205 protein-coding genes, 2 tRNA genes, 4 pseudogenes and 1 riboswitch (2 of these 212 cut by a window edge) are annotated in these 229,374 nt (G+C 71.6%); of the genes and pseudogenes, 124 read left to right on the top strand and 87 right to left on the bottom strand.

Going from position 1 to position 229,374, the window contains the following annotated elements; all coding sequences use genetic code 11:
- On the bottom strand, positions 1-201 hold the start of the coding sequence (locus QHG49_RS13150; protein ID WP_301489751.1) for a DUF6542 domain-containing protein. The gene continues 330 nt to the left of window position 1, outside the view; 201 of the gene's 531 nt are visible here — the first part of the coding sequence; it begins with the start codon at positions 199-201; its stop codon lies beyond the left edge, outside the window.
- Positions 202-389: 188 nt separating this feature from the next.
- Between QHG49_RS13150 and ychF the strand changes: the two genes are divergently transcribed.
- The 3 genes from ychF to QHG49_RS13135 all read left to right on the top strand — a co-directional run bounded on the left by ychF (position 390) and on the right by QHG49_RS13135 (position 2,408).
- Positions 390-1,478, top strand: coding sequence for a redox-regulated ATPase YchF (gene ychF / locus QHG49_RS13145; protein ID WP_145492387.1), 1,089 nt, complete (start codon positions 390-392; stop codon positions 1,476-1,478).
- 265 nt (positions 1,479-1,743) lie between these two features.
- Complete coding sequence (locus tag QHG49_RS13140; protein WP_145492389.1) at positions 1,744-1,995, top strand: type II toxin-antitoxin system VapB family antitoxin; 252 nt, start codon at positions 1,744-1,746, stop codon at positions 1,993-1,995.
- Entirely contained in the window at positions 1,992-2,408 is a 417-nt protein-coding gene (locus QHG49_RS13135) for a PIN domain nuclease (protein WP_145492391.1), read from the top strand. Before QHG49_RS13140 ends, QHG49_RS13135 begins: the two co-directional genes overlap by 4 nt.
- A gap of 183 nt (positions 2,409-2,591) precedes the next feature.
- Here the strand turns inward: QHG49_RS13135 and QHG49_RS13130 are convergent, their stop codons facing one another.
- The gene (locus tag QHG49_RS13130; RefSeq protein WP_301489747.1) at positions 2,592-3,824 is read right to left on the bottom strand and encodes a serpin family protein; all 1,233 of its coding nucleotides are present in this window, start codon (positions 3,822-3,824) and stop codon (positions 2,592-2,594) included.
- 260 nt (positions 3,825-4,084) lie between these two features.
- On the opposite strand from QHG49_RS13130, the gene QHG49_RS13125 reads away from it, so the two are divergent.
- The 5 genes from QHG49_RS13125 to QHG49_RS13105 all read left to right on the top strand — a co-directional run bounded on the left by QHG49_RS13125 (position 4,085) and on the right by QHG49_RS13105 (position 9,368).
- Positions 4,085-4,837 (top strand): GntR family transcriptional regulator, encoded by a 753-nt coding sequence (locus QHG49_RS13125; protein ID WP_145492394.1) that lies wholly within the window; start codon positions 4,085-4,087, stop codon positions 4,835-4,837.
- Positions 4,838-5,217: 380 nt separating this feature from the next.
- The gene (locus tag QHG49_RS13120) at positions 5,218-5,409 is read left to right on the top strand and encodes an SPOR domain-containing protein (protein WP_145492396.1); all 192 of its coding nucleotides are present in this window, start codon (positions 5,218-5,220) and stop codon (positions 5,407-5,409) included.
- Positions 5,410-5,481: 72 nt separating this feature from the next.
- Positions 5,482-5,901 (top strand): (deoxy)nucleoside triphosphate pyrophosphohydrolase, encoded by a 420-nt coding sequence (locus tag QHG49_RS13115; RefSeq protein ID WP_301489744.1) that lies wholly within the window; start codon positions 5,482-5,484, stop codon positions 5,899-5,901.
- Between the two features lie 152 nt (positions 5,902-6,053).
- The gene (locus tag QHG49_RS13110; RefSeq protein ID WP_145492399.1) at positions 6,054-6,461 is read left to right on the top strand and encodes an ATP-binding protein; all 408 of its coding nucleotides are present in this window, start codon (positions 6,054-6,056) and stop codon (positions 6,459-6,461) included.
- Positions 6,462-6,779: 318 nt separating this feature from the next.
- Positions 6,780-9,368 (top strand): SpoIIE family protein phosphatase, encoded by a 2,589-nt coding sequence (locus QHG49_RS13105; protein WP_159704635.1) that lies wholly within the window; start codon positions 6,780-6,782, stop codon positions 9,366-9,368.
- Positions 9,369-9,471: 103 nt separating this feature from the next.
- On the opposite strand, the gene QHG49_RS13100 is transcribed toward QHG49_RS13105, so the two are convergent.
- On the bottom strand, positions 9,472-11,781 hold the full coding sequence (locus tag QHG49_RS13100) for a hypothetical protein (RefSeq protein WP_301489739.1): 2,310 nt from the start codon (positions 11,779-11,781) through the stop codon (positions 9,472-9,474).
- A gap of 80 nt (positions 11,782-11,861) precedes the next feature.
- On the opposite strand from QHG49_RS13100, the gene QHG49_RS13095 reads away from it, so the two are divergent.
- The 8 genes from QHG49_RS13095 to QHG49_RS13060 all read left to right on the top strand — a co-directional run bounded on the left by QHG49_RS13095 (position 11,862) and on the right by QHG49_RS13060 (position 24,347).
- The gene (locus QHG49_RS13095) at positions 11,862-13,127 is read left to right on the top strand and encodes a hypothetical protein (protein ID WP_301489738.1); all 1,266 of its coding nucleotides are present in this window, start codon (positions 11,862-11,864) and stop codon (positions 13,125-13,127) included.
- 258 nt (positions 13,128-13,385) lie between these two features.
- Positions 13,386-15,506, top strand: coding sequence for an ABC transporter family substrate-binding protein (locus QHG49_RS13090; protein WP_159704641.1), 2,121 nt, complete (start codon positions 13,386-13,388; stop codon positions 15,504-15,506).
- Between the two features lie 141 nt (positions 15,507-15,647).
- Positions 15,648-17,555 carry a translational GTPase TypA gene (gene typA / locus QHG49_RS13085; protein WP_159704644.1) on the top strand — a complete coding sequence of 636 codons (1,908 nt, stop codon included), beginning with the start codon at positions 15,648-15,650 and terminating at the stop codon, positions 17,553-17,555.
- Positions 17,556-18,101: 546 nt separating this feature from the next.
- Positions 18,102-19,130: an ABC transporter permease gene (locus QHG49_RS13080; RefSeq protein ID WP_159704647.1), complete on the top strand. Its 1,029-nt coding sequence runs from the start codon at positions 18,102-18,104 to the stop codon at positions 19,128-19,130.
- A 154-nt stretch (positions 19,131-19,284) separates the two neighbouring features.
- The gene (locus tag QHG49_RS13075) at positions 19,285-21,093 is read left to right on the top strand and encodes an ABC transporter substrate-binding protein (RefSeq protein WP_301489734.1); all 1,809 of its coding nucleotides are present in this window, start codon (positions 19,285-19,287) and stop codon (positions 21,091-21,093) included.
- A gap of 85 nt (positions 21,094-21,178) precedes the next feature.
- Entirely contained in the window at positions 21,179-22,159 is a 981-nt protein-coding gene (locus QHG49_RS13070; RefSeq protein ID WP_301489732.1) for an ABC transporter permease, read from the top strand.
- A gap of 13 nt (positions 22,160-22,172) precedes the next feature.
- The gene (locus QHG49_RS13065; RefSeq protein WP_301489730.1) at positions 22,173-23,195 is read left to right on the top strand and encodes an ABC transporter ATP-binding protein; all 1,023 of its coding nucleotides are present in this window, start codon (positions 22,173-22,175) and stop codon (positions 23,193-23,195) included.
- Between the two features lie 12 nt (positions 23,196-23,207).
- Complete coding sequence (locus QHG49_RS13060) at positions 23,208-24,347, top strand: ABC transporter ATP-binding protein (protein WP_301489728.1); 1,140 nt, start codon at positions 23,208-23,210, stop codon at positions 24,345-24,347.
- A 35-nt stretch (positions 24,348-24,382) separates the two neighbouring features.
- On the opposite strand, the gene QHG49_RS13055 is transcribed toward QHG49_RS13060, so the two are convergent.
- Entirely contained in the window at positions 24,383-25,126 is a 744-nt protein-coding gene (locus tag QHG49_RS13055) for a class I SAM-dependent methyltransferase (protein ID WP_145487119.1), read from the bottom strand.
- Between the two features lie 49 nt (positions 25,127-25,175).
- Between QHG49_RS13055 and QHG49_RS13050 the strand changes: the two are divergent.
- A pseudogene (locus QHG49_RS13050) lies at positions 25,176-25,590 on the top strand (VOC family protein).
- Between the two features lie 144 nt (positions 25,591-25,734).
- On the opposite strand, the gene QHG49_RS13045 reads toward QHG49_RS13050, so the two are convergent.
- The 5 genes from QHG49_RS13045 to QHG49_RS13025 all read right to left on the bottom strand — a co-directional run bounded on the left by QHG49_RS13045 (position 25,735) and on the right by QHG49_RS13025 (position 31,835).
- Positions 25,735-26,778: an ABC transporter ATP-binding protein gene (locus QHG49_RS13045; protein ID WP_301489726.1), complete on the bottom strand. Its 1,044-nt coding sequence runs from the start codon at positions 26,776-26,778 to the stop codon at positions 25,735-25,737.
- 25 nt (positions 26,779-26,803) lie between these two features.
- Entirely contained in the window at positions 26,804-27,841 is a 1,038-nt protein-coding gene (locus QHG49_RS13040; protein ID WP_159704668.1) for an ABC transporter ATP-binding protein, read from the bottom strand.
- A 47-nt stretch (positions 27,842-27,888) separates the two neighbouring features.
- Positions 27,889-28,869 carry an ABC transporter permease gene (locus tag QHG49_RS13035; RefSeq protein ID WP_085566382.1) on the bottom strand — a complete coding sequence of 327 codons (981 nt, stop codon included), beginning with the start codon at positions 28,867-28,869 and terminating at the stop codon, positions 27,889-27,891.
- A 99-nt stretch (positions 28,870-28,968) separates the two neighbouring features.
- Complete coding sequence (locus tag QHG49_RS13030) at positions 28,969-30,726, bottom strand: ABC transporter substrate-binding protein (protein ID WP_159704671.1); 1,758 nt, start codon at positions 30,724-30,726, stop codon at positions 28,969-28,971.
- An 80-nt stretch (positions 30,727-30,806) separates the two neighbouring features.
- Positions 30,807-31,835, bottom strand: a complete 1,029-nt coding sequence (locus tag QHG49_RS13025) for an ABC transporter permease (RefSeq protein ID WP_186337840.1) — start codon at positions 31,833-31,835, stop codon at positions 30,807-30,809.
- A gap of 513 nt (positions 31,836-32,348) precedes the next feature.
- On the opposite strand from QHG49_RS13025, the gene QHG49_RS13020 reads away from it, so the two are divergent.
- The 5 genes from QHG49_RS13020 to QHG49_RS13000 are packed head-to-tail and all read left to right on the top strand — an operon-like array spanning position 32,349 to position 37,867.
- Positions 32,349-33,929 (top strand): ABC transporter substrate-binding protein, encoded by a 1,581-nt coding sequence (locus tag QHG49_RS13020; RefSeq protein WP_301489716.1) that lies wholly within the window; start codon positions 32,349-32,351, stop codon positions 33,927-33,929.
- Positions 33,930-33,934: 5 nt separating this feature from the next.
- Entirely contained in the window at positions 33,935-34,858 is a 924-nt protein-coding gene (locus QHG49_RS13015) for an ABC transporter permease (protein WP_145487125.1), read from the top strand.
- Positions 34,851-35,831 carry an ABC transporter permease gene (locus QHG49_RS13010; RefSeq protein WP_159704677.1) on the top strand — a complete coding sequence of 327 codons (981 nt, stop codon included), beginning with the start codon at positions 34,851-34,853 and terminating at the stop codon, positions 35,829-35,831. Before QHG49_RS13015 ends, QHG49_RS13010 begins: the two co-directional genes overlap by 8 nt.
- Positions 35,832-35,838: 7 nt before the next feature.
- A complete protein-coding gene (locus QHG49_RS13005; RefSeq protein ID WP_145487127.1) occupies positions 35,839-36,822 on the top strand; it encodes an ABC transporter ATP-binding protein in 984 nt (327 codons plus the stop codon).
- Positions 36,806-37,867 carry an ABC transporter ATP-binding protein gene (locus QHG49_RS13000; protein ID WP_145487128.1) on the top strand — a complete coding sequence of 354 codons (1,062 nt, stop codon included), beginning with the start codon at positions 36,806-36,808 and terminating at the stop codon, positions 37,865-37,867. Before QHG49_RS13005 ends, QHG49_RS13000 begins: the two co-directional genes overlap by 17 nt.
- A gap of 128 nt (positions 37,868-37,995) precedes the next feature.
- On the opposite strand, the gene QHG49_RS12995 is transcribed toward QHG49_RS13000, so the two are convergent.
- Positions 37,996-40,110: a prolyl oligopeptidase family serine peptidase gene (locus tag QHG49_RS12995; RefSeq protein WP_159704683.1), complete on the bottom strand. Its 2,115-nt coding sequence runs from the start codon at positions 40,108-40,110 to the stop codon at positions 37,996-37,998.
- Positions 40,111-40,287: 177 nt separating this feature from the next.
- Here QHG49_RS12995 and QHG49_RS12990 point away from each other — a divergent pair, with 177 nt between their 5' ends.
- The 8 genes from QHG49_RS12990 to QHG49_RS12955 all read left to right on the top strand — a co-directional run bounded on the left by QHG49_RS12990 (position 40,288) and on the right by QHG49_RS12955 (position 47,940).
- Positions 40,288-40,482: a hypothetical protein gene (locus tag QHG49_RS12990; RefSeq protein WP_037659963.1), complete on the top strand. Its 195-nt coding sequence runs from the start codon at positions 40,288-40,290 to the stop codon at positions 40,480-40,482.
- Positions 40,483-40,522: 40 nt separating this feature from the next.
- A complete protein-coding gene (gene mshB, locus QHG49_RS12985; protein WP_301489699.1) occupies positions 40,523-41,401 on the top strand; it encodes an N-acetyl-1-D-myo-inositol-2-amino-2-deoxy-alpha-D-glucopyranoside deacetylase in 879 nt (292 codons plus the stop codon).
- A 23-nt stretch (positions 41,402-41,424) separates the two neighbouring features.
- Positions 41,425-41,817, top strand: a complete 393-nt coding sequence (locus QHG49_RS12980; protein WP_145487274.1) for a DUF6113 family protein — start codon at positions 41,425-41,427, stop codon at positions 41,815-41,817.
- 198 nt (positions 41,818-42,015) lie between these two features.
- Positions 42,016-44,235, top strand: coding sequence for a hypothetical protein (locus QHG49_RS12975; RefSeq protein ID WP_301489697.1), 2,220 nt, complete (start codon positions 42,016-42,018; stop codon positions 44,233-44,235).
- Positions 44,236-44,463: 228 nt separating this feature from the next.
- Positions 44,464-45,396, top strand: coding sequence for an ABC transporter ATP-binding protein (locus QHG49_RS12970; protein ID WP_186337841.1), 933 nt, complete (start codon positions 44,464-44,466; stop codon positions 45,394-45,396).
- Positions 45,393-46,130 carry an ABC transporter permease gene (locus QHG49_RS12965; protein WP_145487133.1) on the top strand — a complete coding sequence of 246 codons (738 nt, stop codon included), beginning with the start codon at positions 45,393-45,395 and terminating at the stop codon, positions 46,128-46,130. Before QHG49_RS12970 ends, QHG49_RS12965 begins: the two co-directional genes overlap by 4 nt.
- 5 nt (positions 46,131-46,135) lie before the next feature.
- On the top strand, positions 46,136-47,329 hold the full coding sequence (locus QHG49_RS12960) for a sensor histidine kinase (protein WP_159708527.1): 1,194 nt from the start codon (positions 46,136-46,138) through the stop codon (positions 47,327-47,329).
- Positions 47,326-47,940: a response regulator transcription factor gene (locus QHG49_RS12955; protein WP_085566394.1), complete on the top strand. Its 615-nt coding sequence runs from the start codon at positions 47,326-47,328 to the stop codon at positions 47,938-47,940. The genes QHG49_RS12960 and QHG49_RS12955 overlap by 4 nt, the downstream gene beginning before the upstream one ends.
- Before the next feature lie 19 nt (positions 47,941-47,959).
- On the opposite strand, the gene QHG49_RS12950 is transcribed toward QHG49_RS12955, so the two are convergent.
- Together QHG49_RS12950 and QHG49_RS12945 are read right to left on the bottom strand one after the other, a co-directional pair.
- Entirely contained in the window at positions 47,960-48,826 is an 867-nt protein-coding gene (locus QHG49_RS12950; protein ID WP_145487134.1) for a transglutaminase-like domain-containing protein, read from the bottom strand.
- A 29-nt stretch (positions 48,827-48,855) separates the two neighbouring features.
- Positions 48,856-49,875: a GNAT family N-acetyltransferase gene (locus QHG49_RS12945; RefSeq protein WP_301489688.1), complete on the bottom strand. Its 1,020-nt coding sequence runs from the start codon at positions 49,873-49,875 to the stop codon at positions 48,856-48,858.
- Positions 49,876-50,015: 140 nt separating this feature from the next.
- Here QHG49_RS12945 and fdxA point away from each other — a divergent pair, with 140 nt between their 5' ends.
- Positions 50,016-50,336 (top strand): ferredoxin, encoded by a 321-nt coding sequence (gene fdxA / locus QHG49_RS12940; RefSeq protein WP_030746389.1) that lies wholly within the window; start codon positions 50,016-50,018, stop codon positions 50,334-50,336.
- A 122-nt stretch (positions 50,337-50,458) separates the two neighbouring features.
- Positions 50,459-51,550, top strand: coding sequence for a bifunctional succinyldiaminopimelate transaminase/glutamate-prephenate aminotransferase (locus tag QHG49_RS12935; RefSeq protein ID WP_159704695.1), 1,092 nt, complete (start codon positions 50,459-50,461; stop codon positions 51,548-51,550).
- A gap of 86 nt (positions 51,551-51,636) precedes the next feature.
- On the opposite strand, the gene QHG49_RS12930 is transcribed toward QHG49_RS12935, so the two are convergent.
- Both QHG49_RS12930 and QHG49_RS12925 read right to left on the bottom strand, forming a co-directional pair.
- Positions 51,637-52,053, bottom strand: coding sequence for an ATP-binding protein (locus tag QHG49_RS12930; protein WP_145487137.1), 417 nt, complete (start codon positions 52,051-52,053; stop codon positions 51,637-51,639).
- A 290-nt stretch (positions 52,054-52,343) separates the two neighbouring features.
- Positions 52,344-53,336, bottom strand: a complete 993-nt coding sequence (locus QHG49_RS12925; protein ID WP_301489682.1) for a heavy metal transporter — start codon at positions 53,334-53,336, stop codon at positions 52,344-52,346.
- Positions 53,337-53,433: 97 nt separating this feature from the next.
- Between QHG49_RS12925 and dapE the strand changes: the two genes are divergently transcribed.
- Positions 53,434-54,513 carry a succinyl-diaminopimelate desuccinylase gene (dapE, locus tag QHG49_RS12920; protein ID WP_301489680.1) on the top strand — a complete coding sequence of 360 codons (1,080 nt, stop codon included), beginning with the start codon at positions 53,434-53,436 and terminating at the stop codon, positions 54,511-54,513.
- 106 nt (positions 54,514-54,619) lie between these two features.
- Positions 54,620-55,378: a TIGR00730 family Rossman fold protein gene (locus tag QHG49_RS12915; protein WP_145487139.1), complete on the top strand. Its 759-nt coding sequence runs from the start codon at positions 54,620-54,622 to the stop codon at positions 55,376-55,378.
- A 15-nt stretch (positions 55,379-55,393) separates the two neighbouring features.
- On the opposite strand, the gene folP is transcribed toward QHG49_RS12915, so the two are convergent.
- Complete coding sequence (gene folP, locus QHG49_RS12910; RefSeq protein WP_145487140.1) at positions 55,394-56,254, bottom strand: dihydropteroate synthase; 861 nt, start codon at positions 56,252-56,254, stop codon at positions 55,394-55,396.
- Between the two features lie 137 nt (positions 56,255-56,391).
- Here folP and QHG49_RS12905 point away from each other — a divergent pair, with 137 nt between their 5' ends.
- The gene (locus QHG49_RS12905) at positions 56,392-56,748 is read left to right on the top strand and encodes a DivIVA domain-containing protein (protein ID WP_145487141.1); all 357 of its coding nucleotides are present in this window, start codon (positions 56,392-56,394) and stop codon (positions 56,746-56,748) included.
- The gene (locus tag QHG49_RS12900) at positions 56,745-57,326 is read left to right on the top strand and encodes a DNA-3-methyladenine glycosylase I (protein WP_145487142.1); all 582 of its coding nucleotides are present in this window, start codon (positions 56,745-56,747) and stop codon (positions 57,324-57,326) included. Before QHG49_RS12905 ends, QHG49_RS12900 begins: the two co-directional genes overlap by 4 nt.
- A gap of 18 nt (positions 57,327-57,344) precedes the next feature.
- Here the strand turns inward: QHG49_RS12900 and QHG49_RS12895 are convergent, their stop codons facing one another.
- The gene (locus tag QHG49_RS12895) at positions 57,345-58,148 is read right to left on the bottom strand and encodes an enoyl-CoA hydratase/isomerase family protein (protein WP_159704707.1); all 804 of its coding nucleotides are present in this window, start codon (positions 58,146-58,148) and stop codon (positions 57,345-57,347) included.
- A 368-nt stretch (positions 58,149-58,516) separates the two neighbouring features.
- On the opposite strand from QHG49_RS12895, the gene QHG49_RS12890 reads away from it, so the two are divergent.
- Positions 58,517-58,684, top strand: a complete 168-nt coding sequence (locus QHG49_RS12890) for a DUF3117 domain-containing protein (RefSeq protein ID WP_018544333.1) — start codon at positions 58,517-58,519, stop codon at positions 58,682-58,684.
- A gap of 117 nt (positions 58,685-58,801) precedes the next feature.
- On the opposite strand, the gene QHG49_RS12885 is transcribed toward QHG49_RS12890, so the two are convergent.
- Positions 58,802-59,503, bottom strand: coding sequence for an O-methyltransferase (locus QHG49_RS12885; protein WP_236576709.1), 702 nt, complete (start codon positions 59,501-59,503; stop codon positions 58,802-58,804).
- Between the two features lie 234 nt (positions 59,504-59,737).
- Between QHG49_RS12885 and sigE the strand changes: the two genes are divergently transcribed.
- The 5 genes from sigE (at position 59,738) to QHG49_RS12860 (ending at position 64,681) form a co-directional block, all read left to right on the top strand.
- On the top strand, positions 59,738-60,451 hold the full coding sequence (gene sigE, locus QHG49_RS12880) for an RNA polymerase sigma factor SigE (protein ID WP_145487145.1): 714 nt from the start codon (positions 59,738-59,740) through the stop codon (positions 60,449-60,451).
- The gene (locus QHG49_RS12875) at positions 60,448-61,509 is read left to right on the top strand and encodes a zf-HC2 domain-containing protein (protein ID WP_301489659.1); all 1,062 of its coding nucleotides are present in this window, start codon (positions 60,448-60,450) and stop codon (positions 61,507-61,509) included. Before sigE ends, QHG49_RS12875 begins: the two co-directional genes overlap by 4 nt.
- Positions 61,510-61,625: 116 nt before the next feature.
- Entirely contained in the window at positions 61,626-63,236 is a 1,611-nt protein-coding gene (locus tag QHG49_RS12870) for a S1C family serine protease (protein ID WP_301489658.1), read from the top strand.
- A gap of 84 nt (positions 63,237-63,320) precedes the next feature.
- Entirely contained in the window at positions 63,321-63,785 is a 465-nt protein-coding gene (locus QHG49_RS12865; RefSeq protein WP_145487148.1) for a sec-independent translocase, read from the top strand.
- 233 nt (positions 63,786-64,018) lie between these two features.
- On the top strand, positions 64,019-64,681 hold the full coding sequence (locus QHG49_RS12860; protein ID WP_201300654.1) for a hypothetical protein: 663 nt from the start codon (positions 64,019-64,021) through the stop codon (positions 64,679-64,681).
- A 55-nt stretch (positions 64,682-64,736) separates the two neighbouring features.
- On the opposite strand, the gene QHG49_RS12855 is transcribed toward QHG49_RS12860, so the two are convergent.
- Genes QHG49_RS12855 through QHG49_RS12845 form a run of 3 tightly spaced genes read right to left on the bottom strand, consistent with a single transcriptional unit; the run spans position 64,737 to position 67,804 of the window.
- Positions 64,737-65,870, bottom strand: a complete 1,134-nt coding sequence (locus QHG49_RS12855) for an Mrp/NBP35 family ATP-binding protein (protein ID WP_037660011.1) — start codon at positions 65,868-65,870, stop codon at positions 64,737-64,739.
- Positions 65,871-65,913: 43 nt separating this feature from the next.
- The gene (locus QHG49_RS12850; RefSeq protein ID WP_145487150.1) at positions 65,914-66,516 is read right to left on the bottom strand and encodes a DUF1003 domain-containing protein; all 603 of its coding nucleotides are present in this window, start codon (positions 66,514-66,516) and stop codon (positions 65,914-65,916) included.
- Positions 66,506-67,804: a magnesium transporter MgtE N-terminal domain-containing protein gene (locus QHG49_RS12845; protein WP_159704719.1), complete on the bottom strand. Its 1,299-nt coding sequence runs from the start codon at positions 67,802-67,804 to the stop codon at positions 66,506-66,508. Before QHG49_RS12845 ends, QHG49_RS12850 begins: the two co-directional genes overlap by 11 nt.
- 248 nt (positions 67,805-68,052) lie before the next feature.
- Here QHG49_RS12845 and QHG49_RS12840 point away from each other — a divergent pair, with 248 nt between their 5' ends.
- Complete coding sequence (locus QHG49_RS12840) at positions 68,053-68,796, top strand: hypothetical protein (RefSeq protein ID WP_201300655.1); 744 nt, start codon at positions 68,053-68,055, stop codon at positions 68,794-68,796.
- A 25-nt stretch (positions 68,797-68,821) separates the two neighbouring features.
- Here QHG49_RS12840 and QHG49_RS12835 read toward each other — a convergent pair whose 3' ends face one another.
- The gene (locus QHG49_RS12835) at positions 68,822-69,337 is read right to left on the bottom strand and encodes a hypothetical protein (RefSeq protein ID WP_301489653.1); all 516 of its coding nucleotides are present in this window, start codon (positions 69,335-69,337) and stop codon (positions 68,822-68,824) included.
- 22 nt (positions 69,338-69,359) lie between these two features.
- Entirely contained in the window at positions 69,360-70,487 is a 1,128-nt protein-coding gene (locus QHG49_RS12830; protein WP_301489651.1) for a magnesium and cobalt transport protein CorA, read from the bottom strand.
- Between the two features lie 503 nt (positions 70,488-70,990).
- On the opposite strand from QHG49_RS12830, the gene QHG49_RS12825 reads away from it, so the two are divergent.
- Entirely contained in the window at positions 70,991-71,575 is a 585-nt protein-coding gene (locus QHG49_RS12825; RefSeq protein ID WP_159704728.1) for a suppressor of fused domain protein, read from the top strand.
- 21 nt (positions 71,576-71,596) lie between these two features.
- On the opposite strand, the gene QHG49_RS12820 is transcribed toward QHG49_RS12825, so the two are convergent.
- Positions 71,597-72,820 carry an MFS transporter gene (locus tag QHG49_RS12820; RefSeq protein WP_301489650.1) on the bottom strand — a complete coding sequence of 408 codons (1,224 nt, stop codon included), beginning with the start codon at positions 72,818-72,820 and terminating at the stop codon, positions 71,597-71,599.
- 178 nt (positions 72,821-72,998) lie between these two features.
- On the opposite strand from QHG49_RS12820, the gene QHG49_RS12815 reads away from it, so the two are divergent.
- The 3 genes from QHG49_RS12815 (at position 72,999) to QHG49_RS12805 (ending at position 75,322) form a co-directional block, all read left to right on the top strand.
- Positions 72,999-73,640: a DUF6758 family protein gene (locus tag QHG49_RS12815; protein ID WP_159704734.1), complete on the top strand. Its 642-nt coding sequence runs from the start codon at positions 72,999-73,001 to the stop codon at positions 73,638-73,640.
- A 151-nt stretch (positions 73,641-73,791) separates the two neighbouring features.
- Positions 73,792-74,649, top strand: coding sequence for a PHP domain-containing protein (locus QHG49_RS12810; RefSeq protein ID WP_301489647.1), 858 nt, complete (start codon positions 73,792-73,794; stop codon positions 74,647-74,649).
- Between the two features lie 67 nt (positions 74,650-74,716).
- Positions 74,717-75,322: a MarC family protein gene (locus tag QHG49_RS12805; RefSeq protein WP_111584815.1), complete on the top strand. Its 606-nt coding sequence runs from the start codon at positions 74,717-74,719 to the stop codon at positions 75,320-75,322.
- A 74-nt stretch (positions 75,323-75,396) separates the two neighbouring features.
- Here the strand turns inward: QHG49_RS12805 and QHG49_RS12800 are convergent, their stop codons facing one another.
- Positions 75,397-75,549 carry a hypothetical protein gene (locus QHG49_RS12800; protein WP_086805833.1) on the bottom strand — a complete coding sequence of 51 codons (153 nt, stop codon included), beginning with the start codon at positions 75,547-75,549 and terminating at the stop codon, positions 75,397-75,399.
- A 236-nt stretch (positions 75,550-75,785) separates the two neighbouring features.
- Here QHG49_RS12800 and QHG49_RS12795 point away from each other — a divergent pair, with 236 nt between their 5' ends.
- Positions 75,786-76,682: an NYN domain-containing protein gene (locus QHG49_RS12795; RefSeq protein ID WP_301489640.1), complete on the top strand. Its 897-nt coding sequence runs from the start codon at positions 75,786-75,788 to the stop codon at positions 76,680-76,682.
- On the opposite strand, the gene QHG49_RS12790 is transcribed toward QHG49_RS12795, so the two are convergent.
- Entirely contained in the window at positions 76,679-77,560 is an 882-nt protein-coding gene (locus QHG49_RS12790) for an alpha/beta fold hydrolase (RefSeq protein ID WP_301489638.1), read from the bottom strand. The genes QHG49_RS12795 and QHG49_RS12790 overlap by 4 nt on opposite strands.
- Positions 77,561-77,666: 106 nt before the next feature.
- Positions 77,667-80,294, bottom strand: a complete 2,628-nt coding sequence (locus QHG49_RS12785; protein ID WP_301489636.1) for a DEAD/DEAH box helicase — start codon at positions 80,292-80,294, stop codon at positions 77,667-77,669.
- A gap of 505 nt (positions 80,295-80,799) precedes the next feature.
- Here QHG49_RS12785 and QHG49_RS12780 point away from each other — a divergent pair.
- Entirely contained in the window at positions 80,800-81,543 is a 744-nt protein-coding gene (locus tag QHG49_RS12780; protein ID WP_186337845.1) for a ferritin-like fold-containing protein, read from the top strand.
- Between the two features lie 147 nt (positions 81,544-81,690).
- On the opposite strand, the gene QHG49_RS12775 is transcribed toward QHG49_RS12780, so the two are convergent.
- From QHG49_RS12775 to QHG49_RS12760, 4 genes are all read right to left on the bottom strand, one after another.
- On the bottom strand, positions 81,691-81,954 hold the full coding sequence (locus QHG49_RS12775; protein WP_145487160.1) for a hypothetical protein: 264 nt from the start codon (positions 81,952-81,954) through the stop codon (positions 81,691-81,693).
- A 172-nt stretch (positions 81,955-82,126) separates the two neighbouring features.
- Positions 82,127-82,354, bottom strand: coding sequence for a DUF3107 domain-containing protein (locus tag QHG49_RS12770; RefSeq protein ID WP_145487161.1), 228 nt, complete (start codon positions 82,352-82,354; stop codon positions 82,127-82,129).
- 142 nt (positions 82,355-82,496) lie between these two features.
- On the bottom strand, positions 82,497-83,138 hold the full coding sequence (locus QHG49_RS12765) for a TetR/AcrR family transcriptional regulator (RefSeq protein WP_145487162.1): 642 nt from the start codon (positions 83,136-83,138) through the stop codon (positions 82,497-82,499).
- A gap of 132 nt (positions 83,139-83,270) precedes the next feature.
- Positions 83,271-83,495, bottom strand: coding sequence for a hypothetical protein (locus QHG49_RS12760; RefSeq protein ID WP_159704743.1), 225 nt, complete (start codon positions 83,493-83,495; stop codon positions 83,271-83,273).
- A gap of 215 nt (positions 83,496-83,710) precedes the next feature.
- Here QHG49_RS12760 and QHG49_RS12755 point away from each other — a divergent pair, with 215 nt between their 5' ends.
- The 12 genes from QHG49_RS12755 to moeZ all read left to right on the top strand — a co-directional run bounded on the left by QHG49_RS12755 (position 83,711) and on the right by moeZ (position 98,727).
- Positions 83,711-84,838 (top strand): alpha/beta fold hydrolase, encoded by a 1,128-nt coding sequence (locus QHG49_RS12755; RefSeq protein ID WP_301489629.1) that lies wholly within the window; start codon positions 83,711-83,713, stop codon positions 84,836-84,838.
- 8 nt (positions 84,839-84,846) lie between these two features.
- Entirely contained in the window at positions 84,847-86,433 is a 1,587-nt protein-coding gene (locus QHG49_RS12750) for a DUF3152 domain-containing protein (protein WP_301489627.1), read from the top strand.
- A 56-nt stretch (positions 86,434-86,489) separates the two neighbouring features.
- The gene (locus QHG49_RS34105; protein ID WP_310738795.1) at positions 86,490-86,585 is read left to right on the top strand and encodes an Ms4533A family Cys-rich leader peptide; all 96 of its coding nucleotides are present in this window, start codon (positions 86,490-86,492) and stop codon (positions 86,583-86,585) included.
- A 179-nt stretch (positions 86,586-86,764) separates the two neighbouring features.
- Positions 86,765-88,483 carry an ABC transporter substrate-binding protein gene (locus tag QHG49_RS12745; RefSeq protein ID WP_159704752.1) on the top strand — a complete coding sequence of 573 codons (1,719 nt, stop codon included), beginning with the start codon at positions 86,765-86,767 and terminating at the stop codon, positions 88,481-88,483.
- A gap of 4 nt (positions 88,484-88,487) precedes the next feature.
- Positions 88,488-89,552, top strand: coding sequence for an ABC transporter permease (locus QHG49_RS12740; protein WP_301489624.1), 1,065 nt, complete (start codon positions 88,488-88,490; stop codon positions 89,550-89,552).
- Positions 89,549-90,547 (top strand): ABC transporter permease, encoded by a 999-nt coding sequence (locus tag QHG49_RS12735; RefSeq protein WP_145487168.1) that lies wholly within the window; start codon positions 89,549-89,551, stop codon positions 90,545-90,547. The genes QHG49_RS12740 and QHG49_RS12735 overlap by 4 nt, the downstream gene beginning before the upstream one ends.
- Positions 90,544-92,145 (top strand): ABC transporter ATP-binding protein, encoded by a 1,602-nt coding sequence (locus QHG49_RS12730; RefSeq protein ID WP_145487169.1) that lies wholly within the window; start codon positions 90,544-90,546, stop codon positions 92,143-92,145. Before QHG49_RS12735 ends, QHG49_RS12730 begins: the two co-directional genes overlap by 4 nt.
- 220 nt (positions 92,146-92,365) lie before the next feature.
- Positions 92,366-94,033, top strand: coding sequence for a DUF3492 domain-containing protein (locus tag QHG49_RS12725; RefSeq protein WP_301489620.1), 1,668 nt, complete (start codon positions 92,366-92,368; stop codon positions 94,031-94,033).
- A gap of 332 nt (positions 94,034-94,365) precedes the next feature.
- Positions 94,366-95,661 carry a hypothetical protein gene (locus QHG49_RS12720; protein WP_370530456.1) on the top strand — a complete coding sequence of 432 codons (1,296 nt, stop codon included), beginning with the start codon at positions 94,366-94,368 and terminating at the stop codon, positions 95,659-95,661.
- A gap of 112 nt (positions 95,662-95,773) precedes the next feature.
- Positions 95,774-96,733, top strand: coding sequence for an NAD(P)-dependent oxidoreductase (locus QHG49_RS12715; protein ID WP_145487171.1), 960 nt, complete (start codon positions 95,774-95,776; stop codon positions 96,731-96,733).
- Positions 96,721-97,485: a spherulation-specific family 4 protein gene (locus QHG49_RS12710; RefSeq protein ID WP_145487172.1), complete on the top strand. Its 765-nt coding sequence runs from the start codon at positions 96,721-96,723 to the stop codon at positions 97,483-97,485. The genes QHG49_RS12715 and QHG49_RS12710 overlap by 13 nt, the downstream gene beginning before the upstream one ends.
- A gap of 63 nt (positions 97,486-97,548) precedes the next feature.
- Positions 97,549-98,727, top strand: a complete 1,179-nt coding sequence (moeZ, locus tag QHG49_RS12705) for an adenylyltransferase/sulfurtransferase MoeZ (protein WP_159704764.1) — start codon at positions 97,549-97,551, stop codon at positions 98,725-98,727.
- 87 nt (positions 98,728-98,814) lie between these two features.
- Here the strand turns inward: moeZ and QHG49_RS12700 are convergent, their stop codons facing one another.
- Positions 98,815-99,282, bottom strand: coding sequence for a MarR family winged helix-turn-helix transcriptional regulator (locus QHG49_RS12700; RefSeq protein ID WP_159704767.1), 468 nt, complete (start codon positions 99,280-99,282; stop codon positions 98,815-98,817).
- Between the two features lie 171 nt (positions 99,283-99,453).
- Here QHG49_RS12700 and QHG49_RS12695 point away from each other — a divergent pair, with 171 nt between their 5' ends.
- Complete coding sequence (locus QHG49_RS12695) at positions 99,454-100,455, top strand: alpha/beta hydrolase (RefSeq protein WP_301489612.1); 1,002 nt, start codon at positions 99,454-99,456, stop codon at positions 100,453-100,455.
- 67 nt (positions 100,456-100,522) lie between these two features.
- Here QHG49_RS12695 and QHG49_RS12690 read toward each other — a convergent pair whose 3' ends face one another.
- Together QHG49_RS12690 and QHG49_RS12685 are read right to left on the bottom strand one after the other, a co-directional pair.
- Positions 100,523-102,112: an alpha/beta hydrolase gene (locus tag QHG49_RS12690; protein ID WP_301489610.1), complete on the bottom strand. Its 1,590-nt coding sequence runs from the start codon at positions 102,110-102,112 to the stop codon at positions 100,523-100,525.
- A gap of 140 nt (positions 102,113-102,252) precedes the next feature.
- Positions 102,253-105,216 carry a lysylphosphatidylglycerol synthase domain-containing protein gene (locus tag QHG49_RS12685; protein WP_301489608.1) on the bottom strand — a complete coding sequence of 988 codons (2,964 nt, stop codon included), beginning with the start codon at positions 105,214-105,216 and terminating at the stop codon, positions 102,253-102,255.
- Between the two features lie 186 nt (positions 105,217-105,402).
- Between QHG49_RS12685 and QHG49_RS12680 the strand changes: the two genes are divergently transcribed.
- The 5 genes from QHG49_RS12680 (at position 105,403) to nudC (ending at position 115,676) form a co-directional block, all read left to right on the top strand.
- Positions 105,403-105,786 (top strand): MGMT family protein, encoded by a 384-nt coding sequence (locus tag QHG49_RS12680; protein ID WP_167532280.1) that lies wholly within the window; start codon positions 105,403-105,405, stop codon positions 105,784-105,786.
- 206 nt (positions 105,787-105,992) lie between these two features.
- Positions 105,993-109,457, top strand: coding sequence for an ATP-dependent DNA helicase (locus QHG49_RS12675; RefSeq protein ID WP_301489606.1), 3,465 nt, complete (start codon positions 105,993-105,995; stop codon positions 109,455-109,457).
- 158 nt (positions 109,458-109,615) lie between these two features.
- The gene (locus tag QHG49_RS12670; protein WP_301489604.1) at positions 109,616-113,125 is read left to right on the top strand and encodes a UvrD-helicase domain-containing protein; all 3,510 of its coding nucleotides are present in this window, start codon (positions 109,616-109,618) and stop codon (positions 113,123-113,125) included.
- A gap of 47 nt (positions 113,126-113,172) precedes the next feature.
- Positions 113,173-114,576: a dipeptidase gene (locus QHG49_RS12665; RefSeq protein WP_159704785.1), complete on the top strand. Its 1,404-nt coding sequence runs from the start codon at positions 113,173-113,175 to the stop codon at positions 114,574-114,576.
- Positions 114,577-114,731: 155 nt separating this feature from the next.
- The gene (gene nudC, locus QHG49_RS12660) at positions 114,732-115,676 is read left to right on the top strand and encodes an NAD(+) diphosphatase (protein ID WP_145487182.1); all 945 of its coding nucleotides are present in this window, start codon (positions 114,732-114,734) and stop codon (positions 115,674-115,676) included.
- Positions 115,677-115,730: 54 nt separating this feature from the next.
- On the opposite strand, the gene QHG49_RS12655 is transcribed toward nudC, so the two are convergent.
- The gene (locus tag QHG49_RS12655) at positions 115,731-115,973 is read right to left on the bottom strand and encodes a mycoredoxin (protein WP_037660088.1); all 243 of its coding nucleotides are present in this window, start codon (positions 115,971-115,973) and stop codon (positions 115,731-115,733) included.
- 174 nt (positions 115,974-116,147) lie between these two features.
- On the opposite strand from QHG49_RS12655, the gene QHG49_RS12650 reads away from it, so the two are divergent.
- The 5 genes from QHG49_RS12650 to QHG49_RS12630 all read left to right on the top strand — a co-directional run bounded on the left by QHG49_RS12650 (position 116,148) and on the right by QHG49_RS12630 (position 120,064).
- Positions 116,148-118,355 carry an ATP-dependent DNA helicase UvrD2 gene (locus tag QHG49_RS12650; protein ID WP_301489598.1) on the top strand — a complete coding sequence of 736 codons (2,208 nt, stop codon included), beginning with the start codon at positions 116,148-116,150 and terminating at the stop codon, positions 118,353-118,355.
- Positions 118,356-118,518: 163 nt separating this feature from the next.
- Entirely contained in the window at positions 118,519-118,842 is a 324-nt protein-coding gene (locus QHG49_RS12645) for a hypothetical protein (protein WP_159704788.1), read from the top strand.
- Between the two features lie 171 nt (positions 118,843-119,013).
- On the top strand, positions 119,014-119,382 hold the full coding sequence (locus tag QHG49_RS12640) for a WhiB family transcriptional regulator (RefSeq protein ID WP_046421414.1): 369 nt from the start codon (positions 119,014-119,016) through the stop codon (positions 119,380-119,382).
- On the top strand, positions 119,379-119,702 hold the full coding sequence (locus QHG49_RS12635) for a hypothetical protein (RefSeq protein WP_085566447.1): 324 nt from the start codon (positions 119,379-119,381) through the stop codon (positions 119,700-119,702). Before QHG49_RS12640 ends, QHG49_RS12635 begins: the two co-directional genes overlap by 4 nt.
- A 149-nt stretch (positions 119,703-119,851) precedes the next feature.
- Positions 119,852-120,064 (top strand): hypothetical protein, encoded by a 213-nt coding sequence (locus QHG49_RS12630; RefSeq protein ID WP_301489591.1) that lies wholly within the window; start codon positions 119,852-119,854, stop codon positions 120,062-120,064.
- Positions 120,065-120,481: 417 nt separating this feature from the next.
- Here the strand turns inward: QHG49_RS12630 and QHG49_RS12625 are convergent, their stop codons facing one another.
- Together QHG49_RS12625 and QHG49_RS12620 are read right to left on the bottom strand one after the other, a co-directional pair.
- Positions 120,482-121,894: an AarF/ABC1/UbiB kinase family protein gene (locus QHG49_RS12625; protein ID WP_301489589.1), complete on the bottom strand. Its 1,413-nt coding sequence runs from the start codon at positions 121,892-121,894 to the stop codon at positions 120,482-120,484.
- Positions 121,887-123,116 (bottom strand): TOMM precursor leader peptide-binding protein, encoded by a 1,230-nt coding sequence (locus QHG49_RS12620; RefSeq protein WP_301489587.1) that lies wholly within the window; start codon positions 123,114-123,116, stop codon positions 121,887-121,889. The genes QHG49_RS12625 and QHG49_RS12620 overlap by 8 nt, the downstream gene beginning before the upstream one ends.
- Before the next feature lie 208 nt (positions 123,117-123,324).
- On the opposite strand from QHG49_RS12620, the gene QHG49_RS12615 reads away from it, so the two are divergent.
- From QHG49_RS12615 to QHG49_RS12600, 4 genes are all read left to right on the top strand, one after another.
- Positions 123,325-123,897: a M48 family metallopeptidase gene (locus QHG49_RS12615; RefSeq protein ID WP_145487188.1), complete on the top strand. Its 573-nt coding sequence runs from the start codon at positions 123,325-123,327 to the stop codon at positions 123,895-123,897.
- A 145-nt stretch (positions 123,898-124,042) separates the two neighbouring features.
- Positions 124,043-125,842 carry a TerD family protein gene (locus QHG49_RS12610; RefSeq protein WP_301489584.1) on the top strand — a complete coding sequence of 600 codons (1,800 nt, stop codon included), beginning with the start codon at positions 124,043-124,045 and terminating at the stop codon, positions 125,840-125,842.
- A gap of 11 nt (positions 125,843-125,853) precedes the next feature.
- Positions 125,854-126,534, top strand: coding sequence for an AIM24 family protein (locus QHG49_RS12605; protein WP_111584782.1), 681 nt, complete (start codon positions 125,854-125,856; stop codon positions 126,532-126,534).
- A gap of 17 nt (positions 126,535-126,551) precedes the next feature.
- The gene (locus tag QHG49_RS12600) at positions 126,552-127,307 is read left to right on the top strand and encodes an AIM24 family protein (protein ID WP_145487190.1); all 756 of its coding nucleotides are present in this window, start codon (positions 126,552-126,554) and stop codon (positions 127,305-127,307) included.
- A 120-nt stretch (positions 127,308-127,427) separates the two neighbouring features.
- On the opposite strand, the gene QHG49_RS12595 is transcribed toward QHG49_RS12600, so the two are convergent.
- Both QHG49_RS12595 and QHG49_RS12590 read right to left on the bottom strand, forming a co-directional pair.
- Entirely contained in the window at positions 127,428-127,949 is a 522-nt protein-coding gene (locus QHG49_RS12595) for an NUDIX hydrolase (protein WP_145487191.1), read from the bottom strand.
- Entirely contained in the window at positions 127,946-129,388 is a 1,443-nt protein-coding gene (locus QHG49_RS12590; RefSeq protein ID WP_301489580.1) for a zinc-dependent metalloprotease, read from the bottom strand. The genes QHG49_RS12595 and QHG49_RS12590 overlap by 4 nt, the downstream gene beginning before the upstream one ends.
- 191 nt (positions 129,389-129,579) lie before the next feature.
- Between QHG49_RS12590 and QHG49_RS12585 the strand changes: the two genes are divergently transcribed.
- The 4 genes from QHG49_RS12585 (at position 129,580) to QHG49_RS12570 (ending at position 132,965) form a co-directional block, all read left to right on the top strand.
- A complete protein-coding gene (locus QHG49_RS12585) occupies positions 129,580-130,704 on the top strand; it encodes an SDR family oxidoreductase (protein ID WP_301489577.1) in 1,125 nt (374 codons plus the stop codon).
- Between the two features lie 199 nt (positions 130,705-130,903).
- The gene (locus tag QHG49_RS12580) at positions 130,904-131,365 is read left to right on the top strand and encodes a molybdenum cofactor biosynthesis protein MoaE (RefSeq protein WP_145487194.1); all 462 of its coding nucleotides are present in this window, start codon (positions 130,904-130,906) and stop codon (positions 131,363-131,365) included.
- 279 nt (positions 131,366-131,644) lie between these two features.
- The gene (locus QHG49_RS12575; RefSeq protein WP_167532281.1) at positions 131,645-131,818 is read left to right on the top strand and encodes a hypothetical protein; all 174 of its coding nucleotides are present in this window, start codon (positions 131,645-131,647) and stop codon (positions 131,816-131,818) included.
- A gap of 49 nt (positions 131,819-131,867) precedes the next feature.
- The gene (locus QHG49_RS12570; RefSeq protein WP_301489573.1) at positions 131,868-132,965 is read left to right on the top strand and encodes a PDZ domain-containing protein; all 1,098 of its coding nucleotides are present in this window, start codon (positions 131,868-131,870) and stop codon (positions 132,963-132,965) included.
- A gap of 122 nt (positions 132,966-133,087) precedes the next feature.
- Here QHG49_RS12570 and QHG49_RS12565 read toward each other — a convergent pair whose 3' ends face one another.
- Positions 133,088-133,630 carry a PPA1309 family protein gene (locus QHG49_RS12565; RefSeq protein ID WP_145487195.1) on the bottom strand — a complete coding sequence of 181 codons (543 nt, stop codon included), beginning with the start codon at positions 133,628-133,630 and terminating at the stop codon, positions 133,088-133,090.
- A 164-nt stretch (positions 133,631-133,794) separates the two neighbouring features.
- On the opposite strand from QHG49_RS12565, the gene QHG49_RS12560 reads away from it, so the two are divergent.
- The 4 genes from QHG49_RS12560 (at position 133,795) to QHG49_RS12545 (ending at position 139,054) form a co-directional block, all read left to right on the top strand.
- On the top strand, positions 133,795-136,698 hold the full coding sequence (locus QHG49_RS12560; protein WP_301492763.1) for a UPF0182 family protein: 2,904 nt from the start codon (positions 133,795-133,797) through the stop codon (positions 136,696-136,698).
- A gap of 41 nt (positions 136,699-136,739) precedes the next feature.
- Positions 136,740-136,813: transfer RNA gene (locus QHG49_RS12555), tRNA-Met, on the top strand.
- A 238-nt stretch (positions 136,814-137,051) separates the two neighbouring features.
- Positions 137,052-138,863: a tetratricopeptide repeat protein gene (locus QHG49_RS12550; RefSeq protein ID WP_145487196.1), complete on the top strand. Its 1,812-nt coding sequence runs from the start codon at positions 137,052-137,054 to the stop codon at positions 138,861-138,863.
- Between the two features lie 117 nt (positions 138,864-138,980).
- A tRNA-Met gene (locus QHG49_RS12545) sits at positions 138,981-139,054 on the top strand.
- A gap of 136 nt (positions 139,055-139,190) precedes the next feature.
- Here the strand turns inward: QHG49_RS12545 and QHG49_RS12540 are convergent.
- On the bottom strand, positions 139,191-139,607 hold the full coding sequence (locus QHG49_RS12540) for a Fur family transcriptional regulator (RefSeq protein WP_145487197.1): 417 nt from the start codon (positions 139,605-139,607) through the stop codon (positions 139,191-139,193).
- Between the two features lie 145 nt (positions 139,608-139,752).
- Between QHG49_RS12540 and QHG49_RS12535 the strand changes: the two genes are divergently transcribed.
- Positions 139,753-141,207 (top strand): catalase, encoded by a 1,455-nt coding sequence (locus QHG49_RS12535; protein ID WP_145487198.1) that lies wholly within the window; start codon positions 139,753-139,755, stop codon positions 141,205-141,207.
- 99 nt (positions 141,208-141,306) lie between these two features.
- On the opposite strand, the gene QHG49_RS12530 is transcribed toward QHG49_RS12535, so the two are convergent.
- Positions 141,307-141,714 (bottom strand): cyclic nucleotide-binding/CBS domain-containing protein, encoded by a 408-nt coding sequence (locus QHG49_RS12530; protein ID WP_159704809.1) that lies wholly within the window; start codon positions 141,712-141,714, stop codon positions 141,307-141,309.
- A 149-nt stretch (positions 141,715-141,863) separates the two neighbouring features.
- A complete protein-coding gene (gene hisN / locus QHG49_RS12525; protein WP_145487200.1) occupies positions 141,864-142,664 on the bottom strand; it encodes a histidinol-phosphatase in 801 nt (266 codons plus the stop codon).
- Positions 142,665-142,873: 209 nt separating this feature from the next.
- Between hisN and QHG49_RS12520 the strand changes: the two genes are divergently transcribed.
- Positions 142,874-143,467: a TetR/AcrR family transcriptional regulator gene (locus QHG49_RS12520; protein WP_145487201.1), complete on the top strand. Its 594-nt coding sequence runs from the start codon at positions 142,874-142,876 to the stop codon at positions 143,465-143,467.
- A gap of 142 nt (positions 143,468-143,609) precedes the next feature.
- Here the strand turns inward: QHG49_RS12520 and QHG49_RS12515 are convergent, their stop codons facing one another.
- The 4 genes from QHG49_RS12515 to QHG49_RS12500 all read right to left on the bottom strand — a co-directional run bounded on the left by QHG49_RS12515 (position 143,610) and on the right by QHG49_RS12500 (position 147,172).
- Entirely contained in the window at positions 143,610-143,933 is a 324-nt protein-coding gene (locus tag QHG49_RS12515) for a multidrug efflux SMR transporter (protein ID WP_159704812.1), read from the bottom strand.
- A gap of 84 nt (positions 143,934-144,017) precedes the next feature.
- Positions 144,018-145,028, bottom strand: coding sequence for a ribosome small subunit-dependent GTPase A (gene rsgA, locus QHG49_RS12510; protein WP_301489567.1), 1,011 nt, complete (start codon positions 145,026-145,028; stop codon positions 144,018-144,020).
- Positions 145,029-145,037: 9 nt separating this feature from the next.
- Positions 145,038-146,378, bottom strand: a complete 1,341-nt coding sequence (gene aroA / locus QHG49_RS12505) for a 3-phosphoshikimate 1-carboxyvinyltransferase (protein WP_145487204.1) — start codon at positions 146,376-146,378, stop codon at positions 145,038-145,040.
- A 71-nt stretch (positions 146,379-146,449) separates the two neighbouring features.
- Positions 146,450-147,172, bottom strand: a complete 723-nt coding sequence (locus tag QHG49_RS12500; protein ID WP_145487205.1) for a M50 family metallopeptidase — start codon at positions 147,170-147,172, stop codon at positions 146,450-146,452.
- Positions 147,173-147,222: 50 nt separating this feature from the next.
- Here QHG49_RS12500 and QHG49_RS12495 point away from each other — a divergent pair, with 50 nt between their 5' ends.
- The 8 genes from QHG49_RS12495 to QHG49_RS12460 all read left to right on the top strand — a co-directional run bounded on the left by QHG49_RS12495 (position 147,223) and on the right by QHG49_RS12460 (position 154,666).
- A complete protein-coding gene (locus tag QHG49_RS12495) occupies positions 147,223-148,038 on the top strand; it encodes an SOS response-associated peptidase (RefSeq protein WP_159704818.1) in 816 nt (271 codons plus the stop codon).
- Between the two features lies 1 nt (position 148,039).
- Complete coding sequence (locus QHG49_RS12490; RefSeq protein WP_301489562.1) at positions 148,040-148,666, top strand: alpha/beta family hydrolase; 627 nt, start codon at positions 148,040-148,042, stop codon at positions 148,664-148,666.
- 256 nt (positions 148,667-148,922) lie between these two features.
- Positions 148,923-149,618: an RNA polymerase sigma factor SigR gene (sigR, locus tag QHG49_RS12485; RefSeq protein ID WP_167532282.1), complete on the top strand. Its 696-nt coding sequence runs from the start codon at positions 148,923-148,925 to the stop codon at positions 149,616-149,618.
- Positions 149,615-149,917, top strand: a complete 303-nt coding sequence (gene rsrA, locus QHG49_RS12480; RefSeq protein ID WP_037660188.1) for a mycothiol system anti-sigma-R factor — start codon at positions 149,615-149,617, stop codon at positions 149,915-149,917. Before sigR ends, rsrA begins: the two co-directional genes overlap by 4 nt.
- Before the next feature lie 219 nt (positions 149,918-150,136).
- A complete protein-coding gene (locus QHG49_RS12475; protein WP_128791613.1) occupies positions 150,137-151,117 on the top strand; it encodes a hypothetical protein in 981 nt (326 codons plus the stop codon).
- Positions 151,118-151,269: 152 nt separating this feature from the next.
- Complete coding sequence (gene def, locus QHG49_RS12470; protein WP_145487209.1) at positions 151,270-151,920, top strand: peptide deformylase; 651 nt, start codon at positions 151,270-151,272, stop codon at positions 151,918-151,920.
- A 335-nt stretch (positions 151,921-152,255) separates the two neighbouring features.
- Positions 152,256-153,296, top strand: coding sequence for an epi-isozizaene synthase (gene cyc1, locus QHG49_RS12465; protein WP_370530570.1), 1,041 nt, complete (start codon positions 152,256-152,258; stop codon positions 153,294-153,296).
- Complete coding sequence (locus tag QHG49_RS12460) at positions 153,293-154,666, top strand: cytochrome P450 (RefSeq protein WP_145487211.1); 1,374 nt, start codon at positions 153,293-153,295, stop codon at positions 154,664-154,666. The genes cyc1 and QHG49_RS12460 overlap by 4 nt, the downstream gene beginning before the upstream one ends.
- A 45-nt stretch (positions 154,667-154,711) precedes the next feature.
- Here QHG49_RS12460 and QHG49_RS12455 read toward each other — a convergent pair whose 3' ends face one another.
- From QHG49_RS12455 to nagB, 7 genes are all read right to left on the bottom strand, one after another.
- Positions 154,712-155,674 (bottom strand): helix-turn-helix domain-containing protein, encoded by a 963-nt coding sequence (locus QHG49_RS12455; RefSeq protein ID WP_301489552.1) that lies wholly within the window; start codon positions 155,672-155,674, stop codon positions 154,712-154,714.
- 247 nt (positions 155,675-155,921) lie between these two features.
- Positions 155,922-156,935, bottom strand: a complete 1,014-nt coding sequence (locus tag QHG49_RS12450) for a ribonucleotide-diphosphate reductase subunit beta (protein WP_145487214.1) — start codon at positions 156,933-156,935, stop codon at positions 155,922-155,924.
- A complete protein-coding gene (locus QHG49_RS12445; RefSeq protein ID WP_159704836.1) occupies positions 156,935-159,292 on the bottom strand; it encodes a ribonucleoside-diphosphate reductase subunit alpha in 2,358 nt (785 codons plus the stop codon). The genes QHG49_RS12450 and QHG49_RS12445 overlap by 1 nt, the downstream gene beginning before the upstream one ends.
- A gap of 122 nt (positions 159,293-159,414) precedes the next feature.
- Positions 159,415-159,550: riboswitch (cobalamin riboswitch) on the bottom strand.
- A gap of 148 nt (positions 159,551-159,698) precedes the next feature.
- Positions 159,699-161,327: a monocarboxylate uptake permease MctP gene (mctP, locus tag QHG49_RS12440; protein WP_145487216.1), complete on the bottom strand. Its 1,629-nt coding sequence runs from the start codon at positions 161,325-161,327 to the stop codon at positions 159,699-159,701.
- Positions 161,324-161,587, bottom strand: a complete 264-nt coding sequence (locus tag QHG49_RS12435; protein WP_186337848.1) for a DUF3311 domain-containing protein — start codon at positions 161,585-161,587, stop codon at positions 161,324-161,326. Before QHG49_RS12435 ends, mctP begins: the two co-directional genes overlap by 4 nt.
- A 134-nt stretch (positions 161,588-161,721) precedes the next feature.
- The gene (locus QHG49_RS12430; protein ID WP_301489548.1) at positions 161,722-162,486 is read right to left on the bottom strand and encodes a GntR family transcriptional regulator; all 765 of its coding nucleotides are present in this window, start codon (positions 162,484-162,486) and stop codon (positions 161,722-161,724) included.
- A 182-nt stretch (positions 162,487-162,668) separates the two neighbouring features.
- Positions 162,669-163,454 (bottom strand): glucosamine-6-phosphate deaminase, encoded by a 786-nt coding sequence (nagB, locus tag QHG49_RS12425; RefSeq protein ID WP_301489546.1) that lies wholly within the window; start codon positions 163,452-163,454, stop codon positions 162,669-162,671.
- Between the two features lie 509 nt (positions 163,455-163,963).
- On the opposite strand from nagB, the gene QHG49_RS12420 reads away from it, so the two are divergent.
- Complete coding sequence (locus QHG49_RS12420) at positions 163,964-165,430, top strand: sensor histidine kinase (RefSeq protein ID WP_145487285.1); 1,467 nt, start codon at positions 163,964-163,966, stop codon at positions 165,428-165,430.
- Positions 165,431-165,710: 280 nt separating this feature from the next.
- Here QHG49_RS12420 and QHG49_RS12415 read toward each other — a convergent pair whose 3' ends face one another.
- Positions 165,711-165,968, bottom strand: coding sequence for a WhiB family transcriptional regulator (locus QHG49_RS12415; protein ID WP_003992873.1), 258 nt, complete (start codon positions 165,966-165,968; stop codon positions 165,711-165,713).
- 320 nt (positions 165,969-166,288) lie between these two features.
- On the bottom strand, positions 166,289-167,257 hold the full coding sequence (locus tag QHG49_RS12410; protein ID WP_145487218.1) for a diacylglycerol kinase family protein: 969 nt from the start codon (positions 167,255-167,257) through the stop codon (positions 166,289-166,291).
- 148 nt (positions 167,258-167,405) lie between these two features.
- On the opposite strand from QHG49_RS12410, the gene QHG49_RS12405 reads away from it, so the two are divergent.
- A complete protein-coding gene (locus QHG49_RS12405; RefSeq protein WP_159704839.1) occupies positions 167,406-167,855 on the top strand; it encodes a hypothetical protein in 450 nt (149 codons plus the stop codon).
- A gap of 10 nt (positions 167,856-167,865) precedes the next feature.
- Here QHG49_RS12405 and QHG49_RS12400 read toward each other — a convergent pair whose 3' ends face one another.
- The 3 genes from QHG49_RS12400 to QHG49_RS12390 form a co-directional block, all read right to left on the bottom strand.
- Complete coding sequence (locus QHG49_RS12400) at positions 167,866-168,969, bottom strand: RNA polymerase sigma factor SigF (RefSeq protein ID WP_301489493.1); 1,104 nt, start codon at positions 168,967-168,969, stop codon at positions 167,866-167,868.
- A 20-nt stretch (positions 168,970-168,989) separates the two neighbouring features.
- The gene (locus tag QHG49_RS12395) at positions 168,990-169,406 is read right to left on the bottom strand and encodes an anti-sigma regulatory factor (RefSeq protein WP_009190566.1); all 417 of its coding nucleotides are present in this window, start codon (positions 169,404-169,406) and stop codon (positions 168,990-168,992) included.
- A gap of 355 nt (positions 169,407-169,761) precedes the next feature.
- Positions 169,762-170,022, bottom strand: coding sequence for a UBP-type zinc finger domain-containing protein (locus QHG49_RS12390; protein ID WP_145487221.1), 261 nt, complete (start codon positions 170,020-170,022; stop codon positions 169,762-169,764).
- 61 nt (positions 170,023-170,083) lie between these two features.
- On the opposite strand from QHG49_RS12390, the gene QHG49_RS12385 reads away from it, so the two are divergent.
- The gene (locus QHG49_RS12385; RefSeq protein WP_301489490.1) at positions 170,084-171,679 is read left to right on the top strand and encodes a Na+/H+ antiporter; all 1,596 of its coding nucleotides are present in this window, start codon (positions 170,084-170,086) and stop codon (positions 171,677-171,679) included.
- Between the two features lie 11 nt (positions 171,680-171,690).
- Here the strand turns inward: QHG49_RS12385 and QHG49_RS12380 are convergent, their stop codons facing one another.
- Positions 171,691-172,590 carry a 1-aminocyclopropane-1-carboxylate deaminase/D-cysteine desulfhydrase gene (locus tag QHG49_RS12380; RefSeq protein WP_301489488.1) on the bottom strand — a complete coding sequence of 300 codons (900 nt, stop codon included), beginning with the start codon at positions 172,588-172,590 and terminating at the stop codon, positions 171,691-171,693.
- Between the two features lie 192 nt (positions 172,591-172,782).
- Here QHG49_RS12380 and QHG49_RS12375 point away from each other — a divergent pair, with 192 nt between their 5' ends.
- The 3 genes from QHG49_RS12375 to QHG49_RS12365 all read left to right on the top strand — a co-directional run bounded on the left by QHG49_RS12375 (position 172,783) and on the right by QHG49_RS12365 (position 175,930).
- Positions 172,783-174,189, top strand: a complete 1,407-nt coding sequence (locus tag QHG49_RS12375) for a family 2B encapsulin nanocompartment shell protein (RefSeq protein WP_159704852.1) — start codon at positions 172,783-172,785, stop codon at positions 174,187-174,189.
- A gap of 112 nt (positions 174,190-174,301) precedes the next feature.
- Positions 174,302-175,438 carry a family 2 encapsulin nanocompartment cargo protein polyprenyl transferase gene (locus tag QHG49_RS12370; protein ID WP_159704855.1) on the top strand — a complete coding sequence of 379 codons (1,137 nt, stop codon included), beginning with the start codon at positions 174,302-174,304 and terminating at the stop codon, positions 175,436-175,438.
- Positions 175,439-175,597: 159 nt separating this feature from the next.
- Positions 175,598-175,930: a DUF952 domain-containing protein gene (locus QHG49_RS12365; protein ID WP_159704858.1), complete on the top strand. Its 333-nt coding sequence runs from the start codon at positions 175,598-175,600 to the stop codon at positions 175,928-175,930.
- Positions 175,931-175,972: 42 nt separating this feature from the next.
- Here the strand turns inward: QHG49_RS12365 and QHG49_RS12360 are convergent, their stop codons facing one another.
- Positions 175,973-176,389, bottom strand: a complete 417-nt coding sequence (locus QHG49_RS12360) for a VOC family protein (RefSeq protein WP_145487227.1) — start codon at positions 176,387-176,389, stop codon at positions 175,973-175,975.
- Positions 176,390-176,452: 63 nt separating this feature from the next.
- Entirely contained in the window at positions 176,453-176,851 is a 399-nt protein-coding gene (locus QHG49_RS12355; protein ID WP_159704861.1) for a helix-turn-helix transcriptional regulator, read from the bottom strand.
- A 143-nt stretch (positions 176,852-176,994) separates the two neighbouring features.
- Between QHG49_RS12355 and QHG49_RS12350 the strand changes: the two genes are divergently transcribed.
- Together QHG49_RS12350 and QHG49_RS12345 are read left to right on the top strand one after the other, a co-directional pair.
- Positions 176,995-178,149 (top strand): inorganic phosphate transporter, encoded by a 1,155-nt coding sequence (locus tag QHG49_RS12350; protein ID WP_301489482.1) that lies wholly within the window; start codon positions 176,995-176,997, stop codon positions 178,147-178,149.
- A gap of 16 nt (positions 178,150-178,165) precedes the next feature.
- On the top strand, positions 178,166-178,393 hold the full coding sequence (locus tag QHG49_RS12345) for a hypothetical protein (protein WP_145487230.1): 228 nt from the start codon (positions 178,166-178,168) through the stop codon (positions 178,391-178,393).
- Between the two features lie 136 nt (positions 178,394-178,529).
- Here QHG49_RS12345 and QHG49_RS12340 read toward each other — a convergent pair whose 3' ends face one another.
- The 3 genes from QHG49_RS12340 to QHG49_RS12330 form a co-directional block, all read right to left on the bottom strand.
- The gene (locus QHG49_RS12340) at positions 178,530-179,129 is read right to left on the bottom strand and encodes a cysteine hydrolase family protein (protein WP_301489480.1); all 600 of its coding nucleotides are present in this window, start codon (positions 179,127-179,129) and stop codon (positions 178,530-178,532) included.
- A gap of 22 nt (positions 179,130-179,151) precedes the next feature.
- Entirely contained in the window at positions 179,152-179,649 is a 498-nt protein-coding gene (locus QHG49_RS12335) for a MarR family winged helix-turn-helix transcriptional regulator (RefSeq protein ID WP_301489478.1), read from the bottom strand.
- A 102-nt stretch (positions 179,650-179,751) separates the two neighbouring features.
- A complete protein-coding gene (locus QHG49_RS12330; RefSeq protein WP_301489477.1) occupies positions 179,752-181,014 on the bottom strand; it encodes a cytochrome P450 in 1,263 nt (420 codons plus the stop codon).
- A 143-nt stretch (positions 181,015-181,157) separates the two neighbouring features.
- On the opposite strand from QHG49_RS12330, the gene QHG49_RS12325 reads away from it, so the two are divergent.
- Positions 181,158-181,631, top strand: coding sequence for a MarR family winged helix-turn-helix transcriptional regulator (locus QHG49_RS12325; RefSeq protein WP_301489476.1), 474 nt, complete (start codon positions 181,158-181,160; stop codon positions 181,629-181,631).
- A gap of 56 nt (positions 181,632-181,687) precedes the next feature.
- Here the strand turns inward: QHG49_RS12325 and QHG49_RS12320 are convergent, their stop codons facing one another.
- Positions 181,688-182,263, bottom strand: coding sequence for a MarR family winged helix-turn-helix transcriptional regulator (locus tag QHG49_RS12320; protein ID WP_301489475.1), 576 nt, complete (start codon positions 182,261-182,263; stop codon positions 181,688-181,690).
- 333 nt (positions 182,264-182,596) lie between these two features.
- Here QHG49_RS12320 and QHG49_RS12315 point away from each other — a divergent pair, with 333 nt between their 5' ends.
- Positions 182,597-184,624 (top strand): FUSC family protein, encoded by a 2,028-nt coding sequence (locus QHG49_RS12315; RefSeq protein ID WP_301489472.1) that lies wholly within the window; start codon positions 182,597-182,599, stop codon positions 184,622-184,624.
- A 70-nt stretch (positions 184,625-184,694) separates the two neighbouring features.
- On the opposite strand, the gene QHG49_RS12310 is transcribed toward QHG49_RS12315, so the two are convergent.
- The 7 genes from QHG49_RS12310 to QHG49_RS12280 all read right to left on the bottom strand — a co-directional run bounded on the left by QHG49_RS12310 (position 184,695) and on the right by QHG49_RS12280 (position 192,278).
- Entirely contained in the window at positions 184,695-185,054 is a 360-nt protein-coding gene (locus QHG49_RS12310; RefSeq protein WP_301489470.1) for an ASCH domain-containing protein, read from the bottom strand.
- Positions 185,055-185,721: 667 nt separating this feature from the next.
- The gene (locus QHG49_RS12305) at positions 185,722-186,372 is read right to left on the bottom strand and encodes a hypothetical protein (protein ID WP_301489469.1); all 651 of its coding nucleotides are present in this window, start codon (positions 186,370-186,372) and stop codon (positions 185,722-185,724) included.
- Positions 186,373-186,578: 206 nt separating this feature from the next.
- Complete coding sequence (locus tag QHG49_RS12300) at positions 186,579-188,729, bottom strand: hypothetical protein (protein ID WP_301489466.1); 2,151 nt, start codon at positions 188,727-188,729, stop codon at positions 186,579-186,581.
- Between the two features lie 718 nt (positions 188,730-189,447).
- Positions 189,448-189,969, bottom strand: coding sequence for a hypothetical protein (locus QHG49_RS12295; protein WP_301489464.1), 522 nt, complete (start codon positions 189,967-189,969; stop codon positions 189,448-189,450).
- A gap of 237 nt (positions 189,970-190,206) precedes the next feature.
- Positions 190,207-190,650, bottom strand: coding sequence for an NUDIX domain-containing protein (locus tag QHG49_RS12290; protein WP_301489462.1), 444 nt, complete (start codon positions 190,648-190,650; stop codon positions 190,207-190,209).
- A gap of 93 nt (positions 190,651-190,743) precedes the next feature.
- Positions 190,744-191,307 (bottom strand): peptide deformylase, encoded by a 564-nt coding sequence (locus QHG49_RS12285; protein WP_301489460.1) that lies wholly within the window; start codon positions 191,305-191,307, stop codon positions 190,744-190,746.
- Positions 191,304-192,278: a helix-turn-helix transcriptional regulator gene (locus QHG49_RS12280; RefSeq protein ID WP_301489457.1), complete on the bottom strand. Its 975-nt coding sequence runs from the start codon at positions 192,276-192,278 to the stop codon at positions 191,304-191,306. The genes QHG49_RS12285 and QHG49_RS12280 overlap by 4 nt, the downstream gene beginning before the upstream one ends.
- 148 nt (positions 192,279-192,426) lie before the next feature.
- Between QHG49_RS12280 and QHG49_RS12275 the strand changes: the two genes are divergently transcribed.
- Genes QHG49_RS12275 through QHG49_RS12255 form a run of 5 tightly spaced genes read left to right on the top strand, consistent with a single transcriptional unit; the run spans position 192,427 to position 196,953 of the window.
- Positions 192,427-193,584, top strand: a complete 1,158-nt coding sequence (locus tag QHG49_RS12275) for a glycosyltransferase (protein ID WP_301489455.1) — start codon at positions 192,427-192,429, stop codon at positions 193,582-193,584.
- Positions 193,581-194,285, top strand: coding sequence for a hypothetical protein (locus tag QHG49_RS12270; protein ID WP_164363708.1), 705 nt, complete (start codon positions 193,581-193,583; stop codon positions 194,283-194,285). The genes QHG49_RS12275 and QHG49_RS12270 overlap by 4 nt, the downstream gene beginning before the upstream one ends.
- The gene (locus QHG49_RS12265; protein ID WP_301489453.1) at positions 194,282-195,511 is read left to right on the top strand and encodes a glycosyltransferase; all 1,230 of its coding nucleotides are present in this window, start codon (positions 194,282-194,284) and stop codon (positions 195,509-195,511) included. Before QHG49_RS12270 ends, QHG49_RS12265 begins: the two co-directional genes overlap by 4 nt.
- Positions 195,512-196,378 (top strand): glycosyltransferase family 2 protein, encoded by an 867-nt coding sequence (locus QHG49_RS12260; RefSeq protein ID WP_164363712.1) that lies wholly within the window; start codon positions 195,512-195,514, stop codon positions 196,376-196,378. It abuts the gene before it with no gap.
- Positions 196,379-196,425: 47 nt separating this feature from the next.
- Positions 196,426-196,953, top strand: coding sequence for an ATP-binding protein (locus tag QHG49_RS12255; protein ID WP_301489450.1), 528 nt, complete (start codon positions 196,426-196,428; stop codon positions 196,951-196,953).
- A 24-nt stretch (positions 196,954-196,977) separates the two neighbouring features.
- Here the strand turns inward: QHG49_RS12255 and QHG49_RS12250 are convergent.
- Positions 196,978-197,577, bottom strand: a pseudogene (locus tag QHG49_RS12250) (mobilization protein); the annotation flags it as partial.
- On the opposite strand from QHG49_RS12250, the pseudogene QHG49_RS12245 reads away from it, so the two are divergent.
- Positions 197,570-198,091: pseudogene (locus QHG49_RS12245) on the top strand (tyrosine-type recombinase/integrase); the annotation flags it as partial. The pseudogenes QHG49_RS12250 and QHG49_RS12245 overlap by 8 nt on opposite strands.
- 7 nt (positions 198,092-198,098) lie before the next feature.
- Here the strand turns inward: QHG49_RS12245 and sodN are convergent.
- A complete protein-coding gene (gene sodN / locus QHG49_RS12240) occupies positions 198,099-198,494 on the bottom strand; it encodes a superoxide dismutase, Ni (protein ID WP_145487237.1) in 396 nt (131 codons plus the stop codon).
- Positions 198,495-198,639: 145 nt separating this feature from the next.
- Between sodN and sodX the strand changes: the two genes are divergently transcribed.
- The gene (gene sodX, locus QHG49_RS12235) at positions 198,640-199,074 is read left to right on the top strand and encodes a nickel-type superoxide dismutase maturation protease (RefSeq protein ID WP_145487287.1); all 435 of its coding nucleotides are present in this window, start codon (positions 198,640-198,642) and stop codon (positions 199,072-199,074) included.
- Here the strand turns inward: sodX and QHG49_RS12230 are convergent.
- The gene (locus tag QHG49_RS12230; RefSeq protein WP_145487238.1) at positions 198,978-199,607 is read right to left on the bottom strand and encodes an ABATE domain-containing protein; all 630 of its coding nucleotides are present in this window, start codon (positions 199,605-199,607) and stop codon (positions 198,978-198,980) included. The genes sodX and QHG49_RS12230 overlap by 97 nt on opposite strands.
- Before the next feature lie 100 nt (positions 199,608-199,707).
- On the opposite strand from QHG49_RS12230, the gene QHG49_RS12225 reads away from it, so the two are divergent.
- Positions 199,708-200,466 (top strand): class I SAM-dependent methyltransferase, encoded by a 759-nt coding sequence (locus tag QHG49_RS12225; protein ID WP_159704882.1) that lies wholly within the window; start codon positions 199,708-199,710, stop codon positions 200,464-200,466.
- Between the two features lie 73 nt (positions 200,467-200,539).
- Here the strand turns inward: QHG49_RS12225 and QHG49_RS12220 are convergent, their stop codons facing one another.
- From QHG49_RS12220 to QHG49_RS12210, 3 genes are read right to left on the bottom strand one after another with little or no spacing between them, the layout of a single operon-like run.
- Entirely contained in the window at positions 200,540-201,292 is a 753-nt protein-coding gene (locus tag QHG49_RS12220) for an amino acid ABC transporter ATP-binding protein (RefSeq protein WP_145487288.1), read from the bottom strand.
- A gap of 47 nt (positions 201,293-201,339) precedes the next feature.
- Entirely contained in the window at positions 201,340-202,272 is a 933-nt protein-coding gene (locus QHG49_RS12215; protein WP_159704885.1) for an amino acid ABC transporter permease, read from the bottom strand.
- 37 nt (positions 202,273-202,309) lie between these two features.
- Positions 202,310-203,266: an ABC transporter substrate-binding protein gene (locus tag QHG49_RS12210; protein ID WP_301489443.1), complete on the bottom strand. Its 957-nt coding sequence runs from the start codon at positions 203,264-203,266 to the stop codon at positions 202,310-202,312.
- 619 nt (positions 203,267-203,885) lie between these two features.
- On the opposite strand from QHG49_RS12210, the gene QHG49_RS12205 reads away from it, so the two are divergent.
- A complete protein-coding gene (locus QHG49_RS12205; RefSeq protein ID WP_145487243.1) occupies positions 203,886-205,109 on the top strand; it encodes an NADP-dependent malic enzyme in 1,224 nt (407 codons plus the stop codon).
- 200 nt (positions 205,110-205,309) lie between these two features.
- Positions 205,310-206,275 (top strand): zinc-binding dehydrogenase, encoded by a 966-nt coding sequence (locus QHG49_RS12200; RefSeq protein ID WP_159704891.1) that lies wholly within the window; start codon positions 205,310-205,312, stop codon positions 206,273-206,275.
- A gap of 92 nt (positions 206,276-206,367) precedes the next feature.
- Here the strand turns inward: QHG49_RS12200 and QHG49_RS12195 are convergent, their stop codons facing one another.
- Both QHG49_RS12195 and QHG49_RS12190 read right to left on the bottom strand, forming a co-directional pair.
- The gene (locus QHG49_RS12195) at positions 206,368-207,360 is read right to left on the bottom strand and encodes a PadR family transcriptional regulator (RefSeq protein ID WP_301489439.1); all 993 of its coding nucleotides are present in this window, start codon (positions 207,358-207,360) and stop codon (positions 206,368-206,370) included.
- 1 nt (position 207,361) lies between these two features.
- Positions 207,362-208,246, bottom strand: a complete 885-nt coding sequence (locus QHG49_RS12190) for a DUF4097 family beta strand repeat-containing protein (protein WP_145487246.1) — start codon at positions 208,244-208,246, stop codon at positions 207,362-207,364.
- Between the two features lie 190 nt (positions 208,247-208,436).
- On the opposite strand from QHG49_RS12190, the gene QHG49_RS12185 reads away from it, so the two are divergent.
- Positions 208,437-208,619, top strand: coding sequence for a DUF6104 family protein (locus QHG49_RS12185; RefSeq protein ID WP_019075209.1), 183 nt, complete (start codon positions 208,437-208,439; stop codon positions 208,617-208,619).
- A gap of 69 nt (positions 208,620-208,688) precedes the next feature.
- Here the strand turns inward: QHG49_RS12185 and QHG49_RS12180 are convergent, their stop codons facing one another.
- The 4 genes from QHG49_RS12180 to QHG49_RS12165 all read right to left on the bottom strand — a co-directional run bounded on the left by QHG49_RS12180 (position 208,689) and on the right by QHG49_RS12165 (position 215,450).
- Entirely contained in the window at positions 208,689-212,492 is a 3,804-nt protein-coding gene (locus QHG49_RS12180; RefSeq protein WP_145487247.1) for a multifunctional oxoglutarate decarboxylase/oxoglutarate dehydrogenase thiamine pyrophosphate-binding subunit/dihydrolipoyllysine-residue succinyltransferase subunit, read from the bottom strand.
- A 301-nt stretch (positions 212,493-212,793) separates the two neighbouring features.
- Positions 212,794-213,912 (bottom strand): ATP-binding protein, encoded by a 1,119-nt coding sequence (locus QHG49_RS12175; RefSeq protein ID WP_236576455.1) that lies wholly within the window; start codon positions 213,910-213,912, stop codon positions 212,794-212,796.
- Between the two features lie 2 nt (positions 213,913-213,914).
- Complete coding sequence (locus tag QHG49_RS12170) at positions 213,915-214,661, bottom strand: response regulator transcription factor (protein ID WP_159704900.1); 747 nt, start codon at positions 214,659-214,661, stop codon at positions 213,915-213,917.
- A 111-nt stretch (positions 214,662-214,772) separates the two neighbouring features.
- A complete protein-coding gene (locus QHG49_RS12165; RefSeq protein ID WP_145487250.1) occupies positions 214,773-215,450 on the bottom strand; it encodes a spermidine synthase in 678 nt (225 codons plus the stop codon).
- A gap of 183 nt (positions 215,451-215,633) precedes the next feature.
- On the opposite strand from QHG49_RS12165, the gene QHG49_RS12160 reads away from it, so the two are divergent.
- Together QHG49_RS12160 and lon are read left to right on the top strand one after the other, a co-directional pair.
- On the top strand, positions 215,634-216,389 hold the full coding sequence (locus tag QHG49_RS12160) for a rhomboid-like protein (RefSeq protein WP_301489422.1): 756 nt from the start codon (positions 215,634-215,636) through the stop codon (positions 216,387-216,389).
- Between the two features lie 82 nt (positions 216,390-216,471).
- Positions 216,472-218,892: an endopeptidase La gene (gene lon / locus QHG49_RS12155; protein WP_159704906.1), complete on the top strand. Its 2,421-nt coding sequence runs from the start codon at positions 216,472-216,474 to the stop codon at positions 218,890-218,892.
- 135 nt (positions 218,893-219,027) lie between these two features.
- On the opposite strand, the gene QHG49_RS12150 is transcribed toward lon, so the two are convergent.
- Positions 219,028-219,852, bottom strand: coding sequence for a lysozyme (locus QHG49_RS12150; RefSeq protein WP_159704909.1), 825 nt, complete (start codon positions 219,850-219,852; stop codon positions 219,028-219,030).
- A gap of 259 nt (positions 219,853-220,111) precedes the next feature.
- Between QHG49_RS12150 and QHG49_RS12145 the strand changes: the two genes are divergently transcribed.
- Positions 220,112-220,603, top strand: coding sequence for a MarR family winged helix-turn-helix transcriptional regulator (locus QHG49_RS12145; protein WP_145487253.1), 492 nt, complete (start codon positions 220,112-220,114; stop codon positions 220,601-220,603).
- Between the two features lie 19 nt (positions 220,604-220,622).
- Here QHG49_RS12145 and QHG49_RS12140 read toward each other — a convergent pair whose 3' ends face one another.
- A complete protein-coding gene (locus QHG49_RS12140; RefSeq protein ID WP_301489420.1) occupies positions 220,623-221,411 on the bottom strand; it encodes a protein phosphatase 2C domain-containing protein in 789 nt (262 codons plus the stop codon).
- A 384-nt stretch (positions 221,412-221,795) separates the two neighbouring features.
- Between QHG49_RS12140 and QHG49_RS12135 the strand changes: the two genes are divergently transcribed.
- The 6 genes and pseudogenes from QHG49_RS12135 to QHG49_RS12110 all read left to right on the top strand — a co-directional run bounded on the left by QHG49_RS12135 (position 221,796) and on the right by QHG49_RS12110 (position 228,948).
- Positions 221,796-224,783, top strand: coding sequence for a nitrate- and nitrite sensing domain-containing protein (locus QHG49_RS12135; RefSeq protein ID WP_370530455.1), 2,988 nt, complete (start codon positions 221,796-221,798; stop codon positions 224,781-224,783).
- Entirely contained in the window at positions 224,780-225,271 is a 492-nt protein-coding gene (locus tag QHG49_RS12130; RefSeq protein WP_159704915.1) for a roadblock/LC7 domain-containing protein, read from the top strand. The genes QHG49_RS12135 and QHG49_RS12130 overlap by 4 nt, the downstream gene beginning before the upstream one ends.
- On the top strand, positions 225,268-225,681 hold the full coding sequence (locus tag QHG49_RS12125; RefSeq protein ID WP_037660266.1) for a DUF742 domain-containing protein: 414 nt from the start codon (positions 225,268-225,270) through the stop codon (positions 225,679-225,681). The genes QHG49_RS12130 and QHG49_RS12125 overlap by 4 nt, the downstream gene beginning before the upstream one ends.
- Positions 225,662-226,321: an ATP/GTP-binding protein gene (locus QHG49_RS12120; RefSeq protein WP_145487256.1), complete on the top strand. Its 660-nt coding sequence runs from the start codon at positions 225,662-225,664 to the stop codon at positions 226,319-226,321. Before QHG49_RS12125 ends, QHG49_RS12120 begins: the two co-directional genes overlap by 20 nt.
- 23 nt (positions 226,322-226,344) lie before the next feature.
- Positions 226,345-227,598, top strand: coding sequence for a styrene monooxygenase/indole monooxygenase family protein (locus tag QHG49_RS12115; RefSeq protein WP_301489414.1), 1,254 nt, complete (start codon positions 226,345-226,347; stop codon positions 227,596-227,598).
- A gap of 288 nt (positions 227,599-227,886) precedes the next feature.
- Positions 227,887-228,948, top strand: a pseudogene (locus QHG49_RS12110) (IS5 family transposase).
- 171 nt (positions 228,949-229,119) lie between these two features.
- Here QHG49_RS12110 and QHG49_RS34100 read toward each other — a convergent pair.
- Positions 229,120-229,374, bottom strand: partial view of a transposase gene (locus tag QHG49_RS34100; protein WP_370530454.1) — the final stretch only. 582 nt of this gene lie beyond the right edge of the window; 255 of the gene's 837 nt are visible here — the last part of the coding sequence; its start codon lies off the right edge, out of view — the gene reads right to left on this strand; the stop codon is at positions 229,120-229,122.

The raw sequence follows: 229,374 nt of genomic DNA, 5'->3' as shown, positions 1-229,374 counted from the left end.
GGCGACGCAGAACAGGCCGCCGCCGAGCCCGGTGAGCCGGGGTCCCGGCAGCCCCGCGCCCGGCACCGGCCGTGACTGCCCCGCGCCGCGCCCCGCCTCCGGGCCGGGCGTGCGGCGCCGGGCCTGCGGCGGCAGATGGGCGTGCGGCGGGTTGCCGCGGCGCCGTCCGTCGTTCGGGGGTCGCGTTCTGTGCTGCTCCATTGGACCAACTTAGGTCTGTTTATGTGCCCGATCGGCTCCCAGACACGCCGATGGGCGGACCTTGGCCGGGTGGGCGGCGCTCCCGGGAAGAGGGCGCGCGGAACGCCGTAGACTGGTGGATCGGCCAGTGTCCTCCGAGGGCCTGGCAGCCCCAGCTCCTGGCCCTCTCATCCACGGGAAGTCGCAACGTGTCGCTCACGATCGGAATCGTCGGCCTGCCCAACGTCGGCAAGTCGACCCTGTTCAACGCCCTGACCAAGAACGACGTGCTGGCGGCCAACTACCCGTTCGCCACGATCGAGCCCAACGTCGGCGTCGTGGGCGTCCCCGACGGCCGGCTGGCCCAGCTGGCCTCGATCTTCAGCTCGGAGCGCATCCTTCCGGCCACGGTCGACTTCGTGGACATCGCCGGCATCGTGCGCGGCGCGTCCGAGGGCGAGGGCCTGGGCAACAAGTTCCTCGCGAACATCCGCGAGTCGGACGCGATCTGCCAGGTCATCCGCGCCTTCAAGGACGAGAACGTCGTCCATGTCGACGGCAAGGTCTCGCCCAAGGACGACATCGAGACGATCAACACCGAGCTGATCCTCGCCGACCTCCAGACCATCGAGAAGGTCCTGCCGCGGCTCCAGAAGGAGTCCCGGATCAAGAAGGACGTCGCGCCGAAGGTCAAGGCGGTCGAGGAGGCCAAGGAGATCCTGGAGAAGGGCGACACGCTCTTCGCGCACGGCATCCTCCAGGGCACGGAGCGGGCCGAGCTGCTGCACGACCTGCACCTGCTGACCGCCAAGCCGTTCCTCTACGTCTTCAACGTGGACGAGGACGAGCTGACGGACGAGGACTTCAAGAACGAGCAGCGCGCGCTGGTCGCTCCCGCCGAGGCGATCTTCCTGAACGCCAAGCTGGAGGCCGACCTCGCCGAGCTGGACGAGGACGAGGCCCTGGAACTCCTCCAGTCCGTCGGCCAGGAGGAGCCCGGCCTCGCCACCCTGGCCCGCGTCGGCTTCAACACCCTCGGCCTGCAGACCTACCTCACGGCCGGCCCCAAGGAATCCCGCGCCTGGACCATCAAGAAGGGCGCCACCGCCCCCGAGGCCGCCGGTGTCATCCACACCGACTTCCAGAAGGGCTTCATCAAGGCCGAGGTCATCTCCTTCACCGACCTCCTCACGACGGGCTCCGTCGCCGAGGCCCGCGCCAAGGGCAAGGCGCGTATGGAGGGGAAGGACTATGTGATGCAGGACGGGGATGTGGTGGAGTTCCGCTTCAACGTCTGAGCGGATGAAGTGACGCCACGTCGCTGATCTGGCAAACATGCAGTTCAGGAGGGGCTCGGCTCTGTGGAGTCGGGCCCCTTGGGTTTTACGCACCCAGAGCGACCGGCGGGAGCAAAGTGATCAGCACAGCAGGACGAATCCCGCTCGACCGGACCGCTTCACCGCCCGCAGCGGAAGCGTCCTCGACGTATCTCCGGGTATCGATGTCGTTTACGAAGCTCAATTGATATCGTTATTGGGTCGTCGGGTGGTGGAGGGATGACTGATGGCCAGGACTGTGATCGATCTGGACGAGGAGATCGTCGAGCAGGCGATGCGGGTGTACGGCGTGAGGACCAAGGCCGCCGCGGTGCGGGCGGCCATGGAGGAGGGGGTGAAACTGCGGCTGCGCCGGGAGCTGTTCGATGCCATGGATGACGGCGAGTTCGAGGACGTGTTCGCGGAGATCCGTTCGCAGACGGGGCCGCGGAATCCGGACGGCTCTCTGAAGCGCGAAGGCGGGGCCTCGGCGGCGTGAAGGGGCGCTACCTCATCGACAAGTCCGCGCTGGCCCGCCGGGGTGGACCAGCGGTGCGGGCGCGGCTGGATGTGCTGGACCGCGATGGGCTCCTGGCGGTGTGCGCCCCGACCGAGTACGAGGTTCTGTACTCGGCGCGCGGAAAGCCTGAGGCGCTGCGACTGCGTACCCTGCTCCGTGGATTCGACTACCTGCCCTGCAATGACGAAGAGTTCGAGCGGGCGCTAGAGATCCAGGCTTTGGCCCTGAACGCCGGCTTTCACCGGGCACTGTCGATGGCCGACGTCCTCATCGCGGCAACCGCCGAGCGGCATCGGGCCACGGTCCTGCACTACGACGGAGACTTCGACATGATTGCCTCGGTGAGCGGGCTGCAAGCCGAGTGGGTTGTGGAGCCGGGTACCGCCGACTGAGCCGGGAACGCCCACAGGTCACCACAGGCGTTGGGTAGTGTTCTCGGCGCCGAGTTCCGCTTCAACGTCTGAGCGGATGAAGTGACGCCGCGTCGCTGGAGTGGCGGACGTGCTGTGCCGAAGGGGCCGGGCTCAGGGGAGTCCGGCCCCTTCGGCGTGTGGTCGGGCGGGGGGGCGTAGGCATCACACACCCGGGCGGCCCGCGCTGCCCGCGTACCCCGGGGCCGGGTAGGGGGAGGGGTCGGTCATCCAGCCGGAGGTCAGGATCAGGCGGGAGTCGCGGTCGACGGCGAGGAAGGCGAAGGGGCGGTCGAAGGTGGCGTGGACGACGGTGGTCTCGTAGCGGTGCTGGGGCGGGGCGCCGCCGGGTGCCGCGGCCATGGCCGTCACCGTGGCCGCGCGGAAGCCCAGGGCGCCGAAGCGGGTCACCGCCGACTGGCGGGCCTCCGAGACGGCCAGGGGGTGGGCGCTGATGCCGGGGAAGTGGCCGTAGCGGGGGTCGGTCGCGGTGTGGAGGCCGAAGAGGTCGGGCTGGGCGAGCAGATCGTGGTCCGCGCGGACCTCGTAGGCAACCGTCCGTACGTCCAGGGAGGTCGGTTCCGGCGTGACGGCCTGCTCGCGTTCCACCCGCAGTCCGGGGCCGACCTCGCCGTACGGCAGGGCGCCGCCCGGTGTGAGCGGGAGCGCGCGTTCCACCACGGCCACGCCCGCGGCGATGACCTGACCCGGCGTCATGCGCTCCTCGCCGAGGACGAGATGGACGTCGATGCCGTTGTCGCCGGGGACCGTCAGCGCGGTGACGAAGCCGTCCGGGGTGCCGGTCACGCCGACCCGGTCCGGGCGCACGCTCCGCCGGTGCAGGCCGCGCAGGGTGCGGCCCTGCCAGGGGCCCGCCGCCGGGGTGAGCGGCTGCTCGGTGAAGGGCTGGCGCCAGGTGGTGTGCAGGGCGAGCGCGCCCGCCAGCACCATCCGGGTCTGCCGGTTCAGCGCCACCGGCATCCGCTCGACCAGGCCGCCGGTGCGCTCGGCGGCCCAGCGGTCCAGCCGTTCCTGCGCGGTGACGAGATCCTCCCCGAACGAGCCGTGCGCGGCCGCCGGCAGCTTGGCCAGCCACTCCTCGCGCAGCGGCAGTTCCTGTTGCGTCCACAGGCCGAGCGCCGCGTCCAGGCCCGACACCGAGTCCAGGGCCGCGAGCAACTCCCGTGCGGTGGCGGCAGCTTGCTCCGCGGGCACGCCCAGTACCTCGGTCAGCTCCTGCCGGGCGGGGCCCGCCGCGCCGTCCGCGAGGAGGGCCAGCAGGGGCCAGACACCGGCCGCGGAGAACACCGTGCCGCCCCGCGCGGTGGCGCCCCAGCGCGCGGTGAGTCCGTTCACCGTGCGTACGACGGCGCCGTCGACCCGGTTCTCCACCTTCAATTCCGCCCCCTGTGTCCCGCTTACCTGCGACAAGTCGTAAGAGGCACGGTACCGGTGTTCCCGGACTGCCGTTCGGGCGGCCGGAGTTGTCCGGGGCGCCCGGCAGGTGTGAAGGGGGGCGCGGGTGGGGGAGAAAGTGCTGGGTGGGGGCTTGCCCGGTCAGGTGTAATCACTTCGAGTGATTCTCTGGCCTTCGCTTGCGCCGCTCAACCCACGGTTGCCACGCTGTTGCTGTCTGTACAACCTGATGGGAGCGGCCAGTGACTTTCGGTGAGCAGCCGGCGTATCTGCGTGTCGCGGGTGATCTCCGCAAGAAGATCGTCGACGGTTCACTGCCGCCCCACACCCGGCTCCCCTCGCAGGCCCGCATCCGCGAGGAGTACGGCGTCTCGGACACCGTCGCCCTGGAGGCCCGCAAGGTCCTGATGGCCGAGGGCCTGGTGGAGGGCCGCTCCGGCTCGGGGACGTACGTGCGCGAACGGCCCGTGCCGCGCCGGGTGTCCCGCTCCGGCTACCGCCCCAGCGGCGGCGCCACCCCCTTCCGGCAGGAGCAGGCCGACGCCGCGGTGCGCGGCACCTGGGAGTCCAGCAGCCGGCAGGCCGAGGCCGGTGCCGCGATCGCCGAGCGGCTCGGGATCGAGATCGGCGAGCGGGTCATGCGCACCAAGTACCTGTTCCGCGAGGCCGGTGAGCCGATGATGCTCTCCACCTCCTGGGAGCCCCTCGCCGTCACCGGCCGAAGCCCGGTGATGCTGCCCGAGGAGGGGCCGCTCGGCGGGATGGGCGTGGTCGAGCGCATGCGCGCCATCGACGTGATCGTGGACAACGTCACCGAGGAGGTCGGCGCGCGCCCCGGCCTCGCCGAGGAACTGCATCTCCTCGGGGGCGTCCCCGGCCATGTCGTCCTGGTCGTGCAGCGCACCTACTACGCCTCCGGGCGCCCGGTGGAGACCGCGGACGTCGTCATTCCGGCGGACCGGTACCGGGTGGCGTATCACCTGCCGGTGCGGTGAGGGCCGTACACCGCTCGCGGGCCGCGGAGTGAGCTAGCGCACATCGCGGGCTCGCGGGGGAGACGAATGCGCCGGTGGCGGGGTTGCCCGCGGTGGGCGGGCGATGCCGTGATGCCGATCTTCTCGCAGGTGGGCGCCGGTTCTGATGGAATGTGTGCGGTGGCCTCGCGCGGGGCGCGTTCGTTCCTGTGCGCCCCCGTCGGTCCGACCGGTTGCGTACCTCTTTGTGAAAAGGCGTATTCGCTGAGTGAAGGTTGGGCGTACGCTCGGGCATATGCGTATTGCGGTTTCCTTAGGCGGGGCCCGGCGTGGGCCCGGGACGGGATGGGGGTCCCGTGATGCCGGAAAGGGTGAAGGGCGCGATGGGGGCGGAGCGGACCATGAGTGAGGGCACGGCTTCCCTGCCCTGGATCGTCATACGGCAGGACGACAACGGCAATCGGTACCGCGTCGGCCGGTACGCGACCGAGGCCGAGGCGCAGCGGATCGCCGACAGCTTCGAGGCCCCGGGGCCCAAGCGGCTCTACATGGTCGAGCGGCTCGGGCAGAACGGGGACGGCGGCCGGGACTGACCCGCCGCGCTCGCAGGGGGGCGGACGGCCGGTGTCGCCGTGCGCCCCGGAGCCTCCCGTAGGCTCCGCTCCATGACGCCCAAGACGGAACGGACCGTGGTGGTCGGCGCCGCCCTGCTCGACGGTGGTCGCCTGCTCGCCGCGCGCCGCAGCGCGCCCGCCGACCTGGCCGGGCGCTGGGAGCTGCCCGGCGGCAAGGTCGAGCCGGGGGAGCGGCCCGAGGACGCCCTGGCGCGCGAACTGCGCGAGGAACTCGGCGTCGACGCCGAGACCGTGGAGCGCGTGCCCGGCGAGTGGCCCCTGCGGGAGCCGTACGTCCTGTGGGTGTGGACCGCCCGGCCGCGCCCCGGCTCACCCGCGCCCCGGCCCCTCCAGGACCACGACGAACTGCGCTGGCTGACCCCGGCACAGCTGTGGGACGTGCCGTGGCTGGAGCAGGATGTGCCGGCGGTGCGGGAGGTCGAGGAGCGGATGGGGGCGGAGGCGCGCTGAGGCCCCACTGGGTGGGGACTCGCCCCCGGTTCTGTCTCCCGGCCCGAGTAGGCCGTTCGACCCACACTCAGACGGTCCGGACGGTACTGGCCATCACTTATCGGGTATGGGCCCATTAACCCCACGAAACCGGACAGCTCGCGGCCTGGGAAGTGATCGGCGTGATCGACACCGATGGCGACTGCGCCGAGTGGACCTTTCCCGCGGAACCGGGCGCCGTGCGCAGCGCCCGGACCGCGGTCCGCGGCCAGTTGCACGGCTGGGACCTCGACTGTGTCGCCGACCTCGCCGCGCTGCTGGTGAGCGAGCTGGTCACCAACTCGCTGCGCTACGCCACCGGCCCCATCGGCGTACGGCTCGTACGGCCGGTCGGCGCCGACGACTCCCTGCTGGTGGAGGTCTCCGACCCGCTCCCCGACCCGCCGCGCGAGCGGACCGCCCGGCCCGAGGACGAGAGCGGGCGCGGACTCCAGCTGCTCGCGGGGTCCTCGCGCCGCTGGGGCACCCGGCCCGGCGCGAGCGGAAAGACCGTCTGGTTCGAGCTGGCCGTGCCGGGATGACGGGACCGGGGGCGCATCGGGGTGGCGCGGGGGTGTCCGGGGTGAGGCAGGGGCGCCCGAGGGGGCGGAGGGGGTGTACATCGACCGCCGTACGGTCCACCGTGTGACCCCGGCTCGCGGACCGGTCCGGAGTGTGTGGTTCGAGGCCGTGTTCCCTGGTTAGAAGAGTGGAAGTGTTGTCGCGGAGCGGTCCGAAAAACGTCTGGACCGAGCTGTGATCGTGAACACCGTGTCGCGCGGCGCCGTAGTGCTGGATACTGCGGGCAGCCGCCCCCGGTGACCGGTGCCGGGCGCGGTGAGCTGGAGGGGACGGTTCGCGTGAGCGAGATACCAGCGAAGGCCACGGAGTCCGAGGACCCGTCGGACGGCGCGAGGGACCAGACCGCCGCGGGTGCGGCGGCGACCGGTGGCGCCCTGTGGCAGAGCAGTCCGCCCGGCTCCATGTACGACTACATAAAGGTGGCCTCCTTCTCCATCGGCCCCGGCGGCCTGGTGGACCAGTGGAGCCTGCGCGCCGAGCAGTTGTTCGGCATTCCGGCCTCGCGCGCCGTCGGCATGGACCCCATCGAGGCGTTCATCGACCCCGACCTGCGGGAACAGGGCCAGCGCAAGATGGCGGAGATCCTCGACGGGCGCGAGTGGACCGGGGTCGTGCCCTTCCGGATGCCGGATCCCCCCCGGGGCGGGCGCGGTGCGGACGGTCTGGCCGAGGTCTATGTGATGCCGACCCGGACCGCGGAGGGCGAGAACGCCGCCGTCTGCATCGTCGTGGACGTCCGCACACTGCGCAGGATCGAGACCGATCTCGCCGCGTCCCAGGCGATATTCGGACAATCCCCCTTCGGTTTCCTCCTGCTCGACTTCGACCTGCGGGTACGCCGCGTCAACCAGCGCTTCGCCAATGTCTTCGGCGGCACCCCGGACGACCACCGGGGCAAGGGCGTCTTCGACTATCTGCCGCGCGGCGAGGCCGAGCGGGTCTCGGCGACGCTGCGACGGGTGCTGGAGAGCGGCGACGCCATCACCGACATGCATGTCACCGGACATGTCCCGGGCTCCGAGGAGCGCCGGCACTGGTCGGTCAACCTCTACCGCGTGCACAGCGGCAGCGGCCGGCCCATCGGCGTGGCCTGGCTCGCCACCGATGTCACCTCCCGCCGCGCCGCCGCCCGCGAGGCCGCCGCGGCCCGGCGCAATCTGGCGCTGCTCAACGAGGCCGGGGCGCGGATCGGCAACTCGCTCGACCTGGAGACCACGGCACGCGAACTCCTCGACGTCGTCGTCCCCGGCTTCTGCGACCTCGCCACCGTCGACCTCTACCAGGGGCTGCTGACCGGCGACGAGACGCCGCCCGGGATGGTCGACGGCAGTGCCCAGCTGCGCCGGGTCGCCATCGCCAGCGCGGTCGCGGACGCGCCCGTGGGCCGGGTCGCCGAGACCGTCAAGGTCGGCGCCGTACACCACTTCCCCTTCAACTCCCCCTGCGCGGACGCCCTGCGCACCGCGCGGCCGCGGGCGGTGCCGGCCGAGGAGGGGAGCCTCGTGCAGTCCACGCTCGCCGTGCCGATGGTCGCGCACGACACGGTGGTGGGGCTCGTACGGTTCGCGCGGACCAAGGGCAGCGAGCCGTTCGGGGAGCGGGACCGGGACCTCGCGGTGGAACTGGCCGCGCGCGCCGCGGTCTGCATCGACAACGCGCGGCTGTACCGCCGGGAGCACGAACGGGCGTTGATCCTCCAGCGCTCGCTGCTGCCGCCGGGCGACCCCGAGGCGTCCGGCCTGGACATCGCCTGCCGCTATCTGCCCGGCAACGCGGCGACCGAGGTCGGCGGCGACTGGTTCGACGTCATCGAACTGCCCGGCCACCGCACGGCGTTGGTGGTGGGCGATGTGATGGGGCGCGGGCTGCGGGCGGCCGTCGCGATGGGTGAACTGCGCACCGCCGTAAGGACGTTGGCGCTGCTCGATCTCGAACCGGCCGAGGTGCTGTCCGCGTTGGACGAGATCGCGCGGGGGCTCGGCACGCCGGGGGGTGTGCAGCAGGCGACGCGTACGGCGCGGCAGCCCAGGGACGCGGACCTGTCCGAGGTGTACCTCGCGACGTGTGTGTACGCCGTGTACGACTCGGTGACCCGGCGATGTACGTTCGCCAACGCCGGGCATCTGCCGCCGGTGCTGGTGGAACCGGGCGAGCCCGCGCTGATGCTGGACGTGCCGCCCGGGATGCCGCTCGGGGTGGGGGGCGAGCCCTTCGAGGAGGTAGAGGTCGAGCTGCCCGAGGGCGCGTTGCTCGCGCTGTACACGGACGGTCTGGTGGAGTCCCGGGACCATCCGCTGGACGAGGGGCTGCACGCGTTCGTCGGCGCGCTCACCGATCCGGCCCAGCCGCTGGAGGACGTCTGCGACCACGTGCTCAACACCCTCGACACGCATCACGGCGAGGACGACATCGCGCTGCTGATGGCCCGGGTGCAGGGGCTGCCGGCGGACTCCGTCGGCGACTGGACGCTGCCGCGGGAGCCGCGGAGTGTGGGGCGGGCGCGGGAGCACGCTCGTGCGCAATTGCTCGACTGGGGACTTGAGGCGCTGGTCGACACGACGGAGCTGCTGGTCAGCGAGCTGGTGACGAACGCGCTGCGGTACGGCGAGGGGGAGATCAGGCTACGGCTGCTGCTGGACCGGACGCTGGTGTGCGAGGTGTGGGACGGCGGGCTCGTGCAGCCCCGGCGTCGGCGGGCCCGGGACACGGATGAGGGCGGGCGGGGCTTGCAGCTGGTGCAGTTGCTCAGCGCGGCGTGGGGGTCGCGGCGGACGCCCCGGGGGAAGACGGTGTGGTTCGAGTTGCCGTTGCCGGGGGCGGAGGCGGTCCTCACGGACCCGGCGGAGGCGCTGCTCAGCCTGTTCTGACGGCCCTTTTGCCCACTCACTCACTCACCCGCCCGCCCGTCGCGGCCGGCCGGAAGGGCACCGCGATTCGCCGTCCGGCACCAAGCGGCTCTGCCCCGTAACGCTACACAGGCGTCCGCACATGTCTTCGCCCCCGCGTCGCCGGCCCCCCGAACGTGGCCGGGGGGCCTCCGTCCGGGTCCTCGGCGAGGAGGATGCCGCCGAGGACGGCACCGGGCAGACCGGTCGCGGTGGCGTCGGGGCAGGGGGTGCCGTGGGCGCGGACGTCGCGTTCGGCGAGGTCGCGGGCCTCGCGGGCGGCGGTGTCGGCCTCGAAGGCGGTACCGGTGCCGGTGGTCAGCGCCCGGAGCGCCTCCGACAGCAGGGCGCGGGCCTCCGGGCCGACGGCACCCCGGTGCACCGTGACGAAATCGTCGGCCGTGTCCAGCGAGGCGCGGGCCACGAGGAGCGCCGCCGTGTCCAGGACGCCGGAGCGGCCCACGTCCAGGCGGCCGACGGCACGGGTGATCCGGCGCAGCGCGTCCAGCGGGTCGTACGGGAGGGCGCCGGTCAACTCCTCCCGTACGGCGGCCAGTACACCGTCCGCGTGGGCCAGCCGGGCGTTCAGCTCACCGGTGGCCGGGGAGGTACGGGAACGGCCGTGCCGGGCCGCCGTCAGCTCGGCCTCCGCGCCGGTCAGGGCCGCCGGTACCAGCGCGGCGGCCTCCCGCAGCCGGGCGGCGAGCCGGTCCACGCCGGTCACCAGGATCTCGGCCTGGGCCACGGCGCCCTCGGCGGCGCGCAGGTTACGGGCCGTTCCGTCGCCGTCGGCGGAGTCGATGGACCGGCGGGCCGCGTTGAGGTGGGCGGTGGCGAACAGCAGGCGGTCCTTGGCCTGTTCGACCGAGCCGGTGACGGGGCCCGTGGCCGAGGGCGCGTACCGCTCGCGCGACGCCGCCAGGGTTGCGTGGGCGGCCACCGCCCGCACCGCCAGCCCCCGGAACCTGCCCTCCGCCACGTCCAGTGCCGGGCCGGCGCCCGGCCCCTCCAGCCCCCGCACCTGGTCCAGCGCCGCGGCCTGCGCGTCCAGCCGCCGCCCCGCTTCCGCACACCGCCCGACCACCCCGGCCAGCGCCTGCCGCCGCGCCCCCGCCTCCCCGGGCAACCCCCGCTCGTACCGCCACCACATCGCGAACGCCGCCGCCAACTCGGCTTCGGCACCGCGCAGGGCACGCACGAAGGCCGCCGTCTCCGTCTCCATCTCGGCGACGGCCCGATCCCGCGCCCCGACCTCCTGCGGGGGACACCCGAAGGCGCCGTCGGCCGACTCCGCTCCCCGAGCGCCCGCCCCCGCCTCGCTTCCCTGCCGACTCCTCCGGTCGGCGGCGGCCCCGGCCCCGAACCGCGCCGCGGTCGCCGCTCGCCCCTTCGTCTCCATGGCCGCCTCGTCGCCCAGGCCCCCACGCCGCGCCCCCGCCCCCGCACCGGGCGCACCCTCCGTGTCGGCCGTCACCGCAGCCGCCGGTATCGCTCCGGTCCGCGCCCCGTCCGTCGTCGGCGGCTCTTCCTCGGCCTGCGCCCTCGCGTCACCCGCTGTCCGCGTCCCGCCTTCCGCCTCCGTACCGGGCGTGGCCCCTGGCTCGGCCGTCACCGCGGCCTCCGTCGGCGCTCCGGTCCGCGCCCCGTCCGTCGTCGGCGGCTCTTCCTCGGCCTGCGTCCCCTCGTCACCCGCTGTCCGCGTCCCGCCTTCCGCCTCCGTACCGGGCGTGGCCCCCGGCTCGGCCGCCATCGCAGCCGCCGGTATCGCTCCGGTCCGCGCCCCGTCCGTCGTCGGCGGCCCCTCCTCGGCCTGCGCCCCCTGCACACCCGCCGCCCGTGCCCCGCCTCCCGTCCCCCCGCCGGTCCGGGACGCGGTGTCCGTCTCGGCCTCGGTTCCCGCCGCCGCCCCGGTCACGGGTATCGCTCCGGTCCGCGTCTTCTCCACCGCCCCGAACCTCTCCCGTACGAAGCCCAGTTCCTCGCGGCTCGTCCGTACGCAGTCGTCGGCCAGCACCAGCGCGATCCGGGCCTGGCGTTCGGCGTCGGCGACCGTGGGGGGTGCCGGAGGCCCCGGCGGCGTCGTCCCCGGTGTCGTACGCGTACGGGCTCGGCGGACGCGGCGCAGGTAGCCGTAGGCCGCCATCACCGCCGCCGCGGCCACGGCGATGAACGGGAGCACGTAGTCCGCGGCCGAGGCGCCGCCCGGCCCCGGCGCCGCCGCGTCGGCCAGCGCTCCGGGGGAGGTGGCGGGAACCGGACGGCGCGTCGCCGCCGTCATCAACGGCAACATCAGCCACCCGGCCCCCACCAGGGCGCCCAGCACGGCATGCGTCACCCGCACCCGTATGTGCGCCTTGGCGCACCGGGGGCGGCCCCGGAACAGGGAGGACGTCACATTTCGGAGCGTATGGGGGAGTAGACCGCACCGCGAGCGGGGCGGATACGGGTGAGGGACCAGGCGGACAGGGGGACGGGATGGACGCGGGGACCGGGCCGGGGAAGAGGCCGGGCACAAAGGACCCGGAGACCGAACCGACCTGTGGAGCCGAGACCGACTCCACAACGGGCAAAGCCCCCGACCCGGAGACCGCCCCGGCCCCCGCACCTGCCCCGGACCCTGCCGTCGCCCCCGCACCTGCCCCTGACCCCGCGCCCGGCGCCGCCCCCACACCCGCCCCCGACCCGGCACCCACCCCCACCCCGCCCCCCGATCCCCCCACCAAGCCCCGCCCCCACCGCCCCCTCCGCCGCGCCCTCACCGCCCTCTCCCTGGTCCTGCTCCTCCTGCTCCTCGCCCTCCTCACCGCCGAAGGCGCCCTCCGCGTCAACTACTCCGGTGATCCCGCCCCCGGCACCCGCACCCGCGGTCAGGACGCGCTCTGGCTGGGGCACGCCTGGGTGGACGGGCGGAAGACGGAGGCGGATGTCGAGGCGCTCGCGCGGCGGTTGAAAGGGACCGGGGTCAGGGATCTGTACGTGCACTCAGGGCCCCTGGAGGACGACGGGACCCTGCCCGACGCCGACCACCCCGAGGCGCGGTGGCTGATCGGCGCCCTGCACCGGGAGCTGCCCGGTGTCCGGGTGCAGGCATGGCTCGGGGACGTGGTCGCGAGCGAGGGGCCCGAGGGGCTGCGCCTGGAGCGCCCGGCGACCCGCTCCGCGATCCTCGCCTCCACCCGGCGGATCCTCGCCGCCGGCTTCCAGGGCGCCCACTTCGACCTGGAGCCCCTGCACTCCGGCGACCGTGACTACCTGACCCTCCTCGACGACCTGCACGCCCTCACCCGCGCCCACCACGCGCTGCTCTCCGTCGCCGCCCACCAGATCGACCCCCTGCCCGGCTTCCACTCCTTCTGGGGCACGACCACCGGCCACCCCAAGTGGTGGTCGCAGGCGTACTTCGGGCAGGTGGCCCGCCGGGTGGACCAGATCGCCGTGATGTCGTACGACACCATGCAGCCGCTGCCGAGCCTGTACGGCGGCTACGTCGCCCAGCAGACCGGCCTCGCCCTGGAGGCGACCCCCGGGTCCACCCAGCTCCTCATGGGCCTGCCCTTCTACCACGAGAACCGGTTCGGGCACCGGGCCCGCGCGGAGACCGTCCCGGCCGGGGTACGGGGCGTACGCCTCGGACTGTCCCGTACCGACGCCCACCGCGCCCGCTTCGGCGTCGCCCTGTACGTCGACTTCGCCGCCACGGACGCGGACTGGCGGGCGTACCGGGAGGGGTGGGTGGGGTGAGGGCAGGGGCAGGGGCAGGGGCAGGGCAGGGCAGGGGCAGGGGCTCGGAGGAAGCTGTCGCGCGTTCATCGGTCCCCGCCGCACCGGCGTGCGCCCGTACCACCGTGTTTGCGCCGCACGGGTGGGCTTGCCCGCCGCCGCCGCCGTGTCGCCCGGGGTAGGCGGATCCTTTCCTCTTCAGTAGCCGCATAGATCTGATCAGCTCCAAATACCGCCAGACGTGATCATGTCGCTCGCGGCTTCCCGGAGGTAGCAGAGATGTCCCACCACGGCGTCGGCCTGCGCGCGGTCCTGCGCTCGGCCGCCTTCCTGACCGCGGGCGCCCTCGCGGTCTCTCTGCTCGCGGGCTGCGGCTCGGACGACGACGTGGCCAAGCCCCTCGCCGCTCAGGACATCGAGCCGGCCGCCCGCACCCTGGTGGCCGACGGCGGCACCCTGAAATGGGCCGTGGACGACCTTCCGGAGACGCTGAACACCTACCAGGCCGACGCCGACACCGGGACCACCCGCGTCGCCCAGGCCACGCTGCCCTCCATGTTCCGGATGGACGCCGCCGGCAGCCCGGTCGTCAATCCCGCCTACCTGGAGTCCGCCAAGGTCATCGAGACCGAGCCGCGCCAGGTGGTGCTGTACAAGCTGAACCAGCAGGCCGTGTGGAGCGACGGCCGGGAGATCGGCGCCGCCGACTTCGTCGCCCAGTGGCGCGCCCTGTCCGGGAAGGACAGCGCCTACTGGACCGCGCGCAACGCCGGGTACGACCGCATCGAGAAGATCGAGCGCGGCGCCAACGACCTCCAGGTCCGGGTCACCTTCTCCCGCCCCTACGCCGACTGGAAGTCGTTGTTCTCGCCGCTGTACCCGAAGGACGTCATGGGCACCCCGGACGCCTTCAACGACGGCGCCCGCCGCAAGCTGGCCATCAGCGCGGGCCCCTTCAAGGTGGACAAGGTCGACACCATCGCCCAGGACATCGTCCTCACCCGCAACCCCCGCTGGTGGGGCAGGGCGGCCAAGCTGAACCAGATCGTGCTGCACACCGTGCCCCACGACAAGCGGGTCGGCGCGCTCGCCGACGGCAGCGCGGACCTCGCCGACCTCGACCCGGCCGACGCCGAGCGGATCGGGCTCGCCGCGAGCGGCAAGGGCGGCTCCTCGCCGCTCCAGGGCGGCGGCAAGGCGTCCCTGTCGACGCTGCGCGCCTGGGCGCGCGCCCACGGGCTCGACTCCGCCGACGTCAAGGCGGGCCGCACCAAGCTGGCCCGGGCCATCAGCGAGTACCTGGACCAGCAGACGGCCCTGAAGTCCTACGGCGTCCGCAAGTCCCTGGAGCCCGCCTACACCCAGCTCGCCCTCAACGCCGCCTCCGGGCCGCTCACCGACGAGCGGGTCCGCCGGGCCATCGCGCGCGCCCTGGACCGCAAGGAGATCGCCCGCCTGGTGCTCACCCCGCTGGGCCTGCCCGCCGTACCCGTCGGCAGCCATCTCGCGCTGTCCGGGCAGCCCGCGTACGCCGACGACAGCGGGGCGCTCGGCGCGCAGGACACCAAGGCGGCGCAGGCACTGCTCGCGGACGCCGGATGGGTGGCGGGCGGTCCGGTCAGGGAGGAGAAGAAGGCGCAGAAGGCGGCCGGGCCCGAGAGCGACCAGGAGGAGAAGTCCGACGGCGGCCACGACGGCGAGTACGTCGTCGGCGAGGACAACAAGGGCGACGCGGGCGGCAAGCACCTCGCGGAGGAGGGCCGGCACGGGGGAGCGGCGGGCGCCTACGCCCCCAAGGGCACGGCGGCGCCGGCCGGCGTCAAGGCCGGGCCGCTCGCCAGGGACGGCAAGGCGCTCACCCTGCGCTTCGTGCTGCCGTCCGGGCCGGGCTCGGACACGCTGAACACGGTCGCCAACCGGATCTCCGCGATGCTGGACCGGCTGGGGATCGTCACGACGATCACCAAGGTGTCCGACGAGAGCTACTTCAAGGACCACATCGCCGCGGGTGACTTCGATCTCGCGCTGTACTCCTGGCCGTCCTCCGCCTTTCCCGCCACCGACGCCCGGCCGATCTACGCCAAGCCGCTGCCCGGCGCGGACGGCTCGGTGAACGTCGAGCAGAACTACACACGGGTCGGCACCGACCAGGTCGACCAGCTCTTCGAGCAGGCGGCGACGACGCTGGACGAGGGCGAGGCGAAGTCCCTGATCCGGCAGGCCGACACCCGGATCTGGGCCGCCGCCGGCTCGATCCCGCTCTACCAGCGCCCGCAGCTGGTCGGAGTGCGGAAGGACCTGGTCAACGCGGGTGCGTTCGGGTTCCAGACACCGGTGTACGAGGACATGGGATTCCTGAAGAAGGGGGCCCGGGTCCCGGCGAGCCCGACCCAGGGCTGAGGGGGCCCGGAGGCCCTGCGGAGGCCGACCCGCCCAGGGCCACGTACCATGGGGTGAGGCCGTGGCGTGTCAAGCCCGGCAGGCCCGCGTCACGGACGTACGCAGCAGGGCCTTCTCACCACTTCGGGAGTACGCCGCACTATGGCCACGCGCCACGACATCCGCAACGTCGCCATCGTCGCCCACGTCGACCACGGCAAGACCACCATCGTCGACGGCATGCTGAAGCAGGCCGGCGCGTTCGCCGCCCACCAGCTCGACTCGGTCGACGACCGGGTCATGGACTCGAACGACCTGGAGCGTGAGAAGGGCATCACGATCCTCGCCAAGAACACGGCGGTGAAGTACCACCCCAAGGACGGCGGGGAGGTCATCACCATCAACATCATCGACACCCCCGGCCACGCCGACTTCGGCGGCGAGGTCGAGCGCGGTCTGTCGATGGTCGACGGCGTGGTGCTGCTGGTGGACGCCTCCGAGGGCCCGCTTCCGCAGACCCGGTTCGTGCTGCGCAAGGCGCTCCAGCAGCGGCTGCCCGTCATCCTGTGCATCAACAAGACGGACCGCCCGGACGCCCGCATCGACGAGGTCGTCAACGAGACGTACGACCTCTTCCTCGACCTGGACGCGGACGAGGAGCAGATCGAGTTCCCGATCGTCTACGCCTGCGGCCGCGACGGCGTCGCCTCGCTGACCAAGCCCGAGGACGGCACCGTCCCGGCCGACAGCGACAGCCTGGAGCCGTTCTTCTCCACGATCCTGGACCACATCCCGGCCCCCACGTACGAGGACGACGCGCCGCTGCAGGCCCACGTCACCAACCTCGACGCGGACAACTTCCTCGGCCGTATCGCGCTGCTCCGCGTCGAGCAGGGCGAGCTGCGCAAGGGCCAGACCGTGGCCTGGATCAAGCGCGACGGCACGATCAGCAATGTGCGCATCACCGAGCTGATGATGACCGAGGCGCTCACCCGCAAGCCCGCCGAGGTGGCCGGCCCCGGTGACATCTGCGCCGTCGCCGGTATCCCGGAAATCATGATCGGCGAGACCCTGGCCGACCCGGAGAACCCGATCGCGCTGCCGCTGATCACGGTGGACGAGCCGGCGATCTCCATGGTCATCGGTACCAACACCTCCCCGCTGGTCGGCCGCGGCGGCACCGGCAAGGGCGCCGACGCGAAGGCGGCCGTCAAGGACCGCAAGGTCACCGCCCGCCAGGTCAAGGACCGTCTGGACCGCGAGCTGATCGGCAACGTCTCGCTGCGCGTCCTGGACACCGAGCGCCCCGACGCCTGGGAGGTGCAGGGCCGCGGTGAGCTGGCGCTGGCCATCCTGGTCGAGCAGATGCGCCGCGAGGGCTACGAGCTGACCGTCGGCAAGCCCCAGGTCGTCACCCGGGAGATCGACGGCAAGATCCACGAGCCGGTCGAGCGCATGACGATCGACGTGCCCGAGGAGCACATGGGTGCCGTCACCCAGCTCATGGGCGTCCGCAAGGGCCGCATGGACAACATGTCGAACCACGGCTCCGGCTGGGTGCGCATGGAGTTCGTGGTCCCCTCGCGCGGTCTGATCGGTTTCCGTACCGAGTTCCTGACCCAGACCCGCGGCACCGGTATCGGCCACTCCATCCACGAGGGCCACGAGCCCTGGTTCGGCACCCTGACGACCCGTAACAACGGTTCGCTGGTGGCCGACCGCTCCGGCGCCGTCACCGCCTTCGCGATGACGAACCTCCAGGAGCGCGGCGTGCTGTTCGTGGACCCGGGCACCGAGGTGTACGAGGGCATGATCGTCGGCGAGAACTCGCGCGCCGACGACATGGACGTGAACATCACCAAGGAGAAGAAGCTCACGAACATGCGGTCCTCGTCGGCCGACTCGTTCGAGGCGATCGTTCCGCCGCGCAAGCTGTCGCTGGAGCAGTCGCTGGAGTTCTGCCGCGACGACGAGTGCGTCGAGGTGACCCCGGAGGCCGTTCGCATCCGCAAGGTCAACCTCGACCAGCGTGAGCGCGCCCGCGCCGCGAGCCGCGCCAAGCACGGCTGATCCAGGGCCACTTGAACCCGGGTTCCCCCTCCATGGGGGGACCCGGGTTTTTTGCAACCCGTTTTTCAGTGGTGTATGTCCGACATGCGGAGATCGTTGCCCGATAGCCATGTAACAAGTCCGTTTCGCGCCTTCTTCGGGCAGACGCTTTGTCCAGATTTTGAAAGGTCTGGGCGGCAGCTGTGACTGAATCGAGATCTACGGGCAGTGGTCGCTGGTTCCGCCCATGGCAGATAGTTAGCCGCGTAGCGCTCGGGTCGATGGGTCACGCGCTGTGGGGACAGTTGCGTCGACTCACGAGCACCAAGGGGTGCCTGAGCCTCCGTCAGGGGTGTCGGAGGCTGGGCCAAAACCCCCCTCTGTAGGTGAACGCGTGCAGTCGTGAGGAGGAACACCCATGTGCGGTGTCGCAAGCAGCAGGCGGATCGGTTCTTCGCTTCCCGTCGTGTGACCAGGTCCTGTGACTACGCGCGTCCGCCTGTGCGTTCGCGCGTCCTCGGAGTACCCGGGCACCACTCACACCCATATCTGTGAAACGGACGAACCGTGACAAGTCCTATCGACATGGGGGGCGGCGGAACCACGGTCGTCTCCGGCGAACCAGGGCCGAAGGCGACGGTCGAGGCCGCGCTGCCGGGCCGGTCCCCCGGCCGGCTGATGTGGACGCGCTTCAAGCGTGACCGCACCGGAGTGATATCGGCCTACGTGGTGGGCTTCTTCTTCCTGATCGGGCTGCTGGCGCCGCTGATCGCGAAGGTGTACGGAAAGAACCCGTACACGGTCTACGCGGACGAACGCCCGGAACTCTTCGACAGCGCCGGGGTGCCGGTGCATCCCAACGGCGGCATCAGCGGCCAGTTCTGGTTCGGGCTCGAACCCGGCAACGGCTACGACGTCTTCACCAAGCTCATCTACGGCATCCGCACCTCGCTGATGATCTCGGTCGCCGTCACCGTCGCGGTCGTCGTGACCGGCATTCTGCTCGGTGTCGCGGCCGGCTATCTCGGCGGCCGTACCGACTACTTCATCGGCCGGGTCATCGACTTCCTGCTCGCCTTCCCCGCGCAGCTGTTCTTCATCGCGAGCATGCCGGTCGTGGTCTCCCTGTTCGTCAGCCCGCGCGACGAGACGCCGACCTATGTGCGGGTGGTCGCCCTGATCATCGTCCAGTGGTTCCTGGGCTGGATGGGTCTCGGCCGCATCCTGCGCGGCACCGCACTCGCCCTGCGCGAGCGGGAGTTCATCGAGGCGGCCAAGGTCAGCGGGGCCTCGCCCTGGCGGATCATCCGCAAGGAGATCCTGCCGAACATCGTCACCCCGCTGCTGGTGCAGTCGACGTATCTGCTGCCCAACTTCGTGACCGCCGAGGCCGGTCTGTCGTACCTGGGCGTGGGCATCGTCGAACCGACGCCGGACTGGGGGCAGATGTTCTCCAAGGCGTCCACCGAACTGGTGATGCAGAACGACATCACCTACATGTTCTTCCCGGGCATCTCGATGATCATCTTCGTCGTCGCCTTCAATCTGCTCGGCGACTCGGTCCGCGACGCGTTCGACCCCAAGACCGCGCGCTGACCCCTGCCGAAACCGCCGGCGGGAGACGGGCCCGTTCGGCAACTCCTGCGTATCGCACGGCACTTCAGTACTCCTCGTACCGCATCAGAGTCCTTTTCGTACCGGTGAGACATGGAACGCACTGATGACACACAGATGGGTGGGAATCCTCGTGATGAGTAGGGGCGGACGCCACGCATACGGCGCACTCTCCGTGCTCGCGGCCGGAGCTCTTGTGCTCACCGGTTGCAGCAAGGGCGGCAGCGACGCGGGCGACAACAAGAAGCAGGACGAGCAGAACGCGCAACGCCAGCAGGCCTCCATCAAGTTCGGCGACGCGGCCGACTCCACCGGGCCCGCGGCGGCCGTGCCCGGCGCCAGGAACGGCGGCAGCATGGAGGTCCTCCAGCGCGACAGCTACGCGCACCTGGACCCCGCGCAGATCTACGTCAACGACGAGATGACGGTCGCCCAGCTGATCCACCGCGGCCTCACCGGCTACAAGGCGACCAGTGACGACGGCAAGCAGCACGAGGTGGTCGGCGACCTCGCCACCGACTCCGGCACCACCACCGACGGCGGCAAGACCTGGAAGTACACGCTCAAGGACGGCATCAAGTTCGCCGACGGCACGCCGATCACGGCCAAGGACGTCCGGCAGACCTTCGAGCGGCTCTTCGCGCCGTTCATCAACCAGGGCCCGAGCTACATCCAGCAGTGGCTCGCGAACACCAGCGGCACCAGCTACCGCAAGCTGCTGCCCGACGGCCCCTACCAGGGCAAGCACCTGCCCGACAGCATCCTGTCCACGCCCGACGACAAGACCGTCGTCTTCCACTTCCAGAAGCCGCACCCGGACCTGCCGTACGCGCTCGCCATGGCCGGCTACTCCGTCGTCTCCGCCAAGGGCGACACCAAGGAGAAGTACGACAAGAACCCGGTCACCAGCGGACCGTACAAGATCGAGTCGTTCAAGTCCGGCAAGTCGATGGTGCTGGTCAAGAACACCAACTGGGACCCGAAGACGGACCCGATCCGCCACCAGTACGTGGACCGGTTCAACATCACCTTCAACCAGCAGTACGAGGCGTCCACCAAGGCGCTGCTCGCCGACAGCGGCCCCGACCGGACCGGCATCAGCTGGAACAACCAGGTCGACGCGGGCAACCTGTCCGAGGTGCTGCGGGACCCGAAGCTCAAGTCCCGGGTGGTCTCCGGCTACCAGCCGTACGTGGGCCAGATGAACATCAACATGAGCAAGCCCGAGATGAAGGACATCCGGGTCCGCCAGGCCATCGCCTACGCCCTGCCGATCACCCCCTTCGTCCGCGCCTACGGCGGCACCGACGCGATGGAGGTCGCCGGCGGCCTGATCAGCCCGACCGTCAGCGGCTACGACCCGGGCTTCGATCCGTACGGCAAGAAGAAGAAGCCCGCGGGCGACCCCGCCAAGGCGCACGCCCTGCTCAAGGCGGCCGGCAAGCTCAACATGAAGCTGACCTTCGGCTACATCAACACCCCCGAGGGCCAGCAGTACTCCACCGCCATGGCGGCGGGCCTGAAGAAGGCCGGCTTCGACGTCCAGCGCCAGGAGATCCCCTCCGAGACGTTCTACGACCAGGTCTCCAAGCTGAACAACACCTACGACATCTTCCACACCGCCTGGGGCGCCGACTGGCCGTCCGCCTCCACGGTCCTGCCCCCGCTGTACGACGGCCGGCAGATCGCCGACGGCGCGCAGAACTACTCGCAGATCAACGACCCGCACGTGAACAGCGAGATCGACCGCATCAACACCATCACCGACCCGGTCAAGTCCGCGGCCGAGTGGGAGAAGCTCGACAAGTACCTCCTGACGAAGGTGGTCAACGAGGTCCCGACCGCCTACTACAAGCAGACCCAGATCGCCGGCTCCAAGGTCGGCGGCCTCGTCTACGACGACGTGATCGGCGGCGTCGACCCGCGTCGCCTCTACATCAAGTAACCGTCCTCCGCCGGTACCCGGCGCGTCTCACCGAGGGGCGCGCCGGGCACCGCCCGGACCGCCGACGTCTGAGAGCTGCCCCCTCATGCTGCGCTTCCTCGTCCGCCGGATCATCGGTGCCGTCGTCATCCTGTTTCTGCTGAGCATCGTCACGTTCGTGCTGTTCTTCGGGGTGCCCCGGGACCCGGCGCTGCTGATGTGCGGCAAGACCTGCAACCCGGACAGCATCGCGAACATCCACCATGTGCTCGGCCTGGACAGACCCATCACCGAGCAGTACTGGATCTTCCTGCACAACCTCGTCATGGGCAGCGACCAGTTCGCCCAAGGGCCGTGCCCCGCCCCCTGTTTCGGGTACTCGTACCACACCAACGACCCGGTCTGGTCCACCCTGATGGACCGGCTGCCCACCACCGTCTCGCTCACCCTGGGTGCGGCCGTCTGCTTCCTGGTCGTCGGCCTCGGCACCGGCCTCCTCGCGGCCTGGCGGCGCGGCACCCTGATCGACAAGATGGCCACCGGCGGCGCCATGGTGATCAGCGCTCTGCAGATCTACTTCCTCGGCCCGCTCGCCCTCGCGATCCTCGTCTACCAGACCCACTGGTTCGACAAGCCCGCCTACAACGACTTCACCGGCGACCCGCTGAGCTGGTTCACCGGGCTGATCATCCCCTGGGTGGTGCTCTCCACGATCTTCGCCGCGCAGTACACCCGTATGGCGCGCTCCGCGATGATCGAGCAGCTCCAGGAGGAACACGTCCGCACCGCCCGCGCCAAGGGCATGTCCCGGCGCTATGTCTTCTTCCGCTACGCCTGGCGCGGTTCGCTGATCCCGATCGTCACCATCTTCGGCATCGACCTCGGCTCCCTGCTCGGCGGCGCCATCATCACCGAGTACACCTTCGGACTGCCGGGCCTCGGCCAACTCGCCGTGCAGTCCGTGTTCTTCAGCGACCTGCCGCTGCTGCTCGGGGTGATGCTGTTCGCCGCCACCATGATCCTGGTCTTCAACATCGTCGTCGACGCCACGTACGCCTTCATCGATCCGCGCGTGCGGCTGTCCTAGAGGAGAGACACCCATGAGCACACCTCTCCTGTCCGTGCGGGACCTGCATGTCAGCTTCAAGACCGAGGACGGCGTCGTCCAGGCCGTGGACCGGCTCTCCTTCGACCTGGAGCGGGGCCGGACGCTCGGCATCGTGGGCGAGTCCGGCTCGGGCAAGTCGGTGACGAACCTGACCGTCCTCGGCCTGCACAACCCGATGTTCACCACCGTCGAGGGCGAGATCCTGCTGGACGGGCAGGAGCTGACCACCGCTCGCGAGCCGGAACTGGAGAAGCTGCGCGGCAACAAGGTCGCCATGATCTTCCAGGACCCGCTGACCGCGCTCTCCCCGTACTACACCGTCGGCCGGCAGATCGCCGAGCCGTACATGAAGCACAACGGCGCCTCCAAGAAGGACGCCTGGGAACGCGCCGTCGAGATGCTCGGCAAGGTCGGCATCCCCCACCCCCGCCAGCGGGCCAAGGACTACCCGCACCAGTTCTCCGGCGGCATGCGCCAGCGCGCCATGATCGCCATGGCCCTGATCTGCGATCCCGACCTGCTCATCGCGGACGAACCGACCACCGCGCTCGACGTGACCGTGCAGGCGCAGATTCTCGACCTGTTGAAGGACCTGCAACAGGAGTTCGGATCGGGCATCATCTTCATCACCCACGACTTGGGGGTGATCGCCGACATGGCCGACGACATCATGGTGATGTACGCGGGCAGCGCGGTCGAGCGGGGCACCACCGAACAGGTGCTGCGCTCGCCCCGGCACCCGTACACCTGGGGCCTGCTGAACTCCATGCCGCGCCTGGACTCCGACACCGGCGCGCGGCTGTCCCCGATCCCGGGCGCTCCGCCCTCCCTGCTCAACCCGCCGTCCGGCTGCCGTTTCCATCCACGCTGCGCCTTCCGGGACCGGGTGGCGCCGGCGGGCCGCTGTACGACCGAACGCCCGCCGCTCGCCACCGACCGGGCGGCCGCCTGCCATCTGACCGCGGACCAGAAGCGCACCATCTTCATCGAGGAGATCAAGCCCCGCCTGGGCTAGGAGGACACTGTCATGACAGAGGACCTGGTCCTCCCGGCCCAGCGCGCGCAGGGCCCCGGTACGGACGGGGAGCGGCTGCTGGAGGTCGCGGGACTGACCAAGCACTTCCCGGTCAAGGGCGGCTTCCCGATCCGCCGCACCATCGGGCAGGTGCAGGCCGTGGACGGCATCGACCTGACCGTGCACACCGGCGAGAGCTTCGGGCTCGTCGGGGAGTCGGGCTGCGGCAAGTCCACCACGGGCCGGCTGATCACCCGGCTCATGGAGCCGACCGCCGGGACCGTCACCTATCGCGGCCGGGACATCAGCCACGCCTCGCGGAGGCAGCTGGCGCCGATCCGCTCCGAGATCCAGATGATCTTCCAGGACCCGTACTCGTCGCTGAACCCGCGGCAGACGGTCGGCACCATCATCTCCGGGCCGATGGAGATCAACGGCGTCAACCCGCCGGGCGGCCGGGAGAAGCGGGTGCGCGAACTCCTGGAGATCGTGGGGCTCAACCCCGAGCACTACAACCGCTTCCCGCACGAGTTCTCCGGCGGTCAGCGCCAACGCATCGGCGTGGCAAGGGCGTTGGCCCTGGAGCCCAAGCTGATCGTGGCCGACGAGCCGGTCTCCGCGCTGGACGTCTCCATCCAGGCGCAGGTCGTCAACCTGCTCCAGCAGGTGCAGAACGACCTGGGCATCGCGTTCCTCTTCATCGCCCACGACCTCGCGGTGGTACGGCACTTCTCGCAGCGGGTCGCGGTGATGTACCTCGGCAAGATCATCGAGGTGGGCGACCGCGACTCCATCTACACCCGGCCGCGCCACCCCTACACGCACGCCCTGCTGTCCGCGGTCCCCGAGGTCGACCTCACGGACGAGGCGTCGGGCGGCAGGGAGCGCATCCGGCTCGCCGGTGACGTGCCCTCGCCGATCTCCCCGCCGTCGGGCTGCCGCTTCCGCACCCGCTGCTGGAAGGCCCAGGACAGGTGCGCGACGGAGGAACCGCCGCTGGTGCGGATCTCCGGCAACCACGAGGGGCACCTGACGGCGTGCCACTTCCCGGAGGAGCCGACGATCGAGGGTCGCGAGGAGGACATCGTGCTGGACCCGGCGCTGGCGGCGCTGGAGGAGGGGGCGTCCGACGAGGGGGAGGGGCGGGCGTGACGACCGCGGTTGTGCCCGCCGCGTGATGCCGGTGCTCAGGCGGTGGGCGTCGCCACGGTGATGATCTCGGGGGCGGCGGGCGCCGGCGGCCGGCCGTCCCAGTCGCCGTACTGCTCCACGACCGTGAGCCCCGCCGCCGAGAGGAAGCCGGCGAGCAGGCCGGGGTCCAGGAAGCGCAGCACGCTGTGGCTGACGAGGGGGGCGGGCCAGCGGTCGCTGGCGTACGTCTCCGTGAAGCGCACCCGGCCGTTCCGCGGACCGCCGTCCAGCACCTGGTGGGTGACCCGTACGGGGGTTCCGTCGGCGGTGACGGCCTGGTGCGCCCGGTCGGGGGTCCAGCGCTCCCACGCGCGCGCGGCCGGGTTCCTGACCTCGAACACGAACCGCCCGCCGGGGCGCAGGGCCTCGCGTACGGCCCGCAGGCAGCCCCGGATCTCCTCGTCCCCGACCAGCGCCTGGAAGGCGTGCCCGGTCATCACGACGAGGTCGAACTCCGGGTCCCAGCGGCGCACCCGGGTGTCCCCGAGCACCCACTCGATGTCCCGCCTGGCCGCGCGCGCCTGTACGAGCATGGCGGCGGCCGGGTCCAGCCCCATCAGCCGCCCCCGATGCCCCTCGGCCCGGGCCCGGCGCAGCAACTGCCCGGTCCCGCACCCGACATCGAGCACATCACCCGCCCGCCGCACGAGCCCCAGACAGAACTCGTCGCCCGGCCCCCAGGGGTTGAGGCTGTCGTACAACGCGGCGAGCGAGAGATCGGCGAACGAGTGATCCACCACCGCGGCAGTGTGCCACACGTTTCTGAACGGCACACGCCAATTTGTGACGATGTGCCGTGCGGGAAAGAGGAGTTGGGCCGTGCTGCATCACGTCGAGCTGTGGGTACCGGACCTGGACCGGGCGGTCCTCTCCTGGGGGTGGCTGCTGGGCTCCCTCGGGTGGGAGCCGTACCAAGGAATGGCCCGCGGGGCGGAGCCGGCGGCCGGGGGAGATCTGTCTGGTGGTCGAGCGGTCGCCCGCGCTGCGGTCCGGTGCCGGGCACGACCGGATGCGCCCGGGGCTCGATCATCCGGCCTTCCGGGCGCCGGGGAGGGGAGCCGTCGACGCGCTCGCCGAGGAGGCGCCCGCGCACGGCTGGAGGCTGCTGTCTCCCGAGCGGCATCCCTACGTCTGCGGGGCCGGGCACTACGCCGTCTGTCTGGAGGACGCGGACGGGTTCGAGGCCGAGGCCGTCGCAGGGTGAGCGGCACGGGTCCGGGTACGGCGAAGGCCCGCGTCTTGGGGAGACGCGGGCCTTCATTTCCCGTGGAGCGGACGTCAGGTGGCTCGGGTCAATGGGCCGGTGAAGTCCGTTCCGGCAAGGGAGCGGCCGACGGAAAGGGGTGTGTCAGGCCGCTGCCTCGGGGTCCTTGGAAAGGCGCGGAGCCGGGACGGTCTCCTGCGTCTCAGGGTAGTGGCACGCCGTGAGGTGGCCGGGCTTGTTGCCCTCGACCTGGACCAGCGGCGGGGCCTCCGTCGCGCACTTCTCCGTCGCCTTCCAGCAGCGGGTGCGGAAACGGCAGCCCGACGGCGGGTTGATCGGCGAGGGCACGTCGCCGACCAGGCGGATGCGCTCGCGCGGCTCCTCGTCCACCGTCGCCTCGGGCACCGCGGACAGCAGCGCCCGGGTGTAGGGGTGACGCGGGTTGTCGTACAGGTCCTCGCGGTCGGCGATCTCCATGATCTTGCCGAGGTACATCACCGCGACGCGCTGCGAGAAGTGCCGCACGATCGCGAGGTCGTGGGCGATGAAGACGAACGCGATGCCCAGCTCCTGCTGCACCTTCTGCAGCAGGTTGACGACCTGCGCCTGGATGGAGACGTCCAGCGCGGAGACCGGCTCGTCGGCCACGATCAGCTTCGGCTCCAGGGCCAGCGCGCGGGCGACACCGATGCGCTGGCGCTGACCGCCGGAGAACTCGTGCGGGAAGCGGTTGAAGTGCTCGGGGTTGAGGCCGACGATCTCCAGGAGTTCGCGCACGCGGTTCTCGCGCCCGCCCGGCGGGTTGACGCCGTTGATCTCCATCGGCCCGGAGATGATCTTGCCGACCGTCTGCCGCGGGTTCAGCGAGGCGTACGGGTCCTGGAAGATCATCTGGATCTCGGACCGGATCGGAGCCAGCTGCTTGCGGCCCGCGTGCGTGATGTCCTGGCCCTGGTACTTGATCGTGCCGGCGGTCGGCTCCATGAGCCGGGTGATCAGCCGGCCCGTGGTGGACTTGCCGCAGCCCGACTCGCCGACGAGGCCCAGGCTCTCGCCCGCGGAGACCTGGAAGTCCAGCCCGTCCACGGCCTGCACCGCACCGACGGTCCGCCGGATCGGGAAGCCGCCCTTGATGGGGAAGTGCTTCGTCAGCCCGGAGACGTCCAGGAGGGGGTTCGTGTTGCTCATGATCGTGAAGTCCCGTCTGCGTCCGTCAGTGTTGCCGGGTCGCGGCGAAGTCGGCGAAGAGTTCCTGCTTCTGCTCGGTGGTGAGGTGGCAGGCCGTACCCCGGCCGTCCACGATCTCCAGCAGAGGGCGCTCGCTTGCGCACCTGCCGCCCGAGACCTTCTCGGCGAAGGCGCAGCGCGGGTGGAAGCGGCAGCCGGACGGCGGGTTGAGCAGCGACGGCGGCGCACCCGGGATCGGCGTCAGCGGCACGTCGACCGGACCGGTCAGGCTCGGCATCGAGTTCAGCAGGCCCAGCGTGTAGGGGTGCTGCGGGTCCCGCAGGACCTCCACCTTGGTGCCGCGCTCCACACACCGGCCGCCGTACATCACCAGCACGTCGTCGGCGATGTCGGCGATCACACCCAGGTCGTGGGTGATGAAGATGATCGCGGTGCCGAACTCCTGCTGGAGGTCCTTGAGCAGGTCCATGATCTGCGCCTGCACGGTCACGTCGAGGGCCGTGGTCGGCTCGTCGGCGATCAGCAGCTCGGGGTCGCAGACCAGCGCCATGGCGATCATCGCGCGCTGGCGCATACCGCCGGAGAACTGGTGCGGGTAGTCGTCCACCCGCATGTCCGGCTGCGGGATCCCGACCCGGCGCAGCATCTCGATGGCGCGCTTGCGGGCCTCGGCCTTGCCGCAGCCCGTGTGCTTGCGGTAGGTCTCGGCGATCTGGATGCCGACCGTGTGGTACGGCGACAGCGAGGCCAGCGCGTCCTGGAAGATCATGGACATCTTGTTGCCGCGCAGCCGCTCCATCTCACGCTCGGAGGCGGTGAGCAGCTCCTGGCCGTCGAGGAGGATCTCGCCCTCGATCGACGTACGGGCCGGGTCGTGCAGGCCGAGGATGGTCAGGTTGGTGACCGACTTGCCGGAGCCCGACTCGCCCACGATGCCGAGCGTCTGACCCTTGGCCAGGTCGAAGCTGAGACCGTCGACGGCCTTGACGATGCCGTCCTCGGTCGAGAAGTGGACCTTTAGGTCCTTGATCGAGAGGAACGGCTGCTGATCGGTGCTCGTCACGGGGACGCTCCTGGGGGTGATGCGAGGGGTCGGGAATGGGGCGGAGGTCAGGCGAGCCGGATCCGCGGGTCGATAAGGGCGTAGACGGCGTCCACGATGATGTTGAAGATCACGATCGCGCCGGCCGAGAGGAGGGTCACGCCCAGGACCATGGGCAGGTCGCTCTTGTTGACGGCGTCCAGCGCGAGCCGGCCGACACCCTGGAGGCTGAAGACGGACTCGGTGATGATCGCGCCGCCGATGAGCGTGGCGAGGTCGATGCCGAAGATGGTGACGATCGGACCCATCGCGCCGCGCCAGGCGAACCGGAAGAAGACCTTGCGGCGGGACAGGCCCTTGGCGCGGGCCGTGCGCACGTAGTCCTCGGTCAGTGTCTCCACCAGCTGGGAGCGCGACATACGCGTGTAGTTGGCGGTCCAGATCAGCGCGAGCACCAGCCACGGCAGCAGCAGGCCGGAGGCCCACTCGGCCGGGTTGTCGGTGATCGGGGTGTACGACGGGTTGTCGAGGATGCCGAGCTTCGCGACGAGGAGGTACATCGCGAGGTAACCGACGAAGTAGATCTGCAGCGAGGAGGCGATCAGCGAGCCGGAGCTGGCGACCTTGTCCTGCCACTTGCCCTGCTTGACGGCGGCGATCATGCCCGCGCCGACACCGAAGATGATGAAGACGACGGCGGAGCCGAAGGCGAGCGACAGCGTCAGCGGCAGGCGGTCCAGGATGGTGCCGAGGACGGGCTGGCGGTTGGCGAAGGAGTAACCGAGGCAGGGCGCCGGGCAGTTGCCGAAGTCGCCGTAGCTGCGGCCGACGAAGATCCCCTTCAGCCAGTACCAGTACTGGACCGGGACCGGGTGGTCGATGCCCAGGTTGTGCCGGACCTGCTTGAGCATGTCGGGCGTGCAGTTCTTGCCGCACGACATCATGGCGGGGTCACGCGGAATGGCGTAGAAGAGCCAGAAGGTGACGGCGCTGATGACCAGCAGGATGACCAGCGCGCCGAGGATTCGGCGGACAAGGAAGCGGAGCATGGGGCGTGACTTTCCGGACGGGGCGCCGTCGCCGGGATAGGGGGGTGGGCCGTAGGGGGGCGGCCAGATCGTGGCCGCCCCCCGGTGGGTACTACACGGTTACTTCATCGCGTACAGCTTGGTGAGCATGACGCAGGTGTTGCCCGGGTCGTAGATGACGCCGCCGACCTTGGAGCCGTGCATCCAGTTGCGGATGGAGTGGTAGTCCGGGACCACCGCGGCCAGCTCCATGACCTGACGGTCGACCTCACCCCAGGCCTTGTTGGCCTGCGTGACATCGGTGATCTTCGCAGCGGCGTCGATCGCCTTGTTGACGCCCGGGTCGTTGAGCTGGGCGTAGTTGCTGCGGCCGTCACCGATGTTCTTGCCGTCCCAGCAGGGGTAGAACACGGAGTAGCCGTTCGGCCAGTCCGGGCTCCAGCCGGCCGCGAACAGGTCGAAGGTGTTGTCGATCTTGCCGATCTGGGTGTAGAAGGTCGACTTGTCGACCTGCTTGTTGACGACCTGGAAGCCGGCCGCCTCCAGCGCGTTCTTGATGGCGACGGCGCTCTTGACCGCGCTGTCCGAGGCCTGGTACGCGATGACCAGCTTCTGGCCGACCTTGCCGGCCTCCTTCAGCAGGGCCTTCGCCTTGGCCGGGTCGCCACCGGGCTTCTTGTCCGTGCCGTAGAGGTCGAACTTGGTGTAGCCGGGGGTGACCGGGCTGAGGATCGTGGTCGCGATCTCGCTGCTGGCCGCGCCACCGCGGATCGTCTGCAGCTGCTGGTGCGGCCACGCGTAGTTGATGGCCTGGCGGACCTTGACGTCCTTGATCCGGGTCGTGTTGATCGGCCAGTAGTAGGTGACCGTGTCGACCTGGGTCAGCACGCGCTTCTTCAGCGTGGCGTTGGTCATGACCTGCGCTATGCGCTCGGGCGCGACCTCGTTGAAGATCGACATCGCGTACTGGTCGTTGCCCTTGTCCGCGATGTAGCGGTCGGTGGAGGCGACGAGCTCGAAGCCGAACTGGAAGACGTACTTGTCCGGGTAGGCGTTGCGGATCGGGTCCGTCTTCGCGTCCCAGTGCTCGTTGCGCACGTACGTCAGCGACTTGCCGATGTCACGGTTGCCGATCCGGTAGGGACCGAGCGCGAACGGCTGCTTGTCGTACTTCTCCTTGGTGTCCTTCTTCTTGTTCACCAGGCTGTAGCCCGGCATGCCGAGCGTGTAGTTGAAGTCCGTGCGGGCTTCGGTGAGGTTGAAGGTGATGGTGTTGCCGGAGACCTCGAGCGAGTCGAGGTGCTTGCCGTCGTACGGGCCCTTGTACTTGTCGCCGCCGACCAGCCACTGCTGCACGTAGCGCGGGCCCTCGGTCACGAAGGACGCGAAGAGGCGCTCGAACGTGTGGCGGACGTCGTCCATGGAGAGGTCGGAGCCGTCCTCCCACTTGATGCCGTCCTTGATGGTGAACGACCAGGTCTTGCCGCCGTTCTTCATGGTGCCGGCGTCCGTGGCGACGTCACCGACGAGCGTGGCGGCGCCCTTCTCGTCCACCTTGTAGCCGGTCAGACCGCGCAGGATCGGGCGGGTGATCGCACCCTCGGTCGCCACGTAGACCTGCGCCGGGTCCAGGTGGTCCATGTCGAACTGGTCGAGCGAGTACAGCGTCCCGCCCTTGACCGCTCCGGGAACCTCCGGGGCCGGACCCGTGGAGTCGGCCTTGGTGCCGACCGGGATGTTCATGGTCTTGGCCTTGCTCACCGACGGGACACTGTTGTCGGTCGAGCCCTTGTCGCTGCTGCTGCACGCGCTCAGCACAGTCGTGGAGGCCGCGGCCACACCGGTGGCGATCAGGAAGTTTCTACGTGAAAAAGACATGCTGAGCCTGCCTATAGGGGTCGATTCGGGCGGTCGTGACCAGCCGGACGTCATCGAGCCGGACCGGGTGGAAGGAAGTGCTACCGCTTGGACTTGGGGTCGAGCGCGTCGCGCACGGAGTCACCGAGCAGGTTGAAGGCGACCACGAAGAGAACCATCGAGACGCCCGGGAAGAGCATGAACGTGAGGTCCTGCGAGTAGAACGTGGACCCACGAGCGATCATCACGCCCCAGTCCGGGGTCGGGTCGATGATGCCGACGCCGAGGAAGGACAGGCCTGCCTCCGCGGTCACGAGCGTCGGGAGCAGCAGCGTGCCCTGGATGATGATCGGTGTCCACAGGTTGGGCAGCAGCTCCTTGAACACGATGCGCATCGGAGACGCGCCCGTGACCTTCGCCGCCTCCACGAACTCGCGCTCACGCAGACCGAGGACCTGACCGCGCAGCAGACGCGCGATGGTGGCCCAGCCGAACGCGGTCAGTACCGTGATCAGAGCGGTGGCGCGCAGCCACGTCGGGATGTTGTCGTCGGGGGCGACGAAGATGCCGTAGACGACCGGCATGAACGCGATGAAGAACAGCGTGGACGGGAACGACAGCAGGATGTCGATGACCCGGCTGACGATGTAGTCGGTCTTGCCGCCCAGGTAGCCGGCGGTGATGCCGACCACGACGCCGACGACCACGGTGAGGACCGTGGCGGCCAGGGCGATGCCCAGCGACGTCCGGATGCCGTACAGCAGGAACGTGAAGACGTCCCGGCCCAGCTGCGGCTCGATGCCGAACCAGAACTGCGAGCTCATGCCGCCGTTCGGGCCGGACGGGTACGCGAACGCGTCCAGCAGGCTCGGGTCCTGGCTGGCGTACGTCGTGTACGGGTTCTTGCCGTAGAGCTTGGCGATCAACGGCGCCGCTATCGCGATCACGAAGAAGAAGATCACGACATAGGCGGATATGACGCCCGTCTTGTCGCGCTTGAAACGCTTCCAGGCGAGCCGGCCCGGGGAACGGCTCTCACTGCCCTTCGGACCGTTCGAAGTGGTCGACTTCGTGACGGTCTCGTCGGTCACCTCAAGCGGGGTGGCCGCGGATGGAGTTGGGGAGGTCATGGTGCTCCTGGCCCAAGGGAGGGTCTGATGACTCCGCAGGGCGCTCCCCTACGGGCTACGCCGGACTTTTTCAACGCAATTCATTCAAGGTCAATAAATTCTCGGCCGACTTGGGGTTGTCTTTACCTTCTTTGCCTCGACTTGGTCGAACTGTAGCTACGCGGGTAGCGCGCTGTAATCAATCCGTGCTTCACATCGGACCAATTGGACTAATCGGGCAAGAAGTCCGTTATGCGGACGGTCGAGTGTCGAAATACGTACATCGGCTGATCCGAATCCAACGTTTCGGCAACGTTACGCGGAGATCCGTTGCGTGCGCGGCACAAGATCAACGGGTGCCCGGGGCGAGGTGCCTGCATTCGGCCGACGTGTCCCTCTAAAGATCCCTCAATCCGGTAATGCGCATGCGGTATGTGTCGTATGTGCGGATATTTACCGGGTAATAAATCTGGTGATCATCATGAGGAGGCGCCCATGCGGGGACTGATGCGCGTCGGACGGGCCGCCTGTGCTATGGCAGCCGCGCTGATGATGGCTGGATGCGGTGGTGGCGGAGGCTTCGGCGGGGCCGGAGTGCTCACCTCGTCCTGGGGCGATCCGCAGAACCCGCTGGAGCCGGCCAACACCAACGAGGTCCAGGGCGGCAAGGTGCTGGACATGGTCTTCCGGGGCCTGAAGAAGTACGACCCCCGCACCGGCCGGGCCGTGAACATGCTCGCCGAGCGCATCAGCACCACCGACTCGCGCACCTTCACCGTCACCGTCAAGGACGGCTGGCGCTTCAGCAACGGGGAGCCGGTCACCGCCCGGTCCTTCGTGGACGCCTGGAACTACGGCGCGAGCCTGCGCGACAACCAGAAGAACGCGTACTTCTTCGGCTACATCGACGGCTACGACAAGGCCCACCCCGACAGCGGCCGGCAGCGCGCCGACACCCTGTCCGGGCTCCGGGTGACCGGGCCGCGGACCTTCACCGTCCGCCTGAACCAGAAGTTCGCGGGCTTCCCCGACACCCTCGGGTACGCCGCCTACGCGCCCCTGCCGCGCGCCTTCTTCACCGACCACGCCGGATGGCTGCGCAAGCCGGTCGGCAACGGGCCGTACCGGATCGCGTCGTACACCAAGGGCTCCGCGATGACCCTGAAGAAGTGGAAGGGGTACCCCGGCCCCGACCCGGCCCGCAACGAGGGCGTGACCCTGCTCGTCTACACCGACAGCAACACCGCGTACACCGATGTGCTGGCCGGCAACCTCGACCTCGTCGACGACGTGCCCGCGACCCAGCTCAAGAACGTCCGCACCGACCTGGACGGCCGCTACATCAACACCCCGGCCGGCATCCTGCAGACCCTGGCCTTCCCCTACTACGACCCGAAGTGGAACACCGCGGGGGCGCGCAAGGTCCGCACCGGGCTGTCCATGGCGATCGACCGGGCGCAGATCACCGAGACCATCTTCCGCCGCACCCGCACCCCGGCCACCGACTGGACCTCGCCGGTCCTCGGCACGGCGGGCGGCTTCCAGGACGGGCTGTGCGGACACGCCTGCGCCTACGACCCGGCGGGCGCCCGCAGGCTCGTCCGGGAGGGCGGCGGCATCCCCGGCGGCCGGCTGAAGATCACCTACAACGCGGACACCGGCTCGCACAAGCAGTGGGTGGACGCCGTGTGCAACTCCATCAACAACGCCCTCGGCGACGACAAGGCGTGCGTCGGCAACCCGGTCGGCACCTTCGCCGACTTCCGCAACCAGATCGGGCAGCACAGGATGAGCGGACCCTTCCGGGCCGGCTGGCAGATGGACTACCCCTTGATCCAGAACTTCCTCCAGCCGCTCTACTACACCGACGCCTCCTCCAACGACGGCAAGTGGTCGAACAAGCAGTTCGACCGGCTCGTGGACCGGGCCAACGCCGAGACCGACCGGGCGGCCTCCGTGCGGCTGTTCCAGGAGGCCGAGAAGGTCGTCCGCGACAACATGGCGGCCATCCCGCTCTGGTACCAGAACGGCAGCGCCGGCTACACCGCCCGGCTCTCCCATGTGACGCTCAATCCGTTCAGCGTCCCGGTCTACAACGAGATCAAGGTCGGCTGAGCCGCGTGGGCCGCTATGTCGCGAGGCGACTGCTCCAGATGATCCCGGTCTTCATCGGGGCCACCCTGCTGATCTTCCTCATGGTGAACGTGATGGGCGATCCGATCGCGGGCCTGTGCGGCGAGCGCGCCTGCGACCCGGCGACCGCCGCCCAGCTGAAACGCGAGTTCGGCCTCGACCAGCCGCTGTGGCGCCAGTACGCCACCTATATGGGGAACGTCTTCACCGGCAACTTCGGTACGGCGTTCAACGGGCAGCCCGTCACCGAGCTGATGGCGGCCGCGTTCCCGGTCACCGTCCGGCTCACGATCGTGGCCATCGCCATCGAGATCGTCATCGGCATCGCGCTCGGCGTCGTCACCGGACTGCGGCGCGGCCACCCCGTCGACACCGGGGTGCTGCTGGCCACCCTGGTCGTCATCTCCGTGCCCACCTTCGTCACCGGCCTGCTGCTGCAACTGCTGCTCGGCGTCTCCTGGGGCTGGATCAGACCGTCCGTCTCACCGGCCGCCGGCTTCGGCGAGCTGATCGTGCCGGGACTGGTCCTCGCCTCCGTCTCCCTCGCCTACGTCACCCGGCTCACCCGCACCACCATCGCGGAGAACAAGCGCGCCGACTACGTGCGCACCGCGATCGCCAAGGGCCTGCCCCGGCGCCGCGTCGTCACCCGGCATCTGCTGCGCAATTCGCTGATCCCGGTGGTCACCTTCATCGGCACCGACATCGGGGCGCTGATGGGCGGCGCGATCGTCACCGAGCGGATCTTCAACATCCACGGCGTCGGCTACCAGCTCTACCAGGGCATCCTGCGCCAGAACACCCAGACGGTCGTCGGCTTCGTGACCGTCCTCGTGCTGGTCTTCCTGTTCGCCAACCTCCTCGTCGACCTCCTGTACGCCGTACTCGACCCGAGGATCCGCTATGCCTGAACAGCCCTACGAGCCCGAGGGCGTCATCGCCGGGACCGGCATGGGCGGCGCCATGGACCTCGGCGCGAGCGAGGCCACCACCCTGGAGAAGGGCCCCGGCGCACCGCCGGGCGGCGGGCCCGCGGGGCGGCCCCGCTCGCTGTGGTCGGACGCCTGGCGGGACCTGCGCCGCAACCCCGTCTTCCTGCTGTCCGCCCTGGTCATCCTCTTCCTGGTGTTCGTCTCCCTGTGGCCCTCGGCGATCGCCTCCGGCAGCCCGCTCAGCTGCGACCTGGCCAAGTCCCAGGACGGCCCGGGGCCGGGCGCGCCCTTCGGGTACGACGGGCAGGGCTGCAACGTGTACACACGCACCGTCTACGGGGCCCGTACGTCCGTCACGGTCGGCGTCCTGGCGACCCTGGGGGTCGCCCTCCTCGGGTCCGTCCTCGGCGGTCTGGCGGGCTATTTCGGCGGATGGTGGGACGCGCTGCTGTCCCGCACCACCGACATCTTCTTCGCCGTCCCCGTCGTCCTCGGCGGCCTCGTGCTGCTGTCCGTGGTCACCAGCAACACGGTCTGGCCGGTGATCGGCTTCATGGTGCTGCTCGGCTGGCCGCAGATCTCCCGTATCGCGCGCGGCTCGGTCATCACCGCCCGCCAGCACGACTACGTCCAGGCGGCCCGCGCGCTCGGCGCCTCCGACTCCCGCATCCTGCTGCGCCACATCGCGCCGAACGCCGTCGCCCCGGTGATCGTGGTGGCGACCATCGCGCTCGGCACCTACATCTCCCTGGAGGCGACCCTGTCCTATCTGGGGGTCGGCCTCAAACCGCCCAGCGTCTCCTGGGGCATCGACATCTCCGCCGCCTCCCCCTACATCCGCAACGCCCCGCACGCCCTGCTGTGGCCCTCCGGCGCCCTCGCCGTCACCGTCCTGGCCTTCATCATGCTCGGCGACGCGGTGCGCGACGCCCTCGACCCCAAGCTGAGGTGACGGCGCCATGCTGCTCGAAGTCCGCGATCTGCACGTGGAGTTCAGGACCCGGGACGGCGTGGCCCGGGCCGTGAACGGGGTGTCGTACGCCGTCGACGAGGGGGAGACACTGGCCGTGCTCGGCGAGTCCGGGTCGGGCAAGTCGGTGACCGCGCAGGCCGTGATGGGCATCCTCGACATGCCGCCGGGGCGGATCACCGGCGGCGAGATCCTCTTCCAGGGCCGTGATCTGCTGCGGATGAAGGAGGAGGACCGGCGGGAACTGCGGGGCGCCCGGATGGCGATGATCTTCCAGGACGCGCTGTCGGCCCTCAACCCGGTGCTCTCCGTGGGCGATCAGCTCGGCGAACTGTTCGTGGTGCACCGGGGGATGTCCCGCAAGGCCGCGCGGGCCAGGGCCGTCGAGCTGATGGACCGGGTGCGCATCCCGGGCGCGGCCCAGCGGGTGCGCGACTACCCCCACCAGTTCTCCGGCGGGATGCGCCAGCGGATCATGATCGCCATGGCGCTGGCCCTGGAACCCGCCCTGGTCATCGCCGACGAACCCACCACCGCCCTGGACGTCACCGTGCAGGCGCAGGTCATGGATCTGCTCGCCGAACTGCAGCGCGAGTACCGCATGGGGCTCGTCCTCATCACCCACGACCTCGGGGTGGTCGCGGACGTGGCCGACCGGATCGCCGTGATGTACGCCGGGCGGATCGTGGAGTCGGCGCCGGTGCACGACATCTACAAGGCGCCCGCCCACCCCTACACCCGGGGCCTGCTCGACTCCATCCCGCGCCTGGACCTCAAGGGGCGGGAGCTGTACGCCATCAAGGGCCTGCCGCCGAACCTGACGCGGGTGCCGCCAGGCTGCTCCTTCCATCCGCGCTGCCCGATGGCCCGGGGCGTCTGCCGCGCCGAGGTGCCCCCGCTGTACGAGGTGTCCGAAGTCCGCGGCAGCGCCTGCCACTTCTGGAGGGAGTGCCTCGGTGGCGACGAGCGGTGAACCGGTCCTGGAGGTCAGCGGGCTCGTCAAGCACTACCCGCTGACCCGGGGCGTCCTGTTCAAGAAGCAGATCGGCGCGGTCCGGGCGGTCGACGGCGTCGACTTCGTCCTCGGCCGGGGCGAGACCCTGGGCATCGTCGGCGAGTCGGGCTGCGGCAAGTCGACGGTCGCCAGGCTGCTGTGCAACCTGGAGCGGCCGAGCGCCGGGTCCGTCCGGTTCAAGGGCGAGGACATCACCCGGCTGTCCGGGCGCGCCCTGAAGGCGGTGCGCCGCAACATCCAGATGGTCTTCCAGGACCCGTACACCTCCCTCAACCCCCGGATGACGGTGGGGGACATCGTGGGGGAGCCGTACGAGATCCACCCCGAGGCGGCCCCCAAGGGCGACCGGCGCCGCCGGGTGCGGGAACTGCTGGACGTGGTGGGGCTCGACCCGGACTTCGTCAACCGCTATCCGCACCAGTTCTCCGGCGGCCAGCGCCAGCGCATCGGCATCGCGCGGGGGCTCGCGCTGCGCCCGGAGGTCATCGTCGCCGACGAACCGGTGTCCGCGCTCGACGTGTCGGTGCAGGCCCAGGTGATCAACCTGCTGGACCGGCTGCAGGCGGAGTTCGAGCTCTCCTACGTCTTCATCGCGCACGACCTGTCGATCGTGCGGCACATCTCGGACCGGGTCGGCGTCATGTACCTCGGCCGGATCGTGGAGACCGGGCGGGACGCGGAGATCTACGAGCATCCGACGCACCCCTACACCCAGGCGCTGCTGTCCGCGGTGCCCGTCCCGGACCCCGAGGCGCGGGAGAGGCGCGAGCGGATCATCCTCAGCGGGGACGTGCCCTCCCCGGCGGACATCCCCTCCGGGTGCCGCTTTCGCACCCGGTGCTGGAAGGCGCGGGAGCGGTGCGCGCTCCAGGTGCCCGCGCTCGCGGTGCCGGCCTTCTTCGAGGAGGGTCCGGCCGCCCATGCCTCGGCGTGCCACTTCGCCGAGGAGAAGCGGGTGGTGCCGCCGGAGTCCGGCCCGGCGGACGGCAACGGGCCGGGGTGACGTGATGCACCCCGGCCCGTTCACGGCACCCGCACGACCGTACGAACCGCAGCCTGCCGTGTCCGTATATCGGAGCTGCTTCCGTCAAGTTGCCCGCGTGTTAACGCGGTTGACGGCCGCCGTCCGCCTCAGCCCAGGGACCGCCGCAGGAAGTCCAGCTGGAGGTTGAGCAGGTTCTCCGCGACCGTCTCCTGCGGGGTCATATGGGTCACCCCGGACAGCGGCAGCACCTCGTGCGGGCGGCCCGCGGCCAGCAGCGCGGAGGACAGCCGCAGCGAGTGCGCGACCACCACGTTGTCGTCCGCCAGGCCGTGGACGACCATCATCGGGCGGTGCGGCTCGGCCGCGTCGACCAGACCGGCGTCGTCGATCAGCGAGTTGCGGCGGTAGACGTCCGGCTGCTCGTTCGGGTCGCCCAGGTAGCGCTCCTGGTAGTGGGTGTCGTAGAGCCGCAGATCGGTGACCGGGGCGCCGACCACCGCCGCGTGGAAGACGTCCGGGCGGCGCAGCACCGCGAGGGCGGACAGATAGCCGCCGAAGGACCAGCCCCGGATCGCCACCCGGGTGAGGTCCAGCGGGAACCGCTCGGCGAGCGACCGGAGCGCGTCCACCTGGTCCTGGAGGACGATCTCGGCGAGGTCGTCCTTGATCTCCTTCTCCCAGGCGGGCGAGCGGCCCGGGGTGCCCCGCCCGTCGGCGACCACCACGGCGAAGCCCTGGTCGGCGAACCACTGGGAGGTGAGGTGGGCGTTGTGCGCGGCGACCACCCGCTGACCGTGCGGGCCACCGTAGGGGTCCAGCAGAACCGGCAGGGGAGTGTCACCGTGGTAGTCCCGTGGCATAAGCACGGCGCACGGAATTCGGCGTGCGCCCCCCTCGGTGAGCGTGACCCGGGGGGACAAACCGGGGTCTTCGGCGTACGACCGGACAGTGGCCGTCGCTTTTCCGTCAGCCAGCACCTGTACACGTGTGCCCGGCCTGTCCAGGGCCGCGGACACCAGCACCGTCACGCCCCCGGCGCGCACCGCCGAGTGCACCCCGGGTTCCCGGGACACGCGCTCCACGCCCAGTTCGCTCACCCGGTACACATGGATCTCGCCGATCTCGGGCGCCTCCGCCTCGGCCCCGGCGGAGGCGGAGACGAGCACGTCGTCCGCACCCACGTCCAGAACCGCACGGATGTGCAACTGGCCTGTGGTCAGCGGACGTTCGCCCACGGCGAGGACCCGGGCGCCGCCCTCGTCCGCGATCCGGACCAGCTGTCCGGAGGGGCTCCAGCACGGCGCTCCGGCGAAAAGTTCCAGCCAAATTGGGTCCTCGTCCGCGTGCACCATCCGGGTCGTCCCGGTGTCCGGGTCCACCGCCAGGTACAGCAGGCCGCGCTGGTCCCGGGACTGCACGAGGACCAGCGGCGCACCCGCCTGTGACCAGTGCACTCGGGCGAGGTAGGGGTAGCGGTCGCGATCCCAGAGCACCTCCGTGCGCTCCCCGTCGAGACCCAGCACGAACAGCCGGACGTCCGCGTTAGGGGTGCCCGCCGCGGGGTACGCGACGTTATTTGGCTCACGGTCGGGATGGGCCGGGTCGGAGATCCACCACCTGGTCACCGGCGTGTCGTCCGCACGGGCCACCAGCAGCCGGTCGCCGCCCGGCGCCCACCAGAAGCCGCGGGTACGGCTCATCTCCTCGGCCGCGATGAACTCCGCGAGCCCGTAGGTGACCTGCTCCGTCTCCGGTTCGGCGAGCGCGCGGTCGCCCTCGCCGTCGGCGCCCACCACGCGCAGGGCGCCCTCGGAGACGTACGCGATGTGCCGGCCGTCGGGTGCCGGGCGGGGGTCGATCACGGGGCCCGGCACCGGGAGTTCACGGGTCTCGCCGGTCGTCAGGCCCGCCGTGAAAAGCCGCCCTGACAAGGTGAAAGACGCCAACTCCACGGCGGCGTCGGTGGCGTAGCCGACGATGCCGGCCCCGCCCTCCCTGCTGCGCTCCCGGCGGGCCCGTTCCGCGGGCGAGAGCTGCTCACTGGCGCCGCCCAGCAGGGCGCCCGGGTCGGCGGCGAGGCGCTCGGTGCCGTCCGGGAGGTCCAGCACCCAGAGGGCGTTGGCCCGGTCGGAACCGGAGCTGGAACGCAGGAACGCGACACGTGCGCCGTCGGGCGCCACGGTGAACCCGCGCGGCGCGCCGAGGGTGAATCGCTGGGTCCTGGCGTGTCTGCGGGGGAAGGAGTCGGACTCGGTCGTCATACCCCGACCATATTGGCCATGCGCCCCCTTGTGCGGCCGTGCGCCGAGAGATGCGCGAGCACGGATAGTTATGATCACTACCGCTGTGTGGGTATGAACCTGCCGGTGTCCGCATGGACTTGCTCTACCGATCTTTCCGAACAGCCGTGTCCCTGGGATCTTTGGAGGTGAGCCGCCGTGGCACTCTCGATTTCGGCGGTGGTGCTGCTGGCGATCATCGTCTTCCTGCTGATGAAGAAGTCGGGACTGAAGGGCGGCCACGCGGTCGTCTGCATGCTGCTCGGCTTCTACCTCGCCTCCTCCACCATCGCGCCCACGATCAGCCAGCTGACGACGAACGTGGCGAGCATGATCGGCAGCATCAAGTTCTGACGGCCGGGCGGGCGGTCCCGGGCCTGCGTAGGGTGGTGGCATGACGGAACTGCCCACCTCCGGCCCGCGCGCCGCCCGGCGGCTGCTGCTGGTGCACGCGCACCCGGACGACGAGTCGATCAACAACGGCGCCACCATGGCCAAGTACGTGGCCGAGGGCGCCCACGTGACCCTGGTCACCTGCACCCTGGGCGAGCGGGGCGAGTGCATCCCGCCCGAGCTGCGGCATCTGACCGGCGCCGCGCTCGGCGCGCACCGGCGCGGCGAGCTGGCCGCCGCCCTCGGTGAACTGGGTGTCACCGACGCCCGGCTGCTCGGCGGCGCCGGCCGCTACGGCGACTCCGGGATGATGGGCCTCGCCGACAACGAGGACCCCGGCTGCTTCTGGCAGGCCGATGTGGACGAGGCCGCGGCACACCTCGTCGAGGTGATCCTGGAGATCCGCCCCCAGGTCCTCGTCACCTACGACGACAACGGCGGCTACGGCCACCCGGACCACATCCAGGCCCACCGCGTCGCCATGCGCGCCGCCGACCTCGCGGCCGGGCGCGGGCACACCATCGACAAGGTCTACTGGATCCGCACCCCGCGCTCCGTCGCCGAGGACGCCTTCGCCCGGCTCCAGGAGGAGCTGCCGGCCCTGCCCTTCGAGAAGAGCGCGGCCCTGGAGGACGTACCCGGTGTGGTGGACGACGCCCGGGTCACCACCGCCGTCGACGGCACCGCCCACGCCGCGGCGAAGGCCGCCGCGATGCGCGCCCACGCCACCCAGGTCGCGGTCGCCGAGCCCTGGTTCGCGCTCTCGAACGAGCTGGCCCAGCCGCTGTTCACCACCGAATACTACGAGTTGGCGCGCGGCACCGCCGTCCCCGGCGAGAGCGACCTGTTCGCCGGGATCGCCACCGGGGAGGCGTCGTGAGCGGCACCGGCACCCCGGGCCCGATGCTCGCCCAGCCGCTGCGCATGCCGACCCCCGGGCGCGCCCTCGCCCACATCGGCCTCTTCCTGCTCGGCGCCGTCGTCGCGGCCGCCGGGTCCCTGGTGCAGGCCGCCTGGTTCCCCGGCGGGCTGCTGCTCGCCCTCGCGGGTGCCGTCGGCGCGTTCCTCGGCGGTGCCTACGCCACCCGGTCCCGGGGCGGCGCGATGGCACCCGCCGCGGGCTGGATCGTCACCGTCATCCTGCTCACCACCTCCCGTCCCGAGGGCGACTTCCTCTTCGGCGCGGGCGGCGGCTCCTATCTCTTCCTGTTCGGCGGCATGGCGCTGGCTGTGATCTGCGCCACCCTCGGCGCCGGGAGGCAACCGCGCCTCGGCTCCGCCCGACTTGGGAAGTGACGTACCGCTTTCCGGTGCGGCCCACGTGCGAGTTGGGTGTGGGTTTCCTCAGCGGTCAGGGGATGTGGGCCAGATGCGGCCAGTATGGTGGTGCGCGCCGCCGAGCCTCCCCCGCGCTCTCGACCCCGTTCGAGTTGGGGGGACCGCCGAAGCAGTGAGGTCAGTGTCGGGCGGCGGAGCCAACTGGGAGAACCTGCCTTGAGTCGTGAAACTGACACTCCGTCCTCCGGGCCCAACGGGCGCGGCACAGCCGCATACCCGTCCGGCACCCCGCCGTACGGGACCCCCATGGCTTCCGACGAGAGTGCGGACGCGGGCCGTTCGGGCGCGCAGTCCGAGGAACGCAAGACCGAGACCACGCTGACGACCCGGATCCGGATCAACATCCCCGGGTCCCGGCCCATCCCGCCGGTCGTCGTGCGCAAGCCCGTGGCGGACGGCGAGGCCGCCGACACCGGCCGGGACGACAAGCCCGCCGCCGAGGCGAGCGCCCCGGCAGCGCCCGCCCCCGAGGCCGCCGCGGAGCCCGCGGCCCCGGCCGAGGAGAAGACCAGCGACTGGTTCGCGCCCCGCAAGGCGGGCGCGCCCGCCAAGGGCGGCGCGGGTGCGGGCGGGGCCAAGAACTCCGGCGCCTCCGGTGCCCCCGCCGGTGCGCCGGGCGCCCGCCCGGGTGCCCAGGGCGCGGGCGGCGCGGCCGGTGGCAGCGGCGCACGCCCCGGTGGCGTGGTCGGCTCCATGAGCGTGCCCGGCCGCACCTCCGGCAAGACGAACGGCTCGGGCCTGCCCGGCGCCACCGGCGGCCCGGTGGCCCCCGGACACGGCGGCGGCACCGGTTCCTTCGACGTCACCGAGGCGCTGGCCGCGGGCCCGCTGGGCGGCTCCCGTTCCTCCGACACGGCCGGCGGCGAGCCGTGCCGCGACGAGCTGCCGTACTTCTCGGAGAACGGCACCCCGGGCGGCCAGGACCCCTTCGGCACCGCGGGCGCGGGCGGCGCGAACGGCACGGGCGGACAGGGCGGCCGGGGCGGTCACGGCGGTCCGCAGGGGCCCGCCGGGCCGACCGGTGGTCCGGTCACCGGCGACAGCCCGCTGCGGCCGGGCGCCGAGAGTCCCTACGGGCAGCAGGGTGCCGGGCGCAGCACTCTCGCCGACCTCGACGGACCGGCCGGGGCGCCGGGCGCCGGGCTCGGTCCCGGTGGCGGCCTCAGCGACGACACCGCGATCCTCACCCCGCAGAAGCCGGCCCCCGAACCGGGCACGCCCGGCTACCGGGCCCCGGACAACGTCTCCGGACACACCGTCACCAGCGGTATCCCGGTGGTCCCGGGCGGCAACGGCGGCCCGTTCGGCGCGAGCGCTCCGGGCGGCCCCGGGGGTCCGGCGGGTGGTCCCGGTGGCCCGGCCGCTCCGGTCACGCCCAAGCCCGAGCCGGCCGCGGCCGCGCCCAAGGCGGCGGCCAAGCCGAAGAAGAAGGGCCGCAGCAAGCTGGTCCTGCTCTGCGTCGGCCTGGTCGTGATCGCGGGCGGTGTCTACGGCGCCGGGCTGCTGATGAACCACACCGATGTGCCCAAGGGCACCACCGTGCTCGGCGTCGACATCGGCGGCGGCACCCGGGACGACGCCGTCAAGAAGCTGGACGACGTCTTCGGCCCCCGGGTCGCCAAGCCGCTGAAGCTCTCCGTGGGCGGCCGTACGGTCATGCTCACCCCGGCCAACGCCGGTCTCCAGTTCGACTTCCAGGCCACCGCGAGCGCGGCCGCCAAGAGCGACTACAACCCGGTCTCCGTGGTCGGCACGCTCTTCGGGCAGCATCGCGTGGTCGAGCCGGTCATGCCGGTGGACGAGGAGAAGCTCCAGGCCGCGCTCCGGCAGGCGGGCGGCGGCTCCGGCTCGGGCGCGGTGGTCGACGGCGGCATCACCTTCGAGGCGGGCAAGGCCGTGGCCGTGCACGGCAAGGCGGGTACGGCCATCGACGCGGCCCGCTCGACCCAGGCGATCGAACAGGCGTACCGCGCCGCGGTGGAGACCGACGACTCCTCGGTGATCACCGTGCCCACCGCCGGCCGGCAGCCCGCGGTCTCCGACGCCGAGGTCGACCGCGAGATGAAGGAGTTCGCCGAGCCCGCCATGTCGGCGCCGGTGACCGTGCGCACCGACACGGGGCGGACGGTCATGTTCAGCCCGCAGAAGTCGCTGTGGAAGTTCCTCGGCGTGGCCGCGGTCGACGGCAAGCTGACCGACAAGCCGAACTACCCCGCCCTCAAGGAGCTCTACGGGCAGACCTTCGACGGCGTCCTGATCACCCGGGGCAACGGCAAGAAGACGCCGGTCACGCCCCAGGACGTCTACCTGGCCATGCGCCAGGCGCTGACCAGCACGACCAACCGGGTCGCGGTGATCAGCACACACCCCAACTGAGGTCGCGGACACGGCCCTTGAGGGGCGCCCGGCAGGCACGCCGGGCGCCCCTCGCGGGTCTTCGGGGTACCACCCGTACCACCCGTACCACCCGTACCACCCGTACGGGCCGGTCCGGCGAACGCGACCCCCAGGGATCGCTCACCCCGACCCCCATGACATCTGTCATCCGGCACCCAGGACCCCCGACACTGCCGGGCACCCGCCCGCACCGGCACCATGGACGACATGACAACGACAGCGGTACCGGCCACCTCCACCACCGAGGTGGTCGGGTTCGACCAGGTGACCAAGACGTACGGGACGGTACGGGCCGTCGACGGGCTCTCGCTGCGGCTGCACCCGGGGGAGACCGTGGCCCTGCTCGGCCCGAACGGCGCGGGCAAGTCCACCACCCTCGACCTGCTCCTCGGCCTCAAGCAGCCCGACGCCGGCACGGTGTCCGTGTTCGGCACCAGCCCCCGCGAGGCGATCGTGGCCGGGCGGGTCGGCGCCATGCTCCAGAGCGGCGGCCTGATGGACGACGTCACGGTGGCCGAGCTGGTCAAGCTGTCCTGCTCCCTGCACCCGCGGCCGTACAAGGCCGCCGATGTGATGGCCCGCGCCGGTATCGCGCAGATCGCCGACCGCAAGGTCAACAAGCTCTCCGGCGGCCAGGCCCAGCGCGTCCGCTTCGCCCTCGCCACCGCGGGCGACAGCGATCTGATCATCCTGGACGAGCCGACCACCGGCATGGACGTCTCCGCCCGCCAGGCCTTCTGGGCCACCATGCGCGAGCAGGCCGACCAGGGCCGCACGGTCCTGTTCGCCACGCACTACCTCGAAGAGGCCGACGCCATCGCCGACCGGGTCCTGGTGCTGCACCGCGGCCGCCTCCTCGCCGACGGCACCGCCGCCGAGATCAAGGCCCGCGCGGGCGCCCGGCGCATCGCCTTCGACCTGGAGGGCGCCTTCGACACGGCCGCCCTGCGCGCCCTGCCCTTCCTGACCGGCATCGACGTGTCCGGGCAGACCGTGCGCATCCAGTCCTCGGACGCCGACGCCACCGTGCACGCCCTGTACGGCCTCGGCGTCTACCCCCGCAATCTGGAGGTCGCCGGCCTCGGCCTGGAGCAGGCGTTCGTCGCCATCACGGAGGCCGAGGAGGCCAAGCAGTCATGAACAGTCTCATCAAGCTCGAACTGACCCGCGCCCTGCGCAACAAGAAGTTCCTGTTCTTCTCGGTGCTCTACCCGGCGGTCCTCTTCCTGATCATCGCGGGCAACGCCGACGACACCAGGATCGACGGCACCGGGCTGACCCTGGCGACGTACATGATGGTGTCCATGGCCTCCTTCGGCGCCCTGACCGCCGTGCTGATGGGCAACAGCGAGCGCATCGCCAAGGAACGCGAGAGCGGCTGGGTACGGCAGCTGCGGCTGACCCCGCTGCCCGGGCGCGGCTACGTCCTCGCCAAGACCGCCAGCGCCGCCGTGGTCAGCCTCCCGTCCATCGTGGTCGTCTTCCTGGTCGCCGCCGCGGTCAAGGACGTACGGCTGGACGCCTGGCAGTGGCTCGCGCTCACCGGGATCATCTGGGCCGGCAGCCTGGTCTTCGCCGCGCTCGGCGTGGCCATCGGCTACCTCGCCTCCGGTGACGCGGTCCGCCCCATCACCATGATCGTGTACTTCGGTCTGTCGATCCTCGGCGGCCTGTGGATGCCCACGACCACGTTCCCGCAGTTCCTCCAGGACATCGCCAAGTGGCTGCCCACCCACGCCTACGCCGCGCTGGGCCGGGCCATCGAGCAGAGCCAGGCCCCGCACACCACGGACATCGCCGTCCTCGCCGTGTACTTCGTCCTCTTCGCGGGCGGCGCGGCCTGGCTGTACCGGAAGGACACGCTGAAGGCGTGAGCACCATGGCGGACGACCCGAGGACGGCCGAGGACCGGCCGGAGACACAGGTCCGGATCGGGCAGGGCCCCCGCAACCGGCGCGAGCTGATGATCAAGGTCATGTGGATCGGCGTGTGGCTGGTCTTCCTCAGCTCCCCGATCGGCGATCTGACCGGAGGACGGCACACCACGGCCGGCACCGCGGCCGGAGCGGTGGGCCTCACCGCCTTCGTCGCCGCCTATCTGCTGCTGGTGCTGCGGAGCATGGGGCAGCCCTTCTCGCCGCGGGCCGTGACCGGGCTGCTGGGGCTCCTCGCCGTCCTCGCGCCGGTCCTCGGCCTCGGCCTGGGCCTGCCGTGGACCGGGCTGTTCGTCTACGTCTCGGTGGCCTGCGGGGCGACCCTGCCGCCGCGGGTCGCGGCCTGCGCGATCCCGGGCACCGCCCTGGTGATGTACCTCGTCCAGGTGCGCTGGGGCGACTACGAGGTCGACGAGGGCCTGGTGATGGTCGTGCTGATCGGGTTCGCCATGATCGGTGTGAGCCAACTGGTCAGCACCACCCGTGAGCTGCGCAAGGCCCGCGCCACCGTCGCCCAGCTCGCCGCCAACGAGGAGCGGCTGCGCCTCGCCCGCGACCTGCACGACCTGCTGGGCCACTCGCTCTCCCTGATCACGCTCAAGAGCGAGCTGGCCGGGCGGATGCTGCCCGAGCACCCCGACAAGGCGGCCCAGCAGGTCAGCGACATCGAACAGGTCAGCCGCCAGGCCCTGGTGGACGTCCGGGAGGCCGTCACCGGCTACCGGCGCCCCCGGCTCGCCGTCGAGCTGGCCGGCACCCAGGTGGCCCTCACGGCCGCGGGCGTCACCGCCGAACTGCCGCCCGAACCGGACCTCGCCCAGGTGCCCGAGGAGGCCGAGTCGGCGCTCGCCTGGGCGCTGCGCGAGGCGGTCACCAACGTGGTGCGGCACAGCGGCGCCGACCGGTGCGCCGTACGGCTCACGCACCGCCAGACGCTGGACGGCCCGATGCTCGAACTCGTCGTCGAGGACAACGGATCGGGCACCGGCAACGGCGGTTTCGGCAACGGCCTGACCGGGCTGACCGAACGCCTGGAGAAGGCCGGCGGGACGCTGGAGGCGGGCCGGGTCAAGCCCGGGTTCCGGCTGGTCGCCCGCGTGCCCGTGGCGCACACCGGGGACGTAGGATCCGGGGCATGACGAGCACCATCAGGGTCCTGCTGGCCGAGGACCAGTCCATGGTCCGCGAGGCGTTGGCCGCGCTGCTCGGCCTGGAGGACGACATCGAGGTCGTCGCGCAGGTCGCGCGCGGGGACGAGGTGCTCGGCGCGGTCGCGGCGCACGACGTGGACGTGGCGCTGCTGGACATCGAGATGCCGGGCTGCACCGGCATCGAGGCCGCGGCGCGGGTCCACCGGGACTTCCCCCGGGTCAAGCTGGTCGTGCTGACCACCTTCGGGCGGCCCGGCTATCTGCGCAGCGCCATGGAGGCGGGCGCCGACGCCTTCCTCGTCAAGGACGCGCCCGCCGCCCAACTCGCCGCCGCCGTACGCAAGGTGCTCGCCGGGGAGCGGGTCATCGACCCCACGCTGGCCGCCGCCGCGCTGGCCGAGGGCGCGAACCCGCTCACCGAGCGCGAGCGCGAGGTGCTGCGCGCCGCCGCCGACGGCTCCACCAACGCCGAACTGGCCAAGGCCCTGCACCTGTCCCAGGGCACGGTCCGCAACTACCTCTCCACGGCCATCCAGAAGCTCGCCGTCCGCAACCGGGCGGAGGCGGTGCGCACCGCGCGGGAGAAGGGCTGGCTCTAGAACCCGCTCGTACGGCAGGTCAGTTGAGTTTGCTGCGGGCGGTGCGCGCCTGGTGTCTCACCCGTTCGGCGGCCGGTTCGTCGACGACCTCGATCAGCTCGGCGTACGCGTCCAGTTCGTCCGCACCCGCCGTGAACTGGCCGCGCTGCACCAGCAGTTGCCCGCGCTCGTAGCGCAGCCGCGCCGGGTGGGCCGGGATCAGCAGCGACAGCTCCACCGCGCGCAGCGCCACGTCCGAACGCTCGGGGCGGGCCGCGGCCCACGCGCGGATGTTGTTCAGGATGCGCTGGACGACCTCCAGCGGCGGCGCGGGCTCCAGCATCCCGGGGTCCAGCGGGGTGCCGGTCGCGCCCACCACGAGCAGCTCGGCGTCCGGCGCGGTGAGCACCCGCCCGCCCTCGAACGGATCGGCCAGCACCTGCTCCCCGGGCGCCCCGAACCCGACCACGAAGTGCCCCGGCAGCGCGACCCCGTACACCGGGGCCCCGGCCCGCCGGGCCACCTCGAGCCACACCACCGACAGCAGGATCGGCAGGCCGCGCCGGCGCCGCAGCACCTCGTGCAGCAGCGAGGACTCCAGGCGCTGGTAGTCGCCGGGTGTGCCGTGGAACTCGTGGCGACCGCCGAGCAGCAGCCGTACCGCCTCGGCCCAGGCGCGCGGGCCGCCGGGCCGGTACGGCAGCTCGCCCGCGAGCCGGTCCAGCCCGGCCTGCGCGGTGTCGATCCCGGCCTCGTCCAGCGAGCCGTCCGCCTCCGCGGCGATCAGCAGGCACAGCGCCGCCAGGTCCGGCCGCTCGGACCGGGCCTCCTCGGCGAACCGCGCCCGCACCTCGGCGGACCGCTCGGGCGGCGGCGGGTACGGGGGCGGCAGGTACGGGTGGGACATGGCGGGTTCTCGCCCTTCCGGGAGGATGTCTACGACGGGCCGTGAGCGGGCTGTTCCTGCGGCTCCCGGAAGTGGTGGTAGGCGTGGTGCCGGGAGAAGCCCAGAGCGGTGTACAGGGCCCTCGCGGGCTCGTTGTCGCTCTCCACCTGGAGCCAGCCGGCCGAGGCGCCCTCGGTCAGCGCCCGGCGGGCGAGCGCGGCCATCACCTCGGTGGCCAGGCCCTGCCGCCGCCTTCCGGGGTCCACCTCGACGGCGGCGAAACCGGCCCAGCGGCCGTCCACGACACACCGGCCGATCGCCGCCGGGTCCCCGCCCGGCGCGCCCGGCACGGTGGCGAACCACACCGAGGGACCCGCCGAGAGCACCCGCAGGGCCACCTCGCTCACCCCCTTGCGCTGGTACCGCGCGAGCCATGCCTCGTCCGCCTCCCGGCTGAGGACCACGTCCGCGCCCTCGGGCCGGTCCGCGAGCGGGGCCAGCGCGCCGATCCACACCTCGGCACTCACCTCCCGCACCCAGCCGCGCCGCTCCAGCTCCGCGCAGAGCAGCTCCTGCGTGCCCTCGGCGCCCGTCGCGGTCTGCACGTAGGCGGGCAGCCCGCGCTCGCCGTACCAGCGTCGTACGGCCGCCAGGGCCGCGTCGAGCGGACGCCCGGGATCACCCAGCGGCAGCACGCTGTTGGCCCGCCGTGTGTATCCCCCCGCGGCCCTCAGTTCCCAGGCGCCGAGCCGTTCGCTCTCCACGGGGCGCCAGCCGCGCGAGGTGACCCGCGCCAGCTCCTCGTAGCCGGCCGCCGGGCCCCTGCGGCGCGCCGGGGCGGCCGGGACGACCTTTCCCGCCACGAGCGAGGTTTCCGGAAACCGGACACTTGTACCACCCCGCTGTGTGATCATGAGCACGCCATGATCCCAAGATGTGAGAACGCCTACCGTGTCGGTGAACTTCTCCCGCGCCGCACCGGGTTCGCTCAACCGCCGTACGGAGACGCGTTTTCCCACGTCAGCGGGGGTGATTCGGACTTCCAGGCGCCCTTGTGCCGAGATTTCCACCGGTCAGTTCACCCCTCCTGTTCGGATCATGCTCCGGAACGGAGATACTAGGGGCGGGCATCGACGACGCCGCGCTCCCGCGCGCCAGGCGGCGGAGCCTGGAGAGGCCCGCCAGCGCCCTATCGAGGAGGAACGACAGCGTGACCTACGTCATCGCGCAGCCTTGTGTCGACGTCAAGGACAAGGCGTGCATCGAGGAGTGCCCGGTCGACTGCATCTACGAGGGCCAGCGGTCCTTGTACATCCACCCGGACGAATGCGTCGACTGTGGTGCCTGTGAGCCGGTCTGCCCGGTCGAGGCGATCTTCTACGAGGACGACACTCCGGAGGAGTGGAAGGACTACTACAAGGCGAACGTCGAGTTCTTCGACGAGCTGGGCTCGCCCGGCGGCGCCAGCAAGCTGGGGCTGATCGAGCGCGACCACCCCTTCGTCGCCGCGCTGCCGCCGCAGGGCGAGTGACCGTTTAGCGCCCAAGCGGCCCGCGAACGCGCCGCCTCGGTCCCGTACGGCCCCGATCGCCCCGATCACCGCCGCACGGGACCGAGGCGTTTGCCGCACCAGACGAAAGTGAGCCACTGATCGTGTCCGTTGTCTCCGACCGGCTTCCCGCCTTCCCCTGGGACAAGCTGGAGCCGTACAAGAAGACGGCCGCGGCCCATCCGGACGGCATCGTCGACCTCTCCGTCGGCACCCCGGTCGACCCGGTCCCCGAGCTGGTCCAGAAGGCCCTGATCGACGCGGCCGACTCGCCGGGCTATCCGACGGTCTGGGGCACGCCCGCGCTGCGGGACGCGATCTGCGGCTGGCTGGAGCGGCGCCTGGGCGCGCGCGAGGTGACCCACCGGCATGTGCTGCCGGTCGTCGGCTCCAAGGAACTGGTGGCCTGGCTGCCCACCCAGCTGGGCCTCGGCCCCGGCGACCGGGTGGCGTACCCGCGCCTCGCCTACCCGACGTACGAGGTCGGCGCGCGGCTCGCCCGCGCGGAGTACGAGACGTACGACGACCCGCGCGAGCTCGACCCGGCCGGTCTGAAGCTGCTCTGGCTGAACTCCCCGTCCAACCCGACGGGCAAGGTGCTGGGCAAGCGGGAGCTGACCGACATCGTCGCCTGGGCCCGCGCCCACGGCGTCCTGGTCGTCTCCGACGAGTGCTACCTGGAGCTGGGCTGGGAGGCCGACCCGGTCTCGGTGCTGCACCCGGACGTCAACGGCGGCTCCCACGACGGCATCGTGGCCGTCCACTCGCTCTCCAAGCGCTCCAACCTGGCCGGCTACCGCGCCGCCTTCATCGCGGGCGACCCGGCCGTCCTGGGCCCGCTCCTGGAGATCCGCAAGCACGGCGGCCTGATGACCTCCGCGCCGACCCAGGCCGCGGTGGTGGCCGCGCTGGGCGACGACGCCCACGTCCACGAGCAGCGGGCCCGTTACGCCGCCCGCCGCGAGGCGCTGCGCTCGGCCCTGCTGTCCCACGGCTTGCGCATCGAGCACAGCGAGGCCAGCCTCTACCTGTGGGCCACCCGCGACGAGCCCTGCTGGACCACCGTCGCCCACCTCGCCGACCTGGGCATCCTGGTCGCCCCCGGCGACTTCTACGGCCCGGCGGGCGACCGCTTCGTCCGCGTGGCACTGACGGCGACGGACGAACGGATCGCGGCGGCGGTCGCGCGACTGTAGGTTCCGCTCGCCCGTTCTCCTCGTAAACGCCGAACGGGGTCCAGGGGGACGTTCCCCTGGACCCCGTTTCACCGGGCAGCCGTGGCTCAGGTGAGGGGCAGGCCCTGCATCGGCAGGTTGGCGGTCGGCAGGCCGCCCTTCGTGGCACCGGCGGCCGCGTCGCCCAGGGCGCTGCCCGCGGCGCCGGCGACGCCGCCCGCGGCCTGCTGGGCCGCCGGGGCGGCCTTCTTCACGGCGCCGCCGGCCGTCTTGCCCGCGGCCGGCACGGCCGACTTCACGGCGCTGCCGCCCGCGTTGCCCGCCAGCGAGGTGGTGTGCTGCGCGGCACCGTCGACGGTGTCGCCGACGTGCGCCGCGTCCAGCGCGGTCAGACCGCCCAGGTTCGCGGCGGCCGGCAGGTTCGTGGCCGCACCGGCGGAGCCGGCCGCACCGACCCCGGCGGCCGCTCCCGCTGCGACGAGCAGCGCGGCACGGGCGATCCGGCGGGTCAGGGGGAGGGACATGATGCTCCATTCGACGGGAGAAGAACGATCTCTGTCGTCCGGACCCGGCACCGGGCTCGGACGCCATGACTACCGCTCGAAGCCGCCGAAGGTTGCGGACGCCCCAGGTAAAGAACCGATAACGCATCGCATTATCAGGTGGGGATAAAAACGGGCAAAGGGCGTCCGTGGAAACGCCCAGCAGAATCCTTCCGCCCCTTGCGCCCCAAGGGCTCCCGGCCGAGTTCCGCAGCTCGCCCGTTCGGCCGCGTGTGAAACGCCGACGCCACCCGCCGGCGTGATGACCCGAACTACTGCCCGGTCACGATCTGAACAACGCCCACGGACTTCTCCGCGCCCGCGGCCCCCTGCGAGCGTGCCTGCTGCCACGCCCCGCCGTCGCTGCCGGCGGTCCACACCCGCCCCGCGTACGTCACCCGGTGGATGTGCAGCGCCGAGGAGTTGGCGACCGCCCAGTGCGCGAGCTGCCACCCCCGCTCCCGCTCGTCGCGCCCGCTCGCGTCCCGCCGCGTCCCGAGCGGCACCGGCACGGTCACCGTCCGCCCGCTCGCCGTCGCCGTCACGCTCGGCGAGGGGGACGGCGACGGGATTGGCGTCCCGCCGACCTCCGCGCCGGTCTCCTGGAGCGCGTCCCGCCCGAAGTCCCGTACCAGCGCGGCCCGTACCGCGTCCGGGCCGATCGCCCCGGCCGCCGGGCCGAAGCGCCCGTCGCAGGTCAGCGTGGCCGCCGCCTGCCCGGTCAGTGCCGCCGACAGCAGCTCGGCGTCCGGCTCGTGCTTGGCGTACGCCTCCGGGTAGCCGCTGCGCTGCACCTTCTGCGCGGCCACGGTGAGCGGCAGATCGGAGTAGTCGGGCACCTTGGCGAGATGGGCGTAGAAGATCCCGGCCGCGTACGTAGGGTCCATGATCTGCCGCTCGGTGCCCCAGCCCTGCGAGGGGCGCTGCTGGAACAGGCCGAGCGAATCCCGGTCGCCGTGCTCGATGTTGCGCAGCCCCGACTCCTGGATCGCGGTGGCGAGCGCGATCGTCACGGCCCGCTCGGGCATGTTCCGGCCGGTGCCGACCGCGGCGATCGTCGCCGCGTTCGCCGCCTGCTCGGGCGTGAAGTCGTACGACGCTCCGGCGCCGGTGGCCGAGACCACCTTGCAGCCGTGCGAACCGCCGCCTCCGGTGACGTACTGCACCACGAGGTAGGCGGCGACACCGCACAGGACCAACAGGGCCGCGGAGAACCGGAGAAGACGGCCGCGGCGCTCGGGACGGGTGGGGGACGGCTGTGACACGCGTACAAGGTAGCGGAGCGGCCCCCACCGCTCAGCAGTGGTCCGCCGCCGCACGCGGCAACGGGGTGTCCCGGGGTGGCGCGCTAGGGTCGGAGCCATGGCCGACACCTCGCTTGACCTCACGCTGGACGCCGCCACGCTCACCGCGCGGCTGGTGGACTTCGCCTCCGAGAGCGGCACCGAGAAGCCGCTCGCCGACGCGATCGAGAGCGCGCTGCGCGCCCTGCCGCACCTGACGGTGGACCGCTACGGCAACAACGTGATCGCCCGTACGGACCTGGGCCGCGCCGAGCGTGTCGTCCTGGCCGGGCACATCGACACCGTGCCGATCGCGGACAACGTGCCCTCCCGCCTGGACGAGGACGGCGTGCTGTGGGGCTGCGGCACCTGCGACATGAAGTCGGGCGTGGCGGTCCAGCTGCGCCTCGCGGCCACCGTCCCGGCCCCCAACCGCGACCTGACCTTCGTGTTCTACGACAACGAGGAGGTCGCCGCCCATCTCAACGGCCTGCGCCATGTCGCGGAAGCCCACCCCGAGTGGCTGGCCGGCGACTTCGCGGTGCTCCTGGAGCCCTCCGACGGCGAGGTCGAGGGCGGCTGCCAGGGCACCCTGCGGATGCTGCTGCGCACCGAGGGCGAGCGGGCGCACTCGGCACGCTCCTGGATGGGCGCCAACGCCATCCACGCGGCCGCGCCGATCCTGGCCCGGCTCGCGGCCTACGAGCCCCGCTACCCGGTGATCGACGGCCTGGAGTACCGCGAGGGCCTGAACGCCGTGCGCATCGGCGGCGGGGTCGCGGGCAACGTCATCCCCGACGAGTGCGTGGTCGCCGTGAACTTCCGCTACGCCCCCGACCGCACCGAGGAGGAGGCGATCGCGCACGTCCGCGAGGTGTTCGCGGACTGCGGGGTGGCCGAGTTCGTGGTCGACGACCACAGCGGCGGCGCGCTGCCCGGCCTCTCCCACCCCGCCGCGGCGGCCTTCATCGAGGCGGTCGGCGGCAGCCCGCGCCCCAAGTACGGCTGGACGGACGTCTCCCGCTTCGCCGCGCTCGGCATCCCTGCGGTCAACTACGGCCCCGGCAACCCGCACCTGGCGCACAAGCGGGACGAGCGGGTGGCGACGGCCAAGATCCTCAAGGCCGAGGAACGGCTGGTCGGGTGGCTCACCGCGTAGCCCCGCCGCGTACGGCGCACGCCTGGCGGACACGCGTATGTCCCCCCTGCTTAACCCGCGTAGATCTAGGCTGATGGCGAACCACCGGCAAGCGGAGGGAGCGCACATGCCTACCGGGAACCCCGAGGGTAAGAAGCAGCCGCCGGACGAGCAGCGGCTCGGACCTGTCCTGCGGCGGCGGGGCCAGGTGACGCGGAGCACGACCGACCAGCGGCTGCTGGACGCGGGCGGCCCCTCCGACTGGGTGCACACCGATCCCTGGCGGGTGCTGCGCATCCAGTCGGAGTTCATCGAGGGCTTCGGCACCCTGGCCGAACTCCCGCCCGCGATCAGCGTGTTCGGCTCGGCCCGCACCCCGGTGGACTCGCCCGAGTACGACGCCGGGGTGCGGCTCGGCCGCAGCCTCGCGCAGGCCGGCTGGGCCGTGATCACCGGCGGCGGTCCCGGCGCGATGGAGGCCGCCAACAAGGGCGCGAGCGAGGCGGACGGCGTCTCGGTCGGGCTCGGCATCGAGCTGCCCTTCGAGCAGGGGCTGAACCCCTACGTCGACATCGGGCTGAACTTCCGGTACTTCTTCGTCCGCAAGATGATGTTCGTGAAGTACGCCCAGGGCTTCGTGGTGCTGCCCGGCGGCCTCGGCACCCTGGACGAGCTGTTCGAGGCGCTCACCCTGGTGCAGACCCAGAAGGTCACCAGCTTCCCGATCGTCCTGTTCGGCAGCGAGTACTGGGGCGGCCTGGTCGACTGGGTCAAGAACACCCTGGTGGCCAGCGGCAAGGCCGCGGAGAAGGACCTCCTGCTCTTCCACGTCACCGACGAGGTGGAAGAGGCGGTGGCCCTGGTCTCCAAGGAGGCCGCCCGCTAGGGTCTTTCGTCCGGCTCAGGCCAGACCGCGCCGGGCCACCGCAGGGGGGCGGTGGCCCGCGACGGACGAGACCATGTCGAGGACCTGGCGGGTCTCGGCGACCTCGTGGACGCGGTAGACCATCGCGCCGAGCCAGGAGGACACCGCCGTCGTCGCCAGCGTCCCGATCAGCCGCTCCTTGACCGGCCGGTCCAGCGTCTCCCCGACGAAGTCCTTGTTCGACAGCGACACCAGCACCGGCCAGCCCGCGGCCACCATCTCGTCCAGACGCCGCGTCGCCTCCAGGCTGTGCCGGGTGTTCTTGCCGAAGTCGTGCCCGGGATCGATCAGCACCGACTCCCGGGGCACCCCGAGCGCCACCGCGCGCTCCGCGAGGCCCACGGTCACCTCCAGGATGTCCGCCATGACGTCGTCGTACGCCACCCGGTGCGGGCGGGTGCGCGGCTCGGCGCCGCCCGCGTGCGTGCACACCAGGCCCACCCGGTGGCGCGCCGCGACCTCCGCCAGGCCCGGGTCCGCGCCGCCCCACGCGTCGTTCAGCAGATCGGCGCCCGCCGCGCACACCGCCTCGCCGACCTCGGCACGCCAGGTGTCCACGCTGATCACCACGTCCGGGAAGCGGCGCCGCACCTCGGCCACGAAGCCGACCGTGCGCCGCGCCTCCTCCTCGGCGGAGACCTCCTCGCCGGGACCCGCCTTCACCCCGCCGATGTCGATGATCGCGGCGCCCTCGGCCACCGCCTGTTCGACCCGCGCCAGGGCCGGCTCGTCGCGGAACGTCGCCCCGCGGTCGTAGAAGGAGTCGGGGGTCCGGTTCACGATCGCCATGATCACTCGTTCGTGCGGTCCGAATTCCCGCCTGCCCAGCCTGAGCATCCGCTGTGACCTCTTCCTCGTACGTCCGGCACTGCGACCGCCAGTGACCCTAACTGTCGGAGGCGCATGGCACGATCGGAGCTGACAGATTCCGCGTCCGGCACCGTGCCGGCACCCGAGCTGGGGGCCTCGAGACGATGGTGATGTTCCTCTTCCTGGTCGTCGCACTGGCCGTCGTGGTCGCCGCGGTGACCCTCGCCGTGGTGGGCGGCGGCCATGAGAGCGGCCCGCTGCCCGACGCCGCGCCCGAGCGGCTCCAGGACCCGCTGCCCGACGACCGGCCGGTGGGCCGCGAGGACGTGGAGAGCCTGCGCTTCCCGCTCGCCGTGCGCGGCTACCGCATGTCCGACGTCGACGACGCCCTCGGCCGCCTCGGCGCCGAACTCGCCGAGCGCGACGCCCGGATCGCGGGCCTGGAGTCCGCGCTGGCCGGCGCCCGGGCCGCCGCGCGCCCCACCCTGGACAAGTCGCGACATCCGGAGGACCAGCAGTGACCGCCGCCATCGTGGGCCCGGACGGCGCGCCGCGCTGCCCCTGGGCCCTGTCCACCGACGACTACGTGTCGTACCACGACGAGGAGTGGGGCCGCCCGGTCCACGGCGACGACGCCCTCTTCGAGCGGCTCAGCCTGGAGGCGTTCCAGTCGGGCCTGTCCTGGATCACCATCCTGCGCCGCCGGCCGGGCTTCCGTACCGCCTTCGCGGGCTTCCGCATCGAGAAGGTCGCGGCCTTCACCGACGAGGACCGCGAACGCCTGCTGGCCGACCCGGGCATCATCCGCAACCGCGCCAAGATCGACGCCACCCTCGCCAACGCCCGCGTCCTCGCCGACTGGGCGGCCGGCGACCTGGACGACCTGATCTGGTCCCACGCCCCCGACCCGGCCGGCCGCCCGGCCCCCAGGACCCTGGCCGACGTCCCGGCGGTCACCCCGCAATCCACCGCCCTGTCCAAGGAGTTGAAGAAGCGGGGCCTGAAGTTCGTCGGCCCGACGACGGCGTACGCGCTGATGCAGGCGTGCGGTCTGGTCAACGATCACCTGGAGACGTGCGTGGCGAGGAACAGCGGCTGAACAGCGGCCGGGGAGGTGTCAGCGGCCCAGGTACTCGGGCTTCTCCTTGTTCACGAACGCCTGCACCGCGATCACATGGTCCTCGGACTGCCCGGCGCGCGTCTGGAGCTCGTCCTCCTTCGCCAGCGTCTCCTCCAGGGAGTGCGTCAGCCCGAACGCCACCGCCTCCTTGATCGCCGCGTAGGCGACCGTCGGACCCGAGGCCAGCTTGCGCGCCACCTTCTCGGCCTCGGCCCGCAGCTCGGCCGCCGGTACGACCCGGTTGGCGATCCCCAGCTCCAGCGCGTCCTGCGCGCCGATGCTGCGCGGGAACAGCAGCAGGTCCTGCGCCCGGCTCGGCCCGACCACCCGGGGCAGGGTCCAGGAGATCCCGGAGTCCCCGGTCAGGGCGACGCCCACGAACGAGCTGTTGAAGGACGCGGTGTCGGCGACGATCCGGTAGTCCGCCGCGAGCGCGAACCCGAAGCCCGCCCCCGCCGCGACGCCGTTCACCGCGGCGACCACCGGCTTGGCCGCCCCCGCCAGCGCCCGCACGATCGGGTTGTAGTGCTCGCCGACCGTGCTCATCGTCTGCCCGGAACCGGTCTCCCGGTCCTGCGCCAGCAGCCCGATGTGCTCCTTGAGGTCCTGGCCCACGCAGAACGCCCGCTCCCCGGCGGCGGTCAGCAGGATCGCCCGTACGGCCGCGTCCCGGGCCGCTTCCTCGGCCGCGTCCCGCAGCGCGACCTTGGTCGCCACGTTCAGCGCGTTCATCGCCTCGGGGCGGTTCAGCGTGATCGTCGCGAGCCCGTCGCTCACCTCGTAGAGCACGGTGTCGGCCATGGCGCATCCCCTCCGGTCGCGGTGGTGACGTACCGCTCGGTACGTCCCTGTCCGATCACAGCATGGCGGAGATCACCGGCCAAGGGCCCGCCGACGGGTGTGAGCTGCGTCAAAGAAAACCGGGCCCCGGGTGGCCGAAGGGCGTCCGTGCGGTGGCGCAGTATCGCAGCCGCATCCCCGAATTGAGTGGTTTTGCTCGCGCGCGTTGCCCAAGCGATGCCTACCGATGTTGGTCATCGGGTCCTGAGATGCGGGATAATGGCTTAGAAGCAATGTGTTCGATGCCGGTGTCGCGTGTCCGGTTCGGTCCCGCGGGTGCCCGCAGGCCATCGGCAGACGATGAGCTGGTTTCAGGAAGGGGAACGAGCATGGCGGCCATGAAGCCGCGGACGGGCGATGGTCCGCTCGAGGTGACCAAGGAGGGGCGGGGCATCGTCATGCGCGTTCCGCTCGAAGGCGGCGGTCGACTCGTCGTCGAGCTGACCCCTGACGAGGCCGAGGCGCTCGGCGACGCGCTCAAGAAGGTCGTCGTCTGACGCGCGCACGAGTCGGTCCTTGCGGCTGCCCCGGCATCGTACGCGGTGCCGGGGCAGCCGTGTTCCCGGGCCGGGCACGCCCGCCGGGACCCGCCGGGGCGAGGCCGCCCACCGCCGTCACCGCTTGACGGCGCACAGCAGCCCGTCGCCGACCGGCAGCAGCGAGGGGACCAGCTCCTGGCTCTCGCGCACCGTGCGCAGCAGCTCCCGCAGCCGCAGCACCTCCGAGGGCTGCGGCCCCGAGTCGACCGTACGGCCGTTCGCGAAGACGCCCTCGAAGACCACCAGGCCGCCGGCCCGCAGCAGCCGCAGCGACTCGGCGAGATAGTCCGGGTACTCGTGCCGGTCCCCGTCGCAGAACACCAGGTCGTAGCCCGCGTCCGCGAGCCGGGGCAGCACCTCCAGGGCGCGGCCGGGGATGAAGCGGGCCCGGTTGCTGGCGAAGCCGCAGGCACGGAACGCCTGCCGGGCGAACTGCTGGTGCTCCGGCTCCGGATCGACCGTGGTCAGCACGCCGTCCGGGCGCATGCCGTGCAGCAGATGGATTCCGGACACCCCGCAGCCCGTGCCGATCTCCGCGACCGCCTTCGCGTCCACGGAGGCGGCGAGCAGGCGCAGCGCGGAACCCGTGCCGGGCGACACCGAGCGCAGTCCTGCGTCGAGGGCGCGGTCGCGGGCCCACAGCAGTGCTTCGTCCTCGGCGGCAAAGGCGTCGGCGAAAGCCGAGCTCGTCTGCCGGTTGCCGGTAATGACCCTCTCCTGTCGTCCCCATGGATGCCTCGGCGTGACTGTATCCGTTGGCGTCGGGAACCCGCAGATGGGACCGGGCGTTTACAGGGAAGAGACAGGGGTCGCGGACGCTTCGGGGGGCGAGAGGTGGAGCAGGGCACCGCACAACTGCTGACGCAGCGGCACGAGGCGCACCAGCAAGTATCAAATTCTCGTAAAAACGCTTATCCGGAGCTAACGGGCGAGGTGGCTATGGTAGGGGCTCCACTGGACACCACCAGAGCCGACAGGGGAGGTGCGGCCGCACCCGAGGACCGGGGTGGAGTGCTACGGCGCTTCCTCGGATCGGCGGGCAGGCCGAAATCCGTGACCGACACCGCTGCTGACAGCCACGCCACCGGCACCGCCGGGCGCGACACCCAGACCGCGACCTTCACCAGTGACGCGGACGGGCAGGCGTGGACCCCGCCCACCTGGGACGAGATCGTCAGCACCCACAGCGCCCGCGTCTACCGCCTGGCCTACCGCCTCACCGGCAACCAGCACGACGCGGAGGACCTCACCCAGGAAGTCTTCGTCCGCGTCTTCCGCTCCCTGTCGACGTACTCGCCGGGCACCTTCGAGGGCTGGCTGCACCGCATCACCACGAACCTGTTCCTGGACATGGTCCGGCGCAAGCAGCGCATCCGCTTCGACGCCCTCGGCGAGGACGCGGCCGAGCGCCTGGCCAGCCGCGAACCCACCCCGCAGCAGCTCTTCAACGACGCGCACTTCGACGCCGACGTCCAGCAGGCCCTGGACACCCTGGCGCCCGAGTTCCGCGCCGCCGTCGTCCTGTGCGACATCGAGGGGCTGTCGTACGAGGAGATCGCCGCGACCCTCGGCGTGAAGCTCGGCACCGTCCGCTCCCGTATCCACCGCGGCCGCTCCCAGCTCCGCAAGGCGCTCGCGCACCGCTCCCCGGAGGCCCGCGCGGCCGAGCGACGCTCGTTCATGGCCCGGGTCCCCGCACTGGGGGGAGGGGGCGCGACGGCGTGAGCGGATCACGGCAGAAACCGGTCGAGGCACATCTCGCCGAGCAGCATCTGGGAGACCGGCTCTCCGCCCTGGTGGACGGAGAGCTCGGTCATGACACGCGCGAGCGCGTCCTCGCGCACCTGGCCACCTGCGCCCGCTGCAAGGCGGAGGCGGACGCCCAGCGCGCGCTGAAGAGCAAGTTCGCGACCGCGGCCCCGCCCCCGCCCTCCGCGAGCCTGCTGGCCCGCCTCCAGGGCCTCCCCGGGGGCGGTGACGGGCCCGCCGGCCCCCCGCCCGGCAAACTGTTCGGCGGCGGCAATGGCACCGAGACCCGGGCCCCCGGCGACCCGGGCACCTTCGGCGTGCGCCGGGGCTTCTCCTTCGGCTATGTCCCCGCGCGCCCGCAGGGCACCGGCCCCGAGCGGACCGGTCTCCACGAGGAGAGCGGCTTCGGCGGCCCGCTCGGCGAGGGCGGCTTCCGTATCCATCCCGTCGGCCGCCCGGACGACGGCCGCTTGGCCTCCCGGGGGCTGCGCTTCGCCTTCGCCGCCGCCGGCGCGGTGTCGCTGGCCGCGGTCGCCCTCGGCGGCGTGACCACCGCGATCCCCGGCTACCCGGCCGCGGACGCCCGGGGCTCCGGCAGCAATGTGATCCCGGCCCGCACCACCGGCACCGGCGCCACGACCTCCGCCGACTCCCAGCGCCGCCGGCAGGGGCCGCTGACGGCCCAGGGCGGCGGGGCACCGCTGGGGCGTACGGCACCGCCGACGGCCGCCGTGACCGCGCCCCTGGTGCCCGGCGCGTCGGACATCGCGGCCGGGCGGCCCCAGGACACCGGCGGCCGCACCACGGGACCGCTGATAGCGGGCGTGAACGCCGTGACCCCGCTGATACGCCCGCTGGACAAGGCCCTGGACCTCCAGCTGGGCAAGTGGCCGACGGCGCCCATGGTCCCGGGCAGGCTGTCCGACGACACCGGCCCCGCGCCGGCCCCGCACAACCCCATGCGCCCCGCGGCGCCCTCGACCCCCCTGGCGTCGCCCCTGGCGGCTCCGGCGACGCCCCGTCGGGTCCCCTGACCCCGGCACCGTCGCGGGCCCTGCGCCGGGGCCCGCGACCTGGTTGAATCCGGGCAGGTAGTCGATGTTCCGGGGCCACCGCCGAGACGCGGGGCCACGGTCAGCTTGGGGAGAGCATGAACGAGGGGAACGGCGTTCCGCCGGGGGCGGAGCCGGAGGGCGCGGCGGGGGCCGGACCGATACCGGACGGCGACTTCGAACTGGCCGAACCGGAACGCCCCAGCCCTCCGCGTGAGCCGGAGCGCCCCAGCCCGTTGCACGAACCGGATCCCTACAGCACCCCGCCCTACGGCGAACCGGGCCCCTGGGCCCCCGCCCCAGCGGTCCAGCACCCGTTGGCGACACCGGCGCAGGGCCCGCCCACGGCACCGCCGCCGGGCGCCGTACCCCCGGCGCCCGCACCGGCACCCACCGCACCACCACCTGCGCCCGCCGCGCCCCCGGCGACCGCATCCGCGCCGGCACCCATGCCCGCCGTACCCCCGGCGACCGCACCCGCGCCCCTTCCCGCCCGACTTCCCGCTCAGCGACCCCCGGCCGACCCCTGGGGGCGCTACGACCCCTGGGCCGCGGGGCCGCTCCAGCAGCCCGGGGCCGTGTCGGTGCACGGGGGACGGCCCCGGCGGCGGCGCGGCGCGGTCGGCTGGGCGCTGGCCCTCGTCCTGGTCACGGCCGGGATCGGCGGGCTCGTCGGCGGCTATGTCGAGCGCGAGGGGATCGGCGGCGATGTGCGACTGCCGCGGGCCGGGGGCGTGCCCGCCGGGCGCGCGCCGGACAGCGTGGCCGGGATCGCCGCCCGCGCCCTGCCCGGCGTCGTCACCCTGCATGTCACCGGCACCGACGAGGACGGCACCGGCACCGGCTTCGTGCTGGACGACCGCGGCCACATCCTCACCAACAACCATGTCGTCGCGCCCGCCGCGTCCGGCGGCAGGATAACCGCGACGTTCAGCGACGGGACCTCCGCCAAGGCCACCGTCGTCGGCCGGGACAGCGGCTACGACCTCGCCGTCGTCCGGGTCGACGGCGTGCACGGGCTCACCCCGCTGGCCCTCGGGAACTCCGACGACGTCCGGGTCGGCGACCCCGTCGTCGCCATCGGCGCCCCCTTCGACCTGGCCGACACCGTCACCTCCGGCATCATCAGCGCCAAGGAGCGGCCCATCACCTCGGGCGGCGAGAAGAGCGACGGCAGCGATGTGTCGTACGTGGACGCCCTCCAGACCGACGCGCCGATCAACCCGGGCAACTCCGGCGGGCCGCTGCTCGACTCCCGGGCCCGGGTCATCGGCATCAACTCGGCCATCCGCTCCGCCGACAGCGGCTCGGCGACCGGGAGCGGACAGTCCGGTTCCATCGGCCTCGGCTTCGCCATACCGGTCAACCAGGCCGAGCGGGTCGCCGAGGAGCTGATCGCCGACGGCCGTGCCACCCACCCGGTCATCGGCGTCAACCTCGACATGGGCTACACCGGCGACGGCGCCCGCGTCGGCAGCCGGGCCCCGGACGGCGGCCCCGCCGTCGTCAAGGGCGGACCGGCCGAGCGCGCCGGGCTCAAGGCGGGCGACCTGATCACCGAGGTGGACGGCGAGCCGGTGCACACCGGGCCGGAACTGATCATCAGGATCCGCGCCCACCGGCCGGGCGACCGGCTGCGGCTGACGGTCGAGCGCGGCGGGACCGAGCGGGAGGTCTCACTCGTCCTGGGCACCGCGGCGCAGAACTGACACAAGTCTCACCTCGGGACGGTACCGGTCGGACCAGTACGCCGGGTACCGTTGAGCGACCGAGGACATCGCAAGGAGCGTCAGGTGTTCAATGACATAGGGCCAATGGAGCTACTGACGATCATCGTCATCGCGGTGCTCGTGTTCGGTCCGGACAAGCTCCCCAAGGTCATCCAGGACGTCACCCGTACGATCCGGAAGATCCGCGAGTTCTCGGAGAGCGCGAAGCAGGACATCCGCAGCGAGCTGGGGCCCGAGTTCAAGGACTTCGACTTCGATGACCTCAACCCCAAGACGTTCCTGCGCAAGCAGCTCGGCAACGACGATCTGGGGCTCCAGGAGATCCGCAACGGCTTCGACCTGAAGAAGGAGATGGCCGAACTCACCGACGCGGTGAACGGCCATGACACCGGGTCCTCGTCCTCGGCTTCGTCCTCCGCCGGCTCCGCCGAGGCCGCGCCGTCCACCGGCGGGAAGATCGACATGACGAAGAAGCCCGAGGAGTCCGAGAAGGACGACCGGCCGCCGTTCGACTTCGACGCCACCTGAGCCCCACCCACCCCGTTCGACGTACCGACACGCGCACGTGACGCGCGTCATAGCCCGCGGCCGTCCCGAACGGCCTGAACAGGTCGTTCGGGGGACCCCGGCGACAGGCGCCTGCCCGGCGGCTCTCAGCGGTGTGGATATGCTGCCGAGTTGTTGTGCGGACCGGACGAGTACGCCCGAAGGGGGGCGGGCCGCCGCTTCGGTCCGACGAGTGCGAGGAGGCGTCCGGGCAGATGGAGACGACGAGTCGGGTGGGCGCGACGGCGCCGGCCGCGGAGGGCGGACAAGGTCTCGCCGCCGACCGCGACACGGTCGACGGTTACCTGCGGGCGCCCTTCCCCTGGTACGGGCTCGACGAGGCGTTCACGGGGCCGCGTTGGCTGATGCAGGTCGGCATGGCGTCCGACGGGGCCGTGGAGCACGGGTCGATCGGGCACGGTGACACGCCGTCCGTGCTGCACGACAGCGCCTCCGCCGAGCCCAGGGAGAAGTTCGCGGCCGTGGTGACCGTCGCGGCGCATCCGCGCCGGCAGGTGGCCGACGGCTCGGGGATGCTGGAGGCGACGTCCGTGTCCTCGGCGGCCTGGCTCGCGGGCGTGGGCCTGCTGTCCTTCACCTGGCCCGGGCAGATGGATCACGCGCTGCGCGACGACTGGCTGGCGCAGCAGACCGAGGCGGCCTGGGAACTGGCCGACGACCTCGACGGGCCGGAGTGGTCCAAGCTCTCGCTCCCGGTGGACGGGGTGGCCTCGTCCTTCCGCTACCGGGAATCGGAGTTCGGCTGGGTGCTGGCCGGGTCCACGGAGGCGGGGGTCCATCTCGGCGCGTACGGGCGGGGGATGAGCGCGTACGGGCTCGGGTTCGCCGTGGTGCAGGACGTCACCGCGTACGTGTGACCCCAGGGGCGCCGGTGAGGTCGGCGCCCCCTTGTCCGTTCCTGTGCCGTACGGCTCAGAACTTGTTCTTCGGGGTCAGCCCCAGCGACATGCCCGACAGGCCGCGCTGGCGGCCGCCCAGCTTGCCCGCGATGGAGCGCAGGGCGTTGCCGGCCGGGGAGTCGGGGTCGGTCAGGACGACCGGCCGGCCCTCGTCGCCGCCCTCGCGCAGCCGGACGTCGATGGGGATGGAGCCGAGGACCGGGACGCTCGTGCCCGTCGTACGGGTGAGGCCGTCGGCGACCAGCTGGCCGCCGCCGGTGCCGAAGACGTCCACCATCTCGCCGCAGTGCGGGCAGGGCAGGCCGGACATGTTCTCGACCACGCCGACGATCTTCTGGTGGGTCTGCACCGCGATGGAGCCCGCGCGCTCGGCCACCTCGGCGGCCGCCTGCTGCGGGGTGGTGACGACCAGGATCTCGGCGTTCGGGACCAGCTGGGCCACGGAGATCGCGATGTCACCGGTGCCGGGCGGCAGGTCCAGCAGCAGGACGTCGAGGTCGCCCCAGTACACGTCGGCCAGGAACTGCTGGAGGGCGCGGTGCAGCATCGGGCCGCGCCACACCACCGGCGCGTTGCCCGGCGTGAACATGCCGATCGAGATGACCTTCACGCCGTTCGCCGACGGCGGCATGATCATGTTCTCGACCTGGGTGGGACGCCCCTCCGCGCCCAGCATGCGCGGCACCGAGTGGCCGTAGATGTCGGCGTCCACGACGCCCACCTTGAGGCCGTCGGCCGCCATCGCCGCCGCGAGGTTCACCGTGACCGAGGACTTGCCGACGCCGCCCTTGCCGGAGGCGACCGCGTAGACCCGGGTGAGGTTGCCCGGCTTGGCGAACGGGACCTCGCGCTCGGCCTGGCCGCCGCGCAGGGCCGCCGCCAGCTCCTTGCGCTGCTCGTCGCTCATCACGTCCAGCGTGACGTCCACACCGGTGACGCCCTCGACGCGGGAGACCGCCTCGGTGACCCGCTGGGTGATGGTGTCGCGCATGGGGCAGCCGGAGACCGTCAGATACACGGTGACCGCGACCGCGCCGTCCTCCCCGATCTCCACCGATTTGACCATCCCCAGTTCGGTGATGGGGCGGTTGATCTCGGGGTCGTTCACCGTCGCCAGTGCCTCGCGCACCGCGTCTTCCGTAGCCATAAGGACGATGGTACGGCGCGCCCGGGGCCCTCCGGGTAGCCCCTCAGCGGTCGTCTGTGTCACGTCCCGGCGGCCGTTCCGTCCGTTCCGCCGGGAATACGACCGGGCCGCCGTGACCGCGCCGCTCCTCCATCTCCTTGAGCATGTCCTGGAGCTCGGCCCGGATCCAGTCGCGGGTGGCGACCTCGCCGAGGCCCATGCGCAGCGCGGCGATCTCCCGGGTCAGGTACTCGGTGTCGGCGATCGACCGCTCGTTCTGCTTGCGGTCCTGCTCCAGGTTGACCCGGTCGCGGTCGTCCTGCCGGTTCTGCGCGAGCAGGATCAGCGGGGCGGCGTAGGACGCCTGGAGGGACAGGGCCAGGGTCAGGAAGATGAACGGGTACTCGTCGAACCGCAGATGCCGGGGCACGCTCACGTTCCACAGCACCCAGAGGATGATGACGATCGTCATCCAGACGATGAAGCGTCCGGTGCCGAGGAACCGGGCGATCCGCTCCGACAGCCGGCCGAAGGCCTCCGGGTCCCACTCGGGCAGGAACCGGCGCCGGGGCGGGCGTGGCTGGTCGAGCCGGGGCGTGCGCGGGCGGCCGGCGGCCGTGGCACCGGCGGGCGTGCGGTCGCGCTCGCGGTCGCGGTCAGAATGCATGGCCGGCCCCCTTCTCGCCCTCGGGGCTCTCCTCCAGGTGGAACTCGGTCTCACGCCAGTCGTCGGGCAGCATGTGGTCCAGTACGTCGTCGACGGTCACCGCGCCCAGCAGCGACCCGGCCTCGTCCACCACGGGCGCGGCCACCATGTCGTAGGTGGCGAAGAACCCGGCGATCACCGGCAGCGAGGCGTCCGGGGACAGTGGCTGGAGGTCGTCGTCCAGGAGCGAGCTGACCAGGGTGTACGGGGGGTCGCGCAGCAGCCGCTGGAAGTGGGCCGTGCCCAGGTACTTGCCGGTCGGGGTCTCGTCCGGCGGACGGCAGACGTAGACCTGGGCGGCGAGCGCGGGGGAGAGGTCGGGGTTGCGGACGCGGGCGAGCGCGTCGGCGACGGTGGCATCCGGGCGCAGCACGATCGGCTCGGTGGTCATCAGACCGCCGGCCGTGTGCTCCTCGTACGACATCAGGCGCCGCATGTCGGCCGCGTCGCCGGGCTGCATCAGGCTCAGCAGCCGCTCCTTGTCCTCCTCGGGCAGCTCGGAGAGCAGGTCGGCCGCGTCGTCCGGGTCCATGGCCTCCAGGACGTCGGCGGCGCGCTCCTCCTGGAGCTTGCCGAGGATCTCGATCTGGTCGTCCTCCGGCAGCTCCTCCAGGACGTCGGCGAGCCGGTCGTCGTCCAGGGCGGCGGCGACCTCGGCGCGCCGCTTGGGGGAGAGGTGGTGCAGCACATTGGCGAGGTCGGCGGGGCGCAGCTGCTCGAAGGTGGCGAGCAGGTTCTCGGCGCCCTGTCCGTGCTCCTCCAGGGAGAACCCGTCCACGCCGGCCCAATCCACGGTCAGGGTCTCGCCCTTGACCCGGCGGAACGCGCTGCTCTTCCTGCCCTTGCGGACGAAGACGCGGTCGATCTCCCAGTCCCGGCGCGCGGGCAGCTGCTGCACGGACATGTCGAGGACGGTGGCCTCCTCGCCGGTCTCCACCAGGGTGACCCGCCGGTCCAGCAGCTCGCCGAAGACCAGCCGCTCGGTGGGCCGCTGCTCGAAGCGGCGCACGTTCATCACCCCGGTGCTGATGACCTGGCCGGACTCGATGCCGCTGATCCGGGTCATGGGCAGGAAGATGCGGCGCCGGGTGGACAGTTCGACGACGAGGCCGAGCACGCGCGGGGGTCTCCTGCCCACGCGCAGCATCACGACGAGATCGCGTACGCGCCCCACCTGGTCGCCGTTCGGATCGAAGACGGGGACCCCGGCGAGGTGCGAGACGAAGATCCGGGGGGCGCCGGCTGCCATGGTTCTGCTTCCTTGTCAGGGAACGTGCGTACGAGGTTTACATCGGGTCTGCGCGAAGTGGTTCGCGACCGGGACTGCTTTTGTCGGTGAATGCTCGGATTTGCCCGCACGGTTGCGCTTCAGGCTAGCCCGTACCGCTCGGATACGCCCTGGTGGGGGGTCCGGACGGACTGGCTCCGCCGGGCGCCCCGAGCACCGGTACGCTGCGGTACGCCGCTGAAGGAACCGTCGGAAAGGCGACCTCACCCGTGACTGCGATTCCCCCCGGCCGTACCCGCCCGGTGACCGCGCTGTGCGCGCTGGCCGTGACGGGCGCGGCGGTGCTGACCGGATGCGGCGGCGGCGATCCGGACGCGGGCACGAACGGGGTCGGCAAGCTGTCCGCCGACCGGATCCAGGCGCGCACGCGGTCGGCCGCGCAGGGCGCCTCGGCGGTCCGGCTGTCCGGGACCGTGGTGACCAGCGGCGTCACGTACCGGCTCGACATGCGGCTCAAGGACGACGGCGGGACCGGCTCGGTGACCTCGGGCGCCGACACGTTCAAGCTGCTGCGGGTCGGCACCCAGCTGTACCTGAAGGCCGACGCCGGCTTCTGGGCGCGGTCGGACGGCAAGGGCGGCGACGGGAGCGGGGCGGCGGCCAAGCTCGACGGGAAGTACGTGAAGGTGCCGCAGGGGGACCCCGCGTACAAGAAGTTCAGCGGCTTCACGGACAAGGACGTCCTCCTCTCGGGTCTTCTGACACTGCACGGCTCGCTGGCGACCGACGGGCGGCACACGCAGGCGAGTACCCCGACGATCCGCATCACGGGCGACCAGGGCTCGGGCGGCACCCTCGACGTCTCCCTCAAGGGCACCCCCTACCCCCTCGCCCTCACCCGCGCGGGCGACGCGGGCACGCTCCGCTTCTCGGACTGGGGCGCGAACTTCACCGTCACCGAGCCCGAGGACTCGGAGACGGTGGACTACGGGCGGCAGCTGCCGACGTCGTAGCGGGGGAGGCGCCAGAGGTACGGCGTTACCGCCCCTTGCGGCGCTTGGCGAGCAGCTTCGGCAGGGCCGCCGGTACCGGACGGCGCGTGGTCGCCGGCGTCGGAACCGGTCTCCGTGCCAGATCGCCCTCGGGCGGTGCGGCGACCGCACCCGTCGGCACCAGCCGCAGCACCCGGCACTCACGCGCCCAGCGGTCCGTCATCACCTCGGCGTCGGGGGTGTTCAGCCGCTTGCCCTTCAGCTCGGCGACCGCCGCCTCCCACTGGGGCGTACCGGCCGCCGGCTCGCTCACCGCGGCCGTGAAGGAGACCAGCCGGCCCCCCTTGTCCTTGCTGCGCACGGTCACCTCGGCGGTGCCCCCGTCGGCCAGCCCCGTCAGCGGCTGCTCCCCGGGCCCGTCGCCGACCAGGCACACCGCGCCCTCGTGCCACACATGCCACACGGCATGCGCGGCGGACGCGTCCGCGCCCCGCACCCACAGCAGGCCGGACTTCTTCGCGGCCTCCTCGATGAGAGCCCTCGCGAGCAGCTCGCTTGTCATGCGTCCACCCTATCCGCGCCGCTCACAGCCATCCGTTGCGCTTGAGCGTCCGGTGGATGCCCAGGCACAGCACGACCGTGACACCCATGATCACCGGGTAGCCGTACTTCCAGTGCAGCTCCGGCATGTATTTGAAGTTCATGCCGTAGACCCCGCACACCATCGTCGGCACGGCGATGATCGCGGCCCACGCGGTGATCTTCCGCATGTCCTCGTTCTGCGCGACGGACGCCTGCGCGAGGTTGGCCTGGAGGATGGAGTTGAGCAGTTCGTCGAAGCCGACGACCTGCTCGTGGACGCGGGCGACATGGTCGGCGACGTCCCGGAAGTACTTCTGGATGTCCGGGTCGATCAGCCGCATCGGCCGCTCGCTGAGCAGCTGCATGGGCCGCAGCAGCGGCGCCACCGCCCGCTTGAACTCCATGACCTCGCGCTTGAGTTGGTAGATCCGCGCGGAGTCCACACCGCGCGAGACCCCGCCCCGCCCGGGCGAGAAGACCTCGGTCTCCACCTCGTCGATGTCGTCCTGCACCGCGTCGGCCACCGCGATGTACCCGTCCACCACATGGTCGGCGATCGCGTGCAGCACCGCCGAGGGGCCCTTGGCCAGCAGCTCCGGGTCTTCCTGGAGCCGGCGCCGCAGCGCCCGCAGCGAGCCCTGGCCGCCGTGCCGCACGGTGATGAAGAAGTCCCGGCCGGTGAAGCACATCACCTCGCCGGTCTCCACGACCTCGCTGGTCGCGGTCAGCTGGTCGTGCTCGATGTAGTGGATCGTCTTGAAGACGGTGAAGAGCGAGTCGTCGTACCGCTCCAGCTTCGGCCGCTGATGCGCCTGCACCGCGTCCTCGACGGCCAGCGGGTGCAGCCCGAACTCGCCCGCGATACCGGCGAATTCGGCCTCCGTCGGCTCGTGCAGCCCGATCCACACGAAGCCGCCGTCGCGCCGTACCTGACGCATCGCCTCCTGCGGGGTGAGCGGCTTCGCGCTCGCGAGGCGCCGGCCGTCGCGGTAGACGGCGCAGTCGACCACGGCCGACGGGGTGGCGGGGTCACGCGTGGTGTCGTACGACGCGGACGGCGGGCTCGTGGCCTTGCGCGGCGACACGCGGGAGGGACGGACCACGGCGCGCAGGTCGCGGATCATCGACATGGGCAGGCTCCTTCGCGACAGGCAACGAAAGACCGCCGAGGACGGGTGGAACTACCCGGAATGGGGACGTCCTGAAGGAATTTCCCCGGCCGGGGCGGGGGAAGGCGTTCGGCTCGTCCACAAAGCGGGGAGCACCGCACCGTCGCGGTGGCGTTCTCGCTGCTGATGCAGAACTGACGCAGATCAGGCAAAGCGATACGAAGTGCTCTTCCGAACAGTGACGCGCACGGGAAGGCGGCAGCCGGCCAGAACGGAAACCGGTCAGTGGCTACGACAGCCAGTGACTACATTCAGCGGGCGGAAGAGCGAGTGGTACTACCAGGTCGACTTCGATCCATGACAGCCCCACCTCCTCCGGCCGGTCCCTCGTAAGGGAGTTCCCAGGGTCCCGGGACTTGATGACGCGCTTGGCACGCCGCCCCGAACCGCCGGCTCAGAGTACCAGCCGCCCTTGCTGTCAAGGTGCCGCTTTGCCCGCAGCTGACGAGTTCTATGCTCACCGCATGGTTGATGTTCTCCCTCTGGTCGAGGCACGGTTGACCACCGCGCTGGGCACCCCGGACGCGCGCGCGTCCGTCACCTTCCTCGGCACGGACCGCGTCGAGGTGCTCCGCTTCACCGAGGGGGACGTCGTCCGCTACGCGACCCTCGGCATGTCCGCGCACCCCATGGCCGATCCCACCGCGCTGGTCGCCGACCCCGTCAAGGGACCCCGCGCCGAACTGGTCCTGTCCGTGCGCGCGGGCGTCGCCGACACCGACAAGGTGCTCCGCCCGCTCGCCGTGCTCGCCGCCTCCCCGCAGGTCGAGGGGCTGGTCGTGACCCCGGGCGCCTCCCTGGACGTGGGCGACCCGCTGTGGCCCGGCGCGCCCTTCACCTCGGTCCTGGTGGGCGAGGGCGGCGGACTGGTCGAGGATCTGGAGCTGGACGATCCGCTGGACCCCGTACGGTTCCTGCCGTTGCTGCCGATGACCCCGAACGAGGCCGCCTTCAAGCGCGTGCAGGGCGCCCAGGCCCTCCAGGAACGCTGGCTGGCGCACGGCACGGACCTGCGGGATCCCGTCCGCAGGTCCGTACCGCTGGAGTGAGCAACCTCACGGGGCCAGGGGTCAGTTGGCGAAGACCGTGACCCCGTCCTCGGCGGCGTGCCGCGGTGCCAGCTCCACGGCCTCGTGGGTGAGGGCACGGCGCCGTACGACGACCACCACGGCGCCCAGCAGCGCGGTGACCGCCGCCACCACGAACGGGATGTGGATGTCGGTCCACTCCTCGATCTTCGGCGCGAAGTAGGGCGCGGCCGCCGCCGCGAACCAGCGGACGAAGTTGTAGCCCGCGCTCGCCACCGGGCGCGGGGCGTCGGAGACGCCGAGCGCCAGCTCGGTGTAGACGGTGTTGTTCACGCCGATGAAGGCGCCGGACAGGATGGTGCAGACGATCGCGGCGGTGTGGCCGCCGTAGCCGAGCACCAGGACGTCGGCCGCGAGCAGCACCAGCGAGCCGCCGAGCACCTTCAGCGAGCCGAACCGCTCCTGCATGCGCGGGGCGACGAGCACCGAGAAGACCGCGAGCAGCACGCCCCAGGCGAAGAACACCGCGCCGGAGCGGTACGGGGTCATGTCCAGCACGAACGGCGTGAAGGCCAGCACGGTGAAGAACGTGTAGTTGTAGAAGAACGCCGAGACCGCCGCCGACGCCAGGCCGCCGTGGCCGAGCGCCTTGAGCGGGTCCAGGACCGAGGTCTTGCGGGCCGGCTTCGGCTGCTCCTTCAGGAACACCGTGATGCACAGGAAGCCGATCGCCATCAGCGTGGCCGTGCCGAAGAAGGGGTAGCGCCAGCTGATGTCGCCGAGGACCGCGCCGAGCAGCGGGCCGCAGGCCATGCCGAGGCCGAGCGCGGACTCGTAGAGCAGGATCGCCGCCGCGCTGCCCCCGGCCGCCGCGCCGACGATGACCGCGAGCGCGGTGGAGACGAACAGCGCGTTGCCGAGGCCCCAGCCCGCCCGGAAGCCGACCAGCTGGCCGACCGTGTCCGAGGTGCCGGCGAGACCGGCGAAGAGGATCACGAAGGCGAGGCCGAGCAGCAGCGTCTTCTTGCCGCCGATACGGCTGGAGACGAAGCCGGTCAGCAGCATCGCGACCGCGGTGATCAGGAAGTACGAGGTGAAGAGCAGGGACACCTGGCTGGGCGTGGCGCGCAGGCCCTGCGCGATCGACGGCAGGATCGGGTCGACCAGGCCGATGCCCATGAAGGCGACGACGGAGGCGCCGGCCGTGGCCCAGACCGCCTTGGGCTGCCGCAGGATGCTGCCGGCTCCCGCGTCTAGGGGATCCATGTGCTTCTCCCGTTCTGCTGGATGAGCGCGTAGAGGCTGGATAGATAGTTGGTGTTTACACATACTAAGTTAGCCCTGCTAATTAATGCAAGATGCATCTACTTTGCCTGGTCGGGGCGGCGCCCGGACGAGTGATCGTCCTTGACGTGGACGGGCCGGGGTAGGACCGTGGAGGTCTATGAGGGGCGAACCCAGTTGCCCGCGGTGTGGTGGCCGGGTCAGGGCTCCCGGTCTCTTCACCGACACGTGGCAGTGCGATGTGCACGGGGCGGTGTTTCCGCTGCAGCCCGTGATCCCGCCCAGCGTCGAGGCCCTCGGTGCGGTGGCGCAGCGCATCCATGTCCCGCTGTGGATGCCGTGGCCGCTGCCGGTCGGCTGGCTCTTCACGGGCGTGGCCTACGCGGGTGACGAGCGCAGCGGCGGCCGTGCGAGCGCCGTCGCCTGTTCCGGGCCCGGCCCGCTCGGCGGCCCCGGCGAACTGATCCTGGTCGCCGAGGAGATGGGCGTCGGCCTCGGCGCGCGGTACGCGGGCATCGACGGCCCGGACCCGGGGCCGTACATGAACGTCGAGAAGCCGCCCCAGGCCAAGGTGCTCGCCGCCGGCCGCCCCACCCCCCTCTGGCACGTCTACCGCACCCCGGACGACCGCGCCGTCTTCGCCGGCGAGGCGCTCGGCATGTGGCTGTGGGCGGTGGTGTGGCCCGAGCAGGCGGGCCTGCTGCTCTACGACGAGCTGGTGCTGACCGATCTGCGTGACGCGGGCGCCGAACTGGACCTGGTGCCCTGCGGGGCGCTGTCGCCCCGGCTGCTCCGTCCCTAGGGGGCCGCGGAGGCCGTGGGGCTGAGGGGGCGAGGGTGCGGGACGCAGGGGGCTGTAGGGGGCGTACCCCCGGATCGGTCGTGACAAAGCGGGTGTCCCGGCCGGTTATCCTGAGGTGTCCTCTTCCGTCCCGGACCCGTCTGGAGTCACCGTGCGCATCGATCTGCACTGTCACTCCACGGCGTCCGACGGCACCGACACCCCCGCCGAGCTGGTGCGCCACGCCGCCGCAGCCGGTCTGGACGTCGTCGCGCTGACCGACCACGACACCACCCGCGGCCACGCCGAGGCCGTCGCCGCGCTGCCCGCCGGGCTCACCCTGGTCCCCGGCGCCGAGCTGTCCTGCCGTGTCGACGGCATCTCGATGCACCTGCTGGCCTACCTCTTCGACCCCGAGGAGCCCGCCCTGCTCGCCGAGCGCGAGCTGGTCCGGGACGACCGGGTGCCGCGGGCCAAGGGCATGGTCGCCAAGCTGAACGCGCTGGGTGTGCCGGTCACCTGGGAACAGGTCGAGCGGATCGCCGCCGGCGGCTCCGTGGGGCGCCCGCACGTGGCGTCCGCGCTGGTCGAGCTGGGCGTGGTGCGGACGGTGAGCGACGCGTTCACCGACCAGTGGCTCGCGGACGGCGGCCGCGCCTACGCGCCGAAGCACGAGACCGACCCCTTCGAGGCGATCCGGCTGGTCAAGGCCGCGGGCGGGGTCTGTGTGTTCGCGCACCCGGCCGCCGCCAAGCGGGGCCGCACGGTCCCCGAGTCCGCGATCGCCGAGATGGCCGCGGCCGGCCTGGACGGCATCGAGGTCGACCACATGGACCACGACGCCGCCGCCAAGGACCGGCTGCGGGGCCTGGCGAAGGAGCTCGGCCTGCTGGTCACGGGCTCCTCGGACTACCACGGCAGCCGCAAGACCGTCGCGCTCGGCGACTACACCACCGACCCCGAGGTGTACGGGGAGATCACCCGCCGGGCCACCGGCGCGTTCCCGGTCCCGGGGGCCGGCGGAGCCTGAGGCCGCCTTGGCGGCCGACGCGCGCTCACACCCTCACTTCTTCTTTCAGCAAGGCCAGTACTTCCGCATGTTCGACATCGCCGTCTTCGGCTCCCTGTTCCTGACCCTTTTTGTCATCATGGATCCCCCCGGGATCACCCCGATCTTCCTCGCCCTGACCGCGGGCCGGCCGGCGAAGGTGCAGAAGCGGATGGCCTTCCAGGCCGTCTGCGTCGCGTTCGGGGTCATCGCCGTCTTCGGCGTCCTCGGGCACCAGATCCTCGACTACCTGCATGTGTCCGTGCCCGCCCTGATGATCGCGGGCGGTCTGCTGCTCCTGCTGATCGCGCTCGACCTGCTCACCGGCAAGAACGACGAGCCGAAGGCGACCAAGGACGTCAATGTCGCCCTGGTGCCGCTCGGCATGCCGCTGCTCGCGGGGCCCGGTGCGATCGTGTCCGTCATCCTGGCCGTGCAGAAGGCCGGCAGCGTGAGCACGCAGATATCGGTGTGGGTCGCGATCCTCGCGATCCATGTGGTGCTGTGGCTGGTGATGCGCTACTCGCTGCTGATCATCCGGATCATCAAGGACGGCGGTGTCGTCCTGGTGACGCGGCTCGCGGGCATGATGCTCTCCGCGATCGCGGTGCAGCAGATCATCAACGGGATCACCCAGGTGATCCACGGGAGCTGACGCTCAGGTGATCCGGGGGGACCGGGCCGGCGCATGCGGCTCGGTCCCCCCGGAAGGCTTGAGCGGGAACCCCGTTATGAGGCCGGGGTCTCGGCCGGGCGGATCCACAGGCGCTGCCCCACGGCGGCTGCCTGCTGAACGATCCGGTTGACGGAGGCGGCGTCCACGACGGTGCTGTCCACGGTGGTGCCGTCGACCTCGTCGAGTCGCATGATTTCGAAGCGCACAGGCTTCTCCCTTCGTCTGGTCATCCTCCTGCGGAGAACTACTTGGTGCGCCGGATGTGTATCCGGCGTCGTACTCATTCAACGTGCTGCATGTTACGAACATTCCCTACGCTAAAGAAATTTTTCGAACGTCTAACTACTGACCGGTAAGTAGTCGGTGGTGACGGCGTGAGATCGCCTGGGACTGATCGGGACCGGTTGTGTTCACAGTGTGACGACGAGGAGAATGGGGGGCGATGAACGACGACCTGGCGCATCTCGCCACCCGCATCAACCGTACGAACGAGCTGCTGGAACGCATGCTCGCCGAGGTGGCGAAGACACCCTCGACCCACGCGATCTTCGTGGACGCCGGCTACCTGTACGCGGCCGCGGGCCGCCTGGTCGCCGGGACGGAGGACCGCCGGGCCTTCGACGTCGACGCCGAGGGCCTGATCGACGCGCTGATCGACCGCGCCCGCACCGTCTTCGCGGACAGCCGGCTGCTGCGCGTCTACTGGTACGACGGCGCCCGGCGCCGCATCCACACCGCCGAGCAGCAGTCCATCGCCGAACTCCCCGACGTCAAGGTCCGCCTCGGCAACCTCAACGCCAACAACCAGCAGAAGGGCGTCGACTCGCTGATCCGCACGGACCTGGAGTCACTGGCCCGGCACCGCGCCATCAGCGACGCGGCCCTGCTCGGCGGCGACGAGGACCTGGTCTCCGCGGTCGAGGCCGCCCAGGGCTACGGCGCCCGCGTCCATCTGTGGGGCATCGAGGCCCCCGAGGGCCGCAACCAGGCCGAGCCGCTGCTGTGGGAGGTCGACAGTCAGCGCACCCTGGACCTGGAGTTCTTCAAGCCGTACGTCTCCCGGCGCACGGCCGCCGCCTACGAGGCCGGCGGCGGGGCCCGGCCCACCCGCGAGGACGTCCGCTTCGTCGGCGCCCAGATCGCGGCCAAGTGGCTGGCCTCCCGGGGCCGCGACGCCCTGGTCGAACTGCTGCCGGGACACCCCTATCTGCCCGGCTCCGTCGACCAGGACCTGCTGGTCGAGGCCGAGGGCCTGCTCCAGTACTCGCTGCGCGGCCAGGCCGATCTGCGCCGGGCCCTCAGGGACGGGTTCTGGGACCACTTGCAGGCGCAGTACTAGCGGCTCGCGCCGACGCCGTCCCAGAAGTCGGCGAGGGCGCGGGCGGTCTCCGGCGGGCGCTCGGTGTTGGGGGAGTGCTCGGTGCCGTCGATGATCGTGCGGCGCGCGCCGAGCCGTATCGCCATGTCGTCCAGCAGGGGCACCGGCCAGGTGTCGTCGTACGCGCCCGACACGACGTGCAAGGGCAGTCCCACGGCGGCCAGTTCCGCGACCCGGTCCGGCTCCGCGCACAACTGACGTCCGGCGGCGATGAGCTGGGCGGGCTTCGTGCCCATCCACCGGCGCCGCATGTCCTCCTGGACGCCCGGGGTGTCGCCCGGCTCGGGCGTCCCGGTCTGCTCGGGCGCCTCCATCTCCCGCATGGCGTCCCACACCTGCGCCATGGTCATCACGGCGAGCGCGTCCCGCAGCAGCCGCACCCGCTCCCGCTGGGACTCGGAGATCCGCGCCGGTCCCGACGCCATCAGGGTCAGTGACCGGAAGGGCGCGCGGTCCAGCAGGACGGCGGCGCGGGCGACCTGGCCGCCGAAGGAGTGGCCCAGCAGATGCACCGGCTCGCCGAGCGCCGCGGCCTGCGCCAGCACGTCCGCCGCCAACTCGCCCTGCGCGTAAGCGGATTCGTCGCCCTCGGGGCCGTCCGACTCGAACTGCCCGCGCCCGTCGACGGCCACGGTCCGGTACCCGCGCGCGGCCAGCGGCGCGTGCAGCGGGTTGAAGTCCTCCTTGCTGCCGGTGAACCCGGGCAGCAGCAGGGCGACACCCTTCGCCTCGACCCCCTCGGCCACCGGAGCGTCGACGACGGCGAACTCCCCGCGCGCGGTACGCAGCGCGTACGCGCGGGCGCCGGGGGGCGGTACGAAGGTATCGGGCCTGCTCATGGGGGAGAGGTTAGCCGCAGGGGCCCGAGGAGACGCCGACGGCCCGGTCCACCTCGGTGGACCGGGCCGTTCGGGGCTGCGGTGCCGCCGCGCGGGCGGCGCCGGATCAGGCTTCCGGGGCCTCAGCGGCGGCGGTCGCCTTGCGGGTGCGGCGGCGCGGCTTGGCCTCCGGCTCGCCGGTGGCCTGCGCCGGGATCTCCGCGGTGGCCGTCTCGGCGACGGCCTTACGGGTCCGCCGCGCCTTCGGAGCGGCCGGCTCGACCCCGTCGGCCGTCTCCACGGCGGCGGCGGTCTTCCGCGTACGGCGCGGCTCGGTCTCCGCGACCTCGGCGGTGTCCGTCGTGGCTTCTGCCGTCGCCGCGGTCTTGCGGGTGCGGCGGGGCTTGGCCTCGGCCTCGGGGGCGTCGGCCTGCGGCTGCGGCTCGGCGGAGGCGGTGGTCTTGCGGGTGCGGCGCGGTTTGGCCTCGGCCTCCACCGCGTCCGCCGCCACGGCGGCCGTCTTGCGGGCACGGCGCGGCTTGGTCGCCGGAGCGGCCTCCTCCGCCGTGGCCTCGACGACCGGCTCCGCGGCCTTGCGCGTACGACGACGCGGCGCGGCCTCGGTGTCCTCGCTCGCCTCGACGGCGGCAGCGGCGGTCTTCCGCGTACGGCGCGGCTCGGTCTCCGCGACCTCGGCGGTGTCCGTCGTGGCTTCTGCCGTCGCCGCCGCGGTCTTGCGGGTGCGGCGGGGCTTGGCCTCGGCCTCGGGGGCGTCGGCCTGCGGCTGCGGCTCGGCGGAGGCGGTGGTCTTGCGGGTGCGGCGCGGCTTGGCCTCGGCCTCCACCGCGTCCGCCGCCGCGACGGCCGCCTTACGCGTACGGCGCGCCTTGGGCTCGGCCTCGGCGACCTCGGCCTCGGCGGCGGCCACGGGAGCCTCGGCCGCCTTGCGGGTACGGCGACGCGGCTTGGTCTCCGCCACGGGCTCCGCCGTCTCCACCACGGGCTCCGCCGTTTCCGCCACGGCCCCGGCGACCGGCTCGGCCGCCTTGCGGGTACGACGGCGCGGCTTGGCCTCCGCCTCGGGCTCCGCGACGACGGCCGGGGCCGGCGCCGGGGTCTCCACGACGGCGGTCTCCACCGGCTCCGCCACCACGGGCTCCGCGGCCTTGCGGGTACGACGGCGACGCGGCTTCTCCACGGTCTCCGCGACCTCGGCGGCGACGGGAGCCGGGGCGGCCACGGGCGCTTCCTGCGGCGCCTCGGTGCGCACCTCGACGGCCGGCGTCACCGCGGCCGGCGCCTGGGCGCCGTTGCGGGTGCGGCGACGGCGGCGCGGGGTGCGCGTCGCCGACTCCTCCACGGACGTGGACTCGGCGGCCGGTGCCTGCGCGGCCGCGTCCAGCGGGGCGCCGCCCCGGGTACGACGGCGACGGCGCGGGGTGCGCTCCGGACGCTCCTGCTCGACGGCGGGGGCCTCGGCACGGTCCTGGCGGTCCTGGCGGTCGCCGCGACCACCGCGGCCACGGTCACGATCGCGGTCGCGGCCACGGGCGCCGCGGCCACCGGTCTCGCCGAGGTCCTCCAGCACCTCCGCGCCCAGACCGGCACGGGTCCGCTCCGAGCGGGGCAGGACGCCCTTGGTGCCCGCCGGGATGTTGAGGTCGGAGAACAGGTGCGGGGACGTGGAGTACGTCTCCACCGGGTCGTTGAAGTCCAGCTCCAGCGCCTTGTTGATCAGCTGCCAGCGCGGGATGTCGTCCCAGTCCACGAACGTGATCGCCGTACCCTTGGCGCCCGCGCGGCCGGTGCGGCCGACCCGGTGCAGGTACGTCTTCTCGTCCTCGGGGGACTGGTAGTTGATGACGTGGGTGACGCCTTCGACGTCGATACCGCGCGCGGCGACATCGGTGCACACCAGGACGTCGACCTTGCCGTTGCGGAACGCGCGCAGCGCCTGCTCGCGGGCACCCTGGCCGAGGTCGCCGTGGACCGCGCCGGAGGCGAAGCCGCGGCGCTGGAGCTGCTCGGCGATGTCGGCGGCCGTGCGCTTGGTGCGGCAGAAGATCATCGCGAGCCCGCGGCCCTCGGCCTGGAGGATGCGGGCGATCATCTCCGGCTTGTCCATGGAGTGGCCGCGGTAGATGAACTGCTTGATGTTCGCGACCGTCACGCCCTCGTCGTCCGGCGCGGTGGCGCGGATGTGCGTGGGGCGGGACATGTAGCGGCGGGCGAGGCCGATGACCGCGCCCGGCATGGTCGCCGAGAACAGCATGGTCTGGCGCCTGACCGGGAGCATGCCGATGATCTTCTCGACGTCGGGCAGGAAGCCCAGGTCGAGCATCTCGTCGGCCTCGTCGAGGACCAGGCACTTGACGTGCTTGAGGTCGAGCTTCTTCTGGCCCGCGAGGTCGAGCAGCCGGCCCGGGGTGCCGACGACGACGTCGACACCCTTCTTCAGGGCCTCGACCTGGGGCTCGTAGGCCCGGCCGCCGTAGATGGCCAGCACGCGCACGTTACGGGCCTTGCCGGCCGTCTGGAGGTCGTTGGTGACCTGGGTGCACAGCTCGCGGGTGGGGACGACGACCAGCGCCTGCGGGGCGTCGGTGAGGGCGTCGGGGGTGGCGCGTCCGGCCTCGACATCGGCGGGGACGGTCACGCGCTCCAGGAGGGGGAGGCCGAAGCCCAGCGTCTTGCCGGTGCCGGTCTTGGCCTGGCCGATGACGTCCGTGCCGGAAAGGGCGACGGGAAGCGTCATCTCCTGGATGGGGAAGGGATTGACGATGCCGACGGCCTCCAGGGCCTCGGCGGTCTCGGGGAGAATCCCAAGGTCTCGAAACGTCGTAGTCAGGGTGCTGCCTCTTCTGTGTGGCGCGGTGCGAGGCGAGCGCGGGGGGTCATGGCTGACCGTGCCGGGGACGTCGGCTGCCGTACGGGCGAACCTGTCAAGGCAAGCCGTATAGCACGGGACCTCTGCCGACGCTCTAGCGCTCGTACCGCTGAGGGTGTCCCTCCGGTCGTCGTACGTAATGAGCCGTACGGCCACGGAGGTCTGTCGGGTCGGAGCCGATCGGGCCACCGACCGGGCATCCTCATGCGTGCGCCCTGCCGGAACACGTCGAACACCGTCGACGCACTCCCAGGCGCATTACCACCATACCTCGGATTCGCGCACATGCGATGGCCGAATTGGTCACGTAGTCGTGGTCACAGTGATCGACCGGGGGCTCGACGGGTGCGCCGAGCGGGCTATTGTGCGCCTCATGACTAGCTCTGACAAGCCTGAGAACGCGTCCGCCGCCCCCGTACCGACCGGTGTCGCCGCGCAGGACTGGGCGCAGGCCGCCGCCGAGCCGCACTACCGCGCCGCCGTCGTGGATCTGCTCGGGGCGCTCGCCTATGGAGAGCTCGCGGCGTTCGAGCGGCTCGCGGAGGACGCGAAGCTGGCGCCGACCCTCGGGGACAAGTCCGAGCTGGCGAAGATGGCGTCGGCCGAGTTCCACCACTTCGAGCGGCTGCGGGACCGGCTGACGGAGATCGGTGAGGACCCGACGGCCGCGATGGACCCGTTCGTCGCCGCGCTGGACGGCTTCCACCGGCAGACGGCGCCCTCGGACTGGCTGGAGGGCCTGGTCAAGGCGTACGTCGGCGACTCGATCGCGAGCGACTTCTACCGGGAGGTGGCGGCGCGGCTCGACATCGACACCCGGGAGCTGGTGCTCGCGGTGCTGGACGACACCGGGCACGCGGAGTTCGCGGTGGAGAAGGTGCGGGCCGCGATCGACGCCGAGCCGCGGGTCGGTGGGCGGCTCGCGCTGTGGGCACGGCGGCTGATGGGCGAGGCGCTGTCGCAGTCGCAGCGGGTGGTGGCGGACCGGGACGCGCTGTCCACGATGCTCGTGGGCGGGGTGGCCGACGGGTTCGATCTGGCCGAGGTGGGGCGGATGTTCACGAGGATCACGGAGGCGCACACGAAGCGGATGGCTGCGCTGGGCCTCGCGGCCTGAGAAGCGCTGCGGAAGCGGTGCGCTCCGTGGGGGGCGGGGCAGGGGGTGTGGTGGCCGGCCGCGCCCACGCGGCGGAGCCGCATATCGAACAGAGCCCCGCGCCCCTTTCGGGGCGATTGGTCCCGGCCCCTTGAACAGGGCTCCTGTCTATGCCGTCAGGGAGCGGCGGCTTCGGGACGGGCGCAGCAGCAGGGACAGGGAAGCGGCGGAGATGATCGCCGCGCCCAGGACGGGGACCACGAGGGAGCCCGGACCCACGGCGCTGTGGGTGACGAAGTCGCCCAGCAGGGCGCCCGCGGTGCCGGTCGAGTAGACCAGGGGGCGGTTCGGGAGGCGGTGGGCCAGGCGGGCGGTCGCCGCCCAGGCGAGCAGGAGACCGAGCACGGCGGTGCCGAGTGCTTCCAGGATCATGACGGGGGTCCCTCCCACGGCCGGTCTGCCTTGAACGGTCGTAGCCCGTACTACCCGTGACCTGCGGACTGCAACCCTCCGCTATGGAGGAGTTGTGTCGTCTCTGTGTGCGAATCCGCTCAGCACAAGGGCCCGGCGGCCGAGTGCCGCCGGGCCCTTGTGACCGCCTTGACTACAGCGCGCCGAAGCCCACCTTGCGCACGGTCGGCGCGCCGAGCTCCACGTACGCCAGCCGGTCCGTCGGCACCATGACCTTGCGGCCCTTCTCGTCCTCAAGGGCCAGCAGCTGCGTCTTCCCGGCGAGCGCGTCCGACACCAGGCGCTCGACCTCCTCGACGCTCTGACCGCTCTCCAGAACGATCTCGCGGGGCGCGTGCTGCACGCCGATCTTGACCTCCACGGCTTTGTCCCTCCGACGGTCAGTTATGTGCGCGATCTTCCGCGCCGTACCAGCACACATTAGCCCGGTGAGGGGACGTGTACGCGATCGGCCGGGAACGCCAACAGCGAACACCGTCCGGGAATGAACACCGTGACGCGACTCAGTGGTGCTCGTTGCCGTGCAGCGGGAAGCCCGCGATGCCGCGCCAGGCGAGCGAGGCGAGGAGCTGCACCGCGTTGTCGCGCGGCACACTGCGGTCGCTGTGCAGCCAGGAACGGGCCACCACCTGGGCGAGCCCGCCGAGACCGGAGGCGAGCAGCATGGACTCCGCGCGCGAGAGGCCGGTGTCCTCCGCGATCACCTCGCAGATCGCCTCGGCACACTCGGTGGTCACCTTGTCGACGCGCTCGCGCACGGCGGGCTCGTTCGTCAGGTCGGACTCGAAGACCAGCCGGAAGGCGCCGCCGTCGTCCTCCACGTAGGCGAAGTAGGCGTCCATGGTCGCCCGCACGCGCTGCTTGTTGTCGGTCGTCGACGCCAGCGCGCCGCGCACCGACTGGATCAGCGACTCGCAGTGCTGGTCCAGCAGCGCGAGATAGAGGTCGAGCTTGCCCGGGAAGTGCTGGTAGAGCACCGGCTTGCTGACGCCGGCCCGCTCGGCGATGTCGTCCATCGCCGCGGCGTGGTAGCCCTGTGCGACGAAGACCTCCTGGGCGGCGCCCAGCAACTGGTTCCGTCGGGCTCGGCGCGGCAGCCGGGTGCCGCGCGGGCGTGCTGCCTCTGTTTGCTCGATGGCTGTCACGCCGCCTCCCAATGTCGTCCACATGCGGTGTCGACCGCGCGGCCATCGTACTTTTCGGTAACCGTGGTGTGCGCGGTGCGAACGCAGAATTTCATGTACCGGACGACGGCGAAAGCCGAGTCACACGGGCGATCAGCGGTAGTCGTCCTCGTCGAGCGAGACCACGCGCGCCTGTTCGAGGAGATCGGCCTCGTTCGCCGCGTCCTTCTTCTCCGCCGTCAAGGTGTCGTCGCGCTCGGGCCGGACATCGGCCTGCTGCTCGACGGCGTCCACCTCCGGGTCCTCGACGCCCAGCTCGGGGGCGGTCTCCTCGTCCAGTTCCTCGATGGTGTCGGGCTCGGTCGGATCCTGGGCCATGATGGGCTCCCTTCCTACGAACGTCCCTGGGCACGGCAGGGGCCACACGCGGGTGCCCTCTGTACGAGCCTAGGAGACGGGCGAATCGGACGCCATGCCGTGCGCGCCGGTCCGCCCACCGGTTGTCCGCCACGGGACGGCTCATGCGCGGAACGGCTCGTTCTGTGACGGCGAACACACGAATCCGGGTGTGATCACCTCGTAACATTGCCCGCATGTCTTCCACCGAGTCGCCCTCCGCGCCGGCCGCCAGCGTCCTCCCTCGGGTGGCGCCCGTCCGGGTCGGCGAAGGGGAGCGGCTGCGGACGGTGGGGCTGCCGGGGGTCACCCTGTCGGTGCGCTACCGGCCGGCCGCGCGTGAGGACCTGCCGCGCGCCCTGTACGTGCACGGGCTCGGCGGCTCCTCGCAGAACTGGTCGGACCTGATGGCCGAGCTGGAAGGCGTCGTGTCCGGCGAGGCGGTCGACCTGCCGGGCTTCGGCGACTCCCCGCCCCCGGACGACGGCGACTACTCCGTCACCGGGCACGCGCGGGCCGTCATCCGCTACCTGGACGCCTCCGGTCACGGGCCCGTCCACCTCCTCGGCAACTCGCTCGGCGGCGCGGTCACCACGCGGGTGGCCGCCGTACGCCCCGACCTGGTGCGCACCCTGACGCTGATCTCGCCCGCGCTCCCGGAGCTGCGGATCCAGCGCACCGCGGTGCCGACCGGACTGCTCGGGGTGCCCGGCGTCGCCGCCCTGTTCACCCGGATGAGCAAGGAGTGGACGGCCGAGCAGCGGGTGCGCGGGGTCATGGGCCTTTGTTACGGCGATCCCGGCCGGGTGACGCCGGAGGCGTTCCGGCATGCCGTGGAGGAGCTGGAGCGGCGGTTGCAGCTGCCGTACTTCTGGGACGCGATGGCCCGCTCCGCGCGCGGCATCGTCAACGCGTACACGCTCGGCGGGCAGCATGGCCTGTGGCGGCAGGCCGAGCGGGTGCTCGCGCCGACCCTGCTCGTCTACGGCGGCCGGGACCAGCTCGTCGGCTACCGCATGGCCCGCAAGGCCGCCCGCTCCTTCCGCGACTCCCGGCTGCTGTCCCTGCCGGACGCCGGGCACGTGGCGATGATGGAGTACCCGGGCGTGGTGGCGCGGGCCTTCCGGGAGCTGATGGCGCAGGCCGGGGGAGACGGCGGCGCGGACGCGGACGCGGGCGACGCGGCGGTTGCGGGCGACGCGGATGCCGGCAGTAGAGACGACGGCAGTAGAGACGACGGCAGTAGAGACGACGGCAGTAGAGACGACGACAGCACGGATACGGGCGGCCGGGGAGCCGCCGACGGTACGGAAGCGGGGAGCTGAAGGACACCGTGGGACGCCACAGCCGCCGAGGACCGGCCGAACCGGTCGCGAGGGACGAGGGTCCGGAGATAGCGGCGAAGAGTGAGCGGGGGGCGGCGGGCCGCGGGGCGCCGAGACTGCCTGAAGGGACGCCGGACCACGGTGTGCCGAGGTCCCCGGAGAGAGCGGCGGGGCGTGGTGCGCCGCGTGGTCCTGAGGGGTCGGCGGGGCTTGGCGCCCCGGGTGGTTCCGAGGGGGCTCCGGGCCGTGGTGCCGTGCGTGGTCCTGAGGGGTCGGCGGGGCGTGGTGCCGTGCGTGGGTCCGAGGGGACTCCGGCCCGTGGTGTTTCGCGGGTGCCCGACGGCACGCCCGCCCGTGGGGTTACCGAGTTCTCCGACGGCACGCCCGCGCACGGCGTGCCGCGCGCCGGTGGGGGTGCCGCGCGGGGCGGGCATCCCGAGCAGCGGGAACCCGGTGGCGGCTGGGGGGATTTCCCGGAGCCGACCGGGTCCGGGACCGGTGTGCACGAAGTCGTGCTGCCCCGGCAGCGGAAGGCGGGACCCGCCGAGCCGGGTGGGGCAGGTGGGCCAGGTGGTTCTGCCAGGCATGCCGGGCCTGCCGGGCGTGGGCCCCGGCAGGACTACCTGGACGCTTTCGACGGCGGCGGCGGAAAAGCCGGAGGCGTCCGTACGGCTGAGCAGCCGGCCGAGGAGCCGGGACCGAAGCCGGAGCCGGAGCCGGAGCCGAAGGCGAAGCCGCAGCCGAAGTCGGGGCCAGGGGCGACGGCCGAGACGCCCGTCGCCGGTGCGGACAAGGCGACCCTGCCCGCGCGGCGCGGGAACAAGGGGCGGGCCTTCACCGGTATCGCCGCGGCCGCCGTCACCACCGTGCTCGCGGTGGTCGTCGCCGGACAGGTGACCGAGAGCCGCGACAGCGGCGCGCGGACCGGGCACACCGCGCAGGACCAGGGTGCCGACGCGCACGCCGGGGCCGCCGCGAAGCCGAGCGCGGTGCCGCTGACGTACGAGCAGAAGATGGACCGCACGTATCCGCTGGGCGCCACCCTGAAGGCGTCCGGGACCTTCGACACCGTCCCCGGGTTCGACAAGGCGCCCGGCACCGGTCAGAAGTACCGCTACCGGGTCGACATCGAGCAGGGACTCGGCCTGGACGGCGCGCTGTTCGCCGAGGCCGTGCAGAAGACGCTGAACGACGACCGGAGTTGGGGCCACGGCGGCACCCGTACCTTCGAGCGGATCTCCTCCGGCAAACCCGACTTCGTGATCACCCTGGCCAGCCCCGGCACCACCGCCACCTGGTGCGCGAAATCCGGCCTGGACACCACCGAGGACAACGTCTCCTGCGACTCGGCCGCCACCCAGCGCGTGATGATCAATGCGTACCGGTGGGCTCAAGGAAGCAAGACATATGGCGACAAAATCCATATGTACCGGCAAATGTTGATCAACCATGAGGTCGGCCACCGGCTCGGCCACAACCACGTCACCTGCGAGAAGAGCGGCGAACTGGCGCCGGTCATGCAGCAGCAGACCAAGTTCCTCGACCACGACGGGATCCACTGTCTGCCCAACGCCTGGCCCTATACCAGGAGTTGACGACCTGCGCTTATGTCACATTGACATGAGCCGCAAGTTCGTTCATATTTCTGCGCATGTGGTCTAGTCATGCCGTCTCCTTCAGCGCCGCCATCGAGCTGGCGCTGATCGGCGTGACCGCGCTCTGCGTGGCCGACATCCACTGTCGCTGACGCCGCCCCCTGGCGTTCGCGTCGCGACCTTTCTCCCTTTCCCGTCCGTGGCCCCGGTCACGGATTTTTCGACGACCCGACGCCGGGGCCGACGTCTGTCCAGGGACGTCTCACTCCTCGTCTCTTTGTCTCACTCTTCGAGAAAACCTCGAAATCTCCCCCGAGAGGTCGTCATTCCGATGCGTCAACCGTCCGTCATAGCGCGCCGCGTGGCAGCGGCATCCGTCAGCCTGGTCGTGGCCGCGGGCGCCGCCGCCTGCGGTCCGAAGGACAGCGGTGCGAAGGGCTCCGGTGGCGACTCCACGCCCCACAAGGGCGGCACGCTCACGGTCCTGAACTCCGAACCGCAGACCGATTTCGACCCCGCGCGGCTGTACACCTCGGGCGGCGGAAACGTCCCCTCGCTGGTCTTCCGCACCCTGACCACGCGCAACCGGGCGGACGGCGCGGCCGGCGCCAAGGTCGTGCCGGACCTCGCCACCGACACCGGGCGCCCCAACAAGGACGCGACCGTGTGGACGTACACCCTGAAGAAGGGCCTGAAGTACGAGGACGGCACCCCGATCACCTCGGCCGACATCAAGTACGGCATCGAGCGCTCCTTCGCCCCCGAGCTGTCCGGCGGCGCCCCCTACCTGCGCGACTGGCTGACCGGCGCGGCCGACTACCAGGGGCCGTACAAGGACAAGAAGGGCCTGTCGGCGATCGGGACGCCGGACGAGCGGACCATCGTCTTCCATCTGAACAAGCCCGAGGGCGAGTTCCCGTTCCTGGCCACCCAGACGCAGTTCGCGCCCGTGCCCAAGGCCAAGGACACCGGCACCAAGTACGAGGAACACCCGGTCTCGTCCGGCCCCTACGAGGTCGTGAAGAACGAGAACGACGGCGAGCACGTGCTGCTCAAGCGCAACCCGAACTGGTCGGCGGCCACCGACGACCAGCGCAAGGCGTACCCGGACACCATCGACGTGCGCTCCGGCCTCGACTCCTCGGTGATCGACCAGCGGCTCTCCGCGTCCCAGGGCGCGGACGCCGCCGCCGTCACCACGGACACCAACCTCGGCCCGGCCGAGCTGGCCAAGGTGACCGGCGACAAGGAGCTGGCCGCGCGCGTGGGCACCGGCCACTTCGGCTACACGAACTACATCGCGTTCAACCCGAAGGTGAAGCCGTTCGACAACCCCAAGGTGCGCGAGGCCATCGCCTACGCCGTCGACCGCTCCTCGGTGGTCAACGCGGCCGGCGGCAGCGCGCTCGCCGAGCCCGCCACGACCTTCCTGCCCAACCAGAAGTCCTTCGGGTACACGCCGTACGACCCGTTCCCGGCGGGCGCGTCCGGCAACCCGGCGAAGGCCAAGGAGCTGCTGGCGCAGGCCGGTTACAAGAACGGGCTCACCGTCACCCTGACGCACTCCAACGCCAAGGACTTCGCGACCAGCCCGGAGATCGCCACCGCCCTCCAGGACGCCCTCAAGAAGGCCGGCATCACGGTCAAGCTCCAGGGCCTGGAGGACAACGACTACCGGGACACCGTCCACAGCGTGAAGACCGAGCCCGGCTTCTTCCTCGCCGGCTGGGGCGCCGACTGGCCCTCCGGCGGTCCCTTCCTCGCCCCGATCTTCGACGGCCGGCAGATCGTCAAGGACGGCGCGAACTTCAACGCGAGCCAGCTCGACGACAAGTCGGTCAATGACGAGATTGACTCGATCAACAAGTTGACCGACCTCGACGCGGCCGCCAAGCGCTGGGGCGCCCTGGACAGGAAGATCGGTGAGAAGGCCGTCGTGGTGCCGCTGTTCCACCCCGTCTACAAGCGCCTGGTCGGCAAGGACATCCGCAATGTCGTCATCAGCGACTGGACCGGCGTGCTGGACATCTCCCAGGTCGCGGTGAAGTGACGCCGTGACCGAGTCACCCCTCGCCACCCCGGCCGCCGGGACGGACACCTCCGTCCCGGCGGCGCCGGGGGCGCGCCGGTTCTGGCGGCGGCTGCGGGCGCAGCGCGCCGCCCTGGTCGCCGCGGCCGTCGTCGCGCTGCTCGTCCTGGTCGCGCTCTTCGCGCCGCTGCTCACCGCCCTGGAGGGCCAGGACCCCTTCACCTATCACCCGTCCCTGATCGACTCCGCGCGCGGCGGCGTGCCGGTCGGCTCCCTCGGCGGCATCGGCGCGGAGCACTGGCTGGGCGTCGAACCCCAGACCGGCCGCGACCTGTTCGCCCGCCTGGTCTACGGCGCCCGGGTCTCGCTCGGCGTCGCCCTGGCGGCCACCGTCATCCAGATCGCCATCGGCGTGGCCGTCGGCGTGGCGGCCGCGCTCGGCAATCAATGGATTGATCAAGTGTTGAGCCGGATCACGGACATCATCGTCGCCATGCCGCTGATGATCATGTCGCTGGCGCTGCTGGCGGTCGTCCCGGCGAGCTTCCCGCGGCCCGTCCTGGTCACCCTCGTCCTCGGCCTGATCGGCTGGGGCGGCATCGCGAAGATCGTGCGCGCGCAGGCCCTGTCCCTGAAGGGCCTCGACTACGTCTCCGCCGCCCGGCTCAGCGGCTGGCGGACCTGGCGGATCGCCCACCGGGAGCTGCTGCCCGGCCTCGCCGCGCCCATCATCACGTACGCCGCGCTCCTCGTGCCCTCGAACATCTCGGCGGAATCGGCCCTGTCCTTCCTCGGCGTCGGCGTCAAGCCGCCCACGCCCTCCTGGGGACAGATGCTCACCGCCGCCGACGTCTGGTACCAGGCCGCCCCGCAGTACCTGCTGCTGCCGGCCGGCGCCCTGTTCGTCACCATCCTCGCCCTCACCGTGTTCGGCGACGGCGTGCGCACCGCGCTCGACCCCCGCGCCGCCTCCCGGCTGCGGGTCGGCACCGGCCGCAAGGAGAAGGACACGGCCGGGGACGCGATCAAGCCGGCCGAGGACGCGATCAAGCCGGCCGAGGACGCGACCAAGAAGGAGGCGACCGCATGAGCGGCTTCGGCGGATTCCTGCTGCGCCGGGCCGTGGGCGCGGTCGTCACCCTGCTCGCCGTCTCGGTCATCGTCTACGTCGTCTTCTACGTCACCCCCGGCAACGTCGCCCAGATCACCTGCGGCCCGCGCTGCTCGCCCGCCCAGGTGCACCAGGTCGCCGAACAGCTGCACCTCGGCGACCCCCTCTACGTGCGCTACTGGCACTTCCTCCAGGGCCTCCTCGCCGGCCAGGACTTCTCCACCGGCACCTCCGTGGAGCACTGCGCGGCGCCCTGCCTCGGGCAGTCGTACCAGACCGGACAGCAGGTCCTGGACATCATCCTGGGCAAGCTCCCGGTCAGCCTCTCGCTGGTCCTCGGCGGCATGGTGCTGTGGCTCGCCCTCGGCGTCGGCACCGGCGTCCTCTCCGCCTGGCGGCGCGGCCGCGTCTCGGAGCGGGTGCTCACCGCGATCACCCTCGCGGGCACCGCCACCCCGGTGTTCGTCATCGGCCTGGTGCTGATGATCATCATCTGCGGCGAACTCCAGCTGCTGCCCTTCCCGGAGTACGTCGCCTTCACCGACGACCCCGAGCAGTGGGCCTGGAACCTGCTGCTGCCCTGGCTGTCGCTGGCCCTGATCGAGGCCGCGACCTTCGCCCGGCTGACCCGCGCCGCGATGCTGGAGACCCTCGCCGAGGACCACGTGCGGACCTTCCGGGCGTACGGCGTCGGCGAGCGGGCCATCGTCGGACGGCACGCCCTGCGCGGCGCGTTCGCCCCGGTCATCGCGCTCAACGCCAACAACGTCGGCTCCGCCGTCGGCGGCGCCGTCCTCACCGAGACCCTGTTCGGGCTGCCCGGCATCGGCCAGGAACTGGTGCACGCGGTGAAGGTCGTCGACCTGCCGGTGGTCGTCGGCATGGTCCTCGTCATCGCGTTCTTCGTGGTGCTCGCCAACGCCGTCGCGGACGTGCTGTACGCGGTGGCCGACCGACGGGTGGTGCTCGCATGAGCCTCGTGGAAGTGTCCGGCCTGAGCGTCGAGTTCGGCGCGCTGCGGGCCGTCGACGGGCTCTCCTTCAGCCTGGCCGAGGGCGGCGCGCTGGCCCTGGTCGGCGAGTCCGGCTCCGGCAAGTCCACGGTCGCGGGCGCCCTGCTGGGCCTGCACCGCGGCACCGGCGCCCGGGTCGGCGGCACCGTGCGCGTTGCCGGCACCGACGTCCAGGCGGCCACCGAGCAGGAGCTGCGGCGGCTGCGCGGGGCCAGGGCCGCCATGGTCTTCCAGGACCCGCTGTCCTCGCTCGACCCCTACTACGCCATCGGCGACCAGATCGCCGAGGTGTACCGGGTGCACACCCGCGCCACGCGCCGCGCCGCCCGCGCGCGTGCCGTCGAGGTCCTGGACCGGGTGGGCATCCCGGACGCCGCCCGGCGCGCCCGCTCGCGCCCGCACGAGTTCAGCGGCGGCATGCGCCAGCGCGCGCTCATCGCCATGGCGCTCGCCTGTGAGCCCGAACTGCTGATCGCCGACGAGCCCACCACCGCGCTCGACGTCACCGTGCAGGCCCAGATCCTGGACCTGCTGCACACCCTGCGCACGGAGACCGGCATGGGTCTGCTGCTGGTCACCCACGACGTGGGCGTGGCCGCCGAGAGCGTCGACGAGGTACTGGTCATGCGGCACGGCCGGGCCGTCGAGCACGGTCCCGTCGGGACGGTCCTCGCGGCGCCCCGCAAGTCGTACACCCGCGAACTCCTCGACGCCGTCCCGCGCGTGGAGACCCGCCGCACCGGCGCCCCGGCCACCGGCGAGGTGGTCCTGGAGGCCACCGGTCTGCGGCGCGAGTTCGGGCGCGGCAAGCGGGCGTTCGCGGCCGTGGACGACGTCTCGCTGACCGTGCGCAGGGGCGAGACCCTCGGCGTCGTCGGCGAGAGCGGCAGCGGCAAGACCACCCTCGGCCGGATGCTGGTCGGCCTGCTGGACCCCACCGCGGGCCGGATCCGCTACGCGGGCGAGCCGCACACCGGGGTGAACCCGGCCGTCCAGATGGTCTTCCAGGACCCCGTCTCCTCCCTCAACCCCCGCCGCAGCGTGGGCGAGTCCATCGCCGACCCGCTGCGCGCCCGGGGCGAGAAGGGCGCGGGGACCGAGGAGCGGATCAGGGGGCGGGTGACGGAACTGCTGGAGCGCGTGGGGCTCGAAGGGGCGCATTACGACCGCTACCCGCACGAGTTCAGCGGGGGCCAGCGCCAGCGCATCGGCATCGCCCGCGCGCTGGCCGCCGACCCGCGCGTCATCGTCTGCGACGAACCCGTCTCCGCGCTCGACGTCACCACCCAGGCCCAGGTGGTCGCCCTGCTCGGCGAGTTGCAGCGGGAACTCGGCCTCGCGCTGGTCTTCATCGCGCACGACCTCGCCGTCGTCCGCCAGGTCAGCGACCGGCTCGCGGTGATGCGCCGGGGCCGGCTGATCGAGTACGGCCCCGCCGACGAGGTCTACGACAACCCGCGCGAGGAGTACACCCGGCAGCTGCTGGCCGCCGTACCCGCCCTCGATCCGGAGCTGGCGGCCCGGCGCCGGGCCGCGCGCGGCGAACCGGCGGCGGCCTGACGGCCCGCCGTACGGCACGCCCGGCGTGACGTCCCGTACCCGCGTGAACGCCTAGCGCGACAAAACGCGATCCGCACGAGAAAGTTACGCGCGTTCACCCCTTTTGGTGGCGCGACGGACAACCGTCCGTCGCGCCACCCTCTTGTCCGCTTACCTTCGTCCCGCTGTGAGCCGCCGGGACCAACGGCGGCCGACCAGGAGGAAGATCGGGGGTGCACGCGTGCGCACGGGACTGCTGACGGAAGGCGGCTATCCGTATGCGAGCGGCGACGCCGGCCTCTGGTGCGACCGGCTGGTGCGCGGGCTCGGGCAGCACGAGTTCGACCTCTACGCGCTCAGCCGCAGCAGGCACCAGGAGGAACAGGGACTGCTCCCGCTCCCGCCCCAGGTGACCCGGGTCCGCACGGCACCGCTGTGGACGGCCGAGGTCGCCGGCGGGGCGGTCGGGTACGGACGGCGCGCGCGCCGGCGCTTCACCGAGCACTACGGCGAACTGGCCGCCGCGATGTGCACGGCGGCGGACGGCGGCGGGGGTACGGCCGCCGACCACAGCGCCTCCGGTGCCGTGGCGGACCGTTTCGCCAACGCCCTGTACGGGCTCGCCGAACTCGCCCGCGAGGCCGGCGGACTCGGCGCGGCGCTCCGCTCCGACCTCGCCGTCCGCACCCTGGAGCGCGCCTGCCGCGCGCCCGGCGCGCCGCGCACGGCGCGCGAGGCGCGCGTGGCCGACCTGCTCACCGTCACCGGCCACCTCGAACGCGCCCTGCGCCCCCTCTCCCTCGACTGGTACGGCGAGGACGCGCTCGGCGCGGCCGACCTCTGCCACGCCACGTCCGGCGGTCCCGCCGCCCTCCCCGGGCTGCTCGCCCGGCACTTCTGCGGGGTGCCCCTGCTGGTCACCGAGTACGGCGTCCATCTGCGCGCCCAGTACCTGGACCGGGGGCCCGGTACGGCGCCCGCGGTGCGCGCCCTGCTCGCCGCGTTCCACGGGCGGCTCGCCACCGAGATCTACCGGCGCGCCGAGATCCTCACCCCGGGCAACGCGCACGCCCGCCGCTGGCAGGAGCGGTGCGGGGCGGACCGGGCCAGGATCCGCACCGTGTACCCGGGCATGGCGGCCGACGGCTTCACCGAGGCCGGCGAGTCACCGGAGCGCGCGGACGCGGACACCCTGGTCTGGGTCGGGCGCGTCGAACCCGCCAAGGACCTCGTCTCCCTGCTGCACGCCTTCGCCGAGGTGCGCAGGCGGGAGCCCGGGGCACGGCTGCGGATCGTCGGCTCGCCGGGCGGATCCGAGGGGGCGGCGTATCTCGGGCACTGCCAGGCGCTCGCCGCGCAGCTCTTCCCGGACGAGGCGGAGGGGGCGCACGCGGTCGGCTGCAACCCGGTCTCCTTCGACGAGATCGGCAGCCCGGACGCCCCCACGCTGCCCGAGGTGTACGCCTCCGGTGCCGTCGTCGTGCTCTCCAGCGTGGTGGAGGGGTTCCCCACCGGGCTCATCGAGGCCATGTTCTGCGGCCGGGCGACCGTTTCGACGGACGCCGGCGCGGTGGTCGAGGTGATCGGCGGTACGGGGCTGGTCGTGCCCCCGCGCAATCCGCGGGCGCTCGCCGATGCGTGCCTGGCGCTGTTGCGCGACCCCGAGCGCCGTGCGCGGCTCGGTGCGGCGGCGCGCGCCCGGGCGCTGGAGCTGTTCACCGTCGAGCAGAACATCGCGGCGTTCCACGGCATCTACCTGGAGATCGTCTCGCACTGCCCGGTCCGCCGCGACCTCCTCGACGCGTCCGGCGCGCCGCTGCCCTTCGCCGCCCCCGCCGAATCCCACGTCCCCGCCCACTGGCCCGCCACCCCCACCTGGGCCCTCCCGACCACGGAGCCAGCCCGATGAGCGACACACCGAGAATGCCGAGTGGAGGGGTGCCGTGGGGAGCGGGGTCGACCGAGAGGGGCACGGGGCCGGGGGAGCGGCCCTCGATCGGAGTGGCCCCGGGAGTGGGGGAGCGGCCCTCGACCGGAGCGGCTCCGGGAGCGGGGGAGTGGCCGAAGCCGGAGGCCGGGGCGGGTGCCGGGGACGGGGTGGATCGGGCCGCCCCCACCGAGGGGCCGCACGGAGGCGAGGCTTCCGTGAGCTGGCGGGACGTCTCGGAGGACATGCCCTCCGTGTCCGCTGCCGGCGTGCCTCTCGTCAACTCGCCCTCTGACGTGCCTGGTTCGGTCGAAGTGTCCGCGCGTGCGGGCGGCGCCTCCCTGGAGTGGCCGGACGCCCCGATCGCCGCCGGGTCCGGGGTGCTTCTCTCCAAGTCCCGTGCCGGTGAGCCCCGTACGCCCGCGGCCCCCGTCGGCGATCCGCCCGCCCCCGCGAGCTGGCCACCGCCCCCCATGCCCGTCCCCGACCGCAGAGCCGCCCCCCGCCGGCCCTCCGGTGACCCCGTCAAGGCGTTGCTCCACCGGCACCGTGACCTGTGCGAGCAGGCCGTCGACGCCCTGGAGATCGCGGCCGGGCTGGAGGCGCAGGGGATCACCGATCGGACGGCGGCACGCTTCCGGCACCGGGATGTCTTCTCCCTGGCCGAGGAGTTGTACGCGCGCGTGCCGCGGACCGGGGAGATCAGGGCGGTGCCGAATCCTGCCCTGCCCGTGCCCCGGGTCAGGGCGGCATGGGCGCTGCTGAGCCCGCTGCCGGGGATCGCCGCTGCGGGCACCGTGGCCGGGATGCGCGTCACCCAGGGCCAGCCGCGGCTGCTCGTGGCCGTGGCCGGGCTCGCCGTCGTAGCCCTCACGACCCGCGCGGCGCTGCGCACCGGACCCCTGGCCGTGCGCACCGGGCCCCGCCGCCCCCGCCCCTGGCAGGGATCCCTCGTCGCCTGGACCCTCTGGCTGCTCGGATACGCGCTGTTCGGCGACGGCCTGCTGCACGACGTGCTCACCGGCGGCCCCGACGGGCTCCCCGACGGCGCACCCGGCGGCGCCTGGCCCACCACCACCGCGCCCGCGCTCGCCCTCGCCCTGGCCCTCGCGCCGGCGGCCTGGTGCGCGCACCTCCTCGCCGCGGGCGCCCGGCGCGGACTCGCGGGCAGCCGGGGCCTCGGGGACTTCACGGCTGCCGCCCGGCCCCTGCTGCTCGGCACCTTCGTCCTGTTCCTCGGCGCGCTCGCCGCGCTGCTCCTGGCGTGCGGAAAGGTCCTCGGCGAACCCGCGGCCTACCCGCAGGCGCTCACCCTCGGCGCCCTGCTCCTGCTCGCCCGCCTGCTCATCGCGCACCGGCACCGGCGCGCGCCCGCCCTCGTCCTCGGCACCGCCGCGGTCACCGAGGCGCTGGCCCTCGCGCTGCCCCTCGCCGGGCGGCTGCCGCACTGCCACCTGCTCGCGCTGCCCGTGCGGACCCTCACGGACACCGTGGGCGAGCCCGCCGTACCGGCCCTCGCCTGCGGCACCGCCGCCCTGGCCCTGCTGCTGCACGCCGGCCGCACCCTCACCCGTGCCTCCGCCCACGCCCCCACCGGAGCACCCGAGTGAGCACTGGCTCGCGCCGCCCCCCGAACCAACAGCACCACCCCGTTGAAGGAGACCTCCAGATGTCCACCTCCCACCAGGGAGCCCCCGAAGCCCTCACCCAGGGAGCCGCCCGATGAGGGTCCTGCTGATCGGAGCCAATGGTTACCTCGGCCGGTTCGTGGCGGAGCGGCTGCTCGCCGACCCCGCCGTACAGCTCACCGCGCTCGGGCGGGGCGACGACGCGGACGTCCGGTTCGACCTCGCCACCGGCAGCCCCGGCGCGCTCACCCGGTTCCTGGGGGCGGTGCACCCCGGGGTCGTCATCAACTGCGCCGGCGCCACCCGTGGCGGCGCCCGCGAGCTGACCCGGCACAACACCGTCGCCGTGGCCACGGTGTGCGAGGCACTGCGGCGCAGCGGCTGCGGCGCGCGGCTGGTGCAGATCGGCTGCGGCGCGGAGTACGGCCCCAGCCAGCCCGGCTCGTCCACGGCCGAGGACGCCGTACCGCGGCCCGGCGGCCCCTACGGCGTCAGCAAGCTCGCCGCCACCGAACTCGTCCTCGGCTCCGGCCTGGACGCCGTCGTGCTGCGCGTCTTCTCGCCCTGCGGCCCCGGTACCCCGGCCGGCTCCCCGCTCGGCCGGCTCGCCGAGGCGATGCGCCGCGCGATGCAGTCGGGCGACGGAGAGCTGAAGCTCGCCGGACTCGGGGTGCAGCGCGACTTCGTGGACGTACGCGATGTCGCCCGCGCCGTGCACGCCGCCTCGCTCTCCGCCGCGCAGGGCGTCATCAACATCGGCTCGGGCCGCGCCGTACGGCTGCGGGACGCCGCCGGGACCCTCGCCCGGGTGGCCGGCTACGGCGGCGCGCTGCACGAACTCGACGCCCCGCCCGGCGCGTTGCGCGGCGGCCTCGGCCACCCCCGGGCCGAGACGGAGCACACCGCACCGGCCGCCTTCCCCTACCCGGACGGCTGCGGCAGCTGGCAGCAGGCCGATGTGCGCACCGCGCGCGACCGGCTCGGCTGGCGGCCGCGCATCGGCCTCGAAGAGTCCCTGGCCGACATCTGGATGGAGGCGGCGTGCCGCATCTGACCAGCACCGGCGGTACCGAGGGCACGGCGGGCGCCACCGGCACCGCCGTACGCACCGCCATCGGCGTCCCCGGCTACGCCCACCCCCTCGTCGCCCCCGCCCAGTGGGCCGCGCTCGCCCGCCCCGGCACCCCGCTGGACTGGGTGGCCCTCGACGTGGCCGGCGGCCCCGGCGCCCGCCCCGATCCGCACTGCCTGACGGCGGCGCAGGCGCTGCACCACGCGGGGACGCGCGTCCTCGGCCGCCTCGACCTCGCGCAGGGCGTCCGCGCCCACGCCGACCTGGTCCGCGACGCCCACCGCTACCTCGACTGGTACCGGGTCGACGGCTTCCTCCTCGACCGCTGCCCCATCGGCCGCGCCGAACTCGACGGGGTCCGCCGGGTGCTCGCGGACCTGCGGACGATCACCGGCACCGCCCATCTCGTCCTCGGCCACGGCACCCACCCGCACCCGGGCTACGCCGAGCACGCCGACCAGCTGGTGACCTTCGCGGGCTCCTGGTCCGACTACCGCTGGTCGCAGGTCGCGGAGTGGACGGCCGACCATCCGCCCGAGCGGTTCTGCCACTTCGTGCACAGCGTGCCGCGCGGGCATCTGGAGGAGGCGCTGCGCGTCGCGCGCTGGCAGGGCGCGGCCACGATCTACTTCACGGACCGCACCGGAGGCCGTGGTTCCGGGGACCCCTGGGAGGCGATGCCCGGCTACTGGGACGACATCGTCTCGCGCCTCGGAACAGGTGTCTCGGAATGAAGAAGGGCGTGGCAGTGTTACCAGGAGAACAAATGTAGTGATCGACCGACCAACGGAGTCCCCGTGTCGCTGCCACCCCTGGTCGAGCCGGCTTCCGAGCTCACCGTAGACGAGGTCCGCAGGTACTCCCGCCACCTGATCATCCCCGATGTGGGCATGGACGGGCAGAAGCGGCTGAAGAACGCCAAGGTGCTGTGCGTGGGCGCCGGCGGACTGGGCTCGCCCGCGCTGATGTACCTGGCGGCGGCGGGCGTCGGCACGCTCGGCATCGTGGAGTTCGACGAGGTCGACGAGTCGAACCTGCAGCGCCAGATCATCCACAGCCAGTCCGACATCGGCCGCTCCAAGGCCGAGTCCGCGCGCGACACCGTCAAGGGCATCAACCCCTATGTGAACGTGGTCCTTCACGAGGAGCGGCTCGAAGCCGAGAACGTGATGGACATTTTCAGCCAGTACGACCTGATCGTGGACGGCACGGACAACTTCGCCACCCGCTACCTGGTCAACGACGCCTGTGTGCTGCTGAACAAGCCGTACGTCTGGGGTTCGATCTACCGCTTCGACGGCCAGGCCTCGGTCTTCTGGTCCGAGCACGGCCCCTGCTACCGCTGCCTCTACCCGGAGCCCCCGCCCCCGGGCATGGTCCCCTCCTGCGCCGAGGGCGGTGTGCTCGGCGTGCTGTGCGCGTCGATCGGCTCCATCCAGGTCAACGAGGCCATCAAGCTCCTCGCGGGCATCGGCGACCCGCTGGTCGGCCGGCTGATGATCTACGACGCCCTGGAGATGCAGTACCGCCAGGTCAAGATCCGCAAGGACCCGAACTGCGCGGTCTGCGGCGAGAACCCGACCGTCACCGAGCTCATCGACTACGAGGCCTTCTGCGGCGTCGTCTCCGAGGAGGCCCAGGAGGCGGCCGCCGGTTCGACGATCACTCCCAAGCAGCTCAAGGAGTGGATCGACGACGGCGAGAACATCGAGATCATCGACGTCCGCGAGCCGAACGAGTACGAGATCGTCTCCATCCCGGGCGCCACGCTGATCCCGAAGAACGAGTTCCTCATGGGCACCGCCCTGGAGTCGCTGCCCCACGACAAGCGGATCGTCCTGCACTGCAAGACGGGTGTCCGCAGTGCGGAAGTCCTCGCGGTCCTGAAGTCCGCCGGCTTCGCCGACGCCGTCCATGTCGGCGGCGGTGTCATCGGCTGGGTCAACCAGATCGAGCCGCACAAGCCGGTCTACTGACCGGCCGCCGCCTTCGTCGGGAAGCCCGCGGCCCTGAACACGAGTTCGGGGCCGCGGGCTTCTGCGTCGCCCGGCCGTCCCTCTCGTCTATTCGGCCGTCACGTTCGTCGTGAGCAGCCGGAGCAGCTGTCTGGCCATGGCGTCCTGTTCGGGGGTGAGCCCCATGGCGCCGCCGATGGCCAGGGGGACCGACCGGGCCCTGTCGCGCAGGGCGGTGCCGGACCCGGTGAGGCGGACGGTGACGGAGCGCTCGTCGTGGGGGCGGCGCTCGCGGCGCACGAGACCGGCCGCCTCCAGCCGCTTGAGCAGCGGGGAGAGCGTGCTCGACTCCAGCTGGAGCGCGCCGCCCAGGTCGCTGACGGAGAGCGCGTCCCGCTCCCAGAGGGCCAGCATCACCAGGTACTGCGGATAGGTCAGGCCCAGTTCGTCCAGCAGGGGCCGGTAGCGCGCGGTGACCGCGCGCGAGGCCGCGTACAGGGCGAAGCACAGCTGGTCCTGGAGCAGGAGCGAGCCCGGTGCGGGGATGGCCGGCTCGGGCTGCGTGACCTGGTCCATGGCGGGCGTCCTCCCTCGGACGGATGAAAAGTCCCATTTTAGCAGTGGCCCATCGATCGCAATTAGATCGTGCACAACTTAGTTGCGCACGATCTAATCGGGCGGTACCTTCCTTGTCGTACCCGCCGGCCGGACGATCCGGTCGCCGGCCCGACCCGTCAGGAGCTCCTCATGTCCGAGATCACCGAGATCACCGAGACCGCCGGAATCACCGGGACCGCGGCCCGTCCGGTGCTGGAGCCGGCCGCCGCCGCCTTCGCCGAGGCCACCGCGAACCCGCCGTACCTCTTCGACCTCGGCCCGGTCGAGGGCCGCAAGGCCGTGGACGAGGTGCAGTCCGGGAAGATCGAGAAGCCGGCCGTCGACGAGGAGTGGGTGAATGTGCAGGGCGGGCCCACCGGTTCCGTCCGCGCCCGGATCGTCCGCCCAGCCGGGGCCACCGGCACCCTGCCGGTGATCGTCTACATCCACGGCGCCGGCTGGGTGTTCGGCAACGCCCACACCCACGACCGCCTGGTCCGCGAACTGGCCGTCGGCGCCCGCGCGGCCGTCGTCTTCCCCGAGTACGACCTCTCGCCCGAGGCCCGCTACCCGGTCGCCGTCGAGCAGAACTACGCCGTCGCCCAGTGGGTCGTCCGCGAGGGCGCCGCACACGGCCTGGACGCCGCCAGGATCGCGGTCGCCGGTGACTCCGTCGGCGGCAACATGTCGGCCGCGCTCACCCTGATGGCCAAGGAGCGCGGCGACGTCCCGCTGGTCCAGCAGGTGCTGTTCTACCCGGTCACCGACGCGTCCTTCGACACCCCGTCGTACCACCGGTTCGCCGAGGGCTACTTCCTGCGCCGCGACGCCATGCGGTGGTTCTGGGACCAGTACACGACCGACGAGAAGCAGCGCGCCGAGATCACCGCGTCGCCGCTGCGCGCCACCACCGAGCAGCTCACCGGACTGCCCCCGGCGCTGGTCATCACCGGTGAGGCCGATGTGCTGCGGGACGAGGGCGAGGCCTACGCCGCCCGGCTCCGGGCCGCCGGGGTACCGGTGACCGCCGTGCGCTACCAGGGCATCATCCACGACTTCGTGATGCTCGACGCGCTGCGCGGGACCCACGCCGCCGGTGCCGCCATCGCCCAGGCCATCGCCGTCCTGCGCACCGCGCTCGGCACGGTGTGATCCGGCGGGGACGCGTACGGCGTCCGGCCCGGAGGGGTTTTCCCCTCCGGGCCGGGTCGCGCGCGGCTCAGCCGCAGACCGCGCCCGCCTTCGGGATCGTCCCGTGGAGCAGGTAGGCGTTCACCTTGCTCTGCACACACGGGTCCTTGCTGTCGTACGCGCCGTGCCCCTGGCCCTTGAACGTCAGCTGGACGCCGACGCCCTTGCCGAGCGCCTCCGCCATCCGCCGCGCGCCCTCGTAGGGGGTGGCCGGGTCGCCCGTGTTGCCGACGACCAGGATCGGCGCCGAACCGGGGGCGCTGACGTCGGGGTGGTAGGCGGCGCCCGGCACGGCCCAGTCGGTGCAGCCGATCATGCCCCAGGCCAGGAAGTCCCCGAACAGCGGCGAGGCGGCGCGGAACTCGGGGAGCACGCGCTGGACGTCGGCGACCGTGTAACGGGGCTTCTCGTCGGCGCAGTTGATCGCCACGTTCGCCGGGGTGATGTTGCTGTAGTGGCCGTTCTCGTCCCGGCCGTTCATCGCGTCGGACAGCACCATCAGGACCTTGCCGTCACCGTCGTACGCCTGCTCCAGGCCCTCGGTGAGGTACTCCCAGAAGTCCTTGGAGTACAGGGACTGCGCGATGCCGTTGGTCGCCGCGGTCTGGGTGAGCAGGCGCGGGGCGATCCCCGGGATCGGCTTCTTGTCCAGGTCGGCCAGGAGCTTCGCGATGCGGTTCTCGACGTCCTGCCGGGTGTCCCCGAGCGGACAGCCCTCCGGCTTGGAGACGCAGTCCTCGGCGAAGTTGCCGAGCGCCAGCTGGAAGCCCTTCGCCTGGCCGAGCGCGCTCTGCTCGGGATTCTGCGTGGGGTCCACCACCCCGTCGAACACGGCCCGTCCGACGTGCGTGGGGAACAAGTGGGCGTACACGCCGCCGAGTTCGGTGCCGTACGAGATGCCGAAGTAGTGCAGCTTGCTGTCGCCGAGCACCCGCCGCATCAGGTCGATGTCACGGGCCGCGTCGGTGGTGCGCACATGCGGCAGAACTTCCCCGGACCTGCTCTCGCAGCCCGCGTTGAAGTTCCGGGTGCGCCGGACGAGTTGGGCGCGCTCGGCCGCGTTGTCCGGGGTCGCGTCCTGCTGGAAGAACGTGTCGAGCTGGGCGTCGGTCTTGCAGGTCACCGGTGCGCTGCGGCCCACTCCGCGCGGATCGAAGCTGACCAGGTCGTAGCGGGTGCGCAGGGTCGCGTAGTCCTGCGCGAACGCGGGCAGCGCGGTGACGCCGCTGCCGCCGGGGCCGCCGAAGTTGAAGACGAGCGAGCCGAGCCGCTCGCTCGCGGGCCCGCTGGCCTTGGCCCGGATCAGCGAGATGCCGATGGTGGACCCCTGCGGCCTGCTCCAGTCCAGGGGCGCCCGCAGGGTGGCGCACTCCCAGGTGGCGCCGTTCGGCAGCGGCGACGGCGCGCTCCCGCCGCCCTCCGCCTCGTCCGGGGCCGGGCAGGCCGTCCAGTCCAGCGTCTGCGTCGTCAGGGACGCGAGGGACGCGGTGGCGCCGGTGCTGACATCGTCGTCGCCGCAACCGGCCAGCAGGGCGGCCAGCAGCACGGCGGCCGTCGTCAGGGCGGTGGCACGCGGCCAGGGGGGAGCGGCGGCTCGCAGCCGGAAGGGAGAGGCCATGCCCCCATCCTGCGGGCCCGCACGCCGGGCCGCGCGGGGCACGGGCCGTACGAGGTACGGCCTTTCGGGGCCGCCCCCGCAGGGCTCCCGTAGGGGATCCGCGGGGACCCGCAGATCTCCCGACCGGGTCGGCCGGGGACCTACAGGGCTCCCTTACGGGTCAGGTGGTTGAACGCCAGCCACCCCGGCAGCACCGGCAGCCACAGCGTCATCAGCCGGAACAGCAGTACGGCGGGGGCCGCGACCTCCTTGGGCAGGCCGAAGGCGATCAGGCCGAGCGTGAGGCTGGCCTCGACCGCGCCCACACCGCCGGGGGTGGGCGCCGCCGAGCCGAGCGCGTTGCCCGCGAGGAAGACGACCGCGATGCTCGCGATGCTCAGCGAGGTGGTGCCGTCACCGAAGGCCCGCACGGAGGCGTCCAGGCACATGACGAAGCAGGCCGTCAGCAGCAGCATGCCGCCGATGCCGGTGACCAGCTTCTGCGGCCGCTGGAGCACATCGAGCATGCGCGGCACGACCCCGGCGAACAGCGACCTGACCCGGGTGACCACGAATTTCCGCAGGAACGGCACCGAGGTCACCACCAGCACCAGCACCGCGACGGTCAGCAGACCCGCGATCACCGTCCGGGACGGCGACAGCGTCGGCGTCTTCTCGGTGCCGGTCAGATAGCCGAAGGACAGCAGCATCAGGATGTGGCAGCCCAGCCCGAACAGCTGCGAGGCGCCGACACTCGCCACCGCGAGCCCCGGGCGCACGCCCGCGCGCTGGAGAAAGCGCGTGTTCAGCGCCACACCGCCGACCGCCGCCGGGGCCACGATCTTCACGAACGATCCGGCGACCTGCGCCGCCACCGTGCGCGGGAACGGCACCCGCTCCGGCACGAAGCCCAGCAGCGACATCGCCGCCGCCACATAGCTGACCGCCGAGAACAGCGCCGCCGCGATCACCCAGCCCCACTGGGCCTGCGAGAACAGCGTGCCGAACTGGATGTGGGTGAGCTGCGTCAGCAGGAAGTACGCGCCGATCGCACCCGCGATGAAGCTGATCAGCGTGCGCGGCCGCACCCGCTCCAGGCGGGCCGGCTGCACCGGGGCCTGCGGCCTGATCCGCAGCACCTGATGCCGGATCTGGGTGAGCAGATCCTCCTCGCGGGCCTCCTCCATGGCCTCGTCGATCGCCCGCCGCTCGGCCCGCTGCTCCGCCCGTTCGACCTTCTTTTCGGACTTGTTGGGCTTACTGGACTTGTCGAGTCTGCTGAGCCTGTCGAGCCGCTCCTCGGCGTCGGCGCCCTCGGCGAGGGCCGTCCCGTCCGCCTCCGCAGCCTCCCGCAGCCGGGCCAGCTTGGCCTGGTGGGACGCCTCCAGGACCGCCTCCCGCTCCCGCTGGGCACGCTCGCGGCCCAGCCGGCGCAGCGTGTTGCGGGTGGAACGGGTGAGCGCGATCGGCTGGAGCATCGGCAGGCAGTCGGCCACCGCGTCGGGCCCGAGCACCTCGACCGCCGAGGCCACCGCGCGCTCCGCGCCGACCCGCAGGCCCAGCGTGGTCAGCAGCTGGGCCACGTCCATGCGCAGCAGCAGCTCACCGGCCGCGATCTCGCCGCCGCGCAGCTCCGCCAGGATCACCTTGCCGGCCGGGTCCACCAGGATCGCGTCCCCGGCCAGCCTGCGGTGCGCGATGCGCCGCGACTGGAGGGCGCGCACCTGCGACCAGGCGCTGCGCAGCAGATCGTCGGTGATCTCCTCGTCGGCCAGCGCGTCCAGCGTGCGCCCGCCGGTGTGCTCGTAGACCAGCATCACGGCGTCCGGGCCCAGCTCGGAGGTGGCGATCAGCTTCGGCGCGTTGGCGCCCGCCGCGATCGCCGCGTAGGCCAGCAGCGCCTCCTGCTCCAGCGCCTGGCGCAGCGACTGGAGGCTGGAGCGGGTGGCGAAGCCGCGCAGGGTGAGGTTGCGCCACGCCCGGTAGAAGAAGCCCTGGGCCTGCTGTTCCCGGTCCACGACCGTGACGTCCAGCGGCGGGCCGTCCTCCAGGGTGACGAAATAGCGCCGGCCCCGGTCGCCGTTCTCGCTCTCCACGACCTCCTCGCGGGCCGCGCCGACCGGGCGGAAGCCGACGTGCCGCAGGCCCGCCAGCAGGGTCTGGCCGGTGGGGCGGACATTGGGCGAGCCGACCGCGTACAGCGTGCCGTAGGCCACCGACCAGCCGATCAGCACGGTCAGGACGATGGAGAAGGCGGTCGTGTAGCCGGTGACCAGCATGGAGAACGCGTCGAGCAGCAGCACGATCCACAGCACCGAGCGCCAGCGGGGTCTGCGGGACATGCCGACGGCCGTCATATAGGCGATGACGGGCGCCAGATAGCCGTGCACCGGGTCGGTCAGGGCGTGCACGTCGACCGGCGAGGGCTGGGTCAGCGCGTCCTGGATCGAGCCGGGGGCGGCCCGCGCGACCCACAGGTCGGTGGCGAGTGTCACCCCGTGGGCGAGGACGGCGGCCAGGACGCCGTCGGCGATGCGCAGCCCGTCCCGTTTGATCAGCCGTTCGATCGCGAAGGCGACCGGGACCAGCAGGATCGCGATGCTGGAGGCCAGCCCCGCGAATCTGATCAGCAGATCGGGGGCCTGCCCGGTGCCCTTGTTGATGTCCTGTTCGAGGCCGGAGGTGGTGCCGTGCGCGAACGCGGCGACGGCCAGCAGCACCACGATGGCGAGCAGCCCGACCAGGAGCCGCATCAGATCGGATGGCCGGTGCACCCGGGCGGGGAGCAGCGGTTCGTCGCCCTCCACGGGCTCCTGGTGGTCCGGGTCCGGGTGGCCGGCGTGCGGTTCCGTGTGCGGATCGCCGTGCGGATCGCGGTCGTCCGCGTCTCCCGCGTCTCCCGCGTCGCCTGGGGAGCCGCTCCGGTCGGTCGGCGGGTTCTGCGGGATGTGCGCCCCCTCGGTGCGTTCCCCCTCGGCGTGTTCCGCCGTGGTGCGTTCCGTGTCCGCGGGGTGCGGATCCCGGTGGGCGTCCTGGCCGCCCTCGCCGGTACGGCCGGTGTCCGGGCGCGCGCCGGCGTCAGGGGTGCCCGACCCGCCCTCGGGGTGCACTCCCTGCTGTTTCATGATCTCTTCTTGGTCTCGTATCACCGGTCACCGCCCGCACGATGGTGGCATGTCCCACCGACACACGCGGGCGCCAGGGTGTCGATGTGCGGTCGCACAGTCTGCCGGAAGCGCCGCCCGGGGGCGAGAGGAACGTTCGCTCCACCGGGCTCCGCGATGTCGGCCGGGTGCGGCAGGATGGGGCGAATGAGCGAGCAGAGCCCCGGCGCGGAGCCCCGCGACACGCACCCGGACGACCTGCCCGAGTACGCCGAGCGGGTCCTGGAGGTCGCCGAGCTGATCCCGCCCGGACGGGTCATGACGTACGGCGATGTCGCCGAGTGGCTGGAGGACGGCGGCCCGCGCCAGGTCGGCCGGGTGATGTCCCTGTACGGCGGCGCCGTGCCGTGGTGGCGCGTCGTACGCTCCGACGGGGCGCTGCTGCCGGGCCACGAGCTGCGCGCGCTGGCGCACTACCGGGCCGAGGGCACACCGTTGCGCGAGGCGGGCAAAAGTGCCGCGGGTCACCTGCCGCGGCTCGACATGCGGCGGGCCCGGTGGGACGGCGGTACGGACGCGGGTCACACCTGACAGCTTCCGCCATCGGGGGCGGTCGGCGGCAACCTGTACCTCGTACGGGTGATTCCCGGGACGTCCGTGGCATGCCGTACGTTCGAGAGTCGGCGGTATCGCGCCGGCGGCCCGTGCGCACCTCACCCGGAGCTCACCGCCCCGCGCGCGCGACCACCCGCTCGCCCGCACGACCAGCAGTACGACCACCAGGACCGGCCAACCACGTGAGCTCCTCATTCTCCACCGGACACCCGTCGCGCCCCGAGGCGCGGCGGGGGAGCCGTGGCGCTTACCGCCTGGTCCGTACCCCGCCGTCCCGGACGGCTCCTCCTGTTCTGGACGCCGCCCAGCGCGCCGTGGTTGACCACCGCGCCGGCCCCCTGCTGGTGCTCGCGGGACCCGGCACCGGCAAGACGACCACCCTGGTCGAGTCGGTGGCCGCGCGGATCGCCCGGGGCGCCGACCCCGAGCGCATCCTGGTGCTCACGTTCAGCCGCCGGGCCGCCGTCGACCTGCGCGACCGGATGGCCCTGCGCATCGGCGCGGCCCGCGCGCCCCGGGCGACCACGTTCCACTCGTACAGCTACGCCCTGGTCCGCGCCCATCAGGACAGCGGGCTGTTCGTCGAGCCGCTGCGGCTGCTGTCCGGCCCCGAGCAGGACGTCACGGTCCGGGAGCTGCTGGCCGGGCAGCCGGAGCTGGAGCGGCTGGGGCTGACGCATGTGCGCTGGCCGGACGAGCTGCGCGCCTGCCTGACCACGCGCGGCTTCGCCGACGAGGTCCGCGCCGTCCTCGCCCGCAGCCGCGAGCTGGGGCTCGCGCCGGGCGCCCTGGACGCGTTCGCCCGCCGCATCGGCCGCCCCGACTGGCGCGCGGCCGCCGCGTTCCTCGCCGAGTACCTGGACGTGCTCGACCTCCAGGGCGTGATCGACTACGCCGAGCTGGTGCACCGCGCGGTCCTCCTCGCCCGCCGCCCCGAGGCCGCCACGGCCCTCGCCGCGCGGTACGACGCCGTGTACGTGGACGAGTACCAGGACACCGACCCGGCCCAGGTACGGCTCCTGCACGCGCTGGCGGGCGGCGGCCGCACCCTGGTCGCGCTCGGCGACCCCGACCAGTCGATCTACACCTTCCGGGGCGCCGACGTGAACGGCATCCTCGGCTTCCCGGAGGCCTTCCCGCGCACCGGCGGCGGACCGGCGCCCGTCCAGGTGCTGCGCACCAACCGCCGTTCCGGCGCGAACCTGCTGGCCGCGACCCGGCTGATCACCCGGCGGATGCCGCTGACCCGGCTGCCCGCCGACAAGGTGCGCGCCCACCGGGAGCCGGCCGCGGCCCGGGACGGCGGCCGGGTCGAGGTCTACACGTACCCGACCCCGGGCACCGAGCTGGACAACATCGCGGACATCCTGCGCCGCGCCCACCTGGAGGACGGCCTCCCCTGGCGCGAGATGGCCGTCCTGGTGCGCGCCGGCGCCCGCTCCCTGCCGACCCTGCGCCGTGCCCTGACCGCGGCGGGCGTCCCCCTGGACATCGACGGCGACGACCTCCCCCTGCGCCACGAGCCCGCAGTGGCCCCCCTGCTGACGGCCCTGCGCGCGGTGGCGAGGGCGGAGGCGACGGGGAGGGGGGAGCAGGGCGAAGCCGGCCGCGAGGAGAGGGATGCGGAGGAGAGGGACGCGCACGAGCCCACGTCCGGCTCTCCGGACCTGGCGGAGCCGCCCGCACCCGGCTCCCCGCCCCTCGGCCATGTCTCGGACTCCCCGGCCCCTGGTCAGGCCACGGCCTCCCCGAGCCCCCTCGCCGAACGTCCCTTCTGGCTCGACACCGAGACCGCGCTCACCCTGCTCGGCTCGCCGCTCGCCGGCATGGACGCGGCCGATCTGCGGCGGCTGGGGCGGGCGTTGCGGGAGGAGGAGCGGGCCGGCGGGAACATGGTGCCGCCGCCCTCCGACGAGCTGCTCACCCGGGCGCTCGCCGAGCCGGAGCGGCTGGCGGTGCACGACCCGTCGTACGCCCGCGGCGCCCAGCGGCTCGGCGCGCTCCTGCGCACGGCCCGCGAGCGCCTCGCGAACGGCGGTACCGCCGAGGAGGCGCTGTGGGACCTGTGGAACGGCACGCCCTGGCCCGGCCGCCTGGAGCGTGCCGCCCGGCGCGGCGGCGCGGCCGGCCGTAACGCCGACCGGGACCTGGACGCCGTCTGCGCCCTGTTCGCCACCGCCGCGCGCGCCGAGGAGCGCACCGGCGGACGCGGCGCCCTGAACTTCCTGGCGGAGATCGAGGCCGAGGACATCGCCGCCGACACACTGACCCGCCGCGCGGTACGGCCCGACGCCGTCCGTCTGATGACCGCGCACCGCGCCAAGGGCCTGGAGTGGCGCCTGGTCGTCGTCGCCGGTGTCCAGGAGGGCCTGTGGCCCGACCTCAGACGCCGTGGCTCGCTCCTGGAGGCCGACCGCATCGGCCGCGACGGACTCGCCGAACCGCTCACCCCGGGCGCGCTGCTCGCCGAGGAACGCCGGCTCTTCTACGCCGCCGCCACCCGCGCGCGCGACCGCCTGGTCGTCACCGCCGTGAAGGCACCCGCCGAGGACGGCGACCAGCCCTCCCGGTTCCTGACCGAGCTGGGCGTCGAGCCGAAGGACGTCACCGGCCGCCCCCGCCGCCCGCTGGCCGTCGCCGCGCTGGTGGCCGAGCTGCGCGCCACCACCGTCGACCCGGACGCCTCTCCCGCCCTGCGCGAGGCCGCGGCCCGCCGCCTGGCCCGGCTCGCCGCGCTCACCGACGAGGACGACCGCCCCCTCGTCCCGGCCGCCCACCCCTCCCGCTGGTGGGGCATGTTCGACCAGACCGAGAGCAAGGTGCCGCTGCGCCACCGCGACCAGCCCGTCGTGCTGTCCGGCAGCGCCCTGGACCAGCTCGCCAACACCTGCGCCCTCCAGTGGTTCCTGGGCCGCGAGGTGAAGGCCGACGCGCCCGCCACCACCGCCCAGGGCTTCGGCAATGTCGTCCATGTCCTCGCCGACGAGGTCGCCTCCGGGCGCACCCCGGCCGACCTGGACGTCCTCATGGAGCGCCTGGACTCGGTGTGGAACGCGCTCGCCTTCGACGCGCCCTGGAAGTCGCGCCAGGAGAAGGACAACGCCCGCGCCGCACTCGAACGCTTTCTCAACTGGCATGTGATGAACCGCGCCACCCGCACTTCCGTCGCCAGTGAGCAGGACTTCGACGTCACCCTGGAGGCGGGCGACTACCAGGTCCGTGTCCGCGGCCAGATGGACCGGGTCGAGACGGACGCCGAGGGCCGCGCCTACGTGGTCGACTTCAAGACCGGCAAACAGGCGCCCACCGTGCGCGAGGTGGAGCGCCACCCCCAGCTCGCCGTCTACCAGCTCGCCGTCCGCGAGGGCGCCGTCGACACCGCCTTCGACGGGGAGCACCCCGAGCCCGGCGGCGCCGAACTGGTGCACCTGAGGCAGGGCGCCGCCAAGCGCGACGGCGGCGAGACCCTGCCCAAGGTGCAGACCCAGGAGCCGCTCACCGGGGAGTGGGTCGGCGAGCTGCTCGCCACCGCCGCCGGAAAGGTCCTGGACGAGCGGTTCGGCCCGAGCGCCGGCCAGCACTGCGCCCACTGCGCCTTCCGCGCCTCGTGCAGCGCACGGCCGGAGGGACGGCACGTGGTGGAGTGACGTCAGGCATGGAGTGGTCTCAGGCATGGAATGGCGTCGGGCGTGGAGTGACGTACCGCACCCCGCGCACCCCACCCCACGCCCCTGACCTGCTCATACCCCCGCCCTGATGGCCGCCGCGCACCGGATTGTCAGTGCTCCCCGCTACCTTTTTGGACATGCCCGCCCATCTCACCGATCCCGAGCAGCTCAAGGAGCTCCTCGGCATCCCCTTCACCACGGAGCAGACGGCCTGCATCACCGCGCCGCCCGCCCCGCAGGTGATCGTGGCCGGTGCCGGTTCGGGCAAGACGACCGTGATGGCGGCCCGCGTGGTCTGGCTGGTCGGCACCGGACAGGTCGCCCCCGAGCAGGTCCTCGGGCTGACCTTCACCAACAAGGCCGCGGGCGAACTGGCCGAACGCGTCCGCAAGGCCCTCGTCAGGGCCGGCGTCACCGACCCCGACGCGATCGACCCGGACAACCCCCCGGGCGAGCCGGTCATCTCCACCTACCACTCCTTCGCCGGCCGCCTCCTCACCGACCACGGCCTGCGCATCGGCCTGGAGCCCGCCTCCCGCCTCCTCGCCGACGCCACCCGCTACCAGCTCGCCGCCCGTGTGCTGCGCGAGGCCCCCGGCCCCTACCCGGCGCTCACCCGGTCCTTCGCCGACCTGGTCGGCGACCTGCTCGCCCTGGACGCCGAACTCTCCGAACACCTGGTGGAACCCGGCGAACTGCGCGCCTGGGACGCCGAGTTGCTGACCACCCTCCAGGACGCCAGACTCAGCAACGCCGAACTGCGCAAGGTCCCCGAGACCGCCGCCGCCCGCCGCGAACTCGCCGGACTGGTCCAGCGCTACCGGGCCGCCAAACGCGAACGCGACCTGCTCGACTTCGGCGACCAGATCGCCCTGTCCGCCCGCCTCGCGACGCTGCCCGAGGTGGGCCGCCTGCTGCGCGAGGAGTTCCGGGTGGTCCTCCTGGACGAGTACCAGGACACCTCCGTCGCCCAACGCGTCCTGCTCTCGGGCCTGTTCGGCGCCGGCACCGGCCACCCGGTGACCGCCGTGGGCGACCCCTGCCAGGCCATCTACGGCTGGCGCGGCGCCTCCGTCGCCAACCTGGACGACTTCCCCGACCACTTCCGCCACGCCGACAAAACCCCCGCCACCCGCCAGGCCCTCAGCGAGAACCGCCGCAGCGGCGGCCGCCTCCTCGACCTCGCCAACGGACTCGCCGCCCCCCTGCGCGCCCTGCACGCGGGCGTCGAGGCCCTGCGCCCGGCCCCCGGCGCCGAGCGCGACGGCCTGGTCCGCTGCGCCCTGCTGCCCACCCACGCCGAGGAACTGGACTGGCTCGCCGACTCCGTCGCCCACCTCGTGCGCACCGGCACCCCGCCCGGCGAGATCGCCGTCCTGTGCCGTACGGCCGCCGACTTCGCCGCCCTCCAGGGCGCGCTGGTCGCCCGGGAGGTCCCGGTCGAGGTGGTCGGCCTGTCCGGGCTGCTGCACCTGCCCGAGGTCGCAGACCTGGTCGCCGTCTGCGAGGTCCTCCAGGACCCCGGCGCCAACGCCGGCCTGGTACGGCTGCTGACCGGCCCCCGCTGGCGCATCGGCCCCCGTGACCTCGCCCTGCTCGGCCGCCGCGCCCGGCTGCTGGTCGCCCACGCGGGCGCCGGTGACACCGACGACCCGGACCGCCGCCTCGCCGCCGCCGTGGAGGGCACCGACCCGGCCGAGGTGATATCGCTCGCCGACGCCCTGGACACCTTCCTGGACGCCCGCGGCGGGGACGAGGACGGGCTGCCGTTCTCCCCGGACGCCCGCGTGCGCTTCGCCCGCCTCGCCACCGAACTGCGCGATCTGCGCCGCGCGTTGTCCGACCCGCTGATGGACGTCCTGCACCGCGTCCTCGCCGTCACCGGCCTGGAGGTGGAGCTGTCGGCGTCCCCGGGCGCCCTGGCCGCCCGCCGCCGCGAGACCCTCGCCAACTTCCTCGACGTCGCCGCCGCCTTCGCCGCGGGCGACGGCGAGGCCACCCTGCTCGCCTTCCTGGGCTTCCTGCGCACCGCCGCCCAGTACGAGAAGGGCCTCGACAACGCCCTGCCCGGCGGCGAGAACACCGTCAAGGTGCTCACCGCGCACCGGTCCAAGGGCCTGGAATGGGACGTCGTGGCCGTGCCCGGCCTGGTCACCGGCACCTTCCCCAGCGCCCAGGGCCGCGACAAGTGGACCGCGCAGGCCAAGGTGCTGCCGCACGCGCTGCGCGGCGACGCCGCCACCCTGCCCGACGTGGACGGCTGGGACGCGCGCGGCATGAAGGCGTTCCACGAGGCCATGAAGGAGCACCAGCACACCGAGGAACTCCGCCTCGGCTACGTCACCTTCACCCGCCCCCGCTCCCTCCTGCTCGGCTCCGGCCACTGGTGGGGCCCCAGCCAGAAGAAGAAGCGCGGCCCCTCCGACTTCCTCCGGGAGCTGTACGAACACTGCGCCGCCGGGTACGGCGAGATCGAGGTCTGGGCCGAGGAGCCCGCCGACGACGAGGAGAACCCGGCCCTGCGGGAGTCCGAGGCCGACCTGGCCTGGCCGCTGCCCCTGGACGCCGGCGCCCTCGCCCGCCGCCGCGCCGCCGCCGAGACGGTCCTCGCCCACCTCGACACCCTGCCCGGCACCGGCCCGGCCCCCGCCGACCCCGCCGCCTACGAGGACCCGGACTGGCCGGCACCCCCGGAGGAACCGCCGTACGACGAGCCGTACGACGAGCCGTACGACGAGCCGCCGTACGACGAGGCCGACGACGAGCCGCCGTACGAAGACCCGTACGACGCCGGGCCGGACCCCGAGCCGCACGGCGACGAGCCCTGCGGCGGCGCCCCGCACGCCGGCGGCGCCCCCGCCATCCCCCACCAGGCCCCCGCCCCCGCCGAGCCGGGCCCTCACCCCTCCCTCACCCCCGAGGAGTCCCGCCTGACCGCCTCCTGGGACCGCGATCTGGACGCCCTCGCCGGGGAACTGCTGCTCGCCCGCCGCGCCGTCACGGACGTACCCCTGCCCCCGACGCTCACCGCCACCCAGCTGCTGCGGCTGGCCGAGGACCCGGACGGGCTCGCGCAGGAACTCGCGCGCCCCATGCCGCGCCCCCCGCAGCGGGCCGCACGCCGGGGCACCCGCTTCCACGCCTGGGTGGAGTCGCGCTACGAGGAGCTGGCGCTGCCCCTGCTGGAGCCCGACGAGCTGCCCGGCGCCGACGCCGAGATCGCCGACGAACAGGACCTGGAAGCGCTCAAGGAAGCCTTCGAGCGCACCGAGTACGCCCGGCGCACGCCGTACCGCGTGGAGGAGCCGGTCCAGCTCGTCCTCGCCGGGCGGGTCGTACGCGGCCGGATCGACGCCGTCTACCGGAAGGGCGAGGGCGCGTCGGCGACGTACGAGATCGTGGACTGGAAGACCGGCCGGGAGCACACCGCCGACCCGCTCCAGCTCGCCGTGTACCGGCTGGCCTGGGCCGAACAGCAGGGCGTCCCGCTCGACGCGGTCACCGCCACGTTCCTGTACGTGCGCACCGGGGAGGCCGTACGCCCCCGGGACCTGCCCGGCCGTGCCGCGCTGGAACGGCTGCTCACCGGCGGGCCCGGGGCAGCGGACGGGGCGGGCGACGTGATCCAGCGCGCCCCCCGAGTGTGACGAACCGCCCGCCGGGGATGCGGTCACGGGCCGATAGGCTCGTGAGCATGAGCCAGACCCCGGACAGCGCCGTCCGCACGTACATCGAGCAGCACCGCGCCGCCTTCCTCGACGACCTCACCGCATGGCTGCGCATCCCCTCCGTGTCGGCCCGGCCCGACCACGCGCCCGATGTGCGGCGCAGCGCCGACTGGCTCGCCGCGAAACTGACCGAGACCGGTTTCGCTACCGTCGAGGTCTGGCCCACCGACGGCGCCCCGGCCGTCTTCGCCGAGTGGCCCTCCGGTGACCCGGACGCGCCGACCGTGCTGGTCTACGGCCACCATGACGTGCAGCCCGCCGCCCGCGAGGACGGCTGGGACAGCGAGCCCTTCGAGCCCGTCGTGCGCGGAAACCGCCTCTACGCGCGCGGCGCCGCCGACGACAAGGGCCAGGTCTTCTTCCACACCCTGGGCGTACGCGCCCACCTCGCCGCCACCGGCCGCACCGCCCCCGCCGTCAACCTCAAACTGCTGATCGAGGGCGAGGAGGAGTCCGGCTCCCCGCATTTCCGGGCCCTGGTGGAGGAGCGGGCCGAGCGCCTGGCGGCCGACGCCGTGATCGTCTCCGACACCGGCATGTGGGCCGAGGACACCCCCACGGTGTGCACCGGCATGCGCGGCCTCGCCGAGTGCGAGATCCGGCTGTACGGCCCCGACCAGGACATCCACTCCGGCTCCTTCGGCGGCGCCGTGCCCAACCCGGCCACCGCCGTCGCCCGCCTGGTCGCCGCCCTGCACGACGAGCGGGGGCGGGTGGCCGTCCCCGGCTTCTACGACGGTGTCGTGGAGCTGACCGACCGCGAGCGCGAACTCTTCGCCGAGCTGCCCTTCGACGAGGAGCGCTGGCTGCGCACCGCCAAGTCCCGCGCGACCCTGGGTGAGGCCGGACACACCACCCTGGAGCGCATCTGGGCCCGCCCGACCGCCGAGGTCAACGGGATCGGCGGCGGCTACCAGGGCCCCGGCAGCAAGACGATCATCCCGTCCTCCGCCCTGGTGAAGCTGTCCTTCCGGCTGGTCGCCGGGCAGGACCCCGACCACATCGAGAAGGCGGTCCGCGCCTGGGCCGCCGAGCAGGTGCCCGCCGGGATCCGCTGCGAGATCGACTTCGGCTCCGCGACCCGCCCCTGCCTGACCCCGCTCGACCACCCGGCGCTCCGGTCGGTGGCCCGCGCGATGGGCCGCGCCTTCGAGGGCCCGGTCCGCTTCACCCGCGAGGGCGGCTCCGGACCCGCCGCCGACCTCCAGGAGGTCCTCGGCGCCCCCGTCCTCTTCCTGGGGATCTCCGTCCCCTCCGACGGCTGGCACGCGCCCGACGAGAAGGTGGAACTCGACCTCCTCCTCAAGGGCGTCGAGACCAGCGCCTACCTGTGGACCGACCTGGCCGAGAACTGGCGGCCCACGCCCTGACCAGCGGCACCGTGAGGAAGGGCGCCACGGGCGGGAGGCACACTTAAGACACCGCCCCGCCCGCGCCCGACCCGGTGCGTCCCGTACGCATGCCGTACGCCCGCCCGAACCGACCGCCGAACCGAACCGCCGTACTGGGGGAGTTGGAAGCACCCGTGACCACCTGGACCGACGACACAGCCGACCGACCCATCTCGCTGACCGCCCCCTGCGGCATCGACCGCGCCGCCCACCACCGGCTGGACGAGGCCTGGCTCGCGGCGGCGTGGAGCCACCCCACGACCCGCTGCTTCGTGGTCTCCGGCGGCCAGGTGCTCATCGACGAGACGGCCGACGGCCGCACCGAAGTCGTCATGACCCCCTCCTTCGAGGCCCCGCTCACCGAGGCGCACCGCTACTTCCTCGGCATCGACGAGGACGGCGTCGCCTACTTCGCGCTCCAGAAGGACGCGCTGCCCGGCCGCATCGACCAGTCCGCGCGCCCGGCGGGCCTGCGCGAGGCGGGCCTGCTGCTGTCCCCGCGCGACACCGCGCTCATGGTGCACGCCGTCGGCCTGGAGAACTGGCAGCGCACCCACCGCTTCTGCTCCCGCTGCGGCGAGCGGACCGTGATCGCGGCGGCCGGCCACATCCGCCGCTGCCAGGCGTGCGGCGCCGAGCACTACCCGCGCACCGACCCCGCCGTGATCATGGCCGTGACCGACGCGGACGACCGGATCCTGCTCGGCCGCCAGGTGCACTGGCCCGAGGGCCGCTTCTCCACGCTGGCCGGCTTCGTGGAGCCCGGCGAGTCCATCGAGCACGCGGTGCGCCGCGAGGTCGCCGAGGAGGTCGGCGTCACCGTCGGCGCCGTCGAGTACGTGGCGAGCCAGCCCTGGCCCTTCCCGTCCAGCCTGATGCTCGGCTTCATGGCGCGCGCCACCACCACCGACATCGACGTCGACGGCGACGAGATCTCCGAGGCCCGCTGGTTCTCCCGCGAGGAACTGCACGACGCCTTCGAGGCCGGTACGGTCCTGCCGCCCTACGGCATCTCCATCGCCGCCCGCCTGATCGAGATGTGGTACGGCAAGCCACTGCCGACGCGCAGCTTCGTCTGAGACACGACAAGGGCGGCCCCGGATGTCCGGGGCCGCCCTTCTCCGTCGACCGCGTCAGGCCGCGAGCTTCTGCTTGACCTGGGCCAGCGAAGGGTTCGTCATCGTGGTGCCGTCCGCGAAGAGCACGGTCGGGACCGTCTGGTTTCCGCCATTCGCCTTCTCCACGAAGGCCGCGGACTCGGGGTCCTGCTCGATGTTGATCTCGGTGTAGGCGATGCCCTCCCGCTCCATCTGGCTCTTCAGCCGACGGCAGTAACCGCACCAAGTCGTGCTGTACATCGTCACAGTGCCCTGCATGTCTCTCGCGCTCCTCAGGCAGCTCGGAAAGGTCGTCCGGAGGGAGAACGCAAGGGAGCGCCCCGCCATTCCCACCGGGGGTATACCCCTCCCACCAGGGCGTTAGTACGACAATGAGGTCCCGCCTGTGGACAACCGCCGCGGCCGCCCCGGGCGACCTGGCAGCATGGCTGTGTGACAGCAGCAACGCACTCCACCCTCTTCCCGCAGGTACCGGCCGTCCCGGACTCGGCCGACGCGGTGCTCGAAGGGCTCGACCCCGAGCAGCGCGAGGTGGCCACCGCCCTGCGCGGCCCGGTGTGCGTGCTGGCCGGCGCGGGCACCGGCAAGACCCGGGCGATCACCCACCGCATCGCCTACGGGGTGCGCTCCGGCATCCTCCAGCCCGCCAGCGTGCTCGCCGTCACCTTCACCAACCGCGCCGCGGGCGAGATGCGCGGCCGGCTGCGCCAGCTCGGCGCCCAGGGCGTCCAGGCCCGCACCTTCCACTCCGCGGCCCTGCGCCAGCTCCAGTACTTCTGGCCGAAAGCCGTCGGCGGTGGCCTGCCCCGGCTGGTCGACCGCAAGATCCAGCTCGTCGCCGACGCGGCCGCCGGACTCGGCACCCGGCTCGACCGCGGCGAGCTGCGCGATGTCACCAGCGAGATCGAATGGTGCAAGGTCACCCAGACCATTCCCGCCGATTACCCGTACGCGGCCGCGAAGGCCGGCCGCGAGACCCCCCGCGACCCCACCGAGATCGCGCACCTGTACGCGGCCTACGAGGACCTCAAACGCGACCGCGCGGTGATCGACTTCGAGGACGTCCTGCTGCTCACCGTCGCCGTCCTCCAGGACCGCCAGGACATCGCCGAACAGGTCCGCGCCCAGTACCAGCACTTCGTGGTGGACGAGTACCAGGACGTCAGCCCCCTCCAGCAGCGCCTGCTCGACCTGTGGCTCGGCGACCGCGACGACCTGTGCGTGGTCGGCGACGCCAGCCAGACCATCTACTCGTTCACCGGAGCAACGCCCGACCATCTGCTCGACTTCCGCGCCCGCCACCCCGGCGCCACCGTCGTCAAGCTCGTCCGCGACTACCGCTCCACCCCCCAGGTCGTCCGCCTCGCCAACGGGCTGCTCGCCCAGGCCCGCGGCCGCGCCGCCGACCACCGGCTGGAACTCGTCTCCCAGCGCCCCTCCGGACCCGAACCCGGCTATACCGAGTACACCGACGAACCCGCCGAGGCCGAGGGTGCCGCCCGCCGCATCCGCGAGCTGATCGACGCCGGCGTCCCGGCCGCCGAGATCGCCGTCCTGTTCCGCACCAACTCCCAGTCCGAGACCTACGAGCAGGCACTCGCCGACGCCGGCGTCCCCTACCAGCTGCGCGGCGCCGAGCGCTTCTTCGACCGGCCCGAGGTGCGCAAGGCCGGCCTCGCCCTGCGCGGCGCCGCCCGCTTCGGGGGCAACGACTCCCGCCTGGACGACATCGTGGACCTGCCCTCCCAGGTGCGTGCCGTGCTGTCCGGCGAGGGCGGCTGGACCACCCAGCCCCCGGCCGGCTCCGGCGCGGTCAGAGAGCGCTGGGAGTCCCTCACCGCCCTGGTCAACCTCGCCCAGGACCTCGCCGCCGCCCGCCCCGGCGCCACCCTCGCCGACTTCGTCGCCGAACTGGACGAGCGGGCGGCCGCCCAGCACGCCCCCACCGTCCAGGGCGTCACCCTCGCCTCCCTGCACGCGGCCAAGGGCCTGGAATGGGACGCCGTCTTCCTGGTGGGCGTCGCCGAGGGCATGCTGCCCATCAGCTACGCCAGGACCGACGAGCAGATCGAGGAGGAACGCCGCCTGCTGTACGTCGGCGTCACCCGCGCCCGCGAGCGCCTCCATGTCTCCTGGTCCCTGTCCCGCTCACCCGGCGGTCGCCACAACCGCAGACCCAGCCGCTTCCTCGACGGACTGCGCCCCGGCACCACCCCCGCCGTCGGCCGCGGCGCCGGGACCGCCGGGGGCGTCGAGCGCGGCATCCGGGGCGCGGACACCACCGCGGTGCCCCGGCGCGCCCAGCGCACCCCGGCCCGCTGCCGGGTCTGCGGCCGCACCCTCACCGACGCCGGCGAGATGAAGCTGATGCGCTGCGAGGACTGCCCCTCCGACATGGACGAGGGGCTCTACGAGCGGCTGCGCGCCTGGCGCGCCGTCCAGGCCGCGAACAGCGGGCAGCCGGACTTCTGCGTCTTCACCGACCGCACCCTGATGGCCATCGCCGAGAACCGCCCGGACAGCCCCGCCGAGCTCTCCCGCATCCCCGGCGTCCTCAGCCGTAAGCTGCGCAGCTACGGAGCCGAAGTCCTGGCCATCTGCGCAGGTCAGGAGCCTGATGGCGAGATCGCGGCGGACTGATACGAACTCGTCGCAAAAATAGTTTGCGCCCGCGCCGCGAATCCCCATAGGTTCTAGGCACGGAAACAGCGGCCTTCTCCGAGGCCCGGCCTCCGTGATGTACTTGCATATACGAAACGGACCGGTTCACCGGTCCCTGAGACGCCGAGAGGAGGCGAGTCCAGTGATCAGCATCAACGTCAGCGACATCAGCACGGCCAAACTGACCGATCGCTCGGCCGTCTCCCTGTGCCTGCTCGGCGCCTTCGACCGGGGCACCGGTCTGTCCGGCATCCGTGCCGCGCACCCGGCGTCCTCCCTGCCCGTCGCGGGCCTGCCCGTCCGTGATGAGCGCAATGAGCGACCGACCAAGGCACTGGGAGCAGTAGCGGCACAGGCGGATGCCTATGCCTTTACGGCGACTGGTGCCGGATTCCGGAAGCAGACGACGCAGCACCACCAGATGTGGGCCTTCCGTGGGCCAGAACCCTGGAGTTATCCAGCCTGATCCAGATCAGGCCGGCGCCTTCAGGGCCGCGGAACCCCATCCGGGATCCGCGGCCCTTCAGTTTTTCCCGAACGGGAAGGACGACGCGAAGGGGCCTCGGGACAGGAAAAGAACCCGGTACCAGCCGACACCCGGTCAACCGGCCGGACGACCAGACGAGGAAAACCACCCGTGCAACTCGAAGCGCACGCCCCGTCCGTACCGCCTTCGCAAACGATCCCCCCGCCCGGCCTCACGGAGGACTCCACCTTGATCCCCCTCACCGCGCTCACCGCGCTCGACGACGCCATCGAGAACCTCGGCGTACCCGTCCCGTGCCGCTCCTACGACCCGGAGGTCTTCTTCGCCGAGTCGCCCACGGACGTGGAGTACGCCAAGTCCCTCTGCCGCACCTGCCCCCTGATGGAGGCATGCCTCGCCGGGGCGAAGGAGCGGCGCGAGCCCTGGGGCGTCTGGGGTGGCGAGCTGTTCGTCCAGGGTGTCGTCGTCGCCCGGAAGCGGCCGCGTGGCCGCCCGCGGAAGAACCCGGTCACGGCATGAACACCGCAGGCACAATCGACCGTCCCCTCACGCACGACCCCAAGAAGCAGGCCCCGATGAAGCCGTCCACCAGCGAGCCCGCGGGCTCCGCGATCCCAGACTCCACCACCTCCGGCGCGACCGAAGCCCGCCAGAACAGGACCCGTGAGATGCAACTCATGCAAGAAGCCCTGGCCCGTGCGCATATGCACGACCGCCTCCATGACGCCCACCGGCAACGCCAGGCCACCCGCCTGGCCGTCGCCCAGCGCATGCAGCGCCGCGCCGAACGCGCTTCGCTGCGTGCCCGCCGTGCGCTCGCCATGGCCGTCATGCAATAAGTCCCGCTACGAGACCGAAGGTGCTTCCCCGTGAGGGGGAGGGCCCGAGCGACGTGGTGACTCCCCATGGGGGCCGGTCCGGCCGAACGGACCGGCCCCCGCGGTGCGTTCTGGGTGCCGCCCGACGGTCACGGAGTTATCGTCACCGGATGACGAGTCTTCCCTCAGGAAGCGATCAGGGCGGCTCCGCGGAGCGCCGGGTCCCTCTCGTGTGCGCCCGCTGCGGTGTCCCCGCCCCCGCCCCCCACCCCGCCACCTGGGCCTGCTCCGTGGAGGACGGCACTCCCCGCTACTTCTGCGCCGCCTGCTCCCGCGACAACCTCCGCGCCATCGAGGGCCGCCTGGACTCGAACGGGTGGTGACCCACCACCCGCCCGCCGCGCCTCACCCGCCGCACGGGCCCACGCCGACTCCGGTCCCGGCCCCGGCCTCGGGTGAACGCGGCGGCGAGCATCCCCTTCAGCACGAGGCCGCGGTGCCGCCCGCCAGGGGACCCCGGCGTCGCTGATCGGCACTGAGCGTGACACCGTGTTCGCACCGTCCCGCGCGCGGGACGGTCCGCTGCGAACCGACGGCACCGACGACCCGCCCCGTGTCGGCCGCCTCGGCCACGGCCGGCAGCGGTCGGCAGCGGTCGCCCTCGGGCCGGAGGGCGGCCTGCTCCTTCACGCGGGCCCGGTGGCCTCGGCCGGACGCGGTGGCTGGAGCAATTGCCGACATTCCCCATTGGAGCACGCCGCACGGCCCCCGGGCCCAAGCTTTTTCGGGGTGCCCCGGCGTCACGCCTCCGCTGCGGACTCCTCGGCGAGTTCCTCCGCTTCGTCCGTCTCCTCCAGGTCGTCCAGCTCCTCGGACTCGTCCGAGAGGGAGAAGCCCGGGAGCCAGGACTCCAGTTCCTCACGGAGGCGGACCGTGGCGCCCAGCTGGCACAGGACGCCGATGGTGCTGAGGGTGACGCGGTGGATGAGGAGGTAGGCGGGAGGCAGGTTGAGCTGCTTGCCGAGCTGGTAGGCGGGGGAACGGGGGTCGGCGATGCGCGCGGCCTGGCTGCGCATCCAGGAACGGGTGAAGGTGAACGCGTCGACACGGGCCGGCTCGATGATCGGCAGCAGATAGTCGAGGACCGCGTCGGGATCCAGCTCTATGGATTCCTTGACGAACCCCTCCTCACAGAGCAGCTCGTAGACCGTCTCCGCGTCGCCGTCCAGCGTCATCCGCAGGGAGATCCCGATCGGCTCCGGCAGCCCGCCGGGGAGCCGGTCGACGGTGCCGAAGTCCAGGACCCCGAGCCGCCAGTCGTCCTCGCCGTCCGGGCCGCCCGGCAGCAGCCGGAAGTTGCCCGGGTGCGGGTCGGCGTGCAGCAGCCCGGTGCGGGCCGGGCCCGAGAAGAGGAAGCGGGCGAGCAACTGTCCGGCCCGGTCCCGCTGCTCCGGTGTGCCGTCGGCGATGACCTCCGACAGCGGGATGCCGTCGATCCACTCCGTCACCAGCACCTGCTCGCACTGGTGCACCACCGCCGGGACCACCACATCCGGGTCGCCCGCGAACTCCTGCGCGTGCGCCGTCTGGGCGGCGGCCTCCAGCCCGTAGTCCAGCTCCTCGGAGACCCGGTCCCGCATCTCCGCGATCAACGGCTTGATGTCCACGCCCGGGATGAGCGGCCCCAGCAGCCGCGCGAACCGGCCCAGTTGGATCAGGTCGGACAGCAGGGCCTCACCGGCGCCCGGGTACTGCACCTTGACCGCCACCTCGCGGCCGTCGTGCCACACCGCCCGGTGCACCTGGCCGATCGAGGCCGCCGCCGCGGGCTTGTCCTCGAACTCCTCGAACAGCTCCCGCCAGTCCGGACCGAGCCGCTCCGTCAGCACCGCGCGCACCGTGCGGGTCGGCATCGGCGGCGCGGCCTCCTGGAGCTTGGTCAGGGCCGCCCGATAGGGACCCGCGACCTCCTCGGGCAGCGCGGACTCGAAGACGGACAGGGCCTGCCCGAACTTCATCGCCCCGCCCTTCAGCTCTCCCAAGACCTTGAAGAGCTGCTCCGCCGTGCGCTGTTGCAGCTCCCGGCCGACGATCTCCGCGGACTCGCCCACGATCCGCTTGCCCAGCCCCCAGGTCGCCCGGCCGGCGAAGCCGAGCGGGAGCGCGGCGAGCTTGGCGGTCCGGGTGACCGCCTTGCGGGGAAGATCAGACATGCGCCCTCCAGGTCCCTGTCGGCCGTGCCGCGCCCGCTTCGCGTGCCCGCTCCGTCGACGGCCGTTGCACCGCCATTGTCGCGCGTGAGTGCCCCGGGGTTGCGGAGTGCTCCCCCTCCGGTTTCCCACCTGGCCTTCCGGCCGCGCCGCAGCGGCAGGCCGGGTGCGGCACGACCGGACGGGAATGCCAGTTCAGACCGGGTAGGGACACCTCCCAGCGGGCGCCCGCGCCGGACGGCGACGCGCCGTCCAGGAAGGCCAGCGCGTGGGCCGCGGCCAGGCCGCCGACCGTCGTGGAAAGGGCCAGGTCGCAGGCTCCGACCGCGCGGGTTCCGGTGCCGGAGCGCCACTGGGCGAGCAGCCGGGGCCAGGCCGGATCGCGGTCCGTGCGGGACTCGTGCAGACACCCGGCGCAGGCCGTCTCGCCCGGCAGCACCAGCGGGCCCACGACCCCTGTGCCCTCCACCACACCCGCGTACAGATGCGGGGTGCCCGAGGCCAGCAGCGGCTGTGCGGCGCGCGGATCCGGGGCGTGCACCGCCACCTCGTCCCGGGGCGCGAGGATCACCAGGGAGAGCCCGGGTTCCCCGGCGCCGGACCCGGGGGAGTGGGCGTGGCGGGGCGGGCGGTCCGGTGCGGCCCGGCGGACGGCCGCCGCTGCCGCCGTGTCCCGGCGCTCACCGACCGACTCGGGCGGCAGCCCGCCCGGCGCCACGTCCCAGGGCCGCACCCGCCCCTCGTCGCGCACCTCCACCTCCCCGACGCCCGCGCCCGACAGCACCGCCGCGACCAGGGCCCCCACCCGGCCCGCGCCGAGCACCCGGACCCGCAGCGCGCGGCGGGCGGCGAGCCGGGCCAGCGCGCCGCCCGGCTCGGGGGTGGTCAGGGAGAGCGAGGCCAGGTCGGGGCGCAGCCGCCGCAGCACCTCCGTCCTCCCGCGCAGCGCGGCCGCGGCCGGTCCGCCGCCGCGCGCGTCGTCCACGAGGCCCGCCCGGGCCAGCCGGTCCACCAGCGTGTCCACCCGGCCGTCCGGCAGCTTCAGCCGGCGGCCCTCCGCGCGCAGCAGCGGCATCCCCCGGGTGCCGTTGAGCAGGTCGAGGAAGCCGCTCGTGGCGGTGTCCATCGGACCCAGCGTCAGCGCGTGCGCGGGAGTCATCCCGAACTGCACCGTGCCGAGATCGCGCCAGCCGCGTCGCAACGCGGGTTTCACCACCGGATGCATGACAGGCCCCCATATCCGTGTATCCGCACAGCTCTCATGACATCTGCGGATCGGTCGTGTTCCGCCGACGCCTGCCAGCATGCCCCCTCCGCCGGCGGGGCGTGGAAAGTTATCCACAGGCGAGGGGTGATCTTCATATGAACCGGCTGGCACGTCGAACCGTCCGGGAGCCGGGACTTTGCCCCTGTCCAGCGGGTAACGTCGGGGCGTGTCCGCCGACCCACTTCAGCACCGCGCCGGAAAGACAGAGCGCAGCGCGACGAGCGCGATCGAGGTCCGCAGGAGTGCCCGACGCCGCCGGACTGTCTCCGCGTACCGCGAGGGCGATCGCACTGTCGTACTGATCCCCGCCCGGATGTCGAAGGCGGAGGAACAGCGCTGGGTGACCGTCATGCTCGACAAACTCGCCGCCCAGGAGAGCCGGCGGGTGCTCGGCGACGCCGAGCTGGCCGAGCGCGCCGAGCGGCTGTCGGCACAGTTCTTCGACGGCAGCGCCCGCCCGGCCTCCGTGCGCTGGGTCACCAACCAGAACACCCGCTGGGGCTCGTGCACCCCGGCCGAGGGCAGCATCCGCCTGTCCCACCGGCTCCAGGGCATGCCCGAGTACGTCATCGACTACGTGCTCTGCCACGAACTGGCGCACCTTCTGGTGCCCGGCCACGGACCCGACTTCTGGCGGCTGCTGGAGGCGTATCCGCGCACCGAGCGGGCCCGCGGCTACTTGGAGGGCGTGGTCGCCGCCGCCCGGCTCCCGCACGTGTCCGACACACGGGGCGAGTGACCCGGCCCACGCGCCCCCCGTGTGTGTGGCCGGAATCGGTTCTGTACCGGGTCTGTACCGACCGGGACCGGCCGGGGTGGTTGTCGGCCACAGCCGTTAGCCTGGCGCGACACTCATATCTCGGGATGGGGGACGGTCGTATCGCATGGCCAGGGAATTCCAACGCGGGCACAAGGCCAGGATCAGTGACCTCACGGCGGGCACCGATCTGTACGTAGGCGTGCAGATCGCCGGCCCCGGGCTGACCTTCGACATCAGCTGCTTCGGCCTGGACGCCGAGGAACGGCTCTCGGACGACCGTTACTTCGTCTTCTTCAACCAGCCGAAGTCGCCGGAGGAATCCCTCCAGCTGCTCGGCGCCCAGGCGGGCGACACGGAGTCGTTCCGGGTCACCCTCGACCGGATCCCGCAAAGCATCCGCAAGCTGTCCTTCACGGCGACCATCGACGGCGCCGGGCAGATGTCGCAGGTCGGCCCCGGTTACCTGCGCATCGTCGCGGGCGGCGAGGAGGTCGCCCGGTACTCCTTCACCGGCGCGGAGTTCTCCACCGAGCGGGCCGTCATGCTCGGCGACATCTACTTCAAGGACGCCTGGCGGTTCGCCGCGGTCGGACAGGGCTTCGACGGCGGCCTGGAGGCGCTGCTGAAGAACTTCGGCGGCGAGGTGCTGGAGGAGGAGGCGCCCGCCGCCCCCGAGCAGCAGCCGCAGTCCGGTACCCCCGGCTTCGCCCCGCCCGCGTTCGCCCCGCCCGCCGAGACCGCCGCCCCGCCCTCCTTCGCCGCCCCGTCGGCCCCCGCGCCGAACCAGGCTCCCGCGCCGAACCAGGCCCCGGCCCCGGCCCCCGCAGAACCCCAACCCGCCGCCCAGGGCTACGCCCCACCGCCCGGCAACACGCCCCCGCAGGGCTTCACGCCGCCGGGCTCCACGCCCCCGCAGGGCTTCCCGGCCCCCGGCAGCACACCGCCGCAGGGCTTCACACCCCCGGGCCAGACGCCGCCCCCGGCCCCCGGCGCGCCGGACGTGCACGGCGCGCCGACGGTGATCGCCCCGCTGGCCCCGCCCCCCGGGCCGCCGGGCACCGTCCCGCCGCCCGGCCCGGCCCCCGCGCCCTACGGGCAGCCCCCGCGCCAGCCGTCGTACGGCGGTCAGCCCCCGCAGCCCCCCGCCCCGATGCCCCCCGGCTACGGCGGCCAGCCCGGCGCGCCCATGCCCCCGGGCTACGGCCAGGTCCCCGGTCAGCAGACCGCCTCCTACGGTGTGCCCCAGGGCGCCCCGCAGGGCGGTGCCGGGGTGGGCGCCGCGCTCCAGAAGTTCAAGGAGACGCCCACCGGGCAGCGCTGGACGCAGCAGAACAAGAAGCTCATGCGCGTCGACCTCGGCATCGGCGGGCAGCCGGTGCTGGCCAGGCAGGGCAGCATGGTGCTCTACCAGGGCAAGGTCGATTTCAGCTACAAGGGCGCCGGTATCGCCGGCCGCATCGTCGGCAACGCCACCGGCCAGGAGATGCAGCTGATGCGCTGCACCGGCCAGGGCCAGGTGTTCCTCGCCGAGAACGCCACCTACCTGCACCCGATCGAGCTCCAGGGCGACGCGATCTGCGTGTCCGCCGAGAACGTGCTCGCCTTCGACGAGACCCTCCAGTACGAGGTCCGCCGCATCGAGGGCCACGGCATCCCCGGCGGCGCGCTGTTCACGATGCAGTTCCAGGGCACCGGCACCATCGTCGTCAAGACGCACGGCACGCCCGTGGTGCTGCCGGTCACCCCGACCACCTTCGCCGACTGCAACGCGGTGGTGGCCTGGTCGGCGGCGGCCCAGGTGATCGTCTCCAGCCAGGTCCGCATGCGGCGCAACGCCTACCCCGGCGACACCGGCGAGAGCGTCAACCTCCAGTTCCGGGGCGCGCCCGGCAACTTCATCGTCGTCCAGCCGTACGAGGTCTGAGGGAGCCCGTCATGAACCAGCCGCTCGCGGGCTTCGCTCCCGCACCCGTCACCGCCCGCATGGAGAACCACGGGCACCACATGCTCAAGGTCGCCATGCAGACCGGCAACGACCTCTTCGCGCGCGTGGGCTCGATGGTCGCCTACGAGGGCTTCGTGCAGTACGAGCCCAATCCGCCGGCCGTCCGCCAGATCGCCCGGGACTGGATCACCGGCGAGGGCGCCCCGCTGATGAAGTGCTCCGGGGACGGGCTGCTCTACCTCGCCGACTACGGCGCGAACGTCGTCGTGATCAACCTCGACGGCGACGGCATCTCCGTCAACGCCACCAACCTCCTCGCCTTCGACGCGCACCTGAGCTGGGGCGTGGAGCGGGTGAAGGGGCTCGCGAAGTTCGCCGGGCAGGGCCTGTGGAACACCCGCATCTCCGGACAGGGCTGGGTCGCCCTGACCTCCCGGGGCACGCCGATCGTCGTGGACTGCGGCGGTGGCGAGGACGAGACGTACGTCGACCCGGACGCGCTCGTCGCCTGGTCGCCGAACCTGAAGGTCAAGGGCAAGCGCAGCTTCAAGGCGCAGTCGCTGATCGGCCGGGGCAGCGGCGAGGCCTACCAGATGGCCTTCTCCGGACAGGGCATCGTCGTCGTCCAGCCCAGTGAGGACAGCACCGACCGCCTTCGGGTCCGGGGCTGAGGGGGAGTCAACACGCCATGCAGAGCCCGATTTTCGCGTACAACGACAACCAGACGCAGGAGCGCTGGAGCCTCCAGAACGCGCAGCTGCTGCGCGTCGTCATGGAGGGCCACGACGACATCCTCGCCCGCAAGGGCAGCATGGTCGCCTACCAGGGCCTGGTCGAGTTCGACGCCGAGTACCGCAGCAACGGCCAGCGGCGCGCGCGTGCCCACACCGGCGAGGGCCTGGACCTGATGCGCTGCCACGGGCAGGGCACGGTCTATCTGGCCAACCTCTCCCAGCACGTGCACATCATGGACGTGGAGCAGGACGGGCTGACCGTCGACAGCTCCTACGTGCTCGCCATGGACTCCTCGCTGCACCACGAGGTCATCGCCGTCGACAGCCTCTACGGCATCTCCGGCTCCGGGAAGTACCAGCTGAACATCACCGGGCGCGGCCGGGTCGCCCTGATGACCTCCGGGTCGCCGCTGCTGCTCCAGGTCACCCCGGACCGGTACGTCAACTGCGACGCCGACGCGATCGTGGCCTGGTCGACCGGGCTGCGCGTGCAGATGCAGGCCCAGACGCACTCCTCCGGGGTGTGGCGCCGGCGCGGCAACACCGGTGAGGGCTGGGAGCTGAGCTTCATGGGCTCCGGATTCGCGCTGGTCCAGCCCAGCGAGCTGCTGCCGCCGCAGAACGCGGTGATCGGCCAGGGCGTCGCCGCCCAGTTCGGCATGGGCCAGCACGGGGCGCGGGGCGGGAACCAGGGCAACGTCTGGAGCTGACCGCCCGGGGAAACGCACACCGTAGGGCAGGAGTGACGCACACACCGTAGGACAGAAGTAAGGGGCGACCGCCTAGCGGTCGCCCCTTACGGCTTCCCAGGGCGGTCGCCCCTCACCGCTTCACAGCCTCGCTCGGGTTACGTCGAGGAGCCGTACGACCGACTCGTCGGCCACGCTCGCGACCTCGTCGTAGGGGAACCAGCGCAGGTCCAGGGACTCGTCGCTGATCGCCGCGACGGCGCCGGAGGGGGCCAGTGCCGCGTACTGGACGTCGTAGTGCCAGTGGCACGGCGCCGGGATCGGATGCCGGTCCAGGCGCACCGGGCCGCCGGGCAGCAGCGTGAGCCCGGCCATGCCCGACTCCTCGGTGGCCTCGCGCAGCGCGGCCGCCGCCACGGTGGCGTCGCCCGGCTCGCAGTGGCCGCCCATCTGGAGCCACATCCGCAGCTTGCGGTGGAGCGTGAGCAGCACCCGGCCGCGCTCGGGGTCGATCACCAGGGCGCTCGCCGTGACATGGCCCGCGTGACAGGCCTTCCACATGCCGTCGGGGTGGGCGGCCAGGTGGTCCAGGTAGGACCGGCGCAGCTCGTCCTGGCCCTCGTACCCCTTCAGGACGAGGACCGCGTCGTCGTACAGGCTCACTCGGTGTCGTCGCCCTCGGCCTTGTCGTCCTTCTCGGCGTCGTCCTTCTTCAGGTCCGGCTTGCCCGCGGCCTCGCCGAGCATCTTGTCCAGCTCGGAGAAGTCCATCTGCTCGCGGTGCACGAAGCCGTCCGGGTCGTCCAGGTCGGTCGCCGTCGGCAGCATGTCCGGGTGGTGCCACAGGTCGTCCCGGCCGTCGACGCCGCGCGCGTCGGCGAGCGAGGCCCACAGGCGGGAGGCGTCGCGCAGCCGGCGGGGGCGCAGCTCCAGGCCGATCAGCGTGGCGAACGTCTGCTCGGCCGGGCCACCGGTGGCGCGACGGCGGCGCAGGGTCTCACGCAGGGCGTCGGCGGACGACAGACGGGGCTTGGCGGCCGCGTGCACCACCGCGTCCACCCAGCCCTCCACGAGCGCCAGAGCGGTCTCCAGGCGCGCCAGGGCGGCCTTCTGCTCGGGCGTGTCCTCGGGCTGGAACATGCCCTGCTGCAGCGCGTCCTGAAGCTGCTCGGGGTTCTGCGGGTCGAACTGGCCGACCACGTCCTCCAGCTTGGCGGTGTCGACCTTGATGCCGCGCGCATAGCCGTCGACCGCGCCGAACAGGTGCGAGCGCAGCCACGGCACATGCGCGAACAGGCGCTGGTGGGCCGCCTCGCGCAGGGCCAGGTAGAGCCGCACCTCCTCCAGCGGCACGCCCAGGTCCTTGCCGAACGCCTCCACGTTGGCCGGCAGCAGCGCGGCCTTGCGGGCCGGGCCGAGCGGCAGGCCGATGTCCGTGGAACCGACGACCTCGCCCGCGAGCACACCGACGGCCTGCCCGATCTGCGTGCCGAACATGGCGCCGCCCATCGAGCGCATCATGCCGATCAGCGGGCCCGCCATGGCCTGCATCTCCTCCGGCAGCACATCGCCCATGGCCGCGCCGACCCGCTCGGCGACCGGGTCGACCAGCTCCCGCCACGCGGGCAGGGTCGCCTCGACCCACTCCGCGCGCGACCAGGCCACCGCGGCGGCGGAGCCCGACGGCAGGGAGGTGGCGTCGTCCAGCCACAGATCGGCCAGGCGCACGGCCTCCTCCACGGCCTTGCGCTCGGCCGGGCCGACACTGGCGTCCTTGGAGCCGTCCGCGGTGCCCTGGGCGACCGTCTGGCGCGCGATCTGCTTGGCCATGTCCCAGTTCACCGGGCCGCCCTCGTAGGAGAGCATCTGGCCCAGCTGCTGGAACGCGGCACCGAGGTCGGTGGGGTTCAGCGAACCGAACATGGCAGCGAGCGGATTGTCGGCGCCGGGGCCGCCAAAGCCACCGGCTCCGGGCATACCGCCGAAACCGAAGGGGTTGGCCGGTCCCTGACCACCACCGCTCTGCTGGTCCTTCTTCTTGCCCTCGTCGCCGTCCTCCGGCTCCTCCGGCGGAAGGCCGAAACCGAATGGGGTGTCACTCACGGGATTCCTCGGCTGGTAAGGCCACCGGTCTTCTCCGGCGGCGCGGCTGCCCGACAACACCACCCAGCGTAGACACCCCGACCCGATCGGGCCTCGATGCTCCGCCCGCGGAACGCCTGCGGCAGGATGGATGCACCTCGTACGTGCGCGTCTGTCACGCCCGTACAGAAGACAACCGCTGGAGATGCCGGGTGAGTTCCCCAGATCCGCAGGTTCGCGCAGCGCGAAACCACTCAGACGCCTCCGCCGGGCGCAGACCCGCGGTGCGCGGGCCCGTCGTGGCGGTCACCGGCGCCGCGACCGGCGTCGGAGCCCTGCTCACGGCGCGACTGGCCGCCTCGGAGGAGGTCCGGCGGGTCGTCGCCATCGACGAGCGGCGCGGGGAGTGCGAAGAGGCCCAGTGGCACATCCTGGACGTCCGGGATCCGGCCATCGCGGACAAACTGCGCGGCGCCGACGTGGTCGTCCATCTCGCGCTCGACCTGGATCTCGGCAGCGACGCGGCCGCGCGGACCGCTTACAACGTCCGGGGGACGCAGACCGTGCTGACCGCCGCCGCGGCCGCCGGCGTGCACCGGGTGGTGCTGTGCACCTCGGCGATGGTCTACGGCGCGCTGCCCGACAACGAACTGCCGCTGTCGGAGGACGCCGAGCTGCGGGCGACGGCCGAGGCGACCGGCGTCGGGGACCTGCTGGAGATCGAGCGCCTCGCCCGCCGCGCGCCCCGCGCACACCCCGGTCTGAACGTCACCGTGGTACGGCCCGCCATCCTCGTCGGCGGCACGGACACCGCGCTGACCAGGTACTTCGAGTCGCCACGGCTCCTGGTGGTGGCCGGGTCGCGGCCCGCGTGGCAGTTCTGCCATGTCGAGGACCTGTGCGCGGCCCTGGAGTACGCCGTCCTGGAGAAGGCCGAAGGGGAGCTGGCCGTCGGCTGCGACGGATGGCTGGAGCAGGAGGAGATCGAGGAGCTCAGCGGGATCCGGCGCATGGAGCTGCCCTCGGCGGTCGCGCTGGGCGCGGCGGCACGGCTGCACCGGATCGGGCTCACCCCGTCCCCGGCGGGCGACCTCGCCTACACGATGTACCCGTGGGTGGTCAGCGGGAGCCGGCTGCACGACGCGGGATGGCGGCCGAAGTGGACCAACGAGGAGGTCCTCGCGGAGCTGCTGGAGGAAGCCGGCGGGCGGCATACGGTGGCCGGCCGGCGCCTCGGCCGCAAGGACGCCACGGCGGCGGGCGCGGCCGGTGCCACGGTGGCCCTGCTGGGCGCGGCGGCGGTGGTGCGCCGGGCCCGGAAGGCGCGCCGGCGGTAGAGGACGTCCGTACGGGCGTCACGGCCGCCCCCGCCCGTACGGGCGTCACGGTCGCCCCCGTCCGTACGGGCGTCACGGTTGCCCCCGTCCGTTCGGGCGCCCCGGCCGACCTCGTCCGTACGAGCATCCAATACGACCGCGCCCGTGCCGGGTGAACCTCGTATTCCTCGGCGTCTCGGGCGTGCGGCACGATGGGGGCATGGCTGAGATGAGCGAGCACCCCGGCGAGCGGGCCGCGCAGGATCCCGTCAAGCTGATCGGCGTCAGGGAGAGCCCGCTCTCGGTGGACGAGGTGTTCCGGGCGGTCGGGGACGACGCGGCCGGAGGCATCGCGCTGTTCGTGGGGACGGTGCGCAACCACGACGGGGGCGCCGACGTGGACGCGCTCGGCTACTCCTGCCATCCCAGCGCCGAGGCCGAGATGCGGCGGATCGCCGAGAAGGTCGTCGCGGACCATCCGGTGCGGGCCCTGGCCGCCGTGCACCGGGTCGGCGAGCTGGGCGTGGGGGACATCGCGGTGGTCGTCGCCGTGTCGTGCCCGCACCGCGCGGAGGCCTTCGAGGCGTGCCGGAAGCTGATCGACGACATCAAGCACGAGGTGCCGATCTGGAAGCACCAGACGTTCTCGGACGGCACCGAGGAATGGGTGGGAGCCTGCTGAACAGGCGTACGGCCCGCGGAATACCGGCGTGCGGTCCGCGGAACACCGGCGTGCGGCCTGCGGAACACCGGCGGCCGGCCTGCCCAGAACAGGCGTACGGCCCGCCCGAGAACAGGCGGTACCTGATGAAACAGGGCGGAACACTGCGCCGAACCGGTCACTCCCGGCCCACCACCGCCTCCGGTTGCGTAACCGCCCCCCGCACGTGAGCGTTGTCAGTGCGGATGGTTAATCTGCTGATCAGTCAGTTGCGGACACTCACGGCGTAGGGAGGTCGGCATGGGCGCGCTTGTCTGGCTGCTGATTCCGCTTATGGGCGCGGTCGGTGGCGGGCTGTGGGGCAGTTGGGCCAACCGGACGCGCAGGGCGCGCAGCGACGGCCCCGAGCTGGACGGATACGCCCGGTTCCGCGAGGCGATGGAGCGGTCCCGCACGGGCGCGGACGGCGCCTGACGGGGGTACCTGACAGTGCGCCGACAGGTGGGTCACGTACTGTCGAGGCATGCCACGCCGCACCGCGACGATGCTCGCCTCCACCCTGATGCTGATCGCGCTCCTGTGCGCCGGAGTGCTCATCCCCGTGCCGTACGCGGAGATGTCCCCCGGCCCGACCGTGAACACGCTCGGGAACCACCAGGGCGAGCCGGTGCTCCAGATCTCCGGGCGCAGGACGTATCCGGCGGACGGTCACCTCAACATGACCACCGTGCGGGTGACCAGCGTGGACTTCCGGATGAACCTGGTGGAGGCCGTCTACGGCTGGCTGTCGCGCGACAGCAAGGTCGTGCCGCACGACACGCTCTACCCGAAGGGCACGACCGAGGAGCAGTCCTCGCAGCAGAACGCCGAGGAGTTCAGCCAGTCCCAGGAGAGCGCCAAGGTCGCCGCCCTGAAGCAGCTGGACGTCCCGGTGAAGTCCTGGGTGATCGTCTCCACCGTGGTCAAGGACTCCCCGGCCGAGGGCAGGCTGCACGCCGGTGACGTGATCAAGGCGGTCGACGGCCACGCGGTCACGAAGCCCTCGGACGTCGCCGCGTTCGTCACCAAGCACAAGGCGGGCCAGAAGGTGGTCTTCACCGTCGTCCCCGCCAAGGAGCAGGCCGCCGCCGAGAAGGCCCACAAGACGGCCACGACGACCCAGGACGTCGCGATCACCACGGCCGCCTCCGACGACAGCGGGCCCAAGCGGGCCATCGTCGGGATCTCCGCCGGGACCGATCACACGTTTCCGTTCAGCATCGACATCAAGCTCGCCGACGTCGGCGGCCCCAGCGCCGGTCTGATGTTCGCACTCGGCATCTACGACAAGCTCACCCCGGGCAACCTCACCGGCGGCAAGTTCGTGGCCGGCACCGGCACCATCGACGACAGCGGCACGGTCGGGCCGATCGGCGGCGTCGACATGAAGACCCTCGGCGCGCGCGGCAAGGGCGCCCAGTACTTCCTGACGCCCGCCGACAACTGCGCCGAGGCCGCGGCGGACAAGCCGGGCGGGCTCACCCTGGTCAAGGTGAAGACGATCAAGGACGCGCTGGGCGCGCTCAAGGACATCCGCGAGGGGAACACCGTGGCCCTGCCGAAGTGCGCCGCCAAGGGCTGAGGTGCCCGCGTGCCGTGACCCGACCGGGGTCCTGTCCGTCCGGACGGGGCCCCGGTGCCGTGACAAGGAGCAGGGGCGCCCCGGCACCACGCCGGCGGCGCCCCTGCTGTCGTAAGAGATGATCAGTCGGCGAATGTCGCCGACAGGGCGTCCGCGAGGCCCGGGACCAGGTCCGGGCCGGTCAGGACCTCGGTGGGGGTGTCCTTCTCGCGCAGCCGCAGCGCCGCCTCGCGGGCGCCGCCGCGCAGCACCGCCACCGTCATCCGGACCTCCTGGCGCTGGGGGTGGTCGGCCACCCACTTGGCCAGCTTGGCCTCGCTGAGGTTCTTGGGGACCTGCGTCTCGGCGGACGGCGGCAGCATCAGCCGCTCCACCGTGAGCGCGCAGCCGGCCACCGCGTCGGGCCAGGCGATGGTGGCGAGGAACTCGTCGAGCGGCTTGCCGGACGCGATCTCGTCCTGCTCGATCGGGGTGAGACCGGCGGTCTCGGACTCGCCCTCCAGGCCCAGCTGGGCCGCGAGCGCGGGTTCCTGGCTGCGCAGCCGAGCGGTGTCTACGAGGGCGAAGAGGCGAGCGGGCTGGTCCCAGCCGAGGCCGGAGGCGTACTCGTCGATCTCGAGTACGGCCCGGGTGAGCGGGTTCGCTGCCATGGGAGTGTTGGACATGGTCACAATCCTGCCTCGTTCCCCACCGGAATCGGGAACCGAGCCGGGGCTGAGTAAGTTGCATATGTGTCGGCCCGCGATCACGGGGGGCCACCGGGGCCCGCGGTGCACGGGGGCCCGAGGGATCGAGAGCGATTTTCGAGGGGCGCACCTTGGCTTTCCAGATGCCGGACCGCGGCCAGGGCCCAGCGGGGCCACGGACGGGGGCGGGCCGACCATCCCGGCGGGTCAGGGTCCTGCTCCTGACGCTGGGCGTGCTCGCCGTCCTCGGTATGACCTTCAGCATGTTCGCCGGCTTCTGGACGAACTGGCTGTGGTACCGGTCGGTGCACTACTCGTCCGTGTTCACCACCACACTGTGGACCAAGATCGGGCTGTTCTTCGTCTTCGGTCTGCTGGCGGCGTTCATGGTCGGCCTCAACATCTGGCTGGCCCACCGACTGCGGCCCCCGCTGAGCGCCATGTCCATGGAGCAGCAGAGCCTGGACCGCTACCGGATGGGTCTCGCGCCGTACAAGACCTGGCTGCTGGTCGGCGTCTGCGCCCTGGTCGGGCTGATCGCGGGCGCCTCCGCGGCCGGCCAGTGGCGCACCTGGCTGATGTGGGTGAACGGAGTCCCCTTCCACGAGAAGGACCCCAAGTTCCACCTCGACATCTCCTTCTACGCCTTCGACCTGCCCTGGTTCCGGTTCCTGCTGGCCTTCGGCTTCGCCGCGGTCATCCTGTGCCTGATCGCCGCCGCCTTCACGCACTACCTGTACGGCGGGCTGCGCCTGACCAGCCCCGGCGCGCGCGCCACCGCCGCCGCGACCAGCCACCTCTCGGTGCTGCTCGGCCTGTTCGTCGCCCTCAAGGCCGTCGCCTACTGGCTCGACCGGTACGGACTCGCGGTGAAGTCCAGCGACTTCAAGGCGACCGGCGACTGGACCGGCCTGCGCTATGTCGACGCCAACGCCTATCTGCCGGCCAAGACGATCCTGTTCTGCATCGCCGTCATCTGCGCCCTGCTGTTCTTCGCCACCCTGTGGCGGCGCACCTGGCAGCTGCCCGTCATCGGCTTCGGCCTGATGGTCCTCTCGGCGATCCTGATCGGCGGGCTCTACCCGGCGATCGTGCAGAAGTTCCAGGTCGAACCCAACGAGCAGGCCAAGGAAGCCCCGTACGTCCAGAAGAACCTCACGGCCACCCGCGAGGCGTACGGCATCGACGACACCAAGGTCACCCAGTACGACGGCAAGTCCACCGCCTCCGACGACGCCAAGCTGCGCGCGGACGCGAACGACGCGGCGAGCATCCGGATCATGGATCCGAACATCGTCTCGCCCACGTTCGAACAGGCGCAGGAGATGAAGGACTACTACAGCTTCCCGGCCAACCTGGACGTCGACCGCTATCCCACCAAGGACGGCAAGCTCCAGGACACCGTCATAGGCCTGCGCGAGCTGAACCTGAAGGGCATCCCGAAGCACAACTGGATCAACGACCACTTCCGTTACACGCACGGCTACGGCGTGGTCGCCGCCAAGGGCACCGAGGCCGACGACGGCCAGCCCGTCTTCACCGAGTACGACCTGCCCTCCAAGGGCGATCTGGGCACCTACCAGCAGCGGGTCTACTACGGCGAGAAGACCACCACCTACTCCATCGTCGGCGGTCCCCAGAAGGAGATCGACCACCCCACCGACAACAACGGCGAGGTGACCACCAGCTATGCGGGCAAGAGCGGGGTGAACCTCGACAACCCGCTCAACCGGGCCGCGTACGCGATGGCGTTCAACGAGCCGCAGATCCTGTACTCGGGCGCGATCGGCAAGGGCTCGCGGATCCTGTACAACCGCACGCCCAAGGAGCGCGTCGAGGCGGTCGCCCCCTGGCTGACCATCGACGGCGACGCCTACCCGGCCGTCGTCGACGGCCACATCCAGTGGATCGTCGACGGCTACACGACGTCGAACAGCTACCCGTACTCCTCCCGTACGACCCTCGGCGACACCACGGCCGACTCGCTGACCGCCGGCAGCGACAACCGCAGCGTGGTGGCCCCGCAGAACCAGGTCAACTACATCCGCAACTCGGTGAAGGCGACCGTCGACGCGTACACCGGCGAGGTCAAGCTGTACCAGTGGGACACCAAGGACCCGGTGCTGAAGACCTGGATGAAGGCGTTTCCCGGCACGGTGCTGCCCAAGAGCGCGATCTCCCCGGCGCTGCTGTCCCATCTGCGGTATCCCCAGGACCTGTTCAAGGTCCAGCGCGAGCTGCTCACCCGCTACCACGTGACGGATCCGCAGACCTTCCTCACCGGCAGCGAGGTGTGGCAGGTGCCCGACGACCCGACCAACAAGTCGGGTGACGCGGTGCCGCCGTACTACCTGAGCATGAAGATGCCCGACCAGAGCAAACAGGCGTTCTCGCTGTCGACGACGTTCACGCCGACCGGCCGGGACAACCTCAGCGCCTTCATGTCGGTCGACTCCGAGGCGGACAGCGGCGACTACGGCAAGATCAGGATCCTGAAACTGCCGACCAGTACGACGGTCGACGGGCCCAAACAGGTCCAGAGCCAGTTCAACTCCGAGCAGGACGTCGCCGCCGCGATCAAGTACCTCAAGGGCGGGGACTCGGCGGTGGAGTACGGCAATCTGCTGACCGTGCCGCTGGACGGCGGACTGCTCTACGTGGAGCCGGTCTACGTACGGGGCGGCGGACTGAAGTACCCGTTGCAGCGCAAGGTGCTGGTCACCTACGGGGACCGGCCGCCGGCCTTCGAGAACACGCTCGGCGAGGCGCTGGACAAGCTCTTCGGCACCAGCTCCGCCGCGGCCGGACCGCCGGACGGCGGCTCCAAGGCACCGCCCGCGGCGAGCGATCCGGGCGTCCAGCAGGACCTGGCCGACGCCCAGAAGGCGTTCGACGCCGGGCAGCGGGCGCTGAAGCAGTCCGGCGGTCCCGACTGGGACGCCTACGCGAAGGCGCAGAAGGACCTCAAGGCCGCGCTGGAGCGGGCCCAGGACGCGCAGCGGCAGCAGAAGCAGGACCAGTCGAAGCAGCCGAGGCAGAAGGGCTGATCAGCACCGTCCCGCGCCGTGATACGGTTGGCTCACAACGGCGCGGGGTGGAGCAGCTCGGTAGCTCGCTGGGCTCATAACCCAGAGGTCGCAGGTTCAAATCCTGTCCCCGCTACTGAAAACGAAGGCCCGGATCCTCAGAGGATCCGGGCCTTCGTGGTGTGTGAACCCGGTGAAGTCGGTGAACTCGGCCTGCGTGGGCACAAGTTGGGGAGGAAGCCACCGTCGTGCCGCCGTGAGGAGTTGAGCGCCGTGTGTTTGACTTGTCGTCCTGTGGGCATGTCGACAAAACGCTGAAGTGACCTCACGGGGTGGGGTGTACCGGGTGTACCCAGGTTGCGGGTGGTGCGACGATGGACGTTATGGGGGACAAGGCAACTCTGTTCGAGTCAGGGCGATTTGTACAGACTTTCGGTGAGGGGCCGGTCCGCGACGAGGTGGGCGACATGGCCGACGCCGCCGACGAGGTACGCCTCGCGCTCGCCGCGCGCAGCGGTGACGCGGAGGCCGCCAGCGTCCTCGGCGCCATGCTGCTGCGCCGCGGCGACCTCGACGGTGCCGAGACCCATCTGCGGGCCGCCACCGCGGCCGGTGACCGGGCCGCCGCCAACAACCTCGGTGTCCTGCTGCACCAGCGGGGGTACGGCGAGGAGGCCGCCGGCTGGTGGCGCATCGCCGCCGTCGCCGGTTCCGCGGCCGCCGCGCACGCGCTCGGCCGCTACCACCGCGAACGGGGGGACGAACCCGCCGCCGAGTACTGGCTGCGCCAGTCCGCCGAGCAGGGCCATGTCCTCGGCGCCTACGCGCTCGCCGATCTGCTGGAGCACCGCGGGGACGCGGCGGCCGGGCACTGGATGCGGCTCGCCGCCGAGCGCGGGCACCGGGAGGCGGCGTACCGGATGGCGCGCGCGCTCGACCGGGAGGCCGAGGACCGGGGCGAGGGCGGGGGTGACAACGCTGTCGCGGAGGCCGAGCAGTGGTACCGGCAGGCCGCCGCGCGCGGGCACCGGCGGGCCGCCCTGCACCTCGGGGCGATCCTGGAGCAGCGCGGCGAGCTGAAGGAGGCCGGGCGCTGGTACCTGACCTCCGCCAAGGACGGCGAACCGCGTGCCGCCTGCGCCCTCGGCTTCCTGCTGCGCGACGCCGGGGACACCGAGAGCGCCGCCGTGTGGTGGCTGCGCGCCGCCCAGGAGGGCGACGGCAACGCGGCCAACGCGCTCGGCGCGCTGCACGCCGAGCGGGGCGAGACCCAGACCGCCGAGCGCTGGTACCGGGCGGCACTGGACGCGGGGGACGACAACGGCGCGTACAACCTCGGACTGCTCTGCGCCGAGCAGGGCCGCACCGCGCAGGCCGAGCAGTGGTACCGGCGCGCCGCGTACGCCGGGCACCGGGAGGCCGCGAACGCGCTGGCCATCCTGCTGCTCCAGGTCGGCGACACCTCGGGTGCGGAGCCGTGGTTCTCCAAGGCGGCCGAGGCGGGGAGCGTGGACGCGGCGTTCAACCTCGGCATTCTGTACGCCGGGCGCGGCGAGGAGACGATGGCGCTGCGCTGGTACGAGCGGGCGGCCTCGGCCGGGCACACCGAGGCCGCGCTCCAGGTCGGCATGGCGCGGCTGCGCGAGCGCGACGAGCGGGCGGCGGAGCGGCATCTGCGCTGCGCGGCGGGCGGCGGCAGCGCGGAGGCGGCATACCGGCTGGCCGCCCTGCTGGACGCCCGCCGCCCCCCGCGGCCCGCGCACGAACTGGGGGAGAGCGCGCACGAGAAGGCCGAGTGCGAGGAGTGGTACGAGCGGGCGGCGCAGCAGGGCCACCGCCGGGCGCAGGTGCGGGTCGGCATGCTGGCCTCCGCGCGCGGCGATGTGGTCGAGGCGGCGCGCTGGTACCGGGCGGCGGCCGAGGCGGGGTCGCGCAACGGGGCGTTCAACCTCGGGCTGCTGCTCGCCCGCGAGGGCAGCGAGCCGGAGGCCGTGGTGTGGTGGACGCGCGCGGCGAACGACGGCCATGGCCGGGCCGCCCTCCGCCTCGCCCTGGTCTGCGCCCGCCGCGGCGACCTGGACGAGGGGCAGCGCTGGGCGACGCGCGCGGCGGAGCTGGGCCCCGCGGAGGTCACCGAGCGGGCGGGCCGGCTGCGGGACGCGCTGCGCGAGGAACTGTCGGCGTGAGCGGCCCCGATGCGGGTGGGCCGGTTGTGAAATGGGTCGGTGCGAGTGGCCCTGGTCACTCGGGGCCGAATGGATTTGCCTTCGTCGGCTCCCCCCGCGTAATGTCGTGTTCACCGACGCGGGGTGGAGCAGCTCGGTAGCTCGCTGGGCTCATAACCCAGAGGTCGCAGGTTCAAATCCTGTCCCCGCTACTGAAGGCCGAGGGCCGGAATCCAGAAATGGGTTCCGGCCCTCGGCCGTATGCGCACAGCCGCGCACGGCATGGACGAGGCAAGGCATAAAAAAGAGGGGGCGCGCGCCCCCTCCGTCACTCCGTGGTCTGCGGCCTCACGCGCCCGCGCACTCCGGGCACAGTCCCCGGTACGTCACCTCGACGTCCGACACCGTGAAGCCGAAGCGCTCGGTGTCGGGGAGGTCCGCCAGCGGGTTGCCCGTGGGGTGCACGTCGCGGATCGCGCCGCAGTGGGCGCAGACCAGGTGGTGGTGCGGCCGATGCGCGTTGGGGTCGTACCGCTTGGCGCGCTTGTCCGTCGAGACTTCCAGCACCTCGCCGAGCGTGACCAGCTCGCCCAGCGTGTTGTAGACGGTCGCCCGGGAGATCTCCGGCAGCTTCGCGACAGCCCGTGCGTGGACCTCGTCGGCCGTCATGTGGACGTGCTCGCCGTCGAGGACCTCGGCCACCACGCGCCGCTGCGCGGTCATCCGCCATCCGCGTCCACGCAGTCGTTCCAGAAGGTCGCTCATGGCTATCAGCCTAGCAGCAAGGGGGACCAGGACGGGAATAGGTGTGAGATTGGAATCCTATTTGACTTGGACTTAGTCCAATGTAGGATCGGGAACGGCTTTGGCCAAGGGACAGATTGGCCGGCGTAGACCGCAGGAGGCGCACGTGACGCAGGGACCGCTCACCACGGAGGCCGGTGCTCCGGTAGCCGACAACCAGAACAGCGAGACGGCGGGCGTCGGCGGCCCGGTGCTGGTCCAGGACCAGCTGCTGCTGGAGAAGCTGGCCCACTTCAACCGCGAGCGCATCCCGGAGCGGGTCGTGCACGCCCGCGGCGCCGGCGCCTACGGCACCTTCACGGTGACCGCGGACGTCACGCCGTACACCAGGGCCGCCTTCCTCGCCGAGGCCGGCAAGGAGACCGAGGTCTTCCTGCGCTTCTCGACGGTGGCCGGGAACCTCGGCGCGGCGGACGCGGTCCGTGACCCGCGCGGTTTCGCGGTGAAGTTCTACACCGAGGAGGGCAACTACGACCTCGTCGGCAACAACACCCCCGTCTTCTTCATCCGGGACGCGATCAAGTTCCCCGACTTCATCCACACCCAGAAGCGCGACCCCTACACGGGCAGCCAGGAGGCCGACAACGTGTGGGACTTCTGGGGGCTGTCACCGGAGGCGACCCACCAGGTGACCTGGCTGTTCGGCGACCGCGGCATCCCGGCGTCGTACCGGCACATGGACGGCTTCGGCTCGCACACCTACCAGTGGAACAACGAGGCGGGCGAGGTCTTCTGGGTCAAGTACCACTTCAAGACCGACCAGGGCATCAAGAACCTCACCGCCGGTGAGGCCGCGGTGCTCGCGGGCACCGATCCCGACTCCCACCAGCGCGATCTGCGCGAGTCGATCGAGCGGGGCGAGTTCCCGAGCTGGACCGTGGGCGTGCAGATCATGCCGGCGGCGGACGCGGCGTCGTACCGTTTCAACCCGTTCGACCTGACCAAGGTGTGGCCGCACGCGGACTACCCGGTCATCGAGATCGGCAGGCTGGAGCTGAACCGCAACCCGCGGAACGTCTTCGCCGAGGTCGAGCAGTCGATCTTCAGCCCCTCGCACTTCGTGCCGGGCATCGGCCCCTCGCCCGACAAGATGCTCCAGGGCCGGCTCTTCGCGTACGGCGACGCGCACCGCTACCGCGTCGGCATCAACGCCGACCACCTGCCGGTCAACCGTCCGCACGCCACCGAGGCCCGCACGCACTCCCGTGACGGCTTCCTGTACGACGGCCGGCACGGCGGCGCCAAGAACTACGAGCCCAACAGCTTCGGCGGGCCCGCGCAGACCGGCCGCCCGCTGTGGCAGCCGTACGACGGCTTCGGCGGCGGCACCGGCGACCACCCGGCCCCGCTCCACGCCGAGGACGACGACTTCGTGCAGGCCGGGGACCTGTACCGGCTGATGTCGGAGCCGGAGAAGGAGCGGCTGATCGCCAACCTGGCCGGGTCGATCTCCCAGGTCTCCCGCGCGGACATCGCGGAGCGCGCGATCGGCAACTTCGCGGCCGCGGACGCCGACTTCGGCAAGCGACTGGAGGCGGCGGTGCGGGCCCCGCGCGACTGAGACGGCGGCAACCGTCCGCCGGGCGGGCCGGATCCCTGGTGCTCGGGGTCCGGCCCGTTCGTCGCGTCCGGGTCTTCGCGCGCCTCGGGCCGGGCGTGCTCAGGAGCCCGCCCGGGCCAGCGCGGCGCGCTCGCGGGCCGGGGACCAGCAGCGGATGATGTCCCGGACCGAGACGATCCCGGCGACCTCGCCCCGGTCGAGGACGATCAGATGCCGGAAGCCGCCGTGCGCCATGGCACGGGCGGCCTCCTCCAGCGTCCAGGTCGGCGCCGCGAAGACGACGTCGGTGGTGGTGTGGGCGTGGGCGCGCTCGGTGTCCGGGTTCTGCCCGAGGCCGACGGAGTTGAGGATGTCGCGCTCGGTGAGGATGCCGATGCCACCGGCGTCCGGGTCGAAGACCACGGCGGCACCGATGCGCCGGGCGGACATCAATGTGGCCGCCTCACGGAGGGTGTGGGCGGGGCCGAGGGTGAGGATCACCGTGCTCATGGCGTCGCGGACCAGCATGGGTGGGGCCACCTCCTGGGGATCCGGGGACCTTGTCCCCGGATTCACAAATTCACAAGTGGGGGTACCCTCAGAGTCTCAGGTCAAGGCCGGGTCAACAAGAGGGCGCACGTGGTCCGCCGGGGGCGTGCGCAAGCGTCCCGCCTGCCTCACTGGCGCCGGTTGAGATACCCCAGCAACTCGTCGTGCAGCAGACCGTTGGACGCCGCCGCGTTGCCGCTGTGCGGGCCCGGCCGGCCGTCGAGTCCGGTGAAGGTGCCGCCCGCCTCGGTGACGACGACGGCGGGGGCGGCCATGTCCCACAGCGACAGCTCCGGCTCCGCGCAGATGTCCACGGAGCCCTCGGCGACCATCATGTAGGGCCAGAAGTCGCCGTACGCGCGGGTGCGCCACACCTGGCGGCCGAGGTCCAGGAAGCCGTCGAGGCGGTCCTGCTCCTCCCAGCCGGACAGGGACGAGTAGGCGAAGGAGGCGTCCGCGAGGGTGTTGACGCCGGAGACATGGATGCGGCTCGCGGAGGTCAGATTGCGGCCGGTGAAGGCGCCGTGGCCCTTGGCGGCCCACCAGCGGCGGCCGAGCGCGGGGGCGGAGACGAGGCCCACGACCGGGTGGTGGCCCCCCTCGCCCGCCTCCATCAGCGAGATCAGCGTGGCCCACACCGGGACGCCGCGCACGTAGTTCTTGGTGCCGTCGATCGGGTCGATCACCCAGCGCCGGGGGCCGGTGCCCTCGGCGCCGTACTCCTCGCCGAGGACCGAGTCTCTGGGGCGGGCGCGCTGGAGCTGGCCGCGGATCAGTTCCTCGGCCGCCTTGTCCGCTTCGCTCACCGGCGTCATGTCCGGCTTCGTCTCGACCTTCAGGTCCAGGGCCTTGAAGCGGTCCATGGTGATGGCGTCGGCCGCGTCCGCGAGGACATGGGCGAGACGGAGGTCGTCGAGGTAGTCGGGCATGTACGTCACGCTATCGGCTGAGCGGGTACGGGAGCCACCGGGGGCGTGCGCGTGTCGAGCCGGCCGTGCGCGGCGCCCGCGCGGGCGTGGGCGGCGGTCGCGCGTCCGCACGCGGTGGGCGGGCTTCCGCTCCCGGCGGGAGACCCCTTGACATCATCCGAAAGTCCGTCAAATCTGGGCGGAACGCCGTTGACTCCAGGGAGACGACGATGGCCGCTGCCCGGGAATCCTTGCTGGACGCCGCTGTCGCGGCGCTGGCGCGCCGGCCGTGGCCGACGGTGCGCATGGTGGAGGTGGCCGCGTCGGCGGGCGTGTCCCGGCAGACCCTGTACAACGAGTTCGGCGGCAAGGCCGGCCTCGCGCGGGCGCTGGTGCGGCGGGCGGCCGACGGCTATCTCGCCGGTGTGGAGCGCGCGCTCGCGGGTGGCGGCGGCGACTGGGAGCGGCTCACCGCCGTCGCCGAGTGGACGGCGGGCGCGGCCCAGGAGGACGCGCTGGTACGGGCGTTGCTCACCGGCTGCTGGAGCGAGCGGCTCCCCGCGCCGCACCGGGGCCCGTCCCCGGTACCGGCACCGCGCCGCCCGGAACGGCCGCTCCCCTCGCCCCCCGACCTCGTACGGCTGGTCCGCGACCGCGCCGTCACCGCGCTGTCCGGCCCCGGCACGGGCCCCGCCGCCACCGCCGAACTGGCCCGCTCCTGCGAACTGGTCCTCCGCCTCGCCCTCTCCTGCGTCACAGCCCCACCGGCCGAGGGCGGCCTCCCCGCACTGCTCCGCTCTCTCGCACCCCGCACAACACTCTGACCGACGCCAACCGCCGTCAGTACGTGGTGCTTCGGGCGCCCCGCACAGTGGGTCCGCAACCAGAGCGTCCGGCGAAGGAACGGCTCCCGCGTGCCGCCCAGTCGAACGGTGGCCGGCCCACCGCCCGGCACGCAGCGGGCGCCTAGTGGCTCGACCCCGACAGTTGCAGGCCGATGATTCCCACGATCACGAAGCTGATCGAGATGATCTTCAGGGTGGAGACCAGGTCGCCCAGGAAGATCATGCCGTAGATCGCCGTGCCGGTCGCGCCGATGCCGGTCCAGACGGCGTACGCGGGGCCGACGTCGAGTTTGCGCAGGGAGAGGGTCAGCAGGCCGAAGCTGCCGAGGGCGAAGGAGGCGAAGGCGATGGTCGGCCACAGGCGGGTGAAGCCGTGGGACAGCTTGAGGCACACGGCGAAGCCGGTCTCCAGCATTCCGGCCACGATGACCAGCAGCCACGCCATGCGCTGTCCTCCCGTTGATCCGGATCTCCGGCCCGGTGCGATTATGCACTTGCCGCACCGTGGCCCGGGCAAACAACGCGAAGGTCAGTCGCCTTCCGTGCGCTCCCGCGTCGCCAGCAGCCGCCGCAGCGAGTACAGCCGCGCCGGATCCGCGTGCCCCGCCTCCACCCACGCGTCCAGCGCGCAGTCCGGCTCGTCGTGGCCGCACGCGCGCGGGCAGTCCGCCGTACCGGGCTCCAGGTCCGGGAAGGCGTGGATGACCCGGGACGGATCGATGTGCGCCAGGCCGAAGGACCGTACACCCGGAGTGTCGACCACCCAGCCGTCGTCGCCCGCCAGCGGCAGCGCCAGCGCCGACGTGGTGGTGTGCCGGCCGCGCCCCGTCACCGCGTTGACGTGTCCCGTCGTGCGCCGCCGCTCCTCCGGGACCAGCGCGTTCACCAGCGTCGTCTTGCCCACGCCGGAGTGCCCCACGAACGCCGTGATCCGCCCGTCCAGGAACTCCCGCACCCGGTCCGCCGCGTCCCCGTTCTCCAGCTCCTCGCGGCTGGTGACCACGTACGGGATGCCCAGATGGCCGTACAGCTCGAGGAGTTCGTCCGGTGCGGCCAGGTCCGACTTGGTCAGCACCAGCAGGGGTTCGAGCCCCCCGTCGTACGCCGCGACCAGGCAGCGGTCGATCAGCCGGGGCCGCGGCTCGGGGTCGGCGAGGGCCGTGACGATCGCCAGCTGGTCGGCGTTGGCGACCACCACGCGCTCGTAGGGATCGTCGTCGTCCGCCGTGCGCCGCAGCACCGACGTCCGCTCCTGGATCCGGACGATCCGCGCGAGCGTGTCCTTCTTGCCGGACAGATCGCCGACCAGCATCACCCGGTCCCCGACCACCGCCGCCTTGCGGCCCAGCTCCCGCGCCTTCATCGCCATCACCACCCGGTCCTCCACCAGGCAGGTCAGCCTCCCCCGGTCCACGGTCAGGACCAGGCCCTCGGCCGCGTCCTCGTGCTTGGGCCGGATGTGCGTCCGCGGCCGGTTGCCCTTGCGGTTGGGGCGGGAGCGGATGTCGTCCTCGTCGGTGTTCTTGCCGTAGCGGCGCATGGCGTGTCCCTACTGCCCGAGCATCCCGGTCCACAGCTCGGGGAAGTCCGGCAGGGTCTTGGCCGTCGTCCCGATGTTCTCGATGCGTACGCCCTCGACCGCCAGGCCGATGATCGCGCCGGCGGTGGCCATGCGGTGGTCCTCGTAGGTGTGGAAGGTGCCGCCGTGCAGAGCGCGCGGGCGGATGTGCAGACCGTCGGCCGTCTCCGTGACGTCGCCGCCGAGCTCGTTGATCTCCTTGGTGAGCGCGGCGAGCCGGTCCGTCTCGTGCAGCCGCAGATGGGCCACCCCGCGCAGCGTCGAGGGGGAGTCGGCGAGCGCGGCGACGGCCGCGATGCCCGGGGTCAGCTCGCCGACGTCGCCCAGGTCGACGTCGATGCCGTGGATCGCGCCGGAACCGGTGAACACCAGCCCGAACTCGGTGAGTTCGCAGGCGCCGCCCATCTCGGTGAAGATCTCGCGCAGCCGGTCACCCGGCTGGGTGGTGCGCTCCGGCCAGTCCGGGACCAGCACCTTGCCGCCGGTGACCAGGGCCGCCGCCAGGAACGGCTGCGCGTTGGACAGGTCCGGCTCGATCGTCAGGTCCCGGCCGAGCAGCGCGCCCGGCGTCACCCGCCATACGTTCGGCTCGCCGCCCGACTCCGGGGTGTCCACCTGGGCGCCGACCGCGCGCAGCATGTCCACCGTCATCCGGATGTGCGGCACGGACGGCAGGCTGGCGCCGGTGTGCCGGACCTCGACGCCCTGGTTGAAGCGGGGGCCCGAGAGCAGCAGCGCGGAGACGAACTGCGAGGAGGAGGACGCGTCGATCGACACCGGGCCGCCGTCCAGCGCCCCGCCGCCGTGCACGGTCAGCGGCAGCGCGCCCCGGCCGTCGTCGTCGATCCGCGCGCCGAGCCGGCGCAGCGCGTCGATCACGCCGTGCAGCGGACGCTCGTACGACCGCGGGTCGCCGTCGAACCGGATGGGGCCGTCGGCCAGCGCGGCCACCGGCGGCAGGAAGCGCATCACGGTGCCCGCGTTGCCGACGTCCACGGTGGCCGGGCCGTGCAGGCCGGTCGGCAGCACCCGCCAGGCCTCGCCGGTGCCGTCCGGGCCGCCCGCGACGGAGGAGCTGGACGACACCGTCTCCTCGATCTCCACGCCCATGGCCCGGAGGGCCTCCGCCATCAGCAGGGTGTCCCGGGAGCGCAGCGGGCGGCGCAGCCAGCCGGGCTCGGAGGCGAGGGCGGCCAGCACCAGGGCGCGGTTGGTGACCGACTTGGACCCCGGCACATGGACGGTGGCGTCGACGGCTCCGCTCGCGTGCGGAGCGGGCCAGAGGGCGGTGGAGGCGGTGTTCGGGGCCATGGGCCCACTTTATAAGGAGGGCGGGGCCGCAACCTTCCGGCGACGGGCCCACCGTCCGGGACGAACGGCCCTCAGACCTCCAGCAGCCAGCGCCCGCCGCCGATCAGCGAGCACAGGCACACGGCGTGGAAGAGGAACAGCCACAGGGCCGCCGGGACGTGCGTCAGCCGGGACAGCTGGTCCGCGTCCGAGTCGCCGGCCTCGCCCCGGCGGCGCTTGCTCTGCAGCTCGAACGGCGGCCGTACGCCCCCGAACAGCAGGAACCACACCACCGCGTACGCGAACGCCGCCTGCACCTGCGGCCCCGCGAGCCACGACACCAGCAGGAACGCCCCGCCCGCGAGCACCACGGTGAGCACGCCGTACGCGTTGCGGATCATCACCAGCATCACCGCGAGCAGGGCCGTCGCCGCCCACAGCAGCAGCGTGATGCGGCCCGCGGCGAGCAGGGCCGCGCCGCCGAGGCCGAGCAGCGAGGGCGCGATGTAGCCCGCGGCCGCGGTGAGGATCATGCCGAGCCCGTACGGCTTGCCCCGGCTCACCGTGAGCCCGCTGGTGTCGGAGTGCAGCCGGATCCCGGTGAGCTGCCGGCCGGTGAGCAGGGCGATGAGCCCGTGGCCGCCCTCGTGCGCGATGGTGATCGCGTTGCGCGACACCCGCCACAGCGGATGCGGTACGACCACCACCAGCGCGGCGGCGAGGGTGGCGAGCACCACCCACAGATCGGGGTCGGGCTGGATACCGGTGAGCCGGTCCCAGAGGCCGGACGGCGCGAGGGCGGCGAGGCTGTTCATGTGTCCGAGTGGCTCCCTGGTGGCGGGCGGAGTCTGGCAGTGTGGCACGTATGTGCGGACGGTATGCAGCCAGTCGTGGGCCCGAGGACCTCGCCAAGACCTTCGGGATCGAGAAGTGGGAACCCGAGGAGACCCTGGAGCCGGACTACAACGTGGCCCCCACCAAAGAGGTCCACGTCGTGCTCGACCGCCCTTTGAAAGACGCGGACTCCCCGCGTCCGGTTCGCCAGCTGCGCACACTCAGGTGGGGACTGGTGCCGTCCTGGTCGAAGACCCCCGAGGGCGCCGCCCGGATGATCAACGCCCGTGCGGAGACCGTGCACGAGAAGCCGTCCTACCGCCGTGCCTTCGCCGCCCGCCGCTGCGTCGTGCCCGCCGACGGCTACTACGAGTGGGTGACCGGGAAGCAGGAGCGGGACCTGGAGGTCGAGGGGCGCAGGAAGCGGCCGCGCAAGCAGCCGTACTTCGTACTGCCCGCCGACGGCTCCGTGTTCGCGATGGCCGGCCTGTACGAGTTCTGGCGCGACCGCACCCTGCCCGACGACCACCCCGGCGCCTGGTGGGTCACCTGCTCGGTGATCACCACGGAGGCCGAGCGGACCCCGCTGGCCGTCGCCCCCGCCGACGGACCGCGCTCGCTCGCCGACATCCACCCCCGGATGCCGCTGATGCTCACCCCGGACCGCTGGGACGCCTGGCTGGACCCCTCCCGCACCGACCCGGACGAGCTGCGCGCCCTGCTCGCCCCGCCCCCGCCCGGCCTGATGCGCGCCTACCCGGTCGCCACCGCCGTCAGCAACGTCCGCAACAACGGCCCCGAGCTGCTGAAGGAGCTGGAGGCCCCGGAAGAGGGCACACTCTTCTAGCGTGATCGAGACCGTTGAGACCGACGCCGGAACCGCCCGCATCACCTGGCACCGGGCCACGGCCCCCCGGGCCGTCCTCGCGCTGAGCCATGGCGCGGGCGGCGGTATCGAGGCGCGTGACCTCCAGGCGCTCGCCGGGGTCCTGCCCGGGCACGGGGTGAGCGTGGCCCTCGTGGAACAGCCCTGGCGGGTCGCGGGCAAGAGGGTGGCGCCCGCCCCCAGGACGCTGGACGCCGGATGGCGCGGGATCTGGCCCGCGCTGGCCGGCATGGAGCTGCCGGTGATCTCCGGCGGCCGCAGCGCCGGCGCCCGCGTCGCCTGCCGCACCGCCACCGGACTGGGCGCCCGCGCCGTCCTCGCCCTGAGCTTCCCGCTGCACCCGCCGGGCAGGCCCGAGAAGTCCCGCGCGGACGAACTGCTGGGCGCCGGCGTGCCCACCCTCGTCGTCCAGGGCGGCAACGACCCCTTCGGCAAGCCCGCCGAGTTCCCCGAGGGCGACTTCCGGATGGTCGAGGTGCCGTACGGCGACCACGGCTTCGCGGTCCCCAGACGCGCGCCGACCGGCCAGGAACGGGCCCTGGAGATCATCACCGACGCCGTCGTGGAGTGGACCGCGTCACTCGCGTGACCCCCGGGAATGCTGCGCGGCGCAGCACTGTTGTGACGCACAGGAGTGCTGAGGCCTCGGCACCGACGTCGTCGGAAGGGAAGTCCGCCGCATGGGTTCGACCATCTGCCCGGCCCGTCAGACCGGCGCTGAGCTGGACTGGACGGTGCTGCGCGCGCCCAAGACCGCCTCAATTCGAGGGGCGGCGGGTACGGGTCGTGTTCTATCCTCCGAATCGAGTGGGACCACTCTCGGTCCTGCCCGGGATCTTGAGGAGGTGGGTCCGGTCACAGGGACCGACGCGGGGACCGACAACGGCCGGGCGGAAGAGCCCGAGGGCCGGGGCACGAGCGCGGAGGCGTCCGCCGAGTCGAGCGCGGAGCGCAGCGCGCGCTTCGAGCGGGACGCGCTCGAGTTCCTCGACCAGATGTACTCGGCCGCCCTGCGCATGACGCGCAACCCGGCCGACGCCGAGGACCTCGTGCAGGAGACGTACGCCAAGGCCTACGCCTCCTTCCACCAGTTCCGCGAGGGCACCAACCTCAAGGCGTGGCTGTACCGGATCCTTACCAACACCTTCATCAACTCGTACCGCAAGAAGCAGCGTGAGCCCCAGCGCTCCGCCGCGGAGGAGATCGAGGACTGGCAGCTCGCCCGGGCCGAGTCGCACATGTCGACGGGGCTGCGCTCCGCCGAGTCGCAGGCGCTCGATCATCTGCCCGACTCGGATGTGAAGGAAGCGCTCCAGGCGATCCCCGAGGAGTTCCGCATCGCCGTGTATCTCGCGGATGTGGAGGGGTTTGCCTACAAGGAGATCGCGGACATCATGGGGACACCCATCGGTACGGTGATGTCCCGGCTGCACCGGGGCCGCCGTCAACTGCGCGGCATGCTGGAGGACTACGCCCGTGAGCGCGGGCTGGTCCCGGCGGGCGCCGGGGAGTCGGACGAAGCGAAAGGCTCGGGCTCATGAGCTGCGGAGAGCCGCACGAGACGGACTGCGGTGAGGTCCTCGACCATCTGTACGAGTTCCTCGACAGCGAGATGCCGGACGTCGACCGCGACAAGTTCCGGCACCACTTCGAGGAATGCTCGCCGTGCCTGGAGAAGTACGGCCTGGAAGAGGCCGTGAAGAAGCTGGTCAAGCGGTGCTGCGGCCATGACGACGTGCCGGCGGACCTGCGTGCCAAGGTCATGGGCCGGCTGGACCTGATCCGCTCCGGACAGCCCGCGCCCGACCACGACATCACCTCCACGGCCCAGGACAACTGAGCCCACGCGCCGCACGCGCCCCGCACCCTCCCGTCGAGCCCCGCCCGGCCCCGCCGTCGGCGCGGGCGAGACGCACGGCACTGTCTGATCCCGCCCGCACCTGGGTAACCCATGGGTAATGAGCGCCGTTCCCACCGCACGTGGTTGGATGCGAGGGAGAGGGCGCCTGGGGGCACAAGCCAGCCCACTGTGCGGAACTGGAACTGGCAGGCGGGAATCGTGAGGATCTTCGGCAAGGGACGGCACCGACCCTCCGCCTCCTGGCGGCAGGCCACCGACCGCGCGTTCACGCTCATCGGCGACGGCCGGTACGAGGACGCGGGCGAACTGCTGACCCGCGCCGCCGACCTGGAACCCTGGCTGTCGGAGTCCTGGTTCAACCTCGCGCTGCTGCACAAGTTCCGGCACGACTGGGAGCAGGCCCGCGCCGCCGGACTGCGCGCCGTCGCCCTGCTCGACCGCGAGAGCGGCGCCCCCGACTGGTGGAACGTGGGCATCGCCGCGACCGCCCTCCAGGACTGGCCGCTGGCCCGCCGCGCCTGGCAGGCGTACGGCCTGAAGGTGCCCGGGGGCGCGACCGCCGCCGGGGAACCGCTCGGCATGGAGCTGGGCAGCGCGGCCGTACGGCTCTCGCCCGAGGGCGAGGCCGAGGTGGTGTGGGGCCGCCGGCTGGACCCCGCGCGGATCGAGGTGCTGTCCATCCCGCTGCCCTCCTCGGGGCGGCGCTGGGGCGAGGTCGTGCTGCACGACGGAGTCCCGCACGGGGAGCGCACCACGTCCGCCGGGCACAGTTACCCCGTCTTCGACGAGATCGAGCTGTGGGCGCCCTCGCCCGTGCCCACCTGGGTGGTGCTCCTGGAGGCGGCCACCGAGGCGGACCGGGACGCGCTGGAGCAGCTGGCCGCGGACGCCGGGTTCGCCGCGGAGGACTGGTCGTCCTCGGTGCGGCTGCTGTGCCGGATGTGCAGCGAGTCCCGGATGCCGTCCGACGAGGGCGAGGGGGAGCACCTGGACCCCCACGACCACAGCGAACCCGGCCACCCGGGCCCCCTGGGCCACCGCACGGACGGCCAGCTGTGGGTGCCGGAGCGGGAGTGCGGGGTGGCCGCGCCGCCTTCGCTGGTCCGGGGGCTGCTGGACGGCTGGGTCGCCGACAGCCCGGACTCGCGGGACTGGCGGGATCTCGAAGAGGTGTGCTGAGCAGCTCGTTCGGCTGATTCGCCGTCGTGGCTGATCGCGCACACGCGGCGGAGCCGCATATCAGACACAGACCCGCCCCCCTCCGGGGCGCGTCCGCGTACCCTGTATCAGCATTCACTCCCAGTTTTTGTGCAGGAAGGCGTACGTCGGTCATGGCGCAGCAGGACACCGATCAGCAGCACGCGGGCGTGCTCCCCGTCGACGACGAGGGCTATGTCGTGGACACGGAGGACTGCGAGGGGCGCGAGAAGGCCTGGCGGGAGAGTGGCACCTCGCGGCCGATCACGGTCGTCGGCAATCCGGTGCTGCACAAGGAGTGCCGGGACGTCACCGAGTTCGGCGAGGAACTGCGGCAGCTGGTCGCCGACATGTTCGCCAGCCAGCGCACCGCCGAGGGCGTGGGCCTGGCCGCCAACCAGATCGGCGTCGACCTGAAGGTCTTCGTCTACGACTGCCAGGACGACGAGGGCGCCCGGCACGTGGGCGTGGTGTGCAACCCGAAGCTGGTCGACCTGCCCGCCGAGCGGCGCCGGCTCGACGACAACAACGAGGGCTGCCTGTCGGTGCCCGGGGCCTACGCCGAGCTGGCGCGCCCCGACTACGCCGAGGTGACCGGCCAGGACGAGCAGGGCAACCCGGTCAAGGTCCGCGGCACCGGATACTTCGCACGGTGTTTGCAGCACGAGACCGACCACCTCTACGGCTACCTCTACATCGACCGGCTGTCCAAGCGCGACCGCAAGGACGCGCTGCGGCAGATGGCCGAGAACGAGCCGCGCTACCCCGTGGTCGCCAACGACTAGGTCCCGTGGGGCCGTTGGGCGCCGTACCGGGGACCAGTCCCGGCCCGGCGCCCTTCTTCTTGCCCTTCTTCGTTCACCAGTACGTCGCACAAATTGTCGTTTCTGCGGTGCTGGTGATCATTAATCAGTCACACAGGGGAGGAATCTCGGCACCATGGGGTAGTGAGGGGCGCAAATCCGTTCCCACGGCGGTCAGTTGTGGTGCTGAATGGGAAGTGCGGGATAGGTAACGAGACGCACCGGTCCCACCCGAGCGGGTGCGTATCCGGCGGCTGAGAGGGGTTTGTTCCGTGCAGGCTTTCCCACACCGCACCACAGAGACGACGACGGCGGTCGTGGTACCACCCTCGCTGGCACTCCCGGTGATCGAGTCCGGCTTTCCCCGGCGACTGCACCCGTATTGGCCGCGGCTCCAGGAGAAGACCCGGCTGTGGCTGCTGGAAAAGCAGCTGATGCCGGAGGACAAGGTGCGGGAGTTCGCCGACGATCTGCGCTACACCGACCTGATGGCGGGCTACTACACGGACGCCCGCGACGAGGTGCTCCAGGCGATAGCGGACTACAGCGCCTGGTTCTTCGTCTGGGACGACCGGCACGACCGCGACATCGTGCACGCGCGCCCGGGCGACTGGCGGCGGCTGCGCCACCGGCTGCACGCGGCACTCGACGCACCCGCGCACCATCTGCACCACCCGGACCCGCTGGTCGCGGGATTCGCCGACAGCGTGCTGCGGCTCTACGGCTTCCTGCCGGTCAGCTGGAACCAGCGCTTCGCCCGGCATTTCCACACGGTCATCGAGGCGTACGACCGTGAATTCCGCAATCGCACCCAGGGGTATGTGCCCGGCGTCGAGGAGTATCTCGCCCTGCGCCGGCTCACCTTCGCGCACTGGATCTGGACCGACCTTCTCGAACCCAGTGCCGGATGTGAACTCCCCGATGCCATAAGGAGGAATCCCGCTTATCGCCGGGCCGCCTTGCTCAGTCAGGAATTCGCCGCCTGGTACAACGATCTGTGCTCGCTCCCGAAGGAAATAGCAGGCGATGAGGTCCACAATCTCGGAATCAGTCTCATCACCTACGAGGGGCTGACTCTCGAAGAGGCGGTGGACAATCTCAGGCGACGCGTCGAGACCTGCATCGACGAATTCCTCGTAGCCGAACGCGAAGCCCTCCGGTTCGCGGATGCACTCGCCGACGGTACGGTACGCGGAAAGGAATTGAGCGTCGCCGTCCGCACCTGCGTCGGCAATATGCGCAACTGGTTCAGCTCGGTCTACTGGTTCCACCACGAGTCCGGCCGTTACATGGTGGACAGTTGGGCCGACCGCTCCACACCCCCGTACGTCACCAACGAAGCGGCAGGTGAGAAATGACCGTAGAGTCCGTGCAGCCCGAGACCTCCGTCGCCCCGGCGCAGCTGCGTGAACCACCCCTGGCCGGCGGCGCCGTCCCGGTCTTCGGGCACGGCCTGCAACTGGTGCGCGACCCGCTGGACTTCATGTCCTCATTGCGCGCCCACGGCGACATCGTGCGTCTCAGGCTCGGCCCCAAGACCGTGTACGCCGTCACCACCCCGGAGCTGACCGGCGCGCTCGCCCTCAGCCCCGACTTCAAGATCGACGGCCCGGTGTGGGAGTCGCTGGTGGGCCTGCTCGGCGAGGAGGGCGTGGCCACGGCCAACGGCCCCCGCCACCGCAGGCAGCGGCGCACCATCCAGCCCGCGTTCCGGATGGACGCCATACCCGACTACGGCCCGATCATGGAGGAGGAGGCGCACGCGCTGACCGAGCGCTGGCGGCCCGGCGCCCCCATCGACTGCACCTCGGAGTCCTTCCGGGTGGCCGTGCGCATGGCGGCCCGCTGCCTGCTGCGCGGCGAGTTCATGGACGAGCGCGCCGAGCGGCTGAGCACCGACCTCGCCACCGTCTTCCGCGGTATGTACCGCAGGATGGTGGTGCCGCTGGGGCCCCTGTACAAGCTGCCGTTTCCGGCCAATCGTGAATTCAACCGCGCATTGGCCGATTTGCATCTGCTGGTGGACGAGATCGTCGCCGAGCGGAGGGCATCTGGTCAAAAGCCGGACGATTTGCTGACGGCATTGCTGGAGGCGAAGGACGACAATGGGGAGCCCATCGGGGAACAGGAGATCCACGACCAGGTCGTCGCGATAATCACCCCCGGCGCCGAAACGATCGCGTCCACGATCATGTGGCTGCTCCAGGCGCTCGCGGAACACCCGGAGCATGCCGAGAAGGTGCGTGCCGAGGTCGAATCCGTGACCGGTGGCCGGCCCGTCGGATTCGAGCACGTCCGCTCCCTCAGGCACACCAACAATGTGATCCTGGAGGCCATCCGGCTGCGCCCGGCCGTATGGATTCTGACGCGCCGGGCGACCGTCGACACCGCGCTCGGGGAGTACCGCATTCCGGCCGGGGCCGACATCATCTACAGCCCGTACGCCATTCAGCGTGACGCCCGTTCGTACGACCGGCATCTCGACTTCGACCCGGACCGCTGGCTTCCGGAACGGGCCAAGGAGGTGCCGAAGTACGCGATGAGCCCCTTCAGCGTCGGCAACCGCAAGTGCCCCAGCGACCACTTCTCCATGGCCCAGCTGAGCCTGATCACCGCGGCGATCACGGCGAAGTACCGCTTCGAACCGGCGGACGACAGCGACGACAGCGTCCGGGTGGGCATCACCCTGCGCCCGGACAATCTGCGGCTGCGGCCGCTGCCCTGGTGAGACACCCCGGGTGACACCAGGAGCGATGCCGCTACCGGCGCGTGTTCAGGCGGCCTGCGGGCCCCGGAACGCGCGCCGGTAGGCGTTCGGGGTGGTACCGAGCGCCCGCATGAACTGATGGCGCAGCGCGGCCGCCGTACCGAACCCGGTGCGCGCGGCGATCGCGTCCACCGTCTCGCCGGTGCCCTCCAGCAACTCCTGTGCGCGCAGCACCCGTTGGCGCAGGATCCAGCGGTACGGCGTGGTCCCCGTCTCCTGCTGGAAGCGGCGGGCGAAGGTGCGCGGCGCCATATGGGCGCGGGCGGCGAGCTGTTCGACGGTCACCTCCCGATCGAGGTGCTCCTCCATCCACACCAGCACCTCGCCGACGGTGTCGCACGGCGTCCTGGGCAGCGGCCGTTCGATGTACTGGGCCTGGCCGCCGTCCCGGTGCGGGGGCACCACCATCCGACGGGCGATCTTGTTGGCGACCTCGGGGCCCTGCTCCCTGCGCACCAGATGCAGACAGGCGTCGATGCCGGCCGCGGTGCCCGCGGAGGTGATCACCGGGTCCTCGTCCACATAGAGCACGTCCTGCTCGACGGCGAGCCGCGGATAGCGCCGGGCCAGCTGCTCGGCATGGTGCCAGTGCACCGCGCACCGGCGCCCGTCCAGCAGCCCGGCGGCGGCCAGCACGAACACCCCGGAGCAGACGCTGAGCACCCGGCAGCCCCGCTCGACGGCCCGCCGCAGCGCCGCGAGCAGCTCGGGCGGATAGTCCCGGTCCACATAGCTCTCACCGGCAGGTACGGCGATCAGATCGGCCTCTTCCAGCCGCTCCAGGCCGTGCGGCGTGGACACGGTGAACCCGCAGTGCGTGCCGAGGTCGGGCCCCTCGGCCGAGACCACGGCGAAGTCGTACACCGGCAGCCCCTCGTCGCTGCGGTCGATGCCGAACACCTCGCAGACGACGCCCAGCTCGAAGGGGTGCACTCCGTCCAGCAGCACGGCGGCCACGTTCTTGAGCATGCCCCCAGTGTGCCTCAGGGCCGGCAGTAATTCGAGGGTGCCCGGCAGTCCTGCCACTCCCGGTCAGCAGTGTCCGGCAGGACAGTGGTGGCATGACCGGAAACCAGATCCAAGGCCTGATCGGAATGACCGCGACCCTCGGGATCCTCGTCCTCCTGGCCCTTCCCTCCGTGCTCGGCGTCCTGCGCGAGCGGCGCGTCGACCGGCAGATCAGGAAGGCCCAGGAGGACCACGGAAAGAAGGAGGCTCAGAAGTCCTCGTCCAGGTCGACCTTGCCCTCCACCGCCACCTGGTACGCCGACGGGCGGCGCTCGAAGAAGTTGGTCAGCTCCTGAACACCCTGGAGCTCCATGAAGGAGAAGGGGTTCTCCGAACCGTAGACCGGCGCGAAGCCCAGCCGGGACAGGCGCTGGTCGGCCACGCACTCCAGGTACTGCCGCATGGAGTCGGTGTTCATGCCCGGGAGGCCGTCACCGCACAGGTCGCGCGCGAACTGCAGCTCGGCCTCGACGGCCTCCCGCAGCATGTCGGTGACCTCCTGCTGGAGCTGGTCGTCGAACAGCTCCGGCTCCTCCTTGCGCACGGTGTCGACCACGTCGAAGGCGAAGGACATGTGCATCGTCTCGTCGCGGAACACCCAGTTGGTGCCGGTGGCCAGGCCGTGCAGCAGACCCCGGCTGCGGAACCAGTAGACGTACGCGAAGGCGCCGTAGAAGAACAGGCCCTCGATGCACGCGGCGAAGCAGATCAGGTTGAGCAGGAAGCGCCGGCGGTCCGACTTCGACTCCAGCCGGTCGATCTTGTCCACCGAGTCGATCCACTTGAAGCAGAACTCGGCCTTCTCGCGGATCGAGGGGATGTTCTCGACGGCCGCGAACGCCGCCGCGCGGTCCTCCGGGTCGGGCAGGTAGGTGTCCAGCAGCGTCAGATAGAACTGGACGTGCACCGCCTCCTCGAACAGCTGACGGCTCAGGTACAGCCGCGCCTCGGGGGAGTTGATGTGCTTGTACAGCGTCAGCACCAGGTTGTTGGCGACGATCGAGTCACCCGTCGCGAAGAACGCGACCAGGCGGCCGATCAGGTGCTGCTCGGCCGGGCTCAGCTTCGCGAGGTCGGAGACGTCCGAGTGGAGGTCGACCTCCTCCACGGTCCAGGTGTTCTTGATGGCGTCCCGGTAGCGCTCGTAGAAGTCCGGGTAGCGCATCGGACGGAGAGTCAGTTCGAAGCCCGGGTCGAGCAGGTTCTGATGACGGGTGGACATTACTGGCAGGCCTCGCAGGACTCGGGGTTTTCCAGGGAGCAGGCGACGGCGTCGGGGTCGGCGACCTGCTGGACGGGGATGGTCTGCTGCGCCTGGGCGGCACGGGCGATCCGGGTCGCCGGGCGCGAGCGCAGGTAGTACGTCGTCTTCAGCCCGGACTTCCAGGCGTACGCGTACATCGAGGAGAGCTTGCCGATCGTCGGCGTCTCCATGAACAGGTTCAGGGACTGCGCCTGGTCGAGGAACGGGGTGCGCGCCGCCGCCATGTCGATCAGACCGCGCTGCGGGATCTCCCACGCGGTGCGGTACAGCGCCCGCACCTCCTCGGGGATCCACGCGAAGCCCTGCACCGAGCCGTTGGCCTCGCGCAGCGCCTCCCGGGTGCGCGCGTCCCAGACGCCCAGGCCCTTCAGGTCCTGCACCAGGTAGGAGTTGACCTGGAGGAACTCACCGGACAGCGTCTCGCGCTTGAACAGGTTGGACACCTGCGGCTCGATGCACTCGTAGACGCCCGCGATGGAGGCGATGGTGGCCGTCGGCGCGATCGCCAGCAGCAGCGAGTTGCGCAGGCCGACCTCGGCGATCCGCTTCCGCAGCGCCGCCCAGCGCTCGGGCCAGGTCTCCTCGACGCCGTAGTGGTCGGGGTGCAGCACACCGCGCGCGGTCCGGGTCTGCTCCCAGGCGGGAAGCGGGCCGCTGCGCTCGGCGAGGTCGGCGGACGCCTCGTACGCGGCGAGCATGATCCGCTCGGCGATCTTCGTGGACAGCGCCTTCGCCTCGGGCGAGTCGAAGGGCAGCCGCAGCTTGAAGAAGACGTCCTGGAGGCCCATCGCGCCGAGGCCCACCGGGCGCCACTTGGCGTTGGAGCGGCCCGCCTGCTCGGTCGGGTAGAAGTTGATGTCCACGACGCGGTCGAGGAAGGTGACAGCGGTGTGGACGGTCTCGTCCAGGCGCGCCCAGTCGATGTCCCCGTCGACGACGAAGGCACCCAGGTTGACGGAGCCCAGGTTGCAGACCGCCGTCTCACCGTCGTTGGTGACCTCCAGGATCTCCGTGCAGAGGTTGGAGGAGTGGATGACCTGGCCCGGCTCGGCGGTCTGGTTGGCGGTGCGGTTGGCGGCGTCCTTGAACGTCATCCAGCCCTGGCCGGTCTGCGCGAGGGTGCGCATCATGCGGCCGTACAGCTCACGGGCCGGCATGGTCTTCTTCGCGAGCCCCTTGCGCTCCGCCTCGCGGTAGGCGGCGTCGAACTCCGCGCCGTACAGGTCCACCAGCTCGGGCACGTCCGCCGGGGAGAACAGCGACCACTGCCCGTCGGCGTTGACCCGGCGCATGAACTCGTCCGGCACCCAGTGCGCGAGGTTCAGATTGTGCGTACGGCGGGCGTCCTCACCGGTGTTGTCCCGCAGCTCCAGGAACTCCTCCAGGTCGGAGTGCCAGGTCTCCAGGTACACCGCGGCCGCGCCCTTGCGCCGGCCGCCCTGGTTCACCGCGGCCACCGAGGCGTCCAGGGTCTTCAGGAACGGCACGATGCCGTTGGAGTGCCCGTTGGTGCCCCGGATCAGCGAACCGCGGGCGCGGATACGGGAGTACGACAGACCGATGCCGCCGGCGTGCTTGGAGAGCCGGGCGACCTGGTGGTAGCGGTCGTAGATGGAGTCCAGCTCGTCCAGCGGGGAGTCGAGGAGGTAGCAGGACGACATCTGGGGGTGCCGGGTGCCGGAGTTGAACAGGGTGGGGGAGGAGGGCAGGTAGTCGAGCCGGCTCATCAGCCGGTAGAGCGCGGCGACCTCGTCCACCGAGCGTGCCGAGTCGTCCTCGGCGAGGCCGGCGGCGACACGCAGCATGAAGTGCTGGGGGGTCTCGATGACCTGACGGGTGATCGGGTGGCGCAGCAGATAGCGGCTGTGCAGGGTGCGCAGCCCGAAGTAGCCGAAGCGGTCGTCGGCGGCGCGGTCGATCAGGTGGTCGAGCCGGGCGGCGTGGATCCGGACGAACTCGGCCGTCCGGTCGGCGATGAGCCCCTCGCGGTGTCCGACGGCGACCGACTCGGTGAAGGACGCCACGCCCTGCGAGGCGGCCTCGGCGCGGATGGAGATGGTCAGCAGCCGGGCGGCGAGCCGCGAGTACGCGGGGTCCTCGGAGATCAGGCCGGCCGCGGCCTCGGTCGCGAGCTCGCGCAGCTCCGCCTCGTCGGCGTGGGCGGAGCGGCCGCGCAGCGCGGCGGCGGCGACCCGGCCGGGATCGGCGTCGGGGAGGTCCCCGGTCAGCTCGGTCAGGGTCCGCAGCAGCGCGGTACCGGGACCGTCGTTCTCCAGGCCCTGGGCTGAAGCCGGTTCGGCTGGCGCGATGGTCACGTGGGGCTCTCCCTCGCTCGGCACGGGGCCTGGCGGAGGGCAGGGGCAGCCACGAGCGCACACGGCGTCGCGTCCACCGGCCCACTCCGCGAGGCCCGGACGTCTCAGAGCACCCGAACCGGTGGGCCGGGTGCGCTGCCGGCAGGTCCTCGGACTGATCCCCGTGCGCGGATGCGCACAAGTACACCGTTGCGGGACAGTTCCGGATTCGCACCGGATTCCCCTGCGACGACAGCGACCATGAGCATACATCTAGTGCCGGGCCGGAATGCCACCCCCAGATGTTGTGTCACCGTGTGTCTACGAGGGGTATGCGAAACGGGGCGCGAGGGGCACGCGAAACGGGCCGCCGGCGCCCTTGGCGCCGCCGGCCCGCCCCTGGCCGCCCGGGTCCCCGGGCGCCTCGCTAGTGGCTGGTGCCCGCCGTGGCGGGCGGCAGCTCGACCTGTACGCCCGGGTCGCCGGCGTCCGCCGTGTAGTCCTCGGGACGGGTCTCGTCGATGCCCTCAGGGGCCTTCACGGCCTTCAGGACGACGGTCAGGACGACCGTGACGAGGACGTTGAGGACGAAGGCCGTCATGCCGATGTAGCCGATCTGGCCGATGCCCGGGATGTCGTCGGCGGAGCCGCCGAAGTGCTTCTGGGTCGGGGAGGCGACACCGTACGCGGCGAGGGTGCCGTAGATCATGCCGACCGCCCAGCCCGCGAGCAGCGCCCAGCGGTGGAACCAGCGGGTGAACAGGCCGCCGACCAGGGCCGGGAAGGTCTGCAGGATCCAGATGCCGCCGAGCAGCTGGAAGTTGATGGCGACCGTCTTGTCCATGCCCAGTACGAAGATCAGCGCGCCGACCTTCACCAGCAGCGACACGAACTTGGAGACCTGCGCCTCCTGCTTCGGCGTGGCGTCCGGCTTGATGAAGTCCTTGTAGATGTTGCGCGTGAACAGGTTCGCCGCCGCGATCGACATGATCGCCGCCGGGACCAGCGCGCCGATGCCGATCGCCGCGAACGCCACACCGGCGAACCAGTCCGGGAACATGTCCTCGAACAGCTGCGGGATCGCCAGCTGCCCGTTGGTGACCTTCACCCCGGCCGCGATCGCCATGAAGCCCAGCAGCGCCAGCAGGCCCAGCATCAGGGAGTACAGCGGCAGGATGGTGGTGTTGCGCCGGATCACGTTACGGCTCTTGGAGGAGAGCGTCGCGGTGATCGAGTGCGGGTACATGAACAGCGCGAGCGCGGAACCGAGAGCCAGCGTGGCGTACGTCCACTGTCCGGCGGGCGCCGGCGCGAGCGCCCCGCGGGGCTTGCCGGTGGCCGGGTTGACCTGGCTGAACGCGTGGGCCGCCTTGGCGAAGATGTCGTCGAAGCCGCCCAGCTTGATCGGGATGTAGATGATCGCCACACCGATCACGATGTAGATCAGCGCGTCCTTGACGAACGCGATCAGCGCGGGCGCCCGCAGCCCCGAGGAGTACGTGTACGCGGCCAGCACCGCGAACGCGATCAGCAGCGGCAGGTCCTTCACGAACGCGTTGGTGTTGTCGCCGCCGCCGACGCCCATCACGTCCAGCACCGCCTGGATGCCGACGAGCTGGAGCGCGATGTACGGCATCGTCGCCAGGATGCCGGTCACCGCGACCGCGAGCGACAGGCCCTTCGAGCCGAAGCGGCCGCGCACGAAGTCGGAGGTGGTGACGTAGCCGTGGCGGTGCGAGACCGACCACAGCCGCGGCAGGAAGGTGAAGATCAGCGGGTAGACCAGGATCGTGTACGGCACCGCGAAGAAGCCGGACGCGCCCGCCGCGTAGATCGCCGCCGGTACGGCCACGAAGGTGTACGCCGTGTACAGGTCGCCGCCGAGCAGGAACCAGGTGATCCAGGTGCCGAACGACCGGCCGCCCAGACCCCATTCGTCCAGCGTGTGCTCGTTCTCGGCCCGGCGCCAGCGCGCGGCGAGGAAGCCCAGGACCGTGACGGCCAGGAAGAAGAAGATGAAGACGCCCAGTGCGACGCCGTTGACCCCGGTCTTCACTTCGCGGCACCCCCCTGCGCGTCACGGCGGGAGCGCTGGTCGTGCTGCCAGAGCTTGTACGCGGTCATGGTGAGGGCGGTGGAGATCAGCACCCAGACCATCTGGTACCAGTAGAAGAAGGGGATCCCGATGAACGTCGGGTCCGTCTTCGCGTACGAGCCGACCCACAGCATCGCCACGAAGGGCGCGACGAGACAAATGCCGATGACCACGCGCAGCGGTGTCACCACCGGTGGTCCCACTTCGGGCGTTTCTGACATGCTGCGGCTCCGTCCCCTCGCTGATCACCGAGTAATGCGCAGGCAATCTAGGTGACGGTATCCAGCCGGTGGAAGACCCCGTCTCAAGCTGTGTGTATCGATTCGGCGAAGGAACGGACGCCTCCGGGCGGGCCTCAGTCCATCGGGCGCTTGAGGCGGGCCACGAACTTGTAGCGGTCGCCGCGGTACACCGACCGCACCCACTCGACCGGCAGGCCCGCGCGGTCCAGCGAGTGCCGGGAGAGCATCAGCATCGGCAGCCCGACGTCCGTGCCGAGCAGACCGGCCTCGCGCGGGGTGGCCAGCGAGGTCTCGATGGTCTCCTCGGCCTCGGCGAGGTGGACGTCGTACACCTCGGCGAGCGCGGTGTAGAGGGACGTGTACTTGACCAGCGAACGGCGCAGCGCGGGGAAGCGCTTGGCGGACAGATGGGTGGTCTCTATGGCCATGGGCTCGCCGTTGGCCATGCGCAGCCGCTCGATGCGCAGCACCCGGCCGCCCGCGGAGATGTCGAGCAGCCTGGCGAGCCGGTCGTCGGCGGTGATGTAGCCGACGTCCAGCAGCTGGGAGGTGGGCTCCAGGCCCTGGGCGCGCATGTCCTCGGTGTAGGAGGTGAGCTGGAGCGCCTGGGAGACCTTGGGCTTGGCGACGAAGGTGCCCTTGCCCTGGATGCGCTCCAGGCGGCCCTCCACGACCAGCTCCTGAAGGGCCTGGCGGACGGTGGTGCGGGAGGTGTCGAACTCCGCGGCCAGCGTGCGCTCCGGCGGGACCGGCGTGCCGGGCGCCTGCGTCTCCGTCATGTCGAGCAGGTGCTTCTTCAGGCGGTAGTACTTCGGCACGCGCGCGGTACGGACGGTGGTGCCGGCCTCGTTCTCCGCACTGCTGACATCGGTGCTCATGCTCCGCCTTCCCGGCTCCGGACGCCGAAAGCGACCGACATCCCATCGGCCACGGCTCACATCGTGGCACGGCTTACCGTGCCAGGACTCCACCCGCACGCTCCGTGATCCCCTCTGTATACCGTCGGGACCCGAGCTGGTCTAGTCCAACAGGGGTCCCATGGGCACCGGGTGCGGTCCTGCTAGATCCCCTGCCACTCCGGCTTGTTCGCGTAGGTGTGCCGGAAGTAGTCCGCCAGCTTCAGCTCGGCGGCGGCCGCCTCGTCCACGACGACGGTGGCGTGCGGATGCAGCTGGAGCGCGGAGGCCGGGCATACGGCCGCCACCGGACCCTCGACGGTCGCCGCGACCGCGTCCGCCTTGCCCTCGCCGGTCGCGAGCAGCACCAGGTGCCGGGCCTCCAGGATGGTGCCGATGCCCTGGGTGATGACGTGGTGCGGGACCTGCTCGATCTCGCCGTCGAAGAAGCGCGCGTTGTCCACGCGGGTCTGCTCGGTCAGGGTCTTGATCCGGGTGCGGGAGGCGAGCGAGGAGCAGGGCTCGTTGAACCCGATGTGCCCGTCGGTGCCGATCCCGAGCAGCTGGAGGTCCACCCCGCCGGCCGCGGCGAGCGCGCGGTCGTACGCCTCGCACGCCGCCTGGACGTCCTTCGCCGTGCCGTCGGGGCCGAGGAAGGAGTCCATGCCGATGCCGAGCGGCTCCAGCACCTCGCGGCGCAGTACCGAGCGGTAGGACTCGGGGTGCTCGGCGGGCAGCCCCACGTACTCGTCGAGCTGGGCTATCCGGGCCCGCGCGGTGTCCACGTCACCGGCGCGCACCTTGGCCGCGAGTGCCTGGTAGACGGGCAGCGGGGTGGAGCCGGTGGCGACGCCGAGCAGGGCGTCGGGCTTGCGTCGCAGCAGTTGCGCCATGGCCTCGGCGATCAGCTCGCCACCCGCCGCGGCGTCCGGAACGATGACAACTTCCACGCTGGGCCTGCCGTTCTGGAGAGGGCTCGTGCGTCTATGTGGTTTAGACCAATCTAACAGAGCGGGCCTCCCGCGCCGATGCCTCGGTACCGGGGGCCGCGGAAATTACCGGTGCCTTCTGTCCCCATGGTCGACCCGGGCGGGCTAGGCTGCGTGGCATCGAGTGCCATGGGCCGCGTACGCCCGTAAGGGCATGGACACGCCCCATGGTCTAGTCCACAATCGAAGAGGCTGTCCGGGCCAGCGCTACGCGGCGACACGCGGGCGGACAGTACGAAGCGAACAAGCCCCGTCTTCCCCGCACAGGAAGGCGGATCGAGGAACCGGCGCTCTCTGCCCTGACTGCCCCGGCTCCTCGGCCTTCGGCCGACCGGGACCGCACACCCCACGGCCGATGATGCTCCGGGCTGCGGTGCCGGGAGGGTTGAGGGTCCCTTCCAGGCGCCGCGGCCCGCGGGTGTTTTTCGGCCACGCCGAGGCCCGCGGGTACGCTCGCAATCGTGCCCTCCATGAACGAACTGGTCCGCCAGCACACCGCCCTCGACGACTCCGATCTCGAGTGGCTCCATCTGCTGGTCTCGGAGTGGCAGCTGCTCTCCGACCTCTCCTTCGCCGACCTGGTCCTGTGGGTTCCCACCCGGGACGGCACCCGGTACGTCTCGGTCGCCCAGATGCGCCCCAACACCGGCCCCACCTCCTACCAGGACGACATGGTCGGCCATCTCGTGCCGCGCGGCCGGCGGCCCATGCTGGACGTGGCCCTGGACGAGGGCCGGATCGTGCGCGAGGGCGACCCGGAGTGGCGCGAAGAGGTCCCCGTACGGGTCGAGTCCATCCCGGTACGGCGGGAGGGCCGGGTCCTCGGGGTGATCGCCCGCAACACCAACCTGCTCACCGTGCGCACCCCGAGCCGACTGGAGCTGACCTACCTCCAGAGCGCCTCCGACCTCGCCCAGATGATCGCGGCCGGGTCCTTCCCCTTCCCCGGCCAGCAGGTCGACATGGACGCCTCACCGCGCGTCGGCGACGGACTGATCCGGCTGGACGCCGACGGCATCGTCCAGTACGCCTCCCCGAACGCGCTGTCCGCCTATCACCGCCTCGGCCTCGCCGCCGACCTGGTCGGACATCATCTCGGGCAGACCACCGCCGAACTCGCCCCTACCCGGGGCCCGGTGGACGAGGCACTGGCCAAGGTGGCCAGCGGCTGGGCGCCGCGCGAGTTCGAGATCGAGTCGCCCGACGGGGTGATCCAGTTCCGGTCCATCCCGCTCAAGCCCAAGGGCACCCGGATCGGGGCGCTGGTGCTGTGCCGGGACGTCACCGAACTGCGGCGCCGCGAGCGCGAGTTGATCACCAAGGACGCGACCATCCGGGAGATCCACCACCGGGTGAAGAACAACCTCCAGACGGTGGCCGCCCTGTTGCGGCTCCAGGCCCGGCGGATCGACTCCGAACGCGGGCGCGCGGCCCTGGAGGAGGCGGTGCGCCGGGTCGGCTCCATCGCCATCGTGCACGAGACGCTCTCCCAGAACCTGGACGAGCGGGTGGAGTTCGACGACATCGCCGACCGGGTGCTGTCGATGGTCGCCGAGATCTCGCCGGGCAAGGTGACCGGCCGGCGCAGCGGGCGCTTCGGGATACTCGACGCCGAGGTGGCCACACCGCTGTCGATGGTGCTCACCGAGGTGCTCCAGAACGCCCTGGAGCACGGCTTCCGCGAGGGCGAGACCGGCACGGTGGAGGTCTCGGCGGTGCGCGGCGGCAGCACGAAGGAGGCCCGGCTCCTCGTCACCGTCCAGGACGACGGGGTCGGCCTGCCCGAGGGCTTCGACCCGCACCGCTCGGGCAACCTGGGGCTCCAGATCGTACGGACCCTGGTGGAGGGCGAGTTGGGCGGCACCTTCGACATGGTCCCGGCGCCGGAGCGGGGGACCAGGGTGGTCCTGGACATCCCGGTGCGCGCGCAGAAGTAGTCAACGGCCCCCGGGGGAGGGGGCGTTGGTATGAACCAATGGCGGCGCCGGGTGTGACGACGGGCGGGACGCGGTCCGGGACCCCATCCGGGGTGCGGTCCGTGGCGTGGTCCGGGACAGCAGAAAGCCCCGGACCGTCATTGGTCCGAGGCTCGTGCTCGTTGCTGCGCTGCTGTTCGCTGGCGGCATCGGGGGATACTGCGCGCTGCTGCTCGGGGGCGGGAGATGCGTGCTCGATGCACGCGCCGCCAAGCTCAGGCTGTCAGCTGGGGTGGGTGTGTCAGGCGGAGGCCTGACGGGCCCGGTTGCGGGCGGCACGGCGCTTCATCGCGCGACGCTCGTCCTCGCTGAGGCCACCCCAGACGCCGGAGTCCTGGCCGGACTCAAGCGCCCACTGCAGACACTGCTCGATCACCGGGCAGCGACGGCAGACGGCCTTGGCTTCCTCGATCTGCAGCAGCGCGGGACCGGTGTTGCCGATGGGGAAGAAGAGCTCGGGGTCTTCCTCGCGGCAAACGGCGTTGTGACGCCAGTCCATGGCTGCTACCTCTCCTTGGTATTACATGCAAGTTGCTTGTGAATGTGAACGCTTTCACGAATCCCTCGACAAGTGAAGGGCCGAACGCCGAGTCTTCCCCGGCGGGGTCCTTGGTATGAAGAGGGGTTCCGGTGATCAGTGGAGGCCGGTGTTGGGGGCCGTCCCGATCGCCACGTAGAGACTCGCAAACCTCAGCGGCGGATACAACCCCTTCCGGAAAGTTTTTTTTGATTCCTCGGTGTCGACTGGGTCACAGCCGTACTTCCATGGGGTGGATCCTGGCCTAAACGTTCGAGTGAAAGGACTTTCGCCTCTTCCGCTCACACAATCACACGCAGTGCGCGGCGTACGCCTGTGAACGTCACGCTTCTGCGCAGCCCCAGGTGGTCACCGTCCATCTGGAGCGGCAGGGGAGCCTTCGAATGCAAGGTGAAGTGGTCCAGATCATGGAGTGGGAACGCATGCCTGCCATGGGGTCCGCGCTCGGGGGACGAAGTGAGCAACTGGGTGCCATACCGGGCAACCGCGGCCGTCGACAGGCGGCTGAGACCGAGTACGTCGATGCCCGAGTCGAACGAAGCCTTAGGCGATGTGTACATGGGGCGATTGCCGAGATACGTCCAAGGGGACGTGTTCGAGACTATGGCGACAACAAGATCCTCGATCGGGTCCTCGCCGGGCCGCTCCAAGGTGATCAGGCCGTGCCGGCGATTGGCCTCGCCGAGGAACTGCCGGATCACCTGCCGCACATAGAGCGCGTGCGTCGACTTCTTGCCGAGCTCGCGCTGCTGCTCGACCCGCCCGACGACGCCCGCGTCGAAACCGAGCCCCGCGTTGAAGGTGAACCAGCGGGCCGGTACCCCTTCGTCCTCGGAACCGGGGGTGCCGGAGGCGAGGCCGAGGCCCACCACGCGCTCCCGCTTCTCACGCAGCGCGTCCAGCAGGGCGCCGGTGGCCTCGACGGGGTCGTTGGGCAGGCCGAGGGCACGGGCGAAGACATTGGTGGATCCGCCGGGTACGACGGCGAGTCCGGGCAGCCGGTCCAGATCGGGTCCGGCGTGCAGCAGTCCGTTGACCACCTCGTTGACGGTGCCGTCGCCGCCGAGCGCCACGACCATGTCGATGTCGTCGCTCTCCGCGGCCTGCCGGCCCAGGTCCCGGGCGTGCCCGCGGTACTCGGTGGTGACCGCCTCCAGCTTCATCTCGCTGGCGAGCGCGTGGGTCAGCACATCACGCCTGCGTGCGCTTGTGGTGGTTGCCGCCGGATTGACCACGAGGAGAGCACGCATGCACGTCAGCGTACCTACCCGGCGGTACCGGGCCCAGGCCGAGGTAGGGATCGGGTAAGGAGGGGAGGGGGTGAGCCCGCACACATGGGCGGGTGCCGGTGACCGAGCCCACCCCCGGCCCGCCCCCGCCGACGGCTACCCTGCTGAGGTGAGCAGTGAGCAGACCTCCGTACCGGACACGGCCGAAGCCGACGGCACCGGCCCCCGCCCCCGCCGGCTGACGTACGCCGCCGCGCTGGCCGGCCTGGAAGGCGTCGCGTTGTTCGCCGGCGGCCTCTGGGTCCTCGTGCTCGGCATCACCGGCGCCCCCGACGACCGGCAGCAGGCCGTGACGCTGGGTATCACCCTCGCCGTACTCGCCCTGCTCCCGCTGCTCGCCGCCCGCGGCCTCCTGCTGCGCCGCGGCTGGAGCCGGGGCCCCGCGGTGATCACCCAGCTGATGGCCCTCCCGGTGGGGCTCACCATGCTGAAGTCCGGCGGCATCGCCGTCCCGGTCGGCATCGTCCTCGCCGTGGTGGCCGTCGCGGCGCTCGTGCTGCTCGTCAACCGCGAGACGACCCAGGCCCTGAACATCAAGGGCCCGGGCCGCGCCGGGTAGGGCAGGCGCTCTACTCCTCCACCAGCAGCTTCTCCCGCAGCTGCGCCAGCGTGCGCGCCAGCAGCCGGGAGACGTGCATCTGGGAGATCCCGACCTCCTGCGCGATCTGCGACTGCGTCATGTTCCCGAAGAACCGCAGCAGCAGGATCCGCTTCTCCCGGGGCGGCAGATCCTCCAGCAGCGGCTTGAGCGACTCCCGGTACTCCACCCCCTCCAGCGCCTCGTCCTCCGCGCCGAGCGTGTCGGCGACCGCGGGGGACTCGTCGTCGGTGTCGGGGACGTCCAGGGACAGCGTGGAGTACGCGTTCGCCGACTCCAGGCCCTCCAGGACCTCCTCCTCGGAGATCGCGAGCTTCTCCGCCAGTTCGTGCACCGTCGGCGAGCGGCCGTGCAGCTGGGACAGCTCCGCCGTCGCCGTGGTCAGCGCCAGCCGCAGCTCCTGGAGGCGGCGCGGCACCCGCACCGCCCAGCCCTTGTCCCGGAAGTGCCGCTTGATCTCGCCGACCACGGTCGGCGTGGCGTAGGTGGAGAACTCCACGCCGCGCTCCGGGTCGAACCGGTCCACGGACTTGATCAGGCCGATCGTGGCGACCTGGGTGAGGTCGTCCAGCGGTTCGCCGCGGTTGCGGAAGCGGCGCGCCAGGTGCTCCACGAGCGGCAGATGCATACGGACCAGCTGATTGCGCAGCTCCGCGTACTGCGCGCTGCCCGTGTCGAGCCCGCGCAGTTCGACGAACATCGCACGGGCCCCGCTGCGGTCGTGCGGGTCGTGCGGTGCGGCTTCCGCGCTCAGCGCGTCGTCGTCCGCGTATCGCTCGTGCTCGCTCATCGTCCCGCCCGTAGCCCTTCCCCGAGCCCTCGCCCCCGCGCGGCCGGCGGGAGCGGCCCCGCCGCGCGCCTCGGGCGGGGTGTCGGGGCTCGCGCCCGCATCGCCGGGCCCTGCGGAGTGGTCCTCCGGGTGTGGCCTGGCCTGCTCGGGGATGCCGTCGATGCCGTCCGCCATGCGCCGGGAACCGTCGCGGGGGTTCTCCCCGGAGGTCTCCGCCGCACTCGACCAGGGGGCACCCCCGTCCCCGGCCGGCAGCTCACGCGTGCCGCGCTCTTCGTCCCGCACCGGACCGTCCCCGTTCTCCCTCACGCCGGCCCGGGACCCGCGCCGCGCTGTTTGTAGAGGCTGATGGACACCGTCTTGTCCTCGTCGACGGCGGACGAGACCTTCCCCGCGAGGGCCGACAGCACGGTCCAGGCGAAGGTGTCCCGCGAGGGGGCATGGCCGTCCGTGGTCGGGGCCGACACGGTGACTTCCAGCGAGTCGTCGACGAGCCGGAAGACACAGCTGAGCACCGAGCCCGGCACGGCCTGCTGGAGCAGGATCGCGCAGGCCTCGTCCACGGCGATGCGCAGATCCTCGATCTCGTCCAGGGTGAAGTCCAAGCGGGCCGCCAGACCGGCCGTGGCCGTCCGCAGCACCGACAGGTAGGCACCCGCGGCCGGCAGCCGGACCTCCACGAAATCCTGGTTCGCCGCGGGTTCGCCTGCGATCTGGGACACCCTCACCTCCATGGTGGTACAAGCTTTACAGGGGCCGAGGGTCGCCCCCCGGGGCTAACGCGTAGGTGGTTCAAGCGGTGACGCTATCGCGCGCCGAATGTTTCCGTCCCCGGGGCCCCGACCCCCTGGCGTCACTCACAGTAAAGCTGTGGATACGCTCCGTGTCTAGGGGGTGTGCGGCCCCAAATCGGAAGAGCGCGCGCCGGGTTGACGTACCCAGACGTCAGACGCCCGAACCGTCCTGCGTGCGCCGCCGCATGCAGTGTCACACGACACAGTGCCCGAACGGGAAGATGATCAACGATCGGACCCCCGGGTACCGCTCGGACGAGTACGTCGGACCCCCGGGTACCGCTCAGACGAGTACGTGGTCCACGAAGCACCACCGCCAGTCCTCGCCCGGTTCGAACGTCCGCATCACCGGATGCCCGGTCCGCTCGTGATGCCCGGTGGCGTGCCGGCCCGGTGAGGAGTCGCAGCAGCCGACATGGCCACAGGACAGGCAGAGCCGCAGCTGCACCGGGTGCGTCCCGCTCGCCAGACACTCCGGACAGGTCGCGGAGCGCGGCTCGGGTTCCGGCTGTGGCAGCGCGTCGGCGTGCGTGCACTGTTTCATGATTGCCAGATTACGACGGGTGTGCGGGTGGCCGCGCGGAAAACGAGGGTGGGCGAGAAGCATGGACGTGATGCCCCTGCTGTTGCTGGTCGCGGGCAGTGCCGCGGTCGCCGGGATCGCCCGGCGCACCCCGGTGCCCGCACCGCTGCTGCTGGTCGCGGCGGGCCTGGTGGTGTCGTACGTGCCCGGCGTCCCCGACTACACCCTCGAACCCGACGTCGTCCTGCCCCTGGTGCTGCCCCCACTGCTCTACAAGGAGGGCACCGAGAGCTCCTACCTGGACCTGCGGGCCCAGATGCGCCCGGTGGGGCTGCTGTCCGTCGGGTACGTGCTCTTCGCGACCTTCGCCGTCGGCTGGGCCGCCTATCTCGTCGTACCGGGGCTGCCGCTGCCCGCCGCGCTGGTGCTCGGCGCGGTGGTGGCGCCCACGGACGCGGTCGCGGCCGCCGCGATCGCCCGCCGGGTCGGGCTGCCGTCCCGGATCACCACGATCCTCCAGGGCGAGTCCCTGCTGAACGACGCGACCGCGATCACCGCCTACAAGGTGGCCGTCGCCGCCGCCGTCGGCGCGGGCTCCACCTGGGGCGGCGGCATCGAGGAGTTCCTGCGCGCGGCGGTCGGCGGCGTGCTCGTCGGCCTGGTGCTCATGGTGCCGATCCACTGGCTGCGCACCCGTCTGACCGAGGCGCTGCTCCAGAACACCCTCTCGCTGCTGATCCCGTTCGTCGCCTACGGGGTCGCCGAGCAGCTGCACGCCTCCGGGGTGCTCGCCGTCGTCGTGGTCGCCGTCTATCTCGGCCACCGCGCCTGGGAGGTCGACTTCGCGACGAGGCTCCAGGAGGAGGCCGTGTGGAAGATGGTCGCCTTCGTGCTGGAGTCGGCCGTGTTCGCGCTGATCGGCCTCCAGCTGCCGCCCATCCTCAAGGGCCTCGCGGCCTACCACGGGGCCGACGCGGCCTGGTACGCGATCGCCGTCTTCCTGGTCGTCGTGGCCGCCCGGTTCGTCTGGACGTTCCCGGCGACCTTCCTGCCGCGCGTGCTGTCCCGGCGCATCCGGGAGCGCGAGGAGGACCCCACCTGGCGGGCGCCGGTCGTGGTCTCCTGGGCGGCGATGCGGGGCGTGGTCTCCCTGGCCATCGCCTTCTCCATCCCGGAGACGGTGCGGGGCGGCGCGCCCTTCCCGCAGCGCAACCTGATCCTCTTCCTGACCTTCACCACGGTCATCGGCACCCTGGTCGTCCAGGGCCTCACCCTCGCCCCGCTGATCCGCCTGATGAAGTTCCCCGGCCGCGACCGCCAGGCCGAGACGCTGGCCGAGGCCAACGCCCAGGCGCAGGCGTCCCTGGCCGCGGAACGCCGCCTGGAGGAACTCCTCGCCGACGAGCGCAACGCGCTGCCGCCGCCGCTCGCCGACCGCCTCCACGACGTCCTGGAGCGCCGCCGCAACGCCGTCTGGGAACGCCTCGGCCAGGCGAACCCCGTCACCGGCGAGTCCGTGGACGACACCTACCGCCGGCTGTCCCGTGCCATGATCAGCGCCGAGCGCGAGGTCTTCGTACGGCTGCGCGACCACCGCTACATCGACGACGAGATGCTGCGCGCCCTGCTGCGGCACCTGGACCTGGAGGAGGCGGCGGCGTACCGGGAGGCGGCGTAGCCCGCCGGCCGCTAGGGCTCCGGGAACGGCCGGCCGGTGACGACGGCCGCGAGTGTCGTGCCGCGCGGGAAGGTGCCCTCCTCGGCGAGGGCGACAAGTCCGTGGAGCAGCTTGGCGACATAGAGGCGCTCCACGGGCAGCCCGTGCCGCTGCTCGAAGTCCTCGGCGAACGCGTCGAGTCCGGGGGTGGTCCGCGCGTAGCCCCCGAAGTGGAAGCGGTCGTCCAGCGACCAGTCGCCGGTACGGCCCCCGAAGGCACGTTCCTGTAGCGCCTCGACGTCGGCCGACAGGAAGCCGCCCTTGAGGACCGGCACGCCGAGCGCGCGCTGCCTCCGCGCCAGCCCGGCCGCGAGCCCCGCGAGCGTGCCGCCGGTGCCGCAGGCGACCGCGACGACATCGGCGTGCCCGCGCAGTTCCGCCCCGAGCGCCGTACAGCCGCGCACCGCCGCCGCGTTGCTGCCGCCCTCCGGCACGACGTACGCCCCCTCGGCGCCGGCCGCGCGCAGGATCGCCGCCAGCGTCTCCGGCTCGGCCTTGCGCCGGTAGGCCGACCTGTCGACGAAGCGCAGCCGCATCCCGTCGGCCACGCACCGGGCGAGGGACGGGTTGAGCGGCCCCTCGGCCAGTTCCTGACCGCGCACCACGCCGGTGGTGGCGATGCCCAGCAGCCGTCCGGCGGCCGCGGTGGCCCGCAGATGGTTGGAGTAGGCCCCGCCGAAGGTGACCAGTGGCCGCCCGTCCGCCGCGGCGATGTTCGGCACGAGCTTGCGCCACTTGTTGCCGATCAGCTCCGGATGGATCAGATCGTCCCGCTTGAGCACCAGCCGGACCCCGTGCCGGTCGAACCGCTCGTCCCGGAGCTCCCGAAGGGGCGAGGGAAGGCGGGGGGCGAGAGGATCGCTGCTGGTCACGGAGCCATTGTCGCCGACCTCGCGAATCCGCACCCGGTCACGGCCCCTTTTTCGCGGTCCTCCTTTCTGCCCACTAGTCCGATGATCCATTCCCCCTCTTTCGGGTAATGGCGTGGCCACCGTGCGTGATGGGACGCTCGATGCGAGACCGGCCCGTTGCGACCGGTGCATTACATGGGAGGGCATTTCCACATGTCGGTAGGCGAAGAGCTCCGCACGGATCAGGGCAAGCCGCAGCAGTCCCTCGGGACCGCGGCAGCGCGGAACCTGGCCACCACCACCAAGTCCGTTCCGCAGATGCAGGAGATCAGCTCCCGCTGGCTGCTGCGCACGCTCCCCTGGGTGGACGTCCAGGGTGGCACGTACCGGGTGAACCGCCGGCTGACGTACGCCGTCGGCGACGGCCGCATCACCTTCGTCAAGACCGGGGGCCAGGTCGAGGTCATCCCGGCCGAACTCGGCGAACTCCCGGCCCTGCGGTCGTACGAGGACGAAGAGGTGCTGGCCGAGCTGGCCCGGCGCTGCCGCCAGCGCGACTTCGCCCCCGGCGAGATCATCGCCGACTTCGGCAACCGCAACGACGGGGTGCATCTGCTCGCCCACGGCCGCGTCGAGAAGATCGGCACCGGCCCCTACGGCGACGACTCGGTCCTCGGCGTCCTCGCCGACGGCTCCTACTTCGGCGACCAGGCGCTGGTCGACCCGGACGCCATCTGGGAGTACACGGTCCGCGCGGACACCGCCAGCACCGTGCTGATCCTCAGCCGCCAGGACTTCGAGCAGATCGCCGAGCGCTCCGAGTCCCTGCGCAACCACCTGGCCCAGCTGCGCTCGATCCCGGAGCAGCGCACCAACAGGTACGGCGAGAAGGCCGTCGACCTGGCCGCGGGCCACTCCGGCGAGGCCGACATCCCGCACACCTTCGTCGACTACGAGGCCCGGCCCCGCGAGTACGAACTGAGCATCGCCCAGACCGTGCTGCGCGTCCACTCCCGGGTGGCCGACCTCTACAACCAGCCGATGAACCAGACCGAGCAGCAGCTGCGGCTCACGGTCGAGGCGCTGAAGGAGCGCCAGGAGCACGAGCTGATCAACAACCCGGAGTTCGGTCTGCTCAGCAACTGCGAGTACGACCAGCGGATCCAGCCGCACGACGGCGTCCCGAGCCCGGACGACATGGACGAACTGCTCAGCCGCCGCCGCGGGACCAAGCTGTTCCTCGCCCACCCGCGCGCGATCGCCGCGTTCGGCCGCGAGCTGAACAAGCGGGGTCTGGTGCCGGAGACCATCGACATGGGCGGCAACCGCATCCCCACCTGGCGCGGGGTGCCCATCTTCCCCTGCGGCAAGATCCCGATCAGCGAGGCGCGCACCACCTCGATCATCGCGATGCGCACCGGCGAGGACGAACAGGGCGTCATCGGTCTGCGGCAGTCCGGCCTCCCGGACGAGATCGAGCCGAGCCTGTCGGTCCGCTTCATGGGGATCAACGAGCAGGCGATCATCAAGTACCTGGTCACGGCCTACTACTCGGCCGCCGTCCTGGTGCCCGACGCGCTCGGTGTGCTGGAGAACGTCGAGATCGGCCGGTGGAGGTGACGTTTCCGCACGTCGCGGCCGTGTCCCCGACCGCCCGGACGGGTACATCCTCGGGGTACGCGTCCGGCCGGGCAGGATCCGCCGAGGCCCGCGGACCTGGCGAGGGGGAGACATGGCCGAGTCCATGACGGAGACCGAACAACGTCCCTCCGGTGTGCCGTACCCCGGCACACCGGAGGGACGGCGGGGGACCGGTGACACCGGCCCCGCCCCGCACGACGGCCAGGAGGCGCCGGCGCTGCTGGAGCGGAGCCGGGCCCTGGTCGACCCGGCGATGCGTGCCGCCGTCGAGTCGCTGCCCGCTTCCATGCGCCGGATCGCGCGCTACCACTTCGGCTGGGAGCACGTGGACGGCAGCCCGGCCGCGGGCCACGCGGGCAAGGCGATCCGCCCGGCCCTGGTGCTCGCCGCGGCCACCGCGCTCGGCGGCCCGGCGGCCCGGGCGGCCGCCGTCCCGGCCGCGGCGGCGGTGGAGCTGGTCCACAACTTCACACTGCTGCACGACGATGTGATGGACCGGGACCCCACCCGCAGGCACCGGCCCACGGCCTGGACCGTGTTCGGGGACGCCGACGCCATCCTCGCCGGGGACGCGCTCCAGGCGCTCGCGCTGCGCCTGCTGGCCGAGGACCCGCACCCGGCCGCCGCTCTGGCCGCCGCCCGGCTCGCGGACTGCGTGATGGAGCTGTGCGCCGGCCAGCACACGGACACCGACCTGGAGCACCGCGCTCCGGGCGAGGTCACGCTGGACGAGGTGCTCGCCATGGCCGAGGCGAAGACGGGAGCCCTGCTGGGCTGCGCCTGCGCCCTCGGCGCGCTGTACGCGGGCGCGGGGCCCGAGGAGGTGGCCGCGCTGGACGGCTTCGGCCGGCAGGCGGGGCTCGCCTTCCAGCTGATCGACGATGTCATCGGGATATGGGGCGAGCCGCTGCGGACCGGCAAGCCGGCCGGCGCCGATCTCGCGGCGCGCAAGAAGTCCCTGCCGGTGGTGGCGGCGCTCGTCTCCGGCACCCCGGCGGCGGCCGAACTCGCCGCGCTGTACGGAAAGCCGTACATCTCCGGGGACAGCGAGGGCATAGCGCGCACCGCGCTGGCCGTGGAGCGGGCCGGCGGCCGGGACTGGGCGCAGGCGGAGGCGGCCGACCGGATGGCCCGCGCGATGCAGGAGCTGGCCCGGGCGATCCCGGACCCGGAGGCGGCGGGCGGCCTGCTCGCCCTCGCCGAGTTCGTGACCCGGCGCAGCAGCTGAGCGACGCGGTCCGTGCCGCCGGTCCGTCCGGCGGCCCCGAAGACCCGGAGTCCCCGGGCCCGTGCGGCTCCTGACCCCGCACGGTGCCCCCGGGGGCTCCGGTCGGCCGGGTCCCGTGAAACCCCACAGTTCACGGGGCCCGCCGTCTACCGTGGAGCCATGCCGAACCCGTCCCGCATCGTCCACATCACCGAGCGCTCCCTGTGGGAGGCGGCCCGCGAGCGCGGCACCTACGAGGTGTCGACCCGGGGCCGCACCCTCGACCAGGTGGGCTTCATCCACTTCTCCTCCCGCGCACAGCTCCCGACCGTCGCCGCGTTCCTGTACGGCGCGTACGACGGCCCGGACGAACTGGTGGTCCTGGTCGTGGACCCGGCGCTGCTGGACGCGCCGCTGAAGTACGAGCCGGTGGAGCCGGGCGGCGAGGAATTCCCGCACTTGTACGGCCCGTTGCCGGTGAGCGCCGTGGTGGATGTGGAGCCCTGGAGGTGAAGTGCCGGGTGCCGTAGGGGAGTTCACGTTCCGTAGGGGAGTTCAGGCCGCCGGGCGCTGGAAGCAGCGCAGCAGATTGCCCGCCGGATCGCGGAAGGCGCAGTCGCGGACGCCCCACGGCTGATCGGTCGGCTCCTGGAGGACGTCGGCGCCGGACTCGCGCAGCCGCTGCCACAGCGCGTCGCAGTCGTCGGTGGCCAGGATGACCCCGCGCAGCATGCCCTTGGCGAGCAGTTCGGCCATCGCCTGCCGGTCGGCGGGGGAGGCGTCCGGGTTGGCGCCCGGCGGCTCCAGCACGATCTCCACGTCCGGCTGGTGCGGCGAGCCGACGGTCACCCATCGCATCCCCTCGAAGCCCACGTCGTTGCGGACCTCCAGGCCGAGGATGTCGCGGTAGAAGGCGAGGGCCTTGTCGTGGTCGTCCACGGCGATGAAGCACTGCGCGAGTCGTACGTCCATGCGTTCACGCTAAGCCGGTCGGGACGCGGGCGCGCGCGGCCCCGGGGAAAGCGCCGGGGAAGATCAGCAGGGGTGGCGGCGGGGCCGGGTGAAGGTGCGGGCCACGCAGGAGGGGATCACCGCGGCCGGCTCGTGGGAGGCGGCGCGGTAGGCGCTCGGGGTCCGGCCGACCAGCTCGGTGAAACGGGAGCTGAAGGACCCCAGCGACGTGCACCCCACGGCCAGGCACACCTCGGTCACCGTGAGGTCGCCCCGGCGCAGCAGCGCCTTGGCCCGCTCGATGCGGCGGGTCATGAGATAGCTGTACGGCGTCTCCCCGAACGCCTTGCGGAAGCTGCGCTGGAAATGGCCCGGGGACATCAGGGCGCCGCGCGCCAGCTCGCTCATGTCGAGCGGCTCGGCGTACTCACGGTCCATCCGGTCCCGTACCCGCCGCAGCCGCCGCAGATCCTCCAGACTCACGCCCACCAGCTTGGCACAGCCCACCGGCACCGGGCCCGGACCACCGGCCCGCCGCGGCCTTTGCACCCCGTCTCCTCCTGAGCATTCCCGGGCCTTCGCTCCCAGTTCGCGCGGAATCGGCCGGGTCTTGGTTGGCTGGAGACATGGACCACATCACGTTGCTCGTGGCGGTCGTCATCGTGACGGCGCTGGCCTTCGACTTCACGAACGGGTTCCATGACACCGCGAACGCGATGGCCACCTCGATCGCCACCGGCGCGCTCCGGCCCAGAATCGCGGTCCTGATCAGCGGTGTCCTCAATATCGCGGGCGCGTTCCTGTCCACCGAGGTGGCCCGGACGATCTCCGGGGGCATCGTGGACGACGCCCTGGTCACCCCCGCGATGATCTTCGCCGGGCTGGTCGGGGCGATCCTGTGGAACCTGGCGACCTGGCTGGCCGGACTGCCCTCCAGTTCCTCGCACGCCCTGTTCGGGGGGCTGATCGGCGCGGTCTGGGTCGGCGCGGGGTCCAAGGGCGTGCACTTCGACCAGGTGCTCGACAAGGTGCTGCTGCCCGCCGTCGCCTCCCCGCTGGTGGCCGGCGCGGCCGCCTGCGCCGCCACCTACCTCGCCTATCTGCTCTCCGCCCGCGCCCGCCAGGACCGGGTGACCAAGGGTTTCCGGCTCGGCCAGATCGCCTCCGCCTCCCTGGTCTCCCTCGCGCACGGCACCAACGACGCGCAGAAGACCATGGGCGTGATCACGCTGACCCTGATCTCCGCGGGCGCGCTCGGCCATGACGCGGGGCCGCCGGTCTGGGTGATCGGCTCCGCGGGCCTCGCGATCGGCCTCGGCACCTATCTGGGCGGCTGGCGGATCATCCGCACCATGGGCAAGGGCCTGACGGAGATCCAGTCACCGCAGGGCTTCGCCGCCGAGACGGCCTCCACCGCGGTGATCCTCACCTCCGCCCACCTCGGCTTCGCCCTGTCCACCACCCAGGTCGCCTCCGGCAGCATCCTCGGCGCGGGCCTCGGCCGCCGGCTCGCGGAGGTCCGCTGGGGCGTGGCCGGGCGGATGGCGCTGGCCTGGCTGATCACCCTGCCGTTCGCCGCGCTGGTCGGCGGCCTCGCGGCGAGCGTGGTCAAGCACGGCGGCACCATCGGCACCGTCGTCGTCGCCCTGGTGGCGATGGCGCTCGCCCTCGGCGTCGTCGTCCTCTCCCGCCGCAACCCGGTGCACGCCGACAACGTCAACGACCACCACGAGGTCACCCTCCGCTCCCAGACCCCCACCGACATCGGCTCGGCCGTCTGAAACCCGGGAGTCCGCCATGCACATCGACTGGTCCGCCCTCGCCCGGGTCGCCGCGGTCAGCCTCGGCGCCACCGTCGCCGTGGTCGTCGTCTTCACCCTCGGCGTCCTCGGCCTCTCCCGCGCCGCCGACCGCCGCACCGGCCCCGCCACCGCCCTGGCCCGCGCCCAGGCGGGACTGTGCTTCCTGGCCTGCGCCGTGGTGGTGGGCTACGGCATCTACCTGCTCGTGCCCCGGCTGCACTGACCCCGCGCCGCTCCGCCGGTCCCGCACGAAGGGTCGTACGGCCTGGAGCAGATGCGGGACGTCGGTGCGGACTTCGTCATGAAGTGGGCCGCCTGAGCGCCCCCTTGAGCGCGGGCCGGGGCCGGGGTGTGAACGGTCAGGCGGCGCGCAGCAGTTCGCGCAGCCGCGCGATGTCGATGACGTACGACCGCATCGGGAACACCTTCTCCAGCAGCACCCGGTGGACCTCCTGGTCCCGGTCGGCGACACCGTCGGACAGCACGATGACCCGGTAGTCGCGGTCGGCGGCGTCGATCAGCGTGGACAGCACGACACCGCTGGTGCTGATGCCGGAGAGGACCAGCGTGTCGATGCCGCGCTCGCGCAGCCGCTCGTACAGGTCGGTCGTGGAGGCGGCGCCGATCCGGACCTTGCGTACGACGATGTCGCCGTCCTCGGGCGCGATCCGCGCGTCGACCTGGGTGTCCGGGTCCTCGTGGTGGTTGCGCTTGGCCGCGGCGAGCGGGCTGAAGGACTTGTTGGTCTCGGGGATCGCGGCCCAGTCGTCCTCGGTGAAGGCGACCCGGACGTAGCCGATGGTGCCACCGGCGGCGCGGACGTCGGCGATGGCGCCCTTGACCCGCTCGACCAGGGCGTCCGGCTCCGGGACGAGCGGCAGGATCCCGCCCTGGAGGTCCATCGCCAGCAGGGCGGTGCGCGCGGGGTCGAGGGCGGGCAGGGCGGCGGAGCTGGTCATTCGGTGGTTCTCCTCGCGGATCTCAGGGGATGTGCGGGTGGCTCCCGGCCCCGGCAAGACGCTCCAGCAACTCGACGGCCTTCTCCAGGGCGTCGCGCTCCTCCGGCTTCACGACCTGCGTGATCGCGCGGGCCAGGAACGAGGCGCGCCCCGCGAGCAGCCGCTCGATCAGCGCGCCGGCCGAGGGGTCGGCGCTGATCAGCTTGCGGCGGCCGTCCCGCGGGTCGGGCGCGCCGTGCACCAGCCCGGCGGCCTTCAGCACCGTGAGGCTCTGGGCGATGGCCTGGGGCGTGACGTGCTCCAGCGCGGCGAGCCGCGCCGCGGTGACCGGGCCCTCGCGCACCACCTCGGCCAGGACGGCGAGCTGGGTGGCGGTCAGCCCGGTCGCGTGCTGCCCCGACTCCGCGCGCAGCCGCGCCCGCAGGCGCTTCATCGCCTGGTTGAGGCGCTGCGCGGTGTCGGAGGGGGAGGGCGGGGGCGTGGAAGCGGGCGGGGGAGCGGGAGCGGAGCCGGGGGTCACGCCCTCACCGTAGAATTCATCAAGCAACTTTGCCAAGTTGCTTGATGAATTCTTGGTCCGGGGTCCGTCCGTCCCCGTCGGTCGTCGGGGTGCCCGGTCAGGTCACCAGGCCACGGGCAGCTCGTACACCCCGTAGACGGCCATGTCCTCCCGGAACGGGATCTGTGCCAGCGGTCGCTCCAGGCGCAGTCCGGGGAACCGGCGCAGCAGCGCGGGATAGGCGACCTGGAGTTCCATCCGGGCGAGGTTCTGGCCGAGGCACTGGTGGGGGCCGGTGCCGAAGGCGATGTGCCGGCGCGCGGCCCGGTCGATGTCCAGCCGGTCGGGGTCCTCGAAGACCTCGGGGTCGCGGTTGGCGAGATCGGTGGCGAAGACGACGCCCTCGCCCGCGCGGATCACCTGCCCGCCGACCTCCACGTCCGCGACCGCGACCCGGCGCCGCCCCAGATGCACGATGGTCAGGTACCGCAGCAGCTCCTCGACGGCGTTCACCACCCGGCGCGGCTCGCCGTCGCGCACGGCCGCGAGCTGCCCGGGGTGCTGGAGCAGCGCGCAGACGCCGAGCGCGATCATGTTGGCCGTCGTCTCGTGCCCGGCCACCAGCAGCAGCCGGGCCTGCTTGGCGCATTCGTCGCGGGTGCTGATCCCGGTGCGCAGGTACTCGACGGCCATCCGGCTGAGCAGATCGTCGCCCGGGTCCTTCTCCTTGGCGGCCACCAGATCGCCGAGGTAGTCCACCAGTTCCTGGGAGGCGGCGAGCGCGGCCTCGGGGGTGCTGCGGGTGTCGATCATCACCGCGCTGACCCGCTGGAAGAAGCCGTGGTCGGCGTAGGGGACACCGAGCAGTTCGCAGATCACCAGCGACGGCAGCGGCAGCGCGAACGCCCGCACCAGGTCGGCCGGGGGCCCGGCCTGCTCCATCGCGTCCAGCAGCTCGGTGACGATCGCCTCGATCCGGGGCCGCAGCTCGTTGATCCGCTTGACGGTGAAGTCGGCGGTGAAACGCCGCCGCTGCTCGTTGTACTCCGGCTCGTCCATGGAGATGAACGTGCGGTTGTGGGCACGGGTGGCCTGGCTCCCCGCGCTCACGCTCGGGAAGTTCGGCAGCCGGTTGTCGGCGCTGATCCGCTCGTCCCGCAGCAGCGCTACCTGGTCGGCGTGCCGGGTCACCAGCCAGGCGGTGTTGCCGTCCCACAGGGAGATACGGGCCAGCGGGCCCTCGGCGAGCAGCCGGTGGCGCTCGGGCGGGGGGTCGAAGGGGCAGCCGGGGGCGCGGTGGGTGGCGTAGGCGGGGGGTGCGGCCGGGGACGGGGTGGAGGCCGAGGCCGGGGTGGGGACCGGCGGCGCGGTGGGGGTCTCGGGCATCGTCGTGGACCTCCTCGGTTACTTAACAAAAGTAAGTAAGTTGCTTTCAGGTTACTCCCGTGGGTGGGGGAGGCGGAATAGGTGTAGGGGGCAAGTTTCGGCCAGAGGCGACGGGGGTGCGGGCCGTACGACATGATCGGTGGATGGACCGACGGGTGGACCCCATGGAGCCCGAGGGGCGGGCGGCCCTGGACGGCCTCTACACCGCGCTCTCGGCACTCGCGTACACCATGACCGGCAACCGCGCGCACAGCAGGCTGCGCCGGGAGGCCGGGGTCTCGGTGGACCGGGCGTCCCTCGCGGTGCTGCGGGTGCTGGCGGCCTCGCCGGAACCCCTGCGGATGGGGGAGCTCGCCGAGGCCCTGATGGTGAACGCCCCGCATGTCACCCGTGAGGTGCGCCGACTGGAGGACGGCGGCCTGGTCGCCACCACCCGGGAGCCCGGGGACCAGCGGGCGCGCCGGGCGCGGGCCACCGGGGAGGGGCGGGAGGCGGTCGCGCGCGCCGAGGCCACGGGGAAGCGGTGGCTCGGTGAGGCGCTGGGGGAGTTCTCGCCGGAGGACTTGGACACGGCGGCGGCGGTGATCAACCGGATCGTGGCGGTGCTGCGGCCGTGATGGTGGCGGTCCCGTGACCGTGATCGTGGCGGTGCTGCGGCCCTGAGGGGTTCGGGTCAGCGGGAGGGGGCGGCGGCGGTGGCCGGGGTCTCGGCGGGAGCCGTCGTCTCCGTGCGGGCCGCCGTCCCTGTGGGTGCCCCCGCAGGTGCTTCCGTGGGCGTCTCGGCGGGCGTATCGGTGGGCGGCGTGAGGAGGTAGCGCGCGGCGACCGCCCGGTTGTACCGGTCCAGCATCGTGCCCAGCGTGCGCAGGTCCTCCGGGTCCCAGTCGCCCAGCAGGTCGGCGTGGCTCTCGGTGCGCCGGTCCCGTACGACGCGCATCTCGCGCAGCCCCTCCGCGGTGGGCGTGATCACCCAGCGGCGCCGGTCGGCGGGGTCGGCGGCGCGTTCCACCAGGCCGGCGCCGGTGAGCGCGGCGACCTGCCGGCCCGCGGTGGAGGGGTCGAGGCCGAGGGTGCAGGCGAGGGTGGTGATGGTCATCGGGCCGCCGTCGCTGAGGGTGCGCAGCAGCAGATACTGCGCCCGGTCGAGGCGGTCGTGGACATCGGTACGCCGGTGCAGCAGCTCGAAGTTGCGCATCAGCACGGCCGTCTGGCGCTCGATCACATCGAGCGCCGGGTCCGCTCCACTCATCCCGTACCGCCGTCTCACCGTCGACTGATACCAGTATCGCATCAGCGGTTATCGGTATGATACCGATAGTTACCGGTATCGTACCGGGATTGCATGGATCCGGACCTGACGGTTCCGGATCGCTGGGGGGAGTGGACACGGGTGGACCGAGGAGTGGCCGCGCCGCGCGGGACACGGGGCCCGCGCGGGATGCCGGACCCGCGCGGATCGGGGGGCCCGCGCCGAATATGGGACCCGCGCGGTAGGGGGGACCTGCGCGGGATACGGGACAGGGTCGTCGGCTCCGACCCGGGTCTCAACCGGCTGCGGACGGCCCTGTCGGCGGCGCTGGCGATGGCCAGCACCCTGGGCATCGAGTACCTGTACGCCACCGCGACCCACGCGGGCCCCCAGGGCACCCTGATCGCGATGCTGCTCGGCACCGTCATGGCGATGATGGGCTCGATGGCCCTGTCCGGCACCGGCGTCCGGCCGAAGGTGCGCACCGCCGTCTTCTTCCCGCCGGCCATCGGCGTCGGGATGCTCGCGGGCGTCGCGGTGGCCGGCCGTACGGATCTGATGCTGTGCGTCTTCGTCGCCGTGATGTTCGTGGCGGTCTTCGTGCGCCGCTTCGGCATGGCGTTCTTCTTCTACGGCTTCATGATCTGGATGGGCTACTTCTTCGCCGCGTTCCTCGGCGCGAAGCTGTCCATGCTGCCCGCCCTGCTGTCGGCGGTCGGGGTCGCGACGGGCTGGGTGCTGCTGCTGTCGCTGACCGTGCTGCGCACCAACCCGCGCCGCACCCTGCGCCGGGTGCGCGAGGCGTTCGGCGCGCGGGCCCGTGCGGTGGCCCGCGCCAGTGCCGATCTGCTGACGGCCGATCCGCGCCGCCGCGCCCGGCTGCGGCGTCGGCTGCACGCCCGTCAACTGAGCCTGTCCGAAGCCGCGTTGATGATCGAGGGCTGGTCGGCGGAGCCCGGTGCGCTGCCCGCGGGCTGGTCCGGCCCCGCGCTGCGGCGCCGGCTGCTGGACGCGCATCTGGCGATCGACGCGCTGGCCGCCGCGGCCGAGACGCTGGCCGAGGACGGCGGCGACCTGGTCCCCGCGGCCGCCCGCATCGCCGGCCACCTGGGCCGCCGGGAGTACGGCGCGGTGGAGTACGCGGCCCGCCCCCTGCTGGAAGCCCGTACGGATACGGCGGCACCGGACACCGGCCGCTGGCCCGCGCACCATCTGGCCGCCGCGGCCGTCGAGTACGTCACCCTGGCGCGCACCACCACCGCCCCGCCGCCGTACGAGGACATCACCGACGAGGCGTACGACCCCGTCGTCACCCTGGCCCAGGGCAATCTGCCCGGTTCCGCGGCCGTGGCCTCGGACGTCGCGGCGCGCGGCAGCCACTGGAACCCGCTGAGCCGGCTGACGCTGACCACCCGGCAGGCGATCCAGGTCGCGGTCGCCGGCACCCTCGCGATCCTGGCGGGCCGTGAGCTGTCGCAGGCCCGCTACTACTGGGCGGTGCTGGCCGCGTTCATCGCCTTCGCCGGCACCGCGACCCGCTCCGAGACCTCCATCAAGGCGGTCAACCGGGTGGTCGGCACCCTCGTCGGACTCGGCGCGGGCGTCGGCCTCGCGCATCTGACCGCCGGGCACACCGGGTGGGTGCTGGTGGTGATCGTGACCAGCATGTCCCTGGGCTTCTACCTGGTGAACGTCAGCTACGCCTGCATGATCTTCTTCGTCACCATCATGGTGTCACAGCTCTACAGCGTCCTGCACGAGTTCTCCGCCGGGCTGCTGCTGCTCCGCCTGGAGGAAACGGCCCTCGGTGCGGCGATCGGTATCGCGGTGGCCTACTTCGTGCTTCCCACCAGCACCCGCGACACGGTGGAGTCGGCCCGCCGGGCCTACTTCAGGGCGCTGTCGGACCTGCTGGACCGCGCGGCGTCAACCCGTCCGGACGGCGCCGAACTCGACGCGCTGGCCCGCTCGCTGGACCACCGCCTCCAGCAACTGACGCTGGTCGCCCGTCCCTTGACCTGGGGCGTCGACTCCCGCCTGGTCCGCCACCGCCTGACCCTCTACGCCGCCACCACCCGCCAGGCCCGCGCCCTGCTCCGCAGCGGCTCCCCGGTCCCACCCGAACTGGGCTCCGCCTGCGCCGCGTTGTCGCGTGCCGCCACCGCCCTCGCCGACACCGCCCCCCGCCCAGACCACCCCGCCCCCGAGGTCACCCAGGCCCTGACCACGGCGGCCACCACCCTCCTGACCCACCGCCCCCCGCTCACACAACCCCTGGTCCACCTCCGCCAGTTGCTGACCGAACTGGCCATGCTCCCGGCACCCCCACCGCTCCCGCTCCCCGCCAACCAACCGTCGTAGGCTCCACGTTGGCCCCGGCCTTCCGCCGTGGCCGAGTCGCGGCGGACTCACCTCGTCGAGCAGTCCCGCCCTACTGATCAGCGACCCGCTCGATCCCGATGGCGAGTGCGCCGAGCGCTTCCTTCTCGGGTGGGTAGATGGCCCGGATGTCGGCGAGCTGCTGGGAGCGGGTGGCGGTGGGGTTGACGTGCGCTGAGCCCTCGCCGTCGAGAAGGGACTCGAAGTCCGGGTACGCGGTGACCCGATCGACCCGCACGTCGCAGGTCTCGTCGGTGCCCTTGACGCGGAAGCGGATGGTGTCGCCCGGCGCGAGGTCGGCGAGGTGCGGATACTTCACCCGCACCTCGACGGCCTTGGCGCCCGCCGCGACGAGATCGAAGTACCGGCGGTAGAGACTGAGCTCGCGGACGCGGGCGGGGGCGTCGGTCATGGGGCGGGCACGCTCCTGGCGGCTGGTGCGTCGATCCGGGGCGGAACAGGATGCCGGGCGGCCCACGCACACACAAGGGGACCCCGCCGGACACGCCGACGGGGCCCCCTTGCCGCGGGAGAGGAAGGGTCAGGCCTTCTTGGTCTCCTAGTAATCGGCCAGGTCGGTGACCTGCAGCGATGCTCGCTGCACGTCGCTGACCTGGCCTTTTGGTGATTGGTGGCGATGGGGTGCGACGGTCGCGATCGGGTGTTCTGCGGACTGTGTGCGGACTGCCCTGCTGCAACCTGGGAGGGACCCTCGGTGTGATGGTGTAGCCGATCAGGTTGAAGGAAGGCGAGCGACGCTGCCGCACCGCCGTGGCGTCCTGGTTGTCACGGCCTGAGGAGTTGGCCGGCCTGCAGCAAGGGGGTGCCATGCGCCGAGCCGGATGGCGCATGGCATCGAAGCTGTTAGGGTCCATCGGCTGGTAACCCGTCCGGGCTCGCCCACGGCTCTGCTTCAAGTCTGTGGCCGTGGAGTCGGTAGACCATCTCGTCGGGGGAACGGATAACACGGGCGAGCCGCCAGGCAGCGTCGTACGACAAACGGCCGTGGGACTGGGCGCGGATGCGGCGGGCCAGAAGACTTGTGGCCGGGTCCAGGACGCATCGCCACAGGATTAATCTCATTCCTGCTCCCCTGCGGCGTTTATCAGGGCTTGGGCTGTTTTTTCGTCGCCGTGCACTTTGACGGCCTTTGCCAGGATGGTCAGCAACTCCTTGCGACCTTCCTCCGTGAGCCCAGCCACGAAGCCATGGAGCAGTTGGGCTACCACCACCCACCGTGCCTGCGGTTGCCACTGCTGAACTTCGCGCACCAAGTCCGGAAGACTCGTCCCGGCAGGAGGCGCACCCAGCCGCGGCCAGTGCTCCGTGTAGCATTCCAGCAGCGTGTAAAGACGAGCTGAAGCAGGGTCGGTGAGGATCTCCGTGCGGAGGAATTCCGCACGTGCTCGCGCTTGCCTGCGGGCTAACGCGTCCAGCTCGTACTCGCGGCGGAGCTGGTCCTCCTCATGAGAGTGCTCGACGCGTCGTTGGGTATCTTCTCGCTCCTGCTCTCGTCGCCGACGAGCCTCTTCGAGGGCGTAGCCCTGGCGCATTCGCTCCGCCAGGAGGGCTGCCTTCTGAGTAGAGTCATCGATCGTGAGGCGGACATAACTATGAAGAACTTCAACCCCGAATCCACTCAGCGGCAGTTGCGCCCGCAAGGCAGCGTTGATGTCGTACTCCGCAACGTCGCGCCGCAGGACATCGCATGACGCTGCGGCGTCGTCCACAATCTCCCGGACGAGACGGGCTGCGTCATCTGGGCTACTGGTGCCACCGCCTTGTCCCGCCCTCCATGTCACATGAACTTGCGCGGTGAACCGCAGCGTCGGCTCACTGCTGGCGAGCCGGTCGACGAACGTATAAGTCCAAGTGGGAGGTGGGGCCGGCGGTTCTTCTGCGGGCGTGCTTCGTCGTGGCCAGGGAATGAAGCGCCTCACGCGGTGTCGGTCCCCCTGGTGCTGGCCCCGGTGGCCTCCTCCTGCTCTTGCTCCTGCACCGCGGCGTGCAGGTCTTCGTCGAGGAGAGCGCTCAGCTCCTGCCGGACTGCCTCCCTTTCCTTGGAGAAGGGGCGGTCCTTGCCTTGCACCCAGCCGTGTGCGCAGGCGCGGAGCGTCTCTCGCAGGACTCGCCCTTCCTCTGTGCCTCGTATGTCAACGGCCTTCCGCAGGGAATGCAGGATGAGGTCTTTCAAAGGGCGGTGCCGCAAGGCGGCGTCCAGCCAAAGGAATACCGCCTTGTCTACCTGCCTAGTCCCGGTCGGCCCAGGGCCTTCCCTCAACAGGGTTCGCCAGCCTTTAACTAGGTCCTCTGGCGATGGGTGGAATTCCTCGTCGTCTCCGTGGCTAGCATTGTCGAGGATGAGTGGAATGTCGAGGTTGCTTGGTCCTGCGACTGTCGCTAATGCGGCGAATGTCTGGCGGCCGACGGTGTCCTTGATCTTGTCGTTTCCACACCAGTCGACGATGTCCTTGAACAGCAATGGCCGCACGGAAGCATCTGCCCAGAGGGTACGCACGGCGTCTTGCAACGCCTCGGCCACTTCGGCATGCTCTGACTCGGCGGCATGCCGAAGGCGCCGCAGCGCCTTCCCGGTGTGGGCCCGGCCGAACTTTCCAGCGCAGACAGATACGACTGCCAAGGGTAGAGCGGCGTCTGTCTTGCGGCTTGCCCAGGCCAGCAACATCGTGTGGATGTACGGCGCGCTGGCTGGGTGAACGGCCGCGTCATCTAAGAGGGTTGTGGCCAGAGGCCACAGTCCCTTTTTGGGATTCTTGTGCCATGTTGTGACAATCTCCTCCAGCGGTTCCTGTCGGCGGTGGCGAACTGCCCAGCGGACGGCGAAATCTCCAATTCTCTCGGCTAGGGCCCGCCTATAATCTAGGTCGACGCTTTCCATGGCCAGCTTCGGTTCATCCAGGGGGGCATGCGCCAGCCACTGCAGGAACGGTACGCGCGCGAGCGGGCGGTCAGCCCAGAAGTATTCCAGAGCGGCGTCGTCCCAGTGCGGGCGCCGGAAGCTGAGCACGCCTTCCTTTGTGCGCTCCGCATGGATAGCCCGGGTCATGGCGATTACGCCTGGTGCTTTCTGTCCTGTGACCTCGATGTTGTCCCCTTCAAGGGATTTAGTGAGATCGGCAGCCTTGGCGTAAATGTGACCGACAGGCGCCCCGCGTAATACGGCTGCGGTTACCAGAAAGTTGCGCTGGAAACTGGTTCTTTCCGACTTCTCATGCCAGTCATGGAGGTCGTCCTCCCAGTTGTCGCGGGCGGCCGCCACCTCGTTGACTTGCTCGTCAATGGCCTCATCGGTATCCGCCACCGCTTCGGCGCGACGAAGCTGCAATGCATCCAGGCCAACGGAGGCTTCAGCGATGGCACGCAAGGCGGTCCGTCGAGCCTCCCGCATGAGTTCCACAATGCGCAGAACCTCGGTCGGACTCTGCCCCTCCAGGAGGGCTTTCATCTTCCGATGCCTGAGCCAGGAGGTCACTGGAAAATCTGGCTCTTCAGCCCGCAGCCATCGCTCCGCGACATCGGTCGGCCGCGCCGTACCGAGGTCAGGGGCTACACCCTCCGGAGCGCCGCGACCGATGCGTCGCCACTGCTCGGGAGTAGTGATCACGATGAGACGACTATGGCGCGGACCGAGGTACTCCCGCACCTTTTCCAGATTCGCGCCGAAAGAGTCGTGGACCTCGAAACCATCCTCATCGGGGGGGAGTTCGAGTACGTAGCCACGGTGGTGCTCGCGTGGGAGACGCTTGACTGGAAAGACCGAAGCGCTTCCGAACGAGAGCGGCCAGACCTCCTTGATGAGGCCGCTCTCCATGAGGCGGGCCATGAGGGCGTATGCAGTGATGTTACGACTCGTTCCGGGGAGCCGACTGATGACCAGAACGGACCCATCCGGTCCGAGCAGCGAGTAGGCATCGGTGAAGGTGCTGCGCTCGGTCTTTGCGAAGTAGTCGCCGTCCTGCTTCACATACAGTTCGGCGTACACTTCGCTGACGACGTTGAGGTACCCAGCAGAAATCGGTGCGTGAGTGTCGAGTGTCTGCTCGAATACGTTTTTCACGGCGATCATCTCGCCGTTGTTGACCACAGTGCGCTGAAGGAGTGCCGCCTGGTGGAAGGCTTCTACCGTGGCTGGATCCGGCGTATGTCGCTGGGACGCGGAGCCCGGGGGGTCCTGCGGCGGCGTGCTCGTGGCAGAGGGCGTGTCACGAGGAGCGGCACCGTCGACAACGGCCGACTTGCCTTGTGATTGGGCGTCGTCTGCCGAAGGCGTGTAGCCCGATCCCCCGCCCACCGCTGCTCCATCACGCCCTTCGTCGTGGTTGGCGCGGTGCCCTTCGTGTAAGACTCGGTGCTGTAACTCCGAGCCCTCGGTTGTCTCTGTCTCACCGCTCGGAGAGGGCGTGTCTGGTGGTGCCTCCGCCTCCTTCGCTGGGCCCTCATACGGCGCGAAGCCATCCGTACGCGAGACCTCGTGCGTTCCCTCAGACGCGAGGGCTGCCCCGTCCTGGACTGACGGAATAGCGTCATCGGAGGGAGGCTGGGGCTTTTCAAGGGTCGGGGCACCGTCACCGGAGGCTACGAGTTGCTCTGCGCTGGTGGGCGGGTTCGTCGCTGGACGCCAGTGATGATCCGCAGCATCTGCTGTCGGATCGCTTGGTGACGGAGGGAGCGAATCTCCGGCTTCAGATGGCGATGACGGTTGCCCATCGAATCGCCCATACGGATCGGGCTCTTGTGTGCCTTGCCGGGCGTCGTCGTTCTCGAAGCTCATGGATGCGTCAGCCTCAGCCGATTGGTCCGTCGAAGTGCATGCCGACCTGCTCGCCAGTCTCAGTGATGGTCCTGCTGGTCTGTACAACCCGGGCCCGGCCCTTGGCGGTCATTCCCTGCGCACGGATGCCGACCTGCTGACCCGAGATCTCGTCTGCGTGCTGAGACACTTCCGCACTGGGCTGAGGGCGCTGCTCGTCCCCGAACGGGAGGCTGCATCCGTAGACCTCTTCGAGGTCTCGACGCAACTGGCCGAGGAGGTCACGAAGCCCCTCGTCCTCCCCCTGCAATAGGTCTGGGCGGGACAGATAGACCCGAAGGGCGCCTTGGGCCTGGCTGATGCGCTCGACACGCGCGTCTGTAAGTTCTCCGGCTCGCACCTGCAGGGCGCTCGGCCGTCCTGCCACGCTTTCCGGCTCTTCGGCCGGGACACGCCCGGCCCGCCTGTCGAGCACGGCACTCGCGCGATCAAACAGGAACCTGACAGCTTCGGTCAGCACCGTTCCGGCAAGCACCGGAAACGCCAGCGGATCCACGTTGTATCCCTCCCCGTTCCCCCACCGCACCTTGGCGTGACACACGAGCGCAGCCAAGGCAAAAAGCGTGACTCACGGTATGGGGTTGATCACCGCAATGAAAGTGCCAATCACGCCAGCATGCAGTTGCGGGACGGGGAAAGTGTCCGAATCGCGGCGGCGGTTACCAATCGGTGCAGCTGTGCTCGGCTGCTCAGGCAGTAGCTTCAGCCCCCAGTGATCTGTCCGGACAGGTCTTCACTCCCAGCCATCCAGGGACACTTGGGGCCCGCCGGCCAGGTAGCGATGGAGAGCACTGGCAGTGGTCTCCACGAATTCCTTGGGGATGGCCTTGGCGTCGACCCAGCGGACTTGGGCGTGCTTGCGCGGTTCGCGGTTCTCTGGCTTGCCGGTCCACTCGTGGGCGACGAACACGACCGTGAGGAAGCCGTTTGGGGCCTCCACGCCCCAGGCGCCGTGGATGATGTGGGCGACCTTGAGCACTTCCGGCTTAACGGTCAGACCGGTCTCTTCGTACAGCTCGCGGACGGCCGTCGCAGTGATCGGCTCGCCGGGTTCGCTCTTGCCGACCGGGAGGTCCCACATGCCCTTGGCGAATTTGGCCTGGTCGCTGCGCTGGATGAGGACCACGCGGTTGGTGGCCTTGTCGTGGACGATGACGGCGGCGACCAGCAGGGTCATGGATTCCAGGGCAGGCTTGAGCGTCTTGGGCTGGTCATCGGTTGGCGGCTGAGCCACGGTGATCCCTTCGCCGGCCGGGTTGATGGCAGCGGCCTACTCGTAGGCCCAGGCCCGGCCCGTCTGCCGGTACTCCTCTACGGGGATGGGCTCGACGCCGGTCCGCATGCGGGCGGTATAGAGCAGGCCGTCGAGGTGGTCGATCTCGTGGTGGATGAGGCGGGCGAGGCCACGTTCGTACACGGTGGTGACGGTCTCGCCGGTCATGACCGTGGTCTCGACGGTGATCTTCAGGGGGCGGGGTACGAGGCCGCGGACGTCGAAGAAGCTGAGGCAGCCCTCGTACTGCTCGTCCGTCTCGTCGGAGCAGTCGGTGATCTTCGGGTTGAGCAGGATGACGGAGGGTCCGTCGCCGGGCGGCTGGACGACGGCGGCGGCGCGGCCGATGCCGATCTGCGGGGCGGCGATGCCCATGCCCTTGGCGAAGGGGTGGACCTGGCCGACCCGCTCCATGGCGGCGAACAACTCGTCGGTGATGCGCTCGGCCTCGTCGCGCTCGGCGGGCAGGGCGAAGGCGCGGGTCGGTTCGGCGAGGATGCCGGCGCCGTGCTGGACGACTCCGAGGTCTCGCATCTGCTGGCTGGGCCGCACGTCAATCACCTGAACTCCCCTTGATCCGTCTCGTGTTCGGGCCGTGCCCGGAACCGCCACTCAAGACGGTACCGAGCGTGCAGGGCGGGTGTGGCCGTGATCCACGTGAATTGCCGTAGGCCACCGTGGTCGCTGCGGACGGGCGGGGTCCGCAGGGGGGAGGCTTCGGCGGTCATCGAGGTCTCGGTGCCCCAGAGCACCGGGTCGAGGTCGGCGGGGAAGGCGAGCTGTACTTCGAGCTGCTCGGTCGGCAGGCGGACGGCGCGCTGGAACCAGTTGCCCCACTTGTCGTCGCCGACGGTGTAGGCGTACTCGATCCACACGGAGTCGCCGGGGTAGAGGGGGAAGCGGCCGTGTTCGTTGTCGAACAGCAGCCAGACTTCTTTGAAGGCGTCCCGGTCGTGTTTGGCCTGCCAACGCATTGCCTCGCCCCGGCACGTCGCGGTGAGGTCGAGTTCGCCCCAGGTCAGCGGGTTGGCCCGGTAGTGTGCGTTGGACCGCTCCGGGTCGCCGGGATAGCGGTCGACGGAGATGCGGATCAGGTAGCGGGTCACCGGCTCAGTGCCGGTGTTCCGCAGCAACCGACGCATGGTGAGCCTATACGAATGGCCGTCGTACTGGAGCCGGGCGGCGTCGTGTTCGACCACGAGGGCGGAGCCGGTGGCGTACGGCTGCTCGTGCCTGCGCGGGGCCGGCGGTGGTGCGGGCGGGCGCCTGCTACGGGTGCGGGCCTGCTCGTAGTCGCACCAGCGCCGCCAGATCGCCTTCCCGGCGTTCAGGGCCTCGTCCGCGAGCCGGGCGAACTCCTCGCTGGGCTTGGTGCGGCCGGACTCCATATGGCTGACGTAGGACGGGTCGAAGCCCATGGCCTGGGCTAACGCCCGCTTGGACATGCCGCGTACCTCCCGCCACCTGGCCACCTCGGCCGCGAAGTCCTCTGCCGCCTGCTCGACGGTGATCTCCTCGCTGTGCGCGTCCATCGAAGCCCCGCCCCGCGTCACTTGTTGGTGAGCATGAATGAACCGTGAGTGATCCAAGTTCATCATCCCGTCACGGCTCACGTCACCGCTTTCCTTCCCTCACCGACCCGGATCGATCCGTCCGGGCAGATGAGGGAGGCGACGCATCATGCGCGTGCTGTACCTGCTGAACATCTCCAATCCCGACCGGCTGTCGGCGGATTCGGGCTGGATCTTCGCGGACCTGCTGGCCCCGGCCCTGGTCGACGCCGGGGCCGAGGTGACCGTCGCCGCCCCGGCTGCGGCTGGGGACGCCCGCTGCGGCTTCCATCGGACCAGGGTGCCGGGGACCAAGTATCGGGCCCGGTTCTCGGCGGACATCGACGAGCTGGTGGCGCTGATCCGGGCCGAGCAGCCGGATGTGGTGGTGGCCAACCAGGTCGAGGAGGCTCCGGCGATCCGCACGGCCCTGCTGGAGGCCGGATCGGATGCCTTGCTCGCCGGATACTGCCACTACCTGCCTTTCTCCTTCACGGACGGCGGGCAGCTCCTGCTGGACCCGTCCCTGAACGACGCGGGGCTGGGTAGGCCGGTGTTGCTGGCGTTCGCCGCCGGTCTGGCCGCCTGCGACCGGGTGATGGTCCACTCCTCCACGGCCGCATCCTGGGTGTCGGCCGCCGCCGCCCGGATGACCGTGGACCTGGGCGACCGGTTGCGGATCGTGCCCGCGCCGCGCGACGAGCGCCTGGTCCGTGACCCCGCCGACAGGCCCCCGGGCGGCGCTGGAGGCGCGATCGGTGTCTACAACCACCGGCTGTACGCCCACTACGGCACCGAGCAGTTCGTGGACCTGGCCCGCGACCTGGTCGCCTCCGGCACCGTCCGGCTGCGGGTGATGGACCTGTTCGGCCGGCGCCGGGCCGAGCGCAAGGGCCTGGACGACAGCCCGGAGAAGATGCGTGACCAACTCGCCGCCCTGCCGCACGTCCAGGTCGTCTCCGACCGGGGCGACCGCGTCCGCTACAAGAACCTGCTGGCCGGCGCCCGCTTCGGCGTGGCCCCCTTCCGGCCCGGCTGCCCCTGGTCGATGAGCGTGATCGACTGCCAGGGCATGGGGCTGCCGGTCATCTCACCGAAGTTGGGCTGGCTCACCGAGCACATCGACCCGGAGCTGTGCTTCACCACCCCGGCTGAGGCCGTCGCTCTGGCCGAACGCCTTGCCACCGACGACGAGTTCCACGTCGTGCACGCCAAGCGGGCCCACGCCTCCACCGCCGACTTCGCCCCCGCCCTGGTCGCCACTCGCTACCTGGAGGCCATCTCGTGACCGGCTTCGACGCGGTGCTCCTGTCGTACGACGAGCCGATGGCCAACTCCCTGCACTCCCGGCTCCAGCGGACGCTCGGCGGCACGGTCAAGCGCCTGCACGGCGTGCACGGGATGCGGAGGGCCTACCGGCTGTGCGCCGAGGTCGTCGACCGCGAGCAGTTCTTCCTCGCCGACGGCGACTTCGCCATCGACCCCGACTTCGATGTGGCCGCCGTCGAGCCGCTGGACGAGGGGGTGTCCATGCGCGTGTGGCGGGCGGTCAACCCGGTCAACGGCCTGACCTACGGCTACGGTGGGCTGAAACTGATCCGCCGCAGTGCCCTGCGGGAGATGGGCGAGGCCGTCGACGTGCTCGCCGCTCTGCCCGGCCGGATCGAGTTCGCCCAGCGCACCGCCGGGATCACTCGGTTCAACCAGAGCCCGTTCCACGCTTGGAAGGCGGGCTTCCGTGAGTGCGCGATGCTGGCCCGCGGCAGCGAGTACGGGATGGCCGACGGCGACGCCCACCAGCGGATTCAGGCGTGGACGGCGAGCCATAGCGGTGAGTTCGCCTCCTTCGCCGCCTCAGGGGCCCGGGAAGGCGTCGCTTTCGCAGGCGAAGCCGCCCGGGAGTCGCAGCGGTTCGACCACCTCAACGAGCCCGCCTGGCTGCGGGAGAGGTTCACCTTCGCCCATGGCGACCAGGCGGTGTCCGGATGACCGGTCCGCTCGTGCTCATCGAGCCGTACGCGAACCGCCTGGGCGGGCACCACCAGCGCACGCTGGTGGCCCTCGCCCAGGCCCGGCCAGGCAGCCTGGTCATCGCCCCGCACGGGATCGCCACCGAGGCGGCCCGCGCCCTGCGCGAAGCGGGCGCGCAGCTGGTCACCGGCCCGTCCGGGTGGACTGCGGGCGTCCTGCTGGCCGCAGCCCGGCTGACTGCCGGGCTCTCCGCGGCCGGGCAGTGTCTGTTGCGGTCGCGCCGCTGGCCCCGTCGCATGCGGCGGCTATCGCACCAAGTCACGCTCCTCGCCCGCTGCTTCACCGAGGGGGCTGCGCTGCGGTCCGCCCGCCGGTTGGAGCCTGACGCCGACGCGGTGGTGATTCTGACCGCGAGCGAGGCTCTGCACGGCGCCGCCGCACTCCTGGGCGGCCAGCCGCACCTGCGGTTCGTCCACGAGGCGGTCACCACAGAGGACGCCGCCGTACGGCTGCTCGGCCAGCTTGCCCGCGGAGGCGAGGAGCGGGTGGTCGCGGTGTATCCGACGCGCGCCGTCGCCGACCAGTTCGCCGCGGCCTTCCCCGATCTGCCGGCGGTTGTCGGCTGCTTCGCGGTCGATGACGGCCGCCGTCTGTCCGCTGCTGAACGCGAGGGCGGCCGGGCCGCATTCGACATCCCGGCCGCCGAGGCCGTGGTCTGCCTGGTGGGCGGCTGGTGGCCCTACAAGGACATCGCCGTCATCGATGCCGCCCTGGCCCGGCTGAAGGAGCCCCTGCACCTCGTGGTCACCGGCTCCCCGCTCGACAAAGCCGTCCTGCAGCGGTGGCGGGACCTGCCCAGCCTGCGTGTGCACACCGTGCCAGGCCCGGTCAGCGAAGCCGTGCTCCGGCTGGTGTACGCCGCCGCAGACGCCGCCCTGGTCACCCGCCACGCCGGGACCGGCAAGGAATCCGGGCTCGTCATGGACACTGCCCGCCTCGGCGTCCCTCTGATCGTCTCCGACCACGATGGTGCCCTCACCGCTCGCCTGCGCGGCCAACCCTGGGCCCTGGCGTTCCCCGTGGGCGACCCGGCTGCCCTCGCCGAAGCCCTGCACACCGTCATCCGCCGGCCGCTCCCGCTGCCTGGCCCCGACGCCCCGGGGCTGCTGGGCATGCGGTCGGCCGCCGGGCAGGCCGACTTCCTCACCCACACCTTCGTCTCCTTGCGCTCGAAGGAGTCCTGAATGCTGAGTACGCCTCCCGCGCTGATCGCCGTCGTTGGCCCCGTCGAGCCGCCCCTGCTGGCCGCCTGGGTCCGCCACTACCGTTGGCTGGGCGTCGAGCGGTTCCTCATCGCCTTCCACTTTCCCGACCACGTCCCCGACCTCCGGCGGCACGAGCTCCAGGCTGCCGTCCGCGAGCTGGGCATCATCCCCACCGGCACCAGCACCGGCCCGTGGCACGAGCACACCAACACCCAGCTCCGAAACGCCCTGCGGCACCGGGCCGGGCCCGGCTGGCACCTGCTCGCCGACGCCGATGAGTTCCAGCAATACCCCGCCCCGCTCGCCGAAGTGATCACCCAGGCCGACAAGTCCGGGCACCGTGTGGTGGGCGGGCTGATGCTCGACCGGGTCGCCGCGAGCGGACGCCTGACCGGCTGGCGGCCCGAAGGCGGGCTCGACCTCGCCTATCCTTTGGGCGGCCACCTCACCCACCGGCTTCTGCACGGCGACCCCCGAAAGATCGTCCTCGCCCGCCACGACGTGGCCGTGGCTTCCGGCAACCACCGGGCTTCCGGCCACAGGCCCGATGCGGATCGCATCTGCGCGGTCCACCACTTCAAGTGGCGCGCCGGCGTTCTTGACGATCTCCGCCGCCGGGTCCAGCACTTCTCTTCCGGCACCTGGGAGGAACGCACCCCGGCCGTCCGTGACGAGGCCGGCCGCCTGCTGGCCCATGTCGGCCGGCACGGCGGCGTGATCAACATTAGTGATCCCCGGTTCGCGTTCCGCCGCGTGAGCCTGGATCGACTGCCCTTCGGCTGGCCCGCGGAGGCCCGCGGCATCTTCACCACCTGGCGGCCCTACGCGCACACCAGCCAGGACTGAGACAATGCCCGATGCTCGCGCAAGCTCGTCGCGGAAGGGATGACCACGTGCCCCTCGCCGTTCTCTTGGCCGGCCTGACCGGCTCGGGGAAGACCACCGTCGCACAAACCCTGGCCGGCCACGGCTTCACCCGGCTGTCCGTCGACGAGGAAGTCCACCGCCTCCACGGCCGCTACGGCGTGGACTACCCCGAGCACACCTACTTCGAGCGCGAGCGGCCCGTCGTCGAAGCGATCCGCACGCGGTTCATCAAGGAGATCGAGGCCGGGAACGCCGTCGTCCTGGACCACGGTCTGTGGCGCCGCACCGAGCGGGACGCCTGGCGGATGGCCGCCCGCGAGGCGGGCGGCCATCCGCTGGTCGTCTACCTCCCCGCCGACCGCGCCGAGCTGCTGCGGCGCTTGGCCGAACGCAACCAGCGCGAGGACGCCAACGCGCTGACTGTCACCCCCGAAGCCCTCGACGACTTCTTCGCCCGCTTCGACGTCCCCGCCGAGGACGAGGAGGTGATCGTGTACAACGGAGACCTCGACGCACTTCTTGCAGCGATCACTGCCGCCGGAGACGGGAACTGAGTACGTTCACGAGGTGGGAAGCGATCAGCGACGGAAGCCCTGCCCTCCGTGCGTCTGGCTGCGGGCGCTTTCGGTAGAGGGAACTGCCGATCCATGTGCAGCGGCGATTGGAGCGGCAGCAGCGCTGCTTGCGTGACGCCTGCGTGCTGCTTGAGATCGCCTGTTCGGTAGTACGGTGATGCGCCAGTTGAGGACCTCGGCGGGATGCTTGGCGCTGTCGAGTTCCCTTTGGGCTGCGACCTCGGCCAAGAGGTGCCGGGTGTTGTGGCCGGCGGTTTCGGCGCGGGCGAGGGTAGTGGTCAGGGCGGGCCAGGCGGGATCGGCCAGGACGCTGTCGGCGTGGTCGGGGATGACCGTGCGAAGGTCCTGCTCGAAGTGGCTGGTGGTTGTGGCGCGCGGCGGGCGAGGTCCGCCAAGACCGGTGCGGCGGCCTCCTGATAGGCCACCTGCAGGTGGCGGAAGGCTTCCTCGGCCGCTTGCGGCCTGCTGCTCGTGGCCGCGCCGCTCGTGCCACTTGGCGGCGGCGCGGGCCAGGTGCACGGCGGCGAAGAGCAGGGCGACGGCGAGCCCGCCCGGCTCACTGGAGGCGTAGGCGAGTTCCTTGGCCGCCTTTCGCAGGGTCGAGCGCCAGCGTCTCCAGTCGGGGAAGATCGGGCCGCCGAAGACCGCCAAGTCGCGGCGCACGGTCCCGGTCGGCGAGGTCGTCACCGACGCGCTCCTCGAGCATCTCGCCGCACGGCCCTCCAAGGAGTGGCTGTTCACCATGGAGGAGGGGGAACCGCTCAATTACCGGCGGTGGAAGACCGAGTGGAACGGGGCTCGCAAGACGCTCCAGACGGCCGAGAACGGGGCCGCCGAGCGGGAAGGCCGTAAGATCGTCGAACTGCCGCACATGGTGACCCACGACCTGCGCCACTTCTACGCCTCCGCCCTCATCGCCGGCGGAGCGAGCGTCAAGCAGGTCCAGCTCGTCCTCGGCCACGCGTCGGCCGTCATCACGCTGCGGATCTACGCGCACCTCTGGCCGGGAGAAGAAGACCGCACCCGGTCCGTCATGGACGCCGTTCTCGGCGGCCTGCGGACCGGGTGCGGACAGGTAGGCGATGCGGCCCGCGAAACCGCAGGTCAAACCGCCTAGCCATAGATCAAGCCTTCTTCGTCTCCCAGAAGATCTTGTCGATCTGGGCGATGTAGTCGAGCGCCTTCTGGCCCGTCGCCGGGTCAGTGGAGCCCTTGGCGGCCGAGAGGGCCTTCAGGGTGTCGTTGACCAGCTGGTGCAGCTCGGGGTACTTCTCGAAGTGCGGGGCCTTGAAGTAGTCGCTCCAGAGGACGGAGACGTGGTGCTTCGCGAGCTCCGCGCGCTGTTCCTTGATGATGGTGGCGCGGGCCTGGAAGTGGGGGTCGTCGTTGCCGGCCATCTTCTCCTGGACGGCCTTGACCGACTCCGCCTCGATGCGGGCCTGGGCCGGGTCGTACACGCCGCAGGGCAGGTCGCAGTGGGCGCTGACCTTGACCTTGGGGGCAAACAGGCGGGAAAGCATGGAGCATTCCTTCCTCGTGATCGTCTTCTCAGGTGCGACATTACTCCCTGAGGGACCTGTTTTCCTGAGTGCCCCCTAGTGCTTAGGACAAAAGTCCAGGGTGAGACTGGGACTGGTGGAGGAACGGACCGGGGAGGTGCCGGGAATGCCGGAGCTGTCGCAGGAGAGCGAGCGGGGGAGGTCACCCGCGCCGTTCGGGCTGGCCGAGGTGACGGGGCCGTCCATGGTGCCCACGCTCCAGCACGGCGATCAGCTGCTGGTGCGCTACGGCGGCGCGGTCAGGCCCGGTGACATCGTCGTCCTGCGGCATCCGTTCCAGCAGGACCTGCTGGTGGTCAAGCGGGCCGTGGAGCGGCGCGAGGCGGGCTGGTGGGTGCTCGGGGACAATCCGTACGCGGGTGGGGACAGCACCGACTACGGGGTGGTGCCGGAGGAGCTGGTGCTGGGGCGGGCGTGGCTGCGGGTGCGGCCGTTCCGGGCCGGTCAGCGTTCGCCGCTGGCCGTGCTGGGCTGGGCCGTCTCGGCGGTGCGGCCGCTGCTCGGCGACCGGTCGGCCTCCAGGCGCTTGCGGGCCCGGTAGGCGGCCACATTGGCGCGGGTGGCGCAGCGGTCGGAGCAGTAGCGCCGGGAGCGGTTGGTCGAGGTGTCCAGGTAGGCGTTGCGGCAGGGGACCGCCTGGCACAGGCCGAGCCGGTCCACGCCGTACTCGGTGAGATGGAAGGCGAGGCCCATCGCCGCGATCGCCGCGTAGCCCGCGGTGGCGTTGGAGGGGTGGTCGGCCAGGTGCATGTGCCACAGCGGGCGGTCGTCCTCGTCCCGGTGGTCGTGGCCGGAGATCTGGGGGCTGACCGGGAACTCCAGCAGCAGCGAGTTCAGCAGGTCCACCGCGAGCGTCTCGTCGCCCCCGTCGGCCGCCTCGAACACCGAGCGCAGCCGGGCCCGGACCGAACGGAAGCGGGTGACGTCGGCGTCGGTGGCACGGCGGGCCGCGGACGCGTTCACGCCGAAGAGGTCACGGATGGCCTCGACCGAGGTCAGGCAGTCCTTGCCCCGGGTCGGTTCCTCGGTGTTGACGAGTCGTACGGCGTAATCCGAGTAATAGGCCAGTTCCACTTGTAGTCCTTACGGGCGCGCTCTATCGTCGTACCAGCGGTCGGGTAACAGTCGATCGTGCATCCAGGGTATTACGCGAGCGAGGGAAAAGGCGGGCTCCATGACCACGGGTACCGGAACCGACTGGGCGGCCTGGCAGAACAGCTGGGACCGGCAGCAGGAGTGGTACATGCCGGACCGCGAGGAGCGCTTCCGGATCATGCTCGACATGGTCGAGGCCCTCGTCGGTACGGCGCCCCGTGTGCTCGACCTCGCCTGCGGCACCGGCAGCATCACCGCCCGGCTGCTGGCCCGGTTCCCCGAGGCCACCAGCACCGGTGTCGATCTCGACCCGGCCCTGCTCGCCATCGCGCGCGGCACCTTCGACGGCGACGACCGGGTCTCCTTCGTGACCGCCGACCTCAAGGACCCCGACTGGGCCACGAAGCTGCCGTACGAGTCGTACGACGCCGTACTGACCGCGACGGCCCTGCACTGGCTGCACAGCGAACCCCTCGCGGACCTCTATGGCCGGCTCGCGGGACTCGTCCGCGCCGGCGGTGTGTTCATGAACGCGGACCACATGATCGACGACAGCACGCCCCGGATCAACGCGGCCGAGCGCGCCCAGCGGCACGCCCGTATGGATCAGGCCAAGCGGGACGGCGCCCTGGACTGGGCCGAGTGGTGGCAGGTCGCGGCCAAGGACCCGGTGCTCGCCGAGCCGACCGCCCGCCGCTTCGAGATCTACGGCGAGCACGCCGACGGTGATGTGCCCCCCGCCGCCTGGCATGTGCGGACCCTGAAGGAGAAGGGCTTCGCCGAGGCCAGGCCCGTGTGGTGCTCCCCGTCGGACAGCCTGGTCCTCGCCCTCAAGTAGACCGGGCCCGCAGGACAGGGGAGGGGGCGGTGCGCGCACCGCCCCCTCTGCCGCCCGTCCGCTCCGCGGCCGGTTACAGCACCTTCGACAGGAACGACTGGGTCCGCTCGTGCTGCGGATTCGTCAACACGTCCCGTGGATGGCCGGATTCGACCACGACACCGCCGTCCATGAACACCAGGCTGTCGCCCACCTCGCGGGCGAAACCCATCTCATGGGTGACGACGACCATCGTCATACCGGACTCGGCGAGGTCGCGCATGACGTCCAGGACGTCGCCGACCAGCTCCGGGTCCAGGGCCGAGGTCGGCTCGTCGAACAGCATCAGCTTGGGGTCCATCGCGAGCGCCCGCGCGATCGCCACCCGCTGCTGCTGGCCGCCGGAGAGCTGCGAGGGGTAGTTGCCCGCCTTGTCGGCCAGGCCCACCCGCTCCAGGAGCTGCGCGGCACGCTCCCGTGCCTCGCCCTTGGCCACGCCCTTGACCTGGACCGGCGCCTCCATGACGTTCTCCAGCGCCGTCATGTGCGGGAACAGGTTGAAGCGCTGGAAGACCATGCCGATGTCCCGGCGCTTCATGGCGACTTCGCTGTCCTTGAGCTCGTACAGCTTGCCGCCCTTCTGGCGGTAGCCGACCAGCTCGCCGTCGACGTACAGCCGCCCGGCGTTGATCTTCTCCAGGTGGTTGATGCACCGCAGGAAGGTGGACTTGCCCGAACCCGAGGGGCCGATGAGGCAGAACACCTCGCCGGGGCGCACCTCCAGGTCGATGCCCTTGAGCACCTCCACATGCCCGAACGACTTGTGGACGCCCTCCGCCCGGACCATCGCGGCGCTGCCCGAGGCCGCGGAGTCCCGCTTGCTCAGCTTCTCGCTCATGCCATGACCTTCCTGCTGGAGAAGGTCGTCAGATGCGCCCTGACCTTCTGCCACGGGGTGGGCGGGAGGCTGCGGCTGGAACCGCGGGCGTAGTACCGCTCGATGTAGTACTGGCCCACGCTGAGCACCGAGGTCATGATCAGGTACCAGGCCGCGGCCAGGAAGTACATCTCCACCGGGGCGCCGGAGTTCTGGCCGATGTCCTGGGCGTAGCGGAACAGCTCGGGATACTGGACGGCCGCCACCAGGGAGGTCGTCTTCAGCATGTTGATGACCTCGTTGCCGGTCGGCGGCACGATCACCCGCATCGCCTGCGGGATGACCACCCGGCGCAGCGTCTTCGCATGGCTCATGCCCAGCGCCTGGGCCGCCTCGGTCTGGCCCTCGTCCACCGCGAGCAGGCCCGCCCGGCAGATCTCGGCCATGTACGCCGCCTCGTTCAGACCCAGGCCGAGCAGCGCCGTCAGCAGCGGCGTCATGAAGTTCGACCAGTAGTCCTTGTAGAAGGGCATCAGGTTGATGTACTCGAAGACCAGGCCCAGGTTGAACCACAGGAACAGCTGGACCAGGACCGGGGTGCCGCGGAAGAACCAGATGTAGAACCACGCGATGGACGAGGTCACCGGGTTCTTCGAGAGCCGCATGACGGCCAGGACGACACCGCCGACGATGCCGATCAGCATCGAGAGGACCGTCAGCAGCAGCGTCTTGCTGACACCGGTCATGATCCGGTGGTCGAAGAAGTACTCCGGCACCGCATGCCAGTTGATCTTGCCCTGGCTGAAGGCGTTGATGATCGCGACGAGGATCGCGATGGCGACGACGGCGGACACATAGCGTCCGTAGTGCCGCACCGGGATGGCTCTGATGGCTTCCGGGCCGGCCGGGGGAGTGCCCTGCTCCCCGGCCGTCTTCTCTGTGTCAGTCACGGATGTGCTGCCTCTCGGTGGCCGCTGGGAACGCGGGTCACTTGCCGCCGTTGATCACGGATTCCTTGACGGCGCCGTCCTGGGCGCCCCACTTCGCGAGGATCTTCTGGTATTCGCCGTTCTTGATGATCGCGTCCATCGCGGCCTTGAGCGCGTCCCGCAGCTGGGTCGCCTCCTTGGAGACCGCGATGCCGTACGGCGCCGCCGAGACCTGGTCGCCGACGATCTGGAAGTCCTTGCCGCCGCCCGAGGTCTTCGCCGCGTACGCCGCGACCGGGAAGTCGGAGGAGGCCGCGTCCACGCCGCCCGAGCGCAGCCGGGTCTGGGACTGCTGGTCGTCGTCGAAGGGCTCGATGGAGAGCTTCTTGCCGGCCGGACACTTCTTGGCCTCGGCCTTGGCCAGGTCCTCGGAGACGGTGCTGCGCTCCACGGCGATCTTCTTGCCGCACAGGTCGGACCAGCCGGTGATGCCCTGGGTGTCGCCCTTGCGCGTGTAGATCGAGACGCCGGCGGTCAGGTAGTCGACGAAGTCGACGCCCTCGCCGACCTTCTTGCCGGTGTCCGGGTCGACGCCCTGCTGGCGGTCCTTGTTGTCGGTCATGGCCGACATGGCTATGTCGTAGCGGCCCGAGCGCAGACCGGTGAGCAGGGCGTCGAAGGTGCCGTTCCGGAACTCGAACCTCACCCCGAGCTGCTTGCCCAGCGCGGCCGCGAGGTCCGGGTCGAGACCGACGGCCTTGCCGCTGGAGTCCTTGAACTCCACGGGGGCGTACGCGATGTCCGAGCCGACCAGGATCTTGCCCTTGCCCCGGATGGACTGCGGGAGCCTGCTCGCGAGCGGGGCACTGGCCGTGGCGCTGCCGGAGTCGTTGCTCTTGCCCTTCGTCTGGTCGCCGCAGCCGGTGAGCAGCAGGGCGCCTGCGACCGCGATCGCACCGACCGCAGCCAGCCGGGGGTGCGTGGCGGTCGAACGACGGGTGGAACGTGCGGTCATCGTGGATTCCTCCGGCGTATGGGAAGAGTTTGCCGCTGGGTAGACGAGAACACACACCATTGGGTGGCGCGACCTCGCGGGTTTACGGCATCTTGCCATTCGGACTACGCCATTCAGGGGCGCCGATATGTCAAAATCGGATAACGGGTGACCCCCGAATCCGATCAGGTCGGTACATCCTTGGTCTCTCGGTGCCATACCGCACCGGGCCACCTGCGCGAATCCCGTCCCACCGCCGGAAAACCTCCGGCACATCCCGACATGTGGACGGTCGGACATGTGGGTGTCGTACGACCGTGTCGTGCGCCCGCCGCAGCGGTCCGGCCCCGTCGAGTCCCCGGAGCCCCGCGTCGCCGTCAGCGGTGCCGTCAGCGGTATGTCATCTCTGTGTGGCGAACTGGTTCCGAGATGTGACCTTGCACCTATTGGACTCGTCGTGGGCGCCGTCCGTCCGGTAAGAAGGTTCTTTACACCCCTCATCCGGGGCCCAGGGCGCGTGTGCGGCGCGCCCGTCGCGCATGACCCGTGCGTATCCGCAATCGGGCCCTGCGCGGTGCCCGCCCACCCCTCACCAGGAGTGGTCGACCCTCAACCCATGCATAGCTAAGGGGTAGAACAAGTGGCAGCGGAGATCGTCAATCCTCGCAGCGACGTCGGTACGGACCAGGACGGCGGGGCCGAGCCCCTCGATTCCTTCGATCCGGTGTTCGCTCTGCACCGTGGCGGCAAGATGGCTGTGCAGGCCACCGTGCCCGTCCGCGACAAGGACGACCTTTCCCTCGCGTACACGCCCGGCGTCGCGCGCGTGTGCACCGCGATCGCGGAACAGCCGGAGCTCGTCAACGACTACACATGGAAGTCCTCCGTCGTCGCCGTCGTCACCGACGGCACGGCGGTGCTCGGACTCGGGGACATCGGTCCCCAGGCCTCCCTCCCCGTGATGGAGGGCAAGGCGATCCTGTTCAAGCAGTTCGGCGGGGTCGACGCGGTGCCGATCGCGCTCGACTGCACCGACGTGGACGAGATCGTGGAGACCGTCGTCCGGCTCGCTCCCTCCTTCGGCGGAGTCAACCTGGAGGACATCTCGGCGCCCCGGTGCTTCGAGATCGAGCGCCGCCTCCAGGAGCGCCTGGACATCCCGGTCTTCCACGACGACCAGCACGGCACCGCCGTGGTGACGCTCGCGGCGCTGCGCAACGCGGCACGGCTCAGCGGCCGGGAGATCGGGCAGCTGCGCGCCGTGATCTCGGGCGCCGGCGCGGCCGGTGTCGCCATCGCCAAGATGCTGGTCGAGGCCGGCATCGGCGATGTGGCGGTGGCGGACCGCAAGGGCGTCGTCTCCGCGGACCGCGAGGACCTGACCCCGGTCAAGCGCGACCTGGCCGGCTTCACCAACAAGGCCGGTCTCAGCGGCACGCTGGCGGACGCGCTCCAGGGCGCGGACGTCTTCATCGGCGTCTCCGGCGGCACGGTCGCCGAGGAGGCCGTGGCCGGTATGGCCGAGGGCGCCTTCGTGTTCGCGATGGCCAACCCGAACCCCGAGGTGCACCCCGAGGTCGCCCACAAGTACGCGGCGGTCGTGGCCACCGGGCGCTCGGACTTCCCGAACCAGATCAACAACGTGCTGGCCTTCCCCGGGATCTTCGCGGGCGCCCTCCAGGTGCGGGCCAGCCGGATCACCGAGGGCATGAAGATCGCGGCGGCGGAGGCACTGGCCTCGGTCGTCGGTGACGATCTCGCGGCGGACTACGTGATCCCCTCGCCGTTCGACGAGCGGGTCGCTCCGGCGGTCACCGCGGCGGTGGCCGCGGCGGCGCGGGCCGAGGGCGTCGCCCGTCGCTGACGTCGGCCGAGACGGCCCCGCCCGTTCTTCGGGCGGGGCCGTCTCCTTTCCACCGGCCCACCCGGCCGCCGCGCGTCGCCGGATGGGCCGGTGGACGGCGGCGCAGCCCGCTGCGCCGCCCGGGTGCCGGTGTGCAAGAGGGCATGTGTCACAGCGCGGCCCGGTTCCCCTGACCGTCCGGCGCACCTATCGTCGGCAGCATGTTCGCCGTCTACGCCGCCCGAATCGACCGCGACCAGCCGCTCTCCGGCCTTGAGTTGGGGGAGCGTCCGGCCCCCGAGGGCCGCCCCGGCTGGAGCACCATCGATGTGCGCGCCGCCTCCCTCAACCACCATGACCTCTGGTCCCTGCGGGGCGTCGGCCTCCCGGAGGACCGGCTGCCGATGATCCTCGGCTGCGACGCCGCCGGGGTCGACGCGGACGGCAACGAGGTCGTCCTGCACTCCGTCATCGGCCAGACCGGCCACGGCGTCGGCCCGAAGGAGCCGCGCTCCATCCTGACCGAGCGCTACCAGGGCACCTTCGCCGAGCAGGTCGCCGTACCGACCTTCAACGTGCTGCCCAAGCCGAAGGAGCTGTCCTTCGCCGAGGCCGCCTGTCTGCCCACCGCGTGGCTCACGGCGTACCGGATGCTGTTCACCAACGCCGGGGTACGGCCCGGTGACTCGGTCCTGGTGCAGGGCGCGGGCGGCGGGGTCGCCACGGCCGCGATCGTGCTCGGCAAGGCGGCGGGGCTGAAGATGTTCGCCACCAGCCGCGACGAGGCCAAGCGGAAGCGGGCCCTGGAACTGGGCGCGGTGGAGGCCGTGGAGAGCGGGGCGCGGCTGCCGCAGCGGGTGGACGCGGTCATCGAGACCGTGGGCGCCGCGACCTGGTCCCACTCGGTGAAGTCGCTGCGCCCCGGCGGGACGATCGTCATCTCCGGTGCCACCAGCGGCGACCGGCCCTCGCACGCCGAGCTGACCCGGATCTTCTTCCTCGAACTGAAGGTCGTCGGCTCCACCATGGGCACCAAGGACGAGCTGGAGGACCTGCTCTCCTTCTGCGCCACGACCGGCGTACGGCCCGTCATCGACGAGGTGCTCCCGATGGACCGCGCCCGCGAGGGCTTCGAACGGATGGAGTCCGGCGGGCAGTTCGGGAAGATCGTACTGACGACGTCCTGACCTCGCTGGTGACGTCCTGACCCCGTCGGTGGGGCGGGGGCGGGTCCGGGGTGCCGGGCCCGCCTTCCGCCGTCCCTCCGGGAGTGCTTCCGCTATCCCTTTTGCGGGCGCAGGACCGAGGTGATCTCCGCCGCCGCGCGCGACAGCTGCTCCTGGGCCGTCCGCAGCTGGTCCGGGGTCACCCCGTGGTCGCGGGACAGGTCGCGGATGTCGTCCCGGAAGCGGTCCAGCAGGCGGTCGAGGTCGCGGGCGGGATCGCCGGTCGGGGGTTCGTGCGTCCAGGACGGGATGTACTCGGCGGGGACGTCCGTCGTGGTGTAGGTCGGGCTCGGGGCGGGGGCCGGGCGGGGGGTGGTCCAGTCCTTGCTCAGGTCGCCCAGTTCCCGGGCCAGTTCGGTCAGGCCCTCACGGACGCCCGCGGGCCAGTTGCCGCGCGCGAAGTGGTCCTGGACACGGCGGGCGACCCGCTGCATCTCCTCCTGCGCCTGGGCACGGGCCCGGGCCTGGGCCTCCTGGGCCTGATGGCGGGCGCGCTGGGCCTCCTCGCGGGCCCGGCGGCTCTCGTCCTTGGCGCGGCGGGCCTGCTCCTTCCACTCCTGCCGGACCCGGCGCATCTCCTCCTTGGCGGCGCGCCAGGCGTCCTTGTCGTCCCCGGATTCCCCGGATCCCCCGGCGTCCCCGGGGGCCTCGCCGCCCCCGCGGGCCTCGGAGGCGGCCGCGCGCATCTCACGGCGCAGATCGCCGGCCGCGCCCCGCACATCGGCCTTGATCTCGGCCGCCAGCTCCGCCACCGACTCGCGGATCTCCAGCTCCAGGTCGGCCAACTCGCCGCCGCGCCCGGCCAGTTCGGCGCGGCCCGCGTCCGTGATGGCGTACACCTTGCGGCCGCCCTCGGTGGTGTGGGTGACCAGGCCCTCGGCCTCCAGCTTGGCCAGCCGGGGGTAGACGGTGCCCGCCGAGGGCGCGTACAGCCCCTGGAAGCGCTCCTCCAGGAGGCGGATCACCTCGTAGCCATGGCGCGGCGCTTCGTCCAGCAGCTTGAGCAGGTACAGGCGCAGGCGTCCGTGAGCGAAGACGGGGGGCATGTCAGAGCACCTTCTTGTCGGTCGGGCCGCCGGTCGTGCCGTCGGCCGGGTCGGCGGCGCCGTCGGTCGTGCCGTCGGGCGTCCGGTCGGGGCGCCGGAGCAGGGCGATCGCGCCGGAGACCGTGGTGGCCCGCAGCCGTCCGGTGCCCGCGCCCAGCCGGCCGGTGATCTTGTGGGCGCCCCACTGGCCCCGCACCCGCAGTCCCTCGAAGGCGTTGGAGATCCGGCCGCTCGCCGTGTTCGCCTCCACCTCCGCGTCCGCCGGGTGCGGCAGCCGGATGGCGATCTCGCCCGAGACGCTGGTGAGATGGACGTCCGTCGGGCCCTCCGGGTCCAGGTCCACGATCATCGAGCCGCTGACCGAGTCGGCCCGCACGGCGGGGCCCGAGCCCTCGACCACGGTCAGGTCCCCGGACACCGAGGCGAAGCGCAGCTCGCCGGTGACGGCCTGCGCCTCCAGGTTCCCCGAGACGGTGTTCGCGTGGACCGGTCCGGAGAGGCCGACCAGGGCGGTGTCGCCGGTGACGCCCCGGACCACCGCCGGGCCCCGGATGCCGGAGATCACCGCGCCGGCGCCGACCGTGCCCACCTCGACCCTGGCGTCCGCCGGGACCGCCAGCGAGACGACCGCGCTGCGGCGCCAGCTCCTGCGGTCGAGAAGCTTGGTGAAGCCCTGCCAGGTCAGGTCCTCGTACCCCACCGTCAGGGTGCCGTTCTCGTGTGTCACCAGCAGCGGCGGGCCCTCGATGTCCGAGACCTCCAGGCGGGCGGGGCCCTCCTCGGTCCCCACCACGTTCACCGTGCCGCCCGCGATGCGCACCTGGAGGGTGCTCACCGGGGTGTCGAACGTCAGCTTCCGTGGCTCGGTGACGGACCACTCGGACATCGGGACCTCCTCGGCCGTACACGATCGTGACGCGCCATATCGCGTCCTTCGAGAAACACGATATATCGTGGCCTCGCGAAGTCAAGACACTCTTTCGGGAACAGCGCCCCGCGCATTGCTTAGGCTGGTGGCGACGCCGGCGCCTGTCCCATCGGCCCGGGCGCATTCGCAGACCAGGAGACGCAACCCCATGTACTTCACCGACCGCGGCATCGAGGAGCTGGAGAAGCGGCGCGGCGAGGAGGAGGTCACCTTCGAGTGGCTCGCCGAGCAGCTGCGCACCTTCGTGGACCTCAACCCCGACTTCGAGGTGCCGGTGGAGCGCCTGGCCACCTGGCTCGCCCGCCTCGACGACGAGGACGACGACGAGTAGGCGGGGAAGAACGCTGAAGGGCCCGATTCCGTGCGGAACCGGGCCCTTCAGCGTTGTCGTGCCGGAGGCCTACGCCTCGAACACCTCACGCACCAGCTGCTCCTGCTCGGCCTGGTGGCGCTTGGCGGAGCCCACCGCCGGGGACGAGGAGTGCGGGCGCGAGATGCGCCGCAGCCGCTCGCCGGCCGGGATGTCCGCGCCGACCGCCAGGTCGAGGTGGTCGATCAGGTTGAGCGCGATGAACGGCCAGGCACCCTGGTTCGCCGGCTCCTCCTGGACCCACAGGTACTTCTCGGCGTTCGGGTACTTGTTGACCTCCGCCTGGAGCTCGGCACCCGGGAGCGGGTACAGGCGCTCGATGCGGATGATCGCCGTGTCCGTGGCGCCGCGCTTCTTACGCTCGGCCTCCAGGTCGTAGTAGACCTTGCCGGAGCAGAAGACGACCTTGCGGACCGCGGCCGCCTCGGCGGTCGCGTCGCCGATGACCGGCTGGAAGCCGCCCGTCGTGAACTCCTCCGCCTTGGAGGCGGCGGCCTTCAGGCGCAGCATCGACTTCGGGGTGAAGACGACCAGCGGCTTGTGGGCCGGGTTGTGCACCTGCCACCGCAGCAGGTGGAAGTAGTTCGACGGCGAGGTGGGCATGGCCACCGTCATGTTGTTCTGGGCGCACAGCTGGAGGAACCGCTCCGGGCGCGCGGACGAGTGGTCCGGGCCCTGGCCCTCGTAGCCGTGCGGCAGCAGCAGGACGACGCCGGAGGTCTGGCCCCACTTCTGCTCGGCCGAGGAGATGAACTCGTCGACGACCGTCTGGGCGCCGTTGACGAAGTCGCCGAACTGGGCCTCCCACATCACCAGCGCGTCGGGACGCGCGAGCGAGTAGCCGTACTCGAAGCCCATGGCCGCGTACTCGGACAGCAGCGAGTTGTAGACGTTCAGCCGCGCCTGGTCCTCGGCGAGGTACTGGAGCGGGGTGTACTCCTCGCCGGTCTCCCGGTCGATCAGCACCGCGTGGCGCTGGCCGAAGGTGCCGCGCTGGGAGTCCTGGCCCGCGAGGCGGACCGGGGTGCCGTCGAGCAGCAGGGAGCCGATGGCCAGGGTCTCGCCCATGCCCCAGTCGATGGTGCCGTCCTCGACCATCGCCGCACGGCGCTGGAGCTGCGGCAGCAGCCGCGGGTGCACGGTGATGTGCTCGGGGATGTTGACCTGGGACTCGGCGATCCGCTTGACGACCTCGGCGGAGACGGCGGTCGGGACCGCGGCCGGGAAGCCGTCCTGGGCCTCCTGGGCGGCGCCGGCGGCCGGCTGCGCGGTGGCCTCGCGGACCTCGGTGAAGACCTTCTCCAGCTGGCCCTGGTAGTCCTGGAGGGCCTGCTCGGCCTCTTCCAGGGTGATGTCGCCGCGACCGATCAGGGACTCGGTGTACAGCTTGCGCACCGAGCGCTTCTTGTCGATCAGGTCGTACATCAGGGGCTGGGTGAAGGCCGGGTTGTCCGACTCGTTGTGACCGCGGCGGCGGTAGCAGATGAGGTCGATCACCACGTCCTTGTTGAACGCCTGGCGGAACTCGAACGCCAGCCGCGCGACCCGGACGACGGCCTCGGGGTCGTCGCCGTTCACGTGGAAGATCGGGGCCTCGATCATGCGGGCCACGTCCGTCGCGTACATGGAGGAACGCGAGGACTCGGGCGCCGCGGTGAAGCCGACCTGGTTGTTGATGACGATGTGCACGGTGCCGCCGGTGCGGTAGCCGCGCAGCTGCGACATGTTCAGGGTCTCGGCCACCACGCCCTGGCCCGCGAAGGCCGCGTCGCCGTGGATCGCCACCGGCAGGACGGTGAAGTCCGTGCCGCCCTTGTTGATGATGTCCTGCTTGGCGCGGGCGACGCCCTCCAGGATCGGGTCGACCGCCTCCAGGTGGGAGGGGTTGGCGACCAGCGAGACCTTGATCTGCTCGCCGTCCAGGCCGGTGAAGGTGCCGTTGGCGCCCAGGTGGTACTTCACGTCGCCGGAGCCGTGCATCGACTTCGGGTCGAGGTTGCCCTCGAACTCGCGGAAGATCTGCGCGTACGACTTGCCGACGATGTTGGCGAGCACGTTCAGGCGGCCGCGGTGGGCCATGCCGATGACGACCTCGTCCAGGCGGGACTCGGCGGCGGAGTCGATGACCGCGTCCAGCAGCGGGATGACGGACTCGCCGCCCTCCAGGGAGAAGCGCTTCTGGCCGACGTACTTCGTCTGCAGGAACGTCTCGAACGCCTCGGCAGCGTTGAGCCGGCGCAGGATGCGCAGCTGCTCCTCGCGCTCCGGCTTGGCGTGGCCGCGCTCGACCCGGTCCTGGATCCACTTGCGCTGCTTGGGGTCCTGGATGTGCATGAACTCGATGCCGGTGGTGCGGCAGTACGAGTCGCGGAGCACACCGAGGATGTCGCGCAGCTTCATCATCGACTTGCCGGCGAAACCACCGACGGCGAACTCGCGCTCCAGGTCCCACAGGGTGAGGCCGTGCTCGACGATGTCCAGGTCGGGGTGCTTGCGCTGGCGGTACTCCAGCGGGTCGGTGTCGGCCATGACGTGGCCGCGGACCCGGTAGGAGTGGATCAGCTCGAAGACGCGCGCGGCCTTGGTGACGTCGTCGTCGTGGGACGCGTCGATGTCCTTGAGCCAGCGGACCGGCTCGTAGGGGATGCGCAGCGCCTCGAAGATGTCGTCGTAGAACTTGTTCTCGCCGAGCAGCAGGTTGGCGACCTGGCGCAGGAACTCGCCGGAGGCGGCGCCCTGGATGACCCGGTGGTCGTAGGTCGACGTCAGGGTCATGACCTTGGAGACACCGAGCTTGTTCAGGGTGTCCTGGCTGGTGCCCTGGAACTCGGCCGGGTAGTCCATGGAGCCGACGCCCATGATCACGGCCTGGCCGGGCATCAGCCGCGGCACGGAGTGCACGGTGCCCAGGCCGCCGGGGTTGGTCAGGGAGACCGTGACACCGGTGAAGTCGTCCATGGTCAGCTTGCCCTCGCGGGCGCGGCGGACGATGTCCTCGTAGGCCTGCCAGAACTCGAAGAAGTTCAGCGTCTCGGCCTTCTTGATCGCCGCGACGACGAGCTGGCGGTCGCCGTTGGGCTTGACCAGGTCGATGGCGAGACCGAGGTTGACGTGGGCCGGCTTGACCAGGGTCGGCTTGCCGTCCTTGACGGTGAACGAGTGGTTCATCGCCGGCATGGCCTTGATGGCCTGCACCATCGCGTACCCGATGAGGTGCGTGAAGGAGATCTTCCCGCCGCGGGCGCGCTTGAGGTGGTTGTTGATGACGATGCGGTTGTCGAACAGCAGCTTCACCGGGACGGCGCGGACCGAGGTGGCGGTCGGCACCTCCAGCGAGGCGTCCATGTTCTTCGCGACCGCGGCGGCCGGACCGCGCAGGGTGATCTGCTCGGGGCCCGCGGGGGCCTCGGCGGCGGGGGCGGCCTTCGCCGCCGGCTGAGCGGGCGCCTGTGCGGGTTGCGCCGGCTTGGCCGGGGAGGGGGCCGTCTTCGCCGCGGGAGCCGCGGCAGGAGCCGCGGGAGCGGGCGCCGGGGCGGCGGCGGGCTTCGGGGCCGCCGGGGCCGCGGGCGCCGGAGCGGCGGCCTGGGGCGCCGGGGTGGGGGTCGCTGCGACCCCCGCGGCCGCAGTACCCGCCGGCGCGGGCGTGGCAGGCGCGCCCGGCTTGTAATCGGCGAAGAAGTCCCACCAGGCACGGTCTACCGAATTCGGGTCCTGGAGGTACTGCTGATAGATCTCGTCGACGAGCCACTCGTTGGCACCGAAGGCGGCCGCGGGGTTCTTCCCGGCTTGGTCGTCGGTGGAGATGCTCGAGTTACTGGGGGACTGTGGCGACACGGCGGCAACCGCCCTCTTCCGCTTCACAAGGTGATGGACAGCGGGAATAAAGGCTACGCCTTGGAGACGGTGAAGGTCAGGTCGGGCCCGTTCATCGTCGTGTAAGTCACACCGAAAATCTTGTTTCAGGGCTTGAAATGGCGGGAAACAAGCGTGGTTCCGGACGTGCCGGGGTGCACCGGCCCGGCCCTGCGCCCCCGGCTTCTGCGGGCGGCGCGGGCCTGTGTCGCTCCACACGTGTCCAGCTGCGCGAAGACGGCGCGGACGACCGTGGATCTTGTGCCTTCGCTGGAACTTTACGTCAACTTGAAGCGGAGTTCGCTCCCGGAAGGGTGACGATGATCCGGCAGCCGCGCTCTGATTCGGCCACCCCGATCCGGCCGCCGTGCAGATCCACCGCCCAGCGGGCGATCGCGAGCCCGAGGCCCGTGCCGCCGTCGCTGCCCGGACCGTGCGGCCGGGTCACGGCGCCCCGGTTGAACCGCTCGAAGACCCGGTGCCACTCCGAGCGCGGGATGCCCGGACCCTCGTCCAGGACCTCCAGCTCCAGCGACTGCGGCTGGGGCCCGCGCCGCGCCTTCACGGTCACCCGGCCGTGCGGCGGGCTGTGCTTGACCGCGTTGTCGATCAGGTTGGCGACGACCTGGTGGATGCGCTCGGGGTCCGCGTGCGCGGTCAGCTCCGGCGGGGAGACGTCCAGGTGCAGATGGACGTCGGTACGGGTGTGGCTGCCGGAGCCGGTGGCCATGCCCGCGCGCGCCGAGGCGACCATGTTGGCCTCCTTCAGCACGCCCGACAGATACGGCCACACCTCGAAGCGCCGCAGCTTCAGCGGTACGACGCCGTTGTCGAGCCGGGACAGGTCCAGCAGGGTCTCCACCAGGCGGCCGAGCCGCTCGGTCTGCTTCAGGGCCGTCCGCATGGTCTCCGGGTCGGCCTCGGTGACCCCGTCGACGATGTTCTCCAGCACGGCGCGCAGGCCCGCGATCGGGGTGCGCAGCTCATGGGAGACGTTCGCGACCAGCTCCTTGCGCTGGCGGTCCTGGGCCTCCAGCTCGTCGGCCATGACGTTGATCGTCTGCGCCAGGTCGCCCAGTTCGTCCCGGCGGGCCTCGCGCACCCGGCGGGTGTAGTCGCCCTGCGAGATGGCCCGGGCGACCGTGTTCATCTCGTCCAGCGGCATGGTGAGCGAGTGCGCGACGAACTGGGTGATCAGCAGCGTGGCGATCATCGAGAACACCGTGATGAAGCGCAGCTCCGTCTTGGTGTGCACCGCGACGATCGACAGACCGGTGGTGATCAGCACCGCGATGACCACCAGCGCGGTCAGCTTGGTCTTGATCGAGAAGGGGCGTACGCCGCCCCAGGGGTCCTCCGTGCGGGCCCCGGTGCTCCTCCGTGCGGCCTGGCGCCCGCTCACGCTCACGGGGTCGGCGTCTCCAGCGCGTAGCCCACACCGTGCACGGTGCGGATGCGCTCGGCGCCGATCTTGCGGCGCAGCGCCTTGATGTGGCTGTCGACGGTGCGGGTGCCGGAGGCGTCCGCCCAGTCCCAGACCTCGGCCAGCAGCTGCTCCCGGGAGAGCACCGCGCGCGGGGTGTTGGCCAGGCACACCAGCAGGTCGAACTCGGTGGGCGTCAGATGGACGTCCTCCGACTTCACCCGCACCCGGCGCTGCGCGTGGTCGATCTCCAGCTCGCCGAGGCGCAGGATGCCCGAGCGGGGCGTGGAGGCGGCGATGGCGGCCCGCTCCACCCGGCGCAGCAGCACATGCACCCGCGCGGCCAGCTCGCGCATGGAGAACGGCTTGGTCATGTAGTCGTCGGCGCCGACGCCGAGCCCGACCAGCATGTCCGTCTCGTCGTCGCGCGCGGTGAGCATCAGCACCGGCACCGGGCGCTGGGCCTGCACGCGCCGGCACACCTCCAGGCCGTCGAAGCCGGGCAGCATGATGTCGAGGATCAGCAGGTCGGGCTGCCACGCCTCGGCCGTGTCCACGGCGGCCGGTCCGTCGGACGCGGTCTGTACGAGGAAGCCCTCGGCGCGGAGCCGGGCCGCGATGGCGTCGACGATCGTGGTGTCGTCCTCGACGACCAGTACCCGGCGCTGGGCGCCCGGAGTGGTGGTGGTCGCCGCCGCGCCGCTCTGGGAGGTGTGTGTCTGCTCCATCGCCCGCCCCTGCTTGTTGCTTTCCGGAACCCGTGGGGTGATCCCATGTCTGCGATCGACGCGAAAGATCCGCGTCAGGGCAGCACCCTACGGGGATCGGCGGTGCCGTCGCTATCCAGGGCGGACGCCGAGGTGCACGGCGTCCGGAACTCCCCGGGCAACGGGCACCTCTTCGGTACGCACCCGTCGGAACCCGGCATTCCACAAGGTTCCTTCAAATTCCGGGGACGGCCGCGCCGACCAGACGGCGAGCACCCCGCCCGGTCTCAACACCCGTGCGCAGGCGGCCAGTCCGGCCGGTGCGTACAGGCCCTCGTTGTCCTCGGTGACCGTCCAGCCGGGGCCGTTGTCGATGTCGAGGCACAGGGCGTCGAACGTGTCCGATGTCTCATGGACGTAACGGACGAGGTCGTCCCGGACGATCCTGGTGCGCGGATCGGCCCGTGCGGCGCGGGTCAGACCGGACAGGGGGCCCGCGTGGTGCCAGTCGACGACGGCGGGTTCCCGCTCCACGACCGTGATCCGTCCCCAGCGGGGATCGTCGGACGCGTGTGCGAGTGAGAATCCGACGCCGAGCCCGCCGATCAGCACGGCCGGCTCCGGGCGCCCGTCGAGGGCGTCGTACGCCGCGTCGATCAGCAGCCGCTCCGAGCGGCCGTCCGAAGTGTCCATCAGGAAACAGCCGTTGGCGATGATCTGGAGCAGCGCGCCGTGTCTGCGCAGCACCACCTCGCCGTACGGCCCCTCGCGCCGGTCCAGCACCACGGGGGAGTCCTCTGGGGCAGCCATGGGTCCATCCTGCTTGAACAGGGCTTTGCTTTCACGGCGATTACGGATGTCCGGCCGGGGGCGTGGGTGACGGACGTGGCCGAAACTTATGAGGTTGCCGTGAAATCGCTCTCCTGGGGCTCCGGACGTGGACAGCGGCCTCCCCCAGCGCGGAGGGTGTGGGGGAACGGAAGGAGCGCCACCGTGGAACGGATCGCGCCGAAGACCGTGGGCGCGGACCTGCTGGACGGTGTGCCTCGCCAGCGGACCGTGCTGCCCGCGCCGCCGCCCGCCCGCCGCCTCGCGGTGCCGCGGGCGCGCCCACGGCTGCCGCTGCCGACGCCCGCCGGGACGCCGTTCACCTTCGGCTACGCGGCCCTCCTGGCCGTCACCTCCCTGATCGCGGCCCAGGCGCCCCCCTCCCTGGTGTACGCCCTCTACCAGGGCTCCAGCACGGACGTGGCCCATCTGGTGCGCTCGCCCGCGGTGGTGCTGCTGGCCAGCGCGCTGTGGATCGCGGGCGGGCTGCTCTCGCCGTACGCGCTGGCGTTCGTCCTGGTGCTCACCGCGCTGGAGCGCCGGATAGGGGGTGCGCGGGCCGCCTGCGTCTTCCTCGCGGGCCATGTGCTGGCGACCCTGGCGACGGAGGTCCCGGTGGGCCTCGCGGTCCTCGCCGGCGATCTCCCGGGGACCTCACTGCACCGCCTGGACTACGGCATCAGCTTCGGCGTCGCCGCGAGCACCGGCGCCCTGGCCGGCCTGCTGCGCCCCTGGCTGCGCTGGCCCCTGATCGCCGGTACGGCCTACCTCCTGCTGACCGACCTGCTCGCCTATACGGACCCCATGACGAACTGGGGCCATCTGATCGCGCTGACGATCGGCGTCTCGACCTGGCCCGTCGTGCGCCGCTGGGCGGCCGTCGAAACCCCCGCCCACCTGCACCGACAAGGTGATCGCTGACAGCGAACGCCTCGTCGGGAACATTCCCCCCGCGACAGACATTGAGTCGGCATAACTCAAGTTGACTGCCGAAGGGGAGATCATGGCTGCTGAGTCACCGGCGTTCACGCTCGTCCTGCCCGTGCTGCCGCTCGACGACGAGGTCGTGCTGCCCGGCATGGTGGTCCCGCTGGACCTGAGCGACGCCGAGGTCCGCGCCGCGGTGGAGGCCGCACAGGCCGCCGCGCGCTCGGAACCCGGCAAGCCCAGGGTGCTGCTGGTGCCCCGCGTCGACGGCACGTACGCCAGGACCGGTGTGCTGGGCACGGTCGAGCAGGTGGGCCGGCTGGCCGACGGCGACCCCGGCGCGCTGATCCGCGGCCGCAGTCGCGTGCGCATCGGCGCCGGCACCACCGGACCGGGCGCCGCCCTGTGGGTCGAGGGCGCCGAGGTGGACGAGTCCGTGCCCGAGCCGCTGCCCGGCCAGGTCGCCGAACTCGTCAAGGAGTACAAGGCACTCGCCACCAGCTGGCTGCGCAAGCGCGGCGCCTGGCAGGTCGTGGACCGCGTCCAGGCCATCGACGGCGTCTCCGCGCTCGCCGACAACTCCGGCTACTCGCCCTTCCTCACCACCGAGCAGAAGGTCGAACTCCTGGAGACCGCCGACCCGGTGGCCCGCCTCAAGCTCGCCACGCAGCAGCTGCGCGACCACCTCGCCGAGCAGGACGTGGCCGAGACCATCGCCAAGGACGTCCAGGAGGGCGTCGACAAGCAGCAGCGCGAGTTCCTGCTGCGCCGTCAGCTGGAGGCCGTCCGCAAGGAGCTGCGCGAGCTGAACGGCGACCAGGAGGGCGAGGAGTCCGACGACTACCGCTCCCGGGTGGAGGCCGCCGACCTGCCGGAGACGGTCCGCGAGGCCGCGCTCAAGGAGGTCGACAAGCTGGAGCGGTCCTCCGACCAGTCGCCCGAGGGCAGCTGGATCCGCACCTGGCTGGACACCGTCCTCGAACTGCCGTGGAACGAGCGCACCGAGGAGGCGTACGACATCCGGGGCGCCAAGGCCGTCCTCGACGCGGAACACGCGGGCCTGGAGGACGTCAAGGAGCGCATCACCGAGTACCTGGCGGTGCGCAAGCGGCGCGGCGACCGCGGCCTCGGCGTGATCGGCGGGCGGCGCGGGGGCGCGGTGCTCGCGCTCGTGGGGCCGCCGGGAGTCGGAAAGACCAGTCTGGGTGAATCTGTCGCCCACGCCATGGGCCGCAAGTTCGTCCGCGTCGCCCTCGGCGGCGTCCGCGACGAGGCCGAGATCCGCGGTCACCGCCGTACGTACGTCGGCGCGCTGCCCGGCCGGATCGTGCGCGCGATCAAGGAGGCCGGGTCCATGAACCCGGTGGTGCTCCTGGACGAGATCGACAAGGTGGGCTCGGACTTCCGGGGCGACCCGGCCGCCGCCCTCCTGGAGGTGCTCGACCCGGCGCAGAACCACACCTTCCGCGACCACTACCTGGAGGTCGAACTCGACCTCTCCGACGTCGTCTTCCTGGCCACCGCCAACGTCCTGGAGGCGATCCCGGAGGCGCTCGCCGACCGCATGGAGATCGTCCGCCTGGACGGCTACACCGAGGACGAGAAGGTCGTCATCGCCCGGGACCACCTGCTGCCGCGCCAGCTGGAGCGGGCCGGGCTCGACACCGGCGAGGTCACGCTGGCGGAGAGCGCGCTGCGCAGGCTCGCGGGCGAGTACACGCGCGAGGCGGGCGTGCGCAATCTGGAGCGCTCGATCGCGCGGCTGCTGCGCAAGGTCGCGGCCCAGGCCGAACTGGGCGAGCGGGAGCTGCCGTGCACGGTCACGGACGGCGACCTGCGCGCCCTGATCGGGCGGCCGCACCATGTGCCCGAGTCGGCGCAGGACCCGGCCGAGCGCCGTACGGCCGTGCCCGGGGTGGCGACCGGGCTCGCGGTCACCGGCGCGGGCGGCGACGTGCTCTTCGTCGAGGCGTCCCTCGCCGACCCGGAGACCGGCGCGGCGGGCCTGACCCTCACCGGTCAGCTGGGCGACGTGATGAAGGAGTCGGCGCGCATCGCGCTGAGCTTCCTGCGCAGCCACGGCGCCGAACTGGAGCTGCCGGTGACCGATCTGAAGGACCGGGGTGTGCACATCCACTTCCCGGCGGGCGCGGTCCCCAAGGACGGCCCGAGCGCGGGTGTCACCCTGACCACCGCGCTGGCCTCGCTGCTCTCCGGCCGCCAGGTGCGCACGGACGTGGCGATGACCGGTGAGGTCTCGCTGACCGGCCGGGTGCTGCCGATCGGCGGGGTGAAGCAGAAGCTGCTCGCCGCACAGCGCGCCGGGGTGACCACGGTGATCATCCCCAAGCGCAACGAGGCCGACCTGGACGACGTCCCGGCCGAGGTGCTGGACAAGCTCGACGTCCACACCGTGACCGACGTCCGCCAGGTCCTGGAACTGGCGCTCGTGCCCGCGGCCGACGGGGCGGCGCCGGAGGTCCCCCTGGCGGCGTGACGGACGCCGTGGGGAAAGGCAGGGCCCGGGTTCCCGCGAGGGAGGCCCGGGTCCTCGCCGTGCGCGCGCCCGGCTCGCCGAGCCGGGCGCGGCGGGCGCCGGCCGGGGGCGTCCCGGTGGCCGCCGCCCCGGCCGTCAGCCGTTGGCGAGCGCCTGGACGCGGTCGAGCGCGCCGTTGAACTTGTCGTGGTCGCCGACGGTCGCGCCGGAGGAGGTGTACTGCCACATCGTGTAGTACGACCAGCCGGCCGGGAGCGTCCCCGGGGTGGTGTCGTAGCGGGCGATCCACAGCGGGTTGCTGCCCGCGAAGCCGGCGTAGCCGCCGGTGCACTCGGTCCACCAGCTGGTGGCGGTGTAGAGCACGGCGTCACGGCCGGTGAGGGACCTGTACGTGGTCAGGAAGTCCGCGATCCAGCTGACCATCTGGCTCGCCGTCTTGCCGTAGCAGTCGGCACCGTAGGGGTTCCACTCGATGTCGAGCACGCCCGGCAGGGTCTTGCCGTCCTTGGACCAGCCGCCGCCGTGCGCGACGAAGTAGCTCGCCTGGGTGGCGCCGCCGGTGGTGTCCGGGGTGGCGAAGTGGTACGAGCCGCGGATCATGCCCACGTTGTACGAGCCGTTGTACTGCTGGGCGAAGGAGGGGTTCGTGTAGTACGTGCCCTCCGTCGCCTTCGTGTAGGCCCAGCGGACACCGCTGCCGTACAGGGTCGACCAGGCCACGCTGCCCTGGTAGTTGGAGACGTCCACACCCTCGGTCTGGGCGGCGTCCCCGCTGGTGGGCGTGGAGTGGCTGCCGTCGTGGGCGGCGACGGTCTCCCCCATGTAGGCGGTGCCGCGGGTGGGCGTGGCCGCCGCCTGGGCGGTGGTGAGGGGGAGTGCGCAGGCCGCCGCCGCGAGCAGGGCCGTGACCAGGACGGCGAGGGGGCGCGGGCGGAGCGAGCGGGGTCTGGGCGCGGGCATGACGTGCCTCCGGGGAGGGTGGGGAGGGTGGGGAGGGTGGGGTGAAAGTGGGGGGAACATGGCAGTGACCGCGGAAGTGGCGCACTGTCGTGGCCATGTCATTGAATGCCTGACGAAAAAGCTACGCACGTAGACAGCGGCGTGGGAAGGGGGTCCGGCCGCCGCCGTTGGTCTACGCCTGCGAAATACTTACGGAGCTGCGGCTATGACGGCGTTCGGCAGAAACTTTCAGGACCGCGAAACCGATCAGGGGTGTGACGTGCACGAGGACGGAAACGGCGCAGAAGCACGCGTCGCCGAGCAGGTGACGCCCAGTGGTGCAGACCAGGAATTCCTGGCACTCGAACGCGAGTTGACCGTACTGCTGCGACGCGCCCGCGCCAACCAGGGCGAGATGGCCCGGGAGGTCCACCCCGACCTGGAGACCTCCGCCTACGGGCTGCTGATCCGGCTGAACGAGCAGGGCGGCCGGCGGGCCACCGAACTCGCCGGCTACTTCGGCGTCGGCAAGGCCACCATGTCCCGCCAGCTGCGCGCCCTGGAGGAGCTGGGCCTGATCACCCGCGAGCCCGACCCCGCCGACGGCCGCGCCTGGCTCGTCACCCTCACCGAGGAGGGCCACCGCCGGGTCGGCCGGGTCCGCGAGGCCCGCCGCGCCCGGTACGTCAGCCAGCTCGCCCACTGGGACCGCCGCGAGGTGGCCGAGCTGGCCCGGCTGCTGCACCAGCTGAACGGCGTCATGGAGAAGTGACCCGCGGCTGGAAGGGGCGCTACAGCTCGACGTACACCACCGTCGCGTCGTCGTGCGTCTTGCTCCGCCCCAGGAACGCCCGCTCCCTCGCGTCCGCCGACTCCAGCTCCCGTACCCGGTCGACGAGCGAGCGGGCGCCCTCCTTGGCGAGGACGTCGAACAGCCCCGTCCAGTCGCCCTGGCGGAACGTCTCCGTCCAGCGGGTCGCGCCGTCGGTCAGGGCGGCCAGCGCGGCGACCTCGGCGCGCGGCACGGTGCCGGTCACCGCGCGGGCGGCGACGGACGGGTCCGCGGCGGCCGTGAAGAAGCCGCCCTCCTTGTTGCGCAGGTGCGCGTCCACCAGGGCGTCGGTGGCCAGCGCCGAGCGGGGCAGCCGGGCCAGCCGGTCGTCCAGGACCGCGGTGACCTCCCCGTCGGGCGAGCGCAGCAGCAGCGCCGAGTCGGACAGGACCAGGTACTCGACCGCCTCGGCGGACCAGCGCACGACCACCACGGTTGCCTGCGGAGTGCGCGGGTGAGAAAGGTCACAGGTGTCCGCGTGCGCCCGCGCGGTGCGCTCGATCGCCCGCGAAAGGAGGTCGGCCGGCGTCAGATCCAGGCCGGAAACGGTCAGTTCGGTCAGCGCCCCGCCGAGCCGGGTGGTGAACCAGGGGACGGAATGCAGACAGCCGGTCTCCCCGGCGGGCGGTGTCACCCCGTCCAGCAAGATCACGCAACCGCCCTGTCCGGAGGCGGGTAGTCCGACATCGGCGAAGTCCTCGTTGGGTCGGGTCGCGTCGCCGGGTTCCGAAACGAGATCAGTGCGCATCCGGCCAGTCTGCACGACCCCTTCACGGCGCCTGCCAAAGGCCGGCAATCGCCGTCGGATTGACATGCTCGCGCAGGCCAGGCGCCTGGTTTGGGCGGGAATGGGGCACCCCGAAAAAGCGCGGTGGCGAATATTGCCAAACCCTGTCGCGCGCGTCCAACCGGCCCGCCGCGGGACGGCCCGGCACACGCCAGAGGAACTTGCCCGCCAACTCCCCTCCGATGTTCACTCCTTCGGGTGGCGGGTCAGGTGATGCGCGACCACTGCCCACCGGCGCTGGGAGGGTCGGGAACCGTACGAACCGGGTGCACGCACCACTTGGCACCGAGCTGACGGGGCGCCACCCGGGCCCTTGGGTAGACGAGTTCAGGAATGCGAGCACCGGTGCAGATGAAGCGGCCTCGGCGCACAGGCAGGCAGACGGCCCCCGAGAAGGCCGTCCCCGAGGCTCCCGTGGGCACCGGGCGGCCCACGCATGTGCGCACCCGGCTGATCGTCGCCGTCGCGGTCGTGGCCGCCGCGGTCGCGGGCGCCGGAGCCCCCTCCCTCCTCACCGCGTCCTCGGACGTGAGCGACTCCCAGGACCTGGTGACGCTGGCCTCCCGCACCCAGGACGCGCTCGCCCTCGCCGGCTCCCTGGCCGACGAGCGCGACGAGGTCACCTCCTACATCGCGGCCGGCCGCCCCGAGTCCAAGGCGCCCTCCGAGGACCGCGGCACCCGCGTCGACCGCCAGGTGGCGGACCTGCGCGCCGACAGCGGCACCCCGGCGGGCCTGCGCGGCGACCTCGACCACATCGCCACCGTCCGGCGCGCCGCCCTCACCGGCAGGAGCACGGCGCTCGAAGCCCACCAGGCGTACTCGGCGACGATCACCGAACTGCACCGGCTCGCCGAGCAGCTGGCCGAGCGGATGCCCCCGCGGGCCGGCTCCGGCGCCTACGCGCTCGCCGAACTGGACACCGCGGTCCAGCAGTCCGCCGCCGCCCGCGGCCTGCTGCTCGCCGCGCTCAACGTCCCGGCGACCGACCGGACGGTGTTCAACCCCGTCACCGGGCTGCCCACCACCACCTCCGTGCCCAGCGCGGCCGGCCGCAAGCAGCGCGACGCGCTCACCGCCGCCGCCCAGCAGGCCCGGCTGCGCTCCGACGCGGCCCTCGCCGACTTCCGCGAGAACGCGCCCAAGTCGGCCGTCGACGCGTACGACTCCACGGTCAACGGCGCCGACGTCAACTCGGCCGAGAAGTACCTGGACACCTTCACCGCCCAGCCGGCCTTCCCCGACAGCGCCTCGACGCCCAGTGCCGCCAAGCTGGACGCGGCCCTGTCCGGGCGCCTCGACCTGATGCGCGGCGCGGAGTCCGCCCTCTACGAGCACCGCACCCAGGACCTGGAGAAGCTGCGGGACGACGACGTCACCGCGCTGGAGATCCGCGTCGCCGTCCTCGGCGTCCTGCTGCTGGTCGCGGTCGGCATCGCCACCGCCATGGCCCGCACCCTCACCCGGCCCCTGTCGGTGCTGCGCCGCGGCACGGCCCGGCTCGCCGAGCCCGGCGACCCGGCCGGCCGCGAACCCATCGCCTTCACCGGCCGCAACGACGAGTTCGCGCAGGCCGTCCGCTCCGTCAACGCCCTGCACGCGCACGCCGCCGCCCTGCACGAGCGGGTCACCACCCTGGAGACCGACCGCAAGCACCTGGTCGGGCAGCGGCAGAAGATGGCCGACGCCCGCGAGGAGCTGCGCGCCGAACTCGCCGAGGCGGCGGCCGAACTGGACCGGGTGCGCGCCGGCATCGGCGGCACCTTCGTCAACCTGGCGCTGCGCACCCTCGGGCTGGTCGAGCGCCAGCTCGCCGTCATCGAGGGCCTGGAGGACCGCGAGCAGGACCCCGAGCGCCTCGCCACCCTCTTCAAGCTGGACCACTTCGCCACCGTGATGCGCCGGCACAGCGAGAACCTGCTGGTCCTCGCCGGCACCGAGCATGTGCAGCAGCACCACGGACCGGTGCCGCTGGTCGACGTGGTGCGCGCCGCGGTCAGCGAGATCGAGCGGTACGAGCGGGTGCGCATCGCCTCGCTGCCGCCGCACGCGCATGTCGCGGGCTTCGCCGCGGACGACCTCTCGCACCTGCTGGCCGAACTGATGGAGAACGCCACCACGTTCTCCCCGCCGGACGTGCCGGTCGAGGTGTCCGGCTGGCTGCTGGAGTCCGGCGAGGTCATGCTCTCCGTGCACGACGAGGGCATCGGCATGGCGGAGGACCGCCTCACCCGGCTCAACGCGCGCCTCGCCGAGTTCGATCCCGAGGCGGGGTACGAGCGGGAGGGCGAGGACGGACTCGGGCTCGGCCTGTACGTCGTGGCCCGCCTCGCCCACCGGCACGGCGTGCGGGTGCAGCTGCGCGAGCAGAAGCAGGGCGGGGTCGCCGCGGTCGTGGTGCTGCCGGCCACCCTGCTGTCCGAGGCCCCCGCCATCGCCGTACCCCCGCAGGCCGCCACCTCCACCACCGGCACCTTCACCCTGCCGGGCGCCGTCGCCGAGGCCAACTCCCATGTCCTGCCGACGCGTCCGAAGGAGGACGCAGAGCAGCAGGACCCGCTGGTGGCACTGGCGGAGAGGGCGGTCAGGGACGCCGGCGTTGAGCCGGAGCCCGAGCAGGACGACGTCCCGGACGCGACCACGTCCGAGGAGGCGGCGCCCGAAGCCGCCGAGGAGACGACGCACGAGCAGGCGGGGCCCGGCCCGGAGGCGGCCGAGACCCGTCCCAAGGCCCCGGTGGAGACCTTCGCCGAGACGACGATGGAGCTGCTGCTCCCGCTCACGGACGAGGCAGCGGACAAGGCTCCCGAGAGCGCGCCGGACAACGCCCGGGGCGAGGCTCCCGAGAGCGCGCCGGACAACGCCCGGGGCGAGGCTCCCGAGAGCGCGCCGGACAACGCACGGGGCGAGGCCCCCGAGAGCGCGCCGGACAACGCACGGGGCGAGGCCCCCGAGAGCGCGCCGGAGAACCCACGGGACAAGGCTCCCGAGAACGCGCCGGACAACGCACCGGACGAGGCACCCGGCGACCAGCCGGTTCCTCCCGCCGATGCCGAACCCGTCAGCCACGCGCGGCCCATGACCGGGGCCGCCGACGACGGCGGGGCCGAGGAGCGGGTCACCAGCAAGGGGCTGCCCAAGCGCACCCCCAGGATCACCGCACCCGCACCCCCGCCCCGCCAGCGCAGCACCAGCGTCGATGCCGAGGCCCTGCGCCGCAGGCTCGGTGGCTTCCGCCGAGGAGCACAGGCCGGCTACCGCGACGTAGAGGCAGAGATCGAAGACCATTCCGGAGAAGCCACGGGGGGCCCTGTCGAGGAGGCAAGCAGTTGACCGCTCCCAGTACCTTCGGGCTGAGCAGTGAGGCCCGCAATCTGCACTGGCTGCTGACCAACCTGGTCGAGGAGGTCCCCGGCATCCAGTCCGTCGCCGTGGTCTCCTCGGACGGTCTGCTGCTGCTGTCGTCCGACCCGGGCCACACAGAGCGGTCCCGCCAGGCCCGCCCGGGCAAGGGCCCCCGCGGTTCCTCCGCCGACCTCGCCACCATCGTCTCCGGCATCGGCAGCCTCACCGTCGGCGCCGCCAAGCTGATGACGTTCGGCGGGGTCAAGCACACCATGGTCGCGATGGAGGAGGGCAGCCTGTTCGTGATGTCCATCAGCGACGGCTCGCTGCTCGGCGTGCACGGCTCCGCCGCGTGCGACATGAGCGTGGTGGCCTACCACATGGCGCTGTTCGTCGGCCGCGCCGGGCATGTCCTCACCCCTGAACTCCGCAGCGAGCTGCGCAAGTCCCTGGAGTCGGCGGGGAGCGCCCGATGAGCGGCACACCGAAGCTCCCGGTGCGCGGCGGCGAGCGCAAACCCGCCCGCGTGCGCCCCTACTCGCTCACCGGCGGCCGCACCCGCTTCGGGCACGTCCTCCTCGTGGAGACCTTCGTGGCCAGCACCGCGGCCATCGAGGCGCCAGAGGAGCGCAGGGAACTGACGAAGGGATCGCTCGCCGGTGTCATGCCGGAGATGCGGGCCATCGTCGAGCTGTGCCGCCGTATGCGCACGGTGGCCGAGATCGCCGCGCTGCTGAAGATGCCGCTCGGCGTGGTCCGCGTGCTCCTCAGCGACCTCGCGGACCAGGGAAAGATCCGTGTGTACGGCACCGGAACCGGTCACGGCACCGGCCGCCCGGACCGCGCTCTGCTGGAAAGGGTGCTGAGTGGACTTCGCCGTCTCTGACGCCACCGCCTCCTCGGGAGGCGCCGCCCCCCTCGTCGCCGGCTTCACCGAGCCCGACGAGGATCTGAAGGCCTGGCAGACGGACCGGACGCGGGCCCCCGTCGCGACGAAGATCGTGGTGGCGGGCGGCTTCGGCGTCGGCAAGACCACCCTGGTCACGGCCGTCTCGGAGATCACGCCCTTGCAGACCGAGGCGCTGATGACCCAGGCGAGCGAGGGCACCGACGACCTGTCCGGCACCCCGGACAAGGTCACCACCACCGTGGCCATGGACTTCGGCCGCATCACGCTCGACGACGACCTGGTGCTCTACCTGTTCGGCACGCCGGGTCAGCAGCGGTTCTGGTTCATGTGGGACGACCTGGTGCGCGGCGCGATCGGCGCCGTCGTGCTGGCCGACACCCGCCGCCTCAAGGACTGCTTCCCCGCCCTGGACTACTTCGAGAGCTGCGGACTGCCGTACGTCGTCGCGGTCAACCACTTCGACGGCAGCGAGTGGTTCGACATCGAGGACGTACGGGAGGCGCTGACGATACCCGCGCACATCCCTGTCATGATCATGGATGCGCGCCGGCGGATTTCGGCCATCGAGACCCTTCTGGCCCTGGTCGGTCACGCGCTGGACGAAACCCCCGAGTAGTCCTGTAAGGAGCCACCACCCGCATGCGGAAGATACTCGTCGTCGGAGCCGGCCAGTCCGGCCTCCAGATCGCCCTCGGCCTGCAGTCGCACGGCTACGAGGTCACCCTGATGTCGAACCGGACCGCGGACGAGATCCGGTCCGGCCGCGTCATGTCGACGCAGTGCATGTTCCACACCGCGCTCCAGCACGAGCGCGACCTCCAGCTGAACTTCTGGGAGTCCCAGGCCCCGAAGATCCAGGGCCTTGGCGTCTCGGTCGCCGCCCCCGGCTCGCACGACCCCGGCCCCACCCAGCGCGCGATCGACTGGGTCGGCAAGCTGGACGGCTACGCCCAGTCCGTCGACCAGCGGGTGAAGATGGCCGGCTGGATGGAGACCTTCGCCCAGCGCGGGGGTCAACTGGTCATCCACGGCGCGGCGGTGGGCGACCTCGACTACTTCTCGCGCACCTACGACCTGGTGCTGGTCGCCGCCGGCAAGGGCGAGCTGGTGTCCATGTTCGGCCGGGACGCCGCGCGCTCCCCGTACCGCGAGCCGCAGCGCGCGCTCGCGGTGGCGTACGTGCACGGGCTCGGACCGCGCCCGGAGCACCCGGAGTTCGACGCGGTGCGCTGCAACCTGGTGCCGGGCGTCGGCGAGCTGTTCGTCATGCCGACGTACACCGTCTCGGGGCGCGCCGACATCCTGTTCTGGGAGGGCATACCGGGCGGCCCGCTCGATGTCTTCAACGGCGTCAAGGACCCGGCCGAGCATCTCTCCCTGACCCTGGAACTCATGGAGAGGTTCACGCCCTGGGAGTACGCGCGGGCGACGAAGGTCGAACTCACGGACGCCGGTGGCACGTTGGCCGGACGGTACGCGCCGACCGTGCGCAACCCGATCGGCCGGCTGCCCTCGGGCGGCCTGGTGCTCGGCGTCGCCGACGTGGTCGTCGCCAACGACCCGATCACCGGCCAGGGCTCCAACTCCGCTTCCAAGTGCGCGGCTTCCTACCTCGCGTCGATCCTGGAGCGCGGGGAGCAGCCGTTCGACGAGGAGTGGATGCGGGGCACGTTCGAGCGGTACTGGCAGACGGCGCGGCACGTCACCAAGTGGACGAACGCGATGCTGGCGCCGCCGCCGGAGCATGTCCTGAACCTCATCGGCGCGGCGGGGCAGCTGCAGCCGGTGGCGGACCGGTTCGCCAACGGCTTCAACGACCCGGCCGACTTCGAGAACTTCTTCTTCGAGCCGGAGAAGGCGAACGCCTACCTTGCGTCGATCTCCGGGGCCTGATGGGGCGCTGACCTGCGCCCCTGCTGTCGTCCTCTGTTGTTGCCGGTCGACGTCGGCTGGCCTCGGACGGCCCGCAGACGGCCTCGGCCGGCACCGGGGCCGTCTCGTCGGCGCACGGCGGGACGCTCATCCCGTGCGTGAGGTGTCTCCCGTTGAAAGAGGCTTCACGACCCCAGTCGAGAGCGCGAGTCTGTGGCCATGGAGCTGGAAGAACTGCTGCGTGCCATGGACCGTACAGCGGCCAATCTAAGACGTCATCTCATTTGGCTGGGTGAGCTGTCGGTTGCGGTGAGGATCGTTGAGCGGCTGGTGCCGGACGAGTTGTGGGAGCTGTTTCAGCGAGTGGTGCCGGAGGCGCCGTCGCGGCCTCAGGGCGGCGGCCGGCGTCGGCACGGCGACCGGGAAGTGCTGGCTGCGATCGTTTTCGTGGCGACCTCGGGCTGCACGTGGCAGCAGCTGCCGTCCGCGTCGTTCGGCCCCTCGGGGGCGACTGCCCACCGGCGGTTCACCGAATGGGTCGAAAACCCGGGTGTAGGCGAAGCTCCATCGCCTGGTCCTGGACGAGTGCGGCTCCCGCGGCGAGCTGGACCGGTCCCGCTGCGCGATTGACCCGGTGAACATGCGGGCCCTGAAAAAAGGGGAGCTGACAGGCCCGAATCCTGTCGATCGGGGCAAGTACGGTTCGAAGATCCACCTGATCACCGAGCGGACCGGGTCTGCCGTCTGCCCCTGTCCGTGGGGATCTCGGGCGCCAACCTCCACGACAGCCAGGCGCTGATCCCGCTGGTGAAGGGGATACCGCCGATCCGCTCCCGACGCGTACCCCGCAGGCGCAGACCGGCCAAGCTTCACGCCGACAAGGGATACGGCCACGACCACCTGCGGCAATGGTCACGCGGCCAAGGCATCCGGCATCGCATCGCCCGCAAAGGTATCGAGTCCTCGGCGCGGCTGGGCCGCCACCGCTGGACCATCGAACGCACGATGTCCTGGCCCGCCGGATGCCGCAGACCGCACCGCCATACCAAGGAGACCTGGGCCGCGCTACGGTCGTGCGCCCATCGAGCTCCGGGCTCCTGGGCCAACGAAGCAGTCCAAGGGATCCGGGTTCTCGCCGAGCGGGTCGGCATCGACCTGACCTGTCACGGTGAGCACACCGACTACGGCAATCGACGCACCTTCTCCACACGCCCCACACTCCGGGTTCGTGCACATCACGGTCCCGTGGACGCCGATCACCTGTTGGCCGCGCTTCGGGTGTGGCGCCGCTTGTTGCAGCAGCGGTGCTGCAGCCAGACCCAGCTGAGGTTGAGGGGCGCACGAGCGAAGTCGGCGAATCGGCCGAGGTGATCGCCTGCATGGAGGCTGTCACCTCCGCAGGAATCGCCCCATCATGAATCGCACGGCCGAAGCTGTGGAGCACGCCGACAGGAAGGGGCGGTGTCGTGCTCCCGATGCACAAGGGAGGCACGACACCGACCGTCGGGTGAACCATCAGCGAGTCGCCATGAACGGCGACCGTCACTCTGGCAGCGTCAGCCTGTCGGCGCACTCCATACCGGCAGCATTTACTGCAGCCGAACAGAACTCCTCCGGTGGACAGTAGGAGTGCTCCAGCACGTAGTGCACGATGAGATTCGGAGCCGCGTACACGACTTCGGAGTCGCCGCCGAAATGTATTTCGGCAGAGCCGAGAAGGATCTCCTCCTCGCCATTTGCACCGCCTTTGACGTGCGGCATGAAAGCGTCGCAGAACTCACAGAAGTGCAGTCCTCG

The organism is Streptomyces sp. WP-1, assembly GCF_030450125.1.
Lineage (GTDB): Bacteria > Actinomycetota > Actinomycetes > Streptomycetales > Streptomycetaceae > Streptomyces > Streptomyces incarnatus.
This window is presented reverse-complemented; position numbering and strand designations above follow the sequence as displayed.

Bases quoted from the DNA above. Each gene is read 5' to 3' on its own strand.
- QHG49_RS12820 (WP_301489650.1), bottom strand. From the start codon at position 72,820: ATGGATCCCCTAGACGCGGGAGCCGGCAGCATCCTGCGGCAGCCCAAG.
- QHG49_RS12855 (WP_037660011.1), bottom strand. From the start codon at position 65,870: ATGGCTACGGAAGACGCGGTGCGCGAGGCACTGGCGACGGTGAACGAC.
- QHG49_RS12260 (WP_164363712.1), top strand. From the start codon at position 195,512: ATGCTGAGTACGCCTCCCGCGCTGATCGCCGTCGTTGGCCCCGTCGAG.
- QHG49_RS12410 (WP_145487218.1), bottom strand. From the start codon at position 167,257: ATGCGTGCTCTCCTCGTGGTCAATCCGGCGGCAACCACCACAAGCGCA.
- QHG49_RS12520 (WP_145487201.1), top strand. From the start codon at position 142,874: ATGGCCGCTGCCCGGGAATCCTTGCTGGACGCCGCTGTCGCGGCGCTG.
- QHG49_RS13005 (WP_145487127.1), top strand. From the start codon at position 35,839: ATGCTGCTCGAAGTCCGCGATCTGCACGTGGAGTTCAGGACCCGGGAC.
- QHG49_RS12390 (WP_145487221.1), bottom strand. From the start codon at position 170,022: ATGAAACAGTGCACGCACGCCGACGCGCTGCCACAGCCGGAACCCGAG.
- QHG49_RS12310 (WP_301489470.1), bottom strand. From the start codon at position 185,054: ATGACCGACGCCCCCGCCCGCGTCCGCGAGCTCAGTCTCTACCGCCGG.
- QHG49_RS12815 (WP_159704734.1), top strand. From the start codon at position 72,999: ATGAGGGGCGAACCCAGTTGCCCGCGGTGTGGTGGCCGGGTCAGGGCT.
- QHG49_RS12655 (WP_037660088.1), bottom strand. From the start codon at position 115,973: ATGCAGGGCACTGTGACGATGTACAGCACGACTTGGTGCGGTTACTGC.
- QHG49_RS12360 (WP_145487227.1), bottom strand. From the start codon at position 176,389: ATGGACGTACGACTCGCGCAGTGCTTCATCGCCGTGGACGACCACGAC.
- sodN (WP_145487237.1), bottom strand. From the start codon at position 198,494: ATGCTTTCCCGCCTGTTTGCCCCCAAGGTCAAGGTCAGCGCCCACTGC.
- QHG49_RS12170 (WP_159704900.1), bottom strand. From the start codon at position 214,661: ATGGAGCAGACACACACCTCCCAGAGCGGCGCGGCGGCGACCACCACC.
- QHG49_RS12540 (WP_145487197.1), bottom strand. From the start codon at position 139,607: ATGAGCGACCTTCTGGAACGACTGCGTGGACGCGGATGGCGGATGACC.
- QHG49_RS12495 (WP_159704818.1), top strand. From the start codon at position 147,223: ATGTGCGGACGGTATGCAGCCAGTCGTGGGCCCGAGGACCTCGCCAAG.
- QHG49_RS12845 (WP_159704719.1), bottom strand. From the start codon at position 67,804: ATGGCAGCCGGCGCCCCCCGGATCTTCGTCTCGCACCTCGCCGGGGTC.
- QHG49_RS12455 (WP_301489552.1), bottom strand. From the start codon at position 155,674: ATGCTCAAGAACGTGGCCGCCGTGCTGCTGGACGGAGTGCACCCCTTC.
- QHG49_RS12415 (WP_003992873.1), bottom strand. From the start codon at position 165,968: ATGGACTGGCGTCACAACGCCGTTTGCCGCGAGGAAGACCCCGAGCTC.
- QHG49_RS12600 (WP_145487190.1), top strand. From the start codon at position 126,552: ATGCAGAGCCCGATTTTCGCGTACAACGACAACCAGACGCAGGAGCGC.
- QHG49_RS12995 (WP_159704683.1), bottom strand. From the start codon at position 40,110: ATGACGACCGAGTCCGACTCCTTCCCCCGCAGACACGCCAGGACCCAG.
- QHG49_RS13120 (WP_145492396.1), top strand. From the start codon at position 5,218: ATGAGTGAGGGCACGGCTTCCCTGCCCTGGATCGTCATACGGCAGGAC.
- dapE (WP_301489680.1), top strand. From the start codon at position 53,434: ATGGCCGACACCTCGCTTGACCTCACGCTGGACGCCGCCACGCTCACC.
- typA (WP_159704644.1), top strand. From the start codon at position 15,648: ATGGCCACGCGCCACGACATCCGCAACGTCGCCATCGTCGCCCACGTC.
- QHG49_RS12575 (WP_167532281.1), top strand. From the start codon at position 131,645: ATGGGCGCGCTTGTCTGGCTGCTGATTCCGCTTATGGGCGCGGTCGGT.
- hisN (WP_145487200.1), bottom strand. From the start codon at position 142,664: ATGCCCGACTACCTCGACGACCTCCGTCTCGCCCATGTCCTCGCGGAC.
- QHG49_RS12550 (WP_145487196.1), top strand. From the start codon at position 137,052: ATGGACGTTATGGGGGACAAGGCAACTCTGTTCGAGTCAGGGCGATTT.
- def (WP_145487209.1), top strand. From the start codon at position 151,270: ATGGCGCAGCAGGACACCGATCAGCAGCACGCGGGCGTGCTCCCCGTC.
- QHG49_RS12685 (WP_301489608.1), bottom strand. From the start codon at position 105,216: ATGAAACAGCAGGGAGTGCACCCCGAGGGCGGGTCGGGCACCCCTGAC.
- QHG49_RS12350 (WP_301489482.1), top strand. From the start codon at position 176,995: ATGGACCACATCACGTTGCTCGTGGCGGTCGTCATCGTGACGGCGCTG.
- QHG49_RS12325 (WP_301489476.1), top strand. From the start codon at position 181,158: ATGGACCGACGGGTGGACCCCATGGAGCCCGAGGGGCGGGCGGCCCTG.
- QHG49_RS12315 (WP_301489472.1), top strand. From the start codon at position 182,597: ATGGCCAGCACCCTGGGCATCGAGTACCTGTACGCCACCGCGACCCAC.
- QHG49_RS12275 (WP_301489455.1), top strand. From the start codon at position 192,427: ATGCGCGTGCTGTACCTGCTGAACATCTCCAATCCCGACCGGCTGTCG.
- QHG49_RS12500 (WP_145487205.1), bottom strand. From the start codon at position 147,172: ATGAACAGCCTCGCCGCCCTCGCGCCGTCCGGCCTCTGGGACCGGCTC.
- QHG49_RS12290 (WP_301489462.1), bottom strand. From the start codon at position 190,650: ATGACCCTGCTGGTCGCCGCCGTCATCGTCCACGACAAGGCCACCAAC.
- QHG49_RS12755 (WP_301489629.1), top strand. From the start codon at position 83,711: ATGTCTTCCACCGAGTCGCCCTCCGCGCCGGCCGCCAGCGTCCTCCCT.
- QHG49_RS12890 (WP_018544333.1), top strand. From the start codon at position 58,517: ATGGCGGCCATGAAGCCGCGGACGGGCGATGGTCCGCTCGAGGTGACC.
- QHG49_RS12210 (WP_301489443.1), bottom strand. From the start codon at position 203,266: ATGACCGCACGTTCCACCCGTCGTTCGACCGCCACGCACCCCCGGCTG.
- QHG49_RS12185 (WP_019075209.1), top strand. From the start codon at position 208,437: ATGTACTTCACCGACCGCGGCATCGAGGAGCTGGAGAAGCGGCGCGGC.
- QHG49_RS12785 (WP_301489636.1), bottom strand. From the start codon at position 80,294: ATGACGCTTCCCGTCGCCCTTTCCGGCACGGACGTCATCGGCCAGGCC.
- QHG49_RS12280 (WP_301489457.1), bottom strand. From the start codon at position 192,278: ATGGACGCGCACAGCGAGGAGATCACCGTCGAGCAGGCGGCAGAGGAC.
- QHG49_RS12515 (WP_159704812.1), bottom strand. From the start codon at position 143,933: ATGGCGTGGCTGCTGGTCATCGTGGCCGGAATGCTGGAGACCGGCTTC.
- QHG49_RS12795 (WP_301489640.1), top strand. From the start codon at position 75,786: ATGAACGACGACCTGGCGCATCTCGCCACCCGCATCAACCGTACGAAC.
- QHG49_RS12715 (WP_145487171.1), top strand. From the start codon at position 95,774: ATGAGGGTCCTGCTGATCGGAGCCAATGGTTACCTCGGCCGGTTCGTG.
- QHG49_RS12915 (WP_145487139.1), top strand. From the start codon at position 54,620: ATGCCTACCGGGAACCCCGAGGGTAAGAAGCAGCCGCCGGACGAGCAG.
- QHG49_RS12200 (WP_159704891.1), top strand. From the start codon at position 205,310: ATGTTCGCCGTCTACGCCGCCCGAATCGACCGCGACCAGCCGCTCTCC.
- QHG49_RS13115 (WP_301489744.1), top strand. From the start codon at position 5,482: ATGACGCCCAAGACGGAACGGACCGTGGTGGTCGGCGCCGCCCTGCTC.
- QHG49_RS12330 (WP_301489477.1), bottom strand. From the start codon at position 181,014: ATGCCCGAGACCCCCACCGCGCCGCCGGTCCCCACCCCGGCCTCGGCC.
- QHG49_RS34105 (WP_310738795.1), top strand. From the start codon at position 86,490: ATGTGGTCTAGTCATGCCGTCTCCTTCAGCGCCGCCATCGAGCTGGCG.
- QHG49_RS12460 (WP_145487211.1), top strand. From the start codon at position 153,293: ATGACCGTAGAGTCCGTGCAGCCCGAGACCTCCGTCGCCCCGGCGCAG.
- QHG49_RS12340 (WP_301489480.1), bottom strand. From the start codon at position 179,129: ATGACCAGCTCCGCCGCCCTGCCCGCCCTCGACCCCGCGCGCACCGCC.
- QHG49_RS12895 (WP_159704707.1), bottom strand. From the start codon at position 58,148: ATGGCCGACACCGTGCTCTACGAGGTGAGCGACGGGCTCGCGACGATC.
- sodX (WP_145487287.1), top strand. From the start codon at position 198,640: ATGCCGGAGCTGTCGCAGGAGAGCGAGCGGGGGAGGTCACCCGCGCCG.
- QHG49_RS12950 (WP_145487134.1), bottom strand. From the start codon at position 48,826: ATGTCCCACCCGTACCTGCCGCCCCCGTACCCGCCGCCGCCCGAGCGG.
- QHG49_RS13060 (WP_301489728.1), top strand. From the start codon at position 23,208: ATGACAGAGGACCTGGTCCTCCCGGCCCAGCGCGCGCAGGGCCCCGGT.
- QHG49_RS12605 (WP_111584782.1), top strand. From the start codon at position 125,854: ATGAACCAGCCGCTCGCGGGCTTCGCTCCCGCACCCGTCACCGCCCGC.
- QHG49_RS12670 (WP_301489604.1), top strand. From the start codon at position 109,616: ATGCCCGCCCATCTCACCGATCCCGAGCAGCTCAAGGAGCTCCTCGGC.
- QHG49_RS12805 (WP_111584815.1), top strand. From the start codon at position 74,717: ATGTTCGACATCGCCGTCTTCGGCTCCCTGTTCCTGACCCTTTTTGTC.
- QHG49_RS12195 (WP_301489439.1), bottom strand. From the start codon at position 207,360: ATGCCCCCCGTCTTCGCTCACGGACGCCTGCGCCTGTACCTGCTCAAG.
- QHG49_RS13065 (WP_301489730.1), top strand. From the start codon at position 22,173: ATGAGCACACCTCTCCTGTCCGTGCGGGACCTGCATGTCAGCTTCAAG.
- rsrA (WP_037660188.1), top strand. From the start codon at position 149,615: ATGAGCTGCGGAGAGCCGCACGAGACGGACTGCGGTGAGGTCCTCGAC.
- QHG49_RS12530 (WP_159704809.1), bottom strand. From the start codon at position 141,714: ATGCTGGTCCGCGACGCCATGAGCACGGTGATCCTCACCCTCGGCCCC.
- QHG49_RS13045 (WP_301489726.1), bottom strand. From the start codon at position 26,778: ATGAGCAACACGAACCCCCTCCTGGACGTCTCCGGGCTGACGAAGCAC.
- QHG49_RS12760 (WP_159704743.1), bottom strand. From the start codon at position 83,495: ATGGCCCAGGATCCGACCGAGCCCGACACCATCGAGGAACTGGACGAG.
- QHG49_RS12300 (WP_301489466.1), bottom strand. From the start codon at position 188,729: ATGATCGCCGTGAAAAACGTATTCGAGCAGACACTCGACACTCACGCA.
- QHG49_RS12695 (WP_301489612.1), top strand. From the start codon at position 99,454: ATGTCCGAGATCACCGAGATCACCGAGACCGCCGGAATCACCGGGACC.
- QHG49_RS12320 (WP_301489475.1), bottom strand. From the start codon at position 182,263: ATGAGTGGAGCGGACCCGGCGCTCGATGTGATCGAGCGCCAGACGGCC.
- folP (WP_145487140.1), bottom strand. From the start codon at position 56,254: ATGCTCAGGCTGGGCAGGCGGGAATTCGGACCGCACGAACGAGTGATC.
- QHG49_RS12580 (WP_145487194.1), top strand. From the start codon at position 130,904: ATGGCTGAGATGAGCGAGCACCCCGGCGAGCGGGCCGCGCAGGATCCC.
- QHG49_RS12190 (WP_145487246.1), bottom strand. From the start codon at position 208,246: ATGTCCGAGTGGTCCGTCACCGAGCCACGGAAGCTGACGTTCGACACC.
- QHG49_RS12345 (WP_145487230.1), top strand. From the start codon at position 178,166: ATGCACATCGACTGGTCCGCCCTCGCCCGGGTCGCCGCGGTCAGCCTC.
- QHG49_RS12680 (WP_167532280.1), top strand. From the start codon at position 105,403: ATGAGCGAGCAGAGCCCCGGCGCGGAGCCCCGCGACACGCACCCGGAC.
- QHG49_RS13010 (WP_159704677.1), top strand. From the start codon at position 34,851: ATGCCTGAACAGCCCTACGAGCCCGAGGGCGTCATCGCCGGGACCGGC.
- QHG49_RS12565 (WP_145487195.1), bottom strand. From the start codon at position 133,630: ATGTCCAACACTCCCATGGCAGCGAACCCGCTCACCCGGGCCGTACTC.
- QHG49_RS12140 (WP_301489420.1), bottom strand. From the start codon at position 221,411: ATGCGCACTGATCTCGTTTCGGAACCCGGCGACGCGACCCGACCCAAC.
- QHG49_RS12635 (WP_085566447.1), top strand. From the start codon at position 119,379: ATGAACACCGCAGGCACAATCGACCGTCCCCTCACGCACGACCCCAAG.
- QHG49_RS12735 (WP_145487168.1), top strand. From the start codon at position 89,549: ATGAGCGGCTTCGGCGGATTCCTGCTGCGCCGGGCCGTGGGCGCGGTC.
- QHG49_RS12630 (WP_301489591.1), top strand. From the start codon at position 119,852: ATGACGAGTCTTCCCTCAGGAAGCGATCAGGGCGGCTCCGCGGAGCGC.
- QHG49_RS12125 (WP_037660266.1), top strand. From the start codon at position 225,268: ATGAGCGGCACACCGAAGCTCCCGGTGCGCGGCGGCGAGCGCAAACCC.
- QHG49_RS12385 (WP_301489490.1), top strand. From the start codon at position 170,084: ATGGACGTGATGCCCCTGCTGTTGCTGGTCGCGGGCAGTGCCGCGGTC.
- QHG49_RS12570 (WP_301489573.1), top strand. From the start codon at position 131,868: ATGCCACGCCGCACCGCGACGATGCTCGCCTCCACCCTGATGCTGATC.
- lon (WP_159704906.1), top strand. From the start codon at position 216,472: ATGGCTGCTGAGTCACCGGCGTTCACGCTCGTCCTGCCCGTGCTGCCG.
- QHG49_RS13140 (WP_145492389.1), top strand. From the start codon at position 1,744: ATGGCCAGGACTGTGATCGATCTGGACGAGGAGATCGTCGAGCAGGCG.
- QHG49_RS12610 (WP_301489584.1), top strand. From the start codon at position 124,043: ATGGCCAGGGAATTCCAACGCGGGCACAAGGCCAGGATCAGTGACCTC.
- QHG49_RS12165 (WP_145487250.1), bottom strand. From the start codon at position 215,450: ATGGCTGCCCCAGAGGACTCCCCCGTGGTGCTGGACCGGCGCGAGGGG.
- QHG49_RS12220 (WP_145487288.1), bottom strand. From the start codon at position 201,292: ATGGTCCGGGCGGAGGGCGTCCACAAGTCGTTCGGGCATGTGGAGGTG.
- QHG49_RS12365 (WP_159704858.1), top strand. From the start codon at position 175,598: ATGCCGAACCCGTCCCGCATCGTCCACATCACCGAGCGCTCCCTGTGG.
- QHG49_RS13030 (WP_159704671.1), bottom strand. From the start codon at position 30,726: ATGTCTTTTTCACGTAGAAACTTCCTGATCGCCACCGGTGTGGCCGCG.
- QHG49_RS12965 (WP_145487133.1), top strand. From the start codon at position 45,393: ATGAACAGTCTCATCAAGCTCGAACTGACCCGCGCCCTGCGCAACAAG.
- QHG49_RS13075 (WP_301489734.1), top strand. From the start codon at position 19,285: ATGAGTAGGGGCGGACGCCACGCATACGGCGCACTCTCCGTGCTCGCG.
- QHG49_RS12870 (WP_301489658.1), top strand. From the start codon at position 61,626: ATGAACGAGGGGAACGGCGTTCCGCCGGGGGCGGAGCCGGAGGGCGCG.
- aroA (WP_145487204.1), bottom strand. From the start codon at position 146,378: ATGGCCCCGAACACCGCCTCCACCGCCCTCTGGCCCGCTCCGCACGCG.
- QHG49_RS12430 (WP_301489548.1), bottom strand. From the start codon at position 162,486: ATGAGCACCGATGTCAGCAGTGCGGAGAACGAGGCCGGCACCACCGTC.
- QHG49_RS12830 (WP_301489651.1), bottom strand. From the start codon at position 70,487: ATGTCGATGATCCGCGACCTGCGCGCCGTGGTCCGTCCCTCCCGCGTG.
- QHG49_RS13035 (WP_085566382.1), bottom strand. From the start codon at position 28,869: ATGCTCCGCTTCCTTGTCCGCCGAATCCTCGGCGCGCTGGTCATCCTG.
- QHG49_RS13020 (WP_301489716.1), top strand. From the start codon at position 32,349: ATGGCAGCCGCGCTGATGATGGCTGGATGCGGTGGTGGCGGAGGCTTC.
- QHG49_RS12560 (WP_301492763.1), top strand. From the start codon at position 133,795: ATGCCGGACCGCGGCCAGGGCCCAGCGGGGCCACGGACGGGGGCGGGC.
- QHG49_RS12955 (WP_085566394.1), top strand. From the start codon at position 47,326: ATGACGAGCACCATCAGGGTCCTGCTGGCCGAGGACCAGTCCATGGTC.
- QHG49_RS12745 (WP_159704752.1), top strand. From the start codon at position 86,765: ATGCGTCAACCGTCCGTCATAGCGCGCCGCGTGGCAGCGGCATCCGTC.
- QHG49_RS12835 (WP_301489653.1), bottom strand. From the start codon at position 69,337: ATGACAAGCGAGCTGCTCGCGAGGGCTCTCATCGAGGAGGCCGCGAAG.
- QHG49_RS13025 (WP_186337840.1), bottom strand. From the start codon at position 31,835: ATGACCTCCCCAACTCCATCCGCGGCCACCCCGCTTGAGGTGACCGAC.
- QHG49_RS12450 (WP_145487214.1), bottom strand. From the start codon at position 156,935: ATGTCCACCCGTCATCAGAACCTGCTCGACCCGGGCTTCGAACTGACT.
- QHG49_RS13070 (WP_301489732.1), top strand. From the start codon at position 21,179: ATGCTGCGCTTCCTCGTCCGCCGGATCATCGGTGCCGTCGTCATCCTG.
- QHG49_RS12370 (WP_159704855.1), top strand. From the start codon at position 174,302: ATGGCCGAGTCCATGACGGAGACCGAACAACGTCCCTCCGGTGTGCCG.
- QHG49_RS12225 (WP_159704882.1), top strand. From the start codon at position 199,708: ATGACCACGGGTACCGGAACCGACTGGGCGGCCTGGCAGAACAGCTGG.
- QHG49_RS12265 (WP_301489453.1), top strand. From the start codon at position 194,282: ATGACCGGTCCGCTCGTGCTCATCGAGCCGTACGCGAACCGCCTGGGC.
- QHG49_RS12700 (WP_159704767.1), bottom strand. From the start codon at position 99,282: ATGGACCAGGTCACGCAGCCCGAGCCGGCCATCCCCGCACCGGGCTCG.
- QHG49_RS12930 (WP_145487137.1), bottom strand. From the start codon at position 52,053: ATGTCCCTCCCCCTGACCCGCCGGATCGCCCGTGCCGCGCTGCTCGTC.
- QHG49_RS13090 (WP_159704641.1), top strand. From the start codon at position 13,386: ATGTCCCACCACGGCGTCGGCCTGCGCGCGGTCCTGCGCTCGGCCGCC.
- QHG49_RS12860 (WP_201300654.1), top strand. From the start codon at position 64,019: ATGGAGACGACGAGTCGGGTGGGCGCGACGGCGCCGGCCGCGGAGGGC.
- QHG49_RS12905 (WP_145487141.1), top strand. From the start codon at position 56,392: ATGGTGATGTTCCTCTTCCTGGTCGTCGCACTGGCCGTCGTGGTCGCC.
- QHG49_RS12435 (WP_186337848.1), bottom strand. From the start codon at position 161,587: ATGTCAGAAACGCCCGAAGTGGGACCACCGGTGGTGACACCGCTGCGC.
- QHG49_RS12375 (WP_159704852.1), top strand. From the start codon at position 172,783: ATGTCGGTAGGCGAAGAGCTCCGCACGGATCAGGGCAAGCCGCAGCAG.
- QHG49_RS12625 (WP_301489589.1), bottom strand. From the start codon at position 121,894: ATGTCTGATCTTCCCCGCAAGGCGGTCACCCGGACCGCCAAGCTCGCC.
- QHG49_RS12115 (WP_301489414.1), top strand. From the start codon at position 226,345: ATGCGGAAGATACTCGTCGTCGGAGCCGGCCAGTCCGGCCTCCAGATC.
- rsgA (WP_301489567.1), bottom strand. From the start codon at position 145,028: ATGCGCCGCTACGGCAAGAACACCGACGAGGACGACATCCGCTCCCGC.
- QHG49_RS12620 (WP_301489587.1), bottom strand. From the start codon at position 123,116: ATGCATCCGGTGGTGAAACCCGCGTTGCGACGCGGCTGGCGCGATCTC.
- QHG49_RS12790 (WP_301489638.1), bottom strand. From the start codon at position 77,560: ATGAGCAGGCCCGATACCTTCGTACCGCCCCCCGGCGCCCGCGCGTAC.
- mshB (WP_301489699.1), top strand. From the start codon at position 40,523: ATGACGGAACTGCCCACCTCCGGCCCGCGCGCCGCCCGGCGGCTGCTG.
- QHG49_RS12420 (WP_145487285.1), top strand. From the start codon at position 163,964: ATGAACGAACTGGTCCGCCAGCACACCGCCCTCGACGACTCCGATCTC.
- QHG49_RS12150 (WP_159704909.1), bottom strand. From the start codon at position 219,852: ATGCCCGCGCCCAGACCCCGCTCGCTCCGCCCGCGCCCCCTCGCCGTC.
- QHG49_RS12850 (WP_145487150.1), bottom strand. From the start codon at position 66,516: ATGCATTCTGACCGCGACCGCGAGCGCGACCGCACGCCCGCCGGTGCC.
- QHG49_RS12980 (WP_145487274.1), top strand. From the start codon at position 41,425: ATGCTCGCCCAGCCGCTGCGCATGCCGACCCCCGGGCGCGCCCTCGCC.
- QHG49_RS12665 (WP_159704785.1), top strand. From the start codon at position 113,173: ATGAGCCAGACCCCGGACAGCGCCGTCCGCACGTACATCGAGCAGCAC.
- QHG49_RS12825 (WP_159704728.1), top strand. From the start codon at position 70,991: ATGGTTGATGTTCTCCCTCTGGTCGAGGCACGGTTGACCACCGCGCTG.
- QHG49_RS13095 (WP_301489738.1), top strand. From the start codon at position 11,862: ATGGACGCGGGGACCGGGCCGGGGAAGAGGCCGGGCACAAAGGACCCG.
- QHG49_RS12960 (WP_159708527.1), top strand. From the start codon at position 46,136: ATGGCGGACGACCCGAGGACGGCCGAGGACCGGCCGGAGACACAGGTC.
- QHG49_RS12690 (WP_301489610.1), bottom strand. From the start codon at position 102,112: ATGGCCTCTCCCTTCCGGCTGCGAGCCGCCGCTCCCCCCTGGCCGCGT.
- QHG49_RS12775 (WP_145487160.1), bottom strand. From the start codon at position 81,954: ATGATCCTGGAAGCACTCGGCACCGCCGTGCTCGGTCTCCTGCTCGCC.
- QHG49_RS12780 (WP_186337845.1), top strand. From the start codon at position 80,800: ATGACTAGCTCTGACAAGCCTGAGAACGCGTCCGCCGCCCCCGTACCG.
- QHG49_RS12970 (WP_186337841.1), top strand. From the start codon at position 44,464: ATGACAACGACAGCGGTACCGGCCACCTCCACCACCGAGGTGGTCGGG.
- QHG49_RS12730 (WP_145487169.1), top strand. From the start codon at position 90,544: ATGAGCCTCGTGGAAGTGTCCGGCCTGAGCGTCGAGTTCGGCGCGCTG.